Source organism: Lysinibacillus sphaericus (assembly GCF_001629735.1).
Classification (GTDB): Bacteria; Bacillota; Bacilli; order Bacillales_A; family Planococcaceae; genus Lysinibacillus; species Lysinibacillus pinottii.
The window spans coordinates 1,784,541-2,015,226 of sequence record NZ_CP015224.1 but is presented as its reverse complement, the minus strand read 5'-3'; the positions used below and the strand labels follow the sequence as shown (position 1 = coordinate 2,015,226).

Below are 230,686 nucleotides of genomic sequence, written 5' to 3'. Positions count from 1 at the left end.
TTTCTACATCATTCAAGGTGAAGCTATGGATCGTTATGAGGAAATGGCAAGCGCTTATTTACAAGAACGCTTTCCGACAAAGCCGAATTTAGTGGAAAGCTCATTAAAGGTTGTACAAACAACCCCCGTCGCTATTGTTGTAACAGCAGATGTGGTGGAAGGGGATACCGATGCGACAGAGGACAACGTTTTTGCTGTATGTAGCGCCATTATGTCAATGTGGTTAACAGCAGAGGAGCTAGGTCTTGGCTTTGTTTGGCGTACACGTGGTGTTGGTCTTGTACATGATTCACGCATGCATTCGTTTATCGGTGCAAGTGAAGCACAGAAAGTGGTAGGGACAATTTTTATTGGCTACCCACAAGTGCAGGAGTTCACCGACAAGAAGCGTACGCCATTTGAAGAAAAGACAACTTGGCTATAAGGAGGCTAACAGCATGGCAAGAAAAGGCTTGTTTTTAGTGTATACAGGCGAAGGAAAGGGCAAAACGACAGCATCCCTAGGTGTTACATTACGTGCGATCGGTCGTGGGTTAAATGTGCGCTATATGCAATTTATTAAATCACCTGAGCGTACGTATGGAGAGCAAATTGCCCTGCGTAAGCTTGGTGTGGAAATGGAACAAATGGGTATTGGCTTCACTTGGACCAAAACACCTGAGGAGCATCGTGTAGCCTTAGCAAAGGCTTGGAAAAAAACGAAGGCAGCTCTACAAGATGACAGCATTGATTTATTAGTGCTAGATGAGCTAAATAATGCATTGGCTATAAGTAAGTTTCCAATTGATGATGTTCTACCACTGGCAGAAGTCATAGAAGCAATTCAGCAACGTCCTTCGACCATGCATCTAGTGGTGACTGGACGCAGTGCCAACCCCGCGTTGCTAGCAATGGCGGATTTAGTTTCTACGATTGATGCTACTAAGCATTATTATGATGAAGGTATTCCAGCTGTGAAGGGGCTTGAATTTTAATATACCTTTACCTTTAGGGTCGAGGATTTACTCCTGAGCTAGGTAACGCATGATGGATAGGAGAGAAAACCTAACGAAAGAAAGGCAAATATCTGTGTCTCGTGGAACAGCGTGACACCTATAATGACGGAGGATAATTGATTATGCCAGCAAAATCAATCATGATTCAAGGAACAGCTTCCGATGTTGGAAAAAGTATGATTTGTACGGCGTTGTGTCGTATATTTTCAGATGATGGCTTTAAAGTTGTCCCCTTTAAATCGCAAAATATGGCGCTTAATTCATTTGTAACAAAAGATGGCGGAGAAATTGGTCGAGCACAAGGAGTACAGGCTGAAGCTGCCCGTGTTGTTGCGACGACTGATATGAACCCTATTTTGCTGAAACCAAAGCAAGATATGATGTCTGAGGTCATTGTCCACGGGAAGCATTTTTTAAATATGGATGCCAAAACATATCGCAATAATTTTGTACAGGAAGCCATGCCCATTGTGGAAAAATCAGTTCGTTCGCTTCAAAATACATATGATGTCATTGTCTTAGAGGGGGCAGGAAGCCCAGCAGAGATTAACTTAAAGGATCGTGATATTGCTAATATGCGAATGGCTCATTTAGCAGATGCAGCGGTTGTCCTTGTTGCCGACATTGATCGTGGTGGGGTTTTTGCCTCGATTGTTGGTACACTGGCATTGCTAGATGAAGCGGAGCGAGCACGAGTGAAAGGGTTAATCATCAATAAATTTAGAGGCATGCGTGAATTATTGGATGATGGTTTGGCATGGGTGGAGCAAGAAACAGGCATTCCCGTACTAGGTGTTGTGCCTTATTTAGAGGTCAATATTGAAGCGGAGGACTCGCTCGCTTTATCATCATTACGCTTTAAAAAGCCAAAACCAGGGGAATTTGCTGTCGATGTGGCGATGATTCGTTTACCCCGTATTTCAAACTTCACAGATGTTGATCCATTTTTTGATGAGCCTGAAGTGGGAGTTCGATTAATTGGAAAAGTTCATGAACTCGGTACGCCAGATTTGCTGATACTCCCAGGAACGAAAAGTACCATCGATGATTTAGCCTGGTTAAAGGCTCAAGGCTTCGATCAAGCCATTGCCCGATTAAGGGAGCATGGCACCAAAATTATTGGAATATGTGGTGGTTTTCAAATGCTTGGTGAGACGCTATTAGATCCAGATGCAGTGGAGGGAAATGGTGAATCTGCTGATGGTCTTGGCTTATTGCCGATGGAAACTATTTTCGTAGGCAATAAAAAAACGGTTCAAATGACTGGCACAAGAGGACAGGATACTTTGACAGGCTATGAAATTCATCTAGGGCGAACAAAAATTTTACGTGAAGAAGTTACACCGTTTTTACTGCTTGAAGATGGTCGTGAAGATGGGGCTGTTAGTCAAGACGAACAGGTAATTGGTACGTATTTCCATGGTTTATTTCATAATCGTACCTATACTCGTCAGCTTATCAATGACATCCGTATGAAAAAAGGTTTAGCTGCTTTACCACGTGAAGTAAAAAGTGATGCTGAACGAAGAGAAGATGCCTATAACATGTTAGCTAGTCATGTACGAGCAAATCTTGATATGAAAAAAATATATGAATTATTATCTATAGAGGTATCTGTATGACAAGAAAAGGACCATTAGCCATTAATTTTGAAGCATTATGGCAAGAAGGTATGAAAGACTGGCAAGGGCATATGCCTGAGCGTATGGTGAATGATCAGCTAGAGGAGCAATTTTGGGCTCAATCTGTGGCACGGAAAAATATGGGGCAAACGGATCCATATGCTGCACGTATCTTTCAGGAGCTTCAAAAAAGTATTGACCCCCAACATTCTGTATTAGAAATTGGTCCTGGCTGGGGCAATTACACGTTTCCTTTAGCAGATAGAGTAGACAAGCTCACATGTGTGGATAGCTCTGAAAGTATGCTACAGTATTTACAGCAGTGCATGCCTCATCAGAAGCACGTTTCATATGTACATGCAAAATGGGAACGTTTAGAAAAAGATGATATAGAGCCCCATGATATCGTCTTAGGCGTGAATTGTTTTTACCGTATGTATGAAATTAAAGCTGCTTTAGGGCATATGAATCGACTGGCGACGAAACGTGCCATCATAGGGATGACGACAGGGCCTATTCAGCCACACTATGAACGACTATATGAAAAGTATGGCTATACAATTAAATTCCCTCGAAGAGATTATATTGAGTTTTTAAATCTACTGTACGAAATGGATATATACGCTGATTGCCAAATCATCCCTTTAGAACGCGTATATACTTATGAAAGCTATGAGCAGCTAGTGACGGCACAAAGTAAAAAAATATTAAATACAGATGTCCTACAAGCACATATTGAGGAATCTCTGGAGCCTTTTATTGAAGAAAAAGATGGACGCTATTACTATCGTCATGATTTTCATGCAGCTCTTGTTTCTTGGCAACCAAAATAAACGACAAAACCTTTGGATAAAAGCTTTTACCAAAGGTTTTTCTTATGAGACTCAATAAGGTACAATAAAACGATAAAACATGAATTGAGGTGGCATTTGTGCAGCTACATTTTTTAGGAACAGGCGCAGGCATGCCTTCCAAAGAACGAAATACGAGTGCCCTGATGGTGAAGCTATTAGACGAAATAAGCGAAATGTGGCTTTTTGATTGTGGAGAGGCGACTCAACATCAAATTTTACACACCTCGCTAAAGCCCCGGAAGGTATCCAAAATTTTTATAACGCATCTTCATGGTGATCATATTTTCGGATTGCCGGGCTTTTTAAGCTCTCGTTCATTTCAAGGAGGAGATGAACCTCTAACGATTTTTGGTCCAGTCGGCTTACAGCAATGGATTGAACAAACTTTTGCTTTATCAAAGACTCATTTAACATATCCCTTGCACTTTGTAGAGGTTCAGGAAGGGATTGTATACGAGGATGCCTGTTTTACGGTTTATGCGAAGGAATTGCGTCATGTTGTTCCATGCTATGGATATCGTATTGAACAAAAGGATTTACCTGGTGAATTATTAATTGAAAAAGCCAAGGATTTAGGTGTTCCCAAGGGTCCTCTTTTAGGACAATTAAAAAGAGGGCATGATGTCGTACTTGAAAATGGTGATGTCATTCAAGCGAAAGATGTTGTAGCATCAGCCAAAAAAGGCTTTACACTAACTATTTTAGGCGACACGAAATATTGTGAGGAGGCTGTTCAGCTATCAATGGGCGCTGATATCATTGTACATGAAGCAACCTTTGACGGCACAACAACGGATTTAGCAGCCAATTATGGTCATGCAACTAATGTGGAGGCAGCCAAGGTTGCACAGCAAGCAGGAGCACAATATTTACTATTAAATCATTTAAGTGCTCGTTTTCTTCCACAAGATTTACCTCCATTTTTGGCAGAGGCTCAGGAAACTTTCCCGCAAACATTTCTAACTGCCGATCAAGCTATTTATACTTGGCAAAACAATACATTGCTTTAATTCTGGAAAACATCTATTAATTAGAATGACAATTAATAGATGTTTTTTGTTTACCAAGCTATACATTTATAGTATATATAAAAGGAAAAATATAGTACGATCAATCACTTATTTCCCGTATAATTGAAAAAAGGGGTGTGGTTAAAATGAATCAGCAAAAGATGCCGCCAGCACTATTACGACTAATCGTGATCTTTCCAAATGTGCTGAGCTATTTATTACTATTCGGTCTCATCATGTTTGTCATAACAAATTATGAAACGTTAAAAGCAACAAATAATCTAACAGTCTGGATCATTTTTATTGTCGTTTTAGCACCAGCTGCTACATATACGACTTTTAGTATTGTGAGAAAGATTAGGGCTGGACATATGTAAGAGCTTATTCGTATTACTTGTAGAAAATTAGTTCTACAGGTAATGCGTTTTTTTTGACAAGGAGAAGAAAATCATCTGTATTTTTGTTAGTATCATAGGAGTTTGTCTTGTCTTTCTTATTAGAAAACAAGAACGTTTCATAGCACTAGCTTTCAGTGACGCATAAAAATAGCTTTTCCAGGGAAACTAAGAGAGGAAAGCTTTTATAAAAAAGAGAGGTGCCTTTTGTGAATCCAATAAATTGTGATTTTTCACCAATGAAAGAAACATTAAAAGATGAGCTTCTCCACGTGATTATGTCATTACAGCAAAGTGTTCAACAGATGGATACAGAAACAAATTGTCTCCTTGGCAATTTTGAAAAAATTAAAGAAAGATTTGTGGCAATTGAAATGAAAGCAGCCACGTTTTATTTAAATTGTTATCTTTCCCCGTTTACAGAAAAGTATCCTGAACTGTCGCATAGTGTACAAAATATGTCACTGAGAAGACACGGTGGTTTAATCGTGATCCAGCGAGAAGACGCTTTGGAGAAGCTAGTCCAGCCTGGTATTCATATAGGTGCTGACTTAACCCATTCGTTAGTAGAATCAATTTTTTTCCCAGGCAATCCTCTTCATGATGGCGCAGTATTAGTCAACCATAATCAAATTGAATCGGCGGCAAATGTATTACCACTGTCAGAGCGTTATACAGGGGAAAGGAAATTAGGCACAAGACATCGTGCTGCATTGGGATTAAGTGAGGTAAGTGATGCACTCGTTATGGTCGTATCCGAAGAAACAGGGAGAATATCATTTGCCTTTAAAGGCAACTTATACCCTATTACCACACATGGCATTATATAGGGATGATATTCCCTATATATTTAATATCTCAAATTCGAGATATTTCTCTTGCTTCTTTATCACTTGAGTGGTAAAGTGATAACAGAAGGGAGGATAAAGTCGTGAAAAATCATACATTAGGTACTTTAACCTGGATTCGCATGATGCGCTTTACAGCCCAAAGTAATCAATTATCCAATGAATTTTTAAAACGTTTTGATCTAACCACCGCACAATTTGATGTGCTAATCCAAATAAAAACCTATGCACCTATTACACAATGTCAACTAGCAGAAAAAGTAACGGTCACACAAGGTGGAATGTCTCGCATGCTCGCAAGGCTTGAAAAAGAGGGACTGATTGAGCGTAAGCAAAATTGGAAGACGAAAACGATTTCGTTGACGGCAAAAGGGGAGCAAATGATTGATGCAGCAACACCTAGTCAGCTTCACTTCCAATCCTCATTTTTTGAAGATGTATTAACAGATGAAGAAATGAAAACGTTATATAAATTGATGACAAAGCTGGAAAAGCATAGTCAGGAAAAAAAATTACCACTAGCGTAATTTTTTTTACCCTATCACTTGCTTAGTCAAGTGATTTCGAGGAGGAGCATACAATGAACAAATTAAGTGGACATCATCATATTTCGATGCTAACGAAAAATGGCAAACAAAATAATCATTTTTATACTAAAATTTTAGGGTTACGACGTGTAAAGAAAACCGTGAATCAAGACTCCCCATCCATGTATCACTTATTTTATGGGGACTTAACAGGGTCGGCGGGTACAGAATTAACATTTTTTGAGATGCCTGTTGCGGGACGTACTGTGCGAGGAACCAATGCGATAACACGTATTGGTCTACTTGTACCAAGCTATGAGAGTTTACTTTATTGGAAATTTCGTTTCCAAGAGCTAAAGGTAGAACATAGTGACATCTCCACATATGCGGGGAAAGACGCCTTATTTTTTGAGGATCATGAAGGGTTGAGAATGGTGTTATTAAACCATCATGGTCAAGAAACACCAGCGCAATGGCAACCATGGGATGGCAATGAAATCCCTGAAGAGCATCGCATTTTAGGGATGGGTACAGTTGAAATGACGGTGCGTTATCTACAACGGACAGTGAATTTACTACAAGATTTATTTCACTATACCGTTGTTGCAGAAAATGACCAAGAGGCAGTTCTGCAATCGATAGAGGGGGAAGTGCTTGGAGAGATTCTTGTCAAAGAATTAGAAGGACCAAGTGAAAAACCAGGTAAAGGAAGTATCCACCATCTTGCTATACGTGTAGCAACGGTCGATGAGCTACTAGAATGGGATACAAAAATTAAAGAGCTAGGTTTAACTAGCACAGGTGTTGTCGATCGTTATTATTTCCAAAGTCTTTATTTTAGAGATCGTAACGGAATTCTATTTGAAATGGCGACAGATGGCCCAGGGTTTACGGTAGATTCCTCGGTAGATGAACTAGGAAAAGAGCTAGATCTTCCACCATTTTTAGAAGAAAAACGAGCAGAAATTGAAGCGATTTTAGAGCCGCTTGAATAAGGAGAGGTAATTCATAATGGAAAAATATCGTATTGATCAATCACAAGGACTTGAATTTGGGCTGTATTCTTTAGGAGACCATATTCCCAACCCATTAACAGGAGAACGAATTTCTGCGCAGCAACGACTAAAAGAGCTGGTTGAAGCTAGCCAATTAGCGGAGCAAGCAGGCATTGATGTATTTGGAGTTGGTGAAAGTCATCAATCTTATTTTACAACACAGGCACATACTGTTGTGTTGGGGGCTATCGCGCAAGCAACTTCTAAAATTAAACTATCCAGCTCTGCCACTGTGTTAAGTGTTTCAGATCCTGTGCGTGTTTATGAGGATTTTGCAACCATTGATTTATTATCAAATGGTCGTGCCGAAATTGTGGCGGGACGCGGATCACGAGTAGGAGCATACCATTTGCTTGGTGTAGATTTACAGGATTATGAAGAACTTTTTGAAGAAAAATTAGAGCTACTTATGAAAATCAATGATGAAGAGCTTGTGACATGGGAAGGCCAATTCCGTGCCCCACTTCATAATGCTCAAATATTACCGCAGCCAAAAAACGGCTCTTTACCGATTTGGCGTGCAGTTGGTGGGCCGCCAGCGAGTGCGATAAAAGCAGGGTATATGGGAATTCCCATGATGTTAACGACTCTAGGTGGGCCCGCTGTAAACTTTAAGCCATCTGTTGATGCTTATCGAGAAGCGGCAGAGCGACAAGGTTTTGTTCCAAATGAATTGCCAGTTGCCACAACAAGCCTGTTTTATGTAGCAGATACAACAAAAGAGGCATTACAAGGGATGTATCCACATTTAAACGGTGGTTTCCAAGCGATTCGTGGGGGAGGCTATCCTAAACAACAATTTGCTCAAGCTACAGATACACGAGATGCCTTAATGGTCGGTAGTAAAGAACAAATTATTGAGAAATTACTCTATCAATATGAATTATATGGGATGCAGCGTTTTATGGCACAAATTGATTTTGGCGGGGTCCCATTCGATAAAATCATGAAAAACATTGAAATCATCGGCAACGATATTATCCCAGCAATGAAAAAATATACAGCAAAATAAGGAGTGTACCATCATATGAAGATTGTCGCACTTGCCGGTTCCATTATTGGCTCAAAAACAAGAACAGCGATGCATAAATTTGCCGAGATTGTCCAAAAAAAATACCCGGAGCATGAAGTGACGCTTCTCGATCTTGCTAACTATCAACTAGTATTTAGTGATGGACGTAATTACTTTGACTATGATGGCGATACGAAATATGTCACAGAAACGATCATGGCTGCGGATGCTATTGTCATTGGGACGCCAACATTCCAGGCTTCTATTCCAGCAACATTGAAAAATATCTTTGACCTATTACCAGTCAATGCCTTTCGCGATAAAGTAGTCAGCGTCATTGTTACCGCAGGGACGTCAAAGCACTATTTAATGGTGGAGCAGCAATTAAAGCCGATTCTTGCCTACATGAAGGCCCATATTGTGCCAACCTATGTATTTATAGAAGAAAAAGACTTTTTACGCAAAGAAATTGTCAATGATGATGTCCGTTTCCGTCTTGAACGATTAGCAGAGGATACTGTAATGGTAACAGACGCATTTGCAGAAATTCGTGCGAAAAAAGATGCTGAATACGATTTTTAAAGAGTAGTAGAAACGCTGTGTCACTAGGCTGCCACAGCGTTTTGTAGATGATGATCTTTATCCCCATACCGTTAAACAAGAACGTGTATCATTTTCATCAGTGATCAATTGAATGTTTGTGTAATAGGAAGCTGTTGCACGTTCGAACAACTTATCAATAATAGATTCTTCTTTGACAAAAAGGGATACATAGCTTGAATCAATGATTAATAGTACCATTTCACATGAGCTTTTTAAAAAATCTTCATAGCTTTTAATTTCCACAACATCTTCACGTTGAGGAAAGGCTTTCAAGTCAGCAAATATTACATAGTATTCATCAACTGATATACAGTTTAAAAATGATAGGCCATTTAAAATGGTATCATCGGGGAAAAGGTTTGCACCAAGTGTTCCATTCTCTATCTTGTAAGATTCTCCAGGTCCTATAGACCAATGCCAAGTCGCACTAATTAGATTTGTTAAAATATCCAATATATATCTGCCATATTCATTTTTTATTTCAAAGCTAATTCCTCGCATTTTAACGTCCTTTCTACTGATGAATCGATTTATAAGGTTTAAATTGAAGGCGCTCCATAACCACAACTGCATAGAAAAAAACACGCATCTCTTGGTTTCAGTAGCCACCTTAACTATTTGACCATTGAAACCATCGTCCATGGCCGTCAGGACGTTCCATTGTCCGAATAGATTGTATGGTGCCCTGATTCAGAAAATCCTGGTGTAGCTGTACGTCAAATAAATTGTTATAGCAATGGTAGAGTGGGCGTTTCATGCTAATCTCTTTTAATTGCTCCATTAATGAATGTCGTGATTCGAGTGACATTTGGTTGGCAACATGTGTATGATAAACGACTAACATGGCTTCTTCCTCAATGGTTTGACTGATCTCCTTTATTAGTTGGATTGCATCACCCTTTATTAACTGAATTTCTAATTGACTGAAGATAGGGAGAGCTTCATTTAACAACAATCGACGTTCGTGGTGTTCAGGCCAGATTAAAGCTTGCAGCCATTGACTTTCTTTCTTTTGTCGGAGATCAATGGGATTTAAATCGATGCCAATCCTTTGGTAAACAACGGGTGGCTTTGACACAGACTTAGGAAGTGTTTCCCCTCGGTTTTCTGAAGATATGATACTTCCATTGTTCGTATTGTTAATGGATAATTGATGATTGTAGCAATAATTGTAGTGATCCATACCAAGCTGAAGTCCAGCACTTGCTCCTATTTCTATGAAGGCCAATGGTCGCTGGTGCTTGTGATAAATGTCAGTCATCATAGGATAGAGGTAGGCACAACGTCGAATTTCATTGGTTTGGACAAGTTTTTCTTGAAATAATGACTTTAATTGTTTTGCATGATCCATCACAAATGCTTTGAAGACAGGGTAAACCCCTTGAATGGGATGTGGAGTTGCCGTAAAAGACGCGTAATACTTAGCTAAAGGATCTTTCAAGGAAATCAATAAATATTGAACAGCTGCCAACAATAGATTGGGTGCTGGTTGATTTGGTGGAATCAGGGAGGCAATCTCCAATAGCTCCTCATCCGCAGCCATTTTATTAGCTAAATGTTCATACAGAGGGCTAGAGTTCACGCATTCCTGTTCGGCAAAAAGTCGAAATTGACGACTTAATGTAGCATATGACATGTATATCTCTCCTTTTGCACATCTATTTATTTTTCAGTCTAATAGTATTGTATAATTTAGTAAATTAAATATATGTTTTAATGAAAAAATAGTAATCATGAAGCATGGAGTATAAATGGTGACAGTCCTTTATTATAGCGGCTCAAACTTGTAATTTCCGAACAAGACACAAAAACTTCATCTTTCACAGCTACGTATTTCAACAGTTGGAGAGACGTTTTAATATTGTGCCATTTGAAGATTTTTCATTGACAAATGTACCCGTATACTTGTTCTATAAAGAGTCGACAAAAGTCTCAAATCGCCTATTAGAGTTACTACGCACTAGAATTTATTTATAATTCACATGATGTTCAAAAATGAGAAAGATCAGAGTGAAATATTTGTAAGGGGGAATAAACATGGTATTTTCTCTTTTTAAAAAGAAGAAAGATTCACAGCCATTAAAAAATAGAGTCGAGTTTTGCATGACGAATTTATCGCTTGGTGCCGCAGATGCATATGATGTTTTGTTAGAACGTGATGATTTTGACATCGAGGAGTCGGGTGTACATCGCATTGTGAAATCTGTGAGCAAGGTATTTTTGCTATAGTTAATGGAGAAATCATCACTGCGGATGATGCGGCGGCATTAATAGAGGCTATTGATGAAGAAATAAAGCAAAATCCACTTTTCTAATTAAATAATTAAAAACAGCTTGTGAACGCACAAGCTGTTTTGTTATGGAAATAAGTTTACCAACCACGGACATATTGTACGGGTGGTTGTAGTTCTTCACTTAATTCTTTAGCTGCATGGAGCGGCCAATACGGCTCACGGAGTAAAACACGAGCTAAGAAAATTAAATCTGCACGGTTATTTTGTAAAATTTCTTCGGCTTGAATGGCTGTTGTAATAAGGCCTACTGCGCCAGTAGCGATATCAGCCCCATGTTTGATGGCTTCAGCATGAGAAACTTGGTATCCTGGAAAGACATTGATAGTAGCAGGGACAACGCCACCTGTTGATACATCTACTAAATCTACTCCTTGTGATTTCATCCAGCGGCTAAAGACGATGAAGTCATCCATTGTAGTGCCATCTTCTGCGTAATCTTCTGCAGAAACACGTACCAATAATGGCCCATCCCAAACACTGCGAATGGCATCAATAATTTGGCGTAATATGCGATAGCGATTTTCCTGTGAGCCACCATATTGATCTTCTCGTTTGTTCGTAGCAGGCGATAAAAATTCACTAATTAAATAGCCATGTGCCCCATGAATTTCGAGTACATCAAAGCCTGCCTTTGCCGCACGAATAGCAGCAAGTTTGAACGCTTCAATCACATGTTGAATGTTCTCTTCAGACATGGCTGTAGGTGTTTGATAGTCTGAACTAAAGGCAATGGCTGATGGGGCAAAAATTTCGCCCTCTACGGTTGCTTTACGTCCAGCATGACCAAGCTGGATGCCTGTTTTAGCCCCATATGCTTTCATACCCTCTACTAATTGACGTAAGCCATCAATATGCGCGTCATCCCAAATGCCTAAATCTTTATTGGAGATACGACCTTCTGGAACAACACCAGTAGCTTCTAAAATGATTAATCCTACTTGCCCAGCTGCCCTTGTCGCATAATGGACTTGATGGAAAGGTGTGACCAGACCATCATCCTCAGCTGAGTACATACACATGGGTGCCATGACAACACGATTTTTTAAGGAAATGGATTGTAATTGATAAGGTTCGAATAATTTACTCAAAATAAAGCCCCCTAATTCCTAGTGATAAACTCTATTTTGCACCGAATGTTATCCATTTGCAAGTGAACGAGATCGTGCTTCGGCTTCTTTGATACAAGCTTCAATCGCCTTATTAAATTGATATTGCTCTAGCGCTTGAATTCCAGCCTCTGTTGTCCCGCCAGGGCTTGTTACTTTTTTGCGTAGAACATCTGGTTCATCTAAGGATTGCTTGAGCATTTCGGCAGTACCTGCAAGTGTTTGTGTCATCAATAATCGTACGGTATCTTTAGATAGGCCTACCTCTGTCCCTACACGCTCGAACGCCTCCATTAAATAATAAATATAAGCAGGGCCACTACCTGAAAGGGCTGTGACTGCATGTAATTGATCCTCATCGACTTCAATAACAGAGCCAACAGCCTCTAATAACTGGAGAAAAAGAATACGCTGTGCAGTAGACACTTCGTTATTGAATGAAATGCCACTTGCGGACATACCAATAGTGGCAGACGTGTTAGGCATCACCCGTGCGACTGGACGGCTCCCTAAAAGTTCAGTAATCGTCCCAATGCCAATACCCGCTAGAATCGACAGAATCGCAGACTGTGCTGTAATTTTGGGTTTTAACTCACGCATCGCTGCAATTGCGTCTTTTGGCTTCATCGCCAAAATAATTAGATCTGCCTGACGATAAATGGCCTGATCAAACATGCAGTGGATGCCATATGTTTCTTGTAAGAAATGCAGACGTTCTTTATCAGAGCGATTGGTGACGTAAATTTCCTGTGGTGAAAATACCTTTTGCTTTATCCACCCTTGAATCAATGCCTCTGCCATTGAGCCCGCACCGATAAATAAAATTTTTTTCATGAATAAAACCTCCAGTTCAAAATAAAAAAGCGCTCTCGTCCTTATTTAGAAGGACGAAAACGCTCTTGTTTCCGCGGTACCACCTTTGTTTGCCAATATTGGCACAACTCTTAGCCCTCTTATCGCAAGGGAGACGGTTATGTTTGCATAACTGCTCAGAAATAGGTTCGGTAATGGGAGTGGGTGATGTTACTCTCAGCAAATGTAACACTCTCTAACACCTTCACCAATTACGTACTCGGCTTCTTCAACGCACATTAATAATTAGATTATTCAAAATTATAGTGATGGAAAAGCAACCTGTCAACAGGAAGATGACGAAAACAGAAAAAACTTGTAAAATAGAATGAATCAGTATTCACTAGCGAGTAAAAAGGGGGAGACAACTTTGTCTATATACAAAATAGAAATACCAACACCCTATGAAGTAGGAGATGTCAATGCATTTATTGTGAAAGGTGATGCACTTAGCATTTTTGATGTTGGACCAAAAACAGTAGAAGCCTATGATGCTCTGAAATGGGGGATTCGCGCTGCGGGCTATGATATGCGAGATATTGAACAAGTTGTACTCACCCATCATCACCCTGATCATGCGGGATGGGTCGATGCTTTTCCATATGCTGAAATTTTAGGCCATGCCTATAATGATAAATGGCTTCGTCATGACGAAGAGTTTTTACGTTATCACGAGCAATTTTACAGTACATGTTTATTTGAACATGGGGTGCCACAAGAGTATATTGCTAAAAGCGTGCATGTACGTCGTGAATTAGAGCTTGTAGGAGAACGTCCATTGACACAAATTTTGACCGATGGAGATGAAGTACCTGGGCATCCAGGATTAAAGGCAATTGAAACATTAGGGCATGCACAAAGCCATTTTATTTTTTGGGATGAACAAACACATCATGTGATTGGCGGAGATTTATTACTTGAAAAAATCACGCCCAACCCTTTAATTGAACCACCATTAGATCCTTCATTGGGACGTACAAAGTCATTATTACATTATAATGAATCCCTCGAAATCTTACGCCAATTGCCTGTCAAAATGATGTATACAGGACATGGGGCTGAACTACAAGACATTCCGATATTAATTGATAAACGACTAGAAAGACAGCATCAGCAATCCATGAAAGTTTGTGAATTACTAGGGGATGATCAATTAACGGTTGTGCAAGTGACGAAACGATTGTATCCAGCTATCTTCCAGCATATGCTTGGATTAACCTTGTCTAAAACGTTGGGGCATTTAGATTATTTAGAGGCAAATAATTATATTACTTCATCGAAGACAGAAGAAGGTATTTATTTATTTAAAAGAAAGTAGGACTATATATGAATAGGAAGACGATCTTCGTAACAGGGGCCACAAGTGGTGTAGGCTTAAAAATAACAGAGTTGCTAGTAGCCCAAGGTCATACCGTTTATGCCACAGGCCGCAATGCTGTAGCATTAAAAGTTTTAGAACGTTTGGGAGCCAAAGTCATCCAAGCTGATTTAACCCATTTACATACACTCGACGCTGTTTGTGCCCAGCTTCCTCCTATTGATGTCGCCATCCTTTCAGCTGGTGTTGGAAAGTTTGCTGAGGCTCCTAAGTTAATGGATGAAGATATTGCACAAATGATTGAATTGAATATTGGTGTACCCATTTATCTTGCTAAACGGTTAGCTTCCACGATGATGAAGCGAAATCAAGGGCATTTGATTTTTATTGGTTCACAGGCTGGCAAGGTCGCCACTCCGAAAGCAAGTGTTTATGCAGCTACTAAACATGCAATTGTAGGATTTACCAATGGACTACGCATGGAGCTTGCACCATATCATGTAAAAGTAACAGCCATTCACCCTGGTCCAATCGATACACCATTTTTAGACAAGGTCAATGATCAAAGTGGCTATCGCGCATCTTTAGGCAGATTTTTATTATCAGCTGATGAAGTAGCACAGGCGACAATTAAAACAATTGAACGCCCAGTTCGAGAGGTCAACCTCCCAAAAATCATGGGGCTGTCGAGTAAACTGTATGCATTGGCACCTGCAACAATTGAGTTCCTAGGGAAGTCATTCTTCCATAAAAAATAATGAACATCTAGCTGTAAACATGTTCTTGGCATGTCTACAGTTTTTTCATACTGGCAAAGAAAAGGGGGGTAATATGTATACAATTGGACAAGTGGCAAAATTTTTAGGCATTTCTAGAGATACGATCAAATATTATGAGGAAAAGGGATTGGTCAAGCCTCACCAAAATAGCGAAAATGGCTATAGAACGTATAATCAATTGGATATTTATAATTTGACAACCGTCAATTTTTATCGAGAATTGGATTTAGAAATTAAACGAATACAAGAAGTGAGAAAGGGCATGAGCATAGAGGGAATCCAACTCGTATTGGAGGAGAAAGAACAACAAGTGTTAGAGGAGATAGCCTATAAAAAACTACTGTTAAAAAAACTCCAAAATGCTAAAGAAGATTGCCAAAAAATTCAACAATATGTAGGTACCTTTACGATAAAAGAAATGAAACCTCTAGCCATGTTAGGAGTAATAGACCATTATACAGCTTATGAAGAGTATGACGCACTCAAAGAAAATACAGACAGTTTAAAAAAAGCGGTGATCCTGACATCATTAAGAAGGGTCATTCACTTTAATGAACAGGGCATGCAGAAAGATAAATTTATGATTGTGCGAAAGCTAGAAGAAAACGAGAAAACATTAGAAGATCAAGTTTTATTTCATCCTAAATGTTTATATACGGTAATTGAAGACGGAAGATGGTCAACCGGGGGCAAAAATACAGATGACCAAGTGGAAGCGACTATTAGAAGAGTAGCAAAAGAAAATGGCTATAAACTTTTAGGTCTCGTTTATATTAACTTATTACTAGCGACTTACGAGGGAGGGTTAGAACGAATTTTTTTAGAAATGTATGTCCCAATAAAATAGAGTGATGGCCAGAAATATGTATTGACCTGTGAGCAACCCCCAGGTTTAAGCTGAAGGTATTCAGAACGAAACGGGGGATTTATTATATGAACAGAAAAAAGAAGCTAAAAAGACCAGTAGCAAGCTTCGTTATCCTCACTAATATCATCTTTTTACCACTTTTTTGCCTTGTAGGCGCTGTCAAAATGCTAGGGCTTCCTACATGGGTATTCGATATAGTCCGCTGTCTATCAGCATGGTCATCGACTTTTGCCTTTGCCATACTATTTCCAAAAATTTATCCAGGGCAGCACTTTTTACATTTCGTGAAACAAAAATTTAAACATCAACTCCAATTTTCTGTCATTCTTTCTGTCTTGCTCATTCAAGGCACCATCTTTATCATCATCTTACTTCTAGCTATGAATCATGCTGAAGCTGACGCAATTTTTACTATTTCATCCTGGGGAATGCTTAGTTATTATTTCTTTAAAAATCTGTTGTCAGGACCTATAGGAGAAGAATTAGGGTGGAGAGGCTTTGCCTTGCTTGAGCTTCAAAAGAAATATGGGTCATTACAATCTGCGATTATCATAGGATTTTGGTGGGGGATTTGGCATTTACCGATTTGGTTTACAACTGGATTTACAGGGTTGGAGCTACTGAAATACATCGTATTCTTTATGCTTTCCATCATTTCTACGACCATCATTATGACAGCCTTCTATTCAATTAATCAAAATTTAATAATTCCTATAATCATTCATCAATTCTTCAATTTTTTTATTGGCATAATAAACGAGAATTTAATTATTTTAATGATGTATAACGCTATCCTGTATTCAATAGCAGCCTTTCTACTTATACTGATGAATCCAAAGAAGGTTTGGTCAAATAAATCTATCCAATGCAAGTAAACGCGTAGATTTCCATTACGCGTGGTCGAGCTGTTCCAAGCAATAGTTCGTTTTTTTATCCAGTAATAGCGGCGCACAAGAATCCAATTTATACATTGGATTCTTTTTTTGTTGTAATTTATATAGTATACATTTATGTCTATAGTAGAAAAGTGTTTTTCCGAGTGAATATCATTGATTTTCTTCAGAGTGATGTATGGATAAACTGACTTTTTATAAGAAAAATAAAAGTCTATTAATTTATAAAAATACGCTTGTTTTTATTTTTATAACATGATACTATTCGTGTATAAACTTTTAATTGAATGTATAAACATACATATCTATAGAGCAATGGAGGCGTATTTAGTTATGGCAAATAAAAAGGTTGTACTAGCATATTCAGGTGGACTTGATACTTCGGTCGCAATTCCATGGTTAAAAGAACAAGGTTGGGACGTAATCGCAGTATGTCTTGACGTTGGTGAAGGGAAAGATCTGGAGTTTGTAAAAAACAAAGCTCTACAAGTAGGAGCGATTGAATCTTATATGGTGGATGCAAAGGATGAATTTGCTGAAAACTATGCATTAATTTCATTACAAGCACACACATGGTATGAACAAAAGTATCCATTAGTGTCGGCTCTTTCTCGTCCATTAATCTCGAAAAAATTAGTTGAGATTGCGAACCAAGTAGGTGCGGATGCTGTAGCTCATGGTTGCACAGGAAAAGGAAATGACCAAGTACGTTTTGAAGTTTCTATTAAAGCATTGAATCCTGATTTAGAGGTATTAGCACCAGTACGTGAGTGGGGCTGGAGCCGTGATGAGGAAATCGAATATGCGATGAAACATAATGTACCTATTCCTGCGACATTAGATTCTCCATTTTCAATTGACCAAAACTTATGGGGTCGTGCGAATGAAGCGGGCATTATGGAAGATCCATGGGTATCTCCACCAGAAGAAGCTTATGGCTTAACGGTTTCAGTAGAAAATGCACCAAATGAAGCAGAGTACGTGGAAATCGAATTCGTGGCTGGTAAACCAGTTGCTTTAAACGGCAAAGAAATGAAGCTTGCTGATTTAATACAGGAATTAAACGCAGTAGCAGGTGCACATGGCATTGGACGTATCGATCACGTTGAAAATCGTTTAGTCGGTATTAAATCTCGTGAGGTTTATGAAATTCCTGGTGCTAAGGTGTTGTTAACGGCTCATAAAGAGCTTGAGGATTTAACACTTGTCAAAGAATTAGCCCACTTCAAGCCAGTCATTGAGAAAAAACTATCTGAATTAATTTATGATGGTTTATGGTTCTCTCCATTACGTGATGCACTTGAGGCATTCCTTACCCAGTCACAGCAATATGTGAATGGTACAGTGCGTGTGAAATTATTCAAAGGGCATGCCATTGTAGAAGGACGTAAATCACCAAATTCACTATACAATGAAAAATTAGCCACATATTCGAAGGAAGATCAATTCAACCACGCTTCCGCTGTAGGCTTTATCGAACTATGGGGTCTACCAACTGTAGTGAACTCAGCTGTTAATAAAAAGTAATCGTAATAAGCAGGGTGGGGTGAAGCATTTGTGCTTGACCTACACCTTTTGAAAAGTAATAAAGGAAAAGGTGAGCTGACATGACAAAACTATGGGGTGGACGTTTCCAAAAATCAGCAGAAGCATGGGTAGATGAATTTGGTGCATCCATTGGCTTTGATCAACAACTTGTGCTAGAGGACCTTGAAGGTAGTGTTGCACATGTCACAATGCTTGGCGCAACAGGGATTTTACCATCAGCTGATGTACAGGCCATACTGAGTGGTCTTGCCCAACTGAAAGATAAGGCAATAGCAGGTGAGCTTGAATTTAGCATTGCTAATGAAGATATACATTTAAATTTAGAAAAGATGCTCATTGATTTAATTGGTCCTGTTGGTGGCAAACTTCATACAGGGCGTAGCCGCAATGACCAAGTTGCGACGGATATGCATCTATTTTTGAAAAAGCGTGTCCAGGAAACAATTGATTTAATTGCTGCATTCCAACAAACTTTATTAGTCCAAGCCGAGGAGCATATTGAAACGATTGCACCTGGCTATACACATTTGCAGCGTGCACAGCCCATTTCATTTGCCCACCATTTAATGGCTTATTTTTGGATGCTAGAGCGTGATAAGCAACGCTTCACAGAATCCATCAAACGCATTGATATTTTGCCATTAGGGGCAGGAGCGATGGCAGGGACAACATTCCCAATAGACCGTTTAAAATCAGCAGAATTGCTTGGGTTTAGTGAGGTTTATGCCAACTCGATGGATGCTGTAAGTGACCGTGACTTTATTGTAGAATTTTTAAGTAATGCATCCTTGTTAATGGCTCATTTATCGCGCTTTGCTGAGGAAATCATTTTATGGTCTACAGATGAATTTAAATTTATTGAATTGGATGATGCCTTTTCAACAGGTTCTTCCATTATGCCACAAAAGAAAAATCCCGATATGGCTGAGCTCATTCGAGGCAAAACAGGGCGTGTTTATGGAAATCTAATGGGCTTGTTAACGGTTTTAAAGGGAACACCATTAACGTACAACAAAGATATGCAAGAAGATAAAGAAGGCATGTTCGATACAGTGCATACGATTCTTGGCTCTCTGAAAATCTTTGAAGGTATGGTTCGTACGATGACCGTCAATACGGATCGCTTACAGCAGGCTGTCCATGCTGACTTTTCGAACGCAACAGAGCTAGCTGATTACCTTGCTACAAAAGGTATGCCATTCCGTGAAGCACATGAGGTAACAGGTAAACTTGTCTTCACTTGTATTCAAAAAGGCATTTACCTATTAGATTTACCATTGGATGAGATGAAGCATGAAAGCGAGTTAATTGATTCGGATATTTACGATGTGTTAGCGCCAGAAGCGGCCGTTCGACGTCGTCACTCTCTTGGGGGCACTGGCTTTGACCAAGTCAAAATTCAAATTGAAAAAGCCCAAGCTTGTCTAGTTGCCCAACATTAATTTTGCGTGCATGTCCTCGTGACCTTTGCATAGATATTCATTAAAGCTGTCCTGTGAGGCACTATGAAAACCTTATCCTTTTTCAACAGAGCCAGTGGGTGACGTGAAAAAGAGTACCTTACATACGTGAAGGACAATCCCCAATTCTGGAGACGCGGAATTGGGGTTTTTGTATAAAAACGTGGTGGGAGGAACAAAATGATGGGTGATGAATCGATTAAACAATAGATGACAAAGGAAGATGCAGCAAAGGTGACGGAATCCAATGCGTTAGCAGATGTAGAGTTGGTTTACGGAAAATGATTGGATTTCGCTGCACGATCAATCAGGACTTAATGACTGTTGCTGCACGCCACAAGACCAAAATACAAATTCACCATGGCTGGCATAGTTTCTTAGCCAAAGAAAACATTATAATCATGCATAAACAGAAGGGCAATGGTTCATAATAAGACTGGAAACACTTATTCATCTAAACTGATGGGGAGGATGCAGAATGAGTAATAGTCAAACACCCAAAGACCAAGAATCTCAGGAAAGTCCGCCACAGCTGTGGAGGGTTGAAGCTTCTTAATACTTAAGGCTAAAGGTGAAGCAGAGATCTGTTTCACTGTAGATTAAGGTGAAGCGTAAACCATTCCGGTAAAAAATCAACTAGAAGCAATAAGTGTCCATGGATCCAGAATTATTCTGGGTCCTTTTTTATTGCTGCTTTTCAATGGGGGAAGATAACAAAACGGACACCAAAAAATAGCTACATTTGACAACGAAAAAAATCTGTACTACTCTTAGTAGAACAGATTCTACTTTGTTACAATTAGTTAATCCATATACCTATTAGGGTGGCAAGTACCAGGTGTTTAAAAAAAGAGCCATGAATTTGGGTATTATGCTTATAAATAGTAGGCATTTTTGATGCTATGGCACTACCATTTCACGATTGCAAGGCGCATTTTTTTGACAGTACATAAGATACATCCTCGTTAGTTTAAAAAATAAGGCATTGGTTGGATAGTTAATTATGCTAACAAATAGTGTTTATGAATCAGTATGGCAGTATTGCCAAAAATATTGGTAATTTTCACATAGGGAGGGAGATTGTATTGAAGAAATTGTTTGTGTTATGCTGTACGCTTTTACTTTTAGCTGGCTGTGGGCAAAAGGGAGTGATTGCAGAAAACAATGAAACAAAGGGGGGAAGTGCCATGAGCGAACAGTTTATTGGAAAATGGGAAGGCAATATTGAAACACCGAATGGACAGCTACCAATCATTGTTGATTTACAGAAAGATGGTGGTACTCTATCCGTGCCAGCACAGGGAATATCCAATTTTCCGTTGAAGAGTGTGAAATATACAGGTGATCAGGTAACTGTGTCCATTCAATTAAATGGCTCATTTATAGAAATTGATGGTACATTCAAAAATGAACAAATTGAAGCAACATTTCAACAAAATGGGGGACATTCCCACTTATCTTAAAAGCATATAAAGAGGAACCAGTCACCTACGATACATTAAAAATTCCCGTTCAGCAAGGTGACCTAATGGTGGCTCTTCAAAAAGCTAATACAACATCTCCATCACCAGTTGCAGTTATTATAGCTGGCTCTGGGCCAACAGATAAGGATGGTAATTCAGTTTTAGCTGGTAAAAATAATAGCTTAAAAATGATTGCTGAAGGTTTAGCTCAGGAGGGCATCACAACTGTACGCTATGATAAGCGCGGTATTGGGGATAATCAAGCACTCTTGACAAAAGAAGAAGATGTGACGTTTGACCAATATGTGGAGGATGCAGTGAAAATCATTCAATCCTTGCAGGCTAATAAAGCCTATACAAATATTCATGTAATTGGGCATAGTGAAGGTTCATTAATTGGTTTATTAGCTGCTCAACAAACAGGAGTAGAATCCTTTGTTTCGATTGCGGGTGCTGGGCGTCCAATGGATGAAGTATTGATGGAGCAATTAAAAAGTCAACTAGCACCAAATTTATTCAAAGAATCCAAGGACATTTTGAAAGCTCTTAAGCAAGGAAAGCAAGTAGAAAGTATTTCGCCAGAATTACAAGCAGTCTTCCGTCCTTCTGTACAGCCATTCCTTATTTCAATGTTCAAGTATAATCCAGCCGTAGAGCTTGGGAAAGTAAAGAGTCGTGTACTACTTGTGCAAGGAACGACTGATTTACAAGTGAAGGAAGTCGATGCAGAGGCATTAAAGAAAGGTAACGCTAATGCAAAGCTTCTTTATATGAAGGGGATGAACCATGTGTTGAAAAAGGCACCAGAAGACTATGCCGCGAATTTAGCAACCTATGCAGATCCAACACTTCCATTACATGAGGATTTACTACCGACTATTCAACAATTTATTCACGGAAAGTAGGCTGATTCACTGTGGGTGTCTTTGTATATTTAATCATTATGCTCCCGTTTCTTAGCTTTGCCCTTGTATTATCGCAGGGGAAAGGGATATTTTTAATTGCTGGCTTTAACACCATGTCATCAGATAAAAAAGATAAATATGACGAAGTAGCACTTGCAAAATTTATGGGGAAGATGATGTATGGCTACTGTTTTTGTGTACTTTTATGGGTGCTGAATGAAATATTTCAAACACAGTGGTTATTTATTGTAGGTCTTATTCTTTTCGTAGTACTTACGATGTTTTTAATGATTTATATGAACACGGGCAATCGATTTAAAAGATAAAATTATAAAAGGGGCTTGATCGCAAAAGCGATTTTGTATGAGAATCATTATTATTTATCAGAAATTCTGTTAAACAAGAGCGATGTCAATGGTAAAACTAGAAGGAGTGCTTGAGGGAAATTAGTAGCATCGAATATACGAATTTAAGTAGAACCTATGAAGCATGGTTCTCAAGAAGTTCGTATGCATTTAGAGGGGCAAATTCGTCATTATGCTGATCAAGTTGGTACAGCACAGGTAATTTATGAATACGGTACTAGTCGTCATCAATGGTAAAGCTAGTGCCGACTTAGTTGAACGTTTAGCGATTGAGCATTTTGATGCCGAAGCCTATCATTTAGACGTTCCAACAAGGGGTGGCGAGGATTTCAGCTTTTTATTGAAATGAAGTGCGAGGCTGTTTTGCATTAGTAGGCGCTGGAAATACTGAAAAAGCTACTCGTTGGGCACATCATATGGTCATTTTAATATTGACGAAGATGGTTTACGCATTGGAGCAGAATGGGATGTGCAATATGCCTTAACTTGACTAAAAGAAAATAAATAATAGGAAAACCATAAGCGACTATTAGAGGGGTTGTATAATTCCATCCTAGCTGGTCATAATATAAAAGATTTCACTTATGAAATCTATAATGATGAGGAGGATGAAAAATGAGTAGGTTCGAACAATTAGACCCCAAATCTCAAAAAATCCACCGCAACTGGTCAAGGATTAAGCGATCAAAATCGCAAGTAAACGGGGAAACGGAGATAACCCTTCATAACCGTCTCTTGCGAAGCGAAGCAAAGGCCCGTCAGTTTTAATCATGCTAGAAAAGTAAGTGTCATCAAGTCCAGAAAAATTTCTGGGCTTTTCTTTTTGTGTAAAATTTCATTAAATTATAATACGGTATAAGATGTATGAGGATTTTATCGAATAAAAAAGGGGAGAAGCAAACATGAATAATCCTATTCCTACCTATTTACAGTATTTTGCCAAAAGGATTCAACCATCAGAAGTGGTCGAATCACAATTACAGCTTTGCTCTAGTTCAAATAACACACAATTTGAAATTTGGTACTAAGAAGGAGAGGTTTTACCATTCATTTCAGGTTCGACTGCTAAAATAATTGCCAAGGACCCTTTGTCAGCAGAGGAGATTTTACTTTTTGATGCGACTCTACATGGTTATAATGCGTTGTTTTGCGATGACTATACTGAAGAACATCGTAGCAACCGTCCTCTTCAGCAATATAATATGCCCGCCACTGAAGTTGTCTTATCATTTTTCTACAATATTGATTATGACGAAGAAGCAGATGACTATGAGGTGGATAAACAAGGAAATGTTCAGTTAATGAATGGTAAAATAACAGACTGGGAGACGGTAAAAAGAAATGGCTATGATGCATTTATTTTTTATTACAAGAAAGAGGATGGTACGTTATTAGCATTTGCACAAGAAGAATTAGCATAGCGTGATAGGAATCAAATTAGATGCAACTGATTTATTTATATCGAGCCAAATGGTATGGTAGGCTTGCATGAAGTCCCTGAACCACCATTATTGATTGTTATCCGAGGTGAAGGCTGGGTTTGTGGTGAGGGTGGAAATAGTGTCGATATTCAAACAGGAGATGATGTTCTTTGGAGACAAGGACAAGCACATGAATCTGGCAGTACAAGAGGATTAACAGCACTTGTTATTCAGGGCAAACAAATTAATCTTACATCAATAAAAGTGTGGGAAAAGCACTAGGCAACGCAGAATCCTATGGTTGAAAAATATACGTCAATCGTTGCCAGATAAAAATATTCCAATGAGACCCATTGAAATCGGTGACAGAAGCGATTTGTATGACACAGTCTGATGTTTCGTGAGGTATGATTCCTTCATATGTATGATGCCAGCCTTGACTGGTCATTTCTTGTACAAAAGTAATGTCATTTTCTTGCATCTAACGTATAATAAGTGTCAACACTTTTCACCTGCTATTCCAATTTTTGTATTTATGTAACACACAATTAGATAGGGGGAAGACTTCATGCAAGTAGTTGAAAAAGCATTTGGCTATATTACGAGAGAGCATGAGGAACAAATTCAAGTTCTCGTATTTGAACAAAATACAATAGGGGCAGGTATTCAAGTTCCCAAAGGTACGATAGAAGAAGGAGAAACACCATTAGAGGCCGTAAAGAGGGAGATGTTGGAGGAGACAGGCCTAACAACACTTGTTGTCCAAGGGCTTATTGCACAGGATTATTTTAACCATCCATCAGGTGTTTTACAGAAACGCTATTTTTATCATTTAACCACTTCTGAGGAAACAAGGGAAACCTGGCAACATCATCCTACGGGTATGAATGAAGCAGATTTACTTTTTTCTTTTTACTGGATATCAGCTGAGCAAGATACTAAGTTAGCTAAGGGGCATGGCGATTATTTATATCGCGTGTTGGCTAAGGTGAAGTATTGAGCATGCAGAAAAACCGCGTCATTATGGGCGCGGTTTTTAACGTCTATTCCATTATGCTTTTGCAGCGACCTCTAAAGCTTGTGCGAAATCGGCTATTAAATCATCTACATGCTCGAGTCCTACAGAAAAGCGTAGAAGTCCATCTGTGATTCCGCGTTTGGCACGTTCCTCAGCCTCCATAGCGGCATGGCTCATCTTTGCTGGATACGAAAGAATGGATTCTACACCACCGAGTGAGACAGCGAAAACTGGAATTTTCATTGCCTCGACTAAAGCTTTTGCGGAAGCATAGTTCGGTAAGCGGAAGGATAAAACAGCTCCAGAGCTTGTACTTTGACGCTGATGGATGTCATAACCTGGATGTGACGAGAGGCCAGGGTAGTAGACTTGTTCAACCAGTGTATGTGTTGCTAAAAACTCAGCAATTTTTTGAGCAGATTGTGCAGAACGGCTAAAGCGTACATCTGTCGTTTTGATGTTCTGCAAGAGTGTGAATGAATCCTGTACTCCTAAAATATTGCCAAATGAATTTTGGATAAAGTATAAGTCCTCTCCTAGCTTTTCGTCAGCTGTTACTGTTAATCCTGCAATAATATCAGAATGCCCTGATAAAAACTTCGTCGCACTATGAATCACGACATCAACACCAAGCTCTAACGGGCGTTGATGTAATGGAGTCATAAAGGTATTATCCAAAAATGTGAGGCATTGATGTTGTTTGGCCAGTTCTACTACACCACGAATATCAGTAATGCCTAACGTTGGATTAGATGGTGTTTCTATATAAAGCAGCTTAGTAGTCGGTGTTATAGCGGCCTCCACGGCTGCTAAATCTGAGAAATCTACAAAAGTATGGGAAATCCCAAAACGCGGTAAAACCTTCGTCACAAAACGATATGTTCCACCATAAACATCTTCTGTCATCACGATATGATCGCCCTGTGACAACAGCATTAAAGCACCTGAAACAGCAGCAATCCCTGAGGAAAAGGCATGGGCACGTACTCCACCTTCAAGCTCTGCTATCGCTTTTTCTAGAGCATCGCGCGTAGGGTTACCTGAACGAGCATAATCATATTCGCCAAACTCATCTATACTCTCTTGGTGGAAAGTAGAGGAAAGATATATAGGAACATTGACTGCTCCTTTTTTATTTGAGTAGCCATCACGGACACCCGCGTGAATGAGGCTAGTTTCAATATGTTGCTTCATAATTATGCCTCTTTTCTAAGGATATCAAATACTTGTCGTAAGTCTGCAATTAAATCTTCTGCTTCCTCGATCCCAACTGAGAAACGTAGTAAACGATCGCAAACTCCTCGTTCAACTCGTTCTTCATAAGGCATATCTGCATGTGTTTGAGTAGCTGGGTAGGTAATAAAGCTTTCTACACCACCAAGACTTTCTGCAAAAGTAATTAACTTTAAGTTACGAAGGAATGGGTCAATCCATTCAGGCTTTTGTAAGCGGAATGACAGCATACCACCTTTTCCTGTGTAAAGGACGTCTGTAACTAGTGCCTCTTCCTCTAAATAAGCAGCAATAGCTTTGGCATTGGCATCATGTTGCTTTAAGCGAAGGTGCATTGTTTTTAAGCCGCGAATAAGTAACCAAGAGTCCATAGCACCAAGAACCATGCCGCTACCATTATGAATAAAACCAATGCGTTCAGCTAATTCGGTACCTTTAGCCACTACGATTCCAGCTAAGACATCATTATGTCCGCCAATATATTTTGTTGCAGAGTGAAGCACAATGTCTGCACCCAAATCAATAGGGCGTTGGAAGTATGGTGTATAGAATGTATTATCAACAATTAGCAATGCACCATGCTTATGTGCGAGCTCAGCATATACTTGTAAATCAAATTCCTGCATAAGCGGATTCGTTGGTGTTTCGATGAATAATGCACGTGTATGTTCATTTATTAATGCTTCTACCTGTTCAACCGATTCAAATTTTGAATAAACAGGCTTGATATTATATGTCTCTTGGAAGAAGTTAAATAGTCTATATGTACCGCCATATAAATCATCTGGCACCACTAATTCATCGCCTGGTTTAAAAATGGATAATACTAATTGAATGGCAGCCATCCCAGAGCTACAGGCAAAGCCCATATCGCCACCCTCTAAATCAGCAAAGCCTGCTTCTAAAAGAGCACGAGTTGGATTTTTTGTGCGTGTGTAGTCAAAGCCTGTGGATTCCCCGATTCCAGCATGTTTATAAGCAGTCGATAAATGAATAGGTGGACTAACTGCTCCCGTGGTTGGGTCACTTAAATTGCCTAGTTGTACAAGTTTTGTTTCAATGCTTCTGTTTAATGTCATGACGTCACTCTTTTCTCCATTATGATGAAAAGCATGCTATTCGCTTTTCATTTAATAATAGTAATCTCAATAATTGTTACCAATTTAACATGGATATTCAAGAAGAACAAGGGTGATTTCAGAAAATTAGCTAGATTATTTTATGTTAATCACGTAGGAATAGTAGGGAATGGTGGGGGATAGATAAATACCGGTTCTACCAAGGAGGCTTTATGGTAGTATATAATTATTCATGGAGCAGAGGGGAAGCCTTGTGAGTATGTTTCTTTCAAATTAAAAAGAATCTGCCCCATCAGAATGAGACAGATTCAATCTAGTGATAGATTAGGCTTGTTCTTTTTTTAATAAATCGCGGATTTCTTTTAGGAGTTCTTCCTTAGCATCCAGTTCAGGAGTGGGTTCTTCCACGACAGCTTCTTCCTTTTTATTGGTAAGCTTCGTCATAATTCGTAGAGCCATAAAAATGGCAAATGCAATAATTAAAAAGTCAATAATTGATTGTAAAAATACGCCTAATTTGATTTGTGCGTCACCTGAGCCGTAGACAAAGCTTGCTGTTAAATCAATACCACCTGTTAACACACCGACTAATGGCATAATGATATTTTCAACTAAGGAGGTAACAATTTTACCGAAAGCACCACCAATGACAACTGCCACTGCTAAATCGATAATATTGCCTTTCATCGCAAATTCTTTAAAGTCTTTCCACAAAATAAAATTCCTCCCTATTATTATCCTTAAAATTAATCAATTTGTATTTTACTATATTTTTCCCAAGTCTTTCAACTGCTTTCGTAGTGGAAATGATGTCCTATGATGCTAGGTTGTATGACATAAAAAAATTCACTACTTTTTTCGAAAAATTTGGTAATATGGAAGTAGAATACTAGATTAGGTGTGACTTATGGCTAAAAAAAAGAATAACAAACCGATGTTATCACCCGCCACAAAATTGGGTATGATAGCATTATTAATACCAATAGCAATAACCGTATATGTCCTTACTTTTTTCGCTTGGAAGGAGCTTCAAACCTTACCGATTTTTGAAAAGCTTGCCCAGGAAAAGGCCATAGAAGAAATTCAGGAGCAATTTGATATAAGCATTCCTGAGAAATTTATTCCCGTTTACATAGCAGCGGAGGAAAAGTATGGTGTACCGTGGACCTTACTTGCTGCACATCATCGCATTGAGACTCGTTTTTCTACGGTAAAAACAATGGTATCGTCAGCGGGAGCAGAAGGGCATATGCAATTCATGCCTTGCACATTTGTTGGTTGGAAGCATCCTACTTGTTCAGGTTTAGGGAAGGGAAACATTTCCAAAAACGAGTTGATGAGCCCGCAAACCATTGCGAAATATGGGGGCTATGGTGTTGATGCAAATGGGGATGGTATAGCAGATCCATATGACATAGAGGATGCAGTCTTTAGTGCAGCGAATTACTTGTCGAAATATGGTGCAGCAAAAGGAGAGATTAAAAAGGCAGTTTTTCAATATAATCACAGTGAGGAATATGTGGAAAATGTGTTGCATTACTATCAATTGTACAACGCTTATCATGATGAGTTAAAAGCGGCAGTTCTTTTACATCAAGAAAAATAAAGAGCCATCACATTGGATGGCTCTTCATCGCATATTTAAGTCGCTTTACGCATACCTTTTAGAATAAGGCTTACGATAAATATCAGCACGATAGCACCGATTAAAGCAGGGAATACGTAGAAATCACTAACTCTCCAACCCCAGTTCCCTAAAACCATACTACCAATCCAAGAACCGACAATCCCTGCAATAATATTACCAATGATACCACCAGGAACATCCTTACCTAAAATTACGCCTGCTAACCATCCAAGAATCCCTCCGATGATTAAATACCAAATGAAACTAATCATAATTTTCATCTCCTTAAAGTTAAGATATAATGGCGATTACTTAGTTATACCCTGAATGAAGCAGATTAAACGTTGCCATCTTTTTTAGTAATAATTACATGCTTTTATCAGGCTGTCGTTAAACCTTGCAGCTCTTTCACCATGTCGATGAATCGTTAGCTAAAGTGACAGCCAAATCATCTGCATAAATTGTTGCAAAAATGCCTACATTACATAGAACAGCTTTTATATAATACATACACCGATTATCGCTTACTTCTATAGTATGTTTGCGCCTTCAAATCGTACCTAAAATACGTTCACCACCTTTCGAAATAAATGAATGAGCCTTTTCTAAAATTATTTGCAAAAACAGTCTATTCATTCGTAAAAATATTTTTGACTCATCTCCTCAATCGCCCACCCATAATTTGATGTAGCACATTCCTTATAGGAAGTCTTTTTAAATGGGTAATTTTATATTGTTTGAATAGTTTGAAAAATAAACTAAAAAAGAGTATAATGAGAAAAAGGAGCGTGTTATATATGAATATGGCTGTAATGAAACGATTAAATCGTCAAGGACTACTAATTGCGGGCTTGCATTTGTTAGTTTTATTAAATCTAGCAGCGGATTTCCTTTACGCATCGTAATCAATTTAATAGAAAGGTGAATGAAATGTTTGTCCCATTTTAAAACAACCGTGTAGGCATAGTTAGTTAATTGCTCACGGTTGTTTTTATTTTAATGAAAGGAATTATTCTATTTCATGTCTAATACTTAGTACTTAAAAGGGAGGGATTAAATGACAACAAGGTGGGATGAATTGTTTTGTCATTTGGAACGGCCATTTGCTTGGTTGGATTTTGATGCACTTGATAAAAATATTCAAATTATACAGGATGCATGTGGGCGAAAGCCAATTCGTCTAGCAACAAAATCGATTCGTTCAGTAGAGGTGCTTCGTTATATTCAACAAAAACTTCCGAATGTAGTAGGGTTTATGACTTTTACAGCAGCAGAGACGGTTTTTTTATTGCAACAGCAATTTGATGATTTACTACTGGGCTATCCAGTAATGGAAGAGGCGGCTATACGTCAATTATTGTATTTTGTTCAAGAGGGGAAAACCGTTACGTTTATGGTTGATCGACAGGAACATATCGAACTATTATCCAAGTTAGGGAATGAAGTGGGTGTGCGCGTCCCAGTCTGCATTGATATTAATGTTTCAAATGATTTTAAATTATTGTATTTTGGTACGAAACGTTCATCATTATATTCCCTTGAGACGTTAACGCCATTTTTGCAAGCCACCAAAAATAGTCCTTCTATTGAAGTAGTCGGGGCTATGGGCTATGAGGCGCAAATCGCTGGTGTTGGTAATCGTCCAGCGAATGTTATAAAAGGTAGAGTAATAGAAGTCATGCAATCACAGGCGAAAAAGCAGGTCACCCAATTTCGTCGATTAGCTATCGCTCATATCAAGGCCTATTTTCCAACTTTACGTTTTGTAAATGGAGGAGGCTCAGGTAGTATGACCTACACAACTAAACAGAAAGAAGTAACTGAAATTACGGTAGGCTCTGCATTTTATGCCCCTGCTCTGTTTGACCAATTTACCCATTTGCGACTTGAAAAAGCAGCCGGATTTGCCTTACGTGTCACAAGACAGCCTGAAAAAAATATCGTTGTTTGTCATGGTGGAGGATATACCGCTTCAGGTGCGATTGGTAGCGATCGGTTACCTGTATTCTATGAACCTACCAAGTTTGCATATCTTAGCTTAGAAGGGGCAGGAGAGGTACAAACACCCATTAAGGTCAAGGGGAAAAACATTCAAATTGGCGACACCATTTATTTTAGACATGCAAAGGCTGGGGAGCTTTGTGAGCGATTTCCATTATTACATGGTGTACGAGGGGACAAGTATGTAGGACCATTTACAACATACAGGGGGGATGGACAATGTTTTCTATAGAGAAGTGGAAGAATGGAGAAAAATGGACAAATTGGGCTGGGAATGTTATTTCTTACCCAAGTGAAATGTATTTACCTCATTCCATTGAGGAGGTTTCAATGATTGTAAAACATGCCCGGGAATCAGTAAAGACGATTCGTGTTACGGGGGCCGCACACTCATTTAGCGCTGTGGCAATGCCGGAGCATATAGCTATTTCCTTACATAATATGCGCGGATTAATCGCTGTGAATGAGGAAAAGCAGGAGGCTACATTATGGGCGGGAACCTATTTATATGAAATTGGACCAATGCTAGCAAAGCATGGATTTGCATTAATTAATATGGGAGATATTCAGGAGCAAACCATTGCAGGTGCAGTTTCAACGGGTACACACGGCACAGGGGTTACACTTGGTTCCTTGTCCTCGACCGTGATGTCGTGGGGGTTTGTGGATGGGACGGGAACTTATCAGGAGCATCGACGAGGACTGGACGATTTATCAGAAGCGCTTCATGTCTCGCTAGGAATGCTCGGTATTCTTGTCAAAGTAACTATTAAAGTCATGCCATTATATGGTCTTCATTATGTGGGGGCAAGAGATACATTAGCTAATGGACTCATCGGGTTTTCGGAGGATATCCAACAACATCGTCATGTGGAATGGTTTTATTTCCCTGGTAGTGAGACAATACAGGTGAAGCGAATGAATGTTGTTGCTCCTATCTATCAAAGTGAATGGAATAAGAAAATAGAAAACCTCAAGCTACAAATTGTAGAAAATGGTGCTTTTTTTGCTATGTCTGAGCTTTGTAGGTGGAAACCAGCTTTAAGTGGTGCCATGAGTAAAATAGCAGCAGCTAATGTAGTAGAAAGTGAAAGAATAGGTATAAGCTATGAAATTTATCCTTCACCTCGTAGTGTGAAGTTTCAGGAAAGTGAATATGCTATCCCATTATCTCAATTTGAAGCTTGTTTAGAGGAAATTCATGCAACCTTTAAAAAGGGCGTTTATAATGTTCATTTTCCATTAGAATGTCGAACAACGGCAGGGGAAGCTGGTTTTTTAAGCCCTACACAGGGGCGAGAGTCCGCCTTTATCGCCTTTCATATGTATAAAGGGATGTCAGAGGAGCCCTATTTTAAATGGGTGCATACTCTAATGCAAAAATATGAAGGTCGCCCACATTGGGGAAAACAACATCATTTAACGGCTCCAAAGGTTTATGAATTATATCCTGAAATTGAAAAATTTATAAACATTCGCCACCAATATGATCCCGATCATGTGTTTTTTACAGGATATTTAAAAAAGTTATTTCTATTGTAAGCGCTATCTCCTTTACTTTCCTTTCCAACTCTCTGTTCATATTTAGAAAACTATTGTTCTATATTTTAAAAAAATTAAAATTTGAACGAAATGTCAAAATTTTTATCAAAGCGAGATAAAACTGATGCTTAATCAGCATGTAAACGATTTCAATTTTGACAGATTTTTTGAATTGTTTAAACAATTCAAAAAATAGTGTTGACGAGACCTTTTTTTCGTACTATGATAACAACAATTTAACACGTTCGTTACAGCAGTAATACTTTAGAAAGCTGTTATCTATAAACAAAAAATAAAAAGACAGAAGATTGTGATTTTTGTATATAGCAACGAACATAGTATGGAAAGCAATAAATGAGGGGCGTTTAAAATGAGAAGTGACATGATAAAAGTAGGCGTAGATCGAGCGCCACATCGAAGTCTTTTATATGCAACAGGCAAAGTAAAAGCAAAAGATTTAGGAAAGCCATTTATTGGGGTTTGTAACTCTTATATCGACATAATACCAGGTCACGTTCATTTACGTACGTTCGCTGATGTTGTAAAAGAAGCCATTATTGAAGCGGGTGGTATTCCATTCGAATTTAATACAATTGGTGTCGATGATGGTATTGCAATGGGGCATATTGGTATGCGCTATTCATTACCAAGTCGTGAAATTATAGCAGACTCAGCTGAGACGGTTATTAATGCACACTGGTTTGATGGCGTATTTTATATTCCAAACTGTGACAAAATTACACCAGGTATGCTTATGGCAGCAGTTCGTACTAATGTACCATCGATTTTTGTGTCCGGTGGTCCAATGGAGGCCGGGACATCTGCATCAGGTAAACAGCTTTCATTAACTTCTGTTTTTGAAGGTGTAGGTGCTCATAAATCAGGAAATATGTCTGCTGAAGAGCTATTAGATATTGAAAATAATGCTTGTCCGACTTGCGGTTCCTGCTCAGGAATGTTTACCGCAAACTCTATGAACTGTTTAATGGAAATGCTTGGTGTTGCTTTACCAGGTAACGGAACAATCGTAGCTACTTCTGAAGAGCGTCATAAGCTGATTAAAGAAGCGGCGAAACAATTAATTCGTATGGTAAAGGAAGACATTAAGCCACGCGATATTATTACAAAAGAAGCAATCGACGATGCTTTTGCATTAGATATGGCTATGGGTGGCTCTACTAACACGGTTCTACATACATTAGCCATTGCCAATGAAGCGGAAATAGATTACAACATTGAGGATATTAATAAGGTCGCAGAACGAGTACCTTATTTAGCAAAAATCATGCCTGCTTCCGATATTTCAATGGATGATATTAATAAAGCTGGTGGCGTTAGTGCCATTATTAATGAATTGGTGTCTATCCCAGGTGCTATACATCCTAATCGTCCAACAGTGGCAGGGCTGACAATGGGTGAATTAGTCAAAGATCATCACATTACGAATAATCAAGTCATTCGAACGAAAGAAAATCCATATAGTGCTGTAGGCGGTTTATCGGTGTTATTCGGTAATATCGCACCAGAGGGCTCAGTGATTAAAGTTGGTGCAGTAGATCCTTCCATCCAAGTATTCAAAGGTCAAGCCATCGTTTTTGATTCACAGGAGGCAGCACAAGAAAATATTGATAATGGAATAGTGAAAGAGGGCCATGTAGTCGTCATTCGCTATGAAGGTCCTAAAGGTGGCCCAGGAATGCCGGAAATGCTGGCACCAACATCTGCGATTCAAGGTCGTGGCCTTGGTACAAAGGTGGCATTGATTACAGATGGTCGTTTCTCAGGAGCATCACGTGGTATTTCAATCGGGCATATTTCACCAGAAGCTGCTGAAGGTGGTCCAATTGCTTTAGTAGAAGATGGAGATATGATTGAAATTGATCTACCAAATCGTACGATTAATTTACAAGTTTCAGAGGAAATTTTAGCTGAACGTCGTGCGAAATTACCAGTCTTTGATCCTAAAATCAAACGAGGTTGGCTCGCAAGATATTCAAAATTAGTGACGAACGCTTCCACTGGTGGCGTTATGAAGATTTAAAACTAGATAAATGAAAACGTTGATGAGGTTAAAGGTTCTAGAGCCTTGTATCTACCAGAGAGCCGGTCGTGCTGGAAGCCGGCGATACAACTAGATCCGACATCCCCTCGGAGTGAGCTATTAAACGTGTTTACACTATTAGATAGCTTCGGGCATATTCGAAAGTGCTCGTTATTAATGAATAAATGTTTTATGACACCCTATTGGATGCGATATATTCCGCATTGGTGCATAAATGCTGTCATTTATTCGCGAGGTAGCAATTATTTGCTATAAAAAAGGGTGGTACCATGGAAAGTCTTTTTCATCCCTACGTAAGGTAGTTCTTTGCGTGTGGAGAAAAGGGCTTTTTATTATTTTCATAATGGCATGTGCTAACTCTCTTTCTTCAGGAGGAGAGCATAGACTAACCAGCTAGTGACACTTCATTAATCTACAACACTGATGTGTGAGTTTGAAAGAAATAAAGGAGGCATATTGATGAGTGCGAATGTTTCAATCAATGAAAAAGAACAATTAGCAACAACTGCAACAGTTGAGCAAACCTATCAAGCAAAGGACGGGGCCGATGTACTAGTGCAGGCATTGCATGATCAGGGTGTTGAAATCATCTTTGGCTATCCAGGTGGTGCTGTATTACCAATTTATGATGCGATGTATAAAAATCCAATCCGTCATATTTTAACAAGACATGAACAGGGTGCCATCCATGCGGCGGAAGGCTATGCGCGTGTTTCAGGGAAAACGGGTGTTGTTATTGCTACAAGTGGCCCAGGTGCAACAAACCTTGTCACAGGGATAGCCGATGCCATGATTGATTCTATACCTTTAGTGGTATTCACTGGTCAGGTTGCTACATCTGTTATAGGTACGGATGCTTTCCAAGAAGCAGATATTATGGGTATTACTACACCCATTACAAAGCACAATTATCAAGTACAAGATGTGAATGACATCCCACGTATAGTAAAAGAAGCTTTCCATATTGCCAGCACAGGTCGTAAGGGACCAGTGGTCGTGGATTTCCCAAAGGACGTTTCACAAATGTTATTTGATGTAGAGAATCCACCGCAAGCACCAGATGAAATTTATTTACCAGGCTATCAACCAACCTATAAACCTAACTATTTACAAATTCAAAAGGCGATACAAGCTATTTCTTTGGCAAAAAAACCAGTCATCTTAGCTGGTGCAGGTGTTCTTTTTGCTGACGCACGTGAAGAATTAACGGCATTTGCTGAAAAATATCGTATTCCAGTAACGAATACATTACTAGGCTTAGGCTCCATTCACGGTGAACATGAATTATTCCTAGGGATGGCCGGCATGCACGGTACGGCAACAGCAAACACAGCTATAACAAAGGCAGATTTATTACTTAATATTGGTGCTCGTTTTGATGATCGCTTAACAGGTAATTTAGCTACATTTGCACCAAATGCGACAATTGTTCATATCGATATTGATCCAGCAGAAATTGGTAAAAACGTACCGACAGATATCCCAATTGTGGCAGACGCAAAAGAAGCATTGAAAGCCGTACTGAAAAAGGATTTTGACGGTCCTGATACAACCGATTGGCTAGCCTTTTTAAAATCTCATGCCAATGATTATCCATTATGGTATTGCAAGAATGATCATGATCAAGAAATTTTACCACAAGAGGCATTGCGATTAGTTCATGAGATTACAGTGGGTGATGCCATTGTGACAACAGATGTTGGTCAGCATCAAATGTGGACAGCGCAATATTATCACTTAAACAACGATCATTCATGGGTAACGTCTGGTGGACTTGGTACGATGGGCTTCGGCTTCCCAGCCGCAATTGGTGCCCAATTTGCGAAGCCAGACAAAAAAGTTATTTCGATTGTAGGAGATGCAGGCTTTCAAATGACTGCACAGGAGCTGTCTATCCTACAGGAATTTAACTTACCAGTAAAAATAGTGATCTTGAATAATAGCTGTTTAGGAATGGTTCGCCAATGGCAAGAAACATTCTATGAAGAGCGTTATTCATCCTCACTTATGCCAATCCAACCGGATTTTGTTAAATTGGCGGATGCGTATAGTATTAAAGGCTATCGCATTAACACAATGGATGAAGCGGAAGCTATTTTCCGAGAGGCACTACTTTCTGATGAGCCTGTGTTAATTGATTGTCGTGTGAAACAGCTTGAATGTGTATACCCAATGGTAGCACCAGGCAAAGGCTTACATGAAATGATTGGGGTGAAAAAGAATTGAAACGAGTAATTACCGTAACTGTGATTAACCAAAGTGGTGTGTTAAACCGATTAACAGGTTTACTTATGAAACGTCAGTTTAATATTGAATCCATTACAGTTGGTCATACAGAGCAACCGAATTTTTCAAAAATGACCTTTGTTGTCAATGTAGAGGATGAACGCAAAATTGAACAACTGGTGAAGCAATTATCCAAACAAATTGATGTATTAAAGGTCAATGACATTACTGACAAATCGATTGTCCTGCGAGAACTAGCATTAGTAAAGGTTATTTCACCGCCAAATTTACGCTTGGAAATGAACTCGATTGTCGAACCGTTCCGCGCTCAAATAATTGACACAGCTAAAAATGTTGTGACATATCAGGTAGTTGGACACCCAGACAAAATAGATGCCTTTATTGAACTCATTCGACCATATGGCATTAAAGAACTTACACGTACAGGAGCAACAGCCTCAGTTCGTGAAACGCAAAAAATCTCAAATCCACAGCTCTCTATTTTAAAATAGTTTGCCTATAAAATTGAAGGTTTTAGATGCTGGCTTCTTAAATGGGCTGCATCTAGAGCTATGAAAATAAACTAAATTCTAGGAGGAAACAACAATGGCTACAATGTACTATGAACAAAATATTAACGAGGAAGTTTTAAAAGGAAAGAAAATCGCTATTATCGGATACGGCTCACAAGGTCATGCACATGCATTAAACCTTAAAGAATCAGGCTTTGACGTAGTGGTAGGGGTTCGTCCAGGTGGATCTTTCGATGCTGCTAAAGCAGATGGCGTTGACGTAAAAACAGTGGCTGAAGCAGCACAAGAAGCAGATGTGATCCAAATTTTACTACCAGATGAGCGACAAAAAGCTGTATATGAGGCAGAGATTGCTCCACATCTAGAAGCAGGGAAAGCCCTAATGTTTGCACACGGCTTCAATATTCACTTTGGGCAAATTACGCCACCAGCAGATGTAGACGTATTTTTAGTAGCACCAAAAGGGCCAGGGCATTTAGTTCGTCGTCAATTCCAAGAAGGTGCTGGTGTACCAGGTTTATTCGCTATCCATCAAGATGCAACAGGCCAAGCAAAAGATTTAGCACTTGCTTACGGTAAAGGCATTGGTGCCGCACGTGGTGGTCTTCTTGAAACAACATTTAAAGAAGAAACAGAAACAGATCTATTTGGCGAACAAGCAGTACTTTGTGGTGGTGCAACGCAGCTAGTAAAAGCAGGATTTGAAACATTAGTGGAAGCAGGCTACCAACCAGAATTAGCATATTTTGAAACACTACATGAGCTGAAACTTATTGTTGACTTAATGTTTGAAGGTGGAATGGCAACAATGCGTTACTCAGTATCAGATACAGCTGAGTGGGGAGATTATGTGGCAGGACCGCGCATCATCGATGAGTCTGTAAAAGCTCGTATGAAAGACGTGTTAACGGATATCCAAGATGGTACGTTTGCTCGCCGCTGGATTCAAGAAAATGAAAATGGTCGTCCTGAATATACAAAGTTCAAAGAAGCAGGTGCAAACCATCAAATCGAAGAAGTAGGTGCAAAACTACGTGAGATGATGCCATTCATCAACGAAGGTAAAGAAAAAGTGGTAAGAGAAGTGGCGACAAGTGCGAAAAATTGATATTTTCGATACTACGCTTCGCGATGGTGAACAATCTGCGGGGATTAATTTAAATACAGCAGAGAAAATAGAGATAGCTAAGCAGTTAGAGCGTCTTGGTGTGACAATTATTGAAGCAGGGTTTCCTGCTTCGTCACCAGGTGACTTTGATGCAGTCCATCGCATTGCTGAAACAGTAAAAAATTCAGTCGTAACGGGTCTTGCCCGGTGTATTCAAAAGGATATTGATACGACATGGGAAGCTATTAAAGGTGCTCAACAGCCACATATTCATATTTTTCTAGCTACTTCGCCTATTCATATGGAATACAAGCTGAAAAAATCACCAGAACAAGTGATTGAGCAAGCGGTTGAAGCGGTTAAATATGCGAAAAAATATTTTCCACTTGTACAATGGTCCGCTGAGGATGCGTTCCGTTCAGATCGTGAATTTTTAGTACGAATTATGAATGAGGTAGTTACCGCAGGTGCAACAACGATTAACGTTCCTGACACAGTCGGCTATGCCTCTCCATACGAATATGGTGCTCTATTTAAGTATCTGCTGGAAAACGTAAAAGGTGCTGATAAAGTCAAGTTCTCTGCCCATTGTCATGACGACTTAGGAATGGCAACGGCCAACACGTTGGCGGCAATTGAAAATGGTGCTGCACAAGTGGAAGGAACAATTAATGGCATTGGAGAGCGAGCAGGGAATGTAGCGTTAGAAGAGATTGCCGTGGCACTTCATATTCGCAAGGATTATTATCAGGTAGAAACAGGGATACAGCTGCAAGAGATTAAACGTACGTCCCAATTAGTCAGTAAATTGACAAACGTCGTGATTCAGCCAAACAAAGCGATTGTTGGGAGAAATGCATTTGCACATGAATCTGGTATTCACCAGGACGGTGTGTTAAAAAATCCAGAAACTTATGAAATTATTTCACCTGCACTTATCGGTGAGGGAGAAATACCTTTAGTTCTTGGAAAACATTCTGGTCGAGCAGCCTTCCGTGATCGAGCTGAAACATTGGGCTTTGATCTATCAGATGAAAAGTTAAATAAGGCATTTGTAGAATTTAAAAAATTGGCGGATCGTAAAAAGGAAATTACAGAGGAAGATTTGCTGACTTTACTTACAGAACAGCAAATCCAATTAGAAGATGTACCACTATTTGAATTGAAAATGGTTCAAGTGCAATACGGTACAGAAAATATTCCGACGGCCACAGCCATTGTGCTAACACCAGAAGGATTAGAGAAAACGGTAGTTGCCACTGGGGCTGGTTCAGTAGAAGCCATTTTTAACACGCTAGAGCAGCTAGTGCCAAATGCTGTTCATGTGATTGATTACCGTGTGACATCAGTCGGTAAAGGCCGTGACGCACTTGGTGAAGCTGTCGTAAATATTCGTTATGATCATGTATCGACGACTGGCCGCAACTCCTCTCAGGATGTTTTGGAAGCATCGGCAAAAGCTTATTTAAATGCTATTAACCGTCATTTAATAAAAGAAAGTCTTCGTGCACATCCAGTTTAAATAATCGTCCTGTTTTATAAGTAGTGAAATGTGTGAGGTTCATTCACAAGTCGGATGCAATAATCATGGCGTATAGGTTAATCAAGAAAAATTGAATACGCTCACCACCCATTAATGTGGTGAGCGTTTTTACTAAATTAGCGAATGCGCTATACAAAGAAGGGTGTTTTGATGATGGAGAAAAAAATTACAGTACTTCCTGGTGATGGAATTGGGCCAGAGGTTGTTGCTTCTGCTGTGCGTGTATTACAAGTGATTGGTAAACGATTTAATCATACTTTCCATTTAGGGTATGGAACAATCGGGGGCGCTGCCATTGACCAACATAATAATCCACTACCAGATGAGACAATTGAGATGTGTGAGAATAGTGATGCGATTCTACTAGGAGCTGTTGGTGGACCAAAGTGGGATCAGAATCCACCAGAATTACGCCCTGAAAAGGGATTATTGCGAATCCGCAAACACTTTGATTTATTTGCTAATCTGCGTCCTGTAAAGGCGTTCCCGAGTTTACTAGATGCTTCTCCATTGAAGCGTGAAGTAGCAGAAAACGTTGATTTAGTGATTGTTCGTGAACTAACAGGGGGCGTATACTTCGGGGAACCACGTATGCGTACTGAAAATGGCGCAATTGATACAACTGTTTACTCGAAAGTGGAAGTTGAGCGTATCGTTGAAAATGCCTTTGAGCTAGCACGTTTACGTGGAGGCAAGTTATGCTCTGTTGACAAGGCAAATGTTCTTGAAACAAGTCGTTTATGGCGAGAAGTCGTAGAAGCAAAGAAAAAAGATTATCCAGATGTAGTAGTAGAGCATAACCTAGTGGATTCTGTAGCGATGAAACTTATTACAAATCCTGGACACTATGATGTAGTAGTTACGGAAAACATGTTTGGGGATATTTTAAGTGATGAAGCATCAGTCATTACAGGTTCTCTAGGTGTATTACCATCGGCATCTATTCGTGGAGATAATTTTGGCTTATATGAACCAGTACATGGGTCAGCACCTGAGATTGCTGGTCAAGGAGTGGCAAATCCTGCAGCAACCATACTTTCTGTAGCGATGATGCTTCAATACTCATTTGGCTTGAAGGAAGAGGCATCAGAAATTGAACGTGCTGTAAGTGCGGTATTTGATGATGGTTATTTTACAGCAGATCTTGCTCGTAATGGCAGTCGAGTTTTATCAACGAATGAATGGACAGACAAGGTTATGAATGAAATTGATACTAGTTTTGTTTCACAAAGTATTATGACAACATATATTTAAAGAAATAGGTGAAGATAATGGGCAAAAATATAATTGAAAAGATTTGGGATAAACATGTTGTTTATCAGGAAGAGGGCAAACCGGACCTGTTATATATTGATCTTCATTTAATTCATGAAGTAACTTCTCCGCAAGCTTTTGAAGGGCTTCGGATGAATGGTCGTCAAGTACGTCGTCCAGATTTAAGCTTTGCGACAATGGATCATAATGTTCCAACAAAAAATCTACCAACAATCCATGATCCGATTGCACGCAACCAAATTGAAACTCTAGCCAAAAATGCTGAAGAGTTTGGTGTTGAGCTGGCAGGTATGGGCCATCCTGATCAAGGAATTGTCCATGTTATTGGACCAGAGCTAGGACTTACACAGCCAGGTAAAACAATTGTCTGCGGTGATTCACATACATCTACACATGGTGCATTTGGGGCGATTGCCTTTGGTATTGGAACTTCTGAGGTAGAGCATGTATTATCGACGCAAACGTTATGGCAAAATAAGCCAAAGACAATGGAAATTCGTGTTGAAGGGGAGCTATCAGTCGGAGTTGCCGCTAAAGATATTATTTTAGCCATTATTGCAAAGTTCGGAATTGGCGTTGGCACAGGATATATTGTGGAATTTACTGGAGAGGCTATCCACAAACTGTCCATGGAAGAACGGATGACGATTTGTAATATGTCGATTGAGGCTGGTGCCAAGGCAGGGCTTATATCTCCTGATCAAATAACTGTAGACTATATTCGAGGTCGTAAATATGCTCCACAAGGCGAACAATTTGAGGAAGCGGCTAACTATTGGTTAAGCCTTGCCTCTGATGAAGATGCTACTTACGATACAGTCCGTATTATTCATGCAGAAGAAATCGAACCTATCATTACATGGGGGACAAATCCATCGATGGGTACGGGTGTTTCTGGCCACGTCCCAACACTAGCAGACTATAAGGATGAATCCGATAAAGCTGCGCTTCAAAAAGCACTTGATTATATGGGCTTAGAGGAAGGGCAACCATTAACGTCCATTGATATCCAGCATGTCTTTATTGGCTCCTGTACAAATTCGCGTATGAGCGATTTACGTGCAGCTGCAAATGTTATTAAAGGAAGAAAGGTACATGGCGATGTTACAGCAATCGTTGTACCAGGCTCTTATTCTACGAAAAAACAAGCAGAGGCAGAAGGTTTGGATAAAATCTTTATAGATGCCGGCTTTGAATGGCGGGAGTCGGGTTGCTCTATGTGTTTAGCAATGAATGATGATGTAGTCCCAGCGGGTGAACGCTGTGCTTCAACGTCCAACCGCAACTTTGAAGGACGTCAGGGAGCGGGTTCTCGTACACATTTGGTATCGCCACCAATGGCAGCCGCAGCGGCGATTGCAGGCCATTTTGTAGATGTACGTGAATTTGTAAAGGAAACTGTGTGAAGCTTGTTTTTACATGGAAGGGATGTTGAAAATGGAACCAATTAATATCGTAAATAGTGTCATTACACCACTTGATCGCAAAAATGTTGATACCGACCAAATTATTTCAAAAGAGTTTTTAAAGCGTATTGAGCGCACAGGTTTTGGACAGTTTTTATTTTATCACTGGCGCTTTGATGCAGATGGTAATGAAATAAAAGACTTTGTATTAAATAAACCAGAGTTTAAAGAGTCAAAAATTCTAGTGGCACAGGATAATTTCGGCTGTGGTTCTTCGCGAGAGCACGCACCATGGGCCATTTTGGATTATGGATTTAATGTTGTCATTGCGCCTTCCTTTGCAGATATTTTCCATAATAACTGCTTTAAAAATGGCATTCTTCCTATTAAGCTAACAGAAGCGGAATGTGATGAAATCCTAGCCAAGGGTAAAGCAAATCCATATGCAGTGGAAGTGAATCTTACGGCACAAACGGTGTCTGATGGTGATGGGACAGTCTATCATTTCACAATAGATCCGTACTATAAGGAAACCTTGCTAAATGGTTGGGATGAAATTGCCTTAACGTTTAAATACGAAGACCATATTGCTGCATATGAAGAGAAGCGGGTAGCCTATTAATATATTTTTGTAGACTGAAGACAAACTGAGCGTTGTCTTCAGTTTTTTTATGCGTTAGCAAATATCCATCCTGGCATTTATGGATAGAATGTGAATAACAGTAAATTTAACAAGAATATTCTGAATATAAATATTGTGAATAAATGGTATATTTTGATAATGTGGAAGTAGCAAGTTATTTGAAAGGAGAATAGATAATGATAACTTATTCAGTTTCCTGTATTTTTTGTAAAAAGACGTTTGAGGTTGTGGAAGGGACAAGGAAATATACCTTGTATAAAAGGAATATGAAAGGAAAATTCTCCTGCGAGGATTGTGATAGTAGAATTGAACATGAGGCTAGAAAAGGATTGTTAGGAAAACTTTAAAAAGGCCTTTAACATACCCTGTCCCTGACCTTGGTTCTCCATTAAAATAGAGCTTAGAAGGAAGGTAGGGAAATCAATGATTACAGTTATAGGAAGTCTAAATATGGATTTAGTTGTACAAATGAATGCTTTTCCAAAGCAAGGAGAAACCATTCTCGGTCATGCATTTCAAACAGTTCCAGGAGGAAAGGGGGCAAATCAGGCAGTGGCTGCTTCTCGACTGGGAAGTGACGTGGCGATGATTGGCTGCGTCGGTCAGGATAGTTTTGGTGAAACATTATGTGCGGGTTTGCAGCAAGAGCGAGTAAACACAGAAGCCATTGTTCATAGTGCTACAGCTCCAACAGGCATTGCTAATATTCTTATTTACAATCAAGATAATCGTATAGTAGTAGTGCCTGGTGCAAACTATGAATTAGCACCTTCACATATAGAGGCATCAAAAGAGCTGATACAAAAAAGCCAAATGGTGATCATTCAACTGGAAATTCCAAAAGAAACAACATCATATGCCATTCAACTTTGTAAAGAAGCAGGAGTGCCAGTATTGTTAAATCCTGCACCAGCAGCAAATTTTGATAAACAGTGGATGAAGGATATCGCCTATTTAACACCAAATGAAACAGAATGTGCAGAAATTTTTAATGAGCCCGTCGATCAGCTACTAGAAAAGTATCCTAATAAGCTTATTATAACGCTAGGTAGTGATGGTGCGCGTTATTTTGATGGTACATTTCCCAGTCATATCCCAGGCTATATGACGACAGCTGTGGATACAACAGGTGCAGGTGATACCTTTAACGGTGCACTAGCTCATGCCTTAGTAGAGGGTCAATCATTGGATGAGGCAGTGTACTTTGCTAATCTTGCTGCCTCATTGTCTGTTGAAAAGTTTAGTGCACAAGGAGGGATGCCTACACTTGGGGAAGTATACGCGCGTATGGCGGGTCTAGGTGAATAGTATGCCTATAGGAATAAGGGAGAACTGGATAGCTGTAATAAAGCATAATTTTGATGGCAATTTTAGTAAAATTCATCAAATGGGCTATTTCTTTTAGTCTGAATTGTGAATGAAATGTGAAATGAACATTGTAGTGATATAAGGATGAATTCCTATTTGCCTTATAAATGCATAAGTATATTGTCCTCTTTTCGTTGATCTATATATTAGTAAAGCATTAGTTTCATTTATAATGGTCTTATAGATGCATACGAAAAGAGGTTTTGAGGATGACGAACATTGACCATACGCCAATCGAATATACAACCTCAGCGAATAATATATTGCCACAATTTGTTGATCAACTGCGACAATTGTACGGTATTATTGTCCAAAATACATATGTGAAAGATACAGCTAAACATTTAAACCGTATTATTCAAGATGCAAATAACCAAACGATGATTTTAATCGTCGGAAAAGAACGAGTAGGCAAAACAACACTAGTTAACGGATTACTAGGACGTGAGGTACTATCTGTAAATGATCGACATCCGACAGGTGTCAATACATTTATTCGATATGGCGAACAAGAGGAGATTAAAGCCTATTTTTTAGATGGTGTTGTAGCCATATTTGATCTTAGCAAATTAGAGCTACTGACAACAGGTGATACGTTTGCTTCTCAGATTTTACGTGAACATTTGGATTACCTAGAAGTATATTTGAAAAATGATTTATTAAAATCTGTGACGATCATTGACTCTGTTTCCTTAGAAGCAGGGGGAGGTGAAATGGCCTATTTCTCTGAAGCACTTATGAACCGTGTAGATGAAATTTTCTGGGTTTTACGTGCCGGCTCTAGGGCAATAGATGCTGAGCTTTTATTAATGGATGCGTTAAATCATAAAGGAGTGGTACCTTTATGTGTCATCAATGGAATTGATGCTGATGAGCATGCAGATGCATTTATCATTTCAGAACAACAACGTATTGGCCATTTGATGAGTGATTTTATAGCTATTTCCGCAACAAATGCCCTGGTAGCTAAGCAAACGGACAACCTTGAGCTTTGGCAAAAAAGTCAATATGACCATTTAATAGCCCACATACATCGTGTGGCCGAAAATAGTGAAAAAAAAACCTATGCCATTTTAATTCGTTTCTTGCAATGGCTTGAACGGTTCCGCTTCGAATTAACTGTTATTCCACGACGTGACCCATTTCAATCTGCTGTTGAGAATATTGAAAAATATGCAGGCGATACCCAATTTGAGTTTTCTCGCTATCAGCGTGACTTAGCAATAGTTAAGGAATATGAGCAAGAATATGAGCAGGTGGCAAATACGTTTAAACATGTTCAAACCCTTTACCAGCTATTACAAACCATCTCACAACATGATTATTTACAAGATGATAAGGTAGAGACATTTACCGAAATCGCTGTTTACTATCAACAAATGTTACGAGAGTATCGTAATATGCACAGTGAATATTCACGAGAATATGAGCGTTTAGATGCACAGCATAAAAAAATTCATGGTAAAGGGCTTATGAAAGCTATTTTTGGTCAGCATAACCAAAATGAATTTTTTAAAGAGCGTGTGCAAAAATTAAATGACCAACAAGTGGTTTGTGTCGCTCAATACGATAAAGTATTACAAGCAGAAGCTTCGATGTTACAAGCAGTTCGAGACATTCAGCCTTACTTAGTCAATTTAGTAAAGGAGCGTATGAGTCGTATTGAACAAAAAGTGCTTGAACTAAATCAACAACGAGCCAAAGAGAAGCGACAATTAAAGCGTTATGCTGATAAACTAAATGAATTTTCATGTTTAATTGAAGCACAGGGTTATATTAAGGAACATCTTCAACCCTTCTTAATACAGGAACAGATGCCATTGAAAACAAAGGATCTTGAAATGCTTGAAGAAACTGTGGAGGCTATTCTTAGCATTGATCTTTCAAAGAATGGCTTACTGGCACGTAGTCAAATGAATAATAAAATGGAAAGTATTGCTATTCCTTTTGATGTCGAGGAAATGTATCCGCAGCAAATGCTATCCTTACAAGAAGAAGATGTGAAATCGAACGATATTCCAGTAATACCAAATAAACTAGCCATACAATATGCAGACTAACTTCACAAAACGTTCTAAAAGAATGAATCTTTTAGGGCGTTTTTTTATGGAATGAAACATATCATTCCATTTGTACGTATAAATGGTAGGGAGGGATAATCATGATTGAAATTAAGGGACGTTACACGGAGGCTAAAATTTATGCTGAAACAGCATTACCATCCGCCATCGACCAAATTCAAGAATTGACAAATCAGGCGTTTATGACAGGCACAAAGGTACGTATTATGCCTGATTATCATGCAGGGAAGGGCTGTGTTATTGGCACGACCATTCACCTACAGGAGCGGGTTGTACCAAATCTGGTCGGTGTGGATGTGGGATGTGGTGTATTTGTAGCGCAATTAGATGTAACGACGGTTAATTATGAGAAACTCGATGCTATCATTCGAACGTATGTACCGAGTGGTCAAGAGGTTCATAAGGAACTATCGCCTGATCGACATTTTTTAGCGTTTGAAGGTAAACAGTTCAAAGCAACTGGCCTAAAGGATGAGTATACGAATCTATCATTAGGGACACTTGGTGGAGGCAATCATTTTATTGAATTGGCTAAGGATGAGGAGAATCAGTACTATTTACTGATTCATACTGGTTCACGTTATGTAGGGGCAAAAGTAGCAAGCTGGCATCAAAAAAGGGCCTATGAAAATTTGCGTCAGCAAGATTTGACTGGAAAAATAGAGGACTTTAAACAACAGGGGCGAGAAAAGGAAATTCAAGCGATGATCCAAGCCTATAAAAAGAAACATCCTGCGGTTCCGAAAGAGTTAGCTTATTTAGAGGGCGAATATTTCCATGACTACATTCATGATATGAAAATCGCGCAGCAATTTGCGCAAATGAATCGTTGGACGATTGCTGAAACCATTGCAAAACATATGGATTGGCAGCTGATAGATACATTTGATACGATTCATAACTATATTGAGACGGAGACAATGACGCTACGTAAGGGAGCTGTCCGTGCCAATAAAGGAGAAATGCTTGTCATTCCTATGAATATGCGAGATGGATCACTTATTTGTATAGGGAAGGGCAATGCTGATTGGAATCATTCAGAACCACATGGAGCAGGACGTATGTACTCACGTCGTGCTGCTAAAAAAGCATTGAATATGGAAGATTTTAAAGAGACGATGCAGGGGATTTGGACAACGTCAGTCAATGAAGAAACATTAGATGAGGCACCAATGGCCTATAAGCCTATGGCAGAAATAACATCTGTCATTGGAGAAACAGTAGATATTATTAAGGTGATTAAACCTGTCTATAATTTCAAAGCAAGTGAGGCGGCAAAGCCTTATGAGAGAAAGTGACCCCCGAACTCCCTATAACTAGTAGACATATATGGTATAATATAGCTTTACAAAAACGAAGTGGGTGGTTTTTTTGGTCTCTTCAAAAGATGTGGCAAAGCATGCTGGTGTATCTCAAACAACCGTGTCAAGAGTGTTGAATACACCAGAGCTGGTAAAGCCAAAAACAGTTGAAAAAGTGATGAAAGCGATTGAGGACCTAAATTATATTCCAAATGATATAGCTAGATCGCTTGTTCAGAAAAAGACAGGCATTATCACATTAATATCAGGTCCTTTACACAATCCTTTTTTTGTGGATACGACGACAGCTATCGTTAATTATGTCAACGCCCGTGGCTATAAAGTTAATGTTTATTTTGGTACAGAAGATAATTTACACTCAATCTATAATGCAGTTTTAGAAACGAAGGCGGATGCCATTATATTGTCTTCCATGCTTTATCAAGACGATTTATTTTTTAAATTAGAAAAACTCGAAATCCCTTTTATTATGTTTAATCGTAAGCATCAAGAAAATAGACATTTTGTAGAAATTGATAATGTGCAAGCAGGATATCTTGCGGCCAATTATATTTTGTCTTTAGGGCATCAATCATTATGCTGGATTGGTGGTCCCCATCAAATGAGTACATTTTTTGGACGATACCAAGGATTTGAAAAGGCATTAAAGGATCATGGAATAAAAGCTAAATCCGTACCTACATTTTTTACCAATACGAATAAGGAAGATATCGAAAAGACTTTTGAGGAACTGTTAAAACTAGACAGAAAACCTACAGCAATTTGTGCAGCAACAGATGCCATCGCTATAGAAATTTTGAACCTTTGTTTAGAAAGAGGCTTTCAGGTTCCTAGGGATTTCAATGTAATTGGTATTGATAATGTGGAACTCAGTAAACATCATTCCATTGCTTTAACAACAGTTGGGATATCAACAGAAGAAAACCTGGGGTTTTTAGCGATTGAAAAATTATTTGAGGTCATGGAGAAAAAAAGTACTTGCATTCAGCAAACAGAGTCTGTTAAACTTTTCCCAAGAAATACAACGTGTAAAAAATGAACTGATTTTTAACATCAGTTTATTTTTTACACTAAAATGGTTACGTATTCATTTCTTTATTTTCAGAAATGAATACGTAACCATAACGAAAGGAGTGAGATAAGTCTTGAAAAGGGGCTTATGGATTCATGGAGAATGGAAGATGACGGCAGATTATATGGAGGTTCAAGCCCCGCATTCACAAGAGGTGATTGCACATTTTGCAATGGCCACTGAACAAGATGTACAGGAGGCCATTGCAAGTGCACAGGCAGCAGCGAAGAGCATGGCTTCCTTAACTGCTTTTCAACGAGCAGAAATTTTGGAGCATTTATCCACACTATTTTTGGAAAACCGAGAAGAGGCAGCTAGTATTATTTCACTAGAATCTGCAAAACCGCTCAAGTATGCCTACGCTGAAATTGACCGCACCATTGAAACCTATAAATTTGCCGCAGAGGAAGCCAAACGATTATCGGGCGAAATGATTCCGATGGACGCTTCTAAAAATGGGGAAGGGCGCTTTGGCTATACAATACGAGAGCCTATCGGCGTAATTGCAGCAATTACACCGTTTAATTTTCCACAAAATTTAGTTGCGCATAAAGTAGGTCCTGCTTTAGCGGCGGGCAATACAATTGTGCTAAAGCCAGCTACTCAAACGGCTTTATCTGCTCATTTTCTAGCAAAATTATTAGCACAAACTAATTTACCGGCTGGAGCTTTTAATCTAGTGACCGGGCAGGGAAAATTGGTAGGAGATGTATTTTTAGCACATCCTCATGTGAAAATGATAACGTTTACGGGAAGCCCTGCCGTAGGGATTTCATTACGAAACCGAGCAGGTTTAAAAAAGGTTACGTTAGAATTAGGCTCAAATGCAGGGGTGATTGTTGACGAAGGCGTTCAACTTGATCAGATTATGGACCGAATGATTATGGGAGCATTTTCAAATCAGGGTCAGGTATGCATTTCGTTGCAGCGAATATATGTAATGGAAAGTATGGTAAATGAGTTTTTAGACAAGCTCAGCGCTAAAGTAGCACAGCTAGTCATCGGCGATCCTCTTGATAAAACAACCGATGTAGCCATGATGATTTCAGCAGATGAACAACAACGAGCTCATGAGTGGATTGAAGAAGCGGTTGCTGAAGGGGCTAAAATCATTGCTGGTGGTTATATTGACAATCAGGTTTTAATGCCAACAGTGTTATCGAATGTTTCGTCATATAGCAAGGTATCCTGTGAGGAAATTTTTGCACCAGTTGTTATTGTGAATGCAGTAGCTACTATTGAGGAGGCAATAGAAGCTATTAATGATTCTCATTATGGACTACAGGCTGGTATTTTTACACCATCGATTGAGACAGCTTTTAAAGCGTCCAGAGCATTACAGGTAGGAGGCGTCCTTATTAATGACGTGCCAACTTACCGTGTAGATCATATGCCGTATGGTGGCGTGAAAGAAAGTGGCACAGGTCGTGAAGGCATTAAATATGCAATGGAAGAAATGACAGAAATGAAGCTCATTATTTGGAATAACCAATAATCACGAATGGAGATGGGAAACATGAAAATGATCAAACAACACCCAAAATTGTATGTAATGGACAACGGTACGATGCGAATGGATAAGAATTATATGATTGCCATGCACAATCCAGCAACAATCGATCATCCAAATCAACCAAATGAATTTGTAGAATTCCCTGTTTACACAGTACTTATCGATCATCCAGAGGGCAAAATTTTATTTGATACGGCGTGTAATCCAAATGCTATGGGGCCCGATGGACGTTGGGGGGAATTTACACAAAAAGCGTTCCCTATTAATATGCCAGAAGAATGCTATTTACATCATCGATTAGAAGAATTAAACGTTCGCCCTGAAGATATCAAATTTGTTGTGGCATCCCACTTGCATCTCGACCATGCAGGCTGCTTAGAATTATTTACGAATGCGACGATCATTGTGCAAGAAGATGAGTTTAACGGCACATTACAAACATATGCAAGAAATGTCAAAGACGGTGCCTATATTTGGGGAGACATTGATATGTGGATTAAAAATAATCTACAATGGCGTCTTATTAAACGTGGTGAAGATAATGTGAAGCTGGCAGAAGGTATTCAAGTATTAAATTTTGGTAGTGGACATGCTTGGGGGATGCTTGGTCTGCATATTCAGATGCCAGAATCAGGTGGAATTATTTTAGCGTCAGATGCCATCTACACAGCAGAAAGCTTTGGTCCACCTGTTAAGCCACCAGGCATTATTTATGATTCGGTTGGCTATAATTCAACAGTTGAACGCATTCGCCGACTTGCCAATGAAACGAATTCACAGGTTTGGTTTGGCCATGATCCTGTCCAATTTAAATCATTTAGAAAATCGACAGAAGGATATTATGAATAGATAGGAGTAGAGAGGCCATGCATAAATTAACCTTTACGCCTGTAAGCTATACAGGTTGGGGATGTTTAAATCAGCTTCTGCCTGAAGTAGAAAGATTGAAGGCTACAAATATTTTAATTGTCACAGACCCATTTTTAAAGGAATTAGGGCTAACAGATAAAGTTCAACAGCCCTTGCTTTCAAAAGGATATGCGACGACCATTTATACAGATATTGCCCCAGAGCCCCCACTTGCTATTGGAGAAAAACTAGTTGATTTTACTAGAAAACATCAATTTGATCTTGTCATCGGTTTAGGTGGAGGAAGTGCTCTTGATTTAGCTAAGCTTGCTGCTGTTTTAGCAGTCCATGATGGGAAAGTAGCGGATTATTTAAATTTAACAGGCACAGAGGCGCTTGAACAAAAGGGATTACCTAAAATTTTAATCCCAACTACATCTGGAACAGGCTCAGAAGTGACAAATATTTCTGTCCTGTCCCTGGACACAACAAAAGACGTTGTGACACATGACTACTTATTGGCGGACAGTGCGATTGTAGACCCAGAGCTAACGATTTCATTACCACCAAAGGTAACAGCTGCAACGGGGGTTGATGCTTTAACACATGCCATTGAGGCATATGTTTCAGTCAATGCCAATGAAGTAACAGATTCCCTTGCATTGCAGGCCATTCGCTTAATCAGTGGCTCTATTCGTACAGCTGTACTGGAAGGGGAAAATAAGCAGGCGCGTTCAGATATGAGCTACGGTAGTTATTTAGCAGGATTAGCCTTCTTCAATGCTGGAGTAGCCGGTGTTCATGCGTTAGCCTATCCATTGGGAGGACAATTTCATATAGCTCATGGCGATTCCAACGCCGTACTATTACCCTATGTCATGGGGTATATTCGTCAAAGCTGTGAAAAACGAATGAAAGATATTTTAGATGCCATGGGTTTATCATCTGCCTACTTATCACAAGAAGAGGCTTCCTATAAATGTGTGGATGCCTTACAACAGCTCGTTCAAGATGTGAATATTCCTTCCACATTAAAGGGATTTGATATTCCAGAAGAAGCTTTAGAACAATTAACAGATGATGCAACAAAGCAAACAAGAATTTTAGCTCGAAGTCCAATGCCATTAGAACGAGAAGATATTTATGCTATTTATCGGGCTGCATTTGATGGAGAAGTTCGAGAACCCGATGCATCATAAAGAAGAAAAGACATGTTTCTTATAAAAAATAGCTATAGCTTTAGTATATCTAATGCCTAAAATAACAAAAGCTACGAAGTATCTTGGATGAAACTTCGTAGCCATTGTTATTTTTAGCTAAATTTTCCCATATATTATGCCTGTGCATCAGGCGTAAATGTACGCGTAGCTAATTCTGCATCTAGCATAAAGATAGCGTTGGAGTCGTTTTCGATACGTTCGATTTTACGAATTAATGTATCAAATGTAGATTCTTCCTCCACTTGCTCATCGATGAACCATTTTAAAAACGCCATCGTCGCATGCTCACGTTCATCTAAAGCGATATCTGATAAATTATAAATACGGCGCGTCACTTCTTTTTCATGAGAAAGAGCTGTTTTAAAGGCATCTAAAATCGATTCAAAATGATTGCCTGGGCTCTCAAAGCCTTGAATTGTTGCACGGTAGCCCATATCACTTAAGAAGTTATAAAACTTCATCGCATGGAAGCGTTCTTCTTCGGCTTGTACTAAAAAGAAGTTAGCGAAGCCATCGTAATCCTGGTCTGTGCAATAAGCCGCCATTGCCATGTAAGCATGAGCCGAGTAAAATTCAAAATTCATTTGTTCGTTAAGTGCTGTGTGTAGTTTTTCAGATAACATAAAAGTTTTCCTCCTTTTGCAGTAAATACCTTCTTCACTAGTATACAGCGTTATTAGTTCTTCATACAAAAATTTTAAATTTCATGGGAAAATGTGCAAAACTTAATTGATATTAGTTCTCAATTAGAAAATTTATACTTCTTCCTATTTGTCGTATGTATAGTCAAGTGTTAGTTGGGTAGGGCCACTAGTGAGGTAGCAAAGATGTGTAGATTTGTGGTATAGGAGAGGGACTGGCTATAAAATAAAATCTTACCCGTAAAGAAGAAAATCGCCTCGACATAGGTCGTGGCGATTTTTTTCATCACTATTGTGCTTGAGTCTTTTGATTTTTGACCCCAACTAAGTAACCACCTAGGGCAATTGCTACTAGGACAATCCAGAATATCGCTTTCCAAATTGTAGAATGTGGGAACTCATGTGGAATAACCCCTAGTTTTTCATGTGCCAATGTTAGCACGGCTAATTTCACACCAACCCAACCAACGATTAGGAAGGCAGCCGTTTCCAATGAAGGGAATTTATCAAGAACTTTTACGAACCAACGAGCCGCAAATCGCATCATGATGACCCCAATAAGGCCACCTAAGAACATAACGGCGAATTGTCCTGCATTAATGCCACCAATATCAAAATCACCGAGATGTGGTAATGTTACGGCAATAGCAACCGCAGCTAGGATAGAATCCACCGCGAACGCGATATCAGCAAGCTCCACTTTTACAACTGTCATCCAGAAGCCAGATTGTTTCTTCGGCTCTTGGATTTCTTCGGAGTTTTGGGATGCCTTCCGTGAATCATAAATATGCTTAATAGACATAAACAATAGATAAGCAGCACCTATTGCTTGGATCTGCCAGAAATTAACGAGCGTTGTAATAAGGAATAATGCGGCGAAGCGGAAAACAAACGCCCCCACTAATCCATATAATAAAGCTTTTTGTTGTTGTGCTTTTGGTAAATGCTTAACCATAACTGCCATTACGACTGCGTTGTCAGCTGCCAACAAACCTTCTAATACAATTAATACGACGAGTACCCATGCGTATTCTAAAATAATTGCCTCCAAATTTGTTTCCTCCTTTAATTGTTGAACAGAAATGAATGGTTGCTTCTAACATATTCTTCCCAATTTTAAGCAAAAGAAAAAGACCCCTGCCTAAAAAATAGGCAAAGGTCTTGCTAAGCAATTTACTGTTCGTTGCACAGAAAGTATTGTTCTGTGAGACAAATTATGCCATCACACCCGATGGTACGAAACCATGTAATGACGAATGTGAATCAGATGCTTCGATCGCATCTGCTAGCTACTCCCCTTTGACAATAAAGTCAAAAGCTATTCAATTCTTACACCAATCATAGCATGAGAAAAATTGAAAGTAAATAAAAATATACTGCTATGGAGAAAAAATACTTTTCCGTTACGTTTGCACAAATGGTACTATTAAAAGATAGGCGAAATTTTTACAACTTAGAAAGGAGACAAACATGTATAGAAAATTTTTTTCCTATTATAAACCGCATAAACGATTGTTTGTCATCGATTTTTCAAGTGCAATCATTGTAGCCATTTTAGAGCTTGCCTTTCCATTAGCCGTTCAGTGGTTTATTGATGAATTATTACCAACCGGCGATTGGGGAATGATTGTAAAAATAAGTGTATTATTGCTGCTAGTGTATGCAATAAGTACATTATTAAATTTTATCGTGAACTATTTAGGTCATAAATTGGGGACTAATATTGAGACAGATATGCGTCAGGAATTATTTACGCATGTACAAAGGCAATCATTCCGATTCTTTGATAATACTAAAACAGGTCATATAATGAGCCGCATTACTAATGATTTATTTGACATTGGGGAATTTGCCCATCACGGACCTGAGGATTTATTTATTGCCATTATGACCTTTGTTGGGGCCTTTGCCATTATGTTTAATGTGAATCCAACACTCGCTTTAATTGCAGCGATTATGGTGCCATTTTTAACATGGCTTGTGACATTTAGTAATATAAAAATGAACAATGCTTGGAAAACGATGTATGGCAAAATTGCTGATGTTAACGGACGTGTAGAGGATAGTGTATCCGGTGTCCGTGTTGTGAAATCCTTTACAAATGAAGATTTTGAAATTAAACGCTTTGAGGAGCAAAATGGATTTTTCCGTGCGGCTAAATTATATGCCTATAAAATAATGGCAGGAACTAACTCGACTATTTACATGATGACACGCCTCCTTACATTAATGGTGTTAGTGGTCGGCGCTTGGCTCAGCTTTAATGGGAAATTATCTTACGGGGAGCTAGTGAGCTTTGTTTTATATACCAATGTACTCATTAAACCAATAGATAAGATTAGTGCTTTATTAGAGCTTTATCCAAAGGGAATGGCTGGCTTCAAGCGATTCCGTGAATTAATTGAGCAGGAACCAGAAATTCAAGATCGTGAAAATGCGAAGGTTATTAACCATTTAGATGGTAATATTTCCTTCAACAATGTTCACTTCAATTACGATGCATCAAAACAGGTGTTAAAAGATATTTCATTTGATGTAAAGGCTGGACAAACCATTGCGTTTGTCGGTCCATCGGGTGCTGGTAAAACGACCATTTGTTCGTTAATTCCTCGCTTCTATGAAGTTTCAAAAGGTGCTATTTCGATTGATGGCATCGATATTCGCAATATGACCCAGGCTTCCTTACGATCTCAAATTGGTATTGTACAGCAGGATGTCTTCTTATTTACAGGGACAATTCGTGAGAATATTGCCTATGGAAAGCTAAACGCCAGTGAAGAAGAAATTCGCGAAGCGGCAAAAAAGGCCCATTTAGAAGCATTCATCGCAGAGCTACCAGAGGGGTATGATACGCAAATTGGGGAACGAGGCTTGAAATTATCCGGTGGACAAAAACAACGATTAGCCATTGCTCGTATGTTCCTGAAAAACCCACCAATTTTAATTTTAGATGAAGCGACTTCTGCGTTAGATACAGAAACAGAGATGATTATTCAGCAATCTTTATCAGAGCTAGCTGAAAACCGTACTACTTTAGTTATTGCCCATCGCCTGGCAACTATAAGGAACGCAGATCGGGTAATGGTCGTGACGCCAAAAGGTATTGAGGAAGATGGTACTTATGATGAGCTAGTGGCTCATAATGGTATTTTTGCTAAGCTCCATCACATCCAATTCCGTAAGGGACAAAACAAACAAAGCATTCAAAATGATTATGTAGAGATGACTTAAAGTTAATCAATTCAACAAAAGGCAGAAATGTGTGATAGCATTTCTGCCTTTTTCTGCTTTCATATACTTATCAAATAAATAAAATTGTACAAGGATTTTTTAGAAGAGGGGAGGAACTATTAGTAGTGAATAGTTAATGACAGTTTAATAGATGGGGGTTAAGACATGGATAGACAAAGAAGTATAGGACTTACCAAAACCGTTGGATATCAAGTAGGGGTTAGAAAAACGTTCCCAATCTCACAACAGCAAGCATGGTCAATTATTACAGCAGAGGAAGGTTTGAACGCATGGTTTGGAGGAGGAGAAAATATAATTCTTGTACCTGGTTGTCAGTATCATACAAAGGCTGGAACTGGAGAAATTCGGATTGTCAAACCACTTCTGCAACTTCGATTTACTTGGCAAAAAGAGGGATGGCAACGACCTTCTACCGTACAAATTCGAATCCTCTCTAAAGAAAGTAATAAAACGACCATAAGTTTCCATCAGGAACATCTTTCCAATCAACAATTGAGAGAAGAAATGAAGCGATATTGGGAAGCGATTTTAGAAACGATTGAAGTTAGCATACAAAAGATGTAGCCAAAAATACTAGCATCTCCTCAACATTTGAGGGGATGCTAGTTATTTTCTTGCTCTCTACTTTCTTCGTGATGGCCATTGGCTGTTCGGGTTGAATCCTGAGGTGCAAGGGCTTTATTACGCTCCGCGTAACCTTTTGGTGATAGGCGAAAAATAGATTTTTTGATGGTGGACCACCTTAAATCTGTCGCAAGGTTCATGTAAGAATAGCCGTAAATTCGAATATTGCACAAGTACAGAAGTGTCAAATATAAAGAAACAAAAAAGCCAAATAATCCGAAAAAGGCGCTTGCTAGGATGAAAGCAATACGTAATATACTGACTGATGTCACAAGTGATTGATTGACCAAGGTAAATGAAGCGATGGTAGAGATGGCGATAACAACAATCATTTCGGGGCTTGTTACACCTGCTCGAATTGCAGCATCTCCGATAATAATTCCACCTACAACACTGATGGTTCCACCAATAACTGAAGGAAGTCGTAACCCTGCTTCACGGAACAATTCAAACATCAGAAGCATTAGGAGCATCTCAAGTGAAGAAGGGAGAGGCAATCCAGCCTTGGCCTGTACAACGGTTGCTAGTAATTGTAAAGGTAATTGATTTTGATGATAGGTTGTTAAAGCAAGCCAAAAGGCAGGTAGTAGCAACCCTATAAGAATACCGATTATCCGTAGTACTCGTTCTACAGAACTAAAAATGATCGGATACTCATTATCTTCGGCAGATTTCAATAATAAGAAAAGATTTACAGGTGTGATAATGCCATATGCGACACCATCTACGAAAATAATAAAGCGTCCCCTTGCTAATGCTTGGACGGCATAATCGGGTCGCCCAGTATAATCGAACTTTGGAAATAACTTTGAATTTTTATTAACACGTTCCATCAATAAATCACCACTAAAAACGATATCCGTATCGACCGCAGCTAGCTGTTTCTTAATACCGTGCAGAATATCCATATCTACAATATCTTCAAAGTATAAGATGGCCACAGTTGTTTTTGAGCGTTTTCCAAGTTCCACCTTTTCTACACAAAATGAATTGGTCGGTAATCGTTTTCTAATTAAAGCAATATTGACGCGGATATCTTCAATAAAGTTATCTCTGGGTCCTTTAACAAGAACCTCCATACGCGTTTCTTCCGGCTTACGATTAGGTTTTTTAGCGATATTGCTTGCATATAAAAGATTAGCTTCCTCAAAATACAGCAACAGGAAGCCACTATAAACTGATGAAATAAGCTGTTCCTTATCTTGGATTTTTTGAAGGCTTGGAATATGGAGATGCCTCGCTATATTTTCCTCAAAAGAAACTTCATCCAATTGATCATATAAATACTGAATCCGCTGAATAATAACGCCGTTCAGCATTTGTTGATCAATCATGGCATCACAAGTTATAAATTGTACCTTCTGTTCATTAAAGCTATATTCCTGAAATTGTATATCTGCGGATTTTTGAAATAGTTTTTTTATTGTATTTAAATCTAACTCATGCTCCTGCTGAGACATTATGATTCACCACTTTTCATGTCTTGTTTTTCAGTTTTCCCCTTTTTAGGAGATTTATCCGATAAGTAAGCAACGACAATGAAAAAAATAGATAATGCCAATAAAAAAATAAAAGTAGCACTTAAAATATAATGTCCCTTTACCTTTAAAAATAAGCTTTCATTTAACATAATTAACGGTAAACAAATGATGAAAAAGGGTGGAGCTAGCATTTGCCAAATACGCTTTGGATCACCAGTCATTTTTAATAAATCTACCACAATGTATAAAAGGAAACTTACACGAATGAAGGTCCCTGTTAGCCATTGGTAAATAGAGAAGAAGTCTAAATGCTCAATATAACGTCCGATGGTCACTAATCCCCATTCTTCATAAGCGGGATAACGTTGTTTCGCTGCTTCACTTGGCCCAAATTCAGTAATGGCTCCAATTAATGGACCTAATGTAAGACCAATTAAGATAGCCAGTATAATTGTGAAGTGATACCACCGAAGTCGTTCTTTAAATTGATGCTGTAAAAATAATAGCAATAATAGCTCTATAAACCCTGAAGCAGGAAAAATCATACCATGTAGAATGGGCTGAAAACCATGCTCAAAAAAGGGGCGCAACAAACTATAATCCTTTACTTGTATATTGGTAAAGGCAACAAAAAAGCCAAGGATGACAACGCCAAATAATACAAAAACATTGACAATAACAATGGTTTGTAAGCTAGTTGTCACTAGTAAAATGCAAAGAATGGTATAAACAAACAGTAATATTAGGACCGGTGTCTGTGGTAAAAACGTGGTATTTACCCATTGTAATGTTTCTACCATTGTAAAAGCTGCGATAATCAATAAAAAAATGGCAACAATATAGATGACAATAGAAGAAGCGACTTTTCCCACTTTTTCGTTGAGCCAGTCTCGAATAGGTTCTTGTTTTGATTTTTTTTGGATGTAAACTAATAAAAATAACCAAAAGAAAAGTATACCCCCAGAAAATAGTACAGAAAGCCAGCCATCTCTTTTGGCGGCATCTAGCAGTGGAGGAATAATAGTCACATGATTTTTTAAGCCAATAACGGTCATGGATAAGAAGATTACATGTAAAATACTGATGGATCCTACACTTTTCATGATGAAAACCCTCTAACATTGATTGATACATATAAGCTTAGACAAAAAACTGTAGCTTTATAAGCAAAAAATGGGTTAATGGCCATGAAAAAACGAGGTATTTGATGGTGTTATCTTCAAATACCTCGTTAAGTCCTATTTAATTAATGGATATATTTTGTGCTAACAAGCTCATCTTTTAAGACGTCTGTTGGGATTTCAAATTCCACAACGCCCATAAAACCTGGTGCCACTTCATATTTATCGAATGAAATCACTAACTTACCTTTATCAGAAATATAGAATTGTTGATCTGGTTGAATAGCTGTAAAGTCTTCCATCAACTCTTCGTCAGCCAGGCCAGCTCCCTTTACCCAGTAAACTTTATCCTGATTGGATTCAGCCATTTGTGTACGCATTTGTTCCTTAATATTTTCACTAATAGCTTCAATATAGTTCTTATCTTTAAAGAGCATAGGTAAAGTAATTAAAATTTCGTTTTCTTTATCAATAGTATCGTATTCCATGACAGTGGAGGATGAGCCGACAGTATTGACTACATAACGACCAATCGATAAAATTTGGTCATTATCGGTTTTAATTTCAAAGCCACTATCAACGCCTAAATGACCACCAATACCACTGGCCTTTAAATCACCAACTTCTGTAATAAATTCATCGTAGAGAGCTTTTCCTTCTGCACGATACTTTTCATTTAACGAATTTGCAAGATCTTGATTATCTAGATTTTCAATAGCAGGTACTTTAATATTGGCATCAAAATTATCTTCTGCAACCTCATATTCAGTCCAAGTTAATACTTTGACCACACTTCCTACAACAGGTATGTCAGATAGCGTTCGAGCCATTGCTGGACTCGCATTTAAACTAGCTGTAAATAGCATAGCTGCAGCTGCCGAGCCAAGCAACCATTGAGGAGTACGGTTCTTTTTCCGACCTTGCTTCAAAGCTCGTTCAACCACCAAGTCTAATTCCTTAGGAATGGAAACATCCGTATATTGTTTTTCTATATTTTTTAATTTTTTATCCATGTGCAGTTTCTCCCTTCACATCTTCCAATTGTATTTTCAATAGTTTTAATGCTTTATAAAGACGCGATTTGGTTGTACTTAACTTAATATCGAGGATATTCGCAACGTCTGCGAGCTTTAAATCCTCAAAATAATGAAGAATCACAACCTCTCGATACATTTGCGGGAGCTCATCTAATGCATGTTCTAGGTCTACGTTTTCATAGACATCCTCTTGAGCGGGGGTTAAATATTGCAAAGTATCATCATCAGTTACTTGTAAGCGTTTATGCTTTCGTAAAAAATCAATGGAAGTACGAACGACTATTTTATAAAACCAGCTTTTCATATAATCAACATTTTCTAGTCGATCTAATGACAGCATGGCCTTTTGAATACTGTCCTGTACAACATCTAGTGCGTCCTGTTCATTTTTTGTATAGCTATACGCGAGCAAATAAAAACGCTCTTTTTGTTCACGAATGAATTGGACAAACACCTCTTCATGTTGAAATGCATTTCTTGTTTTCATGTCCAAAGAAGCTCCTTTTTTAACATTGTCAAATTGTATACATGTACTAGACGTACGAAATGAGGGAAAAAGTTGATGACCATAAAAAAAACTTACCCCAATATGAGATAAGTTTTATCCTTCTATACTGTTGGCATACGTCAGCATAACAGATGATTATGAGAAATAGTCATATGTATTTTTCAAGAGTAATAGAATGGTCACAACGATAAATAACTTACGTACATAACCGCTGCCACGTTTAATCGCAAATTTTGACCCGACTATGGCCCCAGCAATTTGCGCAAGACCCATTGGTAAACCATAGGCATAATTGATTTGTCCTAAGTATATAAACATAAGAAGGGCTGCCACATTACTACCGAAATTTAAAAATTTCGCATTACCAGCTGATTGTAAAAAATCAAAACCAACCATGAGAAAGGCAAATAATAAAAATGAACCAGTACCAGGACCCAAGAAGCCATCATAAAAACCAATGACTGTAATAACTACTACAAATAATAGATAACGTTTTGGTGTTAATTTTTTATAGGTAGTGATGCTTCCCCAATCTTTTTTAAAAATCGTATAGATAGCTACGGCAGCCAGCATAATGAGCATGAGCGGCTTTAGGACACTAGGATTCATTAAGTGGACAATCCACGCACCTAGCATAGACCCGAAAAAGACAAAGGGGAATAGCTTATAGACCGCTTTAATATCAAGCTTGCCAGAGCGATAAAATGTCAAAGTACTCGTAAGTGATCCCATTGTACCTGCTAATTTATTGGTTGCCACCGCTGTAGAAGGTGGGAGACCTACAAACATAAGAGCTGGTAAAGAAATGAGTCCACCACCGCCAACAACTGAATCAATAAATGCTGCTAAAAAACCAAATACAATAAGAATGACTAAAATATTTAGATCTAAATCAAATGGCACAACAGGTCATCTCTTTTCTATCATAGTAATCTGATAGTAGCGAACTGAGGTTGGGCTGTAAATACTCTTTATAAAGTTTTGCGGATTTCGAACGAATGGTTTTCGTATAATTTCTATAAAAAACAAATATTTTCTGCTTAGAGTTAGAAATTTGATGTATTATGTAAATGATAGTGTTTTTACGTAAAGGGGACGTGATGACATGAGTTTAGCAAATCATATACGTGTATTTCTCTGTGTCGTATTTATGGGGATGCTTGTTGGATATGTCTTTAATGCAAAAAAAGATATAACAGATCATGAGTATATTGATATCGTCAAAGAAGGTTATTTGGAGAATTTTTCGGACGTCACAGTTCGTAATGCATTTAACTACGCATTCTTTGAACCATATTGGCGATATTATCAAGCGAAAACAGGGGAGCAAGTTATAGAATTATCAGGTGAAATTACGTTTCAAGGTGAAAAAGGACATGCTATATTACAATTCGTTGTTGACGAACAAACAAAACAATTTTCCCTTCGTGCGATGAAGTTTAATGAAAATGTTCTAAATGCTGAACAAAAACAGAAACTCGTCGGCATGGTCTATCAAACATGGGAAATGAAACAACTAGCTTATGAGTAAGGTTTTTTGCTTTGTAAATGAGCAGAACTATATTACAGTTAAAAGGGGGAGCTTACAGACAGAGAGGATGTTTTGAATGAAGTTAAGTATTTTAGATCAAATGCCTATACCAAAAGGTCATTCGGCAGAGGAAGCCTTCCAACGTACAGAACAACTAGCGTTATTAGGGGAAGAACTTGGATATCATCGTATGTGGCTAGCTGAACACCATAATAGTCAGTCGCTAGCAAGCTCAGCTCCCGAAGTAACCGCTGCTTTTTTAGCTGCTAAAACGAAGCGCCTGCGCATTGGGACAGGTGGGGTCATGATGATGCATTATTCACCCTATAAGATCGCAGAGGTTTTTAAAACATTGTCAGGCTTAGCACCTCATCGAATTGATTTCGGAGTGGGGAGAGCGCCAGGTGGTGATCATGCCTCTATTTATGCGTTTGCAGAGGGAAGAAGACAACGCTTCACTGAGCAATATGATAAGCTTGAAATTATACTAAAGCTCATGAATAACCAAAAAACGGGTGAGCATGTCTATGATCAAGTCGTTGCGGCACCAGTTGATAGTTCATTACCTGAGGCGTGGCTGCTAGGTTCAAGTGGTCAAAGTGCAATGCAGGCAGGACAGCTAGGTGTAGGCTATTCCTATGCCCAGTTTTTCACGGGTAATATGTCGAAGGATATTTTTGATGCCTACAAAGCCTATTTTACGCCTTCTTATTATATGGAAAAACCACAAATCATTGTGACCTATGCGGCGACGGTGGCACCTACTTTAGAGGAAGCCGAGTACTTGGCAAAACCAATCGATATTTCTCGTCTTCAGCTTATGAAAGGGCAAATTATTCAAACTATATCGCCTGAAGAAGCAAAGGATTATCCATTAACTGAAATGGATAAAATGACAATTGCCAATAATCGCAAAGCCAATCTTGTAGGCACACCGAAGGATATTGCTGCTTTTTTAATGAAAGAACAAGAACATTATGGCTTTGATGAAGTCATGCTGAACTGTAATCAATATGAATTAGCAAGTCGTTTAAACACCTATAAATTCCTAGCGGAGGAATTATTATAGAACAAAATCACCTCGTTGTAACTCTTCGAGGTGATTTTTATTAGGATTGACGCTTTTTAACGTACATAAAATAGAAAAACCCGGAAATAAATTTCCGGGTTCGATTACCACTTACATTAAATACTCCATGACACTCTGCCTCGCTTCTGCATAGAATCTTAAGATATTCCTAAGAACTGTACTTTACTCAGCTTTGATGGTCCTTTTGAGTTATCGATCAATCGCACTCATCGGGTTAACCCTCCTAGTCATAGGATTTGAAGTGAAATCTTTAATAGTATAGACCGCGCCATATTTTTTATACATAGTTAAGAAATTTTTTTAAAACAATAAAAGGAAACTCCCTTTTGATACAGATTCTTCAAAAGGGAGTTTCTTTCTTTATGAGTTGCTTAAACGCGGGCAGAGCCACTAACAAACGTGTGATCTCGATAATACATATTTTTCACTAAAACGTTAGGACCTAGGCATTTAACAGCTGGACAATGACAATTGAGTGTTTTAGCTAAATCAGTTGCCATCCATTTATCAAAGATAGTTGGAAGCTCATCATGTACAATATTACCTAAAGCAGGTGTATCACCGAAATCAGTAACGATGACATCGCCCGTAAAAATATTGATATTCAAACGTGAACGGCCATCTGGGTCGTTACGCAATGTGACATTTTTCGCTGTACGAAGACGTTGAAGTAATCGTTGATCTTCTTCATTCGCACTGCAAGGGTAAAATGGAAGTGTTCCGAATAACATCCATGTATTGTCATCACGAATATCTAGTAGATGATGGATCGCTTCACGTGTTTCCTCCAGTGACAGAGATGTGAGAGCACTAGCGAAATCTGATGGGTACATTGGATGTACCTCATGACGTGCACATTTCATTTCATGGATGATTTGGTTATGAATATGTTCTAAGTACGGTAAAGTTTTTTTGTTTAGCATGGTTTCAGCTGAAACCATTACACCATGTTCCGCAAGCATTTTTGAGTTATCAATCATGCGTTGAAATAGAGCTGCACGTTGGTCATAAGTAGGTTTGCGCTCCATCATGGCAAAGCCTGTTTCCACGAATTCATCGATTGTACCCCAGTTATGTGAAATATGAAGGACATCTAAATAAGGGGCAATTAGTAAATAACGTGCAGGCTCCAATGTTAAATTGGAGTTGATTTGTGTTCGCACGCCTCGTTCATGCGCATATTTCAATAAAGGCAATACATAGCTTTGTACGGATTTCTTAGACATCATCGGTTCGCCACCTGTGATACTAAGCGTTTTTAAATGAGGTATTTCATCTAGCCGTTGGAGAATTAAGTCAATCGGCAATGCCTCGGGGTCTTTATTTTGTAGCGTATAGCCAACCGCACAGTGTGCGCAACGCATATTACAAAGTGTAGTTGTTGTAAATTCAATATTTGAGAGTGTCATCTGTCCATGTTGCTCCACGTCTATATAAGCTTCCCATGGATCAAAGACAGGCGTTATTTTTTGTAAGGTCGTCATCTTTCGTACATCTTCCTTTCTAGCATTCTATTGTCTCATATTCATCGATAATTTCAAATATGAAATTACTGAAAGGGCTATTTTATGACTAGTTAAACATTTTTTACCCATTTAAAGGAAAATGTTCGCCAATTCATTTGTATCGAAATGGATGAAGATAAAATGCTTACAAGTCCTACTATTCTGAAAAAGGTGGATTTACTGTTATTTTTCTAAAAAAACGTTATCATGGATAGAGAAAATAGCACAATGCATCATAGAAAGTAGGTACGGACATGACGAAATATGAAATATTATTATTTGACGTGGATGATACGTTACTAGATTTTGATTTAGCTGAAAATGCTGCACTTGACCGCATGTTTAAAGAAGAAAATATACAAGTTACTCCCAACATGATTGCACGTTACAAAGAAATTAATGAGTCAATGTGGCGAGCTTTTGAGCGTGGAGAAGTAACGAAAAATACCTTACATAATACACGTTTTTCGATTGCTTTAAAGGAATTTGGCATAGAAGTCGATGGGACATACTTTGAATCACTTTTCCAAAAATATTTACGGGAGGCCCACCATTATGTAGAGGGGGCCTATGAGGTAATCGCTCACCTAGCCAATCATTATCATTTATATGTAGTGTCCAACGGGATAACGGTTACACAAAATAAACGTCTTGTGGATGCGAATTTAGCGCAATATTTTAAAGGCATTTTTATTTCAGAGCAAACGGGCTATCAAAAGCCTATGCCAGCCTTTTTCGATTATGTGTTTGAACGAATTGATAATTTTGATAACGAAAAAGCACTAATTATTGGAGACTCTTTGACATCTGATATAAAAGGTGGTTTACAGTCCGGAATAGATACTTGTTGGTTTAATATCCGCAATGTTGAAAATACAAGTGGCATTGAACCGCATTATGAAATTAAAAAATTGCAGGATTTACATGATTTACTGAATCAAAAAATTGCACTTTAAGTAAGCATGAGGCACCTTCTTTGTTTTGTAGACAGGGAGGTGCTTTTTTTGCTCATTTTTTGAGCAGGTTTATAGGTATAAAAAAACGAGGAAAGGGCAAAACCATTGTTGAGACTAGTTTCCATGAAAGGGGAAATATTCGATGAATACGATACTAACAGCCAGTAAACGCCAAAAAGGACGACAATCTTCACTAACACAGCTTCGACAAAACGGTGCCATTCCTGGTGTTGTCTATGGCTTCCAAATGGAATCAACAGCCATTACATTAGACGCAAGAACATTTGCGAAAATACTAGCAGCGCATGGTACAAAAAGTGTTTTTCAATTAGATGTGGATGGAAAGCGTATTAATGCCGTTTTATCAGAAGTTCAGCGTTGTGCTCTAAAAGGGAATATTAAACATGTTGATTTTAAATCGATCAACATGTCACAAGAGCTGGAAGTGGAGATTCCAGTAACAGTAATCGGTGATGCCATCGGAGTAGCAGATGGAGGTTTCCTATTACAGCCTAATCGTGAGGTTCGCATTAAAGTGAAGCCAACAGAAATTCCCGAAACGATCGAAATCGATGTCACGAATATAGCAATCGGAACATCCCTATATGTGGGAGATATACGTCAACAATTTTCATTTGAAATTTTACAAGAAGATGACTTTACACTAGTGACGATCACACCTCCATCTGCTGAAAACGTACAAGAAGATGACACTGTGGACGACACGCCCGAAGTAATTGAAGCAACAGGGCAAAATACCTCTGAGCCAGAAGCATAGCGTGAAAAAAGGGAGCCATTTTCCAAAATGGCTCCTTGTTTATTCTATCCATAAAAAGACAATGCATTTTTTGCATTGTCAGAAAACTTATATGACGGCGCTTTTCACGCCAGTCCATTTCATAAATAATTTTTCGTTATAGGTTAAGGCAAATTGTACGATTGGTCCAAGTCCAAAGGCCATTATCACCGTACCGATTCCTATAGGACCACCAAGTAAGAAGCCAATTACAGCGACTGTAACTTCCATTGTCGTCCGGGAACGTGTGACACTCCAGCCAAGTTTATGAACCATCATTAGCATTAAGGTATCGCGCGGACCAATTCCTAAATTAGCCACCATATACATACCACAGCCCCAGCCAAGTAATACTAACCCTGTTAGATAAGAAACAAGCTGCATCCAAAAGCCATCGATATCAGGTAGCCAATAATTAAAAATATCAATAAAAATGCCAGCTAAAAACATATCGATAAAAGTTCCTGGTAATGGGAATTTTTTCGTTATTAGCATATCAAACGCTAAAATTGCCAGTCCTAAAATGATCGACCATGAACCGATCGTTAATCCGAGTGTTTTAGTTAAGCCAATATGTAAAACATCCCAAGAGCCTACGCCAAAAAGCTGCCCTTTAATTGTTAATGTAACGCCAAAAGATAGCACGATAATGCCTGTTATGAAAAATAAACAGCGTGTATAAAAAGCTTGTTTCATTTTTTAACCCTCATTCATCCGTAAATTCCTATTGTCCATCAAATAATTATAACAAGATATTTTCAATTTACCAGAAGTTTGTCATTTCACATTTTTCAAAAAAAACAGTTTAGCTTTAGGTAGAGAGGGCAAAATATAGTTGTAGAAGAAAGGATGGGATGAAATGACTTCAGTACGTGATGAAATTTTAGAAGTTTTGAACCGTGAAAAGATCGGAACGATGGCTACTGTAGAAAACGGGAAGCCTTATTCGCGCTATATGACGTTCCAGCATGAGGATTTTGTGTTATATACTGTGACGAATAAGCATTCTGAGAAAATGGAAGAGCTCCGTAAAAATCCATATACCCATATATTGTATGGCTATGAAAATGGGGGCTTTGGTGATTCCTATGTGGAAATAGAGGGAAAGCTCACTGAAGTACACGAAGAAGGCATTAAAAATAAAATTGCAGAATTTTTTACGAGTATTTTTATTGGCAATCAGGATGAAATGGTGACCCTAAAAATTGAACCTATTCGTATGCGTTTAATGAATAAAAAAGGACAACCACCAAAAGAACTAGAATTTTCGAGCGACCATTAATCAATGGTCGTTTTTTACGGACTTTACGATTAATAGTTGCAATAACAGACATCTTTCAGGCATGATAGTTCTTAAAAGAAAAAGGAGTATTGGCTATGACGACAAAATTACAACAGTTAACGCAAAATATTTTATCATCTCAAGGTAAGTTAGAGGCAGATTTTATTCTTAAAAATGCACAAGTTGCCGATGTCTATACATTAACGTGGAGGAAAGCGGACATTGTTGTGAAGAATGGCACAATTGTCGCACTGGATCACAGCAATAGATTTCATGCAAAAGAGGTAGAGGATGCAGCGGGGAGCTATGTTATTCCTGGATTGATTGATGGTCATATACATATTGAATCTTCGATGCTAACACCTGGAGAATTCAGCCGTGTCTTAATTCCACATGGGATTACAACCGTGATTACTGATCCACATGAAATTGCTAACGTAGCAGGAGCAGAAGGAATCCAATTTATGCTGGATGATGCACAAAAGGCCGATATGGATATTTTTGTGATGCTTCCTTCAAGTGTACCAGGGACACAGTTTGAAAACGCCGGGGCAACATTAACAGCACAGGATTTGGAGCCATTTCTGCATCATGAACAAGTTCGTGGATTAGCGGAGGTTATGGATTTCCCAGCCGTCTTAAATGGAGAAGAGGGAATGCTGCAAAAAATTTTATTATCAAAGGAAGCGAACCTAGTAATTGATGGGCATTGTGCGGGCTTACAAAGTGAGCAAATAACAGGCTACCGAGCTGCAGGTATTCAAACGGATCATGAATGTGTGACAGCCGAAGAAGCCATTGATCGTGTAGAGCAGGGGATGTATGTCCTTATTCGAGAGGGATCAGCAGCGAAAAATTTGCGTGATTTATTGCCAGCCATTCAGTCACACAATGCGCGTCGTTTTGGTTTTTGTACGGATGATAAATATGTCGATGAATTGATGGATGAAGGTAGCATCAATTATGATGTTGCAATGGCAATAGCCGAAGGGATGACACCTTTGCAGGCAATTCAGCTAGCAACCGTAAATACCGCAGAATGCTATCGTTTATTTGATCGAGGGGTACTTGCACCAGGCTATAAGGCTGATTTTGTACTAGTAGACGATTTATCGACGATGCAGGCAAAAGCGGTTTGGAAAAATGGTCATAAAGTGGCTGAAAATGGGGAAATGCTGACAAGTCGTCAAGAGGCAAAGGTTCCTGCCCATATTCATCACTCTGTTCATTTACCAAGCATGACAAAGGATAGTTTACAACTATCATTCAAAAAGGGGACAAGAGCGAATGTCATGGAAATTGTGCCGAATCAGCTGATTACCAATCATTTAGTCATAGATGTACCTGTGAAAGAAGGCGTATTTGTCCCCTCAATCGAACAAGATTTACTGAAACTAGCAGTCATCGAACGCCATCATCATTTGCATACGACGGGCTTAGGTATTGTGAAAGGGTTTGGTTTACAAAAAGGTGCGGTTGCGACTACCGTAGCCCATGATTCACATAATGCCCTTGTCGTTGGCACAAATGATGAGGATATGATTCTGGCACTTTCCCGCATTCAGGAAATCCAAGGTGGCTTCGTTATTGTAGCCGATGGTGAAATACTCGCGGAGATGCCTTTAACAATCGGTGGCTTAATGACAGATGTGCCAGCACAGCAAGCGAAGGAACAGCTAGCGGGCTTGCACAATGCTTTACAGAAACTCAATCCAACTTTAGATTTTCATTTTCTACTGACATTTTCTTTTGTAGCATTACCCGTAATTCCTGCTTTAAAATTAACAGATACAGGGCTATTTGATGTGACAACCTTCCAGCATATAGAAGTGGAAGCATAGACAAAAAAACGACCTAGTTGCGGAAAGCGATTAGGTCTTTTTTATTCGCTTAAAAATGTCTCATAACAGAGGATAGAAAGCTGTCTCAATGTAAAATCAAATTAAAGTTTATAAAGCGGCTTTATAATGATTGGTAACCGAGTAAGGGGCATTAATGATAGACTGTTTTTAGATACTTTGAGATAGATAGATTTACCATTTTAATCTATCCAGCGAAGAGCAATCTTTAAGGTCACTTTACAAACGGAGAGGAAAGAAGACATGAGAAGGAAAGGCTTAGTCATTAGTTTAGCAGTAATTGCTGTATTGTGGATATTACATACAACATCTAAAAATTTTGTGGTCGACCCCACATTTTCGACATTTCTTTCGAACAAGGAAATAGAACTTCCGAATGCAAATGTATGGATTATGATGATCCAACTACATATCATTTTAGCCATTATTGCCTTAATTACGGGGCCATTAGGTCTTTCGAGAACAATAAGAATGGAAAAACCTATTCTACACCGCTGGAATGGTCGAATCTATGTAATAGTGATTGTAGTCAATATACTTCCAGGATATTATATAGCGCTCTATGCAAATGGGGGCATGTGGAGTACGATTGGTTTCTTCATTTTAAATACGCTGTGGTTGCTTACGACGATAAACGGTTTTCGTTTTATAAAAAAGGGACAAGTAAATAGCCATCGGAGTTGGATGCTAAGAAGCTTTTTCTTAACGTTTGCCAATCTAACCATTTACATAGTTGTGACGATACTGCATTATGGAGCGAATCTTCCATATGGGTTGTCGTATTCGTTAGGAGCGTGGTTAGCCTTTACTATTAATTTAGTATTAGCAGAGATGGTGATTAGAAAATCGACCATTTAACGCCATAGAATTAATTTGAAAAGGAAGATTTTATGAAAAAATGGATACTATTTTTGGGGTTTATAGCTGCTTTGATAATTGTGCTAACGATTAATGATTCGGAAATAAAACAGGCTAAGACTATATTTGTAGATAGTAATGGAAATGATTCAAATAATGGTTCAAAATTAAGCCCATACCGTACGCTAAAAAAGGCGGCATTAGAAGCGGAAGCAGGGTCAACCGTATTTATACGGAAAGGCATTTATAAGGAAAAGCTTTCTGTTATACATAGTGGTACAAAATCACACCCCATTATTTTCAAGGCGTATGAAAATGAAGAAGTTATTCTTAGTGGAGAGTCCATGAAGAATACGGATGGTGATGCATCTCTTGTAACGATAAAGGATAAAAATTACATTACCATTAGTGGATTCACTATACAGGATTTAACGACGAAACAATTAGATGAAACAGTGATAGGAATTTACGTAACAGGCTCCAGTAGCCATATTACCCTAGCGAATAATCATGTGAAAAGAATAAAAACCTTTGCTGAGGATGGAAATGGTCATGGGATCGCTGTCTACGGAACAGGGTCAATGAGAGATATAAATATTGTAGGTAATACAGTGGAGGATTTAGTGTTAGGTGCAAGTGAATCTATAGTTCTTAATGGGAATATTAATGGATTTAAAATAGAAAATAATATAGTTCGACGGAGCAATAATATCGGAATTGATCTGATTGGGTTTGAAGGAATTTCAAAGGATAAAAAAAGGGACTATGTACGAAACGGTGCTGTAAAAAATAATTACGTTTATGAAATTTCCTCCTATGGGAATCCAGCATATGGCGAGAATTATTCTGCTGGGGGAATATATGTCGATGGTGGTAAGAATATAACGATTGAGTACAATACCCTTTATAAGAATGATATCGGAATTGAAGTAACATCTGAACATGCAAACAAGTATGCAGACAATATAAAAGTACTAAATAATACAGTATATAATAATTTTTTTACAGGAATATCGATTGGCGGGTATGATGAAAAAAGAGGGGGGACGAAAAATTCAACCATCTCTCATAATATTATATACCGTAATGATACAAAGGGATTAGATGGAGGACAGCTTTTATTACAGTATGATACCCACAATAACGTTATAGAAAAAAATATACTAACAGCTGGATCTTCTCGAATATTTATAGCCAATTATTTTACAAGTAATAAAAAAAACAAGTTGGTTAGGAATGTGTTTCATAAAGAAAAAGGGGAGGATGGCATTTGGATATGGAAGGATAAGGAATATGACTCGTTTAAAAAGTTTAAAATCGCATCCAATAGTGATTCGACATCTAGTTACCTAGATCCTCAATATAAAAATATGGATAAATTTGATTTTAGACTTGAAAAAGATTCACCTGCGGAACATATAGTGAAGTAAAAAAATATGAGGGCTAAGGCTAAAAAGACAATCGAGTTGTCGAGAAACCATTTGTTAAACTAAAGGTAATTTTGTGGAAGTGACAAACTTTTTTCTCTACTTACGGAGGTTAATCATGATGAAAATAATGAAGAAAACAGCCAAGTTTGTGGGAATATTGCTAGCTATATTGGTTTTGATAATAGGGTTTGGCTATGCTTTTCTTGAGATCAATCCTTTTGGTAATAAACCAGGTAAGCCAGTTGCCGATATTGAACGAAAGGTTGAAATTTGGGGAGAAGAAGTCGCAGGTAATCATTCTGGTAGTAAGCTAGACGATATGAATATTAAAGGTAACCCTAATAGACTGCTAGCTACAGTCAAATTTTTCACTAATATTGTAGGAGAAGACTATCAAGATAATGAGGCTGCCATTGATACGTTTACATATGTCCATGAAATGGAGGGAGGCTATGAAAAGACTACCTATGAGGATGAACCTTATTTGATTCCTTATACCGTGGCAAATAGTGATAGTGCGGTCATTGTAATCCCCGGTGGTGGCTATAGCTTTAAGGAAATGGATGGCGGAACTACTGAAGGGAAAGAGGTCGCGGAAGCATTAAATAAGGCAGGTATTAATGCGTTCGTTCTACACTATCGTTCCAACCCCTATGAATGGCCCATTCCCCAATTGGATGTGCAGCGTGCTGTCCGTTATCTACGTTATCATGCAAATGATTATGGTATACATCCTAATAAAATTGGATTGATAGGCTTTAGCGCAGGTGGTTTTCAAACGGGGAGTTTTATTAATCTCATACAGGGAGAAAAACGGCTTCCCAAAAATTATCAGCTTGATGCTATCGATGCAGTTGATGACCAAGTAGCATCTGCAGCCATGATTTATCCTGCATTGACGTACCGCTATAATGTCCCCATGCTTTTTGCTTCTTTTGATGATAAAGCTGTTAGAAATCCAGAAGAGCGTGAAGAACTTTTGAATAAAACTGATTTGTCCAAGCATTTCAGAACTGCACATATTCCTCAATTTATTGCTTATGGAACGAAGGATTCAGCTGTTGGGGTAAAGGGACCACAGGAATATATTCAGTCCGCACGAACTGCAGGTGCGGATGTCACTGTAATTGTAGCAGAAGGTCAGAATCATGGTTTTAAGCAGCCATACTATATGCGTGAGTATCTTGAATGGGTAAAGAAAATTTTTGCTTCTTTATAATGTGGTGGGTCTGACCATGAAGATGGCTACTTCCCACATTTGAATAAAAAACCTTTTTCTGGAAGTTTTTATGGTGTAATTCCCACGCTAGTCACTTCTCTATAATCGATTTTTTCGATTCATTTTATCGAAATAATCATCTTTATCGATTTGTGAAATCATTATAAGATAAAACTATTCGGGAACAATACTAGAAAACTTTAAGGAAGAAGGGATCACCAACATGTCAATAGCCGTTATTTATGGAGGAAATCGTCCGAATGGGAACGTAGAAACTTTAACAAAATTAGTCACTCAAGATTTAAAAGTTGAAGAAATTTATCTAAAGGATTATTCAATTCAACCTATAATAGATAAGCGCCATACAGAGGAGGGCTTTTCAGAAGTCAATGATGACTATAATTCCATCATTGAACGTATTCTTCCACATGATATTCTACTATTTTCTACACCTATTTATTGGTACAGCATGGCAGGACCGATGAAAAACTTTATTGATCGATGGTCACAAACTTTAAGAGATTTAACTTACCCCAATTTCAAGGACAACATGTCTTCTAAAAAAGCGTATGTCATAGCAGTTGGTGGTGATATGCCCTATATAAAAGGGCTACCAATGATCCAGCAGTTTCAACATATCTTTGACTTTATAGGGACATCATTTGAAGGGTATATTTTAGGAGAAGGAAATAAACCCGGAGATATAGTTCAAGATTTAAAAGCGATGGCAGCAGCTGAATGTCTTAGAAAAGAGCTACAATAACAGGAGATTAAAAAGGGATTTGGACGATAAAGTTTCCAAATCCTTTTCTGTTTAATGGACCTCGTTTGGTTGAAAAATTGTTCACTCTTGCTAAGCTAGTGTAAACTGGATTTAATATCGATAAAAGTGAATCTTCCATAAAAATGTATCGAAAAAAATGATTAGAGAGGTGAGGACATGGATATAAAGCAGCTCCAAACGTTCCTAACAGCAGCAGAAACATTAAGCTTTACACAAACAGCACAGCGTCTAGACTATGCTCAATCAAGTATTACTGCGCAGATTAAAACTTTGGAACAAGAGTTAGGGGTTATACTTTTTGAGAGGCTTGGGAAGCGGATCATTTTAACAGAGGAAGGCAAACGTTTACAACAATATGCCGAAAAAATGCTAGAGCTAGATCGTGAAATGAAAAAAGCAATGTCCAATGAACAAGAACAAGTGGTGTTAAAAGTAGGGGCACAGGAAAGTCAATGTGTTTATCGACTGCCAAGCATTTTACAGCATTTTCAACAGGCGCATCCCCATGTGAAAATTATATTTAAGCCTGTGCATACGACTGACATTGCCAAGGAGTTATTGCAATCAGGTAAGTTAGATGTGGCCTTTATTACAGATATTTATCAGGAAACAGCGATGCTACATCGAGAGCGTTTACTCGAAGAACAGCTTATTTTTGTGAGTACTTCGAAAGATAGAAGGGAGCCTCTTGTGGCTTCTCATCTTTCTACTGAAACCATGCTACTAACGGAAACAGGGTGCTCCTATCGCAATCATTTAGAAGCACAGCTACAGCAGGAAAATAGTATGCCGCTACAAATGATAGAATTTGCGAGCATAGAAGCGATTAAGCAATGTGTGATAGCTGGTTTAGGTATTACATTTTTACCGAGAATGGTCGTAGAAAAGGAATTAGCAAATGGACAATTAGAGGAAATTCCCTCGACAATCAGCTTAGCACCAATTTTTACAGACATTGCTTGGCATAAAGATAAACATATGCAGCCTTTCCTTCTCGATTTTATTACCATAGCCAAGCAGCACTATAAAATTTTGGGCGCTCAAAAAAGAGCCTGAACGAATCAGACTCTCTTGTGAACTATTGTTGTTTTAGCGTACCAGAAAAATTGGTGCCTTCACTACGCTCTGCACGACAATCGACTTCCGTAACTTTCAGCGCATTATTCGTTAATCGCTCTAGCTCGACGACACATCGATTGCCGTTTGAGGACTTATTCATTAATGCCTTATTTGAACTTGTTATCGTGGCAGTTCCGTTGACTTTCCCTGAAGCTGTCCCATCATTTGCAGTTAAAGCAATGGAAAAACTGTTGCTTGTGGCGTTTGAAATAACAGCATCTCGACGGTTAAAGTCATTTGTTCCTTTACCCCATTTATAATAATACGTATAAACGCCTTCCCATGCACTCTTGCTAGGTGTAGTTTGCTGCAAGGATTTATCGAGTTGATTTTGGGCATTTTTAGCACGTGTATTTAACGATAATTTGTTGGCATTGTCATGAATAGCTTGTGCATCCCCTGAAATTTCATAAAAATTTCGTTCATCCATGCGATACAGCATTGTCACAACTTGTGCACGTGTCATATTGTTGGTCACACCATAAAACTTTTGTAAATTACGGTCTTCATACTGTGGATTTTGCCCAGATGAAATATAGTAATCAAGTAAAAATTGAATAGATGAATCTAATCCTTTTTTGCCACTAGCTAAATGAGTAATAGCTTGTGCCACGACACCACGCTTCACGGTAGCAGCTCGTAGCCGATTATCGAAATAGCCGTTTAAAGGGACACCATAGCTAGCAAGCTGGTTATAAAATTCATCCGACCACATGGCAGAAGGGGTCTGTTTTTTTAATTCATCAATGGGAGATTCAAGCTCGTAAAAAATAGCTAAAAGTTTAGCTAATTGCTGCTCGGTAATAGTAGCATTCGGTTTAAATGTACCATCTGCAAAACCATTTACAATATCATATTCTTCTGCCCATAAGATTGCTTCATAGGCATAATGATCCTCAGACACATCTTTGAAACCAGCAGCTTGTACATTGCTTGCACTGCCTACGATAAGAATGGAAAATAATAATATACCTATTAATTTTTTCATTTGTCATCTTCATCCTTTCTTGCTCGATATGTTAATAGTTTGCAGGAAATGGATAAAAACTGCAAATTTTTCTCAATAAAAAATAATCGCTTCCTTCTACAGAGGAAGCGATTATTTTGTGTTATTTATTGGGCAGTATAGCCACCATCCACCGTTAATGTGTTGCCTGTCATAAATGTTGAATCATCGCACGCCATGAATAAAACGGCTTTTGCCATTTCCTCTGGTTGACCTAAACGTTGCATAGGTGTTACATGACGTAATGGCTCTTTGCTCTCCTCAGGAATAATCGGTGTATCAATAAAACCAGGGCAAAGTGCATTAACGCGGATACCGCGTGTAGCAAACTCTAATGCTAGTGAACGTGTTAAGTTGATGACGCCACCTTTAGCTGCATTGTAGGCTGCAGACCCTGGTGAACCAACCCATCCATACATGGAGGCAGTATTGACAATTGTCCCGCCATTCGCTTTTAGCATCTCCTTAATGGCAGCCTGTGCCATTAAAAATACGCCATCTAAATCCACATTCACTGTTTGACGCCACTCTGCATAAGGCAAATCCTCAGTTGGCGTTACTCGCCCAATTCCTGCATTATTAAAAAGAACATCGACTTTGCCAAATGTCCCTAGTGTTGTTTGATAAATGGCGGCTACTTCATTTTCATCTGTTACATTTGCTTTCATAAAGATAGCCTCTGCTCCTTTTGCCTGCAGTTGAGCTGCAAATGCTTGACCTTTTTCTTCATTAAGGTCCACAAGTACCACTTTAGCACCTTCTGCTACAAATAATTCAGCAGTTGCTGCTCCAATTCCAGAAGCACCACCAGTAATAATTGCTACTTTATCTTGTAATTTCCCCATACATGACACTCCCTTAAAAGTAATTTTCTTGCACACTGCGTCGATTACGGTGTACTTTTATTGTAAAACTCTATAAAACGGAAACAATCATTAATGTCATGGCAAGTGTCTAACTAGTAGACATATCTATGTAAAATGTCTAAAAGGGAGGAAGGAATAGTGACAAAATGGACACAAAGACAGGAAAGAACCCGTCGTCATTTTTATAGCGCTTTAGTTGATTTAATTAAAAAACAAGGATTTCAGGCAATTACAGTAAAAGATATTGTAGAACAAGCAGGCTATAATCGTAGTACCTTTTATGTGCATTTTCAGGATAAATTTGAGCTAGCAGAAAATTTGCTAGAGCAGATGTTAAATGGCCTAGAAGTAGCGGTAGGGGAACCATACCTGTTTGGAGAAAGAGTGTATACAACGAAGCTAAAAGCTCCTTCTTTTAATATTATTCATTACATTTATAAGAATCGTACATTTTTTGAGCTATTAAACTTTGAAGATACGATTCCTGGATTGCATACCCGGATGCCTCTTACGATAACAAAAATTTATCAAGAACAATTTAACTTTGAGACCATCAACCATCAACCAGTGAATATGGATATGTTCAAACATTATACCTCTTATGGTTTTTACGGATTAATGATGCAATGGATTGCAAGCAACTATGAAAAATCAGAAGAAGCTTTAATAAAAGACATTATTGAATTAACTAAAACGCATATTTATGCATTTGAATTTATAGGAAAACCACTTGGAATCAATGATAAACGCATGTAATATCACTATTTTATAAAAAATCTCTAATCATAGCATTAGAGATTTTTTGTTTGGGCGAAAGTAAATTTACCTCTAGAAAAAAATTTTTTAAAAGAAATTTTCATAAAGTAGTTGAATTATTTTTGTTTTAAGCATATATTTTTCCTAAGGGAAACAAAATATCTCTAAAGAAAGAAGAGTGCGTGAATGAAAGAGTTAGGTGATTTTAAGCTGACGATTCTTCCAATGGTTGTTTTATTACTTCTTACGATTCTTTGGAAACTTACAGAGTCTGTAGGAGCGGGCATAATATTAATCCTTTTCTGGATGAGCTGGCGCCAGTTTATTCGGAAAATTATATAAATAAAGTAGGCTGTATGAGAAGGAGCAATGCATTTAAGGATGCAAGTCTGACAAGGCGGGCGTAGTCAAAAGATTTAATAAGGCATGTCCGCCACCCCCTTTATCGGTGTATCATGACTGCTTTTTTTCAAGCAATGGCTAATAAAATGAAAGTAGAGGTAAGTCAATGAAACAATGGTTAGGTGTATTCGTACTATCACTCTCACTTCTGTTATTCGGTTGTTCAACTGAAGCAGATGGAGAAAAAAAAGGAATTGTTGTCGCAACGACAGGACAAATTGCAGATGCCATAAAAGAAATTAGTGGCGATCATTTACAAGTATCAGCATTAATGGGACCTGGGGTAGACCCCCATTTATACAAGGCTACGCAAAGTGATTTATCGAAATTGGATAAGGCTGAAGTTATTTTTTACAATGGTTTACATTTAGAAGGACAGATGCTCGATATTTTTGAACAAATGGCAAAGGATAAAACCGTGTTAGCTGTTGGGGAAACGTTAGATACTAAGCAGTTACTTGCAAGTGATAGCGATGCCATGCTACATGATCCTCATATTTGGTTTGATATCGAGCTATGGAAGGGCGTTGTCCAAGCAATCAGTTTGCAACTTCAAGAAGAATACCCAGAATTCAAAGAAGATTTTCAAGAAAATGAAGAGTCTTACTTAAACAAGCTAGACGATTTACAAAGCTATGCGCAACAGCGTGTCAAAGAAATTCCAGAGCCGCAAAGGATTCTAGTTACTGCCCATGATGCTTTTAATTATTTTGGTCGAAGCCGAGGTTTCCAAGTGCGTGGCTTACAAGGACTAAGTACGGATTCAGAGTACGGAGTCAAAGACGTACAGGAAATGGTTGATTTTTTAGTAGCTCATAAAATCAAGGCCCTTTTTATCGAATCTAGTGTATCTGATAAAGCGATGAAGGCCGTGATTGAAGGGGCTAAAGAAAAGGGACATGACATCGTGATCGGTGGAGAACTATTTTCGGATGCGATGGGTGCGGAAGGCACTACAGAAGGTACGTATATAGGGATGTATAAATATAACATCGACACAATTGTCGATGCATTAAAGTAGGTGGATAAAATGGATGCATTAACAGTGGAAAATCTTTCAGTAGCTTATGATAAGAAAACAGTATTGGAAAATGCCTGTGTGACGGTTCCTAAAGGTCATCTAGCTGCGATAATCGGGCCAAATGGTGCCGGAAAATCAACGTTTTTAAAGGCTATATTAAATCAACTTCCTAATAAAGTGGGGAAAGTTGAGATTCTTGGTAAAATCTTTGAGCCAAAAAGTTTAGTAGTTGGATATGTACCTCAGCGAAATGCCGTTGATTGGGATTTTCCAACGAATGCCCTCGATGTCGTGTTGATGGGGAGATATGGCCATACAGGTTTATTTAAAAGACCGACGAAGCAAGATAAACTGGTCGCTCGGCAAGCATTAGCAAGTGTAGGGATGCTGGACTTTGCAGACCGTTCTATAGGACAACTTTCGGGCGGACAGCAGCAGCGTGTATTCCTAGCAAGAGCTCTAGCACAAAATGCAGATATTTATTTCTTAGATGAGCCATTTGCTGGAGTAGATGCTGCAACAGAAAAAACGATTATTGATATTTTAAAAGCATTAAAGGCTCAGGGCAAAAGTATTTTTGTTGTGCATCACGATCTTCAAACGGTCAAGGAATATTTTGATTATACGATTCTACTAAACAAAACGATATTAGCATCAGGTGCAACAGAAGATGTTTTTACACCAGAACAATTACAAAAAACATATGGTGGTAAACTTTTCATGATGCAGCATGCATAAGGAGGGTTCAAGATGTTAAGTGGTAACTTATTGTGGGTACTTAGTGGCACTATGTTACTGGGTATAGCTGCAGGCATAACTGGAACTTTCTCCTTCTTGCAAAAACAAAGCTTAGTGGGCGATGCTGCGGCACATGCAGCATTACCAGGTATCGCACTTGCGTTCCTGCTCACAGGGCAAAAGGAATTACCGATTTTAATGCTGGGAGCGGGTATTACATCTGCTTTATCTGTGTATTGTATACAATGGATTGTATCTTTTTCAAAATTGAAGGCGGATGCAGCTATTGGATTAGTACTGACCGTATTTTTTGGTGTCGGAGTAGTGTTTTTAACAGTTGTCAACAGAAGTCCAATTGGAAACCAGAGTGGCCTTAATAATTTTATATTTGGCAAAGCCGCAACGATGACAAAAGCTGATTTAATGTGGCTGTTCATCAGTGCAGCCATAATTATTTTAGTTAGTCTTTTCTTTTATAAGGAATGGAAATTACTCATCTTTGATCCTGTTTATGCAAAAGGAATTGGCTTACCGATTGAAGCTTTAAAGGCCACGCTAACAGTGTTAATTGTCATGACAATTGTTACAGGGATCCAGGCTGTAGGCGTAATTTTAATGTCAGCTTTATTAATTATTCCTGCTGCATGCGCCAAATTATGGACTAAAAAATTGAGTACGATGCTCCTCTTGAGTGCAGCGATTGGAGGTATCTCAGGTGTTACAGGTACTTTTATTAGCGCGATTCGAACAGGATTATCAACCGGTCCTATTATCGTTCTAGTGGCGGCAGGTATATTCTTGATCTCCTATTTTATAAGTCCTGCTGGTCAAATTAATAAATATCGTAGAAAAATGCAATTTCGAAAGCAGGGTGATGTAGGATGATAGAATTCTGGGTGGTAGTAACTGGCTTATTAGTGGGTATAACATGTGGGATTGCAGGCGTTTTTCTTATTTTGCGTAAAATGTCCATGATAGCTGATGCCATTAGTCATACTGTAATCTTTGGGATTGTGATGGCCTATATCATTACCCAATCATTAAATGGCTTTTGGATGTTGATAGGTGCAGCAGTTGCAGGTATTTTAACTGCTTATCTTGTGCAATTATTACATTCTTCTGGTATTCAAGAGGATGCAGCGATAGGGGTGGTATTTACATCGTTATTCGCGGCGGGAGTCCTGCTAATTACATTATTTGCAAGTAATGTTCATTTGGATGTAGAGCATGTCTTAATGGGAGAGATTGCTTTCGTTCCATGGGATCGATGGACGATTTTAGGTCTAGCAATGCCTAAGGCAGTATGGATGCTTTTACTTGTCTTAATCATCAATATTGGATTTTTGCTACTATTCTTTAAGGAAATGAAGCTTGCAACCTTTGACCCTGTCTATGCCGCAACAATTGGTATACCTGTTGTCTTTCTCCACTATGGATTTATGACCTCGATTTCATTTACAACTGTTGCAGCCTTTGATAGCGTAGGAGCTATTTTAGTCGTGGCCATGCTAATTGGTCCAGCAGCAACTTCTTATTTAATTAGTCAAACGATTAAGCAAATGTTTATCTACAGCATGCTCTTTGGGGCTGCAGCTTCCGTGATCGGCTATTATTTAGCGAAGCTATGGGATACCTCTATAGCAGGGATGATGGCCACAACTGTAGGCTTGTTGTTTATCATTACATTAATTAGTCAAAAAATAATCGAGCGCAGAAGAAAAGCGCTTGTGCATAAGCTGGAGCTATCATAATAAAAAACATCGTTTGATTAATTCATCAAACGGTGTTTTTTTGCTTATATAATTCAAACTTTTGGATGATTTTTCTTTATAGGAAAAATAGTATACTTCTTAAAAAAAGATAGAAAAGGGTGGAATGGCATAGAACCTAGTAATATTTTTTTATATCACTGTGTACGAATATTTTAAATTTTGTTACGATAGGTTTTATGACATTGTAGGAACAACGAGGAGAACAGCATGTGGCGAAATCGAAATGTATGGATTATTTTATTAGGTGAATTCGTCGTAGGTCTAGGCTTGTGGGCTGGTATTATTGGAAATCTCGCCTTTATGCAAGAGGTAGTACCTTCAGACTTTCACAAATCATTAATTATTTCTTGTGGTATTTTAGCGGGCTTGGTCGTAGGGCCTATGGCTGGTCGTATTATCGATCAATCGAAGAAAAAAACGGTTGTACAAATGGCGAGTATTGGGCGAATAGTGAGTGTATTATTTATGTTTATCGCACTTTATACAAATTCGGTTGTATGGATGATTTTATTTTTAATTACATTGCAAATAGCAGCTGCCTTTTATATGCCTGCACTGCAATCCATTATTCCAATGATTGCAAAGGAGCAAGACTTAATTACATTGAATGCCTGGCAAATGAACGCTAGAACTATTTCTAGAATCATCGGTACAGCCGCAGCAGGATTCATGCTAAGCTTTTTTGAATTAAAATGGTTATATATCATTTCATTTATCGTATATATCGTCATGTTTGTTATTACTAGTTTATTGCAATTAGATGAAGTGACAAATGCAACAGTAACAAACAAAGAAAAAGGAAACTTTAAAGAGGTATTACCGATGGTGAAAGAGCATCCAATGGTTCTAATGACATTGGTGCTTATGTTAATTCCAACGTTATTTTTAGGCTCTTTTAATTTAGTTATTATGAAAATTTCTGAAATGCATCAATCGACAACGATTTCAGGTTTGTTGTATACAGTGGAAGGTATCGGCTTTATGCTTGGTGCGGCAGGCTTAAAAATAATAGCTGATCGAGTACAAATGGGCACACTCCTCTTCACATTGGCATTTATTATTGGGTCCATGGAGCTCTTGCTATTACTAGCAGATATCAAACTTTTTGCTTTAGTAGCCTTTGGAGTATTTGGCTTTACAGTAGGCTGTTTCTTCCCAACGACTATGGTTATTTTTCAGAAACAGGTTCCAAAACAATTTCATGGACGTTTTTTCTCTTTCCGAAATATGATTGATTCGGTCGTCTTTCAAGTCGTGCTATTGTCTACAGGTATGATGCTAGATGTAATTGGCTTAAGTGGGATGGGGCTTGTATTTGGCATTATTAGTTTGAGCTTAACGACGACATTTTTATTTTATTCTAAGAAAAAGAAAGTCGTCATGCACGCCCTTTAGTCCTATTGCTAGAACATGTTTTTAAAACATGTTCTTTTTTGTGCTTAAAAAATGGTTTTTTTCGTAAAATTAAGTAATTGACAATGGTAAAATAAAGAATTAATATTCAACTATTCAATAAATTAATTGAATAGTTGAAAGGTGGTACTCAACATTGCATGAACGACATTTAAAGGATTTGTTATATCAAGAATTCGCTAGAATTGGAAAAAGTTTATCAAGCCCTAAACGATTAGAAATACTTGATATTCTCTCTCAAGGTCCAAAGTCTGTTGATGCATTAGCCAAAAGTACAGATATGTCCGTAGCTAATGTGTCTCAGCATTTAAAGACACTTTTTAATGCCAGATTAGTCAAATTTTCAAAGGAAGGTAATTTTGTTATCTACGAATTAGCAGATGAAGTGATTGCTAAATTTTTAACGACATTACATGCGCTATCTGAAAAACAATTGATTCAGGTTCAACAAATAAAAGAAGAATTTTTTAATGAGCATCTTGGCATAGAGGGAGTAACGCCTTCGGATCTCGTATTACGCATGGATAAAGGAGAAGTGCTATTACTCGATGTTCGACCAAAAGAAGAATTTGAACAAGCACATATTCCAGGAGCCGTTTCTATGCCTATTGAAGAATTAGAGAATCAACTATCTACCCTGCCAACACATATTGACATTGTAGCTTACTGTAGAGGACCTTATTGCTTAATGTCAGCCGAAGCTGTAAAAATGTTGAAAGCAAAAGGGATCAATGCTTTCCGGTTAGAAGAGGGTGTATTAGAATGGCAGAGGCTGGCTAGAGAATAACGTAGAGCCAGTTGGAACGATTTATAGGATACATAAAATGGCTACATGTATTATCTTATGCAACTAGAAAGAGGGGTAAAGAGAATGTCTGGAAAAGCGGAATTTTCGATAGAATCATATATGGAGTCACCAGAAAAATTAAAAAGCTTATATAGGCGTGTATTAATAGTAGTGAGCCTATCTCAAATATTTGGGGGAGCAGGGCTAGCGGCTGGTATTACAGTAGGTGCTTTATTAGCCCAACAAATGCTTGGAACCGATGCATATGCAGGTGTACCATCGGCATTATTTACATTAGGGTCAGCTGGTGCAGCTTTTATTGTTGGTAAATTATCACAACGTCATGGCCGTAGAACAGGGTTATCCACTGGTTTTATTGTTGGGGGGCTAGGAGCCATTGGAGTCGTCATGGCTGCGATATTTAATAGTGTTATTATGCTGTTTATATCTCTATTAATCTATGGAGCAGGAACTGCAACCAACTTACAGGCACGGTACGCGGGTACAGACTTAGCGAATGACAAACAACGTGCAACAGCTATAAGTACGACTATGCTTATGACAACATTTGGTGCTGTTTTAGGTCCGAATTTAGTAGAATTGATGGGGAAAGTGGCATTATCGATTGGTATTCCTGCGCTTGCTGGTCCTTTTCTGCTATCTGCTGCCGCTTTTATAGTAGCAGGATTTGTCCTATTTGTGATGCTGCGTCCGGATCCCTTAGAAATCGCTAAAGGAATTGAGGCGCTTAAGCAAAAATATGCTATAGAAAATGAAATACCGTCCACACATCCAACAGCTAATAAACGTGGTTTGGCGGTAGGGGCAACCGTGATGGTTTTAACACAAATTGTCATGGTAGCGATTATGACGATGACACCCATACATATGAGACACCATGGACATGGTTTATCGGAAGTAGGTATTGTGATTGGATTTCATGTAGGTGCTATGTATCTGCCATCGCTTGTCACAGGTATTCTTGTTGATAAAGTCGGACGAACAGTCATGAGTATTGCTGCCGGTGTTACCTTGCTTCTAGCGGGTTTATTAGCGGCATTTGCTCCAAGCGATTCGATGGTTTTACTTATAGTGGCACTTTCTTTACTTGGGTTAGGCTGGAATTTCGGTTTAATTAGTGGTACTGCACAAATCGTTGATGCAACGGAGCCGTCTACCCGCGCAAAAACACAGGGGAAAATGGATGTTTTTGTGGCATTGGCAGGGGCATCTGGGGGAGCGCTATCTGGGATGGTCGTTGCGAATGCTAGTTATGCGGCATTGTCCTTAGCAGGCGGCCTAATGTCGTTGCTGCTCATTCCAGTAGTCATTTGGTCTAGAAGAGCAGTTTAATATAATGAGAGAAGGAAAATGGAAACTACGCTAGAATTCCAATCTGTTAGTGGAAGAATGACCATTGCGAAAAATCTTCGCAATGGTCATTCTGCTTCAAAGGGATGTTTTTTGGCGTACTATGTTTATGGTTCATGATAGAGAGGATTAAGGGAAAGGGCGTTGTTAGTTTTTAACGGATAAAAAACCTTACCTATGCTTTTTATATTTAAGGTAGATAAGATTTTTCAATCGGAACTATTTTGATTGTTTTGCGTCAGTATGTAAAATCGTTAGAAAGCAAAGAGTAGGTACATAGTGTGGATTTAATAACAAATAAATTGATAATGATTGCCTTGTTTATTTTAATCATTCATGCCATTGAAACGCTTGCCTATGCCGTACGTTTATCAGGAGCGCGTGTCAGATTACTAGCATCTGCTTTAGCACTTTTTAATGTAATGGTCATGGTTTCACGGCTCGCTAATATGATGCAACAACCATTTACTGGTAGTTTGGTCGATACTGCACCTGTGGGCGATGCCTTGACACATGTAGAACAGCAGTTTCGTATAATTATTGGAGCGGCATCAGTTGGAACACTAGTAGGCATCTTACTCATCCCAACTTTCGTGGCCATTTTTTCAAGAGCTATCGTCCATCTGGCTGAGGAAAGGGGTTCCATCCCAGCATTACTGAAAAAGGGTTTTACATTTGAATATGTAAGACGTAGCTTGAAGCATATTCATAAGCCACGCTTTACCTATTTAAAAGATATAGGATTGGGAGATATCCCTCTGCAATTATTTATTACCAATATAGTCATTACGGCAATCTATACGATTGGCGTTTTATCAGCTTTGTATGCCACTTTATTAGTCCCAGAATTAAAAACAACTGCCGTTATGGCATCTGGTTTAATTAATGGCATAGCGACCATTCTATTAATTCTATTCATTGATCCAAAAATCTCCATTCTTGCCGATGATGTAATTAATAAAAGGGGGAGCTATATAGATTTAAAAAGAGCCTCGGTCATGATGATGTTTTCAAGATTTTTAGGAACGATTGTGGCACAGTTATTATTCATCCCAGGAGCTCATTATGTGGCATGGTTTGCAAAACTGATTGCCTAATTGAGGTTGCTAGATTTACGAGCATACTTTTACTTATAGGGAAAAAGGAAAAATCTAAGTCCGGTATGGTCCGAACTTAGATTTTTTGTGCTGACGTGGGTCTCTTTACTACCTTTCAAAAAATGTAGGATCAAGCTGGAGAATAATTGTATTAGTATCATAGAAATCAGGCAATTTTAATTTTTCTTCATAGGTAAACCGTGGTTGATTGTTAATAAAGGCTAACCAATCCATTTCAATTTCACTAACGCTTTTTCCGTATACTACTTCTATTTTCTTTGCCAGGTCTTTCTTATCATAGATTTGTTCAAACTTTTCTATCCCGTACGTTTCAACTAAATATTTAACAAATGAAGCAGCATGTATATAGCTCATCCCCCAAAGGACACTCTGTTCTTCTTTGTTTGGAAGCTCTGCGCGAAAATAATGATCATCTTGATTTGGGTCTATTAATTTGCTAATGGGAATTAATTTGTCTGAATCCAGAAAATGCTTCATATACTTTTCAAGATTTAATTCATTTTTACCGAATTGATCGTCCATATAAACCGCATAACCTTCCTGCGTAAAGTAGCCATTATCGGTATCAAAATTGCCCCCGTAACCAAGTAAGGAATGTGTCAATTCATGGACAAGTGTGGGATTTTCTAAGCTGAGATCTAACACGATTTTTGATGCTAATCCCCATGAGGGAGTACCATCATTTAGAAATACTGTTATATGCTCAGATGGAACATAGGATGTATGGATGGATTGCAAAATATTCTCATAAGCCTTACATAGTTCATCTTTTATCGTATCTACAGTTTCTTGGGGAGCCTCCATGTTATTAATAAGCTCAAAGGTAAGTTTACCATCTGCTGTTACCACGATATTCTCTTTATTTTTTTCTTCTTGTATTTGCTCTTTAGGAATTGCGGTATTCTGAGAGCAGGCTGTTAAAAAGCATATAAAGATAAGGGTAAAGCCTCTAGTTTTAAACATATGACCTCCAGAAAAATCAATATTTTCTAAATAGTACAGATTCAAAACCCAAAAGTTTCATTTTATGTAAAAAGAGAAGAAATGAAGAAAAGCTGCGGGTCTTAAGGAAGAGTTCCCTTGAAAGGAGAGGCATGAAGGTGAGAAGTGAAGTTCATTTATAGTATAATAGGGTTGACTTTTATATTGGAAATGAGGGAACGGATGTATGACAACTATACTTGTTGCTGATGACGATCCGAATATTCGCGAGCTTGTATGCCTGTTTCTGCGCAAGGAAGGATTCGCAACAGTGGAAGCCGAAGATGGTAAGGAAGCATTATCCATCTATCACTCAACACCTGTTGATCTCGTAGTACTTGATATTATGATGCCAACGATGGATGGTTGGACTTTATGTAAGGAGCTACGGAGAGCCAATGCTGAAATCCCATTACTCATGCTGACAGCAAGAGGTGAGACGTGGGAAAAAGTCAAAGGCTTTGAGCTCGGGACAGATGATTATTTGACCAAGCCATTCGATCCTTTAGAGCTGACGGTACGTGTAAAGGCTTTATTAAAGCGCTACAGAATTGGTTATTCGCAGACCATTCAGCTCGGAGCTATTACTCTTGACCGTCAGACCTTTAAAATTATGACCGGAACGGATGCTATTACGCTGCCACTTAAAGAGTTTGAATTATTATATAAGTTAGCCGAAACACCTGGACAGGTATATACACGTGAACAGCTGATCGATCAAATTTGGGGAATTGATTATGCTGGTGATAATCGAACAATTGATGTACATATAAAGCGCTTGCGTGAGCGCTTCGCTTTGATAGCTGATTTTCATATTGAGACGATACGAGGTCTTGGTTACAGGCTAGAGGTTGATGAATGATCAAATCTTTATATACACGCGTCGTGTTAACATTTCTAGTTGCGGTCATTGGTGGTACAGTCGTTTCCTTCTTCGTAGCCACATGGTTATTTAAAGATAAATTGAATGAATACTTACAAATCCCCTTGCTGAATTTTGGACAGGACATTGTCTTAATTTTTGACACAATGCCTTTTCAGGAGGCAGACCATTTACTTAGCCAAATGAATCAACTGAAATCGTATGATGTCTATGTTTATGATGAAGCAGGGGGGATGAAGGCTTATGGAGACGCTCAAAGTGATACATTGAATAAAGTGACTAAGAAGCAGGTTCGAGACGTGTTGGAAGGTAAAGTTGTGCAAGTGAATCCGAACGTTTCTTCAGGACTTGTCGGTATGCCTTTAACAACTGACAAAGGAACCAAAGCGATGTTTATCGAACCAAAAGCTGTCTCCTCGGTCTCATTTGCGCTCACGTTAATTTTAAATTTTTCCACATATGCGCTAGTTATAGGCAGTGTAGTATTTCTAATAGCGGCTATGTTTTTAGTCAGACCGATTAAAAAATTAACAAAAGCGACGAGACATATAGCAGGTGGAGATTTTAATGTCGAGCTCAACATTAAACAATCAGGAGAATTAGGTGTTTTAGCCAGAAGCTTTGAAGAAATGGCTTCCGATTTGCAGCAATTAGAGCAAATGAGGAAAGAATTCGTCTCGAATGTGTCCCATGAGGTTCAGTCACCACTTACTTCGATATCTGGCTATGCTTTGGCACTAAAGCAAGTAGACTTAACGATTGAGGAAAAAAACCGTTATCTTGATATTATTATGGCTGAAGCTCAACGAATGTCTAAAATGAGTGATAGCCTACTAAAACTAAGCTTGCTTGAATCCAAGGCACCACCGATGCAGCTTGTGTCGTTAAGCCTAGATGAACAAATTAGACGTGTAATCGTCGCAATCCAGCCACAATGGATGGCTAAAAACATCCATTTTAACCTCCAGTTGCAATCGGTTTATGTCATGGCAGATTACGACCAATTAAATCAGGTATGGACAAATCTTCTTACGAATAGTATTAAATTTTCAAAGGATGGCGACACAATAAAGATTAGCATGTCACAAGAGGCTCATCATGTGTTAGTTCGCATAACAGATACGGGCATTGGCATTTCTCAAGAAGATCAGAAGCGAGTATTCGAGCGATTTTTTAAGGCGGACCGTTCCCACAGTCGAAAATATGAGGGAAGTGGGATGGGACTTGCTATTGTGAAACAAATCGTTTCCTTGCATAAAGGGGACGTTCGGGTGGAGAGTGAACTTGAACAAGGAACGACATTTATTGTTACATTGCCAACCACAGCTAATTAAAAAATAAATGGTACGATTGTACGATTCCTATGTGATTCTTCATGTAGGATATCGTACCATTTTTTTTATTGTTCATATTGCGTTCATATTACCGTCATTGGGAAGACATCTTCGTCCTTTACACTGTTGTTAACGGCTCATAAGGTAGCTGTTAACAACAGTGTAAAGGAGGCAGGCATGAGTAAAGGTGAACCCCCTCGTGCGTCAAACATGAAAAAATTTACTAGAATATTATTGAAATCGATAGCGATTATAGGTGCAATAGGAGTGCTACTACTCGCTATTGTTTTTACAGTTAACATTATTTGCAACAAAATAGAACAAGGTAAAATAGAACCCTATGGTCAGCTCGTTGCTGTTAATGGAGAAAATATGAATATTACTATTCAAGGTAAGGGGACAGAAACCATTGTCTTACTCCCAGGCTTCGGAACAGCAGCTCCAACGCTTGATTTTCAGCCACTGATTGAAGAACTAGCTCCAAACTATAAGGTAGTTTCTGTAGAGCCTTTTGGCTATGGGCTAAGCGATGATACTAAGAAAGAGCGCAGCACAGAGAATATAGTAAGTGAGATTCATGAAGCGCTACAGACATTAAAAATTGACCAGTATATGTTAATGGGACATTCGATAGCAGGGATCTATGGACTCAATTATGTCAATAAATATCCGGATGAGGTAACTGCATTTATCGGAATTGATAGCAGTGTTCCAACTCAGGGTGGTATGGATACAGAATTCCCCATTAAGTCGCTACAGCTTTTGAAAAAATCAGGCATTGCTAGAGTAGCTCTAAAACTATCGGATACTGATCCATATGCTGGGTTACCTTATGACGATGAAACAAAAGAGCAAATTAGGATGATTACCCTTAAAAACTTTTATAATACGAGTACTTCCAATGAACTGAAGGGGATATATCAAAAGTTTAAAGAAGCAGAAAACCTTACATTCCCTAAAGATTTACCTCTTTTGTTATTTGTTCAGGCGAACAACAATGATGGAATTGAGAAAAACTGGATACCACTCCATGAGGAGCAGGTTGAAAATTCAGTGCATGGCAAAGTCATTATAATGGATGGAGATCATTACTTACACCATACAAAATCACGAGAAATTGCTGAAAATCTGAAAAAATTTATGAATCATGAATCGTGAAAGCGTCTTACCTCTATCATGATGGAGGTAAGTTTTTTTATGTTTCAAAACTAGATGTAATCCATACTTCGATGAATGTTGAATCATTGCCTGTTTATAATTCAAATAGAGTGATCAAAAATCAGCTAAGGAGTATGTTGTATGAAAAACTATCAATTTATAGCTTTATTAGTAGTAACAACCTTTTTAATGGGTTCATCTTTCGCAGTCGTAAAATTAGGTTTACCTTATTCATCCCCTTTATTGCTTGCTGCCCTGAGATTTATATTGGCAGGAATCATCATGGCTATTATCGTTATCCTCTTGAAAAGACAGCACCCAACAACAGGGAAAGAGTGGGGGAAGCTATTAATCCTTGGCGGATTTCAAACGGCGGGAGTGATGGGGTGTATATTTCTAAGCCTCCGTACCATTACAGCAAGTGAATCCTCTATTTTAACATTTACAAACCCACTACTTGTTGTCCTATTTGCCACCCTTTTTACTAAAGCACGTTACCATGTTCATCAATGGGTAGGTGTTTTTCTTGGTTTAATCGGTGTGATGATCACGATGGGTGCTCAGGTTGAATGGAAAATAGGACTTCTATTTGGATTTTTATCGGCTGTTTTTTGGGCGATTGCCACATTATTAGCGAAAGAATGGGGGGCGTTATTTGATACTTGGGTTTTATCAGCCTATCAAATGCTGTTTGGGGGCTTGCTTCTTTTCCTATCGAGTACATTATTAGAGCAACCGTTTTTTATGGTCAATCAGCATTCATTGCTGATTTTATTATGGCTTAGCCTCTTTTCCTCCATTATCCAATTTGCAGGCTGGTATTATTTACTGCAAAATAGTGACCCTGGGAAAACAAGCGCCTATTTGTTTTTAGCTCCTTTTTTTGGCGTGTTAACGGGCTGGCTGTTATTAGATGAACCATTACAACCATCTTTCATGGGAGGGGGATTATTCATACTAGTCGGAATTTACCTAGTCAATCGTACGTTTAGTCGAACAAAAGACTTGAGGTCATAATGTTTTGCCTCAAGTCCAATATTAGTTTACATCTCTATTTGAAATACGTCTTTCAATCCAATTTTACCTTTCTCCGTCACCTGAATGGCGCGAATAGCAGGGACACGAGTAAGCCAGCCAAGCTGGAATAAATGATTGAATAGCTCACTACCAAGAGCACCAGCCAAATGATAACGCCGTTCGCTCCAATCTAAACAGGCGTGTGAGAAGGATCTTCTTTTCTTTTTTAATGCAGGTAAATCGATACCAAATGATGTGAAAAATAATGTGCCTTCATCTGTTAAAACAAACTGCTTTTCTTCTAATTTTAAATAGCCCGCTCGCATCATCGATTCTGTCAAATGAACACCTAATTTACCAGCCAGATGGTCATAGCAAGTTCGAGCCTCCTGCAACAATTTTATTTGGCTAGATTGTTTTAAAGATCGTATTTCAGGAGGAGGTGAAATGGCTAGGAAGGATTCAAGAAATTGAGCAATTTCCTCGTCTGCTAATTGAAAATAGCGGTGTCTACCCTGTTTTTCCACCTTTATTAGTTTTCCTTCTACTAATTTAGCTAGATGGAAGCTAGCTGTTTGAGGTTTAATAGCGGCCATATAGGCTAGCTCACTAGCCGTATGGAGTCGACCGTCCATCATACTAGCGAGTATAGTAGCTCTTGAAGTTTCGCCGAGGAGTGCTGCGACTTCAGCCATATTTGGATTAATTCCCATATGTCACAATCCTTTCGTTTGCTATATTTTGATTTTAGTCAAAGTCATTATCGTTTACAATAAAAGTTATAGAGGGGGAGAAATAAATGGAAACATATTATGCAGTGATCTTTACTTCACAAAGAACCGAACATGATGGGGAGGGCTATGGCAAGATGGCCGAAATAATAGATGCCTTAGCCAAGCAACAGCCTGGCTTCATACGTGTTGAAAGTGTAAGGGATGAGGAAGGGAAGGGCATGACCGTATCCTATTGGGAATCACTAGAGGCTATTCAAGCATGGAAAGCTAATGCCAAACATTTAGCGGCCCAGCAATTAGGAAAAGAGAAATGGTACACGCAGTATCAAGTTGAAATTTGCCAAGTCATGAAAGAGTATTCTTTTTAATAGTAAAATTAGGCAAACGAAGGAGGCAGATTTTGATGACAATTGCTGAAGAATGGCAAGAGCTTAGAAATAATTTCAATCCTTCTCAACCAATCACGGTTAACCGGATGCATATTTTTAAAGAGCAATTAAAGAATGAGCCACAAACGCAAGAAACATTGAGAATACTTGTCGAGGTCTATTGTTTACTAAGGATGTATCCAGAAGCTTATCAACTATTTACTGCTATTATGAATAATAATGATAAAAAAGATCGTAAAAAATTTGGAACGCTACAAACCTACATAAATCAACCAAATTCAATGGTTCCGTTGATGCCACAAAAAATACGAGATCAACGGCCTATTAAAACGTTCATCCCTACGTTTAAATATTTACCAAAGCCATTAGAGGCGAAAATTTTTGAGACAGATGACATCGTTGTATGCGATTGTTGTCAACAGGAAGTGGATGTCTATTATACTGGCAGTATTTACGCGATAGAGGATGTAGATTATCTTTGCCCTTCATGTATCCATAGTGGGGAAGCGGCGCAAAAATATGATGGCTCTTACCAGCAAGATTTAATTCATGATGAACATATTACAAATCCTAGATTGGCGGAGGAAGTGCTATATCGAACGCCAGGCTATGTGAGCTGGCAAGGGAATAATTGGGTAGCCCATTGCTCAGATTATTGTGCATTTATTGGCTATGTTGGCTGGAGTGATATGGTGGAGCTAGGCATTGACGATCAGTTTGACAATTATACTGGCTTTTCGCTAGAAGAGGTTTCTGCTTCCTTAATGAACAATGGTCATCATCAGGGGTATTTATTTCAATGCCTGGAATGTGATCGCTATGTGCTTTATTCTGATTTTAGCTAAGGTTGTTTAGTAGAGGAGGTAGTAAAGTGGAACAATTTCTTCAACGGTATATGTATTCCTGGCGCTTCAATGGCTGGCTTGTTCACGATATTTTTTTAGGGATTATCTTTGGACTGGGATTGTTATTGTTAGTATTTATAGCTATTAAACGGAAGCGTCTAGTTATTTCTATCAGCTTGCTCGTCATTTATTTAGTAGTAAGTAATGGACTCATGATAGTTTTTGGTTTAGCAGGACGAAGCTTTCCAATCAAATCGGACTCCTCTATTTATACAGATGAATCACAAAAAATAGCTGTACAAATGGTACAGGGCTATGAAAATAATGGTTCATCAAATGGCATTACACATTTGATTTCACACTATCTTATTGTAGCTGTGAATTTGGAGACAGGTGAAAAACAATGGACAAAATCTGCTTCTTATAAAGAAACACTGATTGGGAATTTTATGGGTGGCTTACTTGTTCACCATCGAGATGGGGAGTATGGGCAATTGTCACTTTTAGATATAGAAACGGGAAAAGAAATACTTTCTGAAAAGGAATTTCGCCAACAGCATCAGCCTTTAATAGATATTTTGAGCAGTGGTGCACAACAAATGATAGCGTTACAAAACGAACTTTATCTAGAAGGTGTCGATGGCCATTTTTATCATTATGATGGCAAGGCCTTAAACAAAGATACCAAAGCTGAAAATTATATATCTGCACGTTTTTTTATTGAATCGGATTTGCCAGGTTATTTTGCTACTCATCAGCAGCCTTTAGAGAATTATCAAGAGATTCAAGATTTTAGTCAACAAGTGTTGTCAGAGCCTGCTATACGAAATTATCAAAATTTAGAGCCAAAAGTGATGGCTATAGATATTGTGGAAAGCGTTGCCCTCCTTTCCTATCGACAGACCCAGCGAGAGAGTGCAGATCATATGCTTGTGCTGTACGATATGAAAAAGCATCAATTGCTATGGGAAGAAAAGATTGGTGCTATTAATTCCTATCAACAGCAGCCTAAAGTAAGAACGCTAGAGAAGGGCTATATCATCCAGACGGGTGATCAGCTTTTAGTCCTAGATAAACAGTCAAGGGATAAAGTTGTTCAATATCACCTACGTTGGAATCGTCCTGTTGATGAAATGTAAATGACAGTGTGATGATATAACTTGAGGCAAAAAATGATGAAGCTCGGGAAAGTATTTTTCGCTTCTACTAAATAAGAGTATAATTTAATAGGAAGAAACTCTGAATGATAAGATTGGAGCAAGATAATGAACGAGCAAATATTAGATTGGATTACACGCTTTCAAAGGGATAAAGATATTGAAGCTCTCGCTCATTTAAAAAAATATTGTTTTCGGATGATTGAACCTTTAATTGTGGAATTTACATGTAAGCATGGTAAAGAAGCGGGAGAATTATTGCGTTTAAAATGGGATAAACGATTTTATTTTATTTTTACAAAATATCAGGTGAATGTAGGGCTTTCATTAGATACATTTGTCCACAATACGTATCGTTTTTATTTCATGCAAGAATTAAAAAAGGCTGGCTATTAGTAATCCATTAAAAACGGTGAATGCTCGAAAGATCACGTTCGTTTGTGATTATTTGGGCAGAGCTGTAAAAAATAGCGGGGAATAAATAGAATCCCTTGATTTGTGTATATGCAAATCAAGGGATTTTTTTTATTGATAGAGCAAATCTTCTGCTAGGTGAGTAAAAATTTCACCAATAATTGTATCTGCATCATACACGGAGGAGCCTGTATTTTCTTCAGGTTGAGCAAAAGGAATATGTGCTAAAACATTCGTATTCAGTAATTCGGCTAATTGCTCAGCCCCCCCTTGTCCAAAAAGATAGTTTTTTTGACCATCTGCCCCTTCAAAATAGGCCATATTTTCGACGACGCCAAGTATGGTGTGTTTGGTATGTTGAGCCATTAAACCTGCACGGGAAGCAACGTGAGATGCAGCAAGATGTGGTGTTGTAACAATAACCTCCTGTGCTTGAGGGATCATCGCTGCCATATCAATTGCCACATCACCTGTACCTGGAGGCAAATCAATGAGGAGATAATCTAAATCTCCCCAATGTGTGTTGACTAGGAAATTTCGAATCCATTTGTTAAGCATAGGCCCACGCCACATGACAGGCTGATTGTCATGTGTAAAAAAGCCCATCGACATGATTTTAACACCATGAACCATCACAGGAATTGCAGTTTGGTCCAGCATGGTTGGTTTTTGGTCAACATTCATCATCGTAGGTATACTGAAGCCGTAAATATCTGCATCTAAAATACCGACACGTTTTCCAAGACGGGCAAGAGCAACAGCTAGGTTGATGGTTACGGTAGACTTACCAACACCACCTTTACCACTAGTTACTGCGATAAATTGAACGCCAGAATGGGGCAACAGCATTTTGGGCATACCTGTGTCTGTCACCTTTTCCGCTTGTAGAGAGGCAGTTAAGGTGCGACGTTCCAGTTCGGTCATTGCCCCAAAGCTAATGACAACAGGGGAGACACCGAGCGTTTTTAACGCCTCCTCCACATCCTGTTGGATTTTTGCCTTTAAAGGGCAGCCAGGAATAGTCAAAATGATATCAAGCGATACTTGTGTACCGTTGATTTGAATATTTCGCACCATATTTAAGTCTATGATACTTTGGTGAAGCTCTGGATCTTCTACCTGTTTCAAGGTGTTTAGTATATTTTCTTTCGTTAACATGAAGGCACCACCTAATCTTTCAAGCCTTTGCCAAGTCCTTTTAAGAAATGGACACAAAAATTGAGTGCACGATTAACATCTGGATCATTTAACATTTTAACTAGCTTAAAAGCACTCACTTTTTCATCAGTCTCTAGAGCTTTATTGGCTTCGTCCACTCCAGCATGTAAGCCTTCAATAAGTTTTGCTGTTGTTTCAGGATTTAGCTCTGTCAAGGCTCCTGCAACACCCATCAAATTATTAATAATATTCGTCACAGGCTTTCGTGTTAATTGTCCAAGTGCTATATGAGCCACATCCTCTTTCGCTTCAAGTAACTTAGTAGCGGCTTCTAATGCACCAATATCATTTAATTCTGACATAATGGTAAATACTTGCTGAACTGCTTCTTCATGTTCAGAAAGTAATTGTTTTAGATTGTCTATTTTTTGTTCTTTTAGTTGTTCTTCCGTAAATGGTTGCTTTTTTATGTTTGTAATCGGGACAGCCATGCTCTCACTCTCTTTCATTAGTAGTTGTTAAGTGAACGTAGCCAGGACGATTCCATTTCCGTTGTACCTCGACGCCATTTTGAGGATGGCGCTTTTTATAACGTGGGTTTGTTCGAGGAAGTGGTGATTTTCCTTTTGCTTTTAGCACTTCTACTCGGACTTTCGTTTGTTTATAAGCAGGTGTTGACGTATTCACATCTGCGGCTGGACCTGTTAAGAAATTAATAGCTGAATCCTTGCTAACAGAGTTCATTGGTAAGAATAACTCGTTACCTTGTACACGATCTGTGACAAGAGCATTTAGCTTTAATGCACCATATGGCGATACTAAGCGTAGTAGGGCTCCATCCTCAATGCCTCGTTCTTTCGCTAATTCTGGTGATACTTCTACGAAAATCTCAGGAACTTTTGATTGTATACCCTTTGATTTATTCGTTAAGTTGCCTTCATGGAAGTGTTCAAGCATACGTCCGTTATTAATATGGCAATCATACTGTGCCTCAAATTCAACTGGTTCCACCCAGTCATTTAATGCAAAGCGTGCCTTTTTATCAGGGAAGTTAAATCCGTCCTCATAGAGTAAAGGTGTATCTTTCCCATCATGACTACCCCAGCAGAAGCTACCCCAGCCTTCCAGTACATCGTAGTTTGCTTGTGAGAAAAGGGGAGATAGGCTAGCCATTTCATCGAATATATCGCTTGGATGATTGTAATGCCAGTCAGCACCTAGACGACAAGCGACTGCTTGCAGGATTTCCCAATCTGCCTTTGACTCTCCCAGCGTCGGTAAAACCTGATACAGTCGTTGAACGCGACGTTCTGTATTAGTGAATGTACCTTCTTTTTCGAGTGAAGGAGCAGCTGGTAAAATAACATCCGCATATTGTGCCGTACGTGATAGGAAACAATCTTGGACCACAAAGAAGTCTAATTGGGATAGAACTTCATCTACATGGTTAGCATTACAGTCGACAAGTGCCATATCTTCACCTACCAAATACATTGCTTTCATTTTACCTTCCATAATCGCATCTAACATTTGCATATTATTACGACCTGGTTGTGGTTGAACATTAACACCGTATGCTTTTTCAAATTTAGCTCGCGCTTCATCATCTGTTACTTTTTGATAGCCTGGCAATAGATTCGGTAGTGTACCCATATCACAAGCGCCTTGAACATTATTATGGCCGCGAAGAGGGTAGGCACCTGCACCTGGACGACGGTAGTTACCAGTTGCTAAAAGTAAATTAGAAATGGCAGCTGACGTATATGAACCACCTGTATTTTGTGTGACACCCATACCCCAAAGAACGCAAGTCCCGTCTGCCTCGCGAATCATTTCTGCCACCTGAATTAAGGTTTCTTTTGAGATACCAGTCATTTCTTGTGCATAATCAAGTGTGTATTTTTCAAGAACTTGTTTGAACTCATCCAAGTGTAGGACATTTTTCTGAATGAAGGCTTCATCATGCCAACCCTGATCCATCATATACTTGGTTACTGCCATTAACCATACTTGGTCCGTACCTTGTTTCGGACGCATGAATATGTCAGAACGCTCAGCCATTTCATGTTTACGTATATCGGCAACAATTAGTTTCTGACCATGTAATTTATGGGCACGTTTGACCCGAGTGGCCAAAACAGGATGACCTTCAGCTGGGTTAGCCCCGATAATAATGACAAGACCAGCATTGGCAATATCTTTGATGGTTCCTGCATCCCCACCCATACCTACTGTGCGTAATAAACCGTCCGTTGCCGGTGATTGGCAATAACGGGAGCAATTATCTACATCATTTGTCTCAAACAATTGGCGTGCCATTTTTTGAATTAAGTAATTTTCCTCGTTTGTAATTTTAGAAGAAGAGATAAAGCCCACAGAACCAGGGCCATATTGTTGTTGAATCCCCCCCAGTTTAGCGGCAATTAAATCAAGTGCTTCATCCCAAGAAGATTCCACAAAGGCATCATCTTTACGAATTAATGGCTTTGTAATACGTTCTTCAGAGTTGATGAAGTCCCAACCGAATTTCCCTTTGACACAAGTAGAAATGGCATTTACAGGACCATCGGAAGGTTGTACTTTTAAAATTTTACGATCTTTTGTCCACACTTCGAATGAGCAGCCTACACCACAGAATGTACAGACTGTTTTTGTCTTTTTCGTCCGTTTACTACGCATCGCTGCTTCCACTTCAGAAACAGCAAAGATACCACTATAGCCGGGTTCTACTTCTTTTATCAAGCTAATCATTGGATCTAACATATCCTGTTTAAGACCAGTCATAAATCCAGCCTCTCCAAGCATGGATTTTTCCATTAACGCATTACATGGGCAAACGGTTACACATTGACCGCAGCTGACACAGGAAGAATCATTAATCGCAACGCCGGTATCCCAAATTACGCGAGGTCTTTCTGCTTCCCAATCCAAAGATAGTGTTTCATTCACCTGTAAACTTTGACAGACCTCTACACATTGTCCACATGCGATACATTGATTTGGATCATAGCGGTAAAATGGGTGTGACATGTCCACTTCATGTGGCTCCACTTTTGGTTTGTATGGATACTTTTGATGTTCGATTTCCATTAACTCGGCTGTGTTGTGTAACGTACAATTCCCATTATTATTATCACAAACTGTACAGTACAATAAATGATTTTCAAGAAGACGATCCATCGCTTCTGTTTGCGCCGTTTTTGCTTTGTCAGAGGTTAATAATACATTCATGCCATCGACTGCTTTTGTTGAGCATGATCGAACTAATTGGCCGTTTACCTCAACGATACATGTATCACACGTTTCGATTGGATCGACGGTAGGTACATGACAAATCTGTGGATGAGGGATGTCATGTTGATTAATGGTATCAAGGATTGTAGCGCCTTCGTTTACATCGTACGTTACGCCATTAATATGAATTTGAGTCAAGGTAATTTCCTCCTTTTACACTATGAGACTACTCGGACAACCTGTTACGGCTTAAGACAAAAGGGAATTACAATACGAGCTTTCCAAAAATGATGAAAAGATTGTCTTGTTATCATTGTAATTCCCAAATCGACGTGAAGCTACCTCAAAATAGAGTAATTGTTAGAACATAACAAGTTATCCATGTCTCGGGTTAAAAAATAAAAAAAATCCACCATGAAATGGCACGTCTAAGACATGCTAATACATTCATGGTGGATAAAATTCTTAGCAGGCCTTGCTAAAAACTCAATCAACTTTTATTTTTAGGTCATCATAGAATTCAAATATTTATAAACACTATGCGACTTCTAAGTAGAGGAAGACATAGGGATCAAAATACATAAATTCCATTTGTGCTATTATTATAGCCCTTTCCTGCAAAAGGAACAATATGAATTATCAATATTTTTACATGAGAATAATTATCAAAAATATTTTCTCTTTTATTTTTTTAAAAGTTACTATATGATTAACAAACTGTAAGGGTGACCCCCATAGTGATTGCCTAAAAAAGTATAATGATGATGGGAGAATCGTTACTATGTCTAAAAAAGTTCATGAATTTAACGATATGATTCGTAAATTACGAAAAGAAGTTTTTGGTAAAGGACCAGAACGTATTCATACGGTTTTTGTTGAAAATATGGCTGTCTCCACTTTATATGGGAATATCACTCCAACTGAAAAATTTATTGCGGGTTCACCCGAAGGATTAAAAATGGTTCATGCCGCAAGGACGAGCATGATTCAAGATTTATATGCACAATCCCCACCGGAAGGCATGGAAGAATTAATGGGCAGTAAATTACTCCACTTATTTTCAGATATTAAAATTGAAGAGGATTTTGCGATTTCCGTCTTTGTTTTTGAAAAGCCTATAAGTGAATAAAGGAGGATGCCTTATGGAGAGAGCCGTTACGAGGAAGATTGTGCGAGTTGAAGGGCAGCAAGCGAAGGAAATGGATGATTTAATTGTCTCAGAATATGCTGTGACCGTGAAAATTAATCAACAAGAATTTGTCACGATGGTTTGTACGCCGGAGTATGTCGAGGATATGGTTATCGGTTATTTAGCGTCCGAACGGGTGATCCGTAGTTACGAAGATATTGAGGACATTTGGCATCAAGAACAAGAAGGCTTTGTGCACATTAAAACAAAGCATGTCAATCCTTATTATCAGCAAACACAAAACAAACGCTATATAACATCTTGTTGTGGAATGAGTCGACAAGGCTTTGTTTTTACAAACGATGCTTTAGTAGCAAAAAAAATGGAAGATATTCATGTGCAAATTACTGCTGCGGATTGCTTTCGCTTAATGCATGCCATGCAGGATACTGCTGATATATTTAAAAAAACAGGTGGTGTGCATAATGCAGCGCTTTGCGATGTCAATGGCATTGTTTTAAGTCGCATGGATATTGGTCGCCATAATGCTTTAGATAAAATTTACGGCTATTGTTTACGTCATAATATTAGTATACAAGATAAAATTATTGTTTTTAGTGGACGAATATCATCAGAGATTTTACTAAAAGTATCCAAAATAGGCTGTGAAATAGTATTGTCCAAATCGGCACCAACCGAATTAGCCTTGCAATTGGCCGAGCAGCTTGGTATTACGACGGTAGGCTTTATTCGACAACAAACATTGAATATTTATACACATCCACAACGCATCATCATACCAGCTCAGAATGTACGGAAAGAAGGAGATTAAATGACGGATCTACAAGACCAACTACAAAGACCGTTAAGAGATTTAAGAATATCCGTGACAGATCGCTGCAACTTTCGCTGTCGATATTGTATGCCAGCTGAAGTGTTTGGTCCTGATTATGCATTTTTATCATCTGATAAAATTTTAAACTTCGATGAGATTGAAAGATTAGTCAAAATATTCGTCTCACTAGGTGTCAAAAAGGTTCGCATTACAGGTGGGGAGCCTTTATTACGCCGCGATTTAACGGAATTAATTGCCCGAATTCATCGCCTAGAAGGTGTAGAAGATATCGCTTTAACAACAAATGGCACTTTATTAAAAAAATATGCACAGCCATTGGCACAAGCAGGCTTATCTCGCGTTTCAATTAGTTTAGATTCACTAAACGACGAGCGTTTTTTTGAGATGAATGGACATCGCGGGAAGGTGTCAACTGTGTTAGAGGGTATTGAAAAGGCAGCGGAAGCCGGTTTACAAGTAAAGATTAATATGGTCGTTCAAAAGGGAAAAAATGACCAAGATGTTATAGAAATGGCACGATTTTTTAAAGAAAAACAACATATTTTACGCTTTATTGAGTATATGGATGTTGGAAATTCGAATGGTTGGCGCATGGATGATGTGTTGGCCAAAAAAGACATCGTTGAGCAAATCCATCAGCATTCACCGCTGCGACCGATTGCTCCTAATTATCTAGGGGAAGTGGCGACTCGTTACCAATACAAGGATAATCAAGGGGAGATTGGTATTATATCATCAGTCACAGATTCTTTTTGCACGTCTTGCTCACGTGCACGCCTCTCAGCAGAGGGTAAATTATATACTTGTTTGTTTGCTACAGAGGGGACGGATTTAAGAGAGCTATTAAGATCTGGCCAAGATGATACAGCAATTCTTAATTGTATAAAGAGTGTCTGGACAGAAAGAAATGATCGCTATTCAGACGAGCGGAACGAACAGACGATAGCAAATAGGAAAAAGGCTAAAGTTGAAATGTCCCATATCGGAGGGTAAACATAAAAACAGAAAAAAATCGGCAAGATGCCGAATTTTTTCTGTTTATTTATGCGTAAAGGTACCGCTTTTGCCGCCTGTTTTTTCTACAAGATAGGTTTCTTTAATGACCATCGTTTTATCAACCGCCTTACACATGTCATAAAAGGTGAGGGCAGCAATGGAGACAGCTGTAAGGGCCTCCATTTCGACACCCGTTTTTCCATTGCATTTGACAGTAGCTTGAATGTGTAGCGCATAACCATTATCGATTTTCTCATAGTCAAATTGCAGATCTGTGCCCTGTAGCATAATAGGGTGGCACATAGGGATGATATCAGCTGTTTTTTTAGCGCCCATAATCCCTGCGATTTGAGCGACTTGTGTAGGATCACCTTTCTTTATACCACCTTGTTGGATGGCCTGATAGACCTCGTTGGATAATGTAATGGTACTGCGTGCTATGGCTGTACGTGTTGTTATTTCTTTTTCAGAAATGTCGACCATTTTAGGACGACCTGCTTCGTTCCAGTGGGAAAAATTATTCATTGTTAGACTCCTTTGTCACTGTTTGTAGCCAATCATGTTGAGCGTTGATATTAATAAATGTTGGACAGTTCTCCTTAAAAGGAACATAACATACACGAAGTTGATCTAAAAGCACTTTCATACTCCGTTTGCTTTGTTCCGTCAATTGTTTCGCCATGGGTAATGCCGTGTGGCGATATAGGGCCGCTAATGGCTGATAGTGTAAATTTTGTTTAGGAACAATCGCATCATAAGAATCATTTATATAGCCTAGCAGCTCTTCAATAAACGCTGCGTTCATATAGGGCATATCACTGGCGACGACAAAAAACCATTCAATGTCAGGAAAAGACGCTAGAATTTGATGAAGGGCAAAAAGTGGCCCTTGATGCGGCTGCTGTTCAATGATCCATTGCACATTCTCAGATGCAAACCTAGGTTGCAGGCTAGCGTTTGTAGCAATCACCAAAGGATTTAATTGATTTTCTTGGAGGGCATTGAGGCTGTGCTTATATAAGGGTAGTCCTGCAAACGTCTCAAACATTTTCGGTTGACCATATCGAGAGGATTGACCACCAGCTAAGACAACACCAGCAACTTTCATAGGCGATTCAATTCTCCAACGAAATGTTGTATGGTTGGTAAAATAAGCTTGGTCATGGCCAATGTCACAGCGTTAGTAGAACCTGGTAAAACATAGATAGCTGTTTGATGGCGACTACCTGCTGTGGCACGACTAAACATAGCTTTGGGGCCAATTTCCTCATAGCTTAACGTTCGAAATAATTCTCCGAACCCCATCATTTCTTTTTCAAAAAGAGGCAAAATGGTGTCGTAGGTTTGGTCTCTTGGTGTAAAACCAGTTCCACCAGTGACGATAATAGCATTGATGTTGGCATGATTACACCATGTATGAATATGTTCTGAGATATCGAGCGGTTCATCCCTTGTTATTTGGTAGTCCACTACTTCAAAAGTAGCCTCCAAAAGTAAAGAATGAATGCGCTGACCAGCTAAATCCTCTGCCTTTGTCCGTGTATCACTCACGGTTAAAATGGCAGCATGGATGGGTTGTTGAAGATGTGTAGGATGCAAGGTAGAACGACCTCCTTTTCTTGCGTTATGGGAGTTTTTTAATAAAAAATGCTCCATTCATGAAGTGAAGAATGAGCACGAAATAGAAAAAAATTTCTAAGTAAGTTTCACTTTATTATAATGCTATCAATGAAAAGGTCAAACGAAAATTCATAGAAAGAAAGGCAAAATGCTCATGAATAATAGATATTCGAGACAACAATTATTTAGCCCTATTGGACAAGCGGGGCAGCAGGCAATGAAACAAAAGCATGTCCTAATCGTAGGGGTTGGTGCCTTGGGCAGTGCTAGCGCAGAAGCACTCGTGCGGGCAGGTGTTGGAAAATTGACGCTGATTGATCGAGATTATGTGGAATGGAGTAATTTGCAAAGACAGCAATTATATACTGAGCAAGACGCACAAGAGAAATTGCCAAAAGTGATCGCAGCCAAAAATCGACTACAACAAATTAACACAGAGGTCGCCATTCATGTCGCCATTATGGAAGCCTGCACAGAATCATTGCTACCGTTGCTAGACGATATAGATGTCATCGTAGACGCCACTGATAATTTTGATGTCCGCTTTCTGATGAACGATCTTGCACAACAGCATCGTATTCCATGGGTGTACGGCTCTTGTGTGAGTAGTTATGGGGCTACCTATACGATTGTGCCAGGGAAAACACCATGTTTACGCTGTTTGCTGAAGGTCATGCCTCAAACAGGGATGACCTGTGATACAGTAGGAATTATTAGTCCTCCTGTCCAAATAGTAGCGGCATATCAAGTAGCAGAGGTGTTAAAATTGCTAGTTGGCGATGACAAGGCCTTACGAAAAAGCTATTTGACGTTTGATGTTTGGCAAAATCAACATTATGAAATCAACGTAGATAAAATACGTCAGGATGATTGTCCAACCTGTGGTCACCACCCTACATATCCATCTTTAGCTTATGAAAATCAAACAAAACTAGAGGTGCTTTGTGGTCGTGATGCTGTACAAATCCGACCGCCAAATCCGACTCACTATAATTTAGAGCAGTTGGCAGACCAACTTCGTCCCTATGGGGATATTCACATGAATCCCTATTTGCTTTCTTGCCAAACAGAAGAATATCGCATTGTCATTTTTCAGGATGGGCGCGTAGTGATTCATGGAATTCAGGAGATACAAAAAGCAAAAACCATTTACTATCGTTTATTAGGATAAAGGAGTGTGCTAAATGTTGGAAAAGAGACAACCAATTCCAGTGTCGGAAGCTGTACATCGTGTAATGGAATATGCTTTTCAAGCCAAAAAGGAGTTTGTGCCATTATCGCAAGCATATGGTCGCTTTATTGCGGAGGATATTGTCGCCGATCATGATGTACCAGCCTTTGATCGATCCCCTTATGATGGCTATGCTATTCGTTCTATTGATAGTCAGGAAGCGTCCTCAGCACAGCCAGTCATATTTCAAGTCGTTGGAGAAATTGGAGCAGGCTTTGTTTACGAGGACGTAGTCGGATATCGGCAAGCCGTACGCATTATGACGGGTGCGCCAATACCAAAAGGTTGCGATGCAGTTGTAATGCTAGAATTAACCCAAACATTTGAAGAAAATCAGCAAACATGTATGTCGATTAAACGGGCGTATGTAGCTGGCACTAATATTTCCTATAAAGGTGAAGATGTGCAGCAACATACTGTTCTCGTTGAAAGAGGACAATATATTAACCCCGGCATTATGGCATTACTAGCTACATTTGGCTATGCGCAAGTGCCTGTATATCGTAAATTGGTGGTGGGTGTCATTGCTACTGGCAGTGAGTTACTAGAGCCAGAGGAATCTTTACAGCCAGGAAAAATTCGAAATAGCAATGCTTATATGATTATGGCACAAATCGAACGAACAGGTGCAGAGGTTCGATACTTTGGCAAATTTAGCGATGATCTTGATTTATGTATTCATATTGTTGAAAAAGCATTACAGGAAGTCGATATTTTATTGACAACGGGAGGCGTTTCCGTTGGAGACTATGATTACTTACCAGCTATCTACAAAGCTATTGACGCAAAGGTATTATTTAATAAAGTGGCGATGCGTCCAGGGAGTGTGACAACGGTTGCTGCTCGTGATAATCAATTATTATTTGGACTTTCTGGTAATCCTTCAGCATGCTATGTTGGTTTTGAGCTATTTGTACGTCCCATTATTCGCACAGCATTTGGCAATCAACAACCGCATGTCCGCAGAGAGCAGGCTATTTTAGGGGCAGATTTTACAAAGCCCAATCCATTTACTCGCTTTGTAAGAGCTCTAGTATACTATGAAAATGGTCAACTAATGGCTGTACCATCTGGTTTTGATAAATCGAGCGCTGTTTCTTCATTAGCGTCAGCTAATGCTTTTATCGTCTTACCTGGTGGCTCTCGTGGCTATGAAAAAAACATGCAAGTAGCAGTTTTATTGCTAGAAGATTTGCAAGGAAGTGAGTGGCCTTGGAACAACATCGAAAAATCATACAGATAGTTGGCTATCAAAATAGCGGAAAAACGACTTTAATGGAGCAATTGATCACGCACGCGACGAAAGAAGGGCTACGTGTAGGGACCATTAAACACCATGGGCATGGTGGGGCGCCGGTAGAAAATCTTTCAAAGGATAGTAATCGACACGAACAGGCAGGTGCCCGTGTTTCAGCAGTGGAGGGGGGCGGAACATTACGTTTAAGTATTCACCAACATAGCTGGCGGCTTGCGGATATACTTACGATTTATGCTACCCTTTCAATGGATATTATTTTGATTGAGGGATATAAGAGAGAACATTACCCAAAAGTCGTGTTACTACGAACAGCACAGGACCGTGTGTTACTACAACAAATTTCTAATATCCTTTGTGTCATATATTGGCCAAGCTATCCAATTGATCAGAATTTACCGAGCCCAGCCTTTTCTATTTATGAAGATACAGAATATATGGAGTTTTTGTTGAATGAAATGAGGGGAAAACTATGACGACAGCAATGTTTGAAATTATTGATAAGCCGATTGATGTGGAAGAAGTAAGGCACAAGGTACTAAGTCGAAACGCTGGTGCGATAACGCTATTCATCGGAACTGTACGTGAAATCACCCAAGGGAAGAAAACATTGTATTTGGAATATCAAGCATACCCGGCTATGGCAATTAAAATGTTTGAGCAAACTGCACAAGAACTAAAACAGCTATGGCCGGAAGCAGAAATAGCGATTACACATCGTGTAGGGCGATTGGATATTACAGATATTGCCGTAGTCATTGCCGTATCATCCCCACATCGAAAAGTAGCCTATTTGGCAAATGAATATGCAATTGACCGCATTAAGCAGATTGTGCCTATTTGGAAAAAAGAACATTGGGAAGATGGTACGCAATGGATGGGAGATCAATTAGAAAATGTCCCATATCCTGAAGGAAAACCAGCGATAGATGAGGAGGGAAATTGTGATTAACATCTTATTATTCGCTCATTTACAAGAAGTGGTTGGTGCGTCACAGCTATCAGTAGATCTGTCAAATGTGACAGTTGCTCAAGTGAAAGAGTGGATGGAACAGCACTATCCTCAATTGACATTACAGCAGATGATGACAGCCATTAATGAGGAATTTGCAACGGATACTACCATTGTTAAATCGGGCGACACAATCGCCTTTATTCCACCTATTAGTGGGGGATGACGAAAAAGAGGCAGCTAGTTTAAACTAGCTACCTCTTTTATACTTTTAGGACATGAATGCTAAGAAGCATCAGAAATGAAATAGTGATCATGCACAAGACCCATGTCCAGGCAAGGGTCATGTTCCCCGAATCGATGGCCATATAAATCGCTAAAGGGGTTGTTTGTGTTTTCCCTGGAATATTACCCGCAAACATCAGCGTAGCCCCAAACTCACCTAATGCACGAGTAAAGCTCAATATTGCTCCCGAAACAAGAGCCTTTAGTGCCAATGGAATGGAAACGAACATAAAGACTTGCCATTCGTTAGCCCCATCTACACGTGCTGCATGTTCGATATCTCGATCAATCGAGGCAAAGCCCGTTTTGGCGGATTGATACATTAATGGAAAGGCAACAATGGTTGAGGCGATGACGGCGGCCCACCAAGTAAACATGACAGGCTGATCAAAAAGCCAGATAATCAGATTCCCTAATATACTATTCTTCCCAAATAGAACGATAAGCAGGAAACCTACTACAGTCGGAGGTAATACTAGGGGCATTAGCAATAACGTTTCCAGTAATAGCTTCCCCTTAAAGTGATGTGTCGCCATCCATTTACCCATTAAAATTCCTGTCAATATAGCAATGATACCCGCAACAAAGGCAATTTCTATCGAAAGCCTAAGAGGAGACCAAAAATCGGTACCCATCCTTTATTGTGCTCCTTTAAACCCATACTTTTTAAAGACATCCATCGCCTCATCGCTTTGTAAGAAGTGATAAAAATCTTCAGCCTCTTGTACATACTTACTATTTTTTATGACTCCAACCGGATAGATAATCGGCGTGTGTGTACGTTCATCTGCAGTTGCAACAACTTCGACCTTAGTAGATACAAGAGCATCTGTTTTATAAACAATTCCTGCATCTACATTTTCTGTTTCACTATAAGTAAGGACTTGACGTACATCTTTTGTATACACTATCTTGGACTCAAGTGACTCCCATAGTTGGCTATTTTTTAACGTTTCCACCCCATATTGTCCAGCAGGGACTGTTTCAGGTGTACCAAGTGCAATTTTCCCTGCTTGTTTTAAATCTTCAAAGGATTGGATTTGTTTTTCATTATTTTTTGGAACAATTAATACTAATTCATTTGCTAAAAGATCCATCCCCAATTTTGGATCAATAATCTCGTTTTTTACAAGAGCATCGAATTTATCCTCGGCTGCCGAAAAGAAAAGATCTGCAGGGGCCCCTTGTAAAATTTGTTGCTGCAATGCACCAGAACCACCAAAGTTATAGAGGATTTTAATGGTATTGTGTTCTTTTTCATAAGTTGTTTTTAGTTCTTCTAAGGCATCTTGTAAACTAGCAGCCGCAGAAATGGTTAATTCAATCGGCTCATTTACGTGCGGATCTTTATCTTCATTACCACAAGCAGCTAATAGGCCAACTAGAAGCATGGATGCAAAGAAACGATAAAATTTTTTCACTTCGTTTTTCTCCTTTTATAACTCGTTATAACAAGACATAACTAATTATAATAAGTTATAAGTGAAAAAGAAACCTGGAATTGGTAGAAAATTTCAAGATGTTCACATGTAAACAAATAAGTTACCATGTAAGAAGAGGCTTATAGGAGGAGAAAGAGATGTCACAAGAACAATCCTATACAATTGAAGAGGTTGCACAATTATTAAAGGTATCGAAATTAACGGTCTATGATTTAGTGAAAAAAGGGGATTTGCCCGTTTTCCGAGTAGGACGCCAAATGCGGGTGGACCGTACTGATTTACAAGGCTATATACAAAAACGGAAGACAGGTACCACTCCTGCTATGTCACCCGTGGCTATTTCACCTAAAAATCATTCAAAAATTATTATTAGTGGGCAAGATTTCGTGTTGGATTTAATGGCAAAATATCTAGAGAAAAGGCAATTAATAAAAGTATTACGTTCACATGAGGGTAGTTTTAATGGGGTCATGGCGTTGTACCATGGAGACTGTGACATTGCGAGTTTACATATGTTTGATGGGGATACAGGGGATTACAATACACCTTATGTAAAAAAGATTTTTGTGAGCCTTCCTTTTGTTCTCATCAATGTGATATCACGTAGGGCGGGTTTCTATGTTCAAAAGGGTAATCCGTTACAGATCCATTCATTTGAGGATTTTCAAACAAAGTCATTTACATTCATCAATCGTGAGAAAGGCTCAGGTACACGCACCTTATTAGATGAACAATTGCGTATTCATCACATAGCTCCGTCTACAATTAATGGGTATGACAAAGAAGAGATGAGCCATCTCGATGTCGCATCAGCTGTAGCAAATGGGCATGCAGATGTTGGGATAGGGATTGAGAAAACCGCCAAACTTGTCAACGTTGATTTTATTCCTGTTATGAGAGAGCGCTATGATATTGTGCTATTAAAAACACCTGACAATCAACGGTTAATTGAAGCGGTAAAGGGAATTTTGACATCAACAGACTTCCAATCCGAAGTGATCGCATTAGGAGATTATGATGTCTCCCAAATGGGACAGGTTATCTATGAAACACTGTAATTCAAATTGTATTTCTAAAATAAAAGGATTTATAATTTTTGGAAATTTTATGGTTGTGGTGTTATCTAAACATTGCAGAACATCTATGAAATTTTGAATGTAGAATTGGTGAGATGGATAATTTAGTAGGTAAAACAACTGCTAAGATATTAGCCCGCCATCAAATAGTTTGCGTAATAACGCGCAACTATTTGATGGCGGGCCTTTTTTCGTTTATAAAAAGGAGTTGGATAACGTGACATGGACAGTATTACACATTATTGGTAGTATTGCCTACGCTATTAGCGGCGCATTTGTTCCTTACAGGCCAAGTATTCTTTTATACTTTTTATAAATATCGCAACTTTATTTTAAATCTACACTTCCCAAACTTTTCGATCACCTAGCATATGTTTTATTCCTCAAAATCGATCTTTAAATATCCTATATATTTACAAATAAGTTTAACAATGGTACTATTTAATTGGTTATATTAACCATGTAAATATTTTACAACAAAATGAAGCAGAAATATAAAGATTAGGGGGGTGAGACAAGAGTGTTAGATTTCGTGAGTTCTACATTAAACTTCTGGATTATTATTAATTTGAGATTGAGGAAAGGAGGGTAAATAAACCGTACGTAATTAATTAGTGCATACTAATTAATTATAAAATTTTTAATCTTTAGAAAATTATTCGAGGGATGATTGTTTCACAAATTTTAGATGGAACAGATTTGATTTATAACAAAGTACAATTTTCAAATTAAATTAAATTAAAAGGGGATTGGGATGTATGAAAAAACATATTATAACGTTTATTGTTGGTGCAGTATTATTAGGATATACTATTCCAGGTAATATTACTTTCGCTAATGAAAATGATACTATTCAAGTTACACAAAATACTTTAGTATTAGAAAATATACAACAAAATGATAGGATAGATTTTACAGATTTTGATTTAGAAAAAGAAATCGACTCTTTGCCATCTGTACATGAAATGACAGTGGAAGAAAAGAAATTATTTGACGAATTAGTGAACGAGGAAGTAGGAAAACATGGACAAGCTAATCCTGAACTGTACAAGCAAGTATTAACAGATTTTTTCGATGAATCTTCAGGTCATGCAGGAGATTTAAATTATGCGGCTAATGTTCTTGAAAATAAGACGCTAATAAATAATGACATTTCAACAATGGGTTGGGACTGGATTCCAGATATTAAAATTGGCACTAATTTAGCAGGCTCTATTTTAAATGTGGCGATTGGTGTTGCTGTTGGTGGTGGAGTTGGTGCAATTCAAGGTTTTATTGTCGCTAAAGGTAAAAAAGAGGCACAAAGAATCTTCACTAAGACAGTTACAAGTAAACTTACAGAGTGGGGAGCTCCTAAGCTTGCTATTTTTGTAGGTGCAGCAGTAGCCATCGCTTTAGACTATAGTGATATAGGGGCTAAAATCGCAGAATATTTAGATAGTAAAGACTCTAAACCTAATAATGGTTGGATTGAGATTTATGAGTTTTAAATAGGAGGTAGATTCTGACGAGAACGTTAGTAATCCTTTTCTGGGTATTTATATACATTTATTTCATGAATAAAATAGGTGTTGAAAAAGATATTTTTTACTTAATTTATTCATTAATTATCGTTTTTAGCGGTATAATAATTATATATAAATTATTCACCCCAAAAGACAATACCAAAATGTAAAGAGTAACAGTATTCAGTATCCCCTTTTAAGTAGTAAATGTTTAAAAACTACAGTACGCTGTAGATAACATTCTACCGAAAGGGGATATTTCTATACCTTGAAAAAGTAATTTGTATTCTAAATAGAAGTGGTACAAGTTTATGTATTTCGCAAACTAACTATGAACCACTAATAATGGCTATTTTCTATCTATTCCTTCGTCACTTTCACGATAAGCCCTTGAAATTTACCCAACATAATCTTCAGCATTTTCATACCTTTCTCGATTGTTAGAATTATTTGGATCCAGTAGAATAGCAGGTCTTTCTTCTGTTGGATATTTTATTGGTTTCAAACTCTTCTGCATGGTAAAGCACAATACTTTCAATTCTTTTTACTCATTTCCTCACACTATTTATGTTCCACATTGGCAAACTGTGGGTGCTTATTTGGAATAAAAATAGTTGTTGTTATTTGTGAGAAAACAACTCGTCTATCATTTTTAATCAATCTCTATTCAAAACTAAATTTATACGCTTTAAAATGGATGACAATTGAATAGAAAAATAAAATGTTATCAAGCGTTTTTATATTCTCTTATTCTAGCTTCCACGTTTTACCGGTGTTGGTGGTGGCATGATCCGAAATTTGTTAGCAGGTAGAACGTTGCTCGTGCTAAGAGAAGAAATCCATGCTGTTTTGACATTTTTTTGTGGGCTTTCCATCTGGGTAGGGTGGAAAGCCCGCTTGAATTGTCAGCTATTGTTATCTTGATTGTGGTCCTCCGATGTTATTTGTGAATAATAAATGGAAGCTTCCTTGGACATTTTTGCATGAGCCTAAATTTTCTTGTGGCTTTAAATGAAAGAATGGTTTGCTGCATCTAGTACAAATGGTTTTAAGAAGGGAGGTGTAAACGTTTAATTTATGATGTTGTTTTTCATCATCAAGGATACTTCTCTGCTGGAGTTGGATTGGTAATTGATTTTAGTCATCGAACATTCGAATATTTGTCCAATAAACAAACATGCTTATCACTTTCAACATAGTACAATTTTGTTTTAAAAGGAATTCTATATGAGTAGAATCCTTTTTTTTTGTGATTTTTTAGAGTTTTAACATGACTCTATGGAAATACTCGTAGACTAAGAGTAATGAATGGTAAATATAACTGAATTGGTATTTTTTATAAATTATGGTAGGTTATTTATTGACTATTTATTCCATGGTGTTTAATATTATAAATGGAAAATAGGTTTATTTTTTCAAGTTAATATCCTTTAATGTAATTTAAAGGGATTTATACTCTGAGGTTATAAAGAAAATTTTGGGGGCGTGATATGTGATAGAAATTTGTTTAATTAAAGTACCTGTACATATTTCAAATTATTCTGAACTAATGAATTTTGTATGTACAAAAAAAGCAAGAAGAATAGAAGCTTACTTAAATAAAATAGATGCATATAGGTCCTTACTATCCGAATTGTTGATGAAATATTTATTGATGAAGCATTTGAAATGTCATCCTTCCGACATAAATATCCAAACGAATACATATGGGAAGCCATATTGTATCAATGGAGATTATGAATTTAACATCTCTCATTCAGGTGAATGGGTTATAGGTGTCATTGGCAATTGTGATGTAGGAATTGATATTGAAGAAATGAAAGATAATTACGAAGATGAAATAATTAAAAATTATTTTTCGAGTATAGAATACACTTCGTACAATCAAACACCAACTGAAATGAAAAAAGAACGTTTTTATGACTTATGGACTTTGAAGGAAGCTTTTGTGAAAAATATTGGACTAGGTTTAAGCATTCCTTTAGATTCTTTCTCCATCGAGACTAGTCATAATGAAATTTCAATTGTACAAGATATTAGTCCGTATCCTTATTATTTCAAGCAATATAACTTGGTTACTGGTTATAAAATTTCCGTATGTAGTAAAATGAATGAATTTCCATCAGAGCAACAACTAAAGATAAAAGAGTTTTCGGCCTTAGAAAAAATTTTTTTGAATAATCTAATATTAGAGGAGGATAAATATTATGAGTAAATTAATACCTCAAGTTTTAAATCTTCTTAAAAATAAGGAACTAACAAAAGACGCAGCGAAGCAAATCATTGAATCGGTGAATGAAATTAAAAGTGAGTCTAAACCGAAAGTTGATAAAAAAATTGCCATAATCGGCATTTCTGCAGAATTACCCGGTGCTAAAAATTTTGATGAATTTTGGAATGTTTTAAGCAATGAACAGGACAAAATAACAGAATTAAGTGATAGTAGGAGATCGTTGTGTGAGGGATTCCTTGTTAATAATATGGAAAAACTTAAAATTTCAAAAGAGAAGCCGTTTTGGGATGCAGCGTGGCTAGATGAAGTTGATAAATTTGATGCTGGATTTTTTAATATTTCAGCTGCTGAAGCAAAAGTAATGGATCCACAACAGCGTAGATTTCTTCAAATCGCATACCAATGTTTTGAAGATGCTGGTTACGCAGGGAGTCGAATAAAAAATTCAAATACGGGTGTTTACATTTCAGCAGCTATGACCAATTACTCTGAAGGATTGGCTGAATTCACACCATTAAGTGTTCCAGGAAATATTCCTGCTTTTACGGCCTCAAGAATTTCTTATATTTTTAATTTAAAAGGACCGTCTTATGTCGTGAATGCTACCTGTGCCTCCTCCATGTTGGCAATTCATGAAGCCTGTGTGGGTTTAATGAATAATGATTGTGAAACGGCATTAGTCGGCGGTGTTAATATTTTCCCTTATCCAATAAATAGTGAAAAACTGTTTATGAATGCTGCGGGTATTATGTCTGAGCAACAAAAGTGTAAACCTTTTGACGACTCAGCTAGTGGGATTGGAAGAGGAGAAGGGGCAGTAGCCCTGTTATTAAAACCTTTAGATCAAGCAATAGAAGATAATGATAATATCCACGCTGTTATAATTGCCTCTAAGGTAAATAATGATGGGACTTCAGCGGGTATTACGGCGCCAAATCCTAAAGCACATGCAGATTTATTAGCTGAAACATGGGATTTAGCGGGCATTAAGCCTGAGCAAATTGACTACATTGAAGCGCATGGCACAGGTACTCATTTAGGTGATCCTATTGAAATAAAAGGCATTCAAGAAGCAGTTGAACGAAGTAATAACGATAAACAATTTTTACCAATTGGTTCTGTGAAGGGTAATATTGGCCATTTACTTGATGGAGCTGCAGGTTTATCGGGTGTAATCAAAGCACTACATGTAATAAAAAAGGGAATAGTTCCACCTACAATAAATTTAGTTGAACCAAATACACATATTGATTTTGTAAATTCTCCAGTTTTTATTCCGACAGTACCATTTAATATTAAAGAGAATAAAAAAGAAAACGAACCTATTATAGCTGGTGTAAGTTGCTTTGGCTTTAATGGTACGAATGTTCATTTACTATTAGAGGGAGCTCCAACGAAGGCTGAAATTCATAAGAAAGATCATAAAAGAAAAGCATATGTCATTCCTTTTTCAGCAAAATCTGAATTATCTTTGCGAGGTACTATTGAACATTTCTCTAATTTATCTGGGGATACGATTAATCTAAGTAATTTAGCATATACGATGTGTACAGGTAGGGAGCATCATGAAATAAGATTAGCTATTATAGCTGAGACAATGGACGATCTAATAGGTGCCTGTAAAAATTTAGTCAATCTTGATATGACTAATTGGGAAAAAATTATTGATATGACAACCGATGACGATAACACTATCAAGAAATTAGCAGAAAATTTTATTACAGGTGAAAAATGTAGTTGGCATAAACAATTTCAGGATGAGAATAATCATAAAATTTCTTTACCTACATACTACTTTGATGAAAAATCTTATTGGTTACAGAGTGATGCTAGCGTAAAAGCTATAGAGGTAAAAGGAAAAACAGCTCTTGAAGAAATCATTAGTTTAGCAGAAATAATCTTAGAAACTGAGAATATTAAGCAAACGGATAGTTTTATTTCTGTAGGTGGAAACTCTCTTTCAGGACTACAATTTATTACCCGTTTGAAAAAACAATTTAATAGAAACTTTGTCTTAGATGATGTATTTCTTACATTTGAACAACTAAGTAAACAAGTAAACAATGATCATTCAGAATCGACAGAAGTCATACCTCAAATTAGTGTAGAAAACCATGAATTTCCATTATCATATGGTCAAAACAGATTGAGCATTATAGAACAATTAACAGACCAAAAAATGGTTTACAATACTCCGTTTATTTTTAAAGTTAACGGGTTAGTTGACATTGAGAGGTTACGCCAAACATTTGATGTACTTTCACAAAGACATGAATCTTTAAGAACAGTATTTGTAAAGCATGAGGATGGAAATAAACAGAAAATACTGCAAAAACCAAACTATTTATTTGAATACAAAGATTTTAGTATAGAAGATAACGCAGAAGCAAAAGCAATGGATCAACTAAATCGTTGGAAAGAAACTCCGTATGATTTAGAAGCGGGACCACTTTTAAGAGTATTTGTGTATAAAACAGAAAAAAATAAAAGTCTGTTTGCTTTAATGATGCACCATATTATTGTAGATGGCTGGTCATTATCACTATTATCGGATGAACTTTTCACTTTGTACAATAGTAGTAATAATGAAGCCTTGCCGGAAATAGAAAATACGTATGTAGATTTTGCTGCATGGCAACGTGAAAATATAGAGGGTGGTAGGTTTAAACAACATGAAGATTACTGGCTTGAAACATTAAGAGGAAGTCTACCTATTACAGAAATAACGGGCGATAAATTAAGACCAAGCACTTTCCGATATACTGGAAGGCTTAAAAGATTTGATATTAGTGCTAGCTTAGCAGATAAATTAAGAGCTTTTGCAAATACAAATGAAAGTACATTATACATGGTTTTAGTGTCGAGTGTATTTAAACTTATTAATCAGATGACTGGTGATACAGATATGGTAATCGGTACACCGGTATCTGGAAGAGTAAATGAAGAACTAGAAAAAATCATTGGTTTATTTACGAATACTATCCCATTAAGGGTTAATTATGAAGAACATGATAATTTCCTTACTTTACTAAGAAATGTTAAGACCATGTTATTGGATAGCTTTAAACATCAAGAATATCCTTTCGATTTATTAGTGGAGAAATTAGATTTACCTCGGGATACTAGTCGTTCTCCTTTATTTAATATAAACGTGGCACTTCAAAACTTTAAATTTAAAAATACGACATCAGCTTTTGATGAAGCAGAATTAACACCTATTCTTTCTGAACACAAAACGAGTAAATGGGATCTTGAATTCGAATTTGTTGAATTACCAAATGGAGAGCTATTCTGTAATCTTGAGTACTACGACGGTGTCTATTCATCAAGATTTATTGATTCATTAATTGAAACGTATTTAAAAATACTAGATATGATTTTACATGAGCATGAATTAACTAATATTGATGTAGAAAAAAGTAAAAGTGCTATAAATGGTCAATTTGTCGAGGATGGCAAAAACTTTTTAACTACTATATTAATGATGGCAGAAAAGGACCCACAAAAAACAGCATTGGAAGATAGCGCAGGTTCATTAACATATCAAGAGTTAGTAGATAGAAGTAAATCAATAGCAGAAAAATTGTTGAACAGCAACAGTGAAGTTAAAAATGCTGTCATTATTTCTGACAATAATAGAACGGCTATTTTAGGTATTTTATCTTGTTTAATGAGTAATGTCACATTTATACCTGTATCACCTAAAAACCCAAGAGCTAGAATTGAATCTATTATCAAACAAAGTCAAGCTAACTTTATTATTTCGGAAAAGAAATTCTATTCCTTATGTAATAGGCTGTTATTTGAAAATATGAATATTCAAACGGTTATGGTGTTAGGAGAAACAGATTTAGATCAGTGTGCTGTTGTAGATTCAAGTGATTTAATGAACGAATCATTGTGGAACTATTTTGCAGAAGGACAGAAAACAGAAATAGAGGCTAGTGGTTGGAATAGTAGTTATACAGGTGAAGCTTTCAGTGCCTTAGAAATGCAGGAATATGCGGAAAACGCAGTAAACAAAATCAGAAAGTACCTACCTCAAGATTCAAATGTATTAGAGCTTGGCTGTGGCTCAGGTTTGACAACATTTGCACTTGCTCCATATACAAAAACGTATACAGCTATGGATTTATCTTCCTCTATTATCGAGAGGAATAAACAGATTGCTCAGAAATCTAACTTTAGCAATATTAAATTTGACATTTCGAAGGCTCATGCCTTTAAGAAGTTTGAAACAGCATTAGATGCAGTTGTCATTAATAGTGTTATTCATTGTTTCCCAAGCTATGGCTATTTAAAGGTAGTCCTTAAAAAAGCTATTGACTCTTTAAAAGAGGGCGGAATAATTTTCTTGGGGGATTTATTAAATATTGATAAAAAAGATAAATTTGTTTCTTCTTTACAAGCATTTAAAGAAGAAAATATGGATAAAAATACTAAATTAGATTGGGATACAGATTTATTTATTAATGAAGAAATTTTAAAAGAGCTTCTCAGTGATGTAGGAGCAGATATACAAATTGAATGTTCTGAGAAGACATACACTGTAAGCAATGAACTCAATCAATATAGATTTGATGCTGTGATCATTGTTAAAGATAAGGGCGAAAAATATAAACGAAGCAGCTCTAAAAATATGCTAAGTGAAGGTATTCATCTAGATGAGCATGTGGAAATTGAGTTAAATTCTTTTGCTAAAACTTCCCCTGCATATATTCTCTTTACATCTGGAAGTACTGGAAAACCAAAAGGTGTAGTTGTTTCAGGTAAAAATCTTAATAATTATTTAAACTGGGCTACTGCATACTATTCACCTACTGGAACATCGCTAGATATGCCATTTTTCACTTCCATATCTGTCGATTTAACGATTACTTCAATGTTTATTCCATTGATAACGGGCGGAAAAATCATTTGCTGTGAAGGGGAAATTGATCAGGCTTTTGAAAGTGTAGCCAAGATAAAAGAAACCATAACGATAAAGGGTACACCTAAACAGATCCAATATTTAGTTGAGGATGAGAGATTTGCACCAAATGTAGAATGCTTCATCCTAGGGGGAGAAGCTTTAGATATAACTTTATGTAAAACGTTGAGAGATCGATTCCCTCATGCTCGTATCATTAATGAATATGGGCCAACTGAGGCAACTGTTGGAACGATTTATCATGAAGTAACAGAGGAAGATTTACACTCAGATTATAGTCATGCGCCAATCGGATTACCGATTCATAACACGTCTGTTTACATTTTGAATAATCAGAATCAGCTAGTCCCTTCATACGGGGTTGGAGAAATCGTATTAAGTGGTGAGAGTGTTGCCCTAGGCTATTTGGGAGAGCCTAATTTAACTAGAAATAAGTTTATAGCTAACCATATTAATCATTTACAAGCAGGATATTTATATAAGACAGGGGATTTAGGACAAGTATTGCCGAACGGTAAAATTGTTTGTTATGGACGGAAAGATAATATGGTTAAAATTCGCGGCCACAGAGTGGAACTGGAAGAAATCGAAAGATATTTGCGAGAAATTCCAAGTATTAAAGATGCCGTAGTTAAACTATATAAAAATGAAGATGGTGAACAGCTTTGTGCTTACTTAGTCAGTCAACAAGATATTAATCAAAGGGATATTGAAAAACATCTTTTACGATATTTACCAGAATCATTAATTCCAACATATTACCAAAAAATAGAACAAATTCCAATGTCTAATAGTGGAAAAGTAGATAGACTTTCACTGCCAAGTCCTGAATTATACGACGATAGAAAAGTTCAGACAGATGATATTAGTAGTTTGACAGAGATTGAAAGAGAATTGCTGTCCATACTAAAAGGAATTTTAAGTGACCGTCAATTTAACATTGATTCTGATTTCTTTAAAATTGGAGGGGACTCCATCAAGGCATTAAAGTTTATCTCAAAGGCAAAGGAAAAAAATATTAATTTGAAAATTGACCATATCTTTAATTGTAGAAGTATTCGAAAAATAGCTATGAACACTACTAAAGAAATGGACACTCAAAAAGAATGGCAGGAATTAAGTTCTAAGGAGATTCCACTTGCTCCAATGCAAAGATGGTTCTTCCAACAAACATTTAAACATGCCCACTATTGGAACTTATTAATGTCAGTAGAGCTGCCTGAGAAAGTGGATGTAGCTGCTTTAGAAAAGTCTTTCCAATCAATTATTTCGGTTAATGAGAGCTTGATGACATGGTTCGATGTGAATGAGAGCAAACCAAAGGCTTTTGTTGAACCAAGCTTAGTAAACACATTTAAGCTCATTGTGAAGGATCTAAAATTAACTCCTCCGGGTAGGCTAAAAGAGGAAATTGAGAACATTCAATTCCAATTACAAAATAACTTTAATTTTGGAAAGGTATTACCAATAGGAGCAGTAGTGTTCCTAACAGCTAAGAAGCCTATTTTGACATTCTTTATTCATCATCTAGTTGTTGATGGGGTTTCATGGAGGGTTTTATTAGAGGAATTAGAAAATAATTATTTAGCTATAGTAAATGGTGAAGATAAAATCAGCTTCCCTATGACGCAGTTTTCTGATTGGATAGGAGAATTGTATAACAAAGAATTACACACGAATCATTCATATTGGGAAAATATAGATGTGAAAAATGTACATCCATTATGCATGCAGCCTGTCAGAAAAGATTATTTATTTAAGGATCGATATCATGTAACCAAAACTCTGAGTGAGGAAAGTACAAAGCAATTTTTACATGCTAGAGAACATTCAGAAATTTATAAACCTGATGTTCTTATTGCAGTAACATTTGCTCAAGCGTTTAGTCAACTATTCGGTCAACAAGATGTGTTATTTAACTTTGAAGGGCATGGACGAGATAGTCGCCAATCAGCGTTAGATCTTAGTAGAACAATAGGTTGGTTTACTACGATGTATCCACTACAGGTGACAATTAGTACGCTAGAAGAAATGCTTTACACAGTTGGACAATCATTGAGCGAAATAGGCAGTGGATTGGACTTTATGATAGCAAGATGGATCAAAGAAAATAACAACATTACGCATATTCAACCATCCATATTGGTCAATTATTTAGGAGATTTTGATAACGATATTAGTACTTCTACAAATAGTAAAAATGGAGGGAACGGGGTGCTACAATACTCCTCAAATCTTCCTCAGGCTCCTGCTATTCATCCTGATAATGAGCTTTCTAATATTTTGGAAATAAACATCTTTATTTTGGATGGAAAACTTAATCTAAGCTTAGAGGTAGATACACAAGTGATTAGTAATGAAAAAGCTCAACTCCTCTTATCAAAATTTGAAGAAGCTTTGGTTGAATGTAGTGGAAATGCAAAGGAGCCCCAAAATACATGATAACTTCTTTTAGCAAACCAACAAACAGAGGATTTACAATCTTTTTAATGGTTGTAGCTACTCACTTTATATCTTTATTAGGTTCTTCTGTTGCAAGGTTTGGACTTGGTGTCTGGGCTTACCAAAGTACAGGTCAAGTATCTAGTTTTGCGGTCGTTTTAGTTGCAGGATTTCTTCCGGCAATTGTGTTATCGCCTTTTATAGGAATATGGATAGATAGGAAAGGTCCTCGATTATTAATATTATTAGGAGATATTATTGGACTAATTATTTCTTCAATAATTTTCTCCTCCCTTTTATTAGGGAATATAAGTATGGTTCATGTAATTGCAGGTGCTATATCGCTTTCGATAGTGAGCTCAATGCAAACGCCAGCATTACAAACATTAGCACCTAATCTAGTGCCTAAAGAAATGTTATCAAGAGCAAATGGTGTATTTTCTATGGCATCATCGACTAGTGATGTTCTGGGTCCTGTAATTGGTGGAGTAATAATGGGGTTTGGAAGTATTGTTTATATCATTGGTGCAGAGCTAGTTACTTATTGTATTGCCATTCCTATTCTCTTAATACTTTGGACAAAATTAAGTGTAAAAGTGAACAATGACAATGAAGATAGCCATGAAAATAACTCCATTTTAGGTGATCTAAAATATGGTTTCAATTATTTAATCGAGCATAAATCTCTTCTAACTTTAGTGCTATTATTCACGGTTTTAAATTTTGCACTAGGGTTCAATCAAGTAGTTGGACAGCCATATATATTGAGCTTTGGAACTGTTGAACAATTTGGCTTACTAAGCTCTATATATGGAGGAGGAATGGTATTAGGTGGGGTACTAATGTCATTCATCAAGCTGAAGAAGCACATAATATGGTTAGTACTGATTTCAAATTTTGGTATTGGTGTATTTATAACGCTCACAGGGTTATTCAATAATATGCTACTCATTGCAGTTTTTTGGGGTGGTTTAGGGTTATTACTGCCAGTGGTTAATACAGGTACACTTACTTTAATTCAACTCCATACAGAACCCAAATTACTAGGAAGAGTTTTTTCAATTGCTAGAACATTCGCTTGGATTTCATTACCCCTCGCTTATATTATAGGAGGAATACTTGCTGATAAATTAGTTGCCTCAAACGTAAATATTATCCCTTATTTAGGTAGTGGAGAACGAGGAGTGTATGGGACGCTACTCTTACTAGCTGGAGGTTTAATTATATTAACTGTGGCAATTTTCGCTCAACTAAAATACATTAAAGAATTGGATAGGAGAGAAGAAAATGATGTACAGCACAATGTCTAAAAAAATATTAAGTTTAGTAGAAGAAAATAAATTGGATACAAATTTAGCATTAAATTTACTAGATGAAATAGAAAAAGAAACAAGTGAACCACTTGCAATTGTTGGTATGTCTTTAAGATTTCCTAATGTCTCAAATCTGGATGATTTATGGACAGGTCTCATAAATAAAAAGGATTTTGTGACTGAATTTTCGAAAGAGCGTTTTGAATTGATTGTTAATTCTAATCCTAAATTGCAAGAAATGTATAGCCATTTAAAAAATAATATAACGAATGATCCAAGATCGTATGGCTCGTGGCTATCTAGCATTGAACAGTTTGATCCTGAACAATTCGGATTGAATGAACATGAAGCTCAATTTATGGGACCAGCAGAGCGTCTGTTTTTACAGGTGGCATTAGAGTCCTTATACATGGCAGGTTACAAGGAAAATGATCTAAAGGATTCAAATACTGGCGTATTTATAGCACATACACCTCATCCTGCATTTGATTATTTAAATTTATTTGAAGAAAAAGATGAACGAGCTTTTATTTCAAACATACCTGCTAATCTGGGCTATCATTTATCATATGCATTTGATCTTAAAGGTCCAGTTATGACCATTAATACGAGTTGTTCCTCTTCTTTAGCTGCTGTTCATGTTGCTAAAAATGCGCTTAAGCAGGGGGATTGTAACTTAGCAGTAGTTGCGGGAGTGAATTTGAATTTATTTCCGTATTGGGAAGAGGAAGCACCTGATTATGTTGTAAGGAGCACAAAATATAGATGTTCACCATTCGATGAAAGTGCAGATGGGATTATCGGAGGTGAAGGGGTTGCTGCTATTGTTGTAAAGAGATTATCGGATGCTATAAAGGACAACAATCACATTCATGCTGTGTTAAAGGGTTCGAGTATTAGTAGTGATGGTGCATCAAATGGCATGCAAGTCCCTAATCCTGACGCTCAATCTAAAGCAATAATGGATGCTCTGGACGATGCAAAGTTATCATTTAATGATATTGATTTTGTTGAGGCGCATGGCGCAGGTACTCAAGTAGGTGATTTACTCGAAGTAGAGGGGCTTAAAAAGGCCTATCTACAAAAATCAACTAAGACAACGGAATGTCAATTAGGCTCAATTAAGTCGAATTTTGGCCATATGGGTGATGCAGCAGGTATTGCAGGATTAATAAAAGCTGTACTATCCATAGAGAAAAGAACAGTTCCAGGTCTTAATCATTTTGCAGCAGAAAATCCTAAAATAAACTTCAAAGAAACGCCGTTCAAAGTTAGCTCAGAAAATAAAACGTTTGATGAACATAAAATTTTAAGCGCAGGTGTAAATTCTATAGGCATAAGTGGTACGAATGTTCATGTCATACTAGAGGAGTATCGACACAATAAACAGGAGCAATTAACTGAAAAATTGACACCATTGTTTATTTCAAGTAAAACTCGTAGAGCGCTATGGGATCAAATAAAAACCTTAGCTATTCATCTTAAAAATAATGAAAATTACAGTATTCAAGATTTAGCCTATACATTCAATAATAGAAGAAGTCATGAGCAGTCTAGAGTATGTATTTTTGCAAGCAATTGTCATGAACTACTTCGAAAAGTCGAAAGATTATTAAATGTAAGAACATTTGAAAAGGTACCGAGTAATTTTTATACACAAGGTATATTTTTAGCTGATGAACATGAAACGAAAGTTGATAGTATTAAAAATTTAGATGAATTTACCGCTACATCTCCAGCAGATAAAGCACTTATTAAGCGATACCTAGAAGGTAACAATATTATGGAGGAGTGTCGCGAATTATTTAATAATGGGAAATTACTACCGTTACCAGTCAGTATTTTTAATACAAAAAGAATATGGCCATCTAGTAAAGAGACATTCCAAAATCAGACGAAAGAGCTGTTCTTTGAAAAGAAATGGCTACATTATCCACATGATAATGAGACTACACATGAAGCATTAAAAGAAGGAACGACTTGGCTATACTTTATGAATAAAGATGATGAAAATATCCTTGCACTAAAGAATAGAATGACTGCTTTAGGTATAAAAATAATTGAAGTACTTGAAGCAGATAAATTTGTGCAATATACATCTGAACAATATGGTATTGACATCAATTCTGAAAAAGATATGTATAAGTTGTTTGAACACATAGGTGTGGAAGAATTAAGAAATTTAAAAGGGATTATCCACTCTTACACATTTAAGCATTTAGATGAAACAATGGAATCAAAAGAAAATATGGAAAAATCCCAAGAAGAAGGTATTTTCTCACTATTCAATATAACAAAAATGTTATTAGAGTTTGAGGTTACACATCCAATTCAATTAAATGTCATATCATCATTAACGGAGCAAGTTAAGGACAATGAAAAAATAATTCCTGCTAGGGTAACAACCTTTGGCTTAGCGAAAGTTATCTCGCAGGAACAACCGACTATTTCATCCTACTCTATCGATCATGATTTGGACGGAAGCTCTCAAGACATTGCTTCCCAATTATTAAAAGAGTTACAACAAGATAAAGATCATAGACCAGAATTAGTGGCATTTAGACAATCAAAAAGATATACAAAAGTTATTGAAAGACAAAGCGATGACTTTAATGGCAATGAAATTATAGTAAGAGAGAATGGCAATTATGTTATTGCCGGTGGTACAGGATATTTAGGTGTTCAATTAGGAAAGTTTTTAAGTGAAAAGCAAAACGTCAATATCATTTTATTGGCTAGAAATTTATTACCAGACCGAATGGAATGGGAAAAAATTATTGAGAATAATCAAGAAAAAGATGACATGTTGATTTATAAGCTGACATCAATTATGGAAATTGAAAGTCGAGGTTCTACAGTTACAATCATGGAGTGTGATGTGACTGAGGAACACGCTGTTAAAGAAACATTTGCGAAAATTAGACAGGATTTCGGTGAAATCAATGGTGCGTTTATGTTGGTCAAACAACTTTACCATCTATGGATAAAAGAGTTAAAGCTTAGTCAATTCAAAAAAGGCATTCATAACAGAGTAATCGGCACCTATTTAGTAGAAAAAGAATTAAATCCAGAACCATTAGATTTCTTTATCCTATTTTCTTCAATCTCTTCTTTAATGGGGACGAAATCTGCAAGTGAATGCTGCGCTGTGAATCAATATTTAGACTCAATGGCTGGGTATTTGAATCAAAAGGGAATAAAAGGTAAAACGATGAACTTTACGTTAATACTAGATGATAAAAAAGATTTTGGAAGTGATACGGCCATACCTCCGATTGATTTTGTAGATTTCCAAAATTCATTGAACTTATTCTTCAATAAGGGCTATGAATGGAGTCTAATTTCACGTTTTGATTTAGAGCAAGTCCATTATCTTAAACCAGTCATTAAAATCCCATTTGGCGAGAGTTTCTGGAGCGAAGTAGAACACTTTAATCATTCAAAAAATAATCAAAACGAAAGTATTTCGATGGAAGAAGAAGTAGTGAAAAGTGAGTTTACACTATCTGAGATTGAAGCAAGTATACGTGAAATTTGGAAAACAGTTTTAGGCATTTCAACTATTAAAGAAATTGATAATTTCTTTAGTTTAGGAGGAAGCTCTTTAAGTGCTCTAAGATTTGTTCATTTATTTAAAAATAAATTCATTGGTTTAAAATTTGAAATCTCTGATTTATATAGCAATCCTACATTCCAAGACCAAATTGTATACTGTGATCATTTTTATAACGCAAAAGATGAATTAAGCGATATTCTAGATGCATTTGAAAGTGATGATATTTCATCAGAAGAGGCACTGTCTCTATTATTGAATAAGCATTGAGTTGAAAGGGAAATGACTATTAACATTTGGAGGGATATCGTTTGAACACTGCAATTGTATTTCCAGGTCAAGGTTCACAATATGATTCTATGGGACAAGAATTATGCGAGAATTACCAAATAGCTCGCGATTTGTATAATGAGGCTAGCGATATTTTGGGCTACGATTTATTGAAAGCATGTGAAAACAAAAATGGAGAGCTTCGTAATACGGTCATAGTTCAGCCTGCAATTCTAGTTTATAGTATTGCCTGCTGGGAGATATTTAAAAAGAATAACGATGTAAAACAACTCTATTTAACTGGACATAGTCTAGGTGAACTGTCGGCAGTAGTTGCTGCCGACGGTATCCCTTTTGCAAAGTCCGTTGAATTAGTAAAGCTTCGTGCAACTGCTATGAGTGAATGTACTCAAGAAGGCGGTATGGTTGTTTGCTTTGGACTTAGTGGAGAAGAAGTAGAGGAAGTATGTCGAAGATTAGATACGGACGATAATCATGTAACTGTTGCAAACTTTAATTCGACAAATCAAATTGTGCTAAGTGGTCATAAAAACGCATTGGAGCTGGCATCCATTGAGTTACAGAAAAAGGGAGCCGTTACAAAGATACTACCTGTTAGTGTTCCTGCTCATAGTAGGCTCATGAAGCCTGCAGAAATAAGATTTCAAGCAGCTCTACAACAAACACAGATGAATGATTGTCAATATCCTATATTTTCCTGCGCTACAGGTCAACTATACAGTAAGGCTGACGAAATAGCAGATCAATTAAGTAAACAACTTACCGAAAGTGTTAGATGGCCAAAAGTTATGGACGTTCTCATTAATAAAGATGTTGACACATTTATTGAGATGGGTCCTAAAACAATTCTAACGGATATTATAAAGATGGAATATCCTGATTATCGAGCGATACCGGTTAACGAGAAAAATGGCATCCATTCTATTTTAAATAATCTTAATGAGAATATGTTAAAAGTAGAAGAGACTATCCACTTTTTACAAGCCTGTTTAAGAGTTATTATTGGAACACCTTTTAAAGCGAAAATCGATAAGCAAGACTTTGAAAGAGAAATCCATTCTCCTTATCAGCTTATTAAACAGGAATTGAAAGAGATGAAAGAGAGCAAACAGATTACAGTAGATTCTCATAGAGTGGCAAGTTTATCTCAACAATTTTTCTCTATTTTAACGCATAAAGGATTTCATAAAAATGAAACATTGGAAATTTTAAAATTATCAATCGCAAATCCGAATTTATATTCTAAATATCTAAAAATTAATAGTTTTAAATAATTTGTTAGATTGGGGTAATAGAATGTCAAATTTCTATGAAAGTTTTTTTAGTGAAGAAATCGATTACTATGATGGACAAAGCTTATGGTTCAATCAAAAAAAATACAGTTTAAAACAATTGACTCATAAATCGTTTAAGTTAGCAACCGCTATGCAAGAAAATGGGATTATACCGGGCTGTGAACAAAAGGTTTTAATTGTTCTTAGGAGGTCACCTGCTCTTCTTGTTGCACATTTATCAACATTTATTGCTGGTGGGGTTATTGTTTGTATTGATCCAGAAACACCAAGGGACAGAATCGACAACATCATTGACGATATCAAACCTAGCATCATCATTACGCATCCAGATATTTATGAGGCAAATGCTTTTCAAGATCAGATCATTTTTAAGCTTGATGATGTTCTTCAGCATTTTAATCTGGATCATAAGGAAATTAACATAAATATTCATTTTTCTTTGAAATCAGCTGCTTATATAGTTTTTACATCAGGTACTACAGGCAAACCTAAGGGTGTAGTCGTTGAATGGAATTCTTTAAATCGCTTAATCGATTGGCATACAAAAACGTTTGATGTGACCAAAGATTCAATAGTATCTTTAACCTCTTCACCTGGATTTGACGCTTCCATTTGGGAGATTTGGGGTGCAATAGCTTCAAGAGCGTCTATATATATGACGACATTAGATGAAAGACTTAATCCAGAGCTTCTAAAAAATACGTGGATAAAGCACCAAGTAACGCATTCATTTGTATCTACCCCTATTGCTGAGCGACTAATGGAACTGGACTGGGATAATAGTCACGTAGCTTTAAAATATCTTTTAGTAGGGGGAGATAAACTAACAAAATACCCTTCAAAAGATTTACCTTTTCATGTGGTAAACAATTATGGACCAAGTGAAGGGACTGTTGTAAGTACTTCTGGGATTGTAGAGAGAGCAGATGGCAAGGTGAAAAAGCTACCTCATATTGGTTCCGCTTTACCTTATGTAAAGTGTTTTATTTTAGATCGAAATTTACAAATCATTCATGAGATAGATAGAAAAGGAACACTGTGGATATCTGGTGATGGATTAGCACGAGAGTATATTAATTTGCCGCATGAGACAAATGAAAAATTTAAACAGTTAGAAATTGACGGTGAAAATGTAAGAGCCTACAACACCGGAGATGTTGTAAGTAGAGATATTCAAGGAAATTTTAATTTCCATGGTAGAGAAGATTTTCAATTAAGCATTAATGGAGTGAGAATTGAATTAGGGGATATTGAGAGTACTCTTCAAAAACATAATAGAGTAAGTCAAGCTATAGCACTACCATTACATATAGCTTCAAATACGCTATTGACAGCATCCATTGTATTAGAAGAGGAATCCTCGATTTCAGAACTTGAACTATTTAGCTATTTGAAAGAGAAGCTGCCTAAAAATATGATACCCGTTCAACTTATTTTTCATCAACATTTACCGTTGACTAGAAACGGTAAAATAGATCGTGAATTGTTGAACAAACAGCATATAGAATATTTTAATAGTAAACAATTACTTGAATCTTCAACGAATATAAGTGAATCTTTGCAAAAGATTATTGATATTTTTTCTTCTACCTTAAACTTAAAATGCTCATCACAAACAGATTTATTTGAAGTTGGAGGAAATTCCTTAGACGCAGCACAAATTGCTATGAACGTTTCAAAAGCGTTTAATGTTGATTGTTTACCATGGCAAGTACAGCAGCAGAGAAAACCTTGTAATTTATTGGATATTCTTTCTACTTTACCAGCCTTATCATCAAATAATGAACCTACTATGTTTGATCAAAACGAGTGGTTTCCTGCAACGAGTATGCAGAAAGGTCTTTGGTATTTGTGGAAAACAAATGAAGGAAATCCATTTTATAATGTAGGCGCTACTTTTCAGATTAACGGTCTTTTTGATGAACATAAGTTTTATAGCGCCTTTGTCAATATCATAAAGAAAAATGCCGCCTTTTTTGTGAATTTTAGAGAAAATACTTCCTATGGAATTGAACAAAAAATTAGAAATATAGATGAAATAGGAGAGCATGTAGATCATCACATACAAATCCTACAGGTGAAAAATATGGAGGAGGCGCACACTCTTGCAAAGACAATTTATAATCAGCCTTTCCAGTTAGAGAGCGATTTATTGTTTAGAGGGGCAATCATTCATACAGAGAATGCAGGAGCTGTTTTTGTACTTGTATCTCATCATATTGTATGTGATGGCTTATCTTTAAAAAATATACTGCAAAATATAGCTAAAGTTTATAATGAGGAAATTACTATAGATGACATAAAATCAAGTAGTTCTGAAAATCTATATAATAACATCAATAAATTGGCTAATAAATCAGAGGATCAAAATTTGAAGGATTTTTGGTTTGAGCAATCTAAGGCATTTAAACTTGCCCAACTACCTATTCAAGAGAAATCCGAAGAATATATAAGAATTGGAAAGATTTTAGAGATTGAAAGCCATAGAGAGCTAGGTAAAAAAATTGATCAATTTTCACAGGAAATGAAATTGAGTCAGTTTACAATATTACTAACTGCTTGGGCACTAAATTTAGCAAAATATTGCATGCAAGATACAATAACGATAGGAATTCCTTATCATGGCAGAACTAATGAAAATTTAAATGATGTTGGAATGTTTGTTAATTTAGTTCCTTTAACGCTTTCCTTAAATAAAAAGGCCTCTTTTAAAGAGCTCCTGCTTGAAATTAGTAACACTGTTCATGAAAATATTGCTCATGGAGATTTCTCAATTGTTGATATTGCGGCTAACATTGATAAAAGAGAGTATCTTGATGTAGTAAATAATACATTCAGTCTTAAAGTGAATCTTGAAATGGATTTAAAGAATATCAACACAAGCTTTATCGAGCAAGATACTGGTGGATCAAGATTTCCTTTAAGTTGTTTCTTCAATGTAGAAAATGGAGAAGTAAAAGGACATATAGAATATTCATTTGCCCATTTTACTGAAGTAGAGATTCAATTGCTGGCGAAGAATTATTTGAGTTTACTAGCCTCATTAATTAATGAACCAGATCAATTATGGGGTACTGCATTTACTAAAGGTTCTATTATATCCTCCAATGATAATGGGAAACTATTACAAAAGGCTAAGCCACTCCACTGTCAATTTGAAGAGGCAGCGAAAAAATATAAGGATTATATTGCCATTCAAGAGCTGGATAGAGCATTAACATATGAACAACTCAATCAAGAAGCAGAAAAATATTCTTCATTACTGCTATCAATGGGTATTGAAAAAGGCGATTACGTGCCTATGTATATGGACAGAGGAATAGATGCCATTGCAGTAATACTAGGTGCTCTAAAAGCAGGCGCAGTATATGTTCCTTTAGATACGGAGCATCCTATAGCAAGAACACAGAAATTATTAGAGCGATTAAATCCAAAGGTTTTAATGGTAAATACAATAGATGAAATACCATATGGAGAATGGGAAGTTGTAAATACTCTAGAAAAAAATATAGTTAAAAATAATGTAAAAGCAATGGGACCTGTCTCTGTCGATGATCCAGCATATCTTATGTTTACTTCTGGCTCGACGGGTGAGCCGAAGGGTGTAGTATGTCCACATTTAGGGGCTTCTTTACGTATAGAATGGCAAAAAAACCAAAATAAACTTAAACCTGGTAATAAAACATTGTTTAAAACGCCATATACATTTGATGTATCTGTTTGGGAAATATTTTATACCCTTTGTACGGGTGCTACGTTAATTGTTGCTCCTAAAGACTTGCATCGTGATCCTTTAGGTTTATTGAAATTTATTTGTAATGAGTCAATTGATTTGTGTCATTTTGTCCCTTCTGTGTTGCAATTAATGCTTAATGAAATGGACTCTCAAAAAGATTACAAATTGCCATTAAAGTATCTTCATTTAAGTGGGGAAGCACTACCAGGTCCATTAGCTAAAAAAATAAATGAGTTGTTACCACAAGTCGAAGCATTCAATTTATATGGTCCAACTGAGGCGGGAATTGAAGTTACTGTTCAACAGGTAACAAAAGATCATTATAATATTGGTTTTCCATTACCGTATGTAGAAATGGAAGTGGTCGATGAAGCCGGGCTACCAGTTCCAAAAGGTTTTCCAGGTGAATTAATGATTGGAGGACCTTCTTTAGCAAAAGGTTATTTCAAGAATGAAATCGAAACGAACAAAGTTTTTGTAAAGCGAAATGGAAAAACCTTTTACAAGTCTGGCGATTTGGTAAAAATTTCAGCGAATGGCAGTATAGATTTTCTAGGAAGAAAAGATTCACAAGTTAAGGTAAACGGTGTAAGGATTGAGATAGAAGAAATTGAAGCTTGTGTTATACAGCAACCACAAGTTAACGATACAGCAGTCGTATTAGGGCATGATCAAAATAACAAACCATGCTTAGTCTGCTTCTACACTTTAAATGTGAAAGATAGTCTAAGTAGAGATGATTTGAAAAAAGCAGTGTCTAAAGACTTACCAGTAACGTATATCCCATCGATGTTCGTTGAGTTAGAAAAATTACCATTAACATCTAGCGGAAAAAGAGACAGAAAACTACTTAGCTTAGAAGCTTCACAATACCTTGCAGACGGTGCTCAAAATACATTTAGGGAGCCAACGACTGAACTGGAAAAATCAATTGTAGAGGTTTGGGCTGAAGTGCTAAAGGTTAACGAAATAGGTATCGATGATAACTTTTTTGAAATCGGTGGAGATTCCATTAAATCACTTCAAATAGTATCTAAATTGCGTACCAATGGTATTGATATTACTCCGAAAGACTTTTTGAAGCACCCTACGGTATCAGAGATGTCTCTCATACTTAAATAATGTGGAAGGAGGTTAGCGTAGAATGGTACAAAATGAAAAAAAACTCCCGTTAACACCATTGCAATTAGTTATGTTAATGGAAACATTAAAAGACCCAGCGTCAGAAGCTTATTGGCAAATTTTGTCTTATGAAATTCCTAACTCATTTACATTCAAAGAGATTCAAGAAGCTTGGTTAAATACTGCCAGAGCTAATCCAGCATTAAGAACAAAATTTGAGTGGGAGCAAGAGATAGAACCAATCCAAATTATTCAAAGCAATGTAGAAGAAATTAATGTATTAGAGGTTAATTATTTATGGATTCAAGATGAATTTATGAATATAGAGAATTGGTTTAAAAGTGAGATTGGTAGGCTACAGCGAACGTTGCTAAATAAGACACAACAATTTTACCTTATTCAAAACTGGAAACCTTCTAAAAACCTATTAGTATGGGTGCATCATCATATTATTATGGATGGTTGGTCAATTGCTCAGACACTTGAGGATTTCTTTAAGCTGTTAAATAAGGATGTCACTTCATTAGCAATTCGTCCAGATATCGAACCATATTTACATTATATTAATGATCCAATGTATCAAAAAGGGCTGGAAAAATATTGGGGAAATGTGTTAAGTGATTTAGCTGAAGCAGAAACATTAGCGATAGAAAAATCACAACATATGGGTCAAAAACCATTATTTAAGTATTTGGATAAAGAGTTAAGTAAGAGAGCGGCAGAAAATCTTCATGCCTATAGCATAAAGAACAGAGTGACTACTTCAAGCGTCGCTTTAACAATATGGGGCGTGTTGATTAATCGATATCAACATACGAATAATCTATACGTAGGTTCGACTTTTGCATTAAGGCCGTATCAATTACTAGAGTCGAGTGATATGAACGGGATGCTCATAAACACATTACCAGTCAAAATAGGTATAGAAGATGAACTAACATTAAAAGAAGTATGCCTCCAGACAATGGATCATCTGCAAGATGTTTCTGAAAATAGCGGAATTCCGTATTCTAAATTATTACAGTTTGGTGGTGTATCTGGAAATACAGAAATCTTTAAAACCTCTGTCATTTTCCAAAATTTCAAGGGAAACTTAACTAATAAAAAGAATGGTGATTTGGTTCACCAGTATGGAACAAGCTCTGATCCTTTATCAGTAACATTTGATATTACACAAGGCTCCATATGCTTACGATTAGGTTGGGATCAACAACGTTATGAGCAAACAGAGCTTCTGAGACTTCTAGATTCTCTTGAGTATATATTTGAAAATATAGATAACTATAATAATATGTTGGTTAAAAATATTAACTTAACACAAATCGAAGAGCTATATTTAAAAAATGTTTTAACGACAGATGTTTCTGCAACGTCTGAAAACTTTTCGATTCACTCTATTTTAGGAGACTACAGGGAAGATTCTTTAGCCATTTCAGATGATCAAAGAAATTTAAGCTATCAAGATGTGAAAAGATATATCAATATTGTGGCTAATGAACTACTCAAAGAAGGAGTACAGAGTGGGGATACTGTTGCATTGGTAGGGAAAAAAGGTATTGAAACAGCAATCGGTATTTTTGCTGCTTGGACAATAGGCGCTGCATGGTGTGCTATTGATACGAGTATACCTGAAGCAAGAACTAAACGTACATTAGAGATATTGCAGCCAAAAACATTATTATTCCTAGATAACATTCCAGCTATTATTGAACGTAGTACGGATGAGAAAGAAATAATAAGTGAGGCCTACAAGTTTAACCCGGGAGATGTGGCATATTATATTTCTACTTCTGGTAGTACAGGAGAACCTAAAATCGTTTCATTAAAAGCAGAAGGGTTGTTACAAATCATACAAAGCTGGAAACAATTTTATCACCTTGATAGTGAACAGTATGTTCTTCAACTAGGGAGCTGGACATCGGATGTTTTTTTAGGTGATTTGCTGAAGGCATGGTCAACGAATGGATATTTGTTTATTTGCGAGGAAGAAAAAAGAATTGATATGGCCTATTTAGCAGAAATGGCAGCTAAATATAATATTTCATTTTTAGAGTCAACCCCTGTTTTAGTAAGGGAATTTATCCACTTTTTAAATGAAGAAAATAGGGTCTTAAAAGATTTAAAAACAATCGTAGTAGGTGCTGATACGTTCAGACTTGAAGAAAAGAATGAAATATGTGACATGCTTTGGGAAGGTATCAATTTTTATAATGGCTATGGTCTAAGTGAATGTACAATTGAGTCTCTAGTTTATAAGTGTAATAACAATCAGGATAGTTCTAAATCAGGACTTTGCCCAATAGGTAAACCATTACCGGGAACCATGCTGAGAATTGTTGATAAATTAGGTAATTCTGTAGCCCCTGGCATGATAGGCGAACTACACATTGGAGGGAAACAAGTAACAAAAGGCTATGTAACCGAGGATGGTTTCGTTACCTCCACTTGTTATACTCTGGATGGTGTTAGCTACTTCCGGACTGGTGATTTAGTAAGATTAAATGCTAATGGAGTGATTGAATTTTATGGACGCAGTGATCAGCAAGTAAAAATTCGAGGCTATCGATTAGAATTAGGTGAAGTAGAGAACGCGTTATTATCACTTCAACCTGGCATGGAATGCTTTGTTAGCTGTCTTCCAAGTAATAACGGTGAAAATACTTTAATTGCCTTTGTTAGTGGGACAGACCAAAGTATTGAGACCATTAATAGTAGGATTTCTAAGATACTTCCGGATTTTGCGATTCCGAATGTAATCGTTCCATTAGAAAAGCTACCTCGCAATACGAATGGCAAGATTGATAGAGTGTCGCTAAGGAAACAAGCTGAAGAATTACTGAATCAATTAACCGCTACGTCGACTATCTCAATGTCAGGCGATATGGTTGATATGGTAAGAGAGACATGGGAAGTAGTTTTAGGAAAGAAAGTACAGTTGAATCGGAGTCTATTCGATCAAGGTGGCCACTCTTTAATTGTACTGAAATTATATAACTTACTTCGAAAAGTGTTACCTTCTTATGAGTTTGTAGTGGGTGATCTTTTCCGATATCCAACTATCAATCGGTTTGTAGAAGAAATTACGGCTAGAAAAGAGGCAGAGCCTATTGCAGAAAGTACTATACCATCTTACAGCAAAATTGAAGTACTTGAAAAAGTGAAACAAGGCGAGCTTACAGTAGAGGAAGCTATGAAAATAATAGGTGGTCATAGATTGTGAAGATGAAACAAGAAAAAGGCTATTTAGTATATAACCCAAATCCACATGCAAAATTAAAATTGCTATGTTTTCATCATGCTGGAGGTTCAGCACTTTCAATGGTTCCTTTAGTGAGAGATTTATCTGAAGATGTAGAAGTATGTTTGTTTGAATTACCTGGTAGAGGAATGACAAATGATTTACCTTTCCTATCAACATTTTGTGAGGCAAAAGAATATCTATTTAAAACAGTATTTCATTATATTGATCGCCCAGCCGTTTTATTTGGTCATAGTTTGGGAGGACTATTTGTCTATGCTTTATCAAGTTTATTGGATGAGAAAAGTCAATATATTAAAAAATTAATTATTTCAGCTGCTAGGTCCCCCATAACTGTAGCTAATCATGCGACGCATCCTGAAGCTCCGTTTACGAGGCGAACGAGGGAAAGTATTATAGCAGATATTAGAAGGCTAGGTGGAGTGCCAAATGAGCTTGAGTCTGATTCGAGGCTATTCAATTCAATAGTGGATGTTACAGGCAGAGATTTTCATTTGCTCGATACATTTAAATTCGATGATAAAGCATTGGTCAACTATCCAATGGAACTTTGGTTAGGTACACAAGATTCAGCAGTTCCTGATGGGGAAGTTAAACTGTGGGAGAAAATGGCGCTCAATGACTATAAGTGTAAGTATTTTAATGGTGGTCATTTTTACTTGAATGAGAGTGAGGAGCCTGCTCAAGAATTGAGACAGGAACTCATGAATATTTATACCAACATCAAAGGAGGGGTGATTCATGCAAACTAAACTTAAACCAGGGGAAAGAAGACATTATAGGGAAATTGAACTTTGGAAAGATATTACCAAAGAGCAATGGGATGATTGGCATTGGCAATTAACGAACACTATTAAAACTTTAGATGATTTAAAGAAAGTTGTAAACTTAACTGAGGAAGAAGAAGAAGGAGTCAAAATTTCTCTACAAACGATTCCTTTAAATATAACTCCTTATTATGCATCTTTAATGAATCCTGATGATGTACGATGTCCAATACGTATGCAGTCAGTGCCATTATCTGCTGAAATTATGAAGAGTCACTATGATCTAGAGGATCCATTGGATGAAGATGAAGATTCCCCTGTACCAGGTATAACTCACAGGTATCCTGATAGAGTATTGTTCCTAGTTACCAACCAATGCTCCATGTATTGTCGATATTGTACAAGAAGAAGATTTTCTGGACAGGTGGGAATGGCAGTACCTAAAAAGCAGCTTGATAGAGCTATTGATTACATTAGGAATAATGAAGAAATTAGAGACGTTTTATTGTCTGGCGGAGATGCCTTATTAATTAACGATAAAATTCTTGAATATATTTTAAGCAGTTTAAGAGATATACCGCATGTTGAAATAATTCGAATTGGTACTAGAGCACCAGTCGTATTTCCTCAAAGAATAACGACTGAGTTGTGTTCGATTCTAAAAAAATATCATCCTGTATGGCTAAATACACACTTTAATACGTCGATCGAGTTAACTGATGAGGCGAAAGAAGCCTGCGAGAAGTTAGTCAATGCGGGGGTTCCAGTGGGGAATCAGTCTGTTATACTGACAGGGATAAATGATAGTGTGCCAATAATGAAAAAATTAGTGCATGATTTAGTGAAAATCCGAGTTAGACCATATTATATTTATCAGTGTGACCTGTCTGAGGGGATTAGCCATTTTAGAGCACCTATTTCTAAAGGATTGGAAATAATTGAATCTTTAAGAGGACATACTTCTGGTTATGCTGTGCCAACATTCGTGGTAGATGCACCAAACGGAGGTGGGAAGATAGCGTTACAGCCAAATTATATAATTTCCCAGAGTCCTGAGAAAGTAGTTTTAAGAAATTATGAAGGCGTTATTTCTTCTTATCCAGAGATAAAGCACTATGAATCAGGTACAGCCGATAGTTATTTTTCTGAGGTTTATGATTTAAAATCATATGACTCAACAGGCGTTTCAAAGCTTTTAGAGACTGAACCTTCGAAAAGCTTAGTTCCTACAAATCTTCGACGATATAAATTAAGAGAAAGATATAAAGAAGAGGGAGCGGAGACATTAAAGGATAAAAGAGAAAATAGAGATGTGTTAAAACAAAAGAAAATATTACAAGCACAGAAAACAAATAAATGTTAGATAGGGGAATCGTGATGGTAAGCTTTTATGGTAGTTTATCTACAGAATTATATGATATAGATAAATATATTGGTAAATCATTTGGAGATGTAGAGTATTATTCAAAAAGGTTAGAAGGTGTAAAGGGAAAGATATTAGAGCCTGCCGTTGGTAATGGTCGTATCCTAATACCTTTATTGCATAAAGGACTAAATATTGAAGGTTTTGATCTTTCTGATGACATGTTACAATTATGCAAAAAAAATTGTGCAGAAAGTGAGCTTACACCAAATCTATATTCATTAAATATGTGCAATTTTTCTTTGGAACAAAAATATGAGGCGATTATTATTCCGACTGGTTCATTCCTATTATTACATCAAAGAGAAGATTCTTTAAAAGCCTTAAAGTGTTTTTATGATCATTTAGAGGATGGAGGCCGTTTAATAGTAGACACTTTCCTTCCTGATTCGTTTGAGAAGGGGTATGTTTCAACTAGAGTATTTAAGAATCAAGACGGTGACTCTATAACATTGGAAGAAGTATTGGTAGATGTGGATTACATTAATCAATTTACGATTACTCACAATAAATATCAGAAATGGGAAAACACTAAACTAATTGATACTGAGTTAGAGATCTTCCCGTTAAAGTGGTATGGAGTAGAAGAGTTTAGAGGGATTTTACAAGATATTGGATTTAAGGATGTAACAATTTCTTCAGATTATGAGTATAATAAATATCCAACAGATGGTTCACAGGTATTTACGTATGAAGCAATAAAATAATAGCACTTAATAATGAAAGAACCCCGCAATAAAAAGTGTTTGTTCTTCAAGTCCTTAAAAGTTCGATTGGTAAACGATTTGTTTACCAAATCGAACTTTTTCTTTTTTTGTTGAAAGTAGTATGAGACCAGTTTTCAGTAGGTCAAGGGCAAAAGAATACATTGGGTCAAGTTTTGAGGTAAATCACGTCATTCAACTGCACATGATGACAGAAGGAAAAAGGCTAAGATTCACAATAGACAACTGTATTTGATTCGACAGTGGATAGGAAAATAAAAGAACCTATACATTTAAAAGAGGCACCCTTATAAAACTAAGAGACGCCTAAAACATTTGAGGTAAAAATTCCCTCATGAATCGTTGATTTTTACGTAACCATATTTTTAATATCATCCGATGTGTTAATAATCTATGTCGCTTATTAGGCCTTGCCTTCGCTTCTATTAAGCTTTGTAGTAGAATACAAGTCTCCGTTGCAAAGGCTTGAGGCTCTACGAGAACATCAAGCTTATAATCGATTAGCTGTGCTGCCTGAACCTTTGCCAGTAATTGAGCAAATTGTCTATTCATAGCTGCATAATTTTCTGCTAATTCTAGGTCGATTAGGGAATATAGTGCTTGTTCAATTTCAAGTTCCAATTCTAGTAGTAGCTCTTTGGATAGCTGTGTCATCCATATCACCTCTTTTACACGGCTATAAAACCAATAGTGGCAAATAGTATGCCAAACAACAGGGTACTAGCTATATAGCCTATAACTTGCCCCCATTTTTGCTGTTCAATTAGCTGTAATGATTCAAATCCAAAAGTTGAAAATGTCGTATAGGCTCCTAAAAAACCAATGCCGATCAGCTGCCATAACCAATCATGGAGATGGAGGGCAAAAACAAGACCGAGTGCAAAGGAACCTGTACAATTGATGATAAAAGTTGCCCACGGATAAGGATGGGCCAATAATTTACCTAAATAAAACCTTGAAATGGCGCCTAAAAATCCTCCAATTCCAACAAGAATCATGCCAGTCGCCCCCTTGCTAGTCGTATACCCAGCCAGGCGCAGAATAAACCACCAGCAATACTTATGACAACATAGAGAACTGCTAGGAGCCACTCATTTTGTTGAACGAGTAATAATGTCTCTAAGGAAAATGTCGAATAGGTTGTAAAGGCCCCACAAAAACCAGTGCCAATCCCAAGGACAATAGGTGTGCGCTTTGTAAAAGTAGTGAAAAGCCATGCTAGGCAAAAGCAGCCAAGTAAATTTATCAATAATGTTGTGGATGGAAATCCTTCCGAGTTTGGAATGGCAAGACTCAGCCCATACCGGCAAATGGCTCCAAGAATGCCACCAATCCCAACAGTGAAAAATGATTTCAACGTAAAGACCCCTTACTAAAATGACTATTATTAAAAAGTGTATCACGAGAAGAAAATTTTAGAAATATTTCGATGTTGGGAATTTTATTAAATCGAGTTTTCAACTTTCAATGCTAACAAATGAACGAATATGTCTCTAATTATTATTTAATTACTTAGCTAGTTTATAGCTAGTACTATTAGTAGGGTGAACGATTTTGTTGTAACAAAATAATATATAAATATAGTATATAAAAATAGATTTACAGCAGGTTTTGAGAGAAAGTGTAGTCGAGATTCTAGCTAAAAAAAGTGATAGTAAATACATCATAAAACATCGCTTACGGTTTATCCGAAAACGGCTAAACCAGAAAAGGAAAACCCGACACTACTAAATATTAAATAACTAAATAATAATGATGATGATATATAGGCAAATAGGTAGAGGAAGAGGCATGCAACTATCTTCAAGAATTGCTGAGCGCGTAGCAGCATTTTTGGGGCTGCTCATTTCAGACTTTAGGTTAATGTCAGCTTTAAAAAAATGATGTAATGTTAAAAGTAATAAATGTCGAACATGCTTTCCTTTTGAGCATAGGTGTAAAATTGTATTTTAGCGCTTTAAAGCGTTAACTATTTTCCGGAAATGATAAAAAATAACAGTGTGATAGTTGACAATTATTTCTATAGTGTGATAATCTTCAAGAACACTATAACAAATAAACTAAAGGAGGGCATGACAATGTTAATTTTATCAGTATCATATTTAATCACAGCTACATACATTGTCCATGCCTAACGCTTATTTAAGATTGCACACAAAAGGTATGGATTTCATCCGGCCTTTTATAAGAGACACATGCTCTTTTGAGGGGTATGTGTCTTTTTTGGTGCCTAAAAAGGTTATAGTAAAAATCAAAAAAGGAGTGTATGTTTATGCGAAACACTGTACGTCGAATGATTTTCAAAAAGGAATTTCTAGAAAGTGGGTAGCAATGCCACAACAGCACGGAAGAAAGAAGGTAATTATGTATGTTTGATGTTTTAAGTAAATTAGGCTGGTTCTTTAAACGCTATTGGAAACAATATACAGTCGCGATTGTGCTATTGATGATTGCTAGTGGGTTAGAGGTTGTTCCTCCATATTTACTGGGCTCAATTATTGATATTTTGACAGCAGGTGAAATGACGCCAGCAATTTTAACAAAGTATGTGTTTATTTTTATCGGGATCATTATTGGGGGCTATCTGCTGAATTTTGTGTGGCAATTCCGACTATTTGAAGGGGCTATTAACCTTGAAAAAATTTTACGTCGAAATTTGATGCAGCATTTTTTACGTATGACTCCAACCTTTTATGAAAAAAATCGCACAGGGGATTTAATGGCTCGGGCAACAAATGACTTAAATGCCGTTTCCACTACTGCTGGGTTTGGGATCATGACGTTGATTGACTCAACGATTTATATGGGGTTTATCATTTTTGCGATGGGTTATATGATTTCTTGGAAGTTAACACTATTTGCCATGCTACCAGTTCCTATTATGGCCATCCTCATTCAATATTTAGGGAAAATTGTACATGAACGTTATATGAAGGCTCAGGATTCTTTTGGGGAATTGAACGATAGTGTCCTTGAATCAGTAGCAGGTGTGCGAGTAGTGCGTGCCTATGTGCAGGAAAAAAAGGATGAGGCTAATTTTGCGGATATGAGTGAAATCGTTTATGCAAAAAATATTCATACAGCTAAAATTAACGCTTTATTTGGCCCTATTACTAAAGTGGGTACAGGAATCAGTTATGTTGTTGCGCTTGGGTATGGTGCTCATTTAGTAGCGACAGAGGCCATGACAGTAGGGCAACTTGTAACCTTTAATGTCTATTTAGGATTAGCGGTTTGGCCAATATTTGCCATTGGCGAGCTGATCAATGTCATGCAACAAGGGAATGCATCACTCGATCGTGTGCAGGAAACGTTAAACTACGAGGCGGATGTTCGAAATATTCCGAATCCACAAATGATTGCGACACCTAAAGCAATTGGCTTTGATGATTTAACTTTCCAATATCCTATGAGCCAAGTGAAAAACCTACAACAAATTTCACTGTCATTGAAAAAAGGGCAAACACTTGGAATTGTTGGAAAAACTGGCGCCGGGAAAACTACCTTCCTCCGTCAATTATTACGAGAATATCCAATCGGTCAGGGACAGCTTTCCATTGACGGTATTGATATTACTGCTCAAACGAAGGAGCAAATTCTTGATTGGATTGGCTATGTTCCACAAGATCATGTGTTATTCTCCCGTACCATTCGTGAAAATATATTATTCGGGAAAGAAGATGCGACGCAGGCAGAATTACAGCAGGCGATACGGGCTGCATATTTTGAAAAGGATTTAGAAAATCTACCAATGGGTCTTGAAACGCTTGTAGGCGAAAAAGGTGTATCTCTTTCAGGCGGTCAAAAGCAACGTGTATCTATTGCTCGTGCGCTAATTAAGGACCCTGAAATTTTAATGCTTGATGATTCACTGTCTGCTGTTGATGCGAAGACAGAGGCAAGAATTATTGAAAATATTCAGCGAGAGCGTGATGGAAAAACAACGATTATTACCACACACCGATTATCGGGTATTCAACATGCTGATATTATTATCGTGTTGGATGATGGGCAAGTTGTTGAGCAAGGAACACATGAGGAACTTCTTTCACGACAAGGATGGTACAAGGAGCAATTTGACCGTCAGCAGCTAGAAGGAGGTGCCTCATGAGTACGAGTCAACGTTTAATGCGCTATGCAATGTATTTTAAAAAGCCTATTTTTCTAGGCTTATTCTTCCTGACAATCGCCGTTTTTACGGAGCTTGTTGGGCCATTTATTGCTAAACATATTATTGATAATTACATGACGATTGGTCATATTGAAATCAAACCGATTACGTGGTTGCTAATTGTTTATTTACTATTAGCTATTGCTACGGCGATATTACGCTATTTTATGTATATTTATTTACAAATTGGTGCAAATCGGGTTGTTCAAAAATTACGTAAAGATGTTTTTGAGCATATACAAACTTTACCGATCCAGTACTTTGACAATCTACCAGCTGGCAAAATTGTTGCGCGTGTTACAAATGATACAGAGGCGGTTCGGAATTTATATGTACAGGTACTCTCCAATTTTGTGACGAGTTTCATATCCATTTTTGGCGTTTATATAGCACTCTTTATTTTAAATTGGAAAATGGCAATGCTTGCTTTAACGATGATTCCTATTGTGTATTTATGGATGATTTTATATCGAAAAGTTGCTTCCAAATATAATGATGTTATCCGTACGAAAATTGCTGATATTAATGCCATGATCAATGAATCTATCCAGGGGATGACAATTATTCAAGCATTCCGACGTGAGCAACAAATGACAAAGGAATTTGATGATATGAATAACGAGCATTACGCATATGAGCGAAAGCTGTTAGTTCTTGATTCCGCTACTTCCTTTAACCTTGTCAATACTTTAAGGCTTATTATGTTTACTGTCTTTATTGTCTATTTTGGTACACAATCATACACAGCCACAGAAATCATTTCAGCGGGGACATTATATGCGTTTGTCGATTATTTAACAAAGCTATTTAATCCTATTACGAATATCGTGAACCAATTTTCTCAGCTTGAACGATCCCTTATTGCAGGGAAACGGGTGTTTGAGGTGCTAGATACAGATGGTGAGCCTGTCTCAGAAAAAAGTTTACCAAGATATAAGGGCAATGTCCTTTTCGAGGATGTTTCATTTGCTTATAAAGATAATGAATATGTACTTAAGAACCTATCATTCGAGGCACATCAAGGCGAAACTATTGCCTTAGTTGGTCATACAGGCTCAGGGAAAAGTTCGATTATGAATTTATTGTTCCGCTTCTATGATCCATCGAAAGGTAAGATTTCCATTGATGGCATTGATATTACATCTGTTCCTCGACAAACAATGCGGGAGCATATGGGAATTGTGCTTCAAGATCCTTATTTATTCACAGGAACCATTGCCTCCAATGTGAGCTTAAATAATCCAAACATTTCTCCAGAGAAGATTAAAGATTCTTTGAATGCTGTTGGAGGAGAACGTGTTTTAGCGAATTTGCCAAACGGATATGATGAGCCTGTAATCGAGAAAGGAAGCACATTATCTTCAGGACAACGTCAGCTCATTTCCTTTGCAAGAGCACTTGCCTTCGATCCTGCTATTTTAATACTGGATGAAGCAACATCCAATATTGATACAGAGACAGAGGAAATTATTCAGCATGCAATGGATGTCCTGAAAAAAGGACGGACAACGTTTATTATTGCCCACCGACTTTCTACGATTAAAAACGCAGATCGAATCCTAGTGCTAGATCGAGGGAGAATTGTCGAGAATGGCACACATGATGAATTGCTTGAGCTTGGCGGTATTTATGAAAAGATGTATCAAATGCAAGCCAATTCCTTACAATAATTTAAATAATAAAATCTTGCGGGTCAGACCGTAGATAGGAGCCATCGAGAATGCATTCTCGATGGCTTTTGTCATTTTCTCTCAAGACGCTCATGGAAAAGAAAAAAGAAAGACTATAGGCAGCTCAAACGTTTTAGGTTTGATCTATAGTCTAACTTCTATTAAATTAGGGTATTTTATTCATTTCACATATTTCAAGACATTGATAAAGAATAATAAGACGGAAAGGGCTACGGCAATGCCACCACCAGAAACGAATAGCTCAAATAACCACCTTGGCACATCTAGATAGACCATCATCATGCCAACTAATAGGAATGGTAGGCCAATATTGTATAGCCAGAACTGTGCTTTGGCGAGACCTGTTTCCGCAGCATCTTTATAAGTCGAATAAATTAAACCTATGAATCCAGTAGTCAGCCAACCTACCACACCAATATGAGCATGTGTCGTTTTCCATTGAAGTTGAACAGTATAATGCATAAACAGTCCAAAAGCAAAAACAATCAATAAATACAAGACTGAGAGCTTAATCCATTTAGCACCCATTTTCAACAACTCGCTTCCTGAAAGTGAACTTAGCTAGCTGCTACAGTATATTCGTGTCAAATAAAAATGATGCTTGGATGTATTTGAAAATAAATGTTGTTTGCTGTTTTTTTACAGGAGTGGAATAGGCCCTATGACGAAGAGAACGGAGCGAACAAATTAGTTTAAAAATAAATAGTTTAATGTTAAACTATATTTAAATAGACATGAAGGAGATGTGTTATGAATGGGTAAATTAGATAACAAAGTAGTCATTATTACTGGTGGTGCAGGTGGTATTGGTAGTGGTATGGCTAAAGCAATGGCAAAGGAAGGTGCCATTGTCACGATTGTTGACTTAAATGCAGAAGCAGGCGAAGCAATGGAGAAAGAGTTACAACAAATTTCTCCGAAGTCTATGTTTTTGCAAGCAAATTTAATGGAACGGGATCAATTACCAAAAATTATTGATACAGTTGTAGAAAAATACGGTAAACTAGATGTGCTAGTTAATAACGCTCATGCTGCGAAACAAGTTACAATAGAAGAAACAACACAAGCGGATCTTGACTTATCTTTTGGAACAGGTTTCTATCCGACATTCTATTTAATGCAAGCGGCATTACCACATTTAAAAGAAACACAAGGTAATATTATTAATTTTGCATCTGGGGCAGGTATTCAAGGCCATGAGACACAGGCAGCCTATGCTGCTGCTAAGGAAGCGATCCGAGGCATTTCTCGAGTTGCTGCAAATGAATGGGGCAGATTTGGTATTAACGTCAATATCATTAGCCCACTTGCAGATTCACCAGGTGTACAAGCATGGGCAAAAGCACAGCCAGAGTATTATGAAGCAGTGAGAAGTAAAATCCCACTAGGTCGTTTTGGTCATATTGAACAGGATATTGGACGAGTAGCTGTCTTCTTAGCTTCCGACGATTCACAATACATTACAGGTCAAACGATTATGGTAGATGGTGGTTCATTAATGCTTCATTAATCCTAGGCGTTTGAGGAGGAATTTTTTGAAACAGACAAGTATTTTTAAATTGATTCATATGATTGAACAGGTGAATAACGCCAATATTATTCGTTTTACAAAAGCGTTTCCTTATCCATTAGGAATTTCACCGATTTTAGTATTAAATGAGCTACATGTAAAAGGCCCTCAAAAACAGGCTGAACTAGCTGAAACCATTGGCTATACAAAAGGAGCAATGACAAGCATTGCTGAAAAATTAGTCAAACTTGGCTTAGCAGAAAGGCTGTATGATCCATCTGATCGCCGCACTATTCGCCTTGACATTACCGATGAGGGAAAAATAGCCTTATCAAAGGCTCAATCCATAGGGAAAGAAGTCTTTGTACAACTATTTGAAGTATTAGATGATACAGAAATTGCCCAGTATTTACAGATTCAAGAGAAGCTAGTACAGGGCATTCAAAATAAAAATGAATAGAAAAAGTTGTTTAATGTAAGAAGATCTATCCAGATCAACTCACCTCGATTAATTTTATGGAGGTGGGTTGATTTTTTTATTGGTTATTTATGCTAAAAATAATAGGTAATATTTTGTTTATTAATGGGGGTCCCATATGAAGATGAAGGCATACGCTCAAGACAGCCAATTAGAATGAAAGTAAGCCAGCTAGAAGTTCAACCGGTCACCTAATCGTTTTACATCTAATTGTAAAATAGTTGAATTTATTGAAAATTGTCCGCCTTCATTTTATAATACAATTACGGTTCTATTATAGAGACATATGAGGTGTAAAATGACATTAAAAACATTAGATAACTCATTAGAGGTTCTAAAATATTTTAATAAAGAAAATCCTACTTGGGGTGTTCGAGAATTAGCGAAAGAAATGAACATTAGCCACTCTATTATTTATAGGATATTAGCAACATTTGAACATCAGGGTTTTCTAATTCAACACCCTGAAACAAAGAAGTATGAACTTGGACTTCGTTTTCTAGAGTACGGTCAAATGGTAAAGGATAAATTAAATCTTTCTGATTTTGTGTTACCGATTATGAAAAATCTAGCTGAAGCCATTAAGGAATCCGTATTTTTAACATGGCTAGATGGCACAGATGGTGTGACGGTAGAGATTGCAGAAAGTTCTCAAACTATTAAGTTTTCTGTGTCGATTGGCACACGCACACCTTTACATATCGGAGCATCCTGTAAAACAATCATGGCTTTTCTTCCAGATGAGAAGAAAAAAGAGATAATGGATCATGGCATGAAAAAAGTAACACCGGAAACAATTACAGATCCAGATCAAATGTTAGCGGACTTAGAGAAAATTCAACAGCAAGGCTGGTGCTTTACGACGGGAGAATATTCTCACTCGGTATTTGGGGTAGGGGTCCCTCTTTTTAATAGCAAAAAAGAGGTGATTGCTTCACTAACTATTGCAGGTCCTATTTATCGAAAACCAACGGAGGAAAAGCTACCTGAAATGATTAATGTTCTGCAGTATGGCGCGATGAATATTCAGCGATATTTTGATCAATATAGCTTTAAATTGTACCAAGAATAGGGTGAAAAAGAGCCCGAGATAGTTAATGACTATCTTGGGCCTTTGTTTTGGTTAGTTCTATAAATTCCTTGATGCTGGATACGGCGCTATCGATTTCTTCAAACGTATTAAAATAATGAGGAGATAAGCGAGCCATTTTACGAATATGATTGCGCTCCATGATGGTATTAGCCATAAATGTCCCAGCTTCTATAATGATGCCTCGATCCGCTAAAAAATTTGTCACATCATCTGGAGATATTCCCTCAATATTAAACGGTGTAACCGATAATCGATATTCACTATTTTGAGGGCCATAGAGGACAATGCCTGGAATCGTTTTAAGCTGCTCTATTAAATACTTCGTCAGCTGTTGAACACGCTGATAGATCAGTTGTAAACCAATGGCATTTGCGTAATCGATGGCCGCCCCTAACCCTAATATACTTGGAATAACAGGGCAGCCTGGCTCAAAACGTTTAGCTGTTTCAACAAATGAATAATCGTTGTTTTCATAATCCCAGTTAGTGCTACCCCAGCCGATTATAATGGGATCAATGGTTGAAATCAGAGCTTGTCTTACATATAAAAGACCAGAGCCTTCTGGACCACGTAGCCATTTTCGCCCACTAGCAACTAAAAAATCACAGCCTAGCTCTGCCACATCGATAGGGAGTAAACCCACTGTTTGATTGGCATTAATTAACGTAAGCACACTGTATTGCTGGGCAAGCTCACAGATTTCCTTTGCTGGCTGAAGAGCACCAGCCGCGTTTGACATGTGGGCAAAGGCTATTAATCTTGTATGAGGCGTGATGAGCTGTTTAAGCTCTTGTAAGTCCACCATATAGTCCGTATTCGTTTTCAAAACTTTTAAGCGAACCCCTCGTTGCTGAAGGGCAAGCCAAGGTACATGGTTACTTAACATTTCAGTATCAAGTACAATCACCTCATCATCTATTTTCCAATCTAAGCCTCCTGAAATATAATTAATCGCCATTGAACCATTTGGTACAAAGGCAATTTCTTCTTTTCTTGCACCGATAAATAAAGCTGTTTTTTCCCGAATTTGCTCCACCTGTTCATACGTTTCTTTCCGAAAAGAAGGTAAATAGGGGCCGATACTTGCCTGTTTTTGAAGGTAACTTGTCATCACATTCACTACAGGCTGAGGCATGGCAGAAGCGGCAGCTGTATTCAAATAAATATATTGCGCTAGAAGGGGCATATCCTTTTGAATGGTCCTCATATTTATCATTGCATGCACCAGCCTTATAAAATGATTAACTCTTTTGAAAAGGTCATTAAATTCTCATAACTATTGTCAGTAACTAGTAGGTTATCCTCGATACGAACTCCACCAACATTCGGTAGATAGATCCCTGGCTCCACAGTAAATGCCATGCCTTCTTCTAACACTATTAAATTACGTTGCATTAAATAAGGTTCTTCATGTGCGCTTAAACCAATGCCATGACCAAGTCGATGTGTGAAATAGTCACCATAACCACCATTCCGGATAATTCCTCTTGCAATACCATCTAGGTCTTGGGCAGTCATCCCTGGTTTAATAGCGTCTATGGCTGCTTCATTGGCTTGTTTAACAAGGCTATAAATGTTTTGTAACGTTGGTGATACATCTCCTAAAGCTACCGTTCTAGTCATATCAGCCACATAGCCCTTATAAATAGCACCAAAATCAATGACAATGAATTCGCCCGCCTCAATTTTTTTAGTACTTGCTCTGCCGTGTGGGAGTGCACCACGATAGCCTGAAGCAACGATCGTACCAAAAGGTGTTCCTTCTGAGCCACGACGTCTCATTTCATATTCTAATTGGGCTGCGACTTCCATTTCTGTCACACCGGCTTGAATCGTTGGTAAAGTAGCTGCAAGACTTTCCTCAACAATTTGTACAGCCTGTCGCATAAAGGCTATTTCCTGCAGTTCTTTTTTCATGCGTAATTCGCGTATATTCTCACCAATATCGTATAAATTTTCATATGTAAGCATTTCAATCGATTTCTGCTCATGCACATGCATAGTGTCAAATTCTACACCAATGGTCTGCAATGGTCCCAATTCTTTTTTTAGCTGCTGAATCGCCTGTTTGGGCCCTTCCTCATCAGAATAGGAAAAAATAACACCACCATAGCTAGGATCAATTTTATTTAGTTCTACTTGTGGCAAAAGAAAATATAAATCATTATGAGCTGTTATGACAGCGAATGTTAGACGTTCACTTTGCTTGAGATGAAGACCGGTAAAATAATGCATGTTTGGCCCGGGTACTAAAATAGCTAAATCCACGTCCTGCTGCATACGGGAAACTAACTTCTCTCTTCTTGTTTGAAACATAGTGATTCCTCCTAAAAAAGTAAGCAATAAAATCTATAGTAAATCGTTTCTATTATAGAGACGTTGTACCTTAAAAACAGTATAAATCAACAATAATGAATTTTCAATTTATTAAAATGGCGAAACATATAATGAAGAAGGAAATGAAATAACAAATGTGGGAATAGATTGGAGTAAATAAAGTAAATACTAGTGTACGTCTTTTTTTCGTCCAATATGCATATAAGTAGACTAGATAAACTTTTTTCCAACTTAATACGTCAAAAAGAGGGGCAAAATTGTTAAGCAAGAGAGGACTAACGTATGGAAAAAAATATGAAACGCTCTAAAGAGAAAAAGAGCAAGAAAAAATTATGGCTGTGGATTGTTGGTAGCCTACTAACTATTTTTTTAATTTTTATAGGAACTGCCTACTTTACCATCCAAAAAACTATGAACAAAATAAATACACCACTTTTACAAACAACAGATGCAGCACAGCTAGAAGAAAAAACAGTGATTAAAAAAGAACCTTTCTCGGTTCTGATGCTCGGTGTAGATGAACGAAAGGATGATAGTGGACGTTCAGATACGATGATTGTGATTACTGTGAATCCTGAAAAGCAAACCATGAAAATGCTTAGTATTCCCCGTGATACTCGTACAGAAATTGTCGGTCATGATACCGTTGATAAAATTAATCATGCCTATGCTTTTGGCGGTGTTCCAATGGCTGTAGATACGGTGGAAAATTTTCTAAATATACCGATTGATTATTATGTGTTTATTAATATGGAAGGTTTTTTACAAATTATAGATACGCTTGGTGGCGTAACCATTAATAATGATATGGATTTAACCTATGACGAATATCATTACCCAAAGGGAGAAATTACATTAGATGGTAATGAAGCACTTATTTTTTCACGTATTCGTTATGAAGATCCACGAGGAGATTTTGGACGTCAAATTCGACAACGTCAAATTATTGAAGCGGTTATGAAAAAGGCTTCAACTCCGTCTACCTTATTAAAGGCAACAGATATGCTGACGGTTTTAGGTGATAATGTTCGCATGAACTTCTCTGTAAAAGAGCTTATTCAGCTTCAAGGTATTTATAAGAAAATGGATAAGGATATTGAGCAATTATCGTTTGAAAAGGGTGATGGTGAAAGAATTAACCGCATTTGGTACTACATTCCGAACGAGGAAGAGCTACAAAAAATACAAGCCGATCTAAAAAACCATTTACAAAGCAAGTAAGCTTTTGCTTACAACAAGTGATAACATACATGTAAAATTTTTGGCCATGAAGGGAGGGAGATGAATGAATGGGAGGACCCAGGTCCTTAGGTATACAGCTCTTAATCATTGCATGCAAAGCTATGTACCTAAACGCAAAATGCGAAGAAATCCAGTCCGATCAACTATCAGAGGCCTACAAGTATTATGTTTAAAATTGTTTATGTAGTGCATTAAAAAATCATTCATGTAGGGTGCATGCCTAGTTGAATGATTTTTTTTGACATCAATCATTTATCTATATTTCTTGAAATATCTGAAAATTCGTTGTATACTGACATTAGAAGTGGTTAAAAGGAGTGATTGTGATGATTATAGGCACAATATTGTTAGCATTTGCATTACCAGTGGGTATCATATTAGCAGTAGATTTATTGAACGAGCAGCAACAGGTTGCTTCACAATCTAGCCATTCTTAATTGTCAAATGAACAGAATTAGATACAATTAGATATTAATAGACAAGGCTACTTAGTAGCCTATTTTTTATGGCGAATGAAACAATTTCTGTGATTCATTCGTCAATGAAGTATAGAAAATGTTATACTATTAAAAAAACAGTATCGGGGAATGAACATGCAAGAGGAAAAAACAACAAACTTTAAAAAAGAAATACTATCCTACATCAAAATTATTGTTATTACAGCAATTGTCGTATTAGGCTGTAAGCAATTTTTATTTGCGCCCATTAAAGTACAGGGGGCATCGATGTACCCAACCTACCATGATAAAGATATTATAATTGTCAGTAAAACAAGTAAAATCGAGCGTTTCGATCAAATTGTTTTCCAATCACCTGTAGAAGATGAGCTATATATTAAACGTGTCATCGGTTTACCAGGTGATAAGGTGGAAATGAAAGATGATGTATTGTATGTGAATGGCAAAGCCTACAATGAAGATTACGTCAATCGTGAAACAGATGATCCTAACCAATTACGCATTACGGAAAACTTTACATTAGAGCAATTAGTGAATGAAAAAGAGGTGCCAAAGGGCATGTATTTTGTGCTTGGAGACAATCGCCTAAAAAGTAGTGATAGTCGCCATTACGGTTTAATTTCAGAGGATGCTGTTTATGGTGAGTCAAAGCTAATCGTCTATCCATTTAAGCATTTTCACGTTGGCTCAAAATAAGAAATAAGTAAGCGGCCACTTCATAGTGGTCTCTCAGACTATAGACAAACGCTCAATGAATGTTGAGCTTGCCTATAGTCTTTTTCTTTTACCATGAATTAAAGTAATCCGTTGCTATACACTACAGGCGAAATCCATTAGTTCCTAAAAATCATTGAGTGACAACTACTTGGACATGGCAAGTAGATGAAGAGAAAAGCTATGCTCAAAGAGTATGTTGAATTCAGCTGTAATTTACTCAATAATGGAAATAAAAGAAAAAAACAGAAGCCATTGAGAGTAACGTCTCGATGGCTAGTCTACAGTCTAAGGAGTTACTTTAATAGTGGCCTCTTTCTTTATTTGATAGTACATCTTTACATATTTTGTCAGAAGGATAATAGACACATATCATTGAATTTTCAACAGTTTCTTTAATAGGGGGTTGATTATTTTTTATAGGAGAACTGAGAGCGGGTTCTTCGATTGTGAGCTCTTCTGCTACTAATTCAACACCATAAAATAGTAATAAAAAATAGCATAAAAATCCTACTATTCGCAAACAATCACCTCGTAAAATAGATATTGTATGTTATTATGTATGGTCAAATTCATCAAAATATAAGCAAAAAATCAAAATTTTCTCTCTAGCAATCGAAATTTTTATGAGACTGATTCTATGAAAAAAAGTATTGTCAATGAAATTTTGGTGTGCTACTATAGCTAAAGTAAATATTTGAACTGTATAACCTCAATAATATGGATTGAGGGTCTCTACCAGGAACCATAAAATCCTGACTACAAAACTTTGTTTCATTTTTGTAGTCAGGATTTTTTTATTTGATTGAGCCTATGATGTTGATAAAGAAACGTCTTCGGTATCAGGCTTATGCAGCCTCGGACATAGGAAATAGATTTTACAAAGGAGCTTATTGTGGCAAGTCCCTATGCAAAATTTGGATTTGATGTAGAGGTATCAAGGCTATTAAAAAAATCTCCTATAAAAATGAAAATGTAACGAAAGGGAGATTACAATGAATTGGAGAGTTTATATTCTTGCAGTGACTACCTTTGCGGTAGGTTTAGTTGAATTAATCGTAGGTGGAATCCTACCCAATATTGCAGAGGATTTGCACGTTTCGTTAGCAACTGCAGGGCAATTAATCACTATTTTTGCACTTGTTTATGCGATTTCTGCGCCTGTCCTACTATCTTTGACAGCCAAGATGGAACGGAAACGCTTATTTCTTATATCTTTATTTATTTTCACATTAGGTAATTTAATGACCTTCTTTAGCACAACGTTCACCGTTGTCTTAATTGCACGAATTTTTACAGCGATGAGTACAGCCTTGGTCATCGTGCTATCATTAACCATTACAACGAGAATTGTAGAGCCAAGACATCGTGCAAAAGCACTGGGGCTTGTTTTTATGGGCGTAAGCTCTGCACTTGTTATCGGTGTGCCAATGGGGATATTTATTACGGAAGCTTTCGGTTGGAGAGCCGTATTTTTAGGCATTAGCATTCTTTCGACAATCTCAATGGTTTTAATAGCTTTGTTATTAGACAAAATGCCAATCGGAGAAGTCGTACCACTGAAGAAGCAAATGAAATCATTGGCGAATTTAAAAATTCTTACAGCACAATTAACGACTTTGTTTATGCTAGCAGGTCATTATATGCTCTACGCATATTTAACACCATTTTTAGTCGAAGCCTTTGATATGAATGCTTCATGGATTAGTATTTGTTACTTAATCTTTGGTATTGCCTCTGTCAGTGGTAATGCTGTAGGTGGCTGGGTGAGCGATAAAATCGGGACAAGTAAAGCCCTTATTTTAATCGTCTCTACATTTGCGGTTGTCCTGTTCAGTATTCCTTACACAGTCATTGCCTTACCGGTCTTTTTACTTTTTACCGTTTTATGGGGGGCATTAAGTTGGGCTTTAACACCACCATTACAAAATTATTTAATTCAAGCAGATCCTCAATCATCCGATATACAGCAAAGCTTAAATACAGCAGCGCTCCAAATTGGGATTTCCATTGGCTCAGCGCTAGGTGGTGCCGTATTTGCCTTTACTGGATCTGTCATGCATTTAGCAAGTTTCGGAACTCTATTAGTTCTCTGTGCTTTAGGATGTGCTATCTTCTCCATTAAAAGAGCGCCAGTCTCACAAGAGCATTCTGCGGAATATCCGTCAGCGCAGCACCCTTCATAATAAATGGTGGAATTATCCAAAAATGATTCTGCTATAGCAGGACAATAGCGGTTTGATAGCGAATGTAAGGATAGAGGAGGTTGGTAATAGATGCAAGTAGATTTAACCGATTTTCAACATGTCAAAGTCATCGCAACGATTGATCAAACTTTTTATAGAAATGTTGGTGCTATCATACTATATGAGGAGGATTCACACACATTATCTGTACGAAAATTGACACGAAAAACAGTCGATCAATATATACCAACAGACGAACTCGAACACTTTACGTTTGCCTCTCATGCTGATGCCATTAAGTTCACGCACAAACTTACACGCATGAGTGCCTTGGATTACTTATTAGTGGCCCATAAAGAGAGACCCATACAATCATAACTGCTTTTATAAAAGCATTGGGAAAGCCATTCCCGGTGCTTTTTTTGTTTAAATGAATCTATTTGAGTGTTCTCTTTAAAAATTAATTTCTCACTAGTTTATTATCATACTCTAGTTATCTATGGAATAGATTGTTGTAGTTAATGAATTTCACACAGACTTAAGAAGTTTGAGATTATAAGGTGCCTATTATTTTCCAGAAAATAGTATACCACCTTTAAATCTTGTGAATGGAAGGAGAACCCTATGACTGAATATCATCAACAATCGTCTACTGAAGTCATGAAGATATTGAATGTCACCACAGAAGGCTTGTCCGATGGGGACGTTCAAAAAAGACAACAAGTCTATGGCTATAATGTATTAGAGGAAGGTAAAAAGATTAGTACATGGGCAGTTTTTATGGGCCAATTTAAAGATTTATTAGTCATTATTTTACTAGTTGCTGCCTTCGTTTCCTTTCTACTAGGAGAGGTAGAAAGTACAATTGTCATTATGATTGTTGTCTTTCTAAATGCTATTTTAGGCACGGTACAGCATGTTAAAGCAGAGCAATCTTTAGACAATCTGAAGGCACTAACCACACCTATTGCCAAAGTAATGAGGAATAATCAGCTTATGGAAATTCCTTCTGAGGAGATTGTGGTGGGGGATCTTCTTATTTTGGAGGCTGGCGATTACATCAATGCGGATGGCAGACTATTGGAAAGTCATAATTTGCACATCAATGAAAGCTCTCTAACCGGAGAATCAATTGCCGTTGCCAAAAGTACTGAGCCTATTCGAAAAAACAATGTTACGATTGCAGATAAGAAAAATATGGTGTATTCAGGTAGCTTCGTCACCAATGGACGAGGGATTGTAATGGTTACAGCTATCGGGATGCAGACTGAAATAGGGAAAATCGCAAATTTACTCGATACAGCAAAGGAAAAGAAAACACCCTTACAAATTAGCTTGGACCAATTTGGTGAAAAATTAGCATTAGGTATTACAATCATTTGCTTAGCCATTTTTACAATTGACCTTATTCGCGGACGAGCTTTAGTAGAATCCTTTATGTTTGCGGTATCTCTAGCTGTCGCAGCTATTCCTGAGGCTTTGAGTTCCATCGTTACAATCGTTTTAGCATTCGGCACACAGAAGATGGCCAAGGAAAATGCGATTATTCGTAAGCTCTATGCGGTTGAAAGCTTAGGAAGTGTATCTGTTATTTGTTCTGATAAAACGGGTACTTTAACAGAAAATAAAATGGTTGTACAGGAAGTCTTTGTCGATCAGAAAAAAATTCCTCATGATTGGCTAAACCCAACAAATCCAGTGGAAAAAGAGCTGATGGTTAAGGCACTTTTATGTAGTGATGCTGTTGAGCGTGATCAGAAGGAAATTGGTGATCCGACAGAAATAGCGCTTGTAAAATTAGGGAAGCAGTACGGCTTAGATGAATTGATGATTCGCGAGCAATATCCAAGACTGGCTGAAATTCCATTTGATTCGGCGCGAAAGCTTATGAGTACTGTAAATCAAATAGATAAACGGCCTGTTCTGATTACCAAAGGGGCATTAGATGTTCTCTTACCTAAAGTGACTAGAATAAAAACGGCAGCAGGCATTTTTGAGATGACAGCTCAGCATCGTCAAAAAATCGAAGCGGTCAATCATGATTTTTCGAGGAATGGTTTACGGGTGATAGCCATTGCCTATAAAGATGTTTTACCACAGCAAACAATTGATACAAGAGTGGAAAAGGATTTAATATTTGTCGGCCTAGTGGCTATGATGGACCCTCCAAGAAAAGAGTCCAAAGAGGCGGTGGAAAATTGTATTAAGGCAGGCATTAAGCCAGTTATGATTACGGGTGACCATAAAATTACGGCCACAGCGATTGCCCAACAAATTGGGATATTAAAAAATCCAGATGAAGCCATTGAAGGACATGCTCTCGAAAGATTCACAGATCAAGAGCTACAGGAAAAAGTAGATGATTACTCTGTATATGCCCGTGTGACACCTGCTCAAAAGATCCGTATCGTCAAGGCGTGGCAGGATAAGGGACATGTTGTCGCAATGACGGGGGATGGCGTCAATGATGGACCTGCATTAAAACAAGCAGATATCGGGGTGGCAATGGGAGTGACTGGTACAGAGGTAGCAAAAGATGCCTCGTCTATGATTTTAACTGATGATAATTTTTCAACGATTGTCAAGGCTATTGCCAATGGTCGTAGCATTTATACAAATATTAAAAATGCCATTTTGTTCTTATTATCAGGAAATGCGGGAGCTATTTTTGTAGTGTTGTATGCCACAGTCCTTGGCTTACCAGTTCCTTTTGCGCCCGTCCATCTATTATTCATTAACCTATTAACAGATAGCCTTCCAGCAATCGCAATCGGATTAGAGCCGAATAATAAGAAAACGATGAAGGACAAGCCTAGAAATGTTCATACCCCTCTATTAAATAAATCATTTACGACACAGGTGGTGCTTGAAGGAATTTTAATTGCCATCTCCACCATCATTGCTTTTCAAATTGGATTATCAACTGGCGATACATTAACGGCAAGTACAATGGCTTTTACAACACTTTGTTTATCAAGATTAGTGCATGGCTTTAACTCCAGAGCCAAACAATCGATCTTTACGATTGGTGTATTTTCGAATAAATATGCATGGATTGCATTTTTAATCGGTGTCCTAAGCTTGCATATTGTATTGTTTATGCCAATGCTAACAACGGTCTTTGAAGTGGCTCCATTAACAATGGCCCAATTAGGCTTTATTTATAGTCTATCCGTGTTACCGTTCCTCGTAAATCAATGGTATAAGCTCCTGTTTGTAAGAAGTCGATAGAAGAAGATTGGATGTTAAAACCACCTACATATAACGAGTAGGTGGTTTTGCTATTGTTTAATGAGATCGGAGATGTTAAATGAGATGCACAAGCTTAAAATGTACAAAAAAAACACACTATTAAAAATTGATTTAATAATGTGCAACGTAATGGATGGTTAGCATCATCCATCATGCCATTTTTATTGGGCTGGCGCTAGTAGCCAGCCTTTATTCTTACTGAGTTCAATCAATTTAGACCCAAGTATAGCATAGCGCATATGGAGTTCACCATATTTGGCAAGGTGCTTTTGCTTCACTGACAATTCCAATGCTTGGCTTACAGCAACTAAAGAGGAAGCAATATTCATAGATATAATGGCACTAATTTCGCTATCATGAATGATGGATTTTCCACGGATATCCGTTATTTTCATTTTACTGAATGCCAAAGTTGGAGTGGGGGCAAGCACGCCATTTTCCTTTAATAACAATGTCAGCTGTTTATTTTCCTCTTTTAAACATTGAATAAATTCCAAAATCATAATCTTTAATTTTTTATCCCGGGTATGATTAAAAAATCCATGGCTTGAGGCAATATAGCTTTGATTGACACCGAGCTGCGACCAAAGTCTAAACATTTCCTTAAACTGTAATGATGCTAGATTGTCATTTATCATCGTTATTGTGACACTTCCTAACTCCTAGTATTTATCTAAGATTAGGATGGAACAGTTTATGACATTCTATTCATCTTTTACAATAAAAGTTTAATACAAGGGGCATTTTAATAATACGTGCCATACGGATACATATGTGGGGAAGGGTAATGGTATGGATATGGATATGGGTATTGGCATGGTTTCGGCTTCTTTTGCTTGCACGAAGAATTATCAGTTGCTGATTCTACACGATTACAGCTTTTTGGTGGTCCAATGTAAGTAGATGGAACAATCGGTGCAATAGTTTTCTTCCATTGTTCCTCATCTAAACAATAGGTGTGCGCCATTATATTCGCTGGTGTAAATTTCAATATATCGGAGCCTAAAATAACCTCTGGTGTTGGAGCATCAAAAATAGCTAGTAAATGGGTGTTATCTTCTGTGGCAATCTCATAATGCCACCAGCCCTGTGGGATATTGGCTACTTGCCCAGGCTTAATCGGGTAGTTTTGAAGTTTTTTTGTAAAGGGATTTAATAGGGAAACCGTTGCTGCACCAGAAATACAATAGACAAGCTCAGCTGCATTTTGGTGATAGTGTGGCTCAATAACATTATCTTTGCTTAAAAAAATATCCAGTAAAGAGGTATTTTCTAACGTATTTAATTGCTCAACACCAAGAATATTAATGTAATTTCGTGCATCTTTTTTAAAAAGCGTACTTTTGTTGACATCAAAGGTGAACTCTGCAGAAGGCGATGTATAATCGACATTTGTGTTAATACTTACATCCTTTCTCACTAAAATTGTGATATTCATCATCATCACAGATTATGATTGAAATGTTTATAGACTTATACAAATGCCTAGCGTTTGTCTAGAACTCCTCGCAAGCACATGCTAGAGAAATTGTATGAAATTACCACTGTTATAAAAGAACGTATGTGCGTATACTAAAAGGAACGTATGTTTTGTTTTGTGGGGAATGGAAATTTTAGCATAGTAGCCATGACTTTCAATGTTGAAGTTTTCTCGCAAACGTCCCCCGAAACATAGTAGAAAGGATGAGACAATTTGATCAAAGATCGAGGAGCCATGAAATGGACATCGATGATGCTTCCAGAGCATTTAATGCTTTTGAAAAAGTGGAAACAAGAGGTACTGACAGAACCGCCAAGGGAACGTGCAGAATGGGAACTGGAGGAATTACAGCAAACCATCACGCATGCATTATCGCAACGTAACTATATTATGTTAACTATTTGGGAAGAGGCTAATTTTGTACAATATGGTGGCATAATTAAAGGGATGAACGAGTTGGAGCTTCTGCTAGAAACAATTACAACAACGAAGCATATCGCATTGAAACATATTTATGCTGCATATATAGAAGTGGATGGCAATAACGGTATTTAATGCAAAATCAAGTAAATGATATTCGTGCAGATCATCGTATGAATGGTACGATTCCAGCGGATGACAAAGTCACTCATTTGAACATCGCAAATGAGTGACTGTCTCCTTATAGGTGCAATTGCATCACTATTTGCTCACCAATTGGTCCCATTCGTCTTTCACCATTATCTTCAAAACCTACGTTGGTATACAAATTCTGCGCAGCGATGTTCTTGTGATTTACCACTAACACTACTTCGTTAAATTCTTTAAATTCATGTTTGACAAAGTCAGCCAGTAACAGCATTGCTTTTTTTGCATAACCCTTTCCTTGCTGTTTATGGTCCATAGATAAAGCAGTAAGTAACATCGCCTGAGGATTACTAGAATATTCCTGTACTCTTTCAGTGGCATGAAGTACGAAAAAACCAACAGGTATTGTATTACTTAAAATCACAATAGGGTACTGTCCAACTTTTTCGATTGTAATCTCTTTTGGTAAGGCAGTAAATCGGTGCTGTTCTGCAGGCAATTCAAACTCATTTAACTGCTCTACATAGTCTTCTGAAAAATGTACTAATTCAATGTTAATTGTGTCTTGCATAAACAAGCCTCCTTTTTTATTATTGTATATATAGAACAAATGTTCGTCAAGGGAGCTTGTTTAATCATCATGCGAGCCAGAGTTCTTTTACACTATAAATTACCAAAAAATAAAATAAAAGAAACACTCACAATTAGAATCAGTGTTAAAGCCATTGTCACTATACCTCTCAGCAAGGTCGCTAAATTTCTGACATCTTTCATTCCTACAACACTTAGGTAGAAACATACGATTGACAATAACAATGTCAGTGTCAATGGGTGAAGATGGACATAGGTAACAAAAAAGTCTTTTAAGGAACCGGACAGAAAAAATAATAAGATGCAACCTAAAGATAAAATAAAGGACCAGAAATTTAAATTAATTCCCATTTGTTTCCTCCTCTCTACTAAAACGATATTTCTATAAAATCTATAATAGAGTAAAGGATGCAAAAAGAGGCCACTTGGATGTAAGTGACCCCTAGAACCAATAAAGGAGTGTCATGTAAAGTAGAAAGAACTTTACAATACTATTATTATGTTAAGTTATCAATTGGATATAGTTATCTATCTTCAATGGCATAAGAAATATAATTTGCTTATCTCATGATAGGTATATCATGAGAGGGAGGGAAATAAAAAAGGCTTTGAGCTTCTTCATCATTAGAAATGACCAGAAGCTAAAGCCTTAAGATGACCATTAGCAAATGAAACTTGCGCCAACAATAATAAGTAGAATAAATAGTACAACGATTAGCACGAAAGTTGAACTGTTACCATTGCCGTCATTTCCGCCACAATAGTTATTAAAATTACCTATATTTCCACAGTATCCCACAAAGGACACCCCCTCTCTCCCTATCTATTGTATGTATAAGATTCAAATGGAGGAGCGATCATCATCCAAGTAACTAGTATTAAAATGGTGCCATCAAACAAACATCCTACACGAATGTTTCAGACTGTAGACAAACTCAATGAAATAAAGTAAAGCCGTTGATTTCCACTACGGGCGGGGTCGAGCTGCTTCCCTCGCTTCGCTCAGTCCAAGATTTCGTCTTTCCCGCTTTCCCGCTGGAGTCACCGCCCTTCGTTCCCATCAACTTCTACATAAAGTACCCCATCTACATAGGTAAATTTTTGAGAAACATCGAAACCTTTGAATTGTGCGAAGTGTCCAAGCCTTTCCCAATGTACAGAAAGTAAGAATCACAAAAAGCTCATTCAACGCCATATTGGGGAACTGTATGTGGAGGAAGCTGAACATTTATGCCATTCCTATGACATCAAACAAATTTATGCAAGCGTAAAGAAACGATTGAGCATGTCTTTGCCGATGCAAAGGAAAAGCATGGAATGTGATGGACAACCTAGAGGTCTGAAAAAATTATCCATGCAGGCGATACTTACTTTTGCTACCATGAATTTAAAGAAACTAGCTACTTGGACGTGACAGGCGGCTTCAAAGAGTTGTTATACTTGAAGAGTCTGTTTTATGGGATATCAAATTACCATTTTTAAACATAATGAAAGAGAAAAAAATGACAAAAGGAATCGAGTGTGAACTTCTCAATTCCTTTTGTTGACAGTCTGAAACATACTTTTAATATAACGGCTGCCGCATTTGACAAGGCGGAAAACCATTAACATCTTGAATCATATGAAAATCATATTGCTTTAAAGCAAATTGGCTTTGATACAAATATTCGAGAACAAGAAGCTTCCCACCTGAAACGCCACAAAGAACACCAGATGTCCCTTGCCCATTCGTCAACGAAACACCGACCGGTTGCCCAATTAAATAGTAAATTTTATGTTGCCAAGGCACTATTGCCACTCCCTTCAGTACAATTATATGAATGTAATGGTCGATGGTGCATAGGGTAATGCCTAGGTAGGGATGACTTTAAGAGCGGACTATCAATTACGCCTGTATCTATGGGTGTATATGATATGGGAATAATTGATTTATTGGTTAACGGAGAGGTGATAGTAGTGAGGGAATATATGATGTTTGCATAGCAATGGCTATCGTTAGGGCTGGTGAGGATACAAGCCATTGTTGCTGAAGAAAACATAGCAGTTACTAACCAAATTCAATTTTAAAGAAGAGAGCTATTTAAGACAATATGTATGTCCAAGTGTGACTGGCGAATGTAGAGATATGTTGAGATATTCTTTACTACGGAAGGGATAACAACGTAGAGAAAGCTGATAGAAGAGTAGTATGATCGCCAAAAACTACGCTGTAAAGCTGGGATAGCGTTGTACAAAAACATCTTGGGGGCGATGTTAAAGTTGCTATCCCGCAATTAATGTATGTTGTCGTAGTTATGAACATAACCACTGTCAATAAATTGAAAAGTAAATGAAATAAAGAGGAAAAGTTGTTAAAATATTTTTTTAAACCTTTGAAGAGAGAAATTAAAAAAACTCAGCATACGATTAATTGTTGCCTGAGTTTTCTTTCCGAGCTACGAATGGGTGGATTCTCCACCATCCACATGTAAAACTTGCCCCGTTACATGTCTAGAATCATCCGATGCTAAATAAACGAATGTAGGGGCCACCTCAAAGGGCTGTGCCATTCGGTTAAAAAGATTTCCTCCATGTAATGCGTTTTCGTCAGAGGAAAAACTGGAGGGGATCAGTGGTGTCCAAATTCGACCAGGGGCAATAGCATTGACGCGAATCTGCTTTTTAGCAATGCTTTTTGCTAAAGAACGAGTCCAGCCGACGATAGCTGCTTTTGTTGCAGAGTAATCGATTAATAAAGGCTCCCCAGCATAAGCTACAACTGAAGCGGTACCAATAATGGAGCTACCAGCTTGTAAATAAGGGAGGGCTGCTCTGGTCGTATAAAAGTGTGAATAAATATTAAGTTTAAACGTTTCATCGAATTGTTCATCTGTAATGTCAGTCAGGTCATTTTGTTGAAACTGAATGCCAACATGGTTACATAATATATCTAAGCGTCCAAGCGTATGAATGGTTTCAAAAACAATATCTTCGCATTGTTTTTTTTCACGGAGATCCCCTGGAAGGAGTAAACATTTTTTTCCTAGTTCCTCAATTCTATTTTTAGTTCGAGTAGGTCCTCATGCTCATCTAAATAAGCAATTGCTACATCAGCCCCCTCTTTCGCAAAGGCAATCGCAGCAGCTGCACCCATACCACTATCACCTCCAGTAATAAGGGCAACTTTCCCTTTTAATTTTCCACTACCTTTATAATGAGGGTTTTCAATGATAGGCTTCGGCACCATTAAGCTTTCGAGACCAGGTTGACGAAGCTGCCTTTGTTCGGGTTGGGTAAGGGGTACTTCTTTATATTGCGTAATTTTTCCATAGACAGGATATTGAGGGTATGGATCTTCTTTTTTATTGTCCTCAAACCATTTTTGATAAAAACGAATTTGTTCCATTAAATCTTGGTTATCTTTAGCTTGCCCGTCACTTGGATTGTTAATAACCAATCCCTCCTTTTCAACATATACTATGATTGATTACCTTCGTATGTTAAAGCAAGGAAACGACTATAATCGCAGGGGGATTGTTAGCATGGAGATTGAATTTTTCCCAGAAGTGACACGGTTACTAGAAAATAACGTAAATCCATTAAACATTCATTATGTAAATGACAGCTGGTTTACACCGAGTATTGGTGTTAGACCCCCATATTATTGGCATCCAATTTATGAACCTTATTATCCATTAGGATAAAAGAATCTATGAGCTCAAGTTTTGATCGAGCTCATTTTATTTTGTTTTAAATGAGGATGCAGGCATTACAGCAACGATGGCACAAGAGAGTAGGGGGATAAATATAATAAGTATGTGATAGTTGAATCTTGATGTTTAGGAGTGAAACTTGGACATGTTCATGACCGCTATATGGGTAACGTTCATTTTTGGCAGTTTTTCATATATATTGTTGAAATATCCTCATGATGTTTTAAAGGTGAGCCCCTTTTCAAGAGGATTTGCAGATAGCCCAGTATTAAAAGTCTACATTCAGTTTGTAGGCTGGGTATTTGTATTACTGATCATTGGTGTTTGGACAGATGCCATCATCGAATGGAAGATATTGTAATTTAAAAGATGAAAAATGCAGAATATTATTCCAATTTGGTGATTTTTTGCTTATTATTAAATTGGAGGTGTTTATTAGATGTATAGTAATACTGCTAATATGCTAAAACAAACTACAAATCTTATAAATTCATTGAAAAAATTAAAACAAAATCTGACCTTTGTAAAATCATATGTCACGAGCGATAAAATATTGGCCATCTATTTTTTAAGTAATGCATATAGTGACTTTAATTTATTCAAAACTATTTATTTATCAGTCACACCTGGCGATCAAAAAATTGATGAGTTCTTACAAGAGTTTGAAAAATTCTTTTTGGAAGTAAATAAATACTTACAGTTTATTTCTGAGGAAAATATGGAGGATCAACTGCATAAAGAAATAATGCTTTCGATCAATGAAACTGAAATGTACCTATTAAATTTATTAGATATCTATAGATAAATGCTTAGACATTCCTTGAAGGAATGTCTTTTTATGTACATTAAGGTGTAACTTTTTGTAAATTGTGGACAGCTGAGGATTGTTATTACTTTATATTAATCTGTACACATTAAAGTTACCTATACATTTAAAAGCCGCAGCATCTCACACACGTTACAGTTCGAATTAAACAAATTGTCGGAAATTTAGCATTAGAAGGAGTTTCTTGTACATGCTATTATTCAACAACGTTTTAAGGAGCTAAGTATTGTATGGACCACTTTTTTGCACTTAATTTTGGTGAAATGACTGTTAGAACATTGTTTTCTTTTTTTGCACTACTTATTTTGGCGCGAATCCTTGGAAAAAAACAACTTGGGCAACTTACTTTTTTCCACTATATAACCGGTATTTCGATTGGTTCAATAGCATCTCAGGTTGCTGCAGTAGCTGAAACACCTTTTTTGAATGGAATGATATCGTTAATTTGGTGGGCTTTTTTAACATTTGTAGTAACCATCATTTCTTTGAAATCTAAAAAAGCACGTGTACTATTTGATGACAAACCAACGATTGTCATTCAAAATGGCCGAATTCTAGAATTCGCTTTAAAGAAAAATCGGTTGCATATGGACGAACTTACAATGATGTTAAGGGAGCAAGCAATTTTCTCTGTCCAGGATATACAATTTGCAATACTGGAGACTGATGGTAAGTTGAGCGTTTTACAAAAGACTTCAGCACAAGCAGCTACTAAGCAAGATGTACATGCAAACATTGCACCTCCAACATACTTGCCAACAGAGGTTATTTCAGATGGCCAGCTTATTTATGAGAATATAGTTGAACTTGAATTAACAGAAGAGTGGCTTATGAAGAAGCTGAAAAAACAAAAAGTTCATAATATTGAGGATGTTTATTTTGCCCAGATTCAAACAAATGGCTCATTGTATATTAGCCTGAAAGATAACAAGAGACAAGCAGACCTTTAATACATTTTTCCTAGCTGTTCATTTAGTTAGAGCATAAAGTTTCGAAACATGAGAAATGACCTCATTATTAGTCGCTGGAGGATGAAGAAAAATAACTCGCTATAATCCATATCATTTTAGGTAGATGATTCTGGTGAATAGCATGAAGATACGGTCTGATGTATAGGTGGAACTTTAAAAAATGAGCCATTTCCAAAGGAGGAATTGGCTTAAGGAGAATTTGAAAAAATGAAAAATTTACAGGACCACTTTCTGTTTAGAAAATGATCAAGCTGAAAAAAGGAGCCACCCATACGTAAAGTGGTTCCTATTATTTGTGTCTCAAACGAGCATTTAGTTGAGCGATTAACATTATAAAACAAAAAAGCCACAGAGGATGAATAACTCTGTAGCTCCTTTAAGTAGTGGCGCACTACGCAACTTTATAGTGGCTTTTAATTTAATATTTATACGGGAAATTATTTTTATTGGCGATCTAAAGTAAAGGGGTGTGGTACTTAGAAAAAAAGATAAAGGGCCATATAGTAGATATTCCATTATAATTCATTTTGGAAAGTCTTATTAATTATAGCCGCCGTTGTACAAATGCTACTGCTCGAAATGGGTTTTGCCCTTTGGATAATGACTTTGTCATTAGCATTTCCTAATTTAGGATGTTAAACCTATCGTAAAAGAAAGCATACTAATGAATACAGCAGATGCTTTAGGATTCAGAAAGGGTTGCTGGTGATAGAGAGGTTCAAATTCTAAACTGGGTGATTAGATGGAAAAAACAGCATTGGATAGCCTCACACATCGCTTTATCAGCATCAACTATTAAGCGCGGTAAGGAAAATATCGTAAAAAGGACGTGGCATGAAAGAGTTGCTGAATGCAACCATTAAAAAATATCATTCTATATTATGGTATTATATGTTAAATGGTATGAAAATAATAGATACAAAGAGGATGTGGGAATCAAAATGGTTTTGCTTAAACTTAAATATGAATTAGAAGAAAGTGATCTACCAATGTTAAAAGATATTTATCAATCGGTTGGGTGGATGAAGCATGACGAAGGTATAATAAAAAAAGTTTTCAACGCCAGTACTCATATGGTAATTGGATTAAAAGACAACAAAATTGTTGGTGTTTGTAGAGCCCTTTCTGACGGTGTATTTAATGCTGCTATTTACGATGTTGTTGTTCATAAAGATTACCAAGGAAGAGGCATTGCACGAATTCTATTAAATGACATCATTAAACAGTTAGAAGATGTTTCTTGCATTCAATTAATCGCAACAACAGGAAATGATTCTTTTTATGAAAAATTGGGTTTTAAAAAATTAAAAACAGGTATGGCAATCTATAAAAACCAGAAACTAGCTCAAGAGTATTTAGAATGATGGATAAAAGGTGGGCATAGATCGTATGGGCTAATATCTTCTATAAACATTTGTATCAGTGCAATAGATGGGGGGAAATAAAAATTATTCTGAAGGAATAAAAATTATTTCAAAAGAAGAACCTAAACAATATTAAGTGAAAAATGAAAGTTACTCAAAATAATGAGTGATTTTTCCTGTGTCTAAAATAGAAAGATGATATGAAATCAGGGTGCTAATCAAGCAGAGCAGAAACATACTCCTTTGACATAGAAAAATGTAAGTGGAAGGTGCTATAAAGAAGAAGCCAAAAGTAAAACATACTCTATCAGAATTAAATTTATGGAACATAAAGACCAATTATTTTTTAAGAAATGGATGAATTTAAAATACTTGCGAAAGAACGATATAATTGAAGCGAAAAATAATGAATTTAAAAATTTACAGGGCTATAATACGGCTAAAACAGCGGGCTTATTTGGCATAGAAATACAAGGAGCAACAATATTCGCCGTCAATCTGAAACGAATATTGAAACTTCTATGTGAAAAAGAAGGAATAGACAAAAAACAAGGTACATCTATTTGATTGAACCAAAATGTACCTTACTTTTATCTAAAAAAGTTAAGCCGTCATAGGAATGTAAGTTTTTCAGTGCCCCCGCAGCAACCGTAGTCATTTAATCGCTGTTTAATGAAGAGAATGGTCTCTTATTCAACTGTCTACTTTATCGTGTTCAGTTCAGAATAGCTTGGGCTTTTTTAAAATTTAAAATAATAAAAGTATCTTACATGTATAAGTTAAGCATACGATTTTTTATTATGAAACTCGTTTTGAAAAATGCACATACGAAGAGCATCTCTATAAGAACCACCAGTAAAAAACTCCTCCCTAAGTTCTCCCTCTATACTAAATCCAGCTTTTTTATAAATATGAATAGCTTTTTCGTTTTGTTTATCGACTAATAAATAAACTTTGTGTAGATTTAAATTATTAAAAGCATATTTCATAGCGAGTGTAGTAACAGTGAAAGCATACCCTTTTCCTTGAAAGTTAGGATCAATAATAATCTGGAATTCCGCGTTACGATGGATTAGGTCAATCTCTACTAGCTCAACTAGCCCGATAATTTTCTTTTCATCTTCCACAATAAAGCGTCTTTCACTTTGTTTATGAATATGTTTATCAAATAAATCTTGCAGCTCTACAAAAGATTCATAGGGCTCTTCAAACCAATATGACATTATCTTAGAATCATTGTTTAATTTATGAACATATTTTAAATCTTCTCGTTCTAAAGGTCTTAATTTTATACTATCTAGCATTCTTTTTCTCTCCTAAAAAATAGATTTCTCAAGAATTTTAGACTGTATAGTAACTATATAGTCAAGTAATTATATAGTTGTTTCTATTAAAAAGGCCACTCGTTTAGTGGCTAATCATTTATTTCTTTAAAAGAGCTTTCCTTCAACTTATTTTACGATTTCACTTTCTACTGTATCGACACCACGTTATGTATATTTCATGTTTTGGAAGTAGTCAAATACAAAGTCATTTAGCTTACCTTCGCTATTTTTCTCCATAAAGTCATTTTAAAATGTTCAATAACATGCGTTTCGCGATAATCGAGGAATGGGAATGGATGAAGATGATTCAAGATGCTACTATCATTACGGAACTTGGAAATCAAAAGCACCGAGGCTTTGGGGCATTGCATCAATGGATATTCAGGGTCGTTGCCATACGATTTATAGGGTGAATGGCAAGCTACCAGAGTATAGACGAGGCAGAGCAGATTGGAAGCATGTAGAATGGTTAGGTTTAACAGCCAACGAATCTAAGGTTCAATACCACGGATTTTCTACAGTCAATGTAGAGATAAGTTTTTGTGCTAAAAGCCCACAACAAACAGACCTAGCGTTGTGTGAGATTACTGAGGCAGCAACTAAGTTTTTTTAACGGTCATTAGAAAAGGGATATCATTCCAATGCTCCTAGGTTTAAAAGCGTAGATACTTCAAGACTTGGTGATGCTCTTAAGGCTGCTGTTCAAAATTTAAATAAGAAAGTTGTAGGAGACACTGAATTGGACTGCATCGTATTTAGTAAGCCTAAGAAAGGACGGAATATAATGAAAATACTATATGTAACATTTGAATCATATGTAGTTTTGTAAAAAAAGATAAACGTTTATAATAAAGTTTGATATAAATCACCTCATTAGTTTTTCTTAGAGCTGATTTTATTGTTGAATGTTTATTTGAAATTCATTTGAATATTGTGAAGAAATGTACTTTAACTAACGAATTAGTAAAAGAACAAATGGATGTTACACTTTAAAGGAATTAGCAAAGTTTGATGGTCAGTAATCTAATAAAGTCTAAGAATATGTATTCAAAATAATGATGAAAATGATATCCCTTGAGCATTTAGCCACTATTAAAGTAATTGGGTATTGTAATTTTCTTCAATGTTAATGAAGGGGAGATTATATGGAAAACGACTGGGACAAAGCTATAGATTCTCTTTCTAAAATTAAAGTTTTTTCAAATCCAAATAACGAGCCAGTAACTATAAGTGGTGAAGCTAATGATTTGAAGTGTATAGGTGTCGGAACAGATGCGGCTGTTTTTCAGTCCCTTTCCTCCCCAGCTTATGCATTTAAAATATATGCCAAGGACAAAGTACACAAAGTAAAAGTTGAAGCTGATGTTTACCGAATATTACAAAATTCACCTTTCTTTCCAACGTGTTTTGCTTCATATGACGAGTTCCTTGTTTTAAGTTACGAAGAAGGAAAAACTCTCTTTGACTGCATATTACTAGGTATTCACATTCCAGAACAGGTTGTAAATGAAGTGGAGGATGCAAGAGAATATGTTCGGAATAAGGGCCTTAACCCTCGTGATATCCATTTGAAAAATATTTTACTACAAAATGGAAGAGCAAAAATAATTGATGTTTCTGAATACACACTAAAAGGTAATGATTTTCGATGGGAGCATTTAAAAAAAGGATATGAGCAATACTATCATTTAATAGATGGAAATTCTGTACCGTTTTGGTTAGTAGAAACGATTCGAAAGTGGTATAACCAGCGGGGAAAGAATTCTTCATATGAAGAGCTTACAAAAAATATTTCTAAATTTCTGTATAAAAAATAATTGAACTAATCGAGGCCTTACTTCATGCATGGAGTAGAGCCTTTTCTACTTAAACAAACGAAGCAAGTTAATTGAAGAAGGATGTTAAATTTCAAAGTAAAGTTGCAAAAATAAGGAGAGCAACATGAAAGATATAATAGAAATAATCCTTTGTGTTATAAATGCTTTTATGTTTTTTTGTGTCTGGTTGTTTCTTTCTGTTTTTCTATCGGCAGGGGATGAATGGTGGTCCTTATACATGTTTAATATGTAGGAAATGTCGCCTTTTAATGTAGAAGTATCTTGGTTAAAAGTCTTTATTTTCTAATTTTATAGTTAATTCTCCTCGTTTTGTTTCATAGCTTAACCACTAAGACCCCTAGCAGCATTTCTTTTAATAAAATCTTTAAAAGTGTCTTTTGAAAGAATGCCTACACTTCAGAAAGAAGTTTCTTCAGCAGTCATTTCCCAATTTTTGTTGATAGTTACATAAGGTATCTTAACCTCATGGCTCGGTATAAATCGCCTTTTTCTAATTTTCTGAAAGTCAATATAATGTCAATAGATATTTAAGTACAAATTGTAAATTTATGATTACAAAATGAACAGTTACTACAATGTAATGAAGGTCAAACAATATGTTTAATAAACGTTGATAATGTAACTTTAGTATCGCTTTCTTATATAAGAACCGCCAAAATATGGCGTAACAAACGGCATTATGTGGCGGTGATTGTAAAGGTGTTGTAAAAACACGCCAAAAAATGACGGGAAGAACGCCAAAAAACCGGCGTTAATTTTACCTTGATATACCATTGTTGGTAATGATAGGATGTAATTGATCTAGAAACGGAATAGCAACAAAAGTTGAATATGGTACATACTATAGTAAAAATGTACTTTGTAACTTCTAGCGATGCTAATTGTTTAGATGAAGATTTACTAGTTAATCTAAAAATAATTCCGTTAGATTAAATTATTTTTTTCAAAGGAGTGTTTTTATGTTAGGCTGCAGTAGTTTATCAATTCACACAACTGATGAGAAAAGTTTATTCGCTCGTACAATGGATTTTACAATGGAACCAGATAGTAAAGTGATTATTGTGCCACGTAATTATGGAATTCGATTGTTAGAGAAAGATAATAAGGTAATCAAAAATCCATATGCATTTGTCGGAATGGGAAGTACTGACATCTCATCACCAGTTCTCTATGATGGGGTGAACGAAAAAGGATTGATGGGTGCTATGCTATACTATGCAACTTTTGCGACCTATGCGGACGAACCGAAAGAAGGCTCAAGAGGCATTAATCCGGTTTACGTCGTTTCACAAGTATTAGGAAGCTGCGCAACAATCAATGATGTCGTAGAGAAATTAGCCTCATTTACATTATTAAATGAACCAAACGAAATACTTGGCTTTGCACCACCCCTTCATTATACATTTACAGACTCTACTGGTGAATCGATTGTGATTGAACCAGATAAAACAGGAATTACCATTCATCGACCAACGATTGGGGTCATGACAAATAGCCCTGGTTATGAATGGCATCAGACAAACTTAAGAGCTTACATCGGTGTCACTCCTAATCCACCAGAAGACATTACAATGGGAGAGTTTGAATTAACACCGTTTGGACAAGGGGCAGGTGGATTGGGATTACCAGGTGATTTCACACCATCTGCACGCTTTCTTCGCGTGGCTTATTGGAAGAAATATACGCAACAAGCGAAAAATGAAACAGAAGGTGTGACAAACTTGTTCCACATTCTATCTTCTGTTAATATCCCGAAAGGAGTTGTCATGACAAAAGAAGGGAAAACAGACTATACGATTTACACGGCTACTATGTGTGCACAAAGTAAAAACTATTACTTCAAGCTTTATGATAATAGCCGAATCTCAGCTGTTTCTTTAATGAATGAAGATTTGAATGGCAAAGAGCTAATTACCTTCGAGTGGGATCGTAAACAAGATATAAAACAGTTAAACCAAGCAAATGTTATGAGTTGATATCTGCACCTGTTGTATAGGTGAGCTCCATTTCTATTGTTTTCATTAAGTAGCTACAGAATTATTAATAAGTCACCAAAATAAAGACCAGGCGCTCAATTGTGATATGCTCCCTATTAGGTAGACAGATGAAAAAATAAAATCTGTTTATCTAAGGGGAGTATTTTTTATGGGGCGAAGCAAACATCCACTCGAGTTAAAACTACATAACCTTCAATTGTTTGAAGAAGGTCACTATTCTATCATCGAATTGTGTGAAAAATTTTCATTAAATCATCAAACTTTTCATAGATGGAAAATGAAATTTGAGGAGGTGGACGTGAAGGATTACAAGAAGCTACTTCATGTAAGTTCTATTCAAAAGAGTTAAAATTAGCAGCTGTGGAGGACTACATTCAACGAAATTATTCACAGAAGGAATGAGTATTGAAGTCTGTTATTCGTAGAAAGCGCAAGCCTTATCATAAATCCCCTGTACATCATGTGGCTGAGAACGTATTAAATCGAGCATTCACGTTTAATTGTGAGTTTTGTACGGTCTTTCGAATAATAATTCCCTTGTTTTCAAAACAATAAAATCAGCTATTCAATCATTACAATCAGCCATTAATACATAGTGATCGAGGTTTTCAATATACATCGAAGGAATTTAAGCGAATTGTGGAAACAGCCAATATGGCACAAAGTATGTCCCGTTTTGGTCGATGTATTGATAACGGACCAACCGAATCATTTTGGGGCACACTGAAGTGTGAGACTGCTTTCCTCTTTTCCATTACATGGTGGCAATACAATAAAATTGTATCAATACTGATAGGTGTTGTCAGCAAGACATTACTATTTGCCCAAGTTGATATAAAACTAGATAAGTAGATAACACAAACAAATTTAAATACTGAAGTAATCAAAACTGTTATTTTAATAGCCTTATATAAGCTTAAATTAATGTATAAAATAGGTACGGCAGCTTCTAAGCTGTTAGTTGGTAATAAGTACATAAAGAAATTAAATATTATGTTTTTATTGTTCTTAGTTACCTGTCCGTCTATTTTTCAGTACTCCAAGTAACCCCAGCAAAAAATCTTCTGTACCCCATTTGTACCCCACATAAGAATACAATTAAAGGCATATATATAAAGGTAGTCCAAAAGTTGATTTCTTAGAACGTTGATATCATCATAGTTCCTCAACTTACTAGCAAACAAACCTAAATCTTAAGAAATTCTTCAGGTTCTGCTAAGGAAATATTTAAGATTAATAGTATATACTTATAAAAAAAGGAAATTCACGAAACCATTTGAAGTTTTAAAACGTATTGGTAGTTGTAGAAAGAATATTGGAGTAGGTGAAGAAATGGCACATACGATTTACATAGTATTAACTAAAACAGGGACATTATTATCGAAAGCAATAGGTATGTATACTGGTAGAGAGATGAATCATGCATCAATTGCATTTGATGAGGGGCTATACGAAATGTTTAGCTTTGGACGTAGGCAATTAAACAATCCTTTAAGTGGTGGTTTTTTGCGAGAGGATGCTGAAAGAGGGCTATTTGAGTCAGCGGATTGTGTCATTTATCGTTGTAGAATTTCTCATTATCAATATTTAGAAATGGCTAAAATCGTGCGTTATATGTATTGGAATCGAGATCGTTATAAATACAACTTTATCGGGCTTTTTGGTGTGATGATGCAGAAGGAAGTAAGAAGAGAACGCGCCTATTTTTGTTCCCAGTTTGTAGCCACGCTATTAAAAGTTGGAGGTTTAAAGATTTACCAAAATCCAGCATTAATGACACCTCACTGCCTAGCTCAATTACCATACTTAGAGCAAGTATTTGCTGGGAAACTGGCAGACTATTTACATGTTGTACGTGAGCCAGTTATGATGTATGGCTAGCATCTTTCGATTGATAGAACGTATATATTAAAATGTCAGAATAGTAGGTTATTCAGGCAATCTTTTTGGGTATCGAGAAGATGGCCTGATTTTTTGCGTTAGTAATATTTTCCTCGTACGGAATGAAAATAAACCTAGTTGCACGGAAGGTGAAAATGAGTCCTATTGCTGTTAATTGGCTACCATAAAATTGGTATCATAATAATTAGGTTAGTAGAGCTGATAGTGGCAGCTGCAAGGAGGATACGTAGATGAGTGAAGAGGTTACGGTAGGCTGGGATGCGATTGATGAAGCAGTATCACAGGTGTATGGGGAACAGGGGCCAAAGCATTACGGCACCATGATTCCTTATTCTTTAGGTGGACAAGATCCTTTGGATGGTATAAGTGCCTATAAAAGTGAAACACCGGTTCCACATTGGCACTTTGTCACATATGGATTCTCGGAGTTATATGAAAAAGAGCTTGAGAATAAAGACTATAGTGGCTATGGATTTGAATTGACGTTTCGCTTAGTGCGCAGTGAAGATGAAGAGGAGCCCCCAGCGTGGGCGTTGAATTTATTACAGAATATGGGGAAATATGTTTTTAATAGTGGGAATGTTTTTAGAGCAGGTGATTATTTGGATGCTAATGGTCCCATCTGTCTGGATGCTGATACACAATTAACAGCGCTAGCCTTTACGCATGATCCTGAACTTGCTGAAATGGATACGCCGAATGGCAGGGTGGAGTTTATCCAAATGGTCGGTATTACAGAGGATGAACTAGAAGCGATGCAGACATGGAAAACACTCGGTGTGCTACAGGCGGGCATCAACCACATTCCAAGCTATGTTACTGACTTAACACGCTCCTCACTTTTAGGAAACCCTGAAATTGTAGAGGCGGTTGAGCAAGGAATGATGGAAGATGGTTCAAGTACAGGTTTTTTATTTGTTGATCAACTGGCTTGGCAAGCAGGGAAAAAAGGCTGGTTTAACAAACAATCCAATGTTGTTCAATTAGGAGCGAAACAGGCGGATGTCATTGGCAAATTATTACGTGGACGGATTTTAAAGGACAGGAATCTTAGCTTAGTCGGTCAAGAGTTAACTATCGTATTTAAACCAGATAATCTAGTAGACTATCAGCAAAATGAACAGGAAATTACCATTACCTTGAATAAAGAGGCGGTTGAGGAGTTAAGTCAACAGTTAGTACCGCTAGAAAAACAATTTGCCATATCTTCTTTAAAAGATGTCAGTTTTGAAATTATGTAAACATATATAAAAGATCAAGAAGGAGCGGTTGTGAAAACAATCGGATAAGGTAATCTCTCGCTAAATAATTTTTGGCGAGAGATTTTTCTCTAAGAAAGGGTGAAGCATATGCAGCCATCTATAGAATATTTTTTAGCGGATGTGTGGGATCAACTTACCACCGTCTATCAGCAAGAAAGTCAGCGTCTTGAAGGCATTCAACATCAAAGCCGATTACAAGCAGGTATCTTTAATTATTTAAAAGTCACATGGAAAAAAGGAAACAGTCAATATGGGACTATTTGTATAGATATCTATGAACCATTTAGCTGGAGTGATAGTGCTTATAAGGTAAATGCAGGGACATACATACAGGAAATTATAGAACATAACTATGCTGAGGATCTTTTTTCGGCTTTATGTACAAAAATGGAGCAAATGTTTCAGGCACAGCCATATGGACCCCGATTTTTTGATTACCACTTTCAAGTGATGCTTGAAAGTGAGTTTGGTGAGACTAAGTGGCGGTTTCAAAAGGAGCTTCTTAATCATCAGAAACTAGCGTTAATGAAACAAGAGTTAGCATCTTTTCTTGAAAAGAAGGTGATGGCAGCGCTTCCTGTGCGTCCAAGTGACAATGATGAGTTTTTCTTAGCACAGCATTTAGTCAATCCCCATTTTTTTCAACAAACAGCAGAGGAAATCGAACCAATTATTCGTCAGCTACAGGAAAAACATCTGGCGAATAAAGAGCGTTTAGAAAAGTGGAACTATTATTTTACAAATGCCTTTAAACAATGGGCAGAAGACCACTTTTTAAAGGGCTATTTTCAGCAAACAAGTGATTATAGCAATGAGTGGATACTTAAAAATGAAGAAATAGAACCTTATATGGAGAAGAAAAAGCTAGATTTCTTTCTTTATGTGGCGGTCAAAATCGGTTATAAAGAACCAGCTACTCGTTTAGAATACCTCCACCTTGCTAAACAGCTTGGCTCACAGCAGGCAACGGAGTATTTACAAAAAGGAAGCGGACGTTTTGAAAGTAAGCGCAAAAGTGATTTTTTTGAGGGCGCAGCAAATGATATTTTGCAAACTATAGATATACGAATAAAAAAGGAAGAAGAAGCGGCTTATCGTGAAGCACTTCATTATATCATTCATCTTTTACAGGAAGGCTTTCCAAAGGGCTATAAAATGATGTTAAAAACAAAAGTGAAAAATTTTCTTCCACTAAAAAAGCTAGCCAAATCAAAGCTCCATCAGTTTTTTGCTAATTGCCTATCCTATCCTAGCCTTTTTCCTTTATTAGCAGACTATGCACAAGTGGCGATGGAGGAATATGCATGGTACCAGGATGTAGAGCCAAGTGAAAAATCAGCCATGCCTGGAACCTATGCGATTTTGGGATTAGGGCTATACAGTAAGGATTATTTTCAGCTTGTGCAAAGCTACATGACCCTCGTCGATTCTGAACATCAGTCCGTGCAGGATTCCTATGGGGAGGCTTTTATTGAAGCTCATGGCTTATCGGTTGAGTTTATTCCTGTGCTCGTGGCCATTCTTCTTGGTGCCAATGAATCAGCAAAACCGCTAAAAGGGATTGAAATGATGAAAGTAGACCTGCTAAAGGCGCTCGTTCAGGAATTAGAAAATAAAGAAAGCTATGAGCGTGAATTTGTTTTGTACCAATTATTTGGCGGTGCTAAGAAGCTTGCTCAGCATATTAAACAAGAAACCTCTGATAGGAAGGAGGAGCTTGAGAAATTACAAAAATGGATCACTTAGGAGGGAAAACCAAATGGGATGGGCGGAGGTTAGCAAATCCAACAATCTGGAGATGGTGCGAGATGCTGTGAACAAGCTTGATGTAAATGAACGCGACGCGCGAGGAAGAACACCGTTAATGCTATTTATCACAAACCGAATGACAACGGAAGGGATTGAGCTCCTGCTAGCGCAAAATATTGACTTGGAGGTACAAGATAGGCTGGGTGATACAGCACTCAAAAAAGCTGTGAAATTTAAGCAAAAAGAAGTTATGTCATTACTGCTTACCAGAGGGGTTCCTTTACAGGATCCAGAAGGAATGACAGCGACTGCCTGGTATGCTGCAAGAGCGCATAGCGAAATAGCCGATTTACTGTTGGATACACCTGGTGCCATCAGATTGACCTTGAATTCGGAAGAGCAGCGACAAGTAGATACCATCCTATATGAAGAAAATCTCAATAAGATGTGTCAACACATTAGCGAAGTTTCATCGTCTATTATTTTGCATGCCATAGTCAATCGTTACAACTGGGATGATGGGCCAGAGCCGATGATAGCGGCATTCAACAATCCAGTATGTACGGTGATCACCTTTATGGAAATATTTGAGCTAATGGAGGGTGATTATTGGCTGGCGCAAACAGAAGATGAACTTGAGGGTTCACCTTGGAAGCAGCCGTGGAGAGAGATGGCGGAAAAACTAAAGGTTAAGTTAGGTCTTTAGTAGGAGGAGATTTTTGATGGATCAAAAGGCAAAGAAAATTTTAATGCAAACATATTGGCAATCTGGTAGATGGAGAGACGGGGAATACACGTATACAGAGGAAGATTTTCAGTATGCGAAAAGGATGGGGCTAATGTTTGATCGCTTAACGATTTCCCATGATGAGTGTATACAAAGACTCCGACAGCTTCATGATGAAGTGATAACTAAGGATCTTGTAGTGAGGGCATTTTTGCACAGTCTCTCAACACGTAAAGTATATTTACGGAGTGCGTTATCAAGCTGGGCTCTAACTGCACAACTACCGATCCATACGTATCATGAGCGGCCGGAAGAGCTGGTATCCTATAGTGCCTGTGGCTTTTGTAACGAACATAAATTAATGTCGAATGAAGATTATATTAACGAAGATGTCAATGTCCTTAATTTTGAACGAGTGAAGTGGGGAGGTGTTCGCTTAAATTGGCTAGTGTATTGTTTGCTCGATCTAGAATGTTTAATCAAAGAACAAGAGTCATTGATAGTTTGTGCGGCAGATATAGAGATTGTCAAACAGATGCTAGAGGCTATAAAGTCCTGTAAAGATACGGATGCTGCCAGACAATTAGAAAAGCGTTGGAAGGATGTTTTTAAGTCCAACCAATATGAAAGAGATGCAGTTATGGAAATATGGGGGTATGCTGGCCTATTAGTATCGACAGATGATTATCGCAAGGAACGCGGACGGGGAACAGATTTTTTGGCTATGGCAACTTGGAGAGGACAGGACGGTTATTCAGAGGAAAAAGTGAAATTTTATTTTGGCTCTTATCTATAAAAAGAAGCTTTTTTTTGCAATGATTATAGAGTGCTCAGAAGTTGATTGTTTGCCGTGGCTCTTTTTCATGACGGCTTCATTAGCTTAACAAGCACTAAAATCCTATATGAAGGGCGAGGTGCGACAGGATGGGCGCATGGGGCTATAAAGCATTGGAAAGTGATGAAGGATTAGATGTAGTTGGCATGGTACGGGATTATATAGAACATCATCAAGAATTAACGTATATTCCATTATCGAACATTGTACAGAAAATGAAAAGTAAAGGATTTTTTGGGGAGACCATAGAGGATGTTGACTTTTTCTATGATGTTAGTGCAATGGCGTTAGCCGAGTTGTATATAGATTATCTTGATAATGGGGAATTTTGTGGTCATAAAAGCATCCATTCACAAAAACAACTGATGGCAGACGAAGACTCCTTGGCATTTATTTTAAACTATTTAAAAGACATTCGGGATGAGATGCCAGATCAATACGGAGAGAGAGAAATGATAGAACTATGGCGTGAGTCTGAGAATTGGCTTGAATGGTCATCTAATCTTGCCTATCTCATACAGAGAATCGAGCTCGATATTAGCCGTTTGCAACAAAAGGAATGATAGTAAATGCCTTTTACTTGTAATTTCTATTAAGATATAGGCTTTGGAGGACAATGATGACTCTACTTTTTAGGCTCTGTCCTACACATATACATTGTTTTTTCACAACGTGCAGAGGTGCTTAGTATGAAAACACCATGAAAGGATTCGAACACGATAGTGTATGGAATCCTTTCAACAGATTAGACAAAGAAAAAGCTGAATAGGGCAAATAAGATGGAAATAATAATAATTGGGGCGATCAATTTCATATGTCGTTTCCGTTCTAAAACAACAATTGCCACATATTCACGAATCATGGCATTTGGCCAATAGTAAAAGGCTGTTTTCGATCCAATGCCCTGACTGTTTAAGCCAGCAAGTCTGGCATAAATTCCTGCACGGAACAAGTGAAAATTATTTGTTGTAAAGATACTGTTATATGCTTCGCCTTGTTTGATATCGTCCATGATTTGTTTCGAAAATAACATGTTTTGATACGTATTAACAGAACGATTTTCTTGTAGCGTATGCTCAATAGGAATGCCTTTTTCAATTGCATACCTTTGCATGGCCTCTGCCTCTGGTAAATTTTCATCAGATCCTTGACCACCAGAAAAGATGATGGTAGGAGGGGTGCTCACTGTTGCTTGTTTATGATAGAAATCGATTGCTTTTTGAATGCGGCTAGCTAACAGGGGCGGCACCTTGTCATTAATTAAGCCACTCCCCAGCACAATGATAAAATCTTGATTATACTTGGGGCGATTAAATTGGTATAGAAAATAAGCTGATAAGAAATTAGATAAATGGATAAAGAAATAAAACGTAATAAGGGATACTCCAGCAAATATCGGTTGGAGATGGCTTGAAAACAAGCTAGCAGGATAGATAATCGGTAGCAGGATAAATAATAAAATACCAAGAGCCACTAGCAAGGTTAAAGAATTAGCCAAGCGTCTACCTTCCCGTTTCATTAATACTCTAGCATTTAAAAACAGACCGAACATTAAAGCAATAATTGCAAAGGGGATGAGAAGAAATAGGGCAATTAGTGGAATAACGACAGCCATTCTTAAAAAGTAAAAATCAGATGAAAAGGAAACAATAAAGCAGAATAACAGAAATGAACAGACAAACATATTAAATAGTAGTCCGTTGATCATCTTTCTCGGATCTTTCCAATAAGAAAAGAGAAAAATGAAAAATAGAATTAGTGGAATAATGCCAAAATACATAAAAATACACCTCTAGTGATGTTGTGGATGGATGATATCTTTCTATTATAAGGAATTATTAGCTGAAATCAACTAACTTCCAGCAAGAGCAATAACATAGACCTTCAAATAAGGAATCGAATAGTATCGATTTGCGTTAAATACATAGAGATCAAACCATTCTTGCTCTCACACTATTTGTTCAAGCATCACGAAGATAAAATATTTCTGTTATACTATCAAACAGATAGAGGTGATGAACATGTATATTGTAGCGATAGAAGGTCTACCCTATGATTGGCTCGAGTCCTTGCAAGAACTACATGCCCATGTCTTTGATGGTGCTATACTAACTGCTGAAAAGCTAGCGATGAAAAATGGCCTTCTTTGCCTCCTGGCGGTAGAGGATGCACATGTAATCGGCTTTAAACTAGGATATCCACATCCCGATGGTGTATTTTATAGCTGGTTGGGTGGTGTTCATTTCACAAAGAGAGGTCAGGGGATTGCTGGAAAATTAATGAAAAAACAGCATGAACATATTAAAGCATTAGGCTTTGACAAGGTTCGTACATATGGCAGGAATACTCGCAAAGCTATGCTCATTGCCAATCTTAAGCATGGTTTTGATATTACTTCAACATTTGTGGATAAAAAGGGAAGACATAAAATCATTTTCGAAAAAACAATAGATTGAGGAGTTCAACATGAAAGCATATTTAGCAAATGGATTATTTTCTTTAGGAGATCGTTTAGTAAATGAACAACTAGCAGCAGCAATTCGTGAAGCAGTACCAGACATTGCCTTATATGTTCCGCAGGAGAATGATGCCATCAATGATAAATCGGCTTACGCGGATAGTTTAGCAATTGCTCAGGCAGACTTAGAGATGCTACAAAATAGTGATGTATTAATTGCCGTATTAGATGGGGTTGAGATTGATTCTGGTGTGGCTGCGGAAATTGGGGCGTTCTCCATGCTGAATCGTCCTATTATTGGTGTACTGACAGATGTTCGCCAACAAGGACGAGATAATATGCAAAAAATAGAGGCATTGGTACGAGATGGGCTTGAGAATCAGTTTGTCTACCGTAATTTATTTGTAATTGGTTTAATTAAACGTAACGGGGTTATTACATCTTCTATTGAAGAGGCTGTGGAAGCTATACAAAAATTGTAACACGAGGAGGAATAATGATGCTATTAGCAACGTCAGATGTTGTAGCTGGAAAAGAAGTGATTGAAACATTAGGTTTAGTGAAGGGGAATTCTGTGCAGTCAAGAAACATTGGGCGTGATATGATGGCTGGACTTCGAAATATTGTGGGCGGAGAGATGAAAGAGTATGCTGAAATGTTAGTGCGCTCCCGTGAAATAGCCACACAGGCAATGGAGGAAGAGGCCAAACAATTAGGCGCAGATGCTGTTGTTGGCGTTCGTTATGCAACGTCTTCCGTGATGGATGGTACATCAGAAGTATTAGTATATGGCACAGCTGTCAGATTAAAATAATATAGTAAATGAATTAAAGTCCTTTCAGACTGTCGACAAAAGGAATTGAGAAGTTCACACTCGATTCCTTTTGTCACTTTTTTTCTTTCATTATGTTTAAAAATGGTAATTTGATATCCAATAAAACAGACTCTTCAAGTATAAGAACTCTTTGAAGCCGCCTGCCACGTCCAAGTAGCTAGTTTCTTTAAATTCATGGTAGCAAAAGTAAGTATCGCCTGCATGGATAATTTTTTCAGACCTCTAGGTTGTCCATCACATTCCATGCTTTTCCTTTGAATCGGCAAAGACATGCTCAATCGTTTCTTTACGCTTGCATAAATTTGTTTGATGTCATAGGAATGGCATAAATGTTCAGCTTCCTCCACATACAGTTCCCCAATATGGCGTTGAATGAGCTTTTTGTGATTCTTACTTTCTGTACATTGGGAAAGGCTTGGACACTTCGCACAATTCAAAGGTTTCGATGTTTCTCAAAAATTTACCTATGTAGATGGGGTACTTTATGTAGAAGTTGATGGGAACGAAGGGCGGTGACTCCAGCGGGAAAGCGGGAAAGACGAAATCTTGGACTGAGCGAAGCGAGGGAAGCAGCTCGACCCCGCCCGCGGAAAGCGTCCGCCCATAGTGGAAATCAACGGCTTTACTTTATTTAATCAAATGAATGAATGTCCTTTTTTCGAGTCTCCATTTTTGAATATAAAATTTTGTTTCAGTCTATGCAACAAAATGATCATTAGCAGATAAAAAAGAGGAATCGGACTTCGATTTCTCTTTTTCTTGTTATGGACAAACCATTCTATTTTATCTAACAGTTAAAGGTATCGTTTCTGTTTGGTTATCCCAGTTTATGGTGATTTCAACCTCTGTACTTTCAACTGCATTGGAGCATCCGTTAGCCATTATGAAAACACCATTTTTATCCAATGAATCTGAACCAGAAGTTTCTGTTTCATGCTGGAGTGTATAGTCAATTTGCTTAGGAAGAGGTTTATCGCCTATATACCGAATAGTACCACTTGTAGCACCACAATGTTTTTGTTTTATTTTGTCATAGGTTACCTCAAACTGTACTTCCCAGTTCTCATTTTCACCTGAAAAAGTCAAAGCCTTTGGTATACAACCAGATAAGAACAACATACAAAGGGAACTAATAAAAAGTTTAATCCTCATCTTTACCCCCTTCAAAAGGTATGGGAACTTATATCACGGATAGGAATATCCATTAGCATGGAGTGTGTCTATGTTTTTTTACTGAAAAAGCTTTTCTATGAATGACATATCGAAATCACTTGTAAGTTTGTAATCCTTCATATAGTTTTCTTCATATAAATAAACAAATAAATGTTCGGCATCATCTAAACGTAAGCCAACTTCACGGTCGCCGTTAATTGCTAATGTTATCCAATAAGCCTCTGTAAAATTAGATTTAGTAAACCATACTTTTTTTAATGGTTGCTCGTTCAGTTGCTGCATGATTTGATTCATTTCTGTTGCATCTGTTATCGTTATTGTCTTTTCATCTGAGGCACGAATAATTTCAATCGACTTAATTTCCTCTACATCAAGTCGTTCCGTAACCTCCGTTGAAAAATCCGTGTCACGTGTTAACAGCATTGTAGAGATATACAGAATAAGTAGTGGTAGTAAAATGCCTAGAACTATTTTATATCTTTTTTTCATGCTCTTCTCCTTAAATTCTAAAAATTCGCACATATGTATTCTTATCCACGCTATAATTGAGCATATACTGAAATGATAAAGGAAGGCAATAAAATGACACATAATCATGTAGAAAAAGAACTTTTTTATCCAGATGGAACGATCATGTATCAAGGTGGTGTCAAAAAGAATGATTTTGGTCACGATATTTATGACGGCAAAGGCATATTATTTGACCAAGATGGTGAACGATTATTCGAGGGTGAATTCGTCAATCATATGAAACAAGGAAATGGCAGGATGTATTTAGAAGGGCAACTTATTTATCAGGGCGAATTTATTCAAAATAAAAAACAAGGTCATGGCATTTTATATAAGGATGGTTTCATTCATTATGAAGGGCATTTTCGGAACGATTTAATGGATGGTTATGGCGTTTTATATTATAAAGAAGATCTCATTGCCCCTTATCATTCTTTGCGAGAACAATATCCTCATTTAAATCAGCCACAGTATGAGGGTGATTTTGTTCATGGCATGAAAAAGGGTAAAGGCAAACAATACTATCCAAATGGTTTTTTACAGTACGAAGGTGATTTTATTTGGCATCATATGCAGGGGGCGGGGAAGCTCTATTATTCTACGGAATCACCGACAGCTGAGGAGCTTTCTCTTGGTGTGACAACGCTCCAATATGAAGGCTACTTCTTTGAAGATATGAAGCATGGTAAAGGAAAAATCTATTCTCGACAAGGGGTCCTACAAGCTGAAGGCCAGTTTAAAGAGGATGCGATGACAGGACAAGGAGTACTTTATTATGCAAATGGACAGGCCTCTTATATAGGGGAGCTAGTGCAGGGCAAAAAGCATGGACGTGGTGACTTTTATAATGAAGAAGGAAAGCTTATTTACAGTGGCGAATTTATCGATGATGAACGGTTGCGGATTACGCCTGAAATCGAGCAAGAGATAGAGAAACTACAAATGCAGCTGGATAGCCTTGTAGGTCTGCCAAATGCCAAAAAGGAACTACATAATTTAATTAACTTTATAAAAATTCAAAGTTTGCGGGTGGACCATGGCTTAACAAGTTTTCCTATTACCTATCATCTTGTGTTTTCTGGCAATCCGGGCACAGGAAAAACAACAGTGGCACGTATTATCGGTCAAATTTATAAGTATCTAGGTGTACTATCTAGCGGTCATTTTGTGGAAACTGATCGTGCAGGACTTGTAGCAGGATATGTGGGACAGACAGCATTAAAGGTTCAAGAAGTGGTCCATAAAGCAAAAGGAGGTGTTCTTTTCATTGATGAAGCTTATTCCTTGATCAATGATAAACAAGATGCGTTTGGCAAGGAAGCCATTGATAGTTTATTAAAAGCGATGGAGGATTTACGAGATGACTTAGTGATCATCGTAGCCGGTTATACAGAGCTTATGGATGAATTTTTACAATCAAATCCAGGCTTTAAATCACGTTTTAATCATTTTGTACAGTTTGATAACTTTAGTACGCAGGAACTCTATGAGATTTTTGCTATGCTTTGTCAAACGAATGACTATCATTATGGTGAATCCTTTGCCCATCATATGAAAAGGCAGCTGAATCAAATACCAATAGAAAACATCTCTAATTTCTCGAACGGTCGTTATATTCGAAACTTATTTGAAAAACTAGTAACCATTCAGTCAAACCGGCTAATCGAACAGGCAACGATTACAAAGGAACAGCTGATGACATTTGAGGAGCATGACATCTTATTGGGCATGGCGGAAAATTTATTTGATAATACTTTTTAAAAATAATATGGTTGTGGGTCTGCTCTAGTGTGAGTCGGCTAGTCGATAATTAAATTAAAAGCCTTAGCTGGAATAAAGAGCGAAATAAGCAAAAGAAAACAACTAGTCTAATAGTTCTCAACATAGGAAGAGTATTCACTAAATGGGAGGGAAAAGAAAATGGATGTAAAGACACTTTTATTACAACAATGGACTAGCTGCTTAGATCAGGAAGACTGGTTTCCACCGCTTGAAAAAGTGCTAGAGGATATTACGCTTGAACAGGCAATCTGGAAACCGATTGAGGGGACAACGAATTCCATTTGGGAAATCGTTTGTCATTTACTTTTCTATAAAAAGCGACTCCTCATGCGATATTTTGGTGAAACAGAGAATGAACCGCAGGCAGAAAATAATGACGCTACTTTCCGTTTACCAACTTTGACGTTGCAAAATTGGAAGGATACAAAAGAGGAATATTTGTATGTACATCGTGAACTTGAAAACATATTAGCAAAATCAACACAAGAGGAATTGGAGAGGGAGGTCCGTGGAGAACGAACATTAGTACTTGAACTGAAGAGTATAGCCATGCATGACGCCTATCATATTGGACAAATCGTCTGTCTAAGTAAAATGCTAGGGGGCTGGCCAGGGCAACGCGACTGTTAAAAAGGATTCTGTAGAGCATAGGAACGTCCAACTCGGATGTTCCTATATTTTATACCAGAGCAATGACAATGCCGAAAGAAAAGGGGGAAGCGAATGAAAAAGCTCATAGCCTTTATTCTAGTTTGTGCTATTTTACCACGTGTGCTCACCATCAATTTTACAGTGAATAACCATATCAATGTTCATCATAAAGGCGAGAAAAGTTGAAGAGTCATAACTAAAGTGGTAATATAAGACAAAACATACGCTATCGTATTTTACAGGAGGATGATCATGCAAGTAACGAGAGATGATTGGATAAAAGCTGGCCTACAACAATTAGCAGAAGACGGTATACATAAAGTACGTATCGAGGCACTAGCTCGATCCTTAAACATTAGTAAAGGCAGCTTTTATCATTATTTTCGTGATCATCAGCAACTATTAGAGGCCATGCTCGATTATTGGGAAACACATGCAACAAAGGCCATTATTGAAAGTATGAAGCAGGAAGGAGCTACATTAGAAGAGCTCTTGCGTATAAGTTTTCATAAAGATAAGAAAATAGAAATGGGCATCTATGCTTGGTCTAAATATGATGCCCATGTCGCTACTCGCATTGTTCAAATTGAGGAACAACGAATTGACTGTGTTGCCAAGCTTTATCAAAAAAAGGGTATGGATGGAGAACAATCAATCGATCGAGCAAGGCTTGCTTATTTAACCTATGTTGGCTGGATGACTCGATATGAAGCCAACCCTCATTTTGATTTAGAGAAAATGGTGAAGCTACTGTTATAGCAATTGATGAGTCCCTAAGAAGGTAAATAACAAATTTCTAGGGGCTATATTTATCCTCTAAACATACGATGGTGTATGTTGTTACTAGAAAGGGAGGAACGACTATGTTTATTTTATCACTAGTTTCAGTGTGTCTATTATCGTTGATAAGTATTATTCATGTATATTGGGCATTCGGCGGGGGCTGGGGGGCTGGAGCTGTTATTCCCATGAAAGAAGGCAGTCAACAAGCAGTTTTCAGTCCTAGAAGATGGGGAACTCTCAGTGTGGCGATGCTCGTTCTAACAGCGAGTGTTCTCATTCTTGTCCAAGGGGGTTATATAACTGCCATCCCTGCCTCCACCTATTCAAAAGTGGGATGTATCATCTGTGCTTTTGTTTTTAGTATACGAGCAATTGGTGATTTCAAATATGTTGGGTTTTTTAAAACCATCAAGCATTCTCAATTTGCTAAACATGATACGAAGTTATACAGTCCCTTATGTTTGTTTTTGGGCTTCGTTTATATCATGTTATTGCTTTAAAAGTATGAATCCTCTAACATGATGAGAGTAAGCTATTGATAGGGGGAACCAATTAATGCAGCAATTGATTTACTTACTTCGTCATGGGGAGACTGAATATAATTCGGAGGGAAGATATCAAGGACAACTAGATTCACCTCTTACGGAGCTTGGTCGAGAGCAAGTGCAACAAAATGCTCGGATGCTGAAAGCCTTCATCGGTCATGCTCATGATTGGAAAATTATATCAAGCCCACTGGGAAGAGCCGTGGAGAGCACAGAAATACTTTGTGAAACGATTGATTACGATAAGAATAATGTGGAGTTTGATCAACGATTAACAGAAGTGGCAGTTGGGCAATGGGCTGGATTAAAAATGCCAGAGATTCAGCAAACTTGGCCTAATTTATTGTTGAACACAGATGCCTTTAATTGGTATTTCCATGCGCCAGATGGGGAAAGCTATGAACAGGTAGTAAACAGATTGTCCTCTTGGCTTAAAGAGATTCAGCAGCATCATCCAAAAGTGATTGTTGTCTCACACGGTCTAACGGGACGTATTTTACGAGGGATTTATGCAGGACTTCATAAAGAAGATGCACTTAAATTAGAGGTTTCTCAAGATGTGTTTTTTAAATTAGCTAATCAAGAAGTGACAAGAATTTGTTCTAATTTCGAAGATGATTATTAACGGATAAAAGCGTATTGGAGCTTTTTTCTTCTAAACTTAAGGAATATTCAAAATTGCCGCCTATTATAATGTGTAGGAGGCGTTTTTTATGAAAAAATCGGTCTTATTTTGCTGTATAATTATCGTGATTTTCGTTTTCTATTATACAAACAAAACACAAGAGTTTGCACAGCTGGAGCTACCATCCTTACATAGTAAAAATGCTTTGCTACTGAATGAACAGGGCGAGGTATTATTTGAAAAAAATGCGGATGCCATTATTTATCCTGCTTCATTAACTAAGATTATGACTGCTATTGTTGCGATTGAAATGACGGATGATTTACAAATGCAAACAATTGTCAAACCACAAACAATTGCCAAATATACAGCTCAAAATGCCTCTATGGCTGGCTTTCATGCAGGTGATTTTGTCACGATTGAAGATTTATTATATGGCACATTGCTTGCATCAGGAGCAGATGCATCGGGTACTCTTGCTGAAGCCATCGCTGGCAGTGAGGATGAATTCGTCACTTACATGAATAATAAAGCGCAGGAACTTGGCATGGACACTACGCATTTTGTCAATACAAGTGGCCTACATGAAGAGGCACATGTATCAAGCCTACAGGATATTAGTAAGCTTCTCCGTTATGCATTAGAAAACCCTACTTTTTATCGAATATTTACTTCGAAAACATACACGACACATGTTCCTACAGCATTGCTAATATCTAATTCATTATTTACGAGAATGCCTGGCATGGATGGAACAATCTTGGGCGGAAAAACGGGATATACGCCAGAGGCAGGGTTATGTCTAGCATCTTTAATGGAAAAAGATGGGCGAAAATTTCTGTTTATTACGACAAATGCTCCAGGCTATGCTTGGACACCACCCCCGCATATCGAAGATGCTTTGACAGCCTACGATGCTCTATAATGGTTGGTTATTTATGTTAAACTATAAATGTTTGTGAGGGAATGAAAGAAATAAATAAATAACAGTTGCCAAATACCATGGAGGTAGAGGAATAGTGAACCAACACCCATTTAAAATTATCCCGTATAACCCCACATATGCGGAACAAACCGTGATGATGTGGCGAGACAGCAAGAAGCAGGCTATTGGCCAGGAAGAAAGGCATAGCATGGAAAGCCATATTTATTTTTTAAACCATATATTACTTGAAGAATTTCAAATAGATATAGCGCTAATGGATAATCAAGTCATTGGAATAATTGCTTATAATGAAAGTGAAATTAGTCAGCTATATATTCATATTGATTATCAAGGATTAGGGGTAGGCCAAACATTACTAGACAAAGTAAAAAAACAGTCGAATGGGAGATTAACACTATTTACGTTTGAAGTAAATAAAAACGCACAACGGTTTTATGAAAAGAATGGATTTACTATTATTGGAAGAGGGTATAAAAATGAAGAGAATTTACCGGATATTCAATATGAATGGATAAATAAATGAATAGGTAAAAAATTTGTTGAAAAGGAGCTTATCCATTTGTCACAAGGACTTATTCACCATATAGAAATAAATGTTTCTAATTTGCACAACACTATTCATTTTTGGGGATGGTTTTTAGAGGAATTAGGTTATCAACCTTTTCAGGAATGGGAAAGTGGTCGGAGCTGGAAAATAGACGACACCTATATTGTTTTTGTCCAAACGAAAGAAAGGTTTATGGATATCGCTTATCATCGAAGTCGTGTAGGTTTAAATCATTTAGCGTTCCATGCAAGTTCCCGTCAACAGGTGGATGATATGACAAAGAAACTAAGAGAAAGGGGTGTTACTATTCTTTATGCCAATAAGCATCCTTTTGGAGGGGGAGAAGAGCATTACGCTGTATATTTTGAGGACCCTGATAGAATAAAGGTTGAATTAGTAGCACCATAAATTTTATGCTTACAGCATGGCATACGTTGTTCGTATTGTTAAAACGCTTCTAATATTGGGAATCACTTGAAGCAAGAAATGTTGGTGCAGAAATCAACATGATGGATGCATAGTTTTATAGAAAATAGGGTAGGAGTACTGTATCCATGACTTTCTAAAAAACTTGAATTTGGAATCTAGTTGATTATAACTATTTTCTGGTATAGACGATTACTCTATAATGAAAGTTAAATCTTAGCAATTTTACAGACATGGAAAGACATCAAGGGCGGTGTAAATAATGAAAAAATTTTTACCTTATGCTTATGCTTTTTGTTTGACGTTTTTACTAGGCTTAATGATGGGGCAGCTGACAGCAAGTGCTGAAGGATCAGTAAAGATTCAAAAGGTTAATAAAGATGCGGTTATTTTCGAGGAGCCATCCATAAATAGCACGCCAATCGGAGAAGTGGTGAAGGGCAGCTTCATCCAAGTAACCCAAGCAAGTAAAGGGTGGACACATATTCAAACGCCCGAACAGGCCGGCTATGTGACAACCGACGTTTTAGTTAAGGTAAAATCGGAGGGATATTTAGTCATTCAGAAGGGTGGCACTTCTTTATTTACGGAGCCAAGTCAAAATGCTCGGCATGTTGGTCAACTATACGAAGGACGTATGGTATATGTATATGGCACAGCACCGGGAGGCTGGTCTTTCGCCCAATACGGTGAAGATATAGGCTATGTAGCAACAAATGCTCTCAAGAAACCTGTACCAACAAAGAAGCAAATCTATGCTCCAAATGGTGCTGTTTTACGCTTGACGGCTAGTCCAAGTGGAGAAGTTTTAGGAACGTTGTCAAATAAGTTGACTGTACAGCATTACATAACGCTTGCGGGCTGGGCTTATGTAGAAGCGGGCGACCAAAAAGGGTATGTCAAAGCTTCTGAATTAGCCAATATCCAGCTTACTAATAATAAAGTTTATAATAAAGGTGTGCCAGCACCAAAGGGTTCAAAAAAACGTGTAGCTTTAACCTTTGATGATGGGCCAGACGCCAAAGTAACACCGCAAATATTAGCTACTTTACAAAAATACGATGCAAAGGCAACATTTTTTATGGTTGGGAGAAATGTTCCAAAAAACGCTACAATCGTCAAGCAAATCTATGACGCTGGGCATGAAATTGGCAATCATACATCAAACCATAAAAAATTAACTGCTTTATCTATCTCGGGTGTCAGACAAGAAGTAAATGGCACAAGCAATGCCATCTATGCAGCGATTGGTCAGTATCCAACTGTTTTCCGTCCACCATATGGGGCGACAAATGAACAAGTTCGTTCGGTAATGACAATTCCTTCAATCTTGTGGTCCATTGATACGCTTGATTGGAAGCATCATAATCCAGATAAAATTTTAGCGTATGTGAAAGCATCTGTAAAAGATGGCAGTATTATTTTAATGCATGATATCCATCAAACGACTGCCAATGGTTTAGATAATGTCCTTCTTTATTTACAAAAGCAAGGCTATGAGTTTGTTACTGTTAGTGAAATTTTACAATAATATACGATCTAAAATCTAAATCCGATCATTTTTCAGGATTTAGATTTTTTTGTTGGGTGAATTCTTTCAATGAATTTTGAGTGGAACTGGAGTAGTGACCTTACCATAATGGAAAAAGCCGTACTAGTCTTTTAGAGACAAAGCACGGCTTTTATTTATTTAAATAAATTAATAGTTGTAATAATAATAGGAATACCAAACACGTCGATTAAAAAGGCGCCTACAATTGGTACAACGAGAAATGCTTTTTTAGAAGGACCGAAGCGTGAGACAACGGCTGACATATTGGCCATGGCATTCGGCGTTGCGCCTAGTCCATGCCCTGCGAAACCGGCAACCATCACGGCCGCATCGTAGTTTTTGCCGAGTAATTTAAACAAGACGAAGGTACTGAATACAACAATAAAGAATACTTGCGCAAAGACGATGATAAATAATGGAAGCGCTAAATCAGCAATTTCCCATAATTTAATACTCATCAGTGCCATTGAAAGGAAAACACCTAATGTCACATCGCCAATTAATGAGATACTCTTCATATTGATTGCTTCAGGTTTAAATTTGTCCATAATATTGCGGACTAAGACAGCTACAAACATAGCCCCTACATAGCCTGGCAGAACGAAGCCTGTCGCTTCTGAGAATAATGTTCCAACATAAGTACCGACAGCCATACAGAACGTAATTAATAAAACTTGAGTAAAGAATGAATCAGATGTAATTTGTTCATGTTTATTTTCATATTCGATTTCTTCAGCTTCTTGTTCATCGGGTGTTAAATTGTATTTTCCAACTAAATATTTAACGATTGGACCACCAATTAAACCACCAGCCACTAAACCACAAGTTGCAGCTGCGGCACCAATTGTCATCGCTGAGGAAATGCCTAAATCTTCTAATGTTTGTCCAAATGCAGCTGCGGCACCATGACCGCCTTCCATAGACACGGCACCAGCCATCATACCAATCAGAGGATGAATCCCCATTAATGATGCCAGAGAAACACCAATTACATTTTGCATGAGGGCAAGGAAGCCACACGCTAGCCAGTATATAATAAGTAATTTTCCGCCAAGCTTAACAAGCTTAAAGCTTGCTCCTAAGCCGATGGTTGTGAAAAACGTGATCATAAACAAGCTTTGTAATGATGTATCCAGTGAAATTTCTAAAGTTCCAGTAGTCTTTAAAATGGTCGCTAGTGCAGCAAACAGTAAGCCACCGACCACTGGTGCTGGAATACAAAATCGTTTTAAAAAACCAATTTTATTAATGAGAAAGCCGCCTAATGCAAAGAGTGCTACGGCTAGAAACACCGTTGTAATTTGATTAATTTCGATCATAAACCTTGCCCCCCAAGTAAGTTGTTCAGTGCTTCATAGACAAAATAGGCACCTAATTTAACCGTTCGTCCGTTTTCATCTAATGATGGATTAACCTCGCAAATATCAAAAGAGTGTGTATGTGGATGCGAAGTCACTTTTTGAAGAATCGTACGCACAGTTGTCGGTTCAAGTCCAAACGGTGAAGGTGCACTTACGCCTGGTGCTGCTGCTGCGTTTAAAACATCCATACATAATGTTAAAAGCACATAATCGTGTTGATCCATATAATGCTGTAAATCATCCATTAACGGCTGAATATTGGCCGCTGATGTCATGTCATCTTCTATTACATACTTCACTTGTAGCTCATCTGCTTTTTCGAATAGCTCTTTTGTATTGCCATAGCGTTGTATGCCAACAACAAAATAATCGACATGTGGATCTTGCTCTAAAATTTGACGGAACATTGTACCAGAAGAAGGCTGCTCGTCATATGGTCGTAAATCAAAATGAGCATCGATATTGATAATGCCGATTTTTGCGTCCTTTGGTAATGCCGCACGAACACCTAAATAATGACCGTACAGTGTTTCGTGACCACCACCGAGCACAACACATTGTAATTTCTTTTGTAGGAGAGTGCTAACAACATCACCAAGCTCTCGCTGTGCCTCCTCTAGTGCGTGATTGAGACAAATGATGTTCCCTACATCAATGATTTGTTGCTCCTCCTCAAACGTCCACGGTAAACTAGATAGTCCTTCACGTAGTGCGTTTGGTCCATTTGCTGCTCCTACTCGACCTTGATTTCGACGTACACCCTCATCGCAAATAAAGCCAATTATTGCAGCACCTTTCTTATCTGAAGCGCTTACATCATTCATCGCGATTCGTTTGACTTGTTGATGTAAACGGAAACTGCTTCTATTTGTTGTAGAATCTATACGGCCTTTCCATTGTTTTTGATCTGTCATTGTGTACATAATCTTATCATCCCCATTGCAAATATTATTGTAGAAAAAATATTGTTGTAATTCATTATATATTCACATAATTATAATTACTAATATATAATTAATATCAATCTATAGCTTTAAACTATAAATGAGGGAGGATCACCGTATTGGATATTAAACAACTACAATATTTTATCGCTGTTTCAGAGCATATGAATTTCTCGAAAGCCGCAGAAAGACTGCATATTTCGCAGCCTTCCTTAAGCAATGCCATCAAAAAATTAGAACATGAGATTGGCTCCCCCTTATTAGACAGAAATACTAGAAATCTGCAGTTGACGGAAGCTGGTGAGGTGCTATTTGAACGTGCAAAAGTTATTGTGAAAAATATGGAAGTGCTAAAAAAAGAAATGGATGAAGTCGTTGTACATGGCACGAGTGAAATTACGATTGGTGTGATGGAATCAATCAAGCATTGGCTTCCTAAAGTAATTGCCAACTATAAAAAAGACTATCCGCAAATGATGATCCATTTAGTGGATATTTTAGGCAGTAAGCGTGTGAAAAAATCCTTGAAAAGCTATAAAACGCATTTAATTATTACCAATCAGCTGATGGATGATCCTGAGCTTGAAGTTAAGACCTTATATGAGGAGCGTTTAGTAGCTGTTTTACCCCTACATCATCCATTAGCGAAGAAAGAGACTTTATCGATTTCAGATATTAGTGCAGAGCCTTTTATTATAAGTACAGAAGGATTTCAAACAAGACGTGATATTTTGAATACTTTTGAACAAGCAGGGAAGAGCATTGATATTCAATTTGAAATTGAACGCTTTGAAACGGCTGTATCTCTTGTCAGAGAAAATTTAGGGATAACCATCTTACCAGAAAACTATTTACAAGGCCCGACAGCTAAAACCATTGTTAAAAAGGAAATTGAAGGAGCGAATCTATGTCGGAATGTTTATTTGGTGTACTTAAAAAATCGCCATTTACCATTTGCTATCCGTCAATTACTGAAAGATGTACTGCAATTTTTTGAAACGAAAACAATGTAAACTAATCCAATTGCTATATACATGAAATTTTCCTTTTAATTAGAAAATTCATGAAATGGAATTGATTTACTAGAAAAATAGCGGTAACATTTAATGTAAGAATAAAATGAACAATCATTCATTTTTTCGGAGTTCAAGCAAAGGGGGTTTCTTCCAATGAATTTTTCCTATAGTGAAAAAGTTGTGAAGTTACAGGACAAGCTGACGAATTTTATGGAGCAATACATCTATCCGAATGAGGCCGTTTATGCTGCACAAATCGAGGCGATGGAGGATCGTTGGGGAGCGATTCCACCCATTATGGATGAGCTAAAGCAGAAAGCGCAGGAGGCTGGTTTATGGAATTTATTTTTACCAGATAGTGAATATGGAGCGGGTTTAACCAATCTAGAATACGCTCCATTATGTGAAATTATGGGACGTTCACTATTGGCGCCAGAAGTGTTTAATTGTAATGCACCAGATACAGGTAATATGGAGGTACTAGTTCGCTATGGTTCCACACAACAAAAAAAGCAGTGGCTTGAACCGTTATTACATGGGGAAATCCGATCCTGCTTTGCGATGACTGAACCTGCAGTTGCATCGAGTGATGCCACGAATATTGAGGCAAGTATTGAACGAGATGGTGATGAATATATTTTAAATGGTCATAAATGGTGGACAACAGGTGCTGGTGACCCACGCTGTAAAGTAGCTATTTTTATGGGTAAACATAAAGATTCAACAGCCCCTATTCATGAGCAACAATCTATGATTCTAGTACCAATGGATACGCCAGGAGTAAAAGTGGAGCGCATGTTAACGGCTTTTGGCTATGATCATGCACCAGAGGGACATGGAGAGGTTACCTTTACGAATGTACGCGTACCCATAGACCATATTTTATGGGGAGAGGGAAAAGGCTTTGCCATTGCTCAAGGTCGCTTAGGCCCAGGAAGAATTCATCATTGCATGCGTCTTATTGGCGCAGCGGAACGGGCATTAGAGGAAATGTGTGTTCGTGTACAGGAGCGTCATGCATTTCACAGACCTCTAGCAGATCAAGGAGTGATGCGTGAACGAATTGCTGAGTCCCGTATTGATATTGAGCAAGCAAGACTTTTGACTTTAAAGGCTGCTTATATGATGGACACGGTGGGCAATAAAGAGGCAAAAGCAGAAATTGCCATGATTAAGGTTGTTGCACCGAATATGGCATTGAGAGTTATAGACAGAGCGATTCAAGCATTTGGAGCTGCTGGTGTAGGGCCTGATACAACACTTGCTGCACAGTGGGCAAACTCTCGAACATTACGATTAGCAGATGGACCAGATGAAGTACATCGTAATACAGTTGCCAAACTAGAGTTAAAAAAGCATGCGAATAAACATAAGGAGCTGGTGAAATGACTGTATTGGAATTATTTAGCTTACAGGGGAAAACAGCCATTGTGACAGGAGGGGGACGAGGACTCGGTGCGCAAATTGCCCAAGGCTTTGCAGAGGCTGGAGCCAATGTTGTCTTATGCTCGCGAAAAGTGGAAGCCTGTGAGGAGGTTGCGACAGCTCTTGAAAAGTTAGGGGTTCAAACATTAGCGTTAGCCTGTGATGTGACAAAACCAGAGGATATTGCAAATGTTGTGGCGCAAACGATGACTACGTTCGGTAAAATTGATATTTTAGTCAATAACAGTGGTGCCTCATGGGGAACTCCTGCTATCGATATGCCTTATGAAGCCTGGCAAAAAGTATTTGATGTCAATGTGAATGGAACATTTCTAATGAGCCAAGCAGTAGGCAAAAGGATGGTAGAGCAGAAAACCGGGAAAATTATTAATATTGCTTCCATCGCAGGGCTTGGTGGTACTCTACCTGCGTTTATGGATACCGTTGCCTATAATGCAAGCAAAGGTGCTGTTATAACATTAACGAAGGATTTAGCTGTCAAATGGGGACCTTATGGTGTACATGTCAATGCCATTGCACCGGGTTTTTTTCCAACCAAAATGTCCAATGTATTAATTGAACGAGGTCAAGATTATTTGATGGGTGCTACACCTTTAAAAAGACTTGGCTCCGAAAATGATTTAAAGGGTGTGGCGTTATTTCTAGCATCAGCGGCATCAGATTATGTGACAGGGGACGTCGTTGTTGTTGATGGGGGCATGAGTGCCATTATTTAAGGGAGGGATAAGATGGATACAATGCAAGTAAGGTCAAGTGAACGACTAGATGCAGTCAAATTGCACGCTTTTTTAGAAAGCCATTTTTCTGAACTACCACAGGGTCAATTGGAAATTTCACAATTTAGTGCTGGTCATTCCAATTTAACATATTGCTTGAAAATAGCTGATTTTGAAGTGGTTCTTCGTAGACCGCCACTTGGTCCGGTTGCTAAGAAGGCCCACGATATGCAGCGGGAATTTACAATTTTATCGGCATTGCATCCATTTTTACCTGCGGTTCCAAAACCTTATGTTTATATTGAGGACCGAGACATCATTGGTAGCGATTTTTTTTTAATGGAGCGCAAAAAAGGTATCGTCCTCGACACCTATTTTCCAAAAGGAATAAAACCGACTGAGGAACTAGCCCGTCAGCTGTCTGAAAAGATGGTTGACTCATTAGTAGCACTTCATGCAATTCCATATGAAGACACGCCGCTAAAAGATATGGTGAAGCCTGACGGATTTATGGAACGACAGGTACATGGTTGGATCGAGCGCTATGAAAAAGCTAAAACAGCAGAGTATGCTGAAGTAAAAGCTTTGACAGACTGGTTAAAAAAACATATTCCTCTTAATAAGGAGGCAACCATTATTCATTATGACTATAAATTGAATAATGCTATGTTCTCTGAGGACTATTCCGACATGATTGGTTTATTTGATTGGGAAATGACCACAGTAGGGGATCCACTAGCTGATGTAGGTGTCGCGATGAGTTATTGGATGCAAGCGGATGATCCAAAAATGCTATTACATGCACTAGGCGACCCACCCGTTACGGTTTTGCCAGGATTTTATTCTCGTCAGCAATTTATGGAACGTTATGCTGAAAAAAGTGGGAGAGATATTTCAGACATTCAGTATTATTGTACATTCGCTTATTTCAAATTAGCCGTCATTTGTCAGCAAATCTATTATCGCTATGCCAAAGGGCAAACACAGGATGATCGCTTCGCTCAAATGGATAAAATGGTCGCTGCCTTAATACAACAAGCTTCGGCTTCTATTTAATCGTTGGAAAAACAGTTACTTTTTTTATTGGAGTAGCTGTTTTTTTAAAAACCTTGTAACAGATTATCCGACACTATAATATTGTTAGTAAGTATCACTCGCACAAAAATTACTCAACTAACAAAACGTACACACGTAAAAATAATTTAAGAGAGGTGGAATGTATGTTCTTATTTTATCATATATTCTATCTTTTTGCGAAAGAATGAGTAGGGAATAAAAACAATAACAATTTATTGTTTTTCGATAAAAAAATATTGACTTAAGATGTGATAATAAGTATTATAACTATAGCAAATCAAAAAATATGTTTGATAACAATCACATACAATAATTAAATTATTTGGAGGAAGACATGATGAAGAAATATTTTTTAGCTACCATTCCTGTGATGGTAGGTGTTTTATGCTTATTGATAAAAGGAATTATTGGCGATGAGGTACTGGCAAACGGAGTAATTGTGGAGAAGAACTTCTTTTTAATCCCGTTGAGCTATTTATTTTTCTTTAGTGGCATACTAACACTGATCTTTTTTTCAACATTAAAAACACAAAATGTCGCAAAATAACGCTAAAAACAGGCTTTTCATAGAAGCCTGTTTTTTTGTTAAGACCATGTTTGATCGAGCTTGTTGCTGTAATAATGAATAGCTTTTTTGTAATCTATAATACCTTGATGGTTGGTTGTGATGACTAAAGTATTTAATAATGTTTCCATAGATTTTGCATGTTCACCAAGATTATAAAGTGTCATAGCATAAAAAACCTTGACATGCTCTGCTTCAGGAAATTCGTGGATCGCTTGTTCCAATGTCCGTTTTGCTTGTTCGTACAGCCCCAATGTCCGATACGTGCTACCTAAACCTAGATAGGCATCCAATAGAATATCCGGTTCTAATCCTAATTGAATGGCTTTTTCATAGTGGGGAACAGCTTCTTTTTCTTGTCCTAAAGAATCGTAGGTCCAGGCACATTGAAATTGGTAATAAGCATTTTCAGGTTTTTCATTGACCAACTTCACCATTAATTGGTTGGCTTCCTTCAGCTGGCCATTCTCTCTCAATGTTAGTACTTGCTCTAATTGTTTATCCATTATTAATCCCCTTGTTTGTAATGTATTGCATTAAATAGGTTATCATTCAAAAAAATTTTCTTCGATCAGCTGCTCGAAAGAATCGGCTAATAATAGGATTGTACCATGATCACAAAAGAAAAACTTTCCAGATGAGTCCATAAAAATGGGATTCCCTCCTCCATCCATTGAAATGACATAGCTAGTGTCCAGGCTATTTGGAGAAAGGACATCACTGAATTGTTGACGAAATGCCAGCGTTAAATCGATGACTGTTTCATTTCCTATACTGGAACCATTAGAAAAAGCATGAATTGCTAATCCTGCATAAGCTCCCCCAAACATTTTAATGAACTGCACGTAATCCTTATGGAATTGTACACTGAGCATCTGTTGAGCACAGATAATTTCCTCTTCACTAGCTGGTTCGCCTAATAATGTGTGGTGTTCCATATTGAGTAGAAATACCTTCAAACGTTCTAATAGACTTTCTTTCATTTCCTCCCACCCTTTAGTAGATGCTTCCTTCATTATATAATCAATAATTTGCTAGAAACCAGTAGTAATGGTATTGTTTGTGTGAAAGAAAAATACATGAGGTGAATAGAATGCTGGAGCGTTCGATGGAAAAGACACGGGAATGCAAAGAGGAAAGGGAGTGATAGATTAATAAGAAAAGAGGAAAAAAAATGAAAAGTGAACAAAAGATTATTTGTGATGGATTTGAATTACATTATTATATAAAAGGGCAGGGTGAGCCTATTTTAGTCGTAGGGAGCAGTGTATATTATCCACGACTGTTCTCAGAAAACCTTTCCCAGCATTTTCAGCTTATTTTTTTAGATCATCGTGGATTTGTGAAGCCTCCTCGTCGTTTAAAACAAGAAGATTATACCTTGGAGAAAATAGTCGACGATATTGAACAAGCCCGACAATTGTTAAAGTTAGAGCATTTCATTATTTTAGGGCACTCAGGTCATGCATTTATGGCGATGGCGTATGCCAACACATACCCTCAACATGTTCGGAAGGTGATTCTATTAAATACAGCTACAACGAATAGCCAAGAAAGACAACAGCAAAGTCTGTCCTATTTTGAAGCCACTGCCAGTATTGCGCGAAAAAAACAATTTGAACGGGAGATTGCTTTCTTAGCGCAAGATCTAAAGAAGGAACCGGAACGACGTTTTGTTCATATGTGTATTCGTATGGGTGCACATAGTTTCTATGATTATTCGTACAATGCTACTGCCATGTGGGAAGGCGTTTATACGAATATGGAAGTGATCGATTATCTTTGGGGAAAAGCCTTTGCTGAGCAGGATCTTTTACACCTAACTCGATCATTTAGCAAACCCGTTTTTGTCGGACTAGGGATGTATGATTTTTTAGTTGCCCCTGTTTCACTATGGGACGCGATAGATGATACTTCTCAAGTAAAGAAAGTTATATTTGAAAAAAGTGGTCATAACCCTATGTTTGAAGAGCCCGAGTTTTTTGATAAACAGCTCATTAATTGGATAAACGAAGGGTAATTTTTTAAAACTTAGAGCAGTGGGTAACATTTATATGTTATCATACTGCTCTTTCTTATGTAGAAAGAGGAAGCCATTAACGATGAAAATCTTTCAAAAATCTTGTTTGATTTTTCGTCGCCTATTCCCTCTGGTTAGGTAGGTGATTTTGACTATTCGTTGTAGACGTACTCTCGCCCGGGATGACTATCGAATACAAGTAGGGAAAACTCATGACGAATCATCAGACAAAAAGGCTGCTTCCAAAAGGGAAGAGCCCATGCATTAGCTACCTGTATTAGTTTTGCTTAGGGCATTCACTTGCTGGCAGTCAATAATTACCGGTTTAGCGGTGTCATCGATTTGAAGGAAATACGCACAGCAGCTATGTGGATCGAGATAGAGAAAGTAAATACCACAAAAACAATGGCCATCAGAAAGATAGATATCTACTAATGTCCCTGGGTCGAAACGTTCTAATTGACTACAAACACAGCCTTCACAATGTTTTTTATCTTTGCTTCTTATGTGGTTTTCCAACTGTTTTTTTCTGTCTTGAGAACTATTATAATACTTGATGCGATAAGAATCATCTTCAGCCATATCATCTATGCCGTAATAGTGACCTGTGCAATAGTTCTTCGATTCACAATAGCATTTAGAAAATTTATGATAATTATCTAAATCTCTATCCAATCTTGTTAAATATCGATTTTCATCCATTCTTGAAACGCTCCTTTATGGTTTGAATGTTAATTCCTGCGCCAATCTTCTATTTCTAATCTATGTAAAAGAGCTATCTTGAGCTGGTAATATGTCCATCTAACAGTCATTTAAAAGAAAAAACTAGACTCCTAAATAGAGTCTAGTTTTTTGAATGACTTACATAATCTTCTTTCAGTAGTCCATATATTTCTAGATCAACAACGCCTTTGCCAGACCATAATGTTGCTTGTCGTAATAAACCTTCATTGATAAAGCCATTCTTTAGTAGTACTTTTTTCGAAGGTTCATTTAATGGCATGACTTCAGCTTGAATTCGATTTACCTGAACCTCCTCTATAAGATAATTCACGACCATTTCAACTGCCTTCGTAGCAATGCCTTTTCCCCAAAAATCTTCTGCTAAGTAATATCCAATTGTCACCATATTTACTTTCTGATTAAAGTCCATAGCTTCAATAATACCCACTAATTTATTACTATGGGACGCTTCAAAAATACCCCATTTTATTCTACTTTTCTTCTTAAAGTCTCTTTCGAAATGCCCAATCATTTTTTGAACGGTTTGAAGGTTGTGTTTTGGAATAATACCACAAAACTCGAAAACCTTATTATTATCATAGATGGCAAACAAATCTTCCACATGAGACGCTTCTATTTTCTTTAATGTTAGACTAGTCGTATGTAGCAAAGGGAATTGAGTAAAAACCTTTTCAATCATCATTTTTTTGGCTCCTTTCTTAGCCTTTAATTGGAATGTAAATTTTCATTTTCAGATTATATGGATAGATAGATTGCATGACATCTGTTATTTCAAAATCAGGACCCATATCTCTATCATAATTGGAATTCGGCAACCATACCCCGTAAATGTAACGTCTTGTATTCTGAATACCTTCTGCACTACTATTCAAGATAAATTCTGCATATTGACCAGCGGGTAATTCTAAATGGGTAAATCCTTGCTGAACATGCTCCTCAAATGCTTGGACTTCCTCACCAACAATAAAGGAAAACTGACCATCCTCGTGAAAGCTTGTAGAGATTCCATATGCCACATTAGGGGCCACTTTTTGTGCAATACAGTCATAATATTGTTGACGACCAAAATCATGATAAAAGCCTGGGATTTCTTCATAATACCTCTCATCTTGTAAGGATGTTGGATAGACATAGCCGGTGATTAACTTTTTTCCTAAATGTACGATTGTAGGTTTTTGCATTGGAAGTTCACCATCTATTTTATAATCTAAAAAGTTTATTTTATTTTGCAATGGAATAGAATAGGTATTCTTTCTGTACTTAGTCGGTGTTATCCCAAAGTACTGAACAAATGCTCGTGTAAATGCTTCTTGAGAACCGTATTCAAAGCTAATCGCTATTTCGAGTATAGATTGGGAGGTTGTTATTAATAGAACGGCCGCTTCTGAAAGCCTTCTATTGCGAATATATTGCTGTACAGAAAATCCAGTTATCGCCTGAAACAGTCGCTGAAAATGGAAGGCTGAAAAATACGATTGCGAAGAAATATTTGTGATCGACATTTTTTCTTGTAGGTTATCCTCTATATATTCTATAGCGTTTTGAATTCTTTCAAAATAATCCATACGATCATCCTTTCTCATTCTCATCGTACTATTTAAAGGGAAATATTTCTTGATAATTTGTGCTAATTTTTACATTATAGTGGACCTATGTTTCTTTAGGAGTTATTTTGCACATCTTTAATGGGTGTGCCACTGTCAATTAAAGCCTTCATCATTACAATGAGTTTCGTTACATGGTATAAAAATTCCGTATTATAAAAAGGAGTAAAGTTAAACTCTTCAGTTTATAGACAATATGGGTTTATTACGATAAACTAATCAACGAGAGGTTTATCTCAATAAACTTAACAGGAGGGTGGTGGTCAGAATGGAGCCGTATAAATTGTTCGATGCCGAATATAAATTTACATGCCTGATTTGGGATAACGAACCTATTAATTCTACTGATCTTGTAAAGCTAAGCCAAGCAGTACTTGGCTGGAAGAAATCAACGACTTATACTGTTTTAAGAAAGTTATGTAAACGGGGAGTCCTTAAAAATGAGGAAGCAACGGTCACATCCATTGTTAAAAAAGAGGACGCACAGAAATACGAAAGTCAGATGGTTGTTGAAAAGTCCTTCAATGGATCCTTACCGCAGTTTCTAACTGCTTTTCTAGGTGGAAAGGGCATTTCTAATGAGGAAGCCGAAGAGTTGAAACGGATTATTGAGGAGGCAGCTAAATCATGAACCTGTTTCTAGTAATCCTTAATATGAGCATTACCGCAAGCTTTGTTGCACTTGCGGTTATCTTGGTGAGATTTCTTTTGACAAGAGCTCCTAAAATATTTTCTTATATTCTATGGGGAGCCGTAGCCATCCGACTGATCACCCCTGTTAGTTTTACCTCAAGTTTAAGTGTATTAGGTCTTGTAGATTTCCAAAAGAAAACTGGCACAGGTTTCATGGAATTTGTACCCCAAGAAATCGGGATGCAAAAAAATCCAGTTGTGGATATTGGAATTAAGGAGATAAGCTATTTTATAAACTCATCCTATCCAGTGGCTACCCCGATGGCAAGCGCAAACCCCATGCAAATCATCGTGTGGATTGGAAGTTTAATTTGGATTACAGGTATAGTCATTCTTTTGCTTTTTAGCATTCTGTCGTATTTGAAAATATTAGTTAAGGTCCGAACGGCAACACTTGTCAAGGATAATATATATGAGACAGATCAGATTGACACACCCTTTGTTTGCGGTTTCCTGAAACCGAAAATATATATCCCAATCGGCATGAGTGATCATGAGCTGTCTTACATTTTACTACACGAGAAGATTCATATTATGAGACGTGATTATCTGATAAAACCTTTTGCATTTATGCTCCTCATCATTCATTGGTTTAATCCGCTAATGTGGTTATCTTATGCTCTTATGAGTAAAGATATGGAGATGTCCTGCGATGAAAGTGTTGTTAACAAAATGGGGCATCAGATTAAAGGAAGCTATTCAACCTCATTGCTTACACTTTCTGTTAGTAAAAAGGGGGGACTAACCGGTAGTCCAATTGCTTTTGGAGAGAGCGATGTGAAGGCAAGAATTCAAAACATTCTTACTTACCGCCAACCTTCTAAAAGGATGATTGCAGCTTATATACTCGTTATTGCAACTTTAGTTGTAGGATGTACAGCCAATCCCAAGCCTTTGCAGCAGGGACCCTTGCAGTCATTATATTCTGGATATAATTTAGAAAAGCTAATGGAGAACAAAACTCTTTATGTAGGTAACGCTAGTAAGGTAGGCGGTCTTCTCAGTGGAATGCCCGAACCGACAGGTCTTGAATGGAACGGGATGGCACTTCAAACAACAGCTCAGCCTTATGAGGTAACTGTCAATTATATAATGAATGATTCTGTTCCCGGGATAGATAAGGGGGAAATAAATAATGAAATTTATTATCGTAATTCCATTCTCCTCTTAAGTATAATTGATAACGTCGATAGTATAACCTATTCGATTGTTGACAGCCCACACCAAAACGATGGAATGGTTAATACCTTTACGTTTACAAGAGAACAGGCGGACAAACTATTGGGAGAGGATGTCAGGCATTATGCCACTGATGAAACAGGTCTCCGACAATTGATTGATCGTTTAGAAAGCCTTTCATTTAGCGAAACCAATAACACCCCTTAAATGTTTTTCATCCTAACTTGGCCTTGCGGGGATACTTTAATGGATCACACATAGCGAAAATGTTTTTCCTTTAATAGACGCTATTTTGAAGTAACTATAAAAGTTCAATTTCTCAATTTAAATAATGAGAAATTGGACTTTTTATATTTTATTTATAGTGCAAAATAACGCCCAAAGTGATTACACATTTCATCAGCAGCCTGATGAAAATTCTTCATTCATTACATTTGAAGCTATACGCTAATTAGTAATGACCAGCACTCTCAAGGAGAGGCTGGTCATTTTTTATTCTCTAGCCTACTTTTAGCTTTCTAGCTGTACCAATGCCTTTTGTTTTCACCTTTACCTCAATATGCACGGGGAGATTGGGGTAAAGCGTGGCCCAATCTTTTTTAATACGTTTCCATGCCTGATGGTCTTCGCGATGTAGTACCTCACTAAACTTTAAAATATCAACCTGATAGGTTTTTTGAATAGTGTGAAATGTTTGTTCTAAATTCGCTTGAACTAACTTGCTTGTTTCTTTATTAAGAGTATCAATAGTTTCTGGCTTTGTTAGATCCAATGGACAACTTATTTCCGCTATATTTTGTTCAAGTTCAACCTGTACATGGATGGAGGGTTTATCATTTTTAAAGCTGCCAGTAACTTTTGTAGAAGAATTGAAAACTTCCGCTGATATTTTCCCCTTTTCCGAACAAGGGACTTTTTGAACGGTACCTTTTATATGGTTGTGTAAGAAATTATAGCCTCTGCTCTCTTCCTCTGATAAGAAGCCTATAAGCTTATAGTTTTTAAAAACAGCAAGTCCACCGTATTGTAAATTAGCAGGACTATCCATTTTTTCGATGTTGGAGCTACTCTTTCCTGCATCTGCATCTCCATGTATTTGAATGGAGGGCAGAACAGCACTATGATCAATACTCCCTAAAGAATTGATTAAATCGTCTAAAATCACTGATTCAGTTGTTCCCAATGCATCTTCAGAGTCCTTTAAGGATTTTAACAATTTACTGGCAGGAATATCTTCTAACGGTGTTAATATACTTAAAATATCTTGCGCTGTTGATTCATGGGCAACAATAATATTAAAATCACTTCTTCCCTCAGGGTCCCTTTGAAATAAATCTAAAATACTATTCATACCATATTCAGCCATTTCTTCACCAATAATAATAACTTGAGTATGTGCATAATAGGGTTTCCTTGGCGTCTGCGTTGTTAATTTCCGAATAGCTTCGAATAAGGTTTTCCCTTTTGCGTGATAGGTAACAACAGGGACTTGAAAGCTTGTTGAATTCTTCGTCGCTATTTGACTTGGGTTAACGATTTGAATGGATAGCTCTATAAATTCGTCTGTTTTATCGACCCCAACAGCAGTGACAATAGCTAATTCATTTAACTCTCGCTTATTCCAACATCCAGTTAACAACAAAACGGTTAGAAGTAGGAGAAAGAATGACACCGTGTGTTTAATGATTGGCACCTCCTCTAGGAAAAGGGCTAAGACATTTCCGATACTAATTAGGATAAGCAAATAATAGGGAAAATAAACAAGAAGAGGAGTACGGGGGAAATTTTTTTAGAGGACAAAAGCGTCTATTAATAGAAAAAAGTATATACATCATTTTAAATAGGAGGAAAAAAGGGATGCGATCATTATTAAATGGAGTAGAGGCCATTTTTATCCCGATAAAGGACCCTCAATTATCAGTTAAATGGTATGAGGAAAAGCTTGGGTTTAAGCTTTTAAATATTGAAGAAGACGCAGCGGTCATGAAAATAGGGGAACAATCTGTTACGGTCGTATGCTTAGTCAAAACGGAGAATCATCAACCATTACATTTTCCAGATAATCATTTTGGGGTAGGGAAATACTTCAATTTCCTATCTTCAACTATTGAAGATACCTACCAATCACTAGTAGAGCAACAAGTGAAAGTAAATCCTATCGGAGGAGAAGGACAAATAAAATTTTTCACCTTCTATGATCTAGATGGAAATCCTTTAGGGGTTTGCCAATCATAAGCGGGTCACTGTTTATAACAGTGACCCTAGTAACAAATCTAGGAGGTGTAAGGCTAATTAGCTTTACACTACTATCATATACATAAATATTATATCGAAATAGTTAATTGCCTGGGAAATAGATAGAAAATTAAGAATTGTTTTAAAAATGATTTGATTATACTTTACTTTTTAACAATGTGAAGATAATGGATTGTTTCAAAAGCGGATAGATAATCAGTTTGATGTTGAAAATAAAGCTGTTGAATTGCAGATAGAGATAGATGAGTAGCCCTGATTGATCTAGCGTCTTCTTCATTTCCTCATAGCATGAGTTCATTGGTTCACCACCAGCTGCCGCCATCTTCACCATATTCTCTACTCTGTTAGAGATACCTTTTTTCATAAATAACGATTCATCACCATAGTCCAAGACAAGTGAACTGCCTACTAGAACTAGGGCAAAAAGATGGTCTATTAAGCTAGCCAGTTGTTCTTTCGTTAAGTAATAGGAGACACCTAAGTGACTAAAAAATGTTTTTTATACTGAAAGCCTTGTTTCAAAAGAGTCACTTTTCTCGTAATTGTGAGTCTTAATTGGCACCCACTTCATTCTGCAAAGTCGTCGGATGAAGTTGATTCATGTAAAAGAAAAGATTCTCAGCAAGGAGCAATCCCGAGGAAGTGGAAATGCACCGTAGACTTCTGGTGAATGATATATGTGCTACAACTGCATATGGGAAATTTCATACCTCTTTTTACAGCAACCATCTCCATTCAAAGACACTGAAAAAGGCAGCTATACAATGTCAAAAGGGAGGTATAACTTTCCGTTATTACTAGGTGGGGCAGCGGGATTTTGCTATTCAAGTAAAAGCTTAAAATATTTTTAAATTTTATGTAACTTATCGCAACGTCAACCGTCTACCTTACTAGTAGAATACAAAAACTAAAGCAAGCTAGTAACATTCACTTTTCACAAAAAGGCCAGGATTCACTTATTCCGTGATTTCCTGGTCTTTTTGTGCAGACAATCCTATTTTATACGAAAAAATAGGACAAATAGTGAAACTTTTTAGCTGTTTTTTCGTATTCATAATTGAATCTAAAGCTAAGCAATATTATTAGTAAGATTCACTTTCACTTAAAAGGCTAGAACTTACATAATGATGTAGGCATCTAGTCTTTTTTGTTGGCTTTCTACTTTTATGAAAATCATGAACTTTAGAAAATTACATAGCAATGAGTAAATCCTATGCTCGAAAAAACAAGAATTCCCCCAAAAATTAGATTGGAAAATATTTTAACTTGTTCAACGCCTTAACTTAGCGTAGTATTAATACGAATCAAAACTAAGTAAATTAGTAAGATTCACTTTCACAATAAAACCAGGCGCTCTTCTATGAGGAGCATCTGGTTTTTTGTTTTTATCTGAGATTTCAAGAACATTAATTTATGAGGCAAGCTAGCCTTATCTTACAAACGTAGCCATACTTCCAACAAGTTATTTTTTGTTAATCGAATGTCATTAGTTGTGAAAAAGAGGCGAGAGCTGAAATTCCCATGGCCCGTTTTGCCATAAAGGGATAGATTTTTTGAGCGAACCGAATTTTACAAATGATTGTTTAAATGGGTATTGTTGGATTTTTTAAAATTATAAATCAATTTTTAAATGGTAATAGTTGTCACTATAGAGGTTAGACAAAGGATGCATCAATCGAAAAAATTAATCGGTCTTTTAGTCATTGTATATGTTTGTACATTGTTAGTTTTACCCTCTACAGATGGATTCGTTTCGGAATAATTGATGGAGGTTCTATTATAATTAGCTTTATTTCCTTATTCTTCTTCGGGTAACCATAGCGATATTAAAGAAGATAAAGATGAACTGGATAAGCATATTGAAGCACACAATGCTAAAATTGGATAGTATGTTTTAATGATTTTAGCTTGTCTAATTTTTTTTGCTTCAGAGGGTGTCTCCAATTTAAATGACATGAAAAATTATCCTTTGTTCTTAGTCGTTGGGTTTACATTGGTCATATCACCTATCATAGAATTTATTTATTCAAAAAAAGTTAGATAACTGACAGTATTTGTTTAAGCAAAAAGGGAGGAATCGTTTTGTTAAAAACAGTACAAATTATTTTATCAACGATAGGCATCACGCTTTCCGTTTATGGACTTATTACATATGAATACCGCCTAAATTTCTTAATGATTCTTTTCCTAGGTTTATTTATGTTAACATTAGGAATTAAAGAGTTTGGGAGAGAGAGAAAATTATATGGTTGTTTTCTAGTTGGCGTATTTATATTTTCGGTGTATGTGTCTATACAAAGCTTCATATTAATCTAAAAAGTTGAATTCTGGACCTTAAAGATAGTGCCAAGAAAATTTTTCTAATTAAAAACATGTTGCAATTATGGATGTTTTATTTTAGTATTTTAATATTGTGTCAAAAATATAATATAATATTTTTCTTCTTATCAAGAGAGATGGAGGGACTGGCCCGATGAAATCTCGGCAGCGGAACTATTAAGTTACTGTGCCAAATCCAGCAAGCAATGTCCTTGATAGATAAGAGGAGCGTTTTAACTATAAGGCCTCTTCTTGTTATTTCAAGATGAGGCCTTTTTATGGTGAACAAACAAAAATAGGGCTGATTTTTAATTTTTGGGAGGTAGACAATGAAGAGAGAGAATCCATGGGCGCTAATCCCATTTGTTGTTTTTATAATTTTATTTATTGGTTCAGGGGTTATGACGGGTGATTTTTATGCCTTCCCTGTTATTGTAGCTATTAGCATTTCGGGAGCTGTGGCTCTAGCGATGAATCGAAAAGAATCATTTTCACGGAAGGTTGATATTTTTTGCCAAGGTGCTGGAAATTTAAATGTCATGCTGATGGTTATTATTTTTCTATTAGCAGGGGCATTTTCAGAGGTAGCCAAGGGGATGGGGGCCGTAGATTCCACTGTTAACTTTGCATTATCAATTATTCCGCAAAACTTGCTTGTTGTAGGTTTATTCATCATTGCCTGTTTTATCTCTCTATCCATGGGTACGTCAGTGGGGACAATTGTTGCACTGGCGCCCATAGGAGTTGGGATAAGCGATCAGACTGAGCTATCTATTGCTTTAGTGATAGCAGCGGTTATAGGCGGTTCAATGTTTGGTGATAATTTATCTTTTATTTCAGATACTACTATTACTGCCGTTCGTTCACAAGGAGCGCAAATGAAGGACAAATTTAAGGTCAATTTTTGGATTGTATTGCCGGCAGCTATGGTTACGAGCATTATTTTAGGGTTTATGACATCCGGTGGAACAGCTCAAGTAGAGCATTTAAGCTATAATTGGGTAAAAATTGTTCCCTATGTTTTAGTGATTATTTTAGCGTTATCGGGAATGAATGTTTTCCTCGTTCTTGCATTAGGGATTGTCCTCGCCGGTGCAGTTGGCTTAGCAGATGGCAGCTATCACCTAATGAGCCTTATACAAAAAATTGGCGAAGGAATGGAAGGTATGTTTGAAATCGCCTTTCTAGCTATATTAATAGCTGGAATGGTGGAGGTTATTAAATTTAATGGAGGAATTGACTTTTTGCTCCGCCTTGTAACACGCAGGATTAAATCGCAGAAGGGCGCTGAATTAGGTATAGCTGGTCTTGTGGGCCTAACTAATTTATCTACGGCCAATAATACAATTGCTATTTTAATTGCTGGGCCGCTTGCCAAAAATATTGCTGATCAGTATGAGATTGAGCCGAAAAAATCCGCAAGTATTTTAGATATTTTCTCCTGTACGGTTCAAGGTCTTCTCCCATACGGAGCTCAATTCCTAGTAGCCGCAAGCGTTGCCAAAATATCGCCAGTGAGTATCTTACCATACTCGTTCTATCCTATTCTTATTGGTATTTGTGGTATGATAGCTATTCTCATTGGGTACCCGAAAGAAAAGAAGGCCTAAACTTTTCTTTCAGACTGTAGACAAAAGTCATCGAGAAGTTCACTCTCGATGACTTTTGTCATTTTTAATATTTGGGTAATATACTACCAAACCTAACATGCTCCACTCTTAGGAAGCAGTCTATTTTCTAGGGGATAATTCATTCAAATACGGAGCCCATTACAATGGAAAGCCCGGTTGTCCGTTAATTGGAGCCAAATGTTCGGAATGAGCTATTACTTTCTTGCCTGAATTAAAGTAAACCAATCGTTGCCGTTGAACTTTCCTGCAACATTGTATATGGGCTGATAGAAACCTTTTGTATCATACATATACGAAAGCTCAATTGAATCAATCTCTATATGGTCTCCTTTTTTTATAATAAGGTCTTCCTCCTGAACGAGCGCATTATACTTTATTTGAGGAAAATCGCCTTCCTTGATCCGTTCATATACCTCTGTAGGGGATAGTATGTTTACCTCCCGTATAAATTGATTTTCATGAAGGCTGTAGGTTAATGAATACACGTGACCATCCGGTTTAAGACCAAGACTAACATCCCCAGTCCAGTAATCTTTATGTACATCGGTGCGGTCTGGTAATGTCCATTCAAATTCACCATTCTCCTGTACAGCAAATTCTGCATCTTGAGGTAGTAAAGCAAGTTCATCCATCAATGATTTCGCCTTATCTTCTTGCCCTACAGCTGAAGTTTGCTCTGGGGTATAATTATTTTCGGTTAACCACCATTGGCCCTCGGAATCATTTGTAATCAATGTATAGGGGACCTCATTTTTATCTTCCAATAAAGTCTCGTCATTGTCCTGGTTATTAGATGTACTCACCTCTAATAATCCTAATTTCTGTTGTAACAGGTCTTTTACGTCATCATTTTTAACGTTTTTCTTAAAGACAGGAGCAACAATTGATGCTGCGCTTAATTCCAATGAAGTGGATACATGAACATCTGACATTTTTGATTTTGTATAAGCGTTTATTGCTAAATGACCAAACTCTTGTTGGGCGTAGACAATGCTCATAACGATAAAAATTAAGCCCATCAATAGGGGGATAGCAAGGTTTCCAATCAGACTTTTCACCTTGACCTTTTTGTGATTGGAAATAGAAACTGCAAGTTTGTATAATTGATAGCCAATAATACCCCCAAGTGAGTTATTGATTAAATCATCAAGCTCAAAAATCCCTGCTCCTGAAAGTGTTTGATATGTTTCAATAGAGGCTGTTGCCCCCACAACTACTAGAAGTAGCCACTTAAACTCTTTACATTTAGCCATAAGTAAAGGCAAGAACATTCCTAATGGCACAAACATTAATATATTAAATAGACAATTTTGGAGATCACGTAAAGAGTATTTTTTCCACGCGTCTATATAACCGCTGAATGGTTGTAGGTTCATCTGCATGTAATGTGAAGTGCCACGACCAATAACTGTTAGCTCTAAAACAAACACAATATATCCGATAAACATTGCGCCAAGAAGAAGCTTCTTTACAGGGATTTGTTTATGGCGATCTGTTCGTCGCCTTTGATAATAAAAGTAATAAAGTGCAATTAGTAAAAACTCAAAGCCAATAATTAGGATGACTGGCAACATCAAAATTTTAATATTGCTCATGATTTCTGCAATTCCCAAGGTGTGATACTCCTTTATCAAATAATAATTTTCAAATGCTACATCTCAGGTGAGAGAATTCTTAGTAATGTCGACTTTTATAGTGTAAATGGAAATTATTAATAATTAGAGAGAATATTTATGAAGATTTCTTAAGAAAAGCGGAAAAGCCCAAGCACGCAATTGTTTTGTGCCTGAGCAAATTAGACATATGGTTTTTTTGATGGCTTTTTAATGTATAAACAAAAACACAATAATAGGGATTATTAATGATGGCAAAAGATTTAAGGTATTGCATTTTTTTATACCTAAAATACTTAAACCAGACGCTAATATCAATATACCTCCTATAATCGTCAATTCATTTAGAAGATCAGTATTGATGGAATTCTCCATTAAACTAGCTATTAAGTAAATGGAGCCTTGCCATAGAAATAATACAATACCTGAAATAGCTATCCCAATACCGAATGTAGTGGCCAAAACAATCGAAGTAATTCCATCCAATATACCGTTCGTAAGCAGATAGGTATAATCTTTCTTTAATGCAGCCTCTATTGGACCTAATATAGATAATGATCCAATACAAAATAATAAGATCGCTGTCGATAATCCTTCAGCTAAATTCCCCTTAGAGTATTTATTCACTAACGTATTAAATTTTGATTCTAAATTAAGTTTTTGACCTAATAATCCGCCTATAGCTAGACTGACAATAAAAAGTACCGGATATTTACTGGCAGGTAAATGTTGAACTAGTGCATTTATACCTAATCCCATCGCTGCTAATCCCATGGCCTGCATGAGGATTTGATGGTATTCATCCTTTATCCCGTTTTTAAAAATACTTCCAACGATGCTTCCGACTATAATCATCATTGTATTAAATATCGTTCCTAACATTTTTCATTCTCCTTTAAAAATTGTTCTTACGTAAAAAAATAAACCCTCCTGTAAGGGGAGGGTCAACATTTTATTGGTATTTGTATTTCTGTCAAGTAATCTTCTTTACTTCCTGAAATGTAATGGTCAATTATTGTTCTTTCAATAGAATCTCCGATTACTTGGAAACCGTGATCTTTAATAAAATTCAGTAAGGATTTATAATGTACAGGAGAATGACTATGATTGCCATTAAAATAAATACAGGCATATTTTCCTGCGGGTAGCGTGGTCAATAAAGGACTTTGCCGATCCTCTTCCTCGACTACAATAAATATAGAGTTGTATTCATGAAACTGGTTATCCAATAGATGGCAACTACTTACGGTTAGGCCAACGCCTCCAATAAATATAGAAGAATTCATATTGGACAAATTCTCTAACTGTCTCAGAGAAACTTCCAATTGTGGTTCAGAACTGATTTTTTCCATTAATCGTACGATTCTTCTCTCTTGTTTTTCCATGATGAAAGGGACTCCCAATGCCTTTATCTCTCGTGCTAATTTAATATCCTTAATTCGATCTTGGAACCTTCGTTTAATTCGTTCTAGTTCGTGGATTTTTTCCTCGGTTAATCGTTTCTGTTCCTCTAAGAGATGCAAAAAGTCGTCGATATCTCTGTGATCCAAATGTCCTTTAATTTCCTTTAATGAAAAACCTAATTCCTTTAAATAATGTATAGTATTTAATTGCTCAAATTGTTCTGTTGAATAGTATCTATAACCGTTGTTTTTATCTGTGTACATAGGCTTTAATAAATCAATTTCATCATAATATCTAAGGGTTTTTATGGTGGTTTTATGTAGCTTTGCCATTTCTCCAATTGAAAATCTATTCTTCATTTAAAACTTCCTTTAAAAAACGTCCTATTATCATTATAGTACTTGATTTTGTCCATGAACCCAATAAAATTTAGTATTTCACCAGAGCATCCATATGCTGGTGAGTTTGTTTGGACCAAATGCTAGGATATGAACTGCGCGATCAAGGGAGGGGAGATAAGTGAGTGAATGTGTTTAACAAACTGCCCATTGAAAAGAACCGTAGTTGGAAGAAAGGAATGTCCAATGACGGTTCTATCTGTTGACTGTATAAAATTATTACCACTAGCATGAATCAAAATTTTTAGGTGATACGATCTTTGCTTAATTTTTATCTTTCAAGGCCCAATCATTGTGTATGATGTCTTGTAGAACATTTTTCAATTGAATAAATTGCTGTTCTGAAATATTAGATTGTTTCATGACCTGACGTGATACCTCAGGTAGCTTTCGACGAACCTTATTACCTTCCTCTGTTAAATAGATTTGCATTTGTCGTTCATCATCTTTGGAACGTTCACGACAAATGTATCCCTTTGCTTCTAATTTTTTTAGTAAAGGTGTTAATGTACCTGAATCTAAAAATAAACGCTGTCCTAATTCTTTCACTGTTATTTGTTCGTTTTCCTCCAAAGCTAAAATGGTAATATAACCCGTATATGTTAAATCATATGGCTTTAATAATGATGTATAGTGTCGAATGATTTCCTTTGATGTGGCATACAAAAGAAAGCATAGTTGATTATCTAAATGATTAGGCATAAAAATCCCCTCTTTATGTTCTTCTATTAACATTTATATTAAAAATAAAATTCCTACTTGTCAAACGCAATTAAATTGTGTACAATTCAATTTGTAAAAATTGAATTGTTTACAATTTAAAATATGGGATATAGAAAAGGAGTTTTGATGATGAAAGAATTATACTCAACGACTATGATTAATGAGGGTGGCCGTAGTGGCACATCCTATGCAGAGGATCAATCCCTATCTTTAAAAATTGCACCACCAGGCTCAAAATTGGATAATGTGACAAACCCAGAGCAATTATTTGCTGCCGGGTATAGTGCCTGCTTTAATAGTGCGTTAGATTTGATTAAACGCCAAAAAAAGCTTAAACATGCATCAACGATTCAAGTTACCGTTAAATTAATGGAGCAAGCTACTTTTGATTATGTACTTGCTGTGGACATCGAAGGTCATATTGAAGGGGTAGAGTTGGAAGAGGCACAGCAATTATTAGAGCTAACACATACTGTATGTCCTTATTCAAAAGCGACAATGGGCAATATCAATGTAACAATTAAAGCAGTTTAAATTTTTTGAAAAAGAGGGAAATCATATGTTATCAACTACAACAGTAAAACAAGTTATGCAGGCACGTAAATCTGTTCGTAAATACAATGCGAATACTAAAATATCTCGTGAAACAATCATGCAGCTACTACAAGACGCTACTTCAGCTCCTTCTTCAAGCAATATGCAACCATGGCGATTTATTGTTATTGATGATAAGGAAATACAAAAAAATATTAATTTCTTTTCATTCAATCAAGAGCAAATCGAAACTGCCTCTTCTATTATTGCTGTCATTGGCGATATTGAGATGTATGTAAATGCTGAGGAAATCTATGCAAAAAATGTGGAGTTAGGTTATATGCCAGAAGAGATTGCCAAAAAACTGGCACAGGACGCATTCACAATGTATAGTTCAGCTTCGCCTAAAACATTAGAAAATATCGTCCACTTTGACGCTGGCTTAGTGTCCATGCAAATTATGCTATTGGCGAAAGAAATGGGTTATGATACAGTTCCAATGGGCGGATTTGATAAAGCTAAATTTGCGGAATACATGGAATTACCTGCAAATGAAGTACCTATTTTATTATTAGCAATTGGTGAAGCGGCGGCACCTGCTTATGGTTCTTCACGACTTCCAATTGAACGTCTTGTAAGATTTAATCGATAATGAATAATAAAACAAAGCACAGTCACTAAGAGGCTGTGCTTTGTTTCGGTATTTGTACTTTTGGGAGTTACCTATTTTTCTTGTGGAAGAATTCCTTTGCCATTACTATGCGTTCACTAGGCAAGGTGCGATTAAGCTCTTCTTCTAACCATGCAATTGTTTTCCCTCGTAAATAGTTCCGCATCTGTTCTTCAGCTTCTAACATTACTATATTAATGGTGCAATCAGATGTGGCTGACGGACAGGAATCACAATTTCCAGTTTTGTTTGCAAAATTCGCTTTAATGTTCTTACATTGAAATATGGGACTTTCACCCTCTACAGCCTTTACAACATCCCAAAAAGAAATATCTTCAGGCCTCTTACTAAGCCTATATCCTCCTTTAACACCAGATACTGAACTGACAATACCTGCTTTAGATAGCTTACCTAATACTTTTGATAAATATGTTTCGGATAGTCCTTGAAATTCGGATAGATCCTTGATTCCGATACTTTCCTCTGGTGGCACATCTATTAAATAGACAAGACTGTGTAATGCATACTCTACCATGACGCTATATTTCATTCATATCACCTACTTCTAATCCCTTTAGAAAAACTTACATGTATCTTGTATATTATCATATCTTAAAAATACTTCATCTAAATTAAATCAGTTTGACAAAAATTAAAAACAGGCTTATATTAAAGACAATAATAATCAGCGATTAAGTTAATCGGCGATTATTGTCATCCTTGATTTCTTGTGGGGAGACCGTATAGTGAGTAAATTTAATCGAAACAAGTGGTTTTCAAATTCTTCCTGCTCAAGGATGGCATGGTTGAATATGCATGAAATTTACTAAATTATCATCAAAATCAAGGAATTTAATTGAATCGGAGGAGTGTAACATGAAACAACGTATCGATTATTATGACATTGCACCTGATGCAATGAAGATAATGATGGAAATGGAGAAATACACGAAAAAGAATAGTATTGATAGAAAACTTCGTGAGCTCATTAAAATTCGTGCTTCACAAATTAATGGTTGTGCCTTCTGTATTAACATGCACACGGCTGATGCCAAAAAAATGGGGGAAACTGAACAACGTCTATACTGTATAAGTGCTTGGAGAGAGTGCACATTCTATTCAGAAGAAGAAAAGGTCGCTTTAGAATTAACTGAACACATTACTTTAGTGTCTGAAATGCGTGTACCTGATGATGTATATAAACGAGTTCGTAATTATTATACAGAGAAGGAATATGTCGATTTAGTAATTCTCATTAACCAAATCAACAGCTGGAATAGAATCTCGATTGCTATGGGCAACTTCGCCGAGTAATATAAAAAATTGCTTCTAAATGAATCTGGAGTAGGTAGAAATGTTGATAAAGCAGCATTTCTGCTTTTTTTATTTCTAATCGGAAATCATCTTAATCGAATTATCTAATGAAATGGGGGAAATCATGTTCCACGTTTGGACTGAGTAAATATGATTCCCTTTTTATTTCCAATGTAACCTCACTACGACAAACTTCTATTATATATCCACATTTCTCTGCAATTTTATTAATACTTTCACCTTAATAATCCTGTACCATCGTACAAGTTAACGTATATGTGAAAACTTGAATCTATTTATTTTTTCCTTTTTTTTGTTTCCAAAAATTTAATCTTGTCAAAAAGCAAACGTTTGTTCTAATATGTATACAAACAGATGTTCTTACATAGGATAAGTGCAGAGAAATCTATTCGTAAAATGAGATAAAGTCAGGTTCCCTGAAGCCGTTACCAGTACGCACAGTTGTAGGAATGGAAACTAAAGTTACATTAAATTAAAGTGATTAGCCAATTTTAAAAATTTTGAGAGATAGTGGAGGAAACTACGATGAGAGAGCAACTGATTAAAGCTATGCAACGCAATCAATTAGTGGACATTATGTATATAGCCAAAAATGGCTCCGTCACAAAAAGACGTGTAAGAGTCATTAAAATTGTTGGTGATTCATTGCAAGCATTCTGTTTTACGAGGCAAGCAAAGCGTTCCTTTATCATCCAAAATATTCTCGCTGTTACTCCTGTTTTCCGAAAAGAGCGTGAGGTTGTATGAACTATGAAGAAATGCCGAATAGACCTATTATGTGTATCGATATGAAGTGCTTTTATGCTAGCTGTATCGCCATGCTACATGGAATCGATATTTTAGAAACGCCTGTCGCTGTAGTAGCTAATTTCGACCAACCCGGCAGTGTAGTCCTTGCTGCATCACCATTAATGAAAGAAAAATATAAAATCAAGACTGGCAGTAGACGGTACGAAATTCCGAAGCATCCAGATATCCAATTATTTGAACCTAAAATGTCCTTTTTTATACAGATGTCCATGACCATTACTAAGCTCATTGCTAATTATGTTCCTGTGGATGCCATACATGTTTATAGTGTAGACGAAAGCTTTGTTGATTTAACGGGTACTGAAAAGCTTTGGGGATCACCTGAACAGGCAGCTCGAGAAATACAGGCTGCGATTCTGGATCAATATAATGTACCAAGTGCTGTTGGTCTGGGCCCAAATATGTTAATGGCTAAATTGGCATTGGACCTTGAAGCGAAGAAAACTGGTTTTGCTCAATGGACATATGATGATATTCCCAAAAAGCTTTGGCCAGTAAGACCCTTATCTGAAATGTGGGGAATTGGCAAACAAATGGAAGCCAACCTAAATAAGATGGGGATTCAAACAGTTGGTGGATTAGCCAATGCAGATTTGAATGACTTAGAAGAGCGATTTGGTGTTATGGGCAATCAGCTATATCACCATGCATGGGGAATCGATTTATCAAAGCTAGGGGAACCGTTAATTACTAATGGAGCATTAAGCTTTGGAAAGGGTCAAATGTTAATGAGAGATTATCATACACGAAAAGAAATATCGATAGTGCTGTTAGAAATGTGTGAAGATGTCATGAAGCGAGCGAGAGATGCAGGTTTTGTTGGGCGTACAATCAGCCTGGGTCTTTCATATAGCCGAAATGCGATGACCAAAGGGTTTCATCGATCTAAAACGATGGATACACCAACAAATGAAACACTTGTTATGTATAAAACGTGCATAGAATTGCTGGATGAGTACTTTGCGGGAGAACCAGCAAGGCAGCTAACGGTAAGGATATCCAATCTTGAGAGGGAGCATAGTATCCAGTTGGATTTATTTGATGAAAGAAAGCCCCAACGGCAGCTCATTGGACCTACGATGGATGCTATACGCAACAGGTTTGGAGCAACAGCGCTGTTACGAGCGGTTTCATTTACTGGGGCAGGGACAGCCATCAAACGTGATCGCTTAGTTGGCGGCCATTTGGCATAGGAGTGATTGGATGATAAAAGACAGAGGTAATATAAAATTTATATTAAATGTCAAGAAATTAATTTAAAGATCAGTTTTTGCAAGTCACTCTATATATTGTTGCACAAAATGTAAAAAGAAAACAAGAAATGATCTGAGTATTATAAATTTGGTGTCGTTAAGAATTTGAGGAGTGATTTGATGATACATGACCGTGGTTCAATGAAGTGGACAGTGATGATGCTTCCTGAGCATCTTGACCTCATTAGAGTATTGAGGCAAGAGCAATTTTACGATAAAAAGCGAGAATTAACTGAGTGGGAGTTAGAGGAAATAGAACATACCATACAATATGCTTTTAAAATGCAAAAACTTATAACGTTAATGCTGTGGAACGACAATAATTTACGAGACGAGACGGGGCTAGTAACAGGAACTGATACCGTCAAAAAGGAATTGCTAATAGACACGGATGTAGCTATCAAACGTATTGCATTTGATAAAATCCAAGACGCGAAAATGGTGGACTTTGATGATTAATGGAGAGGCTCGAAGTGTTTTGCATGAGTTTATAAAATTAGACATGGCAATCAGGTCATTACAACAAGACTATTCATCACTTGAAAAATTAAAAATGTCCAAAATCTACATCAATATTGTAGAAGGTTTATTAAAAAGTATAAGAAAAGACTTCCACGATAAAAGACGAGTCCTGATTAAGAAAAATATTGCTGTTGTAAAGTGGGTTAAAATTGATGAATACTTCAGCGATGTAGTCATCAAAACAGCAGGCGAAGATGCTGTTCTACGTTATGCAAATCAAGCCCTCAAAACACAGGTGGAGGAGCTAATTAATAGCCGTTTAAACAAATAAGTAAGGCTCATTTTAAGCACCTGATTTAATTTACAGATATAATTTGTAATTCATCATACTTTTCTTCTTTAGAACAAAGGACTAACATGTCAATTTTTGAGGTAATTTGCATCTATTTTAAGCGTTATTTTGCACATAGTTTAAATAAAAAGAGGTGGCGTTTGTCACCTCGCAGACTGTCGACAAAAGGAATTGAGAAGTTCATACTCGATTCCTTTTGTCATTTTTTTCTCTTTCATTATTTTTAAAAATGGTAATTCGATTCTCTAACAAAAAGTTCATAATCGCTGGTGTTTTATAGACTGCATCTGCCGCAACAGCTAATGCTTTTTTAACGTTTTGACTGACTCTTTCAACAAGGGGGTGTAATACATGGCTATCGTGCACATTTCCGGGAGTCACAATGGCACCCAAGACAAAGCCCTTTTCATCTGTCGCTGCATGAAAGGAATACGCAAACTGCTTCGTACGTTCATCGTTCAGGTAATATCCACTTTCAGGATCTGTCGAGCTTTCCTTTATTTCTTTTTCAAATTTCTCCGGGGGAAAGGGCTTTTTCTCGTGTTTCTCAAAATCAATATTTAACTCTAATTATGCTGGTTTTAATTTTTAGTAGTAACTTTATGTTATATCAAACTTCAGTATGAGCAAAGCTATTACATGAAGAAACCCAGTCAATTGTTCTAGGTTCAATGTAAGGTATATTGCCTTTGTTCATTATGCTATATCGCAATAAATTCTTGGTTAAATCAGCAATTATTTTATCGGTACTAGGATGTATTTTAATTCGTTTTCATATACTTTCTTCGTCTAGAGCCTTATGAAACGATTACTTGGATTGGTATCGTTGTAGAAGATAATATCATTCTTTTAGAGCTTTTTTAAATTTTTTCATTTGTTCGTTATATGCCGAAGATACTAAATGAAGTAAAGAGAAGTAACCTCCCTGTCGTTTTTTCTTTCTCACAAGTTGTAGAGCATTTCGTGCGAAACAACCCAATTATTCAAATAATTTGCTCTGAATTGCTAATGATTTATTATGCATTCAACAATTGGAAAAATACAGCACCAATAGGAACGCCGTGGTCACGCACCAATGTTCCAAGTAACAGATATGATGGACGTTATACAAGAGGAACGTTGTCGATTAGAAAAAAATGTGAATAGTGAAGAATTTGCTAAACGTCCTATGTAGGGTTGGATGCTAGATTGGTTAGAGAAAAGTAACGAAGAGTTGTTGAATGAAGCAATGGAAATTTATAAAGAAGAAAACAACGAACAAGATCTAGGGAATTACGTGTGTCATATTTGTTTTAAACCTAATCATTATTTTCTAACAACTTCGTCTCCTGTTGGTGATGGGTATGGACACTCAATAAATATTTGTGATTGTTGCGGAAGGAAAATAGGAGAATTAGCCGAGCAATTAAGCCAGTTGAAAGAGAAATGATTTAATCAAATTGTCGTGTAAAGGAAGGTGAAAACAGCATGGGTAAACTAACCAAAATAGAGCGTATGAGACAAGCTGCTAGTGATGCTCGTTATGCAAGGCGACATAGGGATTTGCAAATTGCAATGAATGAAATACTATTTATTTTATCAGAAGGCACTAGATACGAAAATGATGTTAAAGAGGCATTTGACATACTAGAGGAATACGAAATTGAAATACGTGCTGGTAGGATGGGGAATCGAATTTTTTGATAATTTCACTCAATAATCTTCCCTAATTTATCTCAACTTTTTTACAAACATCGCAACTTTATTTCAAAGCTACAACATTATCAGTAGAAGAGTTCCATTTTAGCTCGGCGCTAGTAGAAGTAACTTTTGTTGTATGTTAACCATTTGGTTGAGATGGGGCTTCCATATCCACATAGATACCATTATTTATCAAATTTATATCAATCACATTATAGAATGCATTTGAAGTGTCTGCGACATCCCAAACGGCTAGAATAACGTGGTAGCCATTACGGTCCGTCGGCACGTTAATGGTATGAGTTAAATTAGTCGATGCAGCAGTGCCATTATGTGCTACAGTACCAATTGGCTCAAGGTCAGCACGGGTTAAAGGTTTGTTAGGATTCCAATCACGTTTTGTAATATAATAGTGCCATTTGCTTGTTGAATGTGGCGCAGTATATTTCCATGTAAAAGTATTGGGACCTCCCGTAATTGTATTCTTATGCCAGCGATCTGCAGTTTGCTGATCAAGGATACCACCAAAAAGGCCACCTGCAGATGCAATTTTTCCATCTAGAGGTCCACTTTGCGGAAATCCTTTAGGCGCCTCTAGACTCTGAGGCTCATACATGATGCTTCCACACATTAAATTAAGTGCTCCATAATTTTGAGTACATAAGGCTGCTCGGCTAGCTGGTTTTTCAACAAATCCATGCGCATATGTATTTGGAGCTGTCGAAATCCCTATGATTCCGGCTGCTAATAGGGCAGCACTCAGTCCTTTTTTGCTTAATTTTGAGAATTTAGTGTTCATCATCCATCATCTCCTTATAGTCTTCTTAATTCTATCATTCATTTACGGTATTTCTGTACCGTACCTAATCCCACCCTAACTATACTAGCAATAGAACGTATGGAGAGACCCTTTAAATGCAGCTTTTTAATTAACTCGATTTTTTCATCAGAGATTGGTTTTCGCCCTCTAGTACTATAACTAGAACGTTCAGAATATTGTTGAATGTTCGATTTCTGATTAACTGTATTTAGTAGTACTTCATCTAAAGTTTCATATTTTTGAAAGCCATTTTCCAAATTTTTACCTCCAATTTAGCATAAGTAATAAAGTGCAGTTAATATTTATTTTGAATACCACAATATATGCTTTTTTTTTAAAAAATGACAATACTAATAATTTTTAATTTTTTTGTAAGACTAATCTAATGATGATATTAAGCTTCAATGCGTGGAGAACATGACATATCAACTATGGTTTTTCGTTAATTAAAGGAGTACTCCGACAGCGAGATACGTGTTTTTGTCAGGGGTAATTTACTTCTTTCATGATTTTTTTATGAGTACCGTAATTGTTACAGCTTTCTTTGAAAATACGAATAATTTCTTTCGCAATCTCTCTAACTTCAGTTTTTACGCACGTTCTCACTTAATTCGGCATAATAGTAATCCTATCGTAATTAACTGCGTTTAGAAAAAAACAATAACACTATAAAACAAGAATTTTACATTTATTTATTAAATTGACAATTGTTTGTTGTTTGTATATACTGTTAGCCATTAGCGTTCTATAGCTTGTGTGGTTGTATTAAAAAACACATTATATTTACACCTTGATAAGTTATGTAAGTAAAATTATTCATGGTGCACTAAACACCACAAATATTTAAAACTTGACTTGAACATTTCCGTTTGTCAGTGAGCAAACTAGAAGATTATTCGCTAAATCTGTGTTTTTTGTATATTATATTGCTCGTTTCTTAGAGACTTAGGTACGATTATATGTATTCCATACAAGCAGCCAAAGTAAAAAAAGAAGTGATTTTTTTGGTGATATGATCCTATATTCTTCTATTTTATAAATGCAAAAAACATACGATTTTAACATAATAAACATCTAAATCCCCTGAATATTTCGTGGGTAATTTTTATATTTATAAGGAGGAACAGTGTGAAGCGATTTCTAAAACTAGAAAACCCCCAGTGGATGGACGAAGCACTTTACGATGTAACAGAAAACCAGAAAGTAATGTGGTTGGCAAATCAAATGGATATAGAAGCTGGCATTTATAATGAACCCGTTTCTATACAATTAAAAGGTAACTTAAATCTTATAAGACTCCAAAAGGCATTGGAATATATTGTAGTGAAGCACGTAGCTTTACAAATGAACATTGTACCTACAAATGACGGTCTGAAGCAAATAAGGAAAGAAAAAGTTCATGTTGACTTGGATTTTTATGATTGGTCTTCCTATCCTAGCAGCATACGAAAACAAAAGTTGGACGACTCTTTAAGATCAAATCTTCACACAAGATTCGATCTAACCTCAGATAAGTTGTTTCGTTTTCAACTGTATCAATTGGGACCAAATGAATATCTCCTTTACATGTTGTTTCATCATATTATTTTTGATGGTTGGAGTTTAGGACTATTGCTATGTGACTTAGAACTGGCTTATTCATTAGATACAACCGTTGAAACAGAAAAAAATACGCATGAAATATGGATGTTTGAAAATCTTTTACATAAACATCTAAATTATATTGGAACAGTGAAGTATTTAGAATCTGGGGAATATTGGCGTACAAAGTTAGAAGGCACCTTATCGAGGAGTGCATTTCCAACAAGTAAAGCAAAATCACTTATAAAAACATATCAAGGTGGAGCTTTACGATATCCAATAAGACCAGCTTTATCTAACCTTATAGAACAATTTTCAAAGGTAAATCAAGTTAGCTCATATCGTGTATGGCTAAGTATTTATATTGTTTTATTAAATCAAATGACAAATCAGACAGACTTGTTAATTGGAATGCCAATTAACACGCGAAGCCGTGACGAAGAAGATTTAGAGGTATTTGGCTATTTTGTGAATACTGTTCCATTACGTATAGCATTTTCTCCAACCGATACTTTTTTAGAGGTAGTTCAAAAAGTTAGTTACTCTGTCAAAGAAGCTATAGAACATAGAAATTATCCATTGAATCATATTACTCAGCAATTTATAAATCAAAATGAAAATAATCCGTCTTTATACTCCACAGTATTCAATATGATAAAACTTCCAAATTTAAGAATGGAAGACTTAGAAACGGGAGTCATTACACATCACAATCGTGTAAGTATATTTGATATGGTATGGCGATTAGTTCAAAGTCAAAGTGATACTATAACCATTGAAGTTGATTATAACGCAGGTATGTATGAAGAAAACGACATACAGAATTTTATAGAGAGATTTGAACATTTACTAAAGATCCTTTTAGAAAACAGTGATATATCTATGTGCAATCTAAATTTGCTTTTACCACAGGATTATGATGTTTATCAAAATACAGTGGTTGTGAAAAACGTACCGCCTTTGACATTAGATCAACTCATTGATGAACAAGCTGATATATACCCAGATTGTATTGCTATAACGATGGGCCAACAAAATATCACTTATCAAGAATTACGGGTTTTGTCGAACAAAGTGGCGCTAACTTTATTGAACCAAGGGTTTCAAAAACAAAACCGTGTAAGTATCATCCTGAATCGTAGTATAGAGGCTGTTGTTTCCATGATTGGCGTATTAAAAGCAGGCGGTACCTATGTACCTGTAGATCCAGATTTTCCTGAAGACAGGATTCGTTTTATGTTACAAGATAGTGAATCGACTCATATTATTACAAGTCAAAAGTTCAGTTTACACAATTTTCACCAATACCAAAAAGTAATTTTATACGAAGACATGTCTAAACAGACTTTTCTTGAGCAAGTAAAACGTACACACGCAACGGAAGATGGAGCCTACATCATTTATACATCTGGTTCTACTGGGAGTCCTAAAGGTGTATTAATTCCTCATAAGGGAGTAATTCACTTAATAAAATCTATAAAGGATAAGTATCATTTTCAAAAAGATCAAGTACATATACAATTTGCTTCACTTATCTTTGATGCATCCGTCTGGGAAATATATAGTAGCTTGTTAACTGGAGGAAGGCTTCACATTCTCTCGGAAATAGAAAGAAAATCATGCAAACACTTTATCGAAGCAATTGAAAAGCAACAAGTAAACTTTTGTCTTTTACCTACGGTATTTTTCCATACTTTATCACAAGCACCAATCTATGAATTAGATAGATTGAATTCGCTTAACTATGTATTTGTTGGAGGAGAGAGCTTGCTACCGGAAACGGTACGTAAATGGCAAGAAAAAGTAGGTTTGAAAATTCCAATTGTAAATGCATATGGGCCAACAGAATCGACAGTGTGTGTCGCCACATACCCTATTATTAACAAAGTAAATGAAACACAAGCCAATATACCAATTGGGAAACCGTTATCTCATACAGAAATCTATATTTTGAACGAACAGAATCAAATTTGTCCGCCGTACGTACCTGGTGAGATTTATATTGGTGGAGATGGTCTTGCACAGCAATATGTCAATCAACCTGTTAAAACAAAAGAAGCATTTGTAACAGTTAATTTACCAACTTCATCTAATGCGAGACTATATAAAAGTGGTGATCAAGGTCGTATCACACAAGATGGGCAAGTTGAATTTTTAGGGCGTAAAGATAAACAGGTGAAGATTCGTGGATATCGTATCGAGTTAGAAGAAATAGAAGAGCAAATGCTTCAACACCCTTCTATTGAACATGCAACTGTGATAGTTTATCAGAACAAAAGTAGTGATCAGCAATTGATGGCTTTCTACATATTGCAAAAAGGGGATAATGTGAATGCGGACGATCTCCAAGCATACCTTTCGGAAAAATTACCTTATTTTATGCTACCGAGTTACATGCAAGATATCGAAAAATTTCCTTTAACACCGAGTGGTAAGATTGATTCTGACTCATTACAAAAACAAGCTGAGTCTGTATTAGAAAACCGTACCCATAGATATACCCCTCCCCATACAGATACTGAATTACAATTACAAAATATCTGGGCAGAAGTTTTACGGATGGAGTCTGAACAGATAAGTATCGATGATGATTTTTTCACGATTGGTGGACATTCTTTACTCACAGTCCAAGTCATCAATCGTATTCATGCCAGATTCCATGTACAGATAAGTTTAAAAGATTTATATATATATCGAACGATTCATACATGTGCTGAATATATAGACCAATTTAATCAGATTGATAGTGAAGACGTAATTCAACTAATTCCTGATCAAACGCATTATCCTTTATCACATGCACAAAAAAGACTTTGGTTCTTATACAAAAGGTATCCAGAAGATAGAACATACGATATTCCTATTCAGGTACAAATACAACCTGGAATACAAATCCATATTTTGAATAAAGCTTTATGCGAAATTGTAAAACGACATGAAATTTTTCGAACAGTTTTCAGGGAAAAGCAAGGGGAGCCTGGGCAACACATACAAGAAGAATTAAATGTGAAAGCTATACACGTGAATATTACCAATATTAAAAAGGGTAAACAAGCCGGATATAGATTGAAGTGTATACAGCAGATAGATTCAAAAGGGTTTGATTTAGAGAAAGGTCCGTTATTCCGATCGATACTATTCACAGAAAATGAAGATTGCTCTTGGTTATATTTGAATTTCCACCATATTGTTATGGATGAATGGAGTCTACAACTCTTTCTAAAAGAGCTATTTGAGATATATGATGAACTATTACTAAATAAAATTGTGTATCATACTAAACCTGTTGTTAGATATGTTGAATATGTAGCATGGCAATCTAAACATCTTTCGTTAGGGACATGGGAATTAGAAGAACAATATTGGAAGCAAGAATTCCAAAACAGTCACCACCCGCAATTATCACTACCATACGATCGATTGTCAAGTAATCCTTTGAATCGTGGTGCAGTACTGTCCAAAAAAATAGATCAGATACATTTGACAGGATTAAAAAAAATTGCACAACAAGAAGATGTTTCACTATTCATATTGCTATTCACTGCTTACACACAATTTTTACAGCAGATATGTGGACAAAATGATTTGGTTATAGGAACACCTGTGTCAGGAAGACAACATACAGCATTTGAAGATGTCCAAGGTTTCTTTGTTAACACAGTTGCAATTCGAATAAATACAACGGGTGCTTCTACAATGCAAGAATTGTGTGAAATCGTAAAAGAAAAATGTTTTTTAGCATTCCAACATCAAAACTACCCTTTTGATAAGGTAATTGAAGTAGTAAACCCTGAACGAAAAGAACATGATAATCCGATTTTCCAAACTATGTTTAGTTATCAACAGAATTCCTCTCAACTATTCAGTTTGCATCGATTGGATATACAACCTGTAAAACAAACAATTAGCAAATTTAACTTATCTCTTACATTTGTAGAGTCAGAAGATGGTCTAATTATGGACTTAGAATATAATACTGATTTGTTTGAAAGAACAACGATTTCACGATTTGCTGAACAATTGTGGCAAATTATTCAGATGATACAAACAGACTTTACTACATCTTTTGGTCAATTAAGTATGTTAAGTGATACAGATAAAGCTATCTACCAAAAATTGAATGATACGTGTATGGCACTGCCACCATACTCTTCTATACAGGAACGGTTTTATCAGCAAGTGTATAGAACACCCAAAACAATTGCAATTTCTACTGAGGATAGTTCTTATACCTATGAAGAGGTAAATCATTATTCTAATCAAATTGCTCATTATTTGATTGAAAAAGGAATGCAACCCAATGATGTAACTGCTATTTTCTTAGATCGAAGCTTTGAAAGTATTGTATGTATGTTAGGCGTACTCAAAGCTGGTTGTACCTATGTGCCAATT

General features: G+C 37.2%; 219 protein-coding genes, 5 pseudogenes and 2 riboswitches (2 of these 226 only partly in view). Of the genes and pseudogenes, 161 read left to right on the top strand and 63 right to left on the bottom strand.

The window, feature by feature from the left end; translation table 11 throughout:
- From A2J09_RS09800 to A2J09_RS09750, 11 genes are all read left to right on the top strand, one after another.
- Nucleotides 1-424, top strand: the 3' portion of a protein-coding gene (locus A2J09_RS09800) for a nitroreductase family protein (protein WP_012294987.1). The gene continues 137 nt to the left of window position 1, outside the view; the window shows 424 of its 561 coding nt (coding positions 138-561); its start codon lies beyond the left edge, outside the window; it ends in the stop codon at nucleotides 422-424.
- 13 nt (nucleotides 425-437) lie between these two features.
- Nucleotides 438-974 carry a cob(I)yrinic acid a,c-diamide adenosyltransferase gene (locus tag A2J09_RS09795; protein WP_012294986.1) on the top strand — a complete coding sequence of 179 codons (537 nt, stop codon included), beginning with the start codon at nucleotides 438-440 and terminating at the stop codon, nucleotides 972-974.
- Between the two features lie 143 nt (nucleotides 975-1,117).
- Complete coding sequence (locus tag A2J09_RS09790; protein ID WP_012294985.1) at nucleotides 1,118-2,617, top strand: cobyric acid synthase; 1,500 nt, start codon at nucleotides 1,118-1,120, stop codon at nucleotides 2,615-2,617.
- Nucleotides 2,614-3,450: a class I SAM-dependent methyltransferase gene (locus A2J09_RS09785; RefSeq protein ID WP_012294984.1), complete on the top strand. Its 837-nt coding sequence runs from the start codon at nucleotides 2,614-2,616 to the stop codon at nucleotides 3,448-3,450. Before A2J09_RS09790 ends, A2J09_RS09785 begins: the two co-directional genes overlap by 4 nt.
- 98 nt (nucleotides 3,451-3,548) lie before the next feature.
- A complete protein-coding gene (gene rnz / locus A2J09_RS09780) occupies nucleotides 3,549-4,481 on the top strand; it encodes a ribonuclease Z (protein WP_031417506.1) in 933 nt (310 codons plus the stop codon).
- A 146-nt stretch (nucleotides 4,482-4,627) separates the two neighbouring features.
- A complete protein-coding gene (locus tag A2J09_RS09775) occupies nucleotides 4,628-4,858 on the top strand; it encodes a hypothetical protein (RefSeq protein WP_008178293.1) in 231 nt (76 codons plus the stop codon).
- Between the two features lie 227 nt (nucleotides 4,859-5,085).
- Nucleotides 5,086-5,706 (top strand): sporulation-specific diadenylate cyclase CdaS, encoded by a 621-nt coding sequence (cdaS, locus tag A2J09_RS09770; RefSeq protein ID WP_080695213.1) that lies wholly within the window; start codon nucleotides 5,086-5,088, stop codon nucleotides 5,704-5,706.
- Between the two features lie 140 nt (nucleotides 5,707-5,846).
- On the top strand, nucleotides 5,847-6,251 hold the full coding sequence (locus A2J09_RS09765; RefSeq protein ID WP_206700972.1) for a MarR family winged helix-turn-helix transcriptional regulator: 405 nt from the start codon (nucleotides 5,847-5,849) through the stop codon (nucleotides 6,249-6,251).
- Nucleotides 6,252-6,304: 53 nt separating this feature from the next.
- The gene (locus A2J09_RS09760) at nucleotides 6,305-7,246 is read left to right on the top strand and encodes a ring-cleaving dioxygenase (RefSeq protein WP_012294979.1); all 942 of its coding nucleotides are present in this window, start codon (nucleotides 6,305-6,307) and stop codon (nucleotides 7,244-7,246) included.
- A 16-nt stretch (nucleotides 7,247-7,262) separates the two neighbouring features.
- A complete protein-coding gene (locus A2J09_RS09755; RefSeq protein WP_012294978.1) occupies nucleotides 7,263-8,318 on the top strand; it encodes an LLM class flavin-dependent oxidoreductase in 1,056 nt (351 codons plus the stop codon).
- Between the two features lie 15 nt (nucleotides 8,319-8,333).
- A complete protein-coding gene (locus tag A2J09_RS09750; protein ID WP_012294977.1) occupies nucleotides 8,334-8,900 on the top strand; it encodes an NADPH-dependent FMN reductase in 567 nt (188 codons plus the stop codon).
- Nucleotides 8,901-8,957: 57 nt separating this feature from the next.
- On the opposite strand, the gene A2J09_RS09745 is transcribed toward A2J09_RS09750, so the two are convergent.
- Nucleotides 8,958-9,422 carry a DUF2691 family protein gene (locus A2J09_RS09745; RefSeq protein ID WP_012294976.1) on the bottom strand — a complete coding sequence of 155 codons (465 nt, stop codon included), beginning with the start codon at nucleotides 9,420-9,422 and terminating at the stop codon, nucleotides 8,958-8,960.
- Between the two features lie 109 nt (nucleotides 9,423-9,531).
- Entirely contained in the window at nucleotides 9,532-10,557 is a 1,026-nt protein-coding gene (locus A2J09_RS09740) for a DUF2332 domain-containing protein (RefSeq protein WP_031417511.1), read from the bottom strand.
- 401 nt (nucleotides 10,558-10,958) lie between these two features.
- Here A2J09_RS09740 and A2J09_RS09735 point away from each other — a divergent pair, with 401 nt between their 5' ends.
- Both A2J09_RS09735 and A2J09_RS24225 read left to right on the top strand, forming a co-directional pair.
- Nucleotides 10,959-11,150: a YuzB family protein gene (locus A2J09_RS09735; RefSeq protein ID WP_012294974.1), complete on the top strand. Its 192-nt coding sequence runs from the start codon at nucleotides 10,959-10,961 to the stop codon at nucleotides 11,148-11,150.
- Nucleotides 11,123-11,236 (top strand): DUF1450 domain-containing protein, encoded by a 114-nt coding sequence (locus tag A2J09_RS24225; RefSeq protein ID WP_309150428.1) that lies wholly within the window; start codon nucleotides 11,123-11,125, stop codon nucleotides 11,234-11,236. Before A2J09_RS09735 ends, A2J09_RS24225 begins: the two co-directional genes overlap by 28 nt.
- Nucleotides 11,237-11,292: 56 nt before the next feature.
- Here A2J09_RS24225 and namA read toward each other — a convergent pair whose 3' ends face one another.
- Together namA and proC are read right to left on the bottom strand one after the other, a co-directional pair.
- Nucleotides 11,293-12,303, bottom strand: a complete 1,011-nt coding sequence (namA, locus tag A2J09_RS09730) for an NADPH dehydrogenase NamA (protein ID WP_012294973.1) — start codon at nucleotides 12,301-12,303, stop codon at nucleotides 11,293-11,295.
- A gap of 48 nt (nucleotides 12,304-12,351) precedes the next feature.
- Entirely contained in the window at nucleotides 12,352-13,155 is an 804-nt protein-coding gene (gene proC / locus A2J09_RS09725; RefSeq protein ID WP_031416262.1) for a pyrroline-5-carboxylate reductase, read from the bottom strand.
- Between the two features lie 346 nt (nucleotides 13,156-13,501).
- Between proC and A2J09_RS09720 the strand changes: the two genes are divergently transcribed.
- The 15 genes from A2J09_RS09720 to A2J09_RS09660 all read left to right on the top strand — a co-directional run bounded on the left by A2J09_RS09720 (nucleotide 13,502) and on the right by A2J09_RS09660 (nucleotide 25,193).
- Nucleotides 13,502-14,491, top strand: a complete 990-nt coding sequence (locus A2J09_RS09720; RefSeq protein ID WP_012294970.1) for an MBL fold metallo-hydrolase — start codon at nucleotides 13,502-13,504, stop codon at nucleotides 14,489-14,491.
- 8 nt (nucleotides 14,492-14,499) lie between these two features.
- Nucleotides 14,500-15,249 (top strand): SDR family NAD(P)-dependent oxidoreductase, encoded by a 750-nt coding sequence (locus A2J09_RS09715; RefSeq protein ID WP_012294969.1) that lies wholly within the window; start codon nucleotides 14,500-14,502, stop codon nucleotides 15,247-15,249.
- Between the two features lie 73 nt (nucleotides 15,250-15,322).
- Nucleotides 15,323-16,117: a MerR family transcriptional regulator gene (locus A2J09_RS09710; RefSeq protein ID WP_036162039.1), complete on the top strand. Its 795-nt coding sequence runs from the start codon at nucleotides 15,323-15,325 to the stop codon at nucleotides 16,115-16,117.
- 86 nt (nucleotides 16,118-16,203) lie between these two features.
- Complete coding sequence (locus A2J09_RS09705; protein ID WP_012294967.1) at nucleotides 16,204-17,013, top strand: CPBP family intramembrane glutamic endopeptidase; 810 nt, start codon at nucleotides 16,204-16,206, stop codon at nucleotides 17,011-17,013.
- A 351-nt stretch (nucleotides 17,014-17,364) separates the two neighbouring features.
- Nucleotides 17,365-18,558, top strand: coding sequence for an argininosuccinate synthase (locus A2J09_RS09700; RefSeq protein ID WP_036162036.1), 1,194 nt, complete (start codon nucleotides 17,365-17,367; stop codon nucleotides 18,556-18,558).
- 80 nt (nucleotides 18,559-18,638) lie between these two features.
- Nucleotides 18,639-20,021: an argininosuccinate lyase gene (argH, locus tag A2J09_RS09695; RefSeq protein ID WP_012294965.1), complete on the top strand. Its 1,383-nt coding sequence runs from the start codon at nucleotides 18,639-18,641 to the stop codon at nucleotides 20,019-20,021.
- Nucleotides 20,022-21,124: 1,103 nt separating this feature from the next.
- Entirely contained in the window at nucleotides 21,125-21,502 is a 378-nt protein-coding gene (locus A2J09_RS24220) for an LptM family lipoprotein (protein WP_051563270.1), read from the top strand.
- A 65-nt stretch (nucleotides 21,503-21,567) separates the two neighbouring features.
- Complete coding sequence (locus A2J09_RS09685) at nucleotides 21,568-22,407, top strand: alpha/beta hydrolase (RefSeq protein ID WP_012294962.1); 840 nt, start codon at nucleotides 21,568-21,570, stop codon at nucleotides 22,405-22,407.
- An 11-nt stretch (nucleotides 22,408-22,418) separates the two neighbouring features.
- On the top strand, nucleotides 22,419-22,733 hold the full coding sequence (locus A2J09_RS09680; protein ID WP_012294961.1) for a DUF3784 domain-containing protein: 315 nt from the start codon (nucleotides 22,419-22,421) through the stop codon (nucleotides 22,731-22,733).
- Between the two features lie 244 nt (nucleotides 22,734-22,977).
- Nucleotides 22,978-23,121: a hypothetical protein gene (locus A2J09_RS24215; RefSeq protein WP_012294959.1), complete on the top strand. Its 144-nt coding sequence runs from the start codon at nucleotides 22,978-22,980 to the stop codon at nucleotides 23,119-23,121.
- A 266-nt stretch (nucleotides 23,122-23,387) separates the two neighbouring features.
- Nucleotides 23,388-23,540, top strand: coding sequence for a YpzG family protein (locus A2J09_RS22980; RefSeq protein WP_004231380.1), 153 nt, complete (start codon nucleotides 23,388-23,390; stop codon nucleotides 23,538-23,540).
- Nucleotides 23,541-23,674: 134 nt separating this feature from the next.
- Entirely contained in the window at nucleotides 23,675-23,800 is a 126-nt protein-coding gene (locus A2J09_RS24425) for a hypothetical protein (RefSeq protein ID WP_012294957.1), read from the top strand.
- A 60-nt stretch (nucleotides 23,801-23,860) separates the two neighbouring features.
- Complete coding sequence (locus A2J09_RS24210; protein WP_012294956.1) at nucleotides 23,861-24,193, top strand: hypothetical protein; 333 nt, start codon at nucleotides 23,861-23,863, stop codon at nucleotides 24,191-24,193.
- Nucleotides 24,194-24,247: 54 nt separating this feature from the next.
- Complete coding sequence (locus A2J09_RS09670) at nucleotides 24,248-24,475, top strand: hypothetical protein (protein ID WP_012294955.1); 228 nt, start codon at nucleotides 24,248-24,250, stop codon at nucleotides 24,473-24,475.
- Between the two features lie 286 nt (nucleotides 24,476-24,761).
- On the top strand, nucleotides 24,762-25,193 hold the full coding sequence (locus A2J09_RS09660; RefSeq protein WP_012294954.1) for an NUDIX hydrolase: 432 nt from the start codon (nucleotides 24,762-24,764) through the stop codon (nucleotides 25,191-25,193).
- A gap of 51 nt (nucleotides 25,194-25,244) precedes the next feature.
- On the opposite strand, the gene A2J09_RS09655 is transcribed toward A2J09_RS09660, so the two are convergent.
- The 3 genes from A2J09_RS09655 to mscL all read right to left on the bottom strand — a co-directional run bounded on the left by A2J09_RS09655 (nucleotide 25,245) and on the right by mscL (nucleotide 28,237).
- On the bottom strand, nucleotides 25,245-26,405 hold the full coding sequence (locus A2J09_RS09655) for an aminotransferase class I/II-fold pyridoxal phosphate-dependent enzyme (RefSeq protein WP_012294953.1): 1,161 nt from the start codon (nucleotides 26,403-26,405) through the stop codon (nucleotides 25,245-25,247).
- A 2-nt stretch (nucleotides 26,406-26,407) separates the two neighbouring features.
- Nucleotides 26,408-27,523 (bottom strand): methionine biosynthesis PLP-dependent protein, encoded by a 1,116-nt coding sequence (locus tag A2J09_RS09650; RefSeq protein ID WP_012294952.1) that lies wholly within the window; start codon nucleotides 27,521-27,523, stop codon nucleotides 26,408-26,410.
- Nucleotides 27,524-27,847: 324 nt separating this feature from the next.
- Entirely contained in the window at nucleotides 27,848-28,237 is a 390-nt protein-coding gene (gene mscL / locus A2J09_RS09645) for a large conductance mechanosensitive channel protein MscL (protein ID WP_008180473.1), read from the bottom strand.
- A 193-nt stretch (nucleotides 28,238-28,430) separates the two neighbouring features.
- On the opposite strand from mscL, the gene A2J09_RS09640 reads away from it, so the two are divergent.
- Nucleotides 28,431-29,129 carry a lytic transglycosylase domain-containing protein gene (locus A2J09_RS09640; RefSeq protein ID WP_031416249.1) on the top strand — a complete coding sequence of 233 codons (699 nt, stop codon included), beginning with the start codon at nucleotides 28,431-28,433 and terminating at the stop codon, nucleotides 29,127-29,129.
- A 35-nt stretch (nucleotides 29,130-29,164) separates the two neighbouring features.
- Here the strand turns inward: A2J09_RS09640 and A2J09_RS09635 are convergent, their stop codons facing one another.
- On the bottom strand, nucleotides 29,165-29,422 hold the full coding sequence (locus A2J09_RS09635) for a GlsB/YeaQ/YmgE family stress response membrane protein (RefSeq protein ID WP_004231402.1): 258 nt from the start codon (nucleotides 29,420-29,422) through the stop codon (nucleotides 29,165-29,167).
- Nucleotides 29,423-30,207: 785 nt separating this feature from the next.
- Between A2J09_RS09635 and A2J09_RS09630 the strand changes: the two genes are divergently transcribed.
- The 17 genes from A2J09_RS09630 (at nucleotide 30,208) to A2J09_RS09550 (ending at nucleotide 52,893) form a co-directional block, all read left to right on the top strand.
- Entirely contained in the window at nucleotides 30,208-31,383 is a 1,176-nt protein-coding gene (locus tag A2J09_RS09630; protein WP_012294948.1) for an amino acid deaminase/aldolase, read from the top strand.
- A complete protein-coding gene (locus A2J09_RS09625; protein WP_012294947.1) occupies nucleotides 31,371-32,693 on the top strand; it encodes a D-arabinono-1,4-lactone oxidase in 1,323 nt (440 codons plus the stop codon). Before A2J09_RS09630 ends, A2J09_RS09625 begins: the two co-directional genes overlap by 13 nt.
- 370 nt (nucleotides 32,694-33,063) lie before the next feature.
- Nucleotides 33,064-34,734: a dihydroxy-acid dehydratase gene (gene ilvD / locus A2J09_RS09620; RefSeq protein WP_036162032.1), complete on the top strand. Its 1,671-nt coding sequence runs from the start codon at nucleotides 33,064-33,066 to the stop codon at nucleotides 34,732-34,734.
- A 480-nt stretch (nucleotides 34,735-35,214) separates the two neighbouring features.
- On the top strand, nucleotides 35,215-36,981 hold the full coding sequence (gene ilvB, locus A2J09_RS09615; RefSeq protein WP_036162031.1) for a biosynthetic-type acetolactate synthase large subunit: 1,767 nt from the start codon (nucleotides 35,215-35,217) through the stop codon (nucleotides 36,979-36,981).
- Nucleotides 36,978-37,493 carry an acetolactate synthase small subunit gene (gene ilvN, locus A2J09_RS09610; protein WP_031416242.1) on the top strand — a complete coding sequence of 172 codons (516 nt, stop codon included), beginning with the start codon at nucleotides 36,978-36,980 and terminating at the stop codon, nucleotides 37,491-37,493. Before ilvB ends, ilvN begins: the two co-directional genes overlap by 4 nt.
- 94 nt (nucleotides 37,494-37,587) lie before the next feature.
- Nucleotides 37,588-38,622 (top strand): ketol-acid reductoisomerase, encoded by a 1,035-nt coding sequence (ilvC, locus tag A2J09_RS09605; RefSeq protein WP_012294943.1) that lies wholly within the window; start codon nucleotides 37,588-37,590, stop codon nucleotides 38,620-38,622.
- The gene (locus A2J09_RS09600) at nucleotides 38,609-40,144 is read left to right on the top strand and encodes a 2-isopropylmalate synthase (protein ID WP_012294942.1); all 1,536 of its coding nucleotides are present in this window, start codon (nucleotides 38,609-38,611) and stop codon (nucleotides 40,142-40,144) included. The genes ilvC and A2J09_RS09600 overlap by 14 nt, the downstream gene beginning before the upstream one ends.
- Nucleotides 40,145-40,318: 174 nt before the next feature.
- Nucleotides 40,319-41,419, top strand: a complete 1,101-nt coding sequence (gene leuB / locus A2J09_RS09595; RefSeq protein WP_036162816.1) for a 3-isopropylmalate dehydrogenase — start codon at nucleotides 40,319-40,321, stop codon at nucleotides 41,417-41,419.
- Between the two features lie 17 nt (nucleotides 41,420-41,436).
- Nucleotides 41,437-42,846 (top strand): 3-isopropylmalate dehydratase large subunit, encoded by a 1,410-nt coding sequence (gene leuC, locus A2J09_RS09590; RefSeq protein ID WP_012294940.1) that lies wholly within the window; start codon nucleotides 41,437-41,439, stop codon nucleotides 42,844-42,846.
- A gap of 31 nt (nucleotides 42,847-42,877) precedes the next feature.
- Nucleotides 42,878-43,468: a 3-isopropylmalate dehydratase small subunit gene (gene leuD, locus A2J09_RS09585; RefSeq protein ID WP_036162029.1), complete on the top strand. Its 591-nt coding sequence runs from the start codon at nucleotides 42,878-42,880 to the stop codon at nucleotides 43,466-43,468.
- A 444-nt stretch (nucleotides 43,469-43,912) separates the two neighbouring features.
- Complete coding sequence (gene rbsK / locus A2J09_RS09580) at nucleotides 43,913-44,797, top strand: ribokinase (protein ID WP_036162027.1); 885 nt, start codon at nucleotides 43,913-43,915, stop codon at nucleotides 44,795-44,797.
- Nucleotides 44,798-45,066: 269 nt separating this feature from the next.
- Nucleotides 45,067-46,917: a dynamin family protein gene (locus tag A2J09_RS09575; RefSeq protein ID WP_012294937.1), complete on the top strand. Its 1,851-nt coding sequence runs from the start codon at nucleotides 45,067-45,069 to the stop codon at nucleotides 46,915-46,917.
- Between the two features lie 101 nt (nucleotides 46,918-47,018).
- Nucleotides 47,019-48,236 carry an RtcB family protein gene (locus tag A2J09_RS09570; protein WP_036162025.1) on the top strand — a complete coding sequence of 406 codons (1,218 nt, stop codon included), beginning with the start codon at nucleotides 47,019-47,021 and terminating at the stop codon, nucleotides 48,234-48,236.
- Between the two features lie 64 nt (nucleotides 48,237-48,300).
- Nucleotides 48,301-49,299 carry a LacI family DNA-binding transcriptional regulator gene (locus A2J09_RS09565; protein ID WP_012294935.1) on the top strand — a complete coding sequence of 333 codons (999 nt, stop codon included), beginning with the start codon at nucleotides 48,301-48,303 and terminating at the stop codon, nucleotides 49,297-49,299.
- Nucleotides 49,300-49,405: 106 nt separating this feature from the next.
- On the top strand, nucleotides 49,406-50,827 hold the full coding sequence (locus A2J09_RS09560) for an aldehyde dehydrogenase family protein (RefSeq protein WP_012294934.1): 1,422 nt from the start codon (nucleotides 49,406-49,408) through the stop codon (nucleotides 50,825-50,827).
- 21 nt (nucleotides 50,828-50,848) lie between these two features.
- Nucleotides 50,849-51,694 carry an AhlS family quorum-quenching N-acyl homoserine lactonase gene (gene ahlS / locus A2J09_RS09555; RefSeq protein WP_373561624.1) on the top strand — a complete coding sequence of 282 codons (846 nt, stop codon included), beginning with the start codon at nucleotides 50,849-50,851 and terminating at the stop codon, nucleotides 51,692-51,694.
- 17 nt (nucleotides 51,695-51,711) lie between these two features.
- Complete coding sequence (locus A2J09_RS09550; protein WP_036162024.1) at nucleotides 51,712-52,893, top strand: iron-containing alcohol dehydrogenase; 1,182 nt, start codon at nucleotides 51,712-51,714, stop codon at nucleotides 52,891-52,893.
- Between the two features lie 134 nt (nucleotides 52,894-53,027).
- Here the strand turns inward: A2J09_RS09550 and A2J09_RS09545 are convergent, their stop codons facing one another.
- Together A2J09_RS09545 and A2J09_RS09540 are read right to left on the bottom strand one after the other, a co-directional pair.
- Nucleotides 53,028-53,537 (bottom strand): ferritin, encoded by a 510-nt coding sequence (locus A2J09_RS09545; RefSeq protein ID WP_031416225.1) that lies wholly within the window; start codon nucleotides 53,535-53,537, stop codon nucleotides 53,028-53,030.
- Nucleotides 53,538-53,844: 307 nt separating this feature from the next.
- Nucleotides 53,845-54,606: a TerC family protein gene (locus A2J09_RS09540; protein ID WP_031416224.1), complete on the bottom strand. Its 762-nt coding sequence runs from the start codon at nucleotides 54,604-54,606 to the stop codon at nucleotides 53,845-53,847.
- Nucleotides 54,607-55,025: 419 nt separating this feature from the next.
- Here A2J09_RS09540 and A2J09_RS09535 point away from each other — a divergent pair, with 419 nt between their 5' ends.
- A complete protein-coding gene (locus tag A2J09_RS09535; protein WP_036162023.1) occupies nucleotides 55,026-56,786 on the top strand; it encodes an ABC transporter ATP-binding protein in 1,761 nt (586 codons plus the stop codon).
- Nucleotides 56,787-56,951: 165 nt separating this feature from the next.
- Nucleotides 56,952-57,371, top strand: a complete 420-nt coding sequence (locus A2J09_RS09530; protein WP_036162022.1) for an SRPBCC family protein — start codon at nucleotides 56,952-56,954, stop codon at nucleotides 57,369-57,371.
- Between the two features lie 38 nt (nucleotides 57,372-57,409).
- Here the strand turns inward: A2J09_RS09530 and A2J09_RS09525 are convergent, their stop codons facing one another.
- The 5 genes from A2J09_RS09525 to A2J09_RS09505 form a co-directional block, all read right to left on the bottom strand.
- Nucleotides 57,410-58,891 carry a spore germination protein gene (locus A2J09_RS09525; RefSeq protein WP_012294928.1) on the bottom strand — a complete coding sequence of 494 codons (1,482 nt, stop codon included), beginning with the start codon at nucleotides 58,889-58,891 and terminating at the stop codon, nucleotides 57,410-57,412.
- Complete coding sequence (locus A2J09_RS09520; protein ID WP_012294927.1) at nucleotides 58,891-60,015, bottom strand: endospore germination permease; 1,125 nt, start codon at nucleotides 60,013-60,015, stop codon at nucleotides 58,891-58,893. The genes A2J09_RS09525 and A2J09_RS09520 overlap by 1 nt, the downstream gene beginning before the upstream one ends.
- Before the next feature lie 143 nt (nucleotides 60,016-60,158).
- Complete coding sequence (locus A2J09_RS09515; protein WP_012294926.1) at nucleotides 60,159-61,046, bottom strand: anti-sigma-V factor RsiV; 888 nt, start codon at nucleotides 61,044-61,046, stop codon at nucleotides 60,159-60,161.
- Entirely contained in the window at nucleotides 61,039-61,557 is a 519-nt protein-coding gene (locus A2J09_RS09510; RefSeq protein WP_012294925.1) for an RNA polymerase sigma factor SigV, read from the bottom strand. Before A2J09_RS09510 ends, A2J09_RS09515 begins: the two co-directional genes overlap by 8 nt.
- A 156-nt stretch (nucleotides 61,558-61,713) precedes the next feature.
- Nucleotides 61,714-62,481 (bottom strand): TSUP family transporter, encoded by a 768-nt coding sequence (locus tag A2J09_RS09505; protein WP_036162021.1) that lies wholly within the window; start codon nucleotides 62,479-62,481, stop codon nucleotides 61,714-61,716.
- 202 nt (nucleotides 62,482-62,683) lie between these two features.
- Here A2J09_RS09505 and A2J09_RS09500 point away from each other — a divergent pair, with 202 nt between their 5' ends.
- A complete protein-coding gene (locus A2J09_RS09500; protein ID WP_036162020.1) occupies nucleotides 62,684-63,109 on the top strand; it encodes a hypothetical protein in 426 nt (141 codons plus the stop codon).
- Between the two features lie 76 nt (nucleotides 63,110-63,185).
- Nucleotides 63,186-64,178, top strand: coding sequence for an LLM class flavin-dependent oxidoreductase (locus A2J09_RS09495; protein WP_012294921.1), 993 nt, complete (start codon nucleotides 63,186-63,188; stop codon nucleotides 64,176-64,178).
- A 392-nt stretch (nucleotides 64,179-64,570) separates the two neighbouring features.
- Here A2J09_RS09495 and yfkAB read toward each other — a convergent pair whose 3' ends face one another.
- The gene (gene yfkAB, locus A2J09_RS09490) at nucleotides 64,571-65,683 is read right to left on the bottom strand and encodes a radical SAM/CxCxxxxC motif protein YfkAB (RefSeq protein WP_012294920.1); all 1,113 of its coding nucleotides are present in this window, start codon (nucleotides 65,681-65,683) and stop codon (nucleotides 64,571-64,573) included.
- A gap of 275 nt (nucleotides 65,684-65,958) precedes the next feature.
- Between yfkAB and A2J09_RS09485 the strand changes: the two genes are divergently transcribed.
- Together A2J09_RS09485 and A2J09_RS09480 are read left to right on the top strand one after the other, a co-directional pair.
- Complete coding sequence (locus A2J09_RS09485; RefSeq protein WP_012294919.1) at nucleotides 65,959-66,660, top strand: YjjG family noncanonical pyrimidine nucleotidase; 702 nt, start codon at nucleotides 65,959-65,961, stop codon at nucleotides 66,658-66,660.
- A gap of 142 nt (nucleotides 66,661-66,802) precedes the next feature.
- Nucleotides 66,803-67,438, top strand: a complete 636-nt coding sequence (locus A2J09_RS09480) for a 50S ribosomal protein L25/general stress protein Ctc (RefSeq protein WP_036162019.1) — start codon at nucleotides 66,803-66,805, stop codon at nucleotides 67,436-67,438.
- Nucleotides 67,439-67,525: 87 nt separating this feature from the next.
- Here A2J09_RS09480 and A2J09_RS09475 read toward each other — a convergent pair whose 3' ends face one another.
- Nucleotides 67,526-68,152: a YczE/YyaS/YitT family protein gene (locus tag A2J09_RS09475; RefSeq protein WP_012294917.1), complete on the bottom strand. Its 627-nt coding sequence runs from the start codon at nucleotides 68,150-68,152 to the stop codon at nucleotides 67,526-67,528.
- Between the two features lie 163 nt (nucleotides 68,153-68,315).
- Between A2J09_RS09475 and A2J09_RS09470 the strand changes: the two genes are divergently transcribed.
- The 7 genes from A2J09_RS09470 to A2J09_RS09440 all read left to right on the top strand — a co-directional run bounded on the left by A2J09_RS09470 (nucleotide 68,316) and on the right by A2J09_RS09440 (nucleotide 75,944).
- A complete protein-coding gene (locus A2J09_RS09470; RefSeq protein WP_012294916.1) occupies nucleotides 68,316-68,738 on the top strand; it encodes a pyridoxamine 5'-phosphate oxidase family protein in 423 nt (140 codons plus the stop codon).
- A 95-nt stretch (nucleotides 68,739-68,833) separates the two neighbouring features.
- Nucleotides 68,834-70,579: an adenine deaminase gene (gene ade / locus A2J09_RS09465; protein WP_012294915.1), complete on the top strand. Its 1,746-nt coding sequence runs from the start codon at nucleotides 68,834-68,836 to the stop codon at nucleotides 70,577-70,579.
- Nucleotides 70,580-70,840: 261 nt separating this feature from the next.
- Complete coding sequence (locus A2J09_RS09460) at nucleotides 70,841-71,455, top strand: DUF2306 domain-containing protein (RefSeq protein ID WP_012294914.1); 615 nt, start codon at nucleotides 70,841-70,843, stop codon at nucleotides 71,453-71,455.
- A gap of 32 nt (nucleotides 71,456-71,487) precedes the next feature.
- Nucleotides 71,488-72,885 carry a right-handed parallel beta-helix repeat-containing protein gene (locus A2J09_RS09455; RefSeq protein ID WP_012294913.1) on the top strand — a complete coding sequence of 466 codons (1,398 nt, stop codon included), beginning with the start codon at nucleotides 71,488-71,490 and terminating at the stop codon, nucleotides 72,883-72,885.
- Nucleotides 72,886-73,000: 115 nt separating this feature from the next.
- Nucleotides 73,001-74,104 (top strand): alpha/beta hydrolase, encoded by a 1,104-nt coding sequence (locus A2J09_RS09450; protein ID WP_012294912.1) that lies wholly within the window; start codon nucleotides 73,001-73,003, stop codon nucleotides 74,102-74,104.
- Between the two features lie 223 nt (nucleotides 74,105-74,327).
- Nucleotides 74,328-74,867, top strand: a complete 540-nt coding sequence (locus A2J09_RS09445; protein ID WP_012294911.1) for a flavodoxin family protein — start codon at nucleotides 74,328-74,330, stop codon at nucleotides 74,865-74,867.
- 177 nt (nucleotides 74,868-75,044) lie between these two features.
- Nucleotides 75,045-75,944, top strand: coding sequence for a LysR family transcriptional regulator (locus A2J09_RS09440; RefSeq protein ID WP_036162017.1), 900 nt, complete (start codon nucleotides 75,045-75,047; stop codon nucleotides 75,942-75,944).
- A 22-nt stretch (nucleotides 75,945-75,966) separates the two neighbouring features.
- Here A2J09_RS09440 and A2J09_RS09435 read toward each other — a convergent pair whose 3' ends face one another.
- Nucleotides 75,967-76,995, bottom strand: a complete 1,029-nt coding sequence (locus tag A2J09_RS09435) for an S-layer homology domain-containing protein (protein ID WP_012294910.1) — start codon at nucleotides 76,993-76,995, stop codon at nucleotides 75,967-75,969.
- 125 nt (nucleotides 76,996-77,120) lie between these two features.
- Complete coding sequence (locus A2J09_RS09430; protein WP_012294909.1) at nucleotides 77,121-77,858, bottom strand: SDR family NAD(P)-dependent oxidoreductase; 738 nt, start codon at nucleotides 77,856-77,858, stop codon at nucleotides 77,121-77,123.
- Nucleotides 77,859-77,993: 135 nt separating this feature from the next.
- Here A2J09_RS09430 and A2J09_RS09425 point away from each other — a divergent pair, with 135 nt between their 5' ends.
- The 10 genes from A2J09_RS09425 (at nucleotide 77,994) to A2J09_RS09385 (ending at nucleotide 87,236) form a co-directional block, all read left to right on the top strand.
- Nucleotides 77,994-78,635, top strand: coding sequence for a TetR/AcrR family transcriptional regulator (locus tag A2J09_RS09425; RefSeq protein ID WP_012294908.1), 642 nt, complete (start codon nucleotides 77,994-77,996; stop codon nucleotides 78,633-78,635).
- 186 nt (nucleotides 78,636-78,821) lie between these two features.
- Nucleotides 78,822-78,977 carry a hypothetical protein gene (locus A2J09_RS23965; protein ID WP_172799064.1) on the top strand — a complete coding sequence of 52 codons (156 nt, stop codon included), beginning with the start codon at nucleotides 78,822-78,824 and terminating at the stop codon, nucleotides 78,975-78,977.
- Between the two features lie 166 nt (nucleotides 78,978-79,143).
- Nucleotides 79,144-80,058, top strand: a complete 915-nt coding sequence (locus A2J09_RS09420; RefSeq protein WP_012294907.1) for a metal ABC transporter solute-binding protein, Zn/Mn family — start codon at nucleotides 79,144-79,146, stop codon at nucleotides 80,056-80,058.
- A gap of 9 nt (nucleotides 80,059-80,067) precedes the next feature.
- Entirely contained in the window at nucleotides 80,068-80,796 is a 729-nt protein-coding gene (locus A2J09_RS09415; RefSeq protein ID WP_031416200.1) for a metal ABC transporter ATP-binding protein, read from the top strand.
- Nucleotides 80,797-80,808: 12 nt separating this feature from the next.
- Entirely contained in the window at nucleotides 80,809-81,681 is an 873-nt protein-coding gene (locus tag A2J09_RS09410; protein ID WP_031416199.1) for a metal ABC transporter permease, read from the top strand.
- Nucleotides 81,678-82,547, top strand: coding sequence for a metal ABC transporter permease (locus A2J09_RS09405; protein WP_036162014.1), 870 nt, complete (start codon nucleotides 81,678-81,680; stop codon nucleotides 82,545-82,547). The genes A2J09_RS09410 and A2J09_RS09405 overlap by 4 nt, the downstream gene beginning before the upstream one ends.
- Before the next feature lie 228 nt (nucleotides 82,548-82,775).
- Nucleotides 82,776-83,963, top strand: a complete 1,188-nt coding sequence (locus A2J09_RS09400) for an MFS transporter (RefSeq protein ID WP_012294904.1) — start codon at nucleotides 82,776-82,778, stop codon at nucleotides 83,961-83,963.
- 154 nt (nucleotides 83,964-84,117) lie between these two features.
- A complete protein-coding gene (locus A2J09_RS09395; RefSeq protein WP_012294903.1) occupies nucleotides 84,118-84,768 on the top strand; it encodes an ArsR/SmtB family transcription factor in 651 nt (216 codons plus the stop codon).
- Between the two features lie 84 nt (nucleotides 84,769-84,852).
- Nucleotides 84,853-86,121: an MFS transporter gene (locus A2J09_RS09390; protein ID WP_036162013.1), complete on the top strand. Its 1,269-nt coding sequence runs from the start codon at nucleotides 84,853-84,855 to the stop codon at nucleotides 86,119-86,121.
- 326 nt (nucleotides 86,122-86,447) lie between these two features.
- A complete protein-coding gene (locus tag A2J09_RS09385) occupies nucleotides 86,448-87,236 on the top strand; it encodes a lipid II flippase Amj family protein (RefSeq protein ID WP_012294900.1) in 789 nt (262 codons plus the stop codon).
- A 108-nt stretch (nucleotides 87,237-87,344) separates the two neighbouring features.
- Here A2J09_RS09385 and A2J09_RS09380 read toward each other — a convergent pair whose 3' ends face one another.
- Entirely contained in the window at nucleotides 87,345-88,220 is an 876-nt protein-coding gene (locus A2J09_RS09380; protein WP_036162011.1) for a gluzincin family metallopeptidase, read from the bottom strand.
- A 205-nt stretch (nucleotides 88,221-88,425) separates the two neighbouring features.
- Between A2J09_RS09380 and A2J09_RS09375 the strand changes: the two genes are divergently transcribed.
- From A2J09_RS09375 to A2J09_RS09360, 4 genes are all read left to right on the top strand, one after another.
- Nucleotides 88,426-89,100: a response regulator transcription factor gene (locus A2J09_RS09375; protein WP_012294898.1), complete on the top strand. Its 675-nt coding sequence runs from the start codon at nucleotides 88,426-88,428 to the stop codon at nucleotides 89,098-89,100.
- Nucleotides 89,097-90,455 carry a HAMP domain-containing sensor histidine kinase gene (locus tag A2J09_RS09370; RefSeq protein ID WP_036162009.1) on the top strand — a complete coding sequence of 453 codons (1,359 nt, stop codon included), beginning with the start codon at nucleotides 89,097-89,099 and terminating at the stop codon, nucleotides 90,453-90,455. Before A2J09_RS09375 ends, A2J09_RS09370 begins: the two co-directional genes overlap by 4 nt.
- A 177-nt stretch (nucleotides 90,456-90,632) precedes the next feature.
- A complete protein-coding gene (locus A2J09_RS09365) occupies nucleotides 90,633-91,613 on the top strand; it encodes an alpha/beta fold hydrolase (protein ID WP_036162006.1) in 981 nt (326 codons plus the stop codon).
- A 141-nt stretch (nucleotides 91,614-91,754) separates the two neighbouring features.
- Entirely contained in the window at nucleotides 91,755-92,630 is an 876-nt protein-coding gene (locus tag A2J09_RS09360) for a DMT family transporter (protein WP_012294896.1), read from the top strand.
- A 26-nt stretch (nucleotides 92,631-92,656) separates the two neighbouring features.
- On the opposite strand, the gene A2J09_RS09355 is transcribed toward A2J09_RS09360, so the two are convergent.
- Nucleotides 92,657-93,343: an ArsR/SmtB family transcription factor gene (locus tag A2J09_RS09355; RefSeq protein ID WP_012294895.1), complete on the bottom strand. Its 687-nt coding sequence runs from the start codon at nucleotides 93,341-93,343 to the stop codon at nucleotides 92,657-92,659.
- 86 nt (nucleotides 93,344-93,429) lie between these two features.
- Here A2J09_RS09355 and A2J09_RS09350 point away from each other — a divergent pair, with 86 nt between their 5' ends.
- The 4 genes from A2J09_RS09350 (at nucleotide 93,430) to A2J09_RS09335 (ending at nucleotide 96,151) form a co-directional block, all read left to right on the top strand.
- A complete protein-coding gene (locus A2J09_RS09350) occupies nucleotides 93,430-93,732 on the top strand; it encodes an antibiotic biosynthesis monooxygenase family protein (protein WP_012294894.1) in 303 nt (100 codons plus the stop codon).
- Between the two features lie 35 nt (nucleotides 93,733-93,767).
- Nucleotides 93,768-94,598, top strand: coding sequence for a CbrC family protein (locus A2J09_RS09345; protein WP_012294893.1), 831 nt, complete (start codon nucleotides 93,768-93,770; stop codon nucleotides 94,596-94,598).
- A gap of 26 nt (nucleotides 94,599-94,624) precedes the next feature.
- Nucleotides 94,625-95,737: a PA2928 family protein gene (locus A2J09_RS09340; protein WP_036162004.1), complete on the top strand. Its 1,113-nt coding sequence runs from the start codon at nucleotides 94,625-94,627 to the stop codon at nucleotides 95,735-95,737.
- 126 nt (nucleotides 95,738-95,863) lie between these two features.
- Nucleotides 95,864-96,151, top strand: coding sequence for a hypothetical protein (locus A2J09_RS09335; protein ID WP_012294891.1), 288 nt, complete (start codon nucleotides 95,864-95,866; stop codon nucleotides 96,149-96,151).
- Between the two features lie 129 nt (nucleotides 96,152-96,280).
- Here A2J09_RS09335 and A2J09_RS09330 read toward each other — a convergent pair whose 3' ends face one another.
- Genes A2J09_RS09330 through fdhF form a run of 3 tightly spaced genes read right to left on the bottom strand, consistent with a single transcriptional unit; the run spans nucleotide 96,281 to nucleotide 100,759 of the window.
- Nucleotides 96,281-97,327, bottom strand: coding sequence for an Mrp/NBP35 family ATP-binding protein (locus A2J09_RS09330; RefSeq protein ID WP_012294890.1), 1,047 nt, complete (start codon nucleotides 97,325-97,327; stop codon nucleotides 96,281-96,283).
- A gap of 11 nt (nucleotides 97,328-97,338) precedes the next feature.
- Nucleotides 97,339-97,818 (bottom strand): helical membrane plugin domain-containing protein, encoded by a 480-nt coding sequence (locus A2J09_RS09325; protein WP_012294889.1) that lies wholly within the window; start codon nucleotides 97,816-97,818, stop codon nucleotides 97,339-97,341.
- A gap of 4 nt (nucleotides 97,819-97,822) precedes the next feature.
- On the bottom strand, nucleotides 97,823-100,759 hold the full coding sequence (fdhF, locus tag A2J09_RS09320) for a formate dehydrogenase subunit alpha (RefSeq protein WP_012294888.1): 2,937 nt from the start codon (nucleotides 100,757-100,759) through the stop codon (nucleotides 97,823-97,825).
- Between the two features lie 583 nt (nucleotides 100,760-101,342).
- On the opposite strand from fdhF, the gene A2J09_RS09315 reads away from it, so the two are divergent.
- The 3 genes from A2J09_RS09315 to moaA are packed head-to-tail and all read left to right on the top strand — an operon-like array spanning nucleotide 101,343 to nucleotide 103,539.
- On the top strand, nucleotides 101,343-101,690 hold the full coding sequence (locus tag A2J09_RS09315) for a Na-translocating system protein MpsC family protein (protein ID WP_031416179.1): 348 nt from the start codon (nucleotides 101,343-101,345) through the stop codon (nucleotides 101,688-101,690).
- A gap of 13 nt (nucleotides 101,691-101,703) precedes the next feature.
- Entirely contained in the window at nucleotides 101,704-102,522 is an 819-nt protein-coding gene (fdhD, locus tag A2J09_RS09310; protein ID WP_031416178.1) for a formate dehydrogenase accessory sulfurtransferase FdhD, read from the top strand.
- Entirely contained in the window at nucleotides 102,523-103,539 is a 1,017-nt protein-coding gene (gene moaA, locus A2J09_RS09305) for a GTP 3',8-cyclase MoaA (protein WP_036162002.1), read from the top strand.
- Nucleotides 103,540-103,584: 45 nt separating this feature from the next.
- Here moaA and moaC read toward each other — a convergent pair whose 3' ends face one another.
- Genes moaC through A2J09_RS09290 form a run of 3 tightly spaced genes read right to left on the bottom strand, consistent with a single transcriptional unit; the run spans nucleotide 103,585 to nucleotide 105,141 of the window.
- On the bottom strand, nucleotides 103,585-104,067 hold the full coding sequence (gene moaC / locus A2J09_RS09300) for a cyclic pyranopterin monophosphate synthase MoaC (RefSeq protein ID WP_012294884.1): 483 nt from the start codon (nucleotides 104,065-104,067) through the stop codon (nucleotides 103,585-103,587).
- Nucleotides 104,060-104,650, bottom strand: a complete 591-nt coding sequence (locus A2J09_RS09295; protein WP_012294883.1) for a molybdenum cofactor guanylyltransferase — start codon at nucleotides 104,648-104,650, stop codon at nucleotides 104,060-104,062. The genes moaC and A2J09_RS09295 overlap by 8 nt, the downstream gene beginning before the upstream one ends.
- The gene (locus A2J09_RS09290) at nucleotides 104,647-105,141 is read right to left on the bottom strand and encodes a MogA/MoaB family molybdenum cofactor biosynthesis protein (RefSeq protein WP_031416173.1); all 495 of its coding nucleotides are present in this window, start codon (nucleotides 105,139-105,141) and stop codon (nucleotides 104,647-104,649) included. The genes A2J09_RS09295 and A2J09_RS09290 overlap by 4 nt, the downstream gene beginning before the upstream one ends.
- Before the next feature lie 175 nt (nucleotides 105,142-105,316).
- Here A2J09_RS09290 and A2J09_RS09285 point away from each other — a divergent pair, with 175 nt between their 5' ends.
- Genes A2J09_RS09285 through moaD form a run of 5 tightly spaced genes read left to right on the top strand, consistent with a single transcriptional unit; the run spans nucleotide 105,317 to nucleotide 108,826 of the window.
- Entirely contained in the window at nucleotides 105,317-106,333 is a 1,017-nt protein-coding gene (locus A2J09_RS09285; protein WP_036162808.1) for a thiazole biosynthesis adenylyltransferase ThiF, read from the top strand.
- A 16-nt stretch (nucleotides 106,334-106,349) separates the two neighbouring features.
- Nucleotides 106,350-107,636 (top strand): molybdopterin molybdotransferase MoeA, encoded by a 1,287-nt coding sequence (glp, locus tag A2J09_RS09280; RefSeq protein WP_269204008.1) that lies wholly within the window; start codon nucleotides 106,350-106,352, stop codon nucleotides 107,634-107,636.
- Complete coding sequence (mobB, locus tag A2J09_RS09275) at nucleotides 107,600-108,124, top strand: molybdopterin-guanine dinucleotide biosynthesis protein B (RefSeq protein WP_012294879.1); 525 nt, start codon at nucleotides 107,600-107,602, stop codon at nucleotides 108,122-108,124. Before glp ends, mobB begins: the two co-directional genes overlap by 37 nt.
- Complete coding sequence (locus A2J09_RS09270) at nucleotides 108,121-108,600, top strand: molybdenum cofactor biosynthesis protein MoaE (RefSeq protein WP_012294878.1); 480 nt, start codon at nucleotides 108,121-108,123, stop codon at nucleotides 108,598-108,600. The genes mobB and A2J09_RS09270 overlap by 4 nt, the downstream gene beginning before the upstream one ends.
- Nucleotides 108,593-108,826, top strand: coding sequence for a molybdopterin converting factor subunit 1 (gene moaD / locus A2J09_RS09265; protein ID WP_012294877.1), 234 nt, complete (start codon nucleotides 108,593-108,595; stop codon nucleotides 108,824-108,826). The genes A2J09_RS09270 and moaD overlap by 8 nt, the downstream gene beginning before the upstream one ends.
- Before the next feature lie 37 nt (nucleotides 108,827-108,863).
- On the opposite strand, the gene modB is transcribed toward moaD, so the two are convergent.
- Both modB and modA read right to left on the bottom strand, forming a co-directional pair.
- Nucleotides 108,864-109,520 carry a molybdate ABC transporter permease subunit gene (gene modB / locus A2J09_RS09260; protein WP_012294876.1) on the bottom strand — a complete coding sequence of 219 codons (657 nt, stop codon included), beginning with the start codon at nucleotides 109,518-109,520 and terminating at the stop codon, nucleotides 108,864-108,866.
- Nucleotides 109,521-109,523: 3 nt separating this feature from the next.
- Nucleotides 109,524-110,306, bottom strand: a complete 783-nt coding sequence (gene modA / locus A2J09_RS09255; RefSeq protein ID WP_036161998.1) for a molybdate ABC transporter substrate-binding protein — start codon at nucleotides 110,304-110,306, stop codon at nucleotides 109,524-109,526.
- A gap of 158 nt (nucleotides 110,307-110,464) precedes the next feature.
- Between modA and A2J09_RS09250 the strand changes: the two genes are divergently transcribed.
- From A2J09_RS09250 to A2J09_RS09195, 13 genes are all read left to right on the top strand, one after another.
- Entirely contained in the window at nucleotides 110,465-111,385 is a 921-nt protein-coding gene (locus A2J09_RS09250) for a substrate-binding domain-containing protein (RefSeq protein WP_036161993.1), read from the top strand.
- A 776-nt stretch (nucleotides 111,386-112,161) separates the two neighbouring features.
- On the top strand, nucleotides 112,162-112,893 hold the full coding sequence (locus A2J09_RS24205; protein ID WP_012294873.1) for a hypothetical protein: 732 nt from the start codon (nucleotides 112,162-112,164) through the stop codon (nucleotides 112,891-112,893).
- 801 nt (nucleotides 112,894-113,694) lie between these two features.
- Nucleotides 113,695-113,832, top strand: a complete 138-nt coding sequence (locus A2J09_RS24200; protein WP_227256877.1) for a hypothetical protein — start codon at nucleotides 113,695-113,697, stop codon at nucleotides 113,830-113,832.
- 568 nt (nucleotides 113,833-114,400) lie between these two features.
- Complete coding sequence (locus A2J09_RS09240) at nucleotides 114,401-115,123, top strand: 4'-phosphopantetheinyl transferase family protein (protein ID WP_063389785.1); 723 nt, start codon at nucleotides 114,401-114,403, stop codon at nucleotides 115,121-115,123.
- Complete coding sequence (locus tag A2J09_RS09235) at nucleotides 115,116-122,513, top strand: condensation domain-containing protein (RefSeq protein WP_012294870.1); 7,398 nt, start codon at nucleotides 115,116-115,118, stop codon at nucleotides 122,511-122,513. Before A2J09_RS09240 ends, A2J09_RS09235 begins: the two co-directional genes overlap by 8 nt.
- Complete coding sequence (locus A2J09_RS09230) at nucleotides 122,510-123,823, top strand: MFS transporter (protein WP_036161991.1); 1,314 nt, start codon at nucleotides 122,510-122,512, stop codon at nucleotides 123,821-123,823. Before A2J09_RS09235 ends, A2J09_RS09230 begins: the two co-directional genes overlap by 4 nt.
- Entirely contained in the window at nucleotides 123,801-127,649 is a 3,849-nt protein-coding gene (locus A2J09_RS09225; RefSeq protein WP_227256876.1) for a beta-ketoacyl synthase N-terminal-like domain-containing protein, read from the top strand. Before A2J09_RS09230 ends, A2J09_RS09225 begins: the two co-directional genes overlap by 23 nt.
- Before the next feature lie 41 nt (nucleotides 127,650-127,690).
- On the top strand, nucleotides 127,691-128,944 hold the full coding sequence (gene fabD / locus A2J09_RS09220) for an ACP S-malonyltransferase (RefSeq protein ID WP_051563268.1): 1,254 nt from the start codon (nucleotides 127,691-127,693) through the stop codon (nucleotides 128,942-128,944).
- Nucleotides 128,945-128,966: 22 nt separating this feature from the next.
- Nucleotides 128,967-133,823: a non-ribosomal peptide synthetase gene (locus A2J09_RS09215; protein ID WP_036161990.1), complete on the top strand. Its 4,857-nt coding sequence runs from the start codon at nucleotides 128,967-128,969 to the stop codon at nucleotides 133,821-133,823.
- A gap of 22 nt (nucleotides 133,824-133,845) precedes the next feature.
- Nucleotides 133,846-137,043, top strand: a complete 3,198-nt coding sequence (locus tag A2J09_RS09210; protein ID WP_036161987.1) for a condensation domain-containing protein — start codon at nucleotides 133,846-133,848, stop codon at nucleotides 137,041-137,043.
- A 2-nt stretch (nucleotides 137,044-137,045) separates the two neighbouring features.
- Entirely contained in the window at nucleotides 137,046-137,834 is a 789-nt protein-coding gene (locus tag A2J09_RS09205) for a thioesterase II family protein (protein WP_012294866.1), read from the top strand.
- Nucleotides 137,824-139,212, top strand: a complete 1,389-nt coding sequence (gene ablA, locus A2J09_RS09200; RefSeq protein WP_012294865.1) for a lysine 2,3-aminomutase — start codon at nucleotides 137,824-137,826, stop codon at nucleotides 139,210-139,212. The genes A2J09_RS09205 and ablA overlap by 11 nt, the downstream gene beginning before the upstream one ends.
- A 14-nt stretch (nucleotides 139,213-139,226) precedes the next feature.
- Nucleotides 139,227-139,979, top strand: a complete 753-nt coding sequence (locus tag A2J09_RS09195; protein WP_031416151.1) for a class I SAM-dependent methyltransferase — start codon at nucleotides 139,227-139,229, stop codon at nucleotides 139,977-139,979.
- Nucleotides 139,980-140,303: 324 nt separating this feature from the next.
- Here A2J09_RS09195 and A2J09_RS09190 read toward each other — a convergent pair whose 3' ends face one another.
- Genes A2J09_RS09190 through crcB form a run of 3 tightly spaced genes read right to left on the bottom strand, consistent with a single transcriptional unit; the run spans nucleotide 140,304 to nucleotide 141,354 of the window.
- Entirely contained in the window at nucleotides 140,304-140,651 is a 348-nt protein-coding gene (locus A2J09_RS09190; protein ID WP_012294863.1) for a hypothetical protein, read from the bottom strand.
- A gap of 14 nt (nucleotides 140,652-140,665) precedes the next feature.
- Nucleotides 140,666-140,995: a fluoride efflux transporter FluC gene (locus tag A2J09_RS09185; protein WP_012294862.1), complete on the bottom strand. Its 330-nt coding sequence runs from the start codon at nucleotides 140,993-140,995 to the stop codon at nucleotides 140,666-140,668.
- Nucleotides 140,992-141,354 (bottom strand): fluoride efflux transporter CrcB, encoded by a 363-nt coding sequence (gene crcB / locus A2J09_RS09180; protein ID WP_036161984.1) that lies wholly within the window; start codon nucleotides 141,352-141,354, stop codon nucleotides 140,992-140,994. The genes A2J09_RS09185 and crcB overlap by 4 nt, the downstream gene beginning before the upstream one ends.
- Before the next feature lie 1,011 nt (nucleotides 141,355-142,365).
- On the opposite strand from crcB, the gene A2J09_RS09175 reads away from it, so the two are divergent.
- A complete protein-coding gene (locus A2J09_RS09175; RefSeq protein ID WP_031417076.1) occupies nucleotides 142,366-144,108 on the top strand; it encodes an ABC transporter ATP-binding protein in 1,743 nt (580 codons plus the stop codon).
- A complete protein-coding gene (locus A2J09_RS09170; RefSeq protein WP_012294860.1) occupies nucleotides 144,105-145,838 on the top strand; it encodes an ABC transporter ATP-binding protein in 1,734 nt (577 codons plus the stop codon). Before A2J09_RS09175 ends, A2J09_RS09170 begins: the two co-directional genes overlap by 4 nt.
- A gap of 180 nt (nucleotides 145,839-146,018) precedes the next feature.
- Here the strand turns inward: A2J09_RS09170 and A2J09_RS09165 are convergent, their stop codons facing one another.
- Nucleotides 146,019-146,387, bottom strand: coding sequence for a hypothetical protein (locus tag A2J09_RS09165; protein ID WP_012294859.1), 369 nt, complete (start codon nucleotides 146,385-146,387; stop codon nucleotides 146,019-146,021).
- Nucleotides 146,388-146,613: 226 nt separating this feature from the next.
- On the opposite strand from A2J09_RS09165, the gene A2J09_RS09160 reads away from it, so the two are divergent.
- From A2J09_RS09160 to A2J09_RS09150, 3 genes are all read left to right on the top strand, one after another.
- The gene (locus tag A2J09_RS09160) at nucleotides 146,614-147,369 is read left to right on the top strand and encodes an SDR family NAD(P)-dependent oxidoreductase (RefSeq protein WP_012294858.1); all 756 of its coding nucleotides are present in this window, start codon (nucleotides 146,614-146,616) and stop codon (nucleotides 147,367-147,369) included.
- A 25-nt stretch (nucleotides 147,370-147,394) separates the two neighbouring features.
- Nucleotides 147,395-147,829 carry a MarR family winged helix-turn-helix transcriptional regulator gene (locus A2J09_RS09155; RefSeq protein WP_031417081.1) on the top strand — a complete coding sequence of 145 codons (435 nt, stop codon included), beginning with the start codon at nucleotides 147,395-147,397 and terminating at the stop codon, nucleotides 147,827-147,829.
- 316 nt (nucleotides 147,830-148,145) lie between these two features.
- The gene (locus A2J09_RS09150; RefSeq protein WP_012294856.1) at nucleotides 148,146-148,919 is read left to right on the top strand and encodes an IclR family transcriptional regulator; all 774 of its coding nucleotides are present in this window, start codon (nucleotides 148,146-148,148) and stop codon (nucleotides 148,917-148,919) included.
- Nucleotides 148,920-148,941: 22 nt separating this feature from the next.
- On the opposite strand, the gene A2J09_RS09145 is transcribed toward A2J09_RS09150, so the two are convergent.
- Together A2J09_RS09145 and A2J09_RS09140 are read right to left on the bottom strand one after the other, a co-directional pair.
- On the bottom strand, nucleotides 148,942-150,156 hold the full coding sequence (locus tag A2J09_RS09145) for an aminotransferase class V-fold PLP-dependent enzyme (RefSeq protein WP_036161980.1): 1,215 nt from the start codon (nucleotides 150,154-150,156) through the stop codon (nucleotides 148,942-148,944).
- A 14-nt stretch (nucleotides 150,157-150,170) separates the two neighbouring features.
- Nucleotides 150,171-151,256 carry a M24 family metallopeptidase gene (locus A2J09_RS09140; protein ID WP_012294854.1) on the bottom strand — a complete coding sequence of 362 codons (1,086 nt, stop codon included), beginning with the start codon at nucleotides 151,254-151,256 and terminating at the stop codon, nucleotides 150,171-150,173.
- A 303-nt stretch (nucleotides 151,257-151,559) separates the two neighbouring features.
- Here A2J09_RS09140 and A2J09_RS09135 point away from each other — a divergent pair, with 303 nt between their 5' ends.
- The 6 genes from A2J09_RS09135 (at nucleotide 151,560) to A2J09_RS09105 (ending at nucleotide 159,108) form a co-directional block, all read left to right on the top strand.
- A complete protein-coding gene (locus A2J09_RS09135; RefSeq protein WP_012294853.1) occupies nucleotides 151,560-152,498 on the top strand; it encodes an LCP family glycopolymer transferase in 939 nt (312 codons plus the stop codon).
- 347 nt (nucleotides 152,499-152,845) lie between these two features.
- On the top strand, nucleotides 152,846-152,956 hold the full coding sequence (locus A2J09_RS09130) for a hypothetical protein (protein WP_031417084.1): 111 nt from the start codon (nucleotides 152,846-152,848) through the stop codon (nucleotides 152,954-152,956).
- A gap of 156 nt (nucleotides 152,957-153,112) precedes the next feature.
- Nucleotides 153,113-153,673: a signal peptidase I gene (lepB, locus tag A2J09_RS09125; RefSeq protein ID WP_031417085.1), complete on the top strand. Its 561-nt coding sequence runs from the start codon at nucleotides 153,113-153,115 to the stop codon at nucleotides 153,671-153,673.
- 700 nt (nucleotides 153,674-154,373) lie between these two features.
- Nucleotides 154,374-154,473, top strand: a riboswitch (purine riboswitch).
- Between the two features lie 213 nt (nucleotides 154,474-154,686).
- Nucleotides 154,687-155,877: an MFS transporter gene (locus tag A2J09_RS09115; protein ID WP_036161972.1), complete on the top strand. Its 1,191-nt coding sequence runs from the start codon at nucleotides 154,687-154,689 to the stop codon at nucleotides 155,875-155,877.
- Nucleotides 155,878-155,967: 90 nt separating this feature from the next.
- A complete protein-coding gene (locus A2J09_RS09110) occupies nucleotides 155,968-156,255 on the top strand; it encodes a hypothetical protein (RefSeq protein WP_012294849.1) in 288 nt (95 codons plus the stop codon).
- A gap of 246 nt (nucleotides 156,256-156,501) precedes the next feature.
- On the top strand, nucleotides 156,502-159,108 hold the full coding sequence (locus A2J09_RS09105) for a cation-translocating P-type ATPase (protein ID WP_012294848.1): 2,607 nt from the start codon (nucleotides 156,502-156,504) through the stop codon (nucleotides 159,106-159,108).
- 182 nt (nucleotides 159,109-159,290) lie between these two features.
- Here A2J09_RS09105 and A2J09_RS09100 read toward each other — a convergent pair whose 3' ends face one another.
- Both A2J09_RS09100 and A2J09_RS09095 read right to left on the bottom strand, forming a co-directional pair.
- The gene (locus tag A2J09_RS09100) at nucleotides 159,291-159,767 is read right to left on the bottom strand and encodes a DUF3231 family protein (RefSeq protein ID WP_012294847.1); all 477 of its coding nucleotides are present in this window, start codon (nucleotides 159,765-159,767) and stop codon (nucleotides 159,291-159,293) included.
- A 107-nt stretch (nucleotides 159,768-159,874) separates the two neighbouring features.
- Nucleotides 159,875-160,573 (bottom strand): cupin domain-containing protein, encoded by a 699-nt coding sequence (locus tag A2J09_RS09095; protein WP_012294846.1) that lies wholly within the window; start codon nucleotides 160,571-160,573, stop codon nucleotides 159,875-159,877.
- A 249-nt stretch (nucleotides 160,574-160,822) separates the two neighbouring features.
- On the opposite strand from A2J09_RS09095, the gene A2J09_RS09090 reads away from it, so the two are divergent.
- Complete coding sequence (locus A2J09_RS09090) at nucleotides 160,823-161,164, top strand: YolD-like family protein (RefSeq protein WP_031417090.1); 342 nt, start codon at nucleotides 160,823-160,825, stop codon at nucleotides 161,162-161,164.
- Nucleotides 161,165-161,270: 106 nt separating this feature from the next.
- On the opposite strand, the gene A2J09_RS09085 is transcribed toward A2J09_RS09090, so the two are convergent.
- Nucleotides 161,271-161,747 (bottom strand): GNAT family N-acetyltransferase, encoded by a 477-nt coding sequence (locus tag A2J09_RS09085; RefSeq protein ID WP_012294844.1) that lies wholly within the window; start codon nucleotides 161,745-161,747, stop codon nucleotides 161,271-161,273.
- A 681-nt stretch (nucleotides 161,748-162,428) separates the two neighbouring features.
- Nucleotides 162,429-162,566, bottom strand: coding sequence for a YjcZ family sporulation protein (locus A2J09_RS22970; RefSeq protein ID WP_080695212.1), 138 nt, complete (start codon nucleotides 162,564-162,566; stop codon nucleotides 162,429-162,431).
- Nucleotides 162,567-162,887: 321 nt separating this feature from the next.
- Here A2J09_RS22970 and A2J09_RS09075 point away from each other — a divergent pair, with 321 nt between their 5' ends.
- Nucleotides 162,888-163,181 (top strand): transposase, encoded by a 294-nt coding sequence (locus A2J09_RS09075; RefSeq protein WP_081112812.1) that lies wholly within the window; start codon nucleotides 162,888-162,890, stop codon nucleotides 163,179-163,181.
- Nucleotides 163,182-163,331: 150 nt separating this feature from the next.
- On the opposite strand, the gene A2J09_RS09070 is transcribed toward A2J09_RS09075, so the two are convergent.
- Together A2J09_RS09070 and A2J09_RS09065 are read right to left on the bottom strand one after the other, a co-directional pair.
- Nucleotides 163,332-163,556, bottom strand: a complete 225-nt coding sequence (locus A2J09_RS09070) for a hypothetical protein (protein WP_031416148.1) — start codon at nucleotides 163,554-163,556, stop codon at nucleotides 163,332-163,334.
- Nucleotides 163,557-164,202: 646 nt separating this feature from the next.
- Nucleotides 164,203-165,152, bottom strand: a pseudogene (locus A2J09_RS09065) (SDR family oxidoreductase).
- Between the two features lie 136 nt (nucleotides 165,153-165,288).
- Between A2J09_RS09065 and A2J09_RS23440 the strand changes: the two are divergent.
- The 6 genes from A2J09_RS23440 (at nucleotide 165,289) to A2J09_RS09040 (ending at nucleotide 169,187) form a co-directional block, all read left to right on the top strand.
- Nucleotides 165,289-165,450, top strand: a complete 162-nt coding sequence (locus tag A2J09_RS23440; protein ID WP_012294839.1) for a hypothetical protein — start codon at nucleotides 165,289-165,291, stop codon at nucleotides 165,448-165,450.
- Nucleotides 165,451-165,604: 154 nt separating this feature from the next.
- Nucleotides 165,605-165,820, top strand: a complete 216-nt coding sequence (locus A2J09_RS09060) for a hypothetical protein (protein WP_036161964.1) — start codon at nucleotides 165,605-165,607, stop codon at nucleotides 165,818-165,820.
- 78 nt (nucleotides 165,821-165,898) lie between these two features.
- A complete protein-coding gene (locus A2J09_RS09055; RefSeq protein ID WP_031416146.1) occupies nucleotides 165,899-166,264 on the top strand; it encodes a hypothetical protein in 366 nt (121 codons plus the stop codon).
- 251 nt (nucleotides 166,265-166,515) lie between these two features.
- Entirely contained in the window at nucleotides 166,516-167,235 is a 720-nt protein-coding gene (locus A2J09_RS09050) for a YetF domain-containing protein (protein WP_012294836.1), read from the top strand.
- Nucleotides 167,236-168,197: 962 nt separating this feature from the next.
- Nucleotides 168,198-168,620: a GNAT family N-acetyltransferase gene (locus tag A2J09_RS09045; RefSeq protein ID WP_012294834.1), complete on the top strand. Its 423-nt coding sequence runs from the start codon at nucleotides 168,198-168,200 to the stop codon at nucleotides 168,618-168,620.
- Between the two features lie 321 nt (nucleotides 168,621-168,941).
- Nucleotides 168,942-169,187, top strand: coding sequence for a hypothetical protein (locus A2J09_RS09040; protein WP_012294833.1), 246 nt, complete (start codon nucleotides 168,942-168,944; stop codon nucleotides 169,185-169,187).
- A gap of 212 nt (nucleotides 169,188-169,399) precedes the next feature.
- Here A2J09_RS09040 and speG read toward each other — a convergent pair whose 3' ends face one another.
- Nucleotides 169,400-169,924: a spermidine N1-acetyltransferase gene (gene speG / locus A2J09_RS09035; protein WP_036161962.1), complete on the bottom strand. Its 525-nt coding sequence runs from the start codon at nucleotides 169,922-169,924 to the stop codon at nucleotides 169,400-169,402.
- 307 nt (nucleotides 169,925-170,231) lie between these two features.
- Between speG and A2J09_RS09030 the strand changes: the two genes are divergently transcribed.
- The 11 genes and pseudogenes from A2J09_RS09030 (at nucleotide 170,232) to A2J09_RS08980 (ending at nucleotide 180,818) form a co-directional block, all read left to right on the top strand.
- Nucleotides 170,232-170,558 (top strand): hypothetical protein, encoded by a 327-nt coding sequence (locus A2J09_RS09030; RefSeq protein ID WP_139015339.1) that lies wholly within the window; start codon nucleotides 170,232-170,234, stop codon nucleotides 170,556-170,558.
- Nucleotides 170,559-171,090: 532 nt separating this feature from the next.
- On the top strand, nucleotides 171,091-171,762 hold the full coding sequence (locus tag A2J09_RS09025; protein WP_012294831.1) for a serine/threonine protein kinase: 672 nt from the start codon (nucleotides 171,091-171,093) through the stop codon (nucleotides 171,760-171,762).
- A gap of 980 nt (nucleotides 171,763-172,742) precedes the next feature.
- Nucleotides 172,743-173,759 carry a choloylglycine hydrolase family protein gene (locus A2J09_RS09020; RefSeq protein ID WP_012294830.1) on the top strand — a complete coding sequence of 339 codons (1,017 nt, stop codon included), beginning with the start codon at nucleotides 172,743-172,745 and terminating at the stop codon, nucleotides 173,757-173,759.
- A gap of 169 nt (nucleotides 173,760-173,928) precedes the next feature.
- Nucleotides 173,929-174,129, top strand: coding sequence for a transposase (locus A2J09_RS24665; protein WP_036161955.1), 201 nt, complete (start codon nucleotides 173,929-173,931; stop codon nucleotides 174,127-174,129).
- Between the two features lie 56 nt (nucleotides 174,130-174,185).
- A pseudogene (locus tag A2J09_RS24195) lies at nucleotides 174,186-174,527 on the top strand (DDE-type integrase/transposase/recombinase); the annotation flags it as partial.
- A 585-nt stretch (nucleotides 174,528-175,112) separates the two neighbouring features.
- On the top strand, nucleotides 175,113-175,661 hold the full coding sequence (locus tag A2J09_RS09005; RefSeq protein ID WP_012294828.1) for a hypothetical protein: 549 nt from the start codon (nucleotides 175,113-175,115) through the stop codon (nucleotides 175,659-175,661).
- Nucleotides 175,662-175,912: 251 nt separating this feature from the next.
- Nucleotides 175,913-176,923, top strand: coding sequence for a suppressor of fused domain protein (locus A2J09_RS09000; protein ID WP_012294827.1), 1,011 nt, complete (start codon nucleotides 175,913-175,915; stop codon nucleotides 176,921-176,923).
- Nucleotides 176,924-177,031: 108 nt separating this feature from the next.
- Nucleotides 177,032-178,690: a DUF6138 family protein gene (locus A2J09_RS08995; RefSeq protein WP_036161951.1), complete on the top strand. Its 1,659-nt coding sequence runs from the start codon at nucleotides 177,032-177,034 to the stop codon at nucleotides 178,688-178,690.
- Nucleotides 178,691-178,703: 13 nt separating this feature from the next.
- Nucleotides 178,704-179,399 (top strand): DUF4274 domain-containing protein, encoded by a 696-nt coding sequence (locus A2J09_RS08990; protein ID WP_012294825.1) that lies wholly within the window; start codon nucleotides 178,704-178,706, stop codon nucleotides 179,397-179,399.
- A gap of 16 nt (nucleotides 179,400-179,415) precedes the next feature.
- Nucleotides 179,416-180,216 carry a hypothetical protein gene (locus A2J09_RS08985; RefSeq protein ID WP_012294824.1) on the top strand — a complete coding sequence of 267 codons (801 nt, stop codon included), beginning with the start codon at nucleotides 179,416-179,418 and terminating at the stop codon, nucleotides 180,214-180,216.
- Nucleotides 180,217-180,344: 128 nt separating this feature from the next.
- Nucleotides 180,345-180,818 carry a DUF4259 domain-containing protein gene (locus tag A2J09_RS08980; protein WP_012294823.1) on the top strand — a complete coding sequence of 158 codons (474 nt, stop codon included), beginning with the start codon at nucleotides 180,345-180,347 and terminating at the stop codon, nucleotides 180,816-180,818.
- Between the two features lie 182 nt (nucleotides 180,819-181,000).
- On the opposite strand, the gene A2J09_RS08975 is transcribed toward A2J09_RS08980, so the two are convergent.
- Entirely contained in the window at nucleotides 181,001-182,035 is a 1,035-nt protein-coding gene (locus A2J09_RS08975) for a YdcF family protein (RefSeq protein WP_031417906.1), read from the bottom strand.
- A 241-nt stretch (nucleotides 182,036-182,276) separates the two neighbouring features.
- On the opposite strand from A2J09_RS08975, the gene A2J09_RS08970 reads away from it, so the two are divergent.
- The 3 genes from A2J09_RS08970 to A2J09_RS08960 are packed head-to-tail and all read left to right on the top strand — an operon-like array spanning nucleotide 182,277 to nucleotide 183,527.
- Nucleotides 182,277-182,711: a GNAT family N-acetyltransferase gene (locus A2J09_RS08970; RefSeq protein ID WP_012294821.1), complete on the top strand. Its 435-nt coding sequence runs from the start codon at nucleotides 182,277-182,279 to the stop codon at nucleotides 182,709-182,711.
- 10 nt (nucleotides 182,712-182,721) lie between these two features.
- Nucleotides 182,722-183,195 (top strand): nucleoside 2-deoxyribosyltransferase, encoded by a 474-nt coding sequence (locus tag A2J09_RS08965; RefSeq protein ID WP_031417905.1) that lies wholly within the window; start codon nucleotides 182,722-182,724, stop codon nucleotides 183,193-183,195.
- Between the two features lie 17 nt (nucleotides 183,196-183,212).
- On the top strand, nucleotides 183,213-183,527 hold the full coding sequence (locus A2J09_RS08960) for a YbjQ family protein (protein ID WP_025117383.1): 315 nt from the start codon (nucleotides 183,213-183,215) through the stop codon (nucleotides 183,525-183,527).
- Nucleotides 183,528-183,661: 134 nt separating this feature from the next.
- On the opposite strand, the gene A2J09_RS08955 is transcribed toward A2J09_RS08960, so the two are convergent.
- From A2J09_RS08955 to A2J09_RS08945, 3 genes are all read right to left on the bottom strand, one after another.
- Nucleotides 183,662-183,985, bottom strand: a complete 324-nt coding sequence (locus A2J09_RS08955) for a transposase (RefSeq protein WP_080695209.1) — start codon at nucleotides 183,983-183,985, stop codon at nucleotides 183,662-183,664.
- A gap of 346 nt (nucleotides 183,986-184,331) precedes the next feature.
- Complete coding sequence (locus A2J09_RS08950) at nucleotides 184,332-184,700, bottom strand: hypothetical protein (RefSeq protein ID WP_036161945.1); 369 nt, start codon at nucleotides 184,698-184,700, stop codon at nucleotides 184,332-184,334.
- A 78-nt stretch (nucleotides 184,701-184,778) separates the two neighbouring features.
- Nucleotides 184,779-185,210: a hypothetical protein gene (locus tag A2J09_RS08945; protein WP_031417902.1), complete on the bottom strand. Its 432-nt coding sequence runs from the start codon at nucleotides 185,208-185,210 to the stop codon at nucleotides 184,779-184,781.
- A gap of 93 nt (nucleotides 185,211-185,303) precedes the next feature.
- On the opposite strand from A2J09_RS08945, the gene A2J09_RS08940 reads away from it, so the two are divergent.
- The 9 genes from A2J09_RS08940 (at nucleotide 185,304) to A2J09_RS08900 (ending at nucleotide 193,067) form a co-directional block, all read left to right on the top strand.
- A complete protein-coding gene (locus tag A2J09_RS08940; RefSeq protein ID WP_036161943.1) occupies nucleotides 185,304-186,992 on the top strand; it encodes an AAA family ATPase in 1,689 nt (562 codons plus the stop codon).
- 159 nt (nucleotides 186,993-187,151) lie between these two features.
- Nucleotides 187,152-187,643, top strand: a complete 492-nt coding sequence (locus tag A2J09_RS08935; protein ID WP_012294813.1) for a DinB family protein — start codon at nucleotides 187,152-187,154, stop codon at nucleotides 187,641-187,643.
- 273 nt (nucleotides 187,644-187,916) lie between these two features.
- Nucleotides 187,917-188,423, top strand: a complete 507-nt coding sequence (locus tag A2J09_RS08930) for a TetR/AcrR family transcriptional regulator (RefSeq protein ID WP_036161940.1) — start codon at nucleotides 187,917-187,919, stop codon at nucleotides 188,421-188,423.
- A 104-nt stretch (nucleotides 188,424-188,527) separates the two neighbouring features.
- Complete coding sequence (locus tag A2J09_RS08925) at nucleotides 188,528-188,947, top strand: DUF3995 domain-containing protein (RefSeq protein WP_036161937.1); 420 nt, start codon at nucleotides 188,528-188,530, stop codon at nucleotides 188,945-188,947.
- Between the two features lie 55 nt (nucleotides 188,948-189,002).
- The gene (locus tag A2J09_RS08920; protein WP_012294809.1) at nucleotides 189,003-189,617 is read left to right on the top strand and encodes a histidine phosphatase family protein; all 615 of its coding nucleotides are present in this window, start codon (nucleotides 189,003-189,005) and stop codon (nucleotides 189,615-189,617) included.
- An 88-nt stretch (nucleotides 189,618-189,705) separates the two neighbouring features.
- Nucleotides 189,706-190,542 (top strand): D-alanyl-D-alanine carboxypeptidase family protein, encoded by an 837-nt coding sequence (locus A2J09_RS08915; protein ID WP_036161934.1) that lies wholly within the window; start codon nucleotides 189,706-189,708, stop codon nucleotides 190,540-190,542.
- Between the two features lie 154 nt (nucleotides 190,543-190,696).
- Nucleotides 190,697-191,086: a GNAT family N-acetyltransferase gene (locus A2J09_RS08910; protein WP_206700975.1), complete on the top strand. Its 390-nt coding sequence runs from the start codon at nucleotides 190,697-190,699 to the stop codon at nucleotides 191,084-191,086.
- 36 nt (nucleotides 191,087-191,122) lie between these two features.
- Nucleotides 191,123-191,518 carry a VOC family protein gene (locus A2J09_RS08905; protein ID WP_012294806.1) on the top strand — a complete coding sequence of 132 codons (396 nt, stop codon included), beginning with the start codon at nucleotides 191,123-191,125 and terminating at the stop codon, nucleotides 191,516-191,518.
- Between the two features lie 280 nt (nucleotides 191,519-191,798).
- Nucleotides 191,799-193,067, top strand: a complete 1,269-nt coding sequence (locus A2J09_RS08900) for a polysaccharide deacetylase family protein (protein WP_036161931.1) — start codon at nucleotides 191,799-191,801, stop codon at nucleotides 193,065-193,067.
- 155 nt (nucleotides 193,068-193,222) lie between these two features.
- Here the strand turns inward: A2J09_RS08900 and gltS are convergent, their stop codons facing one another.
- Together gltS and hutG are read right to left on the bottom strand one after the other, a co-directional pair.
- Complete coding sequence (gene gltS, locus A2J09_RS08895) at nucleotides 193,223-194,407, bottom strand: sodium/glutamate symporter (protein WP_012294804.1); 1,185 nt, start codon at nucleotides 194,405-194,407, stop codon at nucleotides 193,223-193,225.
- A complete protein-coding gene (hutG, locus tag A2J09_RS08890; RefSeq protein ID WP_036161928.1) occupies nucleotides 194,404-195,372 on the bottom strand; it encodes a formimidoylglutamase in 969 nt (322 codons plus the stop codon). Before hutG ends, gltS begins: the two co-directional genes overlap by 4 nt.
- 140 nt (nucleotides 195,373-195,512) lie before the next feature.
- Between hutG and A2J09_RS08885 the strand changes: the two genes are divergently transcribed.
- From A2J09_RS08885 to A2J09_RS08865, 5 genes are all read left to right on the top strand, one after another.
- Nucleotides 195,513-196,406 (top strand): LysR family transcriptional regulator, encoded by an 894-nt coding sequence (locus A2J09_RS08885; protein ID WP_012294802.1) that lies wholly within the window; start codon nucleotides 195,513-195,515, stop codon nucleotides 196,404-196,406.
- A gap of 156 nt (nucleotides 196,407-196,562) precedes the next feature.
- Nucleotides 196,563-197,798, top strand: coding sequence for an acyl-CoA dehydrogenase family protein (locus tag A2J09_RS08880; protein WP_012294801.1), 1,236 nt, complete (start codon nucleotides 196,563-196,565; stop codon nucleotides 197,796-197,798).
- Nucleotides 197,795-198,571 carry an SDR family oxidoreductase gene (locus A2J09_RS08875; protein ID WP_012294800.1) on the top strand — a complete coding sequence of 259 codons (777 nt, stop codon included), beginning with the start codon at nucleotides 197,795-197,797 and terminating at the stop codon, nucleotides 198,569-198,571. The genes A2J09_RS08880 and A2J09_RS08875 overlap by 4 nt, the downstream gene beginning before the upstream one ends.
- Before the next feature lie 12 nt (nucleotides 198,572-198,583).
- A complete protein-coding gene (locus tag A2J09_RS08870; protein ID WP_012294799.1) occupies nucleotides 198,584-199,627 on the top strand; it encodes a phosphotransferase family protein in 1,044 nt (347 codons plus the stop codon).
- 358 nt (nucleotides 199,628-199,985) lie between these two features.
- On the top strand, nucleotides 199,986-200,195 hold the full coding sequence (locus A2J09_RS08865) for a DUF3955 domain-containing protein (RefSeq protein ID WP_375142639.1): 210 nt from the start codon (nucleotides 199,986-199,988) through the stop codon (nucleotides 200,193-200,195).
- A 38-nt stretch (nucleotides 200,196-200,233) separates the two neighbouring features.
- Here the strand turns inward: A2J09_RS08865 and A2J09_RS08860 are convergent, their stop codons facing one another.
- Both A2J09_RS08860 and A2J09_RS08855 read right to left on the bottom strand, forming a co-directional pair.
- Nucleotides 200,234-200,719, bottom strand: a complete 486-nt coding sequence (locus A2J09_RS08860; protein WP_012294797.1) for a tetratricopeptide repeat protein — start codon at nucleotides 200,717-200,719, stop codon at nucleotides 200,234-200,236.
- Between the two features lie 42 nt (nucleotides 200,720-200,761).
- Nucleotides 200,762-201,196, bottom strand: coding sequence for an SMI1/KNR4 family protein (locus tag A2J09_RS08855; protein ID WP_036161921.1), 435 nt, complete (start codon nucleotides 201,194-201,196; stop codon nucleotides 200,762-200,764).
- Between the two features lie 191 nt (nucleotides 201,197-201,387).
- On the opposite strand from A2J09_RS08855, the gene A2J09_RS08850 reads away from it, so the two are divergent.
- Entirely contained in the window at nucleotides 201,388-202,233 is an 846-nt protein-coding gene (locus tag A2J09_RS08850; protein WP_012294795.1) for an alpha/beta fold hydrolase, read from the top strand.
- A 264-nt stretch (nucleotides 202,234-202,497) separates the two neighbouring features.
- On the opposite strand, the gene A2J09_RS08845 is transcribed toward A2J09_RS08850, so the two are convergent.
- From A2J09_RS08845 to A2J09_RS08835, 3 genes are all read right to left on the bottom strand, one after another.
- Nucleotides 202,498-202,935 carry a hypothetical protein gene (locus A2J09_RS08845; RefSeq protein WP_012294794.1) on the bottom strand — a complete coding sequence of 146 codons (438 nt, stop codon included), beginning with the start codon at nucleotides 202,933-202,935 and terminating at the stop codon, nucleotides 202,498-202,500.
- A 142-nt stretch (nucleotides 202,936-203,077) separates the two neighbouring features.
- The gene (locus tag A2J09_RS08840; protein WP_012294793.1) at nucleotides 203,078-203,659 is read right to left on the bottom strand and encodes a GNAT family N-acetyltransferase; all 582 of its coding nucleotides are present in this window, start codon (nucleotides 203,657-203,659) and stop codon (nucleotides 203,078-203,080) included.
- 16 nt (nucleotides 203,660-203,675) lie between these two features.
- Entirely contained in the window at nucleotides 203,676-204,542 is an 867-nt protein-coding gene (locus A2J09_RS08835; protein ID WP_036161919.1) for an effector binding domain-containing protein, read from the bottom strand.
- 307 nt (nucleotides 204,543-204,849) lie between these two features.
- Between A2J09_RS08835 and A2J09_RS08830 the strand changes: the two genes are divergently transcribed.
- A complete protein-coding gene (locus tag A2J09_RS08830) occupies nucleotides 204,850-205,212 on the top strand; it encodes a BlaI/MecI/CopY family transcriptional regulator (RefSeq protein ID WP_012294791.1) in 363 nt (120 codons plus the stop codon).
- A complete protein-coding gene (locus A2J09_RS08825) occupies nucleotides 205,209-206,660 on the top strand; it encodes a M56 family metallopeptidase (protein ID WP_012294790.1) in 1,452 nt (483 codons plus the stop codon). The genes A2J09_RS08830 and A2J09_RS08825 overlap by 4 nt, the downstream gene beginning before the upstream one ends.
- 292 nt (nucleotides 206,661-206,952) lie before the next feature.
- On the opposite strand, the gene A2J09_RS08820 is transcribed toward A2J09_RS08825, so the two are convergent.
- The gene (locus A2J09_RS08820; RefSeq protein ID WP_231112960.1) at nucleotides 206,953-208,146 is read right to left on the bottom strand and encodes a Ger(x)C family spore germination protein; all 1,194 of its coding nucleotides are present in this window, start codon (nucleotides 208,144-208,146) and stop codon (nucleotides 206,953-206,955) included.
- 164 nt (nucleotides 208,147-208,310) lie between these two features.
- On the opposite strand from A2J09_RS08820, the gene A2J09_RS08815 reads away from it, so the two are divergent.
- On the top strand, nucleotides 208,311-208,688 hold the full coding sequence (locus A2J09_RS08815) for a VOC family protein (protein ID WP_012294788.1): 378 nt from the start codon (nucleotides 208,311-208,313) through the stop codon (nucleotides 208,686-208,688).
- Between the two features lie 164 nt (nucleotides 208,689-208,852).
- Here the strand turns inward: A2J09_RS08815 and A2J09_RS24190 are convergent.
- A pseudogene (locus A2J09_RS24190) lies at nucleotides 208,853-209,208 on the bottom strand (SAM-dependent methyltransferase); the annotation flags it as partial.
- A 1,583-nt stretch (nucleotides 209,209-210,791) separates the two neighbouring features.
- Between A2J09_RS24190 and A2J09_RS08805 the strand changes: the two are divergent.
- Entirely contained in the window at nucleotides 210,792-211,025 is a 234-nt protein-coding gene (locus A2J09_RS08805) for a DUF3953 domain-containing protein (protein WP_036161915.1), read from the top strand.
- A gap of 125 nt (nucleotides 211,026-211,150) precedes the next feature.
- Nucleotides 211,151-211,254, top strand: a riboswitch (SAM riboswitch).
- 103 nt (nucleotides 211,255-211,357) lie between these two features.
- Entirely contained in the window at nucleotides 211,358-212,638 is a 1,281-nt protein-coding gene (locus A2J09_RS08800) for a Na+/H+ antiporter NhaC family protein (RefSeq protein WP_031417879.1), read from the top strand.
- A gap of 215 nt (nucleotides 212,639-212,853) precedes the next feature.
- Here A2J09_RS08800 and A2J09_RS08795 read toward each other — a convergent pair whose 3' ends face one another.
- From A2J09_RS08795 to A2J09_RS08780, 4 genes are all read right to left on the bottom strand, one after another.
- Complete coding sequence (locus tag A2J09_RS08795) at nucleotides 212,854-214,272, bottom strand: VanZ family protein (RefSeq protein WP_012294785.1); 1,419 nt, start codon at nucleotides 214,270-214,272, stop codon at nucleotides 212,854-212,856.
- 210 nt (nucleotides 214,273-214,482) lie between these two features.
- On the bottom strand, nucleotides 214,483-215,154 hold the full coding sequence (locus A2J09_RS08790) for a DUF554 domain-containing protein (protein WP_012294784.1): 672 nt from the start codon (nucleotides 215,152-215,154) through the stop codon (nucleotides 214,483-214,485).
- Between the two features lie 62 nt (nucleotides 215,155-215,216).
- Nucleotides 215,217-216,035 carry a MerR family transcriptional regulator gene (locus A2J09_RS08785; protein WP_036161912.1) on the bottom strand — a complete coding sequence of 273 codons (819 nt, stop codon included), beginning with the start codon at nucleotides 216,033-216,035 and terminating at the stop codon, nucleotides 215,217-215,219.
- Between the two features lie 303 nt (nucleotides 216,036-216,338).
- Complete coding sequence (locus A2J09_RS08780; protein WP_036161909.1) at nucleotides 216,339-216,776, bottom strand: MarR family winged helix-turn-helix transcriptional regulator; 438 nt, start codon at nucleotides 216,774-216,776, stop codon at nucleotides 216,339-216,341.
- Nucleotides 216,777-216,926: 150 nt separating this feature from the next.
- On the opposite strand from A2J09_RS08780, the gene A2J09_RS08775 reads away from it, so the two are divergent.
- Together A2J09_RS08775 and A2J09_RS08770 are read left to right on the top strand one after the other, a co-directional pair.
- Nucleotides 216,927-217,331: an Ohr family peroxiredoxin gene (locus A2J09_RS08775; protein ID WP_031417875.1), complete on the top strand. Its 405-nt coding sequence runs from the start codon at nucleotides 216,927-216,929 to the stop codon at nucleotides 217,329-217,331.
- 25 nt (nucleotides 217,332-217,356) lie between these two features.
- Nucleotides 217,357-217,983 (top strand): nitroreductase family protein, encoded by a 627-nt coding sequence (locus A2J09_RS08770; RefSeq protein WP_012294781.1) that lies wholly within the window; start codon nucleotides 217,357-217,359, stop codon nucleotides 217,981-217,983.
- A gap of 67 nt (nucleotides 217,984-218,050) precedes the next feature.
- On the opposite strand, the gene A2J09_RS08765 is transcribed toward A2J09_RS08770, so the two are convergent.
- On the bottom strand, nucleotides 218,051-218,551 hold the full coding sequence (locus tag A2J09_RS08765; RefSeq protein WP_036161906.1) for an Rrf2 family transcriptional regulator: 501 nt from the start codon (nucleotides 218,549-218,551) through the stop codon (nucleotides 218,051-218,053).
- A 326-nt stretch (nucleotides 218,552-218,877) separates the two neighbouring features.
- Between A2J09_RS08765 and A2J09_RS08760 the strand changes: the two genes are divergently transcribed.
- From A2J09_RS08760 to A2J09_RS08740, 5 genes are all read left to right on the top strand, one after another.
- The gene (locus A2J09_RS08760) at nucleotides 218,878-219,315 is read left to right on the top strand and encodes a carboxymuconolactone decarboxylase family protein (RefSeq protein WP_012294779.1); all 438 of its coding nucleotides are present in this window, start codon (nucleotides 218,878-218,880) and stop codon (nucleotides 219,313-219,315) included.
- Between the two features lie 546 nt (nucleotides 219,316-219,861).
- A complete protein-coding gene (locus A2J09_RS08755) occupies nucleotides 219,862-220,083 on the top strand; it encodes a transcriptional regulator (protein WP_031417871.1) in 222 nt (73 codons plus the stop codon).
- Nucleotides 220,080-221,339, top strand: coding sequence for a Y-family DNA polymerase (locus A2J09_RS08750; RefSeq protein ID WP_012294777.1), 1,260 nt, complete (start codon nucleotides 220,080-220,082; stop codon nucleotides 221,337-221,339). Before A2J09_RS08755 ends, A2J09_RS08750 begins: the two co-directional genes overlap by 4 nt.
- Before the next feature lie 180 nt (nucleotides 221,340-221,519).
- Nucleotides 221,520-221,858 carry a YolD-like family protein gene (locus A2J09_RS08745; RefSeq protein ID WP_012291802.1) on the top strand — a complete coding sequence of 113 codons (339 nt, stop codon included), beginning with the start codon at nucleotides 221,520-221,522 and terminating at the stop codon, nucleotides 221,856-221,858.
- Nucleotides 221,851-222,192 (top strand): YhjD family protein, encoded by a 342-nt coding sequence (locus tag A2J09_RS08740; RefSeq protein WP_012291801.1) that lies wholly within the window; start codon nucleotides 221,851-221,853, stop codon nucleotides 222,190-222,192. Before A2J09_RS08745 ends, A2J09_RS08740 begins: the two co-directional genes overlap by 8 nt.
- Before the next feature lie 201 nt (nucleotides 222,193-222,393).
- Here the strand turns inward: A2J09_RS08740 and A2J09_RS23435 are convergent.
- Nucleotides 222,394-222,783 (bottom strand): annotated as a pseudogene (locus A2J09_RS23435) (transposase); the annotation flags it as partial.
- Nucleotides 222,784-223,393: 610 nt separating this feature from the next.
- Between A2J09_RS23435 and A2J09_RS08730 the strand changes: the two are divergent.
- Nucleotides 223,394-223,642 (top strand): hypothetical protein, encoded by a 249-nt coding sequence (locus A2J09_RS08730; protein ID WP_012291799.1) that lies wholly within the window; start codon nucleotides 223,394-223,396, stop codon nucleotides 223,640-223,642.
- A 38-nt stretch (nucleotides 223,643-223,680) separates the two neighbouring features.
- Nucleotides 223,681-223,896 (top strand): hypothetical protein, encoded by a 216-nt coding sequence (locus A2J09_RS08725; RefSeq protein ID WP_012291798.1) that lies wholly within the window; start codon nucleotides 223,681-223,683, stop codon nucleotides 223,894-223,896.
- A gap of 73 nt (nucleotides 223,897-223,969) precedes the next feature.
- On the opposite strand, the pseudogene A2J09_RS08720 reads toward A2J09_RS08725, so the two are convergent.
- Nucleotides 223,970-224,692: pseudogene (locus A2J09_RS08720) on the bottom strand (lytic polysaccharide monooxygenase); the annotation flags it as partial.
- A 38-nt stretch (nucleotides 224,693-224,730) separates the two neighbouring features.
- On the bottom strand, nucleotides 224,731-224,970 hold the full coding sequence (locus A2J09_RS08715; RefSeq protein ID WP_012291796.1) for a helix-turn-helix domain-containing protein: 240 nt from the start codon (nucleotides 224,968-224,970) through the stop codon (nucleotides 224,731-224,733).
- Nucleotides 224,971-225,841: 871 nt separating this feature from the next.
- Between A2J09_RS08715 and A2J09_RS08710 the strand changes: the two genes are divergently transcribed.
- Nucleotides 225,842-230,686, top strand: the 5' portion of a protein-coding gene (locus A2J09_RS08710; protein WP_051563259.1) for a non-ribosomal peptide synthetase. Its footprint extends 2,763 nt past the window's final position; only the first 4,845 of its 7,608 coding nucleotides appear in the window; it begins with the start codon at nucleotides 225,842-225,844; its stop codon lies beyond the right edge, outside the window.

Excerpts from the sequence above, each read along its gene's own strand:
- A2J09_RS09475 (WP_012294917.1), bottom strand. The coding sequence starts at position 68,152 with ATGAAACAAGCTTTTTATACACGCTGTTTATTTTTCATAACAGGCATT.
- ilvD (WP_036162032.1), top strand. The coding sequence starts at position 33,064 with ATGAGAAGTGACATGATAAAAGTAGGCGTAGATCGAGCGCCACATCGA.
- argH (WP_012294965.1), top strand. The coding sequence starts at position 18,639 with ATGACAAAACTATGGGGTGGACGTTTCCAAAAATCAGCAGAAGCATGG.
- A2J09_RS09705 (WP_012294967.1), top strand. The coding sequence starts at position 16,204 with ATGAACAGAAAAAAGAAGCTAAAAAGACCAGTAGCAAGCTTCGTTATC.
- A2J09_RS08730 (WP_012291799.1), top strand. The coding sequence starts at position 223,394 with ATGCTAGATTGGTTAGAGAAAAGTAACGAAGAGTTGTTGAATGAAGCA.
- leuC (WP_012294940.1), top strand. The coding sequence starts at position 41,437 with ATGGGCAAAAATATAATTGAAAAGATTTGGGATAAACATGTTGTTTAT.
- leuB (WP_036162816.1), top strand. The coding sequence starts at position 40,319 with ATGGAGAAAAAAATTACAGTACTTCCTGGTGATGGAATTGGGCCAGAG.
- A2J09_RS23440 (WP_012294839.1), top strand. The coding sequence starts at position 165,289 with ATGGAGATTGAATTTTTCCCAGAAGTGACACGGTTACTAGAAAATAAC.
- A2J09_RS08965 (WP_031417905.1), top strand. The coding sequence starts at position 182,722 with ATGAAAGCATATTTAGCAAATGGATTATTTTCTTTAGGAGATCGTTTA.
- A2J09_RS09545 (WP_031416225.1), bottom strand. The coding sequence starts at position 53,537 with ATGTTATCTGAAAAACTACACACAGCACTTAACGAACAAATGAATTTT.
- A2J09_RS09325 (WP_012294889.1), bottom strand. The coding sequence starts at position 97,818 with ATGGCTGTCCCGATTACAAACATAAAAAAGCAACCATTTACGGAAGAA.
- A2J09_RS09655 (WP_012294953.1), bottom strand. The coding sequence starts at position 26,405 with ATGAAGCAACATATTGAAACTAGCCTCATTCACGCGGGTGTCCGTGAT.
- A2J09_RS09040 (WP_012294833.1), top strand. The coding sequence starts at position 168,942 with ATGGAACATAAAGACCAATTATTTTTTAAGAAATGGATGAATTTAAAA.
- A2J09_RS09335 (WP_012294891.1), top strand. The coding sequence starts at position 95,864 with ATGAACGAGCAAATATTAGATTGGATTACACGCTTTCAAAGGGATAAA.
- A2J09_RS08920 (WP_012294809.1), top strand. The coding sequence starts at position 189,003 with ATGCAGCAATTGATTTACTTACTTCGTCATGGGGAGACTGAATATAAT.
- rbsK (WP_036162027.1), top strand. The coding sequence starts at position 43,913 with ATGATTACAGTTATAGGAAGTCTAAATATGGATTTAGTTGTACAAATG.
- A2J09_RS09100 (WP_012294847.1), bottom strand. The coding sequence starts at position 159,767 with ATGATAAATGACAATCTAGCATCATTACAGTTTAAGGAAATGTTTAGA.
- A2J09_RS09735 (WP_012294974.1), top strand. The coding sequence starts at position 10,959 with ATGGTATTTTCTCTTTTTAAAAAGAAGAAAGATTCACAGCCATTAAAA.
- A2J09_RS09105 (WP_012294848.1), top strand. The coding sequence starts at position 156,502 with ATGACTGAATATCATCAACAATCGTCTACTGAAGTCATGAAGATATTG.
- A2J09_RS09020 (WP_012294830.1), top strand. The coding sequence starts at position 172,743 with ATGTTAGGCTGCAGTAGTTTATCAATTCACACAACTGATGAGAAAAGT.
- ilvB (WP_036162031.1), top strand. The coding sequence starts at position 35,215 with ATGAGTGCGAATGTTTCAATCAATGAAAAAGAACAATTAGCAACAACT.
- A2J09_RS08740 (WP_012291801.1), top strand. The coding sequence starts at position 221,851 with ATGATTAATGGAGAGGCTCGAAGTGTTTTGCATGAGTTTATAAAATTA.
- A2J09_RS09390 (WP_036162013.1), top strand. The coding sequence starts at position 84,853 with ATGTCTGGAAAAGCGGAATTTTCGATAGAATCATATATGGAGTCACCA.
- A2J09_RS08815 (WP_012294788.1), top strand. The coding sequence starts at position 208,311 with ATGCGATCATTATTAAATGGAGTAGAGGCCATTTTTATCCCGATAAAG.
- A2J09_RS08745 (WP_012291802.1), top strand. The coding sequence starts at position 221,520 with ATGATACATGACCGTGGTTCAATGAAGTGGACAGTGATGATGCTTCCT.
- A2J09_RS09635 (WP_004231402.1), bottom strand. The coding sequence starts at position 29,422 with ATGATTAGTTTCATTTGGTATTTAATCATCGGAGGGATTCTTGGATGG.
- speG (WP_036161962.1), bottom strand. The coding sequence starts at position 169,924 with ATGCTAGATAGTATAAAATTAAGACCTTTAGAACGAGAAGATTTAAAA.
- A2J09_RS08755 (WP_031417871.1), top strand. The coding sequence starts at position 219,862 with ATGAGAGAGCAACTGATTAAAGCTATGCAACGCAATCAATTAGTGGAC.
- A2J09_RS09350 (WP_012294894.1), top strand. The coding sequence starts at position 93,430 with ATGGAAACATATTATGCAGTGATCTTTACTTCACAAAGAACCGAACAT.
- A2J09_RS09135 (WP_012294853.1), top strand. The coding sequence starts at position 151,560 with ATGGAAAAAAATATGAAACGCTCTAAAGAGAAAAAGAGCAAGAAAAAA.
- A2J09_RS09520 (WP_012294927.1), bottom strand. The coding sequence starts at position 60,015 with ATGAAAAGTGTAGGATCCATCAGTATTTTACATGTAATCTTCTTATCC.
- A2J09_RS09055 (WP_031416146.1), top strand. The coding sequence starts at position 165,899 with ATGTATAGTAATACTGCTAATATGCTAAAACAAACTACAAATCTTATA.
- A2J09_RS09160 (WP_012294858.1), top strand. The coding sequence starts at position 146,614 with ATGGGTAAATTAGATAACAAAGTAGTCATTATTACTGGTGGTGCAGGT.
- A2J09_RS09455 (WP_012294913.1), top strand. The coding sequence starts at position 71,488 with ATGAAAAAATGGATACTATTTTTGGGGTTTATAGCTGCTTTGATAATT.
- A2J09_RS24200 (WP_227256877.1), top strand. The coding sequence starts at position 113,695 with ATGATCCGAAATTTGTTAGCAGGTAGAACGTTGCTCGTGCTAAGAGAA.
- leuD (WP_036162029.1), top strand. The coding sequence starts at position 42,878 with ATGGAACCAATTAATATCGTAAATAGTGTCATTACACCACTTGATCGC.
- A2J09_RS09045 (WP_012294834.1), top strand. The coding sequence starts at position 168,198 with ATGGTTTTGCTTAAACTTAAATATGAATTAGAAGAAAGTGATCTACCA.
- A2J09_RS08940 (WP_036161943.1), top strand. The coding sequence starts at position 185,304 with ATGACACATAATCATGTAGAAAAAGAACTTTTTTATCCAGATGGAACG.
- A2J09_RS09285 (WP_036162808.1), top strand. The coding sequence starts at position 105,317 with ATGAATAATAGATATTCGAGACAACAATTATTTAGCCCTATTGGACAA.
- A2J09_RS08915 (WP_036161934.1), top strand. The coding sequence starts at position 189,706 with ATGAAAAAATCGGTCTTATTTTGCTGTATAATTATCGTGATTTTCGTT.
- A2J09_RS09115 (WP_036161972.1), top strand. The coding sequence starts at position 154,687 with ATGAATTGGAGAGTTTATATTCTTGCAGTGACTACCTTTGCGGTAGGT.
- A2J09_RS09445 (WP_012294911.1), top strand. The coding sequence starts at position 74,328 with ATGTCAATAGCCGTTATTTATGGAGGAAATCGTCCGAATGGGAACGTA.
- A2J09_RS09225 (WP_227256876.1), top strand. The coding sequence starts at position 123,801 with ATGATGTACAGCACAATGTCTAAAAAAATATTAAGTTTAGTAGAAGAA.
- A2J09_RS09625 (WP_012294947.1), top strand. The coding sequence starts at position 31,371 with ATGTTTTCTATAGAGAAGTGGAAGAATGGAGAAAAATGGACAAATTGG.
- A2J09_RS09740 (WP_031417511.1), bottom strand. The coding sequence starts at position 10,557 with ATGTCATATGCTACATTAAGTCGTCAATTTCGACTTTTTGCCGAACAG.
- yfkAB (WP_012294920.1), bottom strand. The coding sequence starts at position 65,683 with ATGACGACCTTACAAAAAATAACGCCTGTCTTTGATCCATGGGAAGCT.
- A2J09_RS09525 (WP_012294928.1), bottom strand. The coding sequence starts at position 58,891 with ATGTCTCAGCAGGAGCATGAGTTAGATTTAAATACAATAAAAAAACTA.
- A2J09_RS24665 (WP_036161955.1), top strand. The coding sequence starts at position 173,929 with ATGGGGCGAAGCAAACATCCACTCGAGTTAAAACTACATAACCTTCAA.
- A2J09_RS08865 (WP_375142639.1), top strand. The coding sequence starts at position 199,986 with ATGAAGAAATATTTTTTAGCTACCATTCCTGTGATGGTAGGTGTTTTA.
- A2J09_RS22980 (WP_004231380.1), top strand. The coding sequence starts at position 23,388 with ATGAGTAGGTTCGAACAATTAGACCCCAAATCTCAAAAAATCCACCGC.
- fdhD (WP_031416178.1), top strand. The coding sequence starts at position 101,704 with ATGGAGAGAGCCGTTACGAGGAAGATTGTGCGAGTTGAAGGGCAGCAA.
- A2J09_RS09500 (WP_036162020.1), top strand. The coding sequence starts at position 62,684 with ATGAGTTTAGCAAATCATATACGTGTATTTCTCTGTGTCGTATTTATG.
- A2J09_RS08750 (WP_012294777.1), top strand. The coding sequence starts at position 220,080 with ATGAACTATGAAGAAATGCCGAATAGACCTATTATGTGTATCGATATG.
- A2J09_RS09470 (WP_012294916.1), top strand. The coding sequence starts at position 68,316 with ATGACTTCAGTACGTGATGAAATTTTAGAAGTTTTGAACCGTGAAAAG.
- A2J09_RS08840 (WP_012294793.1), bottom strand. The coding sequence starts at position 203,659 with ATGATGATTGAAAAGGTTTTTACTCAATTCCCTTTGCTACATACGACT.
- A2J09_RS08870 (WP_012294799.1), top strand. The coding sequence starts at position 198,584 with ATGGATACAATGCAAGTAAGGTCAAGTGAACGACTAGATGCAGTCAAA.
- A2J09_RS08825 (WP_012294790.1), top strand. The coding sequence starts at position 205,209 with ATGAACCTGTTTCTAGTAATCCTTAATATGAGCATTACCGCAAGCTTT.
- lepB (WP_031417085.1), top strand. The coding sequence starts at position 153,113 with ATGCAAGAGGAAAAAACAACAAACTTTAAAAAAGAAATACTATCCTAC.
- A2J09_RS08900 (WP_036161931.1), top strand. The coding sequence starts at position 191,799 with ATGAAAAAATTTTTACCTTATGCTTATGCTTTTTGTTTGACGTTTTTA.
- A2J09_RS08985 (WP_012294824.1), top strand. The coding sequence starts at position 179,416 with ATGGATCAAAAGGCAAAGAAAATTTTAATGCAAACATATTGGCAATCT.
- A2J09_RS08950 (WP_036161945.1), bottom strand. The coding sequence starts at position 184,700 with ATGAGGATTAAACTTTTTATTAGTTCCCTTTGTATGTTGTTCTTATCT.
- A2J09_RS08725 (WP_012291798.1), top strand. The coding sequence starts at position 223,681 with ATGGGTAAACTAACCAAAATAGAGCGTATGAGACAAGCTGCTAGTGAT.
- A2J09_RS09420 (WP_012294907.1), top strand. The coding sequence starts at position 79,144 with ATGAAACAATGGTTAGGTGTATTCGTACTATCACTCTCACTTCTGTTA.
- A2J09_RS24215 (WP_012294959.1), top strand. The coding sequence starts at position 22,978 with ATGAATACGGTACTAGTCGTCATCAATGGTAAAGCTAGTGCCGACTTA.
- A2J09_RS08990 (WP_012294825.1), top strand. The coding sequence starts at position 178,704 with ATGGGATGGGCGGAGGTTAGCAAATCCAACAATCTGGAGATGGTGCGA.
- A2J09_RS08850 (WP_012294795.1), top strand. The coding sequence starts at position 201,388 with ATGAAAAGTGAACAAAAGATTATTTGTGATGGATTTGAATTACATTAT.
- A2J09_RS08995 (WP_036161951.1), top strand. The coding sequence starts at position 177,032 with ATGCAGCCATCTATAGAATATTTTTTAGCGGATGTGTGGGATCAACTT.
- A2J09_RS09270 (WP_012294878.1), top strand. The coding sequence starts at position 108,121 with ATGACGACAGCAATGTTTGAAATTATTGATAAGCCGATTGATGTGGAA.
- A2J09_RS09410 (WP_031416199.1), top strand. The coding sequence starts at position 80,809 with ATGTTAAGTGGTAACTTATTGTGGGTACTTAGTGGCACTATGTTACTG.
- A2J09_RS08775 (WP_031417875.1), top strand. The coding sequence starts at position 216,927 with ATGAAAGAATTATACTCAACGACTATGATTAATGAGGGTGGCCGTAGT.
- A2J09_RS08845 (WP_012294794.1), bottom strand. The coding sequence starts at position 202,935 with ATGGATGAAAATCGATATTTAACAAGATTGGATAGAGATTTAGATAAT.
- A2J09_RS09145 (WP_036161980.1), bottom strand. The coding sequence starts at position 150,156 with ATGATAAATATGAGGACCATTCAAAAGGATATGCCCCTTCTAGCGCAA.
- A2J09_RS08760 (WP_012294779.1), top strand. The coding sequence starts at position 218,878 with ATGAAACAACGTATCGATTATTATGACATTGCACCTGATGCAATGAAG.
- A2J09_RS09640 (WP_031416249.1), top strand. The coding sequence starts at position 28,431 with ATGGCTAAAAAAAAGAATAACAAACCGATGTTATCACCCGCCACAAAA.
- ade (WP_012294915.1), top strand. The coding sequence starts at position 68,834 with ATGACGACAAAATTACAACAGTTAACGCAAAATATTTTATCATCTCAA.
- A2J09_RS09330 (WP_012294890.1), bottom strand. The coding sequence starts at position 97,327 with ATGTTAACGAAAGAAAATATACTAAACACCTTGAAACAGGTAGAAGAT.
- A2J09_RS09215 (WP_036161990.1), top strand. The coding sequence starts at position 128,967 with ATGTCAAATTTCTATGAAAGTTTTTTTAGTGAAGAAATCGATTACTAT.
- A2J09_RS08860 (WP_012294797.1), bottom strand. The coding sequence starts at position 200,719 with ATGGATAAACAATTAGAGCAAGTACTAACATTGAGAGAGAATGGCCAG.
- A2J09_RS09000 (WP_012294827.1), top strand. The coding sequence starts at position 175,913 with ATGAGTGAAGAGGTTACGGTAGGCTGGGATGCGATTGATGAAGCAGTA.
- A2J09_RS09060 (WP_036161964.1), top strand. The coding sequence starts at position 165,605 with ATGTTCATGACCGCTATATGGGTAACGTTCATTTTTGGCAGTTTTTCA.
- A2J09_RS09700 (WP_036162036.1), top strand. The coding sequence starts at position 17,365 with ATGGCAAATAAAAAGGTTGTACTAGCATATTCAGGTGGACTTGATACT.
- A2J09_RS09400 (WP_012294904.1), top strand. The coding sequence starts at position 82,776 with ATGTGGCGAAATCGAAATGTATGGATTATTTTATTAGGTGAATTCGTC.
- A2J09_RS09630 (WP_012294948.1), top strand. The coding sequence starts at position 30,208 with ATGACAACAAGGTGGGATGAATTGTTTTGTCATTTGGAACGGCCATTT.
- ahlS (WP_373561624.1), top strand. The coding sequence starts at position 50,849 with ATGAAAATGATCAAACAACACCCAAAATTGTATGTAATGGACAACGGT.
- A2J09_RS08935 (WP_012294813.1), top strand. The coding sequence starts at position 187,152 with ATGGATGTAAAGACACTTTTATTACAACAATGGACTAGCTGCTTAGAT.
- A2J09_RS09050 (WP_012294836.1), top strand. The coding sequence starts at position 166,516 with ATGGACCACTTTTTTGCACTTAATTTTGGTGAAATGACTGTTAGAACA.
- A2J09_RS09495 (WP_012294921.1), top strand. The coding sequence starts at position 63,186 with ATGAAGTTAAGTATTTTAGATCAAATGCCTATACCAAAAGGTCATTCG.
- A2J09_RS09355 (WP_012294895.1), bottom strand. The coding sequence starts at position 93,343 with ATGGGAATTAATCCAAATATGGCTGAAGTCGCAGCACTCCTCGGCGAA.
- A2J09_RS09345 (WP_012294893.1), top strand. The coding sequence starts at position 93,768 with ATGACAATTGCTGAAGAATGGCAAGAGCTTAGAAATAATTTCAATCCT.
- A2J09_RS09250 (WP_036161993.1), top strand. The coding sequence starts at position 110,465 with ATGTCACAAGAACAATCCTATACAATTGAAGAGGTTGCACAATTATTA.
- A2J09_RS09785 (WP_012294984.1), top strand. The coding sequence starts at position 2,614 with ATGACAAGAAAAGGACCATTAGCCATTAATTTTGAAGCATTATGGCAA.
- A2J09_RS09095 (WP_012294846.1), bottom strand. The coding sequence starts at position 160,573 with ATGATGATGAATATCACAATTTTAGTGAGAAAGGATGTAAGTATTAAC.
- A2J09_RS09315 (WP_031416179.1), top strand. The coding sequence starts at position 101,343 with ATGTCTAAAAAAGTTCATGAATTTAACGATATGATTCGTAAATTACGA.
- A2J09_RS09175 (WP_031417076.1), top strand. The coding sequence starts at position 142,366 with ATGTTTGATGTTTTAAGTAAATTAGGCTGGTTCTTTAAACGCTATTGG.
- A2J09_RS09530 (WP_036162022.1), top strand. The coding sequence starts at position 56,952 with ATGGATAGACAAAGAAGTATAGGACTTACCAAAACCGTTGGATATCAA.
- A2J09_RS09190 (WP_012294863.1), bottom strand. The coding sequence starts at position 140,651 with ATGACACAGCTATCCAAAGAGCTACTACTAGAATTGGAACTTGAAATT.
- A2J09_RS09385 (WP_012294900.1), top strand. The coding sequence starts at position 86,448 with ATGATTGCCTTGTTTATTTTAATCATTCATGCCATTGAAACGCTTGCC.
- A2J09_RS23965 (WP_172799064.1), top strand. The coding sequence starts at position 78,822 with ATGAAAGAGTTAGGTGATTTTAAGCTGACGATTCTTCCAATGGTTGTT.
- A2J09_RS09430 (WP_012294909.1), bottom strand. The coding sequence starts at position 77,858 with ATGGGGAAATTACAAGATAAAGTAGCAATTATTACTGGTGGTGCTTCT.
- A2J09_RS09205 (WP_012294866.1), top strand. The coding sequence starts at position 137,046 with ATGAAACAAGAAAAAGGCTATTTAGTATATAACCCAAATCCACATGCA.
- A2J09_RS09710 (WP_036162039.1), top strand. The coding sequence starts at position 15,323 with ATGTATACAATTGGACAAGTGGCAAAATTTTTAGGCATTTCTAGAGAT.
- A2J09_RS09405 (WP_036162014.1), top strand. The coding sequence starts at position 81,678 with ATGATAGAATTCTGGGTGGTAGTAACTGGCTTATTAGTGGGTATAACA.
- A2J09_RS09660 (WP_012294954.1), top strand. The coding sequence starts at position 24,762 with ATGCAAGTAGTTGAAAAAGCATTTGGCTATATTACGAGAGAGCATGAG.
- hutG (WP_036161928.1), bottom strand. The coding sequence starts at position 195,372 with ATGTACACAATGACAGATCAAAAACAATGGAAAGGCCGTATAGATTCT.
- A2J09_RS09235 (WP_012294870.1), top strand. The coding sequence starts at position 115,116 with ATGAGTAAATTAATACCTCAAGTTTTAAATCTTCTTAAAAATAAGGAA.
- A2J09_RS08910 (WP_206700975.1), top strand. The coding sequence starts at position 190,697 with ATGATGTGGCGAGACAGCAAGAAGCAGGCTATTGGCCAGGAAGAAAGG.
- A2J09_RS09550 (WP_036162024.1), top strand. The coding sequence starts at position 51,712 with ATGCATAAATTAACCTTTACGCCTGTAAGCTATACAGGTTGGGGATGT.
- A2J09_RS09425 (WP_012294908.1), top strand. The coding sequence starts at position 77,994 with ATGTCTAAAAGGGAGGAAGGAATAGTGACAAAATGGACACAAAGACAG.
- modB (WP_012294876.1), bottom strand. The coding sequence starts at position 109,520 with ATGGGTACCGATTTTTGGTCTCCTCTTAGGCTTTCGATAGAAATTGCC.
- A2J09_RS09230 (WP_036161991.1), top strand. The coding sequence starts at position 122,510 with ATGATAACTTCTTTTAGCAAACCAACAAACAGAGGATTTACAATCTTT.
- A2J09_RS09450 (WP_012294912.1), top strand. The coding sequence starts at position 73,001 with ATGATGAAAATAATGAAGAAAACAGCCAAGTTTGTGGGAATATTGCTA.
- A2J09_RS08880 (WP_012294801.1), top strand. The coding sequence starts at position 196,563 with ATGAATTTTTCCTATAGTGAAAAAGTTGTGAAGTTACAGGACAAGCTG.
- A2J09_RS09380 (WP_036162011.1), bottom strand. The coding sequence starts at position 88,220 with ATGTTTAAAACTAGAGGCTTTACCCTTATCTTTATATGCTTTTTAACA.
- A2J09_RS08785 (WP_036161912.1), bottom strand. The coding sequence starts at position 216,035 with ATGAAGAATAGATTTTCAATTGGAGAAATGGCAAAGCTACATAAAACC.
- A2J09_RS09130 (WP_031417084.1), top strand. The coding sequence starts at position 152,846 with ATGATTATAGGCACAATATTGTTAGCATTTGCATTACCAGTGGGTATC.
- A2J09_RS08930 (WP_036161940.1), top strand. The coding sequence starts at position 187,917 with ATGCAAGTAACGAGAGATGATTGGATAAAAGCTGGCCTACAACAATTA.
- A2J09_RS09435 (WP_012294910.1), bottom strand. The coding sequence starts at position 76,995 with ATGAAAAAATTAATAGGTATATTATTATTTTCCATTCTTATCGTAGGC.
- A2J09_RS09170 (WP_012294860.1), top strand. The coding sequence starts at position 144,105 with ATGAGTACGAGTCAACGTTTAATGCGCTATGCAATGTATTTTAAAAAG.
- A2J09_RS09195 (WP_031416151.1), top strand. The coding sequence starts at position 139,227 with ATGGTAAGCTTTTATGGTAGTTTATCTACAGAATTATATGATATAGAT.
- A2J09_RS09480 (WP_036162019.1), top strand. The coding sequence starts at position 66,803 with ATGAATACGATACTAACAGCCAGTAAACGCCAAAAAGGACGACAATCT.
- A2J09_RS09745 (WP_012294976.1), bottom strand. The coding sequence starts at position 9,422 with ATGCGAGGAATTAGCTTTGAAATAAAAAATGAATATGGCAGATATATA.
- A2J09_RS08945 (WP_031417902.1), bottom strand. The coding sequence starts at position 185,210 with ATGAAAAAAAGATATAAAATAGTTCTAGGCATTTTACTACCACTACTT.
- A2J09_RS08790 (WP_012294784.1), bottom strand. The coding sequence starts at position 215,154 with ATGTTAGGAACGATATTTAATACAATGATGATTATAGTCGGAAGCATC.
- A2J09_RS09150 (WP_012294856.1), top strand. The coding sequence starts at position 148,146 with ATGACATTAAAAACATTAGATAACTCATTAGAGGTTCTAAAATATTTT.
- A2J09_RS09185 (WP_012294862.1), bottom strand. The coding sequence starts at position 140,995 with ATGATTCTTGTTGGAATTGGAGGATTTTTAGGCGCCATTTCAAGGTTT.
- A2J09_RS08925 (WP_036161937.1), top strand. The coding sequence starts at position 188,528 with ATGTTTATTTTATCACTAGTTTCAGTGTGTCTATTATCGTTGATAAGT.
- A2J09_RS08770 (WP_012294781.1), top strand. The coding sequence starts at position 217,357 with ATGTTATCAACTACAACAGTAAAACAAGTTATGCAGGCACGTAAATCT.
- A2J09_RS09360 (WP_012294896.1), top strand. The coding sequence starts at position 91,755 with ATGAAAAACTATCAATTTATAGCTTTATTAGTAGTAACAACCTTTTTA.
- A2J09_RS09370 (WP_036162009.1), top strand. The coding sequence starts at position 89,097 with ATGATCAAATCTTTATATACACGCGTCGTGTTAACATTTCTAGTTGCG.
- A2J09_RS09720 (WP_012294970.1), top strand. The coding sequence starts at position 13,502 with ATGAATCAGTATTCACTAGCGAGTAAAAAGGGGGAGACAACTTTGTCT.
- A2J09_RS08875 (WP_012294800.1), top strand. The coding sequence starts at position 197,795 with ATGACTGTATTGGAATTATTTAGCTTACAGGGGAAAACAGCCATTGTG.
- A2J09_RS09515 (WP_012294926.1), bottom strand. The coding sequence starts at position 61,046 with ATGGATAAAAAATTAAAAAATATAGAAAAACAATATACGGATGTTTCC.
- A2J09_RS09085 (WP_012294844.1), bottom strand. The coding sequence starts at position 161,747 with ATGCAAGACACAATTAACATTGAATTAGTACATTTTTCAGAAGACTAT.
- A2J09_RS09110 (WP_012294849.1), top strand. The coding sequence starts at position 155,968 with ATGCAAGTAGATTTAACCGATTTTCAACATGTCAAAGTCATCGCAACG.
- A2J09_RS08960 (WP_025117383.1), top strand. The coding sequence starts at position 183,213 with ATGCTATTAGCAACGTCAGATGTTGTAGCTGGAAAAGAAGTGATTGAA.
- A2J09_RS09210 (WP_036161987.1), top strand. The coding sequence starts at position 133,846 with ATGGTACAAAATGAAAAAAAACTCCCGTTAACACCATTGCAATTAGTT.
- A2J09_RS09485 (WP_012294919.1), top strand. The coding sequence starts at position 65,959 with ATGACGAAATATGAAATATTATTATTTGACGTGGATGATACGTTACTA.
- moaA (WP_036162002.1), top strand. The coding sequence starts at position 102,523 with ATGACGGATCTACAAGACCAACTACAAAGACCGTTAAGAGATTTAAGA.
- A2J09_RS09030 (WP_139015339.1), top strand. The coding sequence starts at position 170,232 with ATGGGAATGGATGAAGATGATTCAAGATGCTACTATCATTACGGAACT.
- A2J09_RS09375 (WP_012294898.1), top strand. The coding sequence starts at position 88,426 with ATGACAACTATACTTGTTGCTGATGACGATCCGAATATTCGCGAGCTT.
- proC (WP_031416262.1), bottom strand. The coding sequence starts at position 13,155 with ATGAAAAAAATTTTATTTATCGGTGCGGGCTCAATGGCAGAGGCATTG.
- A2J09_RS09670 (WP_012294955.1), top strand. The coding sequence starts at position 24,248 with ATGGTAGGCTTGCATGAAGTCCCTGAACCACCATTATTGATTGTTATC.
- A2J09_RS08980 (WP_012294823.1), top strand. The coding sequence starts at position 180,345 with ATGGGCGCATGGGGCTATAAAGCATTGGAAAGTGATGAAGGATTAGAT.
- A2J09_RS08970 (WP_012294821.1), top strand. The coding sequence starts at position 182,277 with ATGTATATTGTAGCGATAGAAGGTCTACCCTATGATTGGCTCGAGTCC.
- A2J09_RS24425 (WP_012294957.1), top strand. The coding sequence starts at position 23,675 with ATGAATAATCCTATTCCTACCTATTTACAGTATTTTGCCAAAAGGATT.
- A2J09_RS09535 (WP_036162023.1), top strand. The coding sequence starts at position 55,026 with ATGTATAGAAAATTTTTTTCCTATTATAAACCGCATAAACGATTGTTT.
- A2J09_RS09365 (WP_036162006.1), top strand. The coding sequence starts at position 90,633 with ATGAGTAAAGGTGAACCCCCTCGTGCGTCAAACATGAAAAAATTTACT.
- gltS (WP_012294804.1), bottom strand. The coding sequence starts at position 194,407 with ATGATCGAAATTAATCAAATTACAACGGTGTTTCTAGCCGTAGCACTC.
- A2J09_RS09575 (WP_012294937.1), top strand. The coding sequence starts at position 45,067 with ATGACGAACATTGACCATACGCCAATCGAATATACAACCTCAGCGAAT.
- A2J09_RS09570 (WP_036162025.1), top strand. The coding sequence starts at position 47,019 with ATGATTGAAATTAAGGGACGTTACACGGAGGCTAAAATTTATGCTGAA.
- A2J09_RS09795 (WP_012294986.1), top strand. The coding sequence starts at position 438 with ATGGCAAGAAAAGGCTTGTTTTTAGTGTATACAGGCGAAGGAAAGGGC.
- A2J09_RS09165 (WP_012294859.1), bottom strand. The coding sequence starts at position 146,387 with ATGGGTGCTAAATGGATTAAGCTCTCAGTCTTGTATTTATTGATTGTT.
- A2J09_RS08855 (WP_036161921.1), bottom strand. The coding sequence starts at position 201,196 with ATGAAAGAAAGTCTATTAGAACGTTTGAAGGTATTTCTACTCAATATG.
- A2J09_RS09790 (WP_012294985.1), top strand. The coding sequence starts at position 1,118 with ATGCCAGCAAAATCAATCATGATTCAAGGAACAGCTTCCGATGTTGGA.
- A2J09_RS24205 (WP_012294873.1), top strand. The coding sequence starts at position 112,162 with ATGAAAAAACATATTATAACGTTTATTGTTGGTGCAGTATTATTAGGA.
- A2J09_RS09025 (WP_012294831.1), top strand. The coding sequence starts at position 171,091 with ATGGAAAACGACTGGGACAAAGCTATAGATTCTCTTTCTAAAATTAAA.
- A2J09_RS08835 (WP_036161919.1), bottom strand. The coding sequence starts at position 204,542 with ATGGATTATTTTGAAAGAATTCAAAACGCTATAGAATATATAGAGGAT.
- A2J09_RS09755 (WP_012294978.1), top strand. The coding sequence starts at position 7,263 with ATGGAAAAATATCGTATTGATCAATCACAAGGACTTGAATTTGGGCTG.
- A2J09_RS09775 (WP_008178293.1), top strand. The coding sequence starts at position 4,628 with ATGAATCAGCAAAAGATGCCGCCAGCACTATTACGACTAATCGTGATC.
- ablA (WP_012294865.1), top strand. The coding sequence starts at position 137,824 with ATGCAAACTAAACTTAAACCAGGGGAAAGAAGACATTATAGGGAAATT.
- A2J09_RS09415 (WP_031416200.1), top strand. The coding sequence starts at position 80,068 with ATGGATGCATTAACAGTGGAAAATCTTTCAGTAGCTTATGATAAGAAA.
- A2J09_RS09650 (WP_012294952.1), bottom strand. The coding sequence starts at position 27,523 with ATGACATTAAACAGAAGCATTGAAACAAAACTTGTACAACTAGGCAAT.
- A2J09_RS08765 (WP_036161906.1), bottom strand. The coding sequence starts at position 218,551 with ATGAAATATAGCGTCATGGTAGAGTATGCATTACACAGTCTTGTCTAT.
- A2J09_RS09440 (WP_036162017.1), top strand. The coding sequence starts at position 75,045 with ATGGATATAAAGCAGCTCCAAACGTTCCTAACAGCAGCAGAAACATTA.
- A2J09_RS09460 (WP_012294914.1), top strand. The coding sequence starts at position 70,841 with ATGAGAAGGAAAGGCTTAGTCATTAGTTTAGCAGTAATTGCTGTATTG.
- A2J09_RS09760 (WP_012294979.1), top strand. The coding sequence starts at position 6,305 with ATGAACAAATTAAGTGGACATCATCATATTTCGATGCTAACGAAAAAT.
- A2J09_RS09750 (WP_012294977.1), top strand. The coding sequence starts at position 8,334 with ATGAAGATTGTCGCACTTGCCGGTTCCATTATTGGCTCAAAAACAAGA.
- A2J09_RS08800 (WP_031417879.1), top strand. The coding sequence starts at position 211,358 with ATGAAGAGAGAGAATCCATGGGCGCTAATCCCATTTGTTGTTTTTATA.
- A2J09_RS09765 (WP_206700972.1), top strand. The coding sequence starts at position 5,847 with ATGATGCGCTTTACAGCCCAAAGTAATCAATTATCCAATGAATTTTTA.
- A2J09_RS09295 (WP_012294883.1), bottom strand. The coding sequence starts at position 104,650 with ATGAAAGTTGCTGGTGTTGTCTTAGCTGGTGGTCAATCCTCTCGATAT.
- A2J09_RS09510 (WP_012294925.1), bottom strand. The coding sequence starts at position 61,557 with ATGAAAACAAGAAATGCATTTCAACATGAAGAGGTGTTTGTCCAATTC.
- moaC (WP_012294884.1), bottom strand. The coding sequence starts at position 104,067 with ATGAATAATTTTTCCCACTGGAACGAAGCAGGTCGTCCTAAAATGGTC.
- A2J09_RS09715 (WP_012294969.1), top strand. The coding sequence starts at position 14,500 with ATGAATAGGAAGACGATCTTCGTAACAGGGGCCACAAGTGGTGTAGGC.
- A2J09_RS08780 (WP_036161909.1), bottom strand. The coding sequence starts at position 216,776 with ATGCCTAATCATTTAGATAATCAACTATGCTTTCTTTTGTATGCCACA.
- A2J09_RS09685 (WP_012294962.1), top strand. The coding sequence starts at position 21,568 with ATGGTGGCTCTTCAAAAAGCTAATACAACATCTCCATCACCAGTTGCA.
- ilvC (WP_012294943.1), top strand. The coding sequence starts at position 37,588 with ATGGCTACAATGTACTATGAACAAAATATTAACGAGGAAGTTTTAAAA.
- A2J09_RS08830 (WP_012294791.1), top strand. The coding sequence starts at position 204,850 with ATGGAGCCGTATAAATTGTTCGATGCCGAATATAAATTTACATGCCTG.
- A2J09_RS09005 (WP_012294828.1), top strand. The coding sequence starts at position 175,113 with ATGGCACATACGATTTACATAGTATTAACTAAAACAGGGACATTATTA.
- A2J09_RS08975 (WP_031417906.1), bottom strand. The coding sequence starts at position 182,035 with ATGTATTTTGGCATTATTCCACTAATTCTATTTTTCATTTTTCTCTTT.
- A2J09_RS09140 (WP_012294854.1), bottom strand. The coding sequence starts at position 151,256 with ATGTTTCAAACAAGAAGAGAGAAGTTAGTTTCCCGTATGCAGCAGGAC.